The 163,110-nt window shown below is 71.5% G+C and carries 129 protein-coding genes, 1 tRNA gene and 2 pseudogenes; 50 read left to right on the top strand and 82 right to left on the bottom strand.

The annotated features are described in order from the left end of the window. Positions 1 to 162: 162 nt before the first annotated feature. On the bottom strand, positions 163 to 654 hold the full coding sequence (locus ACIBAF_RS04525; protein WP_399461621.1) for an ATP-binding protein: 492 nt from the start codon (positions 652 to 654) through the stop codon (positions 163 to 165). A 163-nt stretch (positions 655 to 817) separates the two neighbouring features. Between ACIBAF_RS04525 and ACIBAF_RS04530 the strand changes: the two genes are divergently transcribed. After that, a complete protein-coding gene (locus tag ACIBAF_RS04530) occupies positions 818 to 1,693 on the top strand; it encodes a Scr1 family TA system antitoxin-like transcriptional regulator (RefSeq protein WP_399461622.1) in 876 nt (291 codons plus the stop codon). After that, positions 1,690 to 1,893, top strand: a complete 204-nt coding sequence (locus ACIBAF_RS04535; RefSeq protein ID WP_399461623.1) for a DUF397 domain-containing protein — start codon at positions 1,690 to 1,692, stop codon at positions 1,891 to 1,893. Before ACIBAF_RS04530 ends, ACIBAF_RS04535 begins: the two co-directional genes overlap by 4 nt. A gap of 24 nt (positions 1,894 to 1,917) precedes the next feature. On the opposite strand, the gene ACIBAF_RS04540 is transcribed toward ACIBAF_RS04535, so the two are convergent. From ACIBAF_RS04540 to ACIBAF_RS04550, 3 genes are all read right to left on the bottom strand, one after another. Then, entirely contained in the window at positions 1,918 to 6,069 is a 4,152-nt protein-coding gene (locus tag ACIBAF_RS04540) for an Eco57I restriction-modification methylase domain-containing protein (protein WP_399461624.1), read from the bottom strand. Further along, positions 6,066 to 9,047, bottom strand: coding sequence for a helicase-related protein (locus tag ACIBAF_RS04545; RefSeq protein ID WP_399461625.1), 2,982 nt, complete (start codon positions 9,045 to 9,047; stop codon positions 6,066 to 6,068). Before ACIBAF_RS04545 ends, ACIBAF_RS04540 begins: the two co-directional genes overlap by 4 nt. A 144-nt stretch (positions 9,048 to 9,191) precedes the next feature. Then, the gene (locus ACIBAF_RS04550; RefSeq protein WP_399461626.1) at positions 9,192 to 14,462 is read right to left on the bottom strand and encodes a DEAD/DEAH box helicase; all 5,271 of its coding nucleotides are present in this window, start codon (positions 14,460 to 14,462) and stop codon (positions 9,192 to 9,194) included. A gap of 296 nt (positions 14,463 to 14,758) precedes the next feature. Between ACIBAF_RS04550 and ACIBAF_RS04555 the strand changes: the two genes are divergently transcribed. Both ACIBAF_RS04555 and ACIBAF_RS04560 read left to right on the top strand, forming a co-directional pair. Further along, complete coding sequence (locus ACIBAF_RS04555) at positions 14,759 to 15,700, top strand: serine/threonine-protein kinase (protein WP_399461849.1); 942 nt, start codon at positions 14,759 to 14,761, stop codon at positions 15,698 to 15,700. Between the two features lie 179 nt (positions 15,701 to 15,879). After that, positions 15,880 to 17,931 carry an N-6 DNA methylase gene (locus ACIBAF_RS04560; RefSeq protein ID WP_399461627.1) on the top strand — a complete coding sequence of 684 codons (2,052 nt, stop codon included), beginning with the start codon at positions 15,880 to 15,882 and terminating at the stop codon, positions 17,929 to 17,931. A gap of 30 nt (positions 17,932 to 17,961) precedes the next feature. Here the strand turns inward: ACIBAF_RS04560 and ACIBAF_RS04565 are convergent, their stop codons facing one another. Continuing rightward, the gene (locus tag ACIBAF_RS04565; protein WP_399461628.1) at positions 17,962 to 19,443 is read right to left on the bottom strand and encodes a protein kinase; all 1,482 of its coding nucleotides are present in this window, start codon (positions 19,441 to 19,443) and stop codon (positions 17,962 to 17,964) included. 182 nt (positions 19,444 to 19,625) lie between these two features. On the opposite strand from ACIBAF_RS04565, the gene ACIBAF_RS04570 reads away from it, so the two are divergent. From ACIBAF_RS04570 to ACIBAF_RS04585, 4 genes are all read left to right on the top strand, one after another. Next, positions 19,626 to 21,371, top strand: a complete 1,746-nt coding sequence (locus tag ACIBAF_RS04570; protein WP_399461629.1) for a PD-(D/E)XK nuclease family protein — start codon at positions 19,626 to 19,628, stop codon at positions 21,369 to 21,371. Further along, positions 21,364 to 22,632 carry a hypothetical protein gene (locus ACIBAF_RS04575; protein ID WP_399461630.1) on the top strand — a complete coding sequence of 423 codons (1,269 nt, stop codon included), beginning with the start codon at positions 21,364 to 21,366 and terminating at the stop codon, positions 22,630 to 22,632. Before ACIBAF_RS04570 ends, ACIBAF_RS04575 begins: the two co-directional genes overlap by 8 nt. Then, positions 22,625 to 26,389 (top strand): hypothetical protein, encoded by a 3,765-nt coding sequence (locus tag ACIBAF_RS04580; RefSeq protein ID WP_399461631.1) that lies wholly within the window; start codon positions 22,625 to 22,627, stop codon positions 26,387 to 26,389. The genes ACIBAF_RS04575 and ACIBAF_RS04580 overlap by 8 nt, the downstream gene beginning before the upstream one ends. An 82-nt stretch (positions 26,390 to 26,471) precedes the next feature. Then, on the top strand, positions 26,472 to 29,519 hold the full coding sequence (locus tag ACIBAF_RS04585; protein ID WP_399461632.1) for a pPIWI_RE module domain-containing protein: 3,048 nt from the start codon (positions 26,472 to 26,474) through the stop codon (positions 29,517 to 29,519). Between the two features lie 347 nt (positions 29,520 to 29,866). Here the strand turns inward: ACIBAF_RS04585 and ACIBAF_RS04590 are convergent, their stop codons facing one another. After that, on the bottom strand, positions 29,867 to 30,427 hold the full coding sequence (locus ACIBAF_RS04590; RefSeq protein WP_399461633.1) for a hypothetical protein: 561 nt from the start codon (positions 30,425 to 30,427) through the stop codon (positions 29,867 to 29,869). 618 nt (positions 30,428 to 31,045) lie between these two features. On the opposite strand from ACIBAF_RS04590, the gene ACIBAF_RS04595 reads away from it, so the two are divergent. From ACIBAF_RS04595 to ACIBAF_RS04615, 5 genes are all read left to right on the top strand, one after another. After that, entirely contained in the window at positions 31,046 to 31,318 is a 273-nt protein-coding gene (locus ACIBAF_RS04595) for a helix-turn-helix transcriptional regulator (RefSeq protein WP_392134679.1), read from the top strand. Positions 31,319 to 31,480: 162 nt separating this feature from the next. Further along, complete coding sequence (locus ACIBAF_RS04600; RefSeq protein WP_399461634.1) at positions 31,481 to 32,362, top strand: DUF6083 domain-containing protein; 882 nt, start codon at positions 31,481 to 31,483, stop codon at positions 32,360 to 32,362. Further along, complete coding sequence (locus ACIBAF_RS04605) at positions 32,359 to 32,832, top strand: hypothetical protein (protein WP_382167974.1); 474 nt, start codon at positions 32,359 to 32,361, stop codon at positions 32,830 to 32,832. Before ACIBAF_RS04600 ends, ACIBAF_RS04605 begins: the two co-directional genes overlap by 4 nt. A gap of 78 nt (positions 32,833 to 32,910) precedes the next feature. After that, positions 32,911 to 34,374 carry a UvrD-helicase domain-containing protein gene (locus tag ACIBAF_RS04610; RefSeq protein ID WP_399461635.1) on the top strand — a complete coding sequence of 488 codons (1,464 nt, stop codon included), beginning with the start codon at positions 32,911 to 32,913 and terminating at the stop codon, positions 34,372 to 34,374. 286 nt (positions 34,375 to 34,660) lie between these two features. After that, a complete protein-coding gene (locus ACIBAF_RS04615) occupies positions 34,661 to 35,401 on the top strand; it encodes a VOC family protein (protein ID WP_399461636.1) in 741 nt (246 codons plus the stop codon). Between the two features lie 10 nt (positions 35,402 to 35,411). On the opposite strand, the gene ACIBAF_RS04620 is transcribed toward ACIBAF_RS04615, so the two are convergent. Together ACIBAF_RS04620 and ACIBAF_RS04625 are read right to left on the bottom strand one after the other, a co-directional pair. Further along, positions 35,412 to 38,153, bottom strand: a complete 2,742-nt coding sequence (locus ACIBAF_RS04620; RefSeq protein ID WP_399461637.1) for a YfhO family protein — start codon at positions 38,151 to 38,153, stop codon at positions 35,412 to 35,414. A 151-nt stretch (positions 38,154 to 38,304) separates the two neighbouring features. Continuing rightward, the gene (locus ACIBAF_RS04625; protein WP_399461638.1) at positions 38,305 to 40,794 is read right to left on the bottom strand and encodes an alpha-L-arabinofuranosidase C-terminal domain-containing protein; all 2,490 of its coding nucleotides are present in this window, start codon (positions 40,792 to 40,794) and stop codon (positions 38,305 to 38,307) included. Positions 40,795 to 40,942: 148 nt separating this feature from the next. Here ACIBAF_RS04625 and ACIBAF_RS04630 point away from each other — a divergent pair, with 148 nt between their 5' ends. After that, positions 40,943 to 41,401, top strand: coding sequence for a DUF6314 family protein (locus tag ACIBAF_RS04630; RefSeq protein ID WP_399461639.1), 459 nt, complete (start codon positions 40,943 to 40,945; stop codon positions 41,399 to 41,401). Here the strand turns inward: ACIBAF_RS04630 and ACIBAF_RS04635 are convergent. From ACIBAF_RS04635 to ACIBAF_RS04645, 3 genes are all read right to left on the bottom strand, one after another. Beyond that, on the bottom strand, positions 41,383 to 41,976 hold the full coding sequence (locus ACIBAF_RS04635; RefSeq protein WP_399461640.1) for a histidine phosphatase family protein: 594 nt from the start codon (positions 41,974 to 41,976) through the stop codon (positions 41,383 to 41,385). The two genes, ACIBAF_RS04630 and ACIBAF_RS04635, sit on opposite strands and share 19 nt — an antisense overlap. A gap of 97 nt (positions 41,977 to 42,073) precedes the next feature. Beyond that, entirely contained in the window at positions 42,074 to 42,508 is a 435-nt protein-coding gene (locus ACIBAF_RS04640) for a GNAT family N-acetyltransferase (RefSeq protein WP_399461641.1), read from the bottom strand. Between the two features lie 18 nt (positions 42,509 to 42,526). Continuing rightward, complete coding sequence (locus ACIBAF_RS04645) at positions 42,527 to 43,990, bottom strand: PLP-dependent aminotransferase family protein (RefSeq protein WP_399461642.1); 1,464 nt, start codon at positions 43,988 to 43,990, stop codon at positions 42,527 to 42,529. Here ACIBAF_RS04645 and ACIBAF_RS04650 point away from each other — a divergent pair. Next, positions 43,989 to 44,936, top strand: a complete 948-nt coding sequence (locus ACIBAF_RS04650) for a DMT family transporter (protein WP_399461643.1) — start codon at positions 43,989 to 43,991, stop codon at positions 44,934 to 44,936. The two genes, ACIBAF_RS04645 and ACIBAF_RS04650, sit on opposite strands and share 2 nt — an antisense overlap. Before the next feature lie 99 nt (positions 44,937 to 45,035). Then, positions 45,036 to 45,239 (top strand): DUF1918 domain-containing protein, encoded by a 204-nt coding sequence (locus tag ACIBAF_RS04655; protein ID WP_319335025.1) that lies wholly within the window; start codon positions 45,036 to 45,038, stop codon positions 45,237 to 45,239. A gap of 12 nt (positions 45,240 to 45,251) precedes the next feature. Here ACIBAF_RS04655 and ACIBAF_RS04660 read toward each other — a convergent pair whose 3' ends face one another. Beyond that, positions 45,252 to 46,490 carry a glycoside hydrolase family 10 protein gene (locus ACIBAF_RS04660; RefSeq protein ID WP_399461644.1) on the bottom strand — a complete coding sequence of 413 codons (1,239 nt, stop codon included), beginning with the start codon at positions 46,488 to 46,490 and terminating at the stop codon, positions 45,252 to 45,254. Positions 46,491 to 46,671: 181 nt separating this feature from the next. Here ACIBAF_RS04660 and ACIBAF_RS04665 point away from each other — a divergent pair, with 181 nt between their 5' ends. Beyond that, complete coding sequence (locus ACIBAF_RS04665; RefSeq protein ID WP_399461645.1) at positions 46,672 to 47,544, top strand: 3-hydroxybutyryl-CoA dehydrogenase; 873 nt, start codon at positions 46,672 to 46,674, stop codon at positions 47,542 to 47,544. Between the two features lie 183 nt (positions 47,545 to 47,727). Beyond that, positions 47,728 to 47,985, top strand: coding sequence for a hypothetical protein (locus ACIBAF_RS04670; protein WP_399461646.1), 258 nt, complete (start codon positions 47,728 to 47,730; stop codon positions 47,983 to 47,985). On the opposite strand, the gene ACIBAF_RS04675 is transcribed toward ACIBAF_RS04670, so the two are convergent. The 9 genes from ACIBAF_RS04675 to infC form a co-directional block, all read right to left on the bottom strand. Continuing rightward, positions 47,982 to 48,521, bottom strand: coding sequence for an NUDIX hydrolase (locus ACIBAF_RS04675; protein ID WP_399461647.1), 540 nt, complete (start codon positions 48,519 to 48,521; stop codon positions 47,982 to 47,984). The two genes, ACIBAF_RS04670 and ACIBAF_RS04675, sit on opposite strands and share 4 nt — an antisense overlap. A 98-nt stretch (positions 48,522 to 48,619) precedes the next feature. Next, a complete protein-coding gene (locus ACIBAF_RS04680) occupies positions 48,620 to 49,960 on the bottom strand; it encodes a transcriptional regulator (protein WP_399461648.1) in 1,341 nt (446 codons plus the stop codon). Between the two features lie 312 nt (positions 49,961 to 50,272). Further along, positions 50,273 to 52,831 (bottom strand): phenylalanine--tRNA ligase subunit beta, encoded by a 2,559-nt coding sequence (locus ACIBAF_RS04685; RefSeq protein ID WP_399461649.1) that lies wholly within the window; start codon positions 52,829 to 52,831, stop codon positions 50,273 to 50,275. After that, positions 52,831 to 53,952, bottom strand: a complete 1,122-nt coding sequence (gene pheS, locus ACIBAF_RS04690) for a phenylalanine--tRNA ligase subunit alpha (RefSeq protein ID WP_399461650.1) — start codon at positions 53,950 to 53,952, stop codon at positions 52,831 to 52,833. The genes ACIBAF_RS04685 and pheS overlap by 1 nt, the downstream gene beginning before the upstream one ends. 151 nt (positions 53,953 to 54,103) lie before the next feature. Then, positions 54,104 to 55,237, bottom strand: coding sequence for an ATP-binding protein (locus tag ACIBAF_RS04695; RefSeq protein WP_399461651.1), 1,134 nt, complete (start codon positions 55,235 to 55,237; stop codon positions 54,104 to 54,106). Positions 55,238 to 55,290: 53 nt separating this feature from the next. Then, the gene (locus ACIBAF_RS04700) at positions 55,291 to 56,151 is read right to left on the bottom strand and encodes a TrmH family RNA methyltransferase (RefSeq protein ID WP_399461652.1); all 861 of its coding nucleotides are present in this window, start codon (positions 56,149 to 56,151) and stop codon (positions 55,291 to 55,293) included. Between the two features lie 186 nt (positions 56,152 to 56,337). Continuing rightward, entirely contained in the window at positions 56,338 to 56,721 is a 384-nt protein-coding gene (gene rplT / locus ACIBAF_RS04705; protein WP_057580434.1) for a 50S ribosomal protein L20, read from the bottom strand. A 112-nt stretch (positions 56,722 to 56,833) separates the two neighbouring features. Continuing rightward, the gene (gene rpmI / locus ACIBAF_RS04710) at positions 56,834 to 57,028 is read right to left on the bottom strand and encodes a 50S ribosomal protein L35 (RefSeq protein ID WP_004933563.1); all 195 of its coding nucleotides are present in this window, start codon (positions 57,026 to 57,028) and stop codon (positions 56,834 to 56,836) included. A 107-nt stretch (positions 57,029 to 57,135) separates the two neighbouring features. Then, complete coding sequence (gene infC, locus ACIBAF_RS04715; protein ID WP_399461850.1) at positions 57,136 to 57,801, bottom strand: translation initiation factor IF-3; 666 nt, start codon at positions 57,799 to 57,801, stop codon at positions 57,136 to 57,138. Positions 57,802 to 58,197: 396 nt separating this feature from the next. Between infC and ACIBAF_RS04720 the strand changes: the two genes are divergently transcribed. Continuing rightward, positions 58,198 to 58,584 (top strand): DUF1844 domain-containing protein, encoded by a 387-nt coding sequence (locus ACIBAF_RS04720; RefSeq protein WP_399461653.1) that lies wholly within the window; start codon positions 58,198 to 58,200, stop codon positions 58,582 to 58,584. A 65-nt stretch (positions 58,585 to 58,649) separates the two neighbouring features. Here the strand turns inward: ACIBAF_RS04720 and ACIBAF_RS04725 are convergent, their stop codons facing one another. Beyond that, the gene (locus ACIBAF_RS04725) at positions 58,650 to 59,381 is read right to left on the bottom strand and encodes an SseB family protein (RefSeq protein ID WP_399461654.1); all 732 of its coding nucleotides are present in this window, start codon (positions 59,379 to 59,381) and stop codon (positions 58,650 to 58,652) included. 150 nt (positions 59,382 to 59,531) lie between these two features. On the opposite strand from ACIBAF_RS04725, the gene ACIBAF_RS04730 reads away from it, so the two are divergent. Beyond that, entirely contained in the window at positions 59,532 to 60,521 is a 990-nt protein-coding gene (locus tag ACIBAF_RS04730; protein ID WP_399461655.1) for a serine hydrolase, read from the top strand. Positions 60,522 to 60,534: 13 nt separating this feature from the next. Here the strand turns inward: ACIBAF_RS04730 and mycP are convergent, their stop codons facing one another. Together mycP and ACIBAF_RS04740 are read right to left on the bottom strand one after the other, a co-directional pair. Beyond that, a complete protein-coding gene (gene mycP / locus ACIBAF_RS04735; protein ID WP_399461656.1) occupies positions 60,535 to 61,749 on the bottom strand; it encodes a type VII secretion-associated serine protease mycosin in 1,215 nt (404 codons plus the stop codon). Then, entirely contained in the window at positions 61,746 to 64,493 is a 2,748-nt protein-coding gene (locus tag ACIBAF_RS04740) for a hypothetical protein (RefSeq protein WP_399461657.1), read from the bottom strand. The genes mycP and ACIBAF_RS04740 overlap by 4 nt, the downstream gene beginning before the upstream one ends. A gap of 282 nt (positions 64,494 to 64,775) precedes the next feature. Here ACIBAF_RS04740 and ACIBAF_RS04745 point away from each other — a divergent pair, with 282 nt between their 5' ends. After that, the gene (locus ACIBAF_RS04745) at positions 64,776 to 65,978 is read left to right on the top strand and encodes an amino acid deaminase/aldolase (RefSeq protein WP_399461658.1); all 1,203 of its coding nucleotides are present in this window, start codon (positions 64,776 to 64,778) and stop codon (positions 65,976 to 65,978) included. 12 nt (positions 65,979 to 65,990) lie between these two features. Here ACIBAF_RS04745 and ACIBAF_RS04750 read toward each other — a convergent pair whose 3' ends face one another. Genes ACIBAF_RS04750 through ACIBAF_RS04760 form a run of 3 tightly spaced genes read right to left on the bottom strand, consistent with a single transcriptional unit; the run spans position 65,991 to position 69,548 of the window. After that, positions 65,991 to 66,782: a 3-oxoacyl-ACP reductase gene (locus ACIBAF_RS04750; protein WP_399461659.1), complete on the bottom strand. Its 792-nt coding sequence runs from the start codon at positions 66,780 to 66,782 to the stop codon at positions 65,991 to 65,993. Continuing rightward, complete coding sequence (locus tag ACIBAF_RS04755; protein ID WP_399461660.1) at positions 66,779 to 68,158, bottom strand: aldehyde dehydrogenase family protein; 1,380 nt, start codon at positions 68,156 to 68,158, stop codon at positions 66,779 to 66,781. Before ACIBAF_RS04755 ends, ACIBAF_RS04750 begins: the two co-directional genes overlap by 4 nt. A gap of 19 nt (positions 68,159 to 68,177) precedes the next feature. After that, positions 68,178 to 69,548, bottom strand: a complete 1,371-nt coding sequence (locus tag ACIBAF_RS04760; protein WP_399461661.1) for a glutamine synthetase family protein — start codon at positions 69,546 to 69,548, stop codon at positions 68,178 to 68,180. A gap of 75 nt (positions 69,549 to 69,623) precedes the next feature. Here ACIBAF_RS04760 and ACIBAF_RS04765 point away from each other — a divergent pair, with 75 nt between their 5' ends. After that, on the top strand, positions 69,624 to 70,358 hold the full coding sequence (locus ACIBAF_RS04765) for a FadR/GntR family transcriptional regulator (RefSeq protein ID WP_399461662.1): 735 nt from the start codon (positions 69,624 to 69,626) through the stop codon (positions 70,356 to 70,358). Between the two features lie 59 nt (positions 70,359 to 70,417). Then, the gene (locus ACIBAF_RS04770; RefSeq protein WP_399461663.1) at positions 70,418 to 71,125 is read left to right on the top strand and encodes a gamma-glutamyl-gamma-aminobutyrate hydrolase family protein; all 708 of its coding nucleotides are present in this window, start codon (positions 70,418 to 70,420) and stop codon (positions 71,123 to 71,125) included. Between the two features lie 94 nt (positions 71,126 to 71,219). On the opposite strand, the gene ACIBAF_RS04775 is transcribed toward ACIBAF_RS04770, so the two are convergent. The 5 genes from ACIBAF_RS04775 to ACIBAF_RS04795 all read right to left on the bottom strand — a co-directional run bounded on the left by ACIBAF_RS04775 (position 71,220) and on the right by ACIBAF_RS04795 (position 76,986). Then, complete coding sequence (locus tag ACIBAF_RS04775) at positions 71,220 to 72,149, bottom strand: LysR family transcriptional regulator (protein WP_399461664.1); 930 nt, start codon at positions 72,147 to 72,149, stop codon at positions 71,220 to 71,222. Positions 72,150 to 72,352: 203 nt separating this feature from the next. After that, entirely contained in the window at positions 72,353 to 73,075 is a 723-nt protein-coding gene (locus ACIBAF_RS04780) for a helical backbone metal receptor (protein WP_399461665.1), read from the bottom strand. After that, positions 73,075 to 73,680 carry a helix-turn-helix domain-containing protein gene (locus ACIBAF_RS04785; protein ID WP_399461666.1) on the bottom strand — a complete coding sequence of 202 codons (606 nt, stop codon included), beginning with the start codon at positions 73,678 to 73,680 and terminating at the stop codon, positions 73,075 to 73,077. Before ACIBAF_RS04785 ends, ACIBAF_RS04780 begins: the two co-directional genes overlap by 1 nt. 413 nt (positions 73,681 to 74,093) lie before the next feature. Further along, complete coding sequence (locus ACIBAF_RS04790; protein ID WP_399461667.1) at positions 74,094 to 75,908, bottom strand: ABC transporter permease/substrate binding protein; 1,815 nt, start codon at positions 75,906 to 75,908, stop codon at positions 74,094 to 74,096. Further along, the gene (locus ACIBAF_RS04795) at positions 75,901 to 76,986 is read right to left on the bottom strand and encodes a glycine betaine/L-proline ABC transporter ATP-binding protein (RefSeq protein ID WP_399461668.1); all 1,086 of its coding nucleotides are present in this window, start codon (positions 76,984 to 76,986) and stop codon (positions 75,901 to 75,903) included. Before ACIBAF_RS04795 ends, ACIBAF_RS04790 begins: the two co-directional genes overlap by 8 nt. Before the next feature lie 218 nt (positions 76,987 to 77,204). On the opposite strand from ACIBAF_RS04795, the gene ACIBAF_RS04800 reads away from it, so the two are divergent. Both ACIBAF_RS04800 and ACIBAF_RS04805 read left to right on the top strand, forming a co-directional pair. Further along, positions 77,205 to 78,143 (top strand): 5'-3' exonuclease H3TH domain-containing protein, encoded by a 939-nt coding sequence (locus ACIBAF_RS04800; protein WP_399461851.1) that lies wholly within the window; start codon positions 77,205 to 77,207, stop codon positions 78,141 to 78,143. Positions 78,144 to 78,228: 85 nt separating this feature from the next. Then, on the top strand, positions 78,229 to 79,074 hold the full coding sequence (locus ACIBAF_RS04805) for a siderophore-interacting protein (RefSeq protein WP_399461669.1): 846 nt from the start codon (positions 78,229 to 78,231) through the stop codon (positions 79,072 to 79,074). 135 nt (positions 79,075 to 79,209) lie between these two features. Here the strand turns inward: ACIBAF_RS04805 and ACIBAF_RS04810 are convergent, their stop codons facing one another. The 3 genes from ACIBAF_RS04810 to ACIBAF_RS04820 all read right to left on the bottom strand — a co-directional run bounded on the left by ACIBAF_RS04810 (position 79,210) and on the right by ACIBAF_RS04820 (position 81,792). Further along, positions 79,210 to 79,986 carry an ABC transporter permease gene (locus ACIBAF_RS04810; protein WP_399461670.1) on the bottom strand — a complete coding sequence of 259 codons (777 nt, stop codon included), beginning with the start codon at positions 79,984 to 79,986 and terminating at the stop codon, positions 79,210 to 79,212. Then, positions 79,983 to 81,002 carry an ATP-binding cassette domain-containing protein gene (locus ACIBAF_RS04815; RefSeq protein ID WP_399461671.1) on the bottom strand — a complete coding sequence of 340 codons (1,020 nt, stop codon included), beginning with the start codon at positions 81,000 to 81,002 and terminating at the stop codon, positions 79,983 to 79,985. The genes ACIBAF_RS04810 and ACIBAF_RS04815 overlap by 4 nt, the downstream gene beginning before the upstream one ends. Positions 81,003 to 81,168: 166 nt before the next feature. After that, positions 81,169 to 81,792, bottom strand: coding sequence for a PadR family transcriptional regulator (locus tag ACIBAF_RS04820; RefSeq protein WP_399461672.1), 624 nt, complete (start codon positions 81,790 to 81,792; stop codon positions 81,169 to 81,171). A 216-nt stretch (positions 81,793 to 82,008) separates the two neighbouring features. Between ACIBAF_RS04820 and ACIBAF_RS04825 the strand changes: the two genes are divergently transcribed. Continuing rightward, on the top strand, positions 82,009 to 83,532 hold the full coding sequence (locus ACIBAF_RS04825) for an amino acid permease (protein ID WP_399461673.1): 1,524 nt from the start codon (positions 82,009 to 82,011) through the stop codon (positions 83,530 to 83,532). Between the two features lie 39 nt (positions 83,533 to 83,571). On the opposite strand, the gene ACIBAF_RS04830 is transcribed toward ACIBAF_RS04825, so the two are convergent. Next, the gene (locus ACIBAF_RS04830; protein WP_399461674.1) at positions 83,572 to 84,153 is read right to left on the bottom strand and encodes a GNAT family N-acetyltransferase; all 582 of its coding nucleotides are present in this window, start codon (positions 84,151 to 84,153) and stop codon (positions 83,572 to 83,574) included. A gap of 67 nt (positions 84,154 to 84,220) precedes the next feature. Here ACIBAF_RS04830 and ACIBAF_RS04835 point away from each other — a divergent pair, with 67 nt between their 5' ends. Beyond that, positions 84,221 to 85,207, top strand: a complete 987-nt coding sequence (locus tag ACIBAF_RS04835) for an RluA family pseudouridine synthase (protein ID WP_399461675.1) — start codon at positions 84,221 to 84,223, stop codon at positions 85,205 to 85,207. Here the strand turns inward: ACIBAF_RS04835 and ACIBAF_RS04840 are convergent. The 6 genes from ACIBAF_RS04840 to ACIBAF_RS04865 form a co-directional block, all read right to left on the bottom strand. Beyond that, complete coding sequence (locus tag ACIBAF_RS04840; protein WP_399461676.1) at positions 85,201 to 86,685, bottom strand: cytochrome P450; 1,485 nt, start codon at positions 86,683 to 86,685, stop codon at positions 85,201 to 85,203. The two genes, ACIBAF_RS04835 and ACIBAF_RS04840, sit on opposite strands and share 7 nt — an antisense overlap. A gap of 58 nt (positions 86,686 to 86,743) precedes the next feature. Next, the gene (locus ACIBAF_RS04845; RefSeq protein WP_319673936.1) at positions 86,744 to 87,364 is read right to left on the bottom strand and encodes an ATP/GTP-binding protein; all 621 of its coding nucleotides are present in this window, start codon (positions 87,362 to 87,364) and stop codon (positions 86,744 to 86,746) included. After that, entirely contained in the window at positions 87,345 to 87,773 is a 429-nt protein-coding gene (locus ACIBAF_RS04850; RefSeq protein WP_399461677.1) for a DUF742 domain-containing protein, read from the bottom strand. The genes ACIBAF_RS04845 and ACIBAF_RS04850 overlap by 20 nt, the downstream gene beginning before the upstream one ends. After that, positions 87,770 to 88,177 (bottom strand): roadblock/LC7 domain-containing protein, encoded by a 408-nt coding sequence (locus ACIBAF_RS04855; RefSeq protein WP_399461678.1) that lies wholly within the window; start codon positions 88,175 to 88,177, stop codon positions 87,770 to 87,772. Before ACIBAF_RS04855 ends, ACIBAF_RS04850 begins: the two co-directional genes overlap by 4 nt. Beyond that, positions 88,174 to 89,748, bottom strand: coding sequence for a sensor histidine kinase (locus tag ACIBAF_RS04860; protein WP_399461679.1), 1,575 nt, complete (start codon positions 89,746 to 89,748; stop codon positions 88,174 to 88,176). Before ACIBAF_RS04860 ends, ACIBAF_RS04855 begins: the two co-directional genes overlap by 4 nt. Positions 89,749 to 90,100: 352 nt before the next feature. Then, entirely contained in the window at positions 90,101 to 90,727 is a 627-nt protein-coding gene (locus ACIBAF_RS04865; RefSeq protein WP_399461680.1) for a TetR/AcrR family transcriptional regulator, read from the bottom strand. A 154-nt stretch (positions 90,728 to 90,881) separates the two neighbouring features. Between ACIBAF_RS04865 and ACIBAF_RS04870 the strand changes: the two genes are divergently transcribed. From ACIBAF_RS04870 to atzF, 4 genes are read left to right on the top strand one after another with little or no spacing between them, the layout of a single operon-like run. After that, positions 90,882 to 91,706: an urea amidolyase associated protein UAAP1 gene (locus tag ACIBAF_RS04870; RefSeq protein WP_399461681.1), complete on the top strand. Its 825-nt coding sequence runs from the start codon at positions 90,882 to 90,884 to the stop codon at positions 91,704 to 91,706. Then, positions 91,703 to 92,305, top strand: coding sequence for an urea amidolyase associated protein UAAP2 (locus ACIBAF_RS04875; protein WP_399461682.1), 603 nt, complete (start codon positions 91,703 to 91,705; stop codon positions 92,303 to 92,305). Before ACIBAF_RS04870 ends, ACIBAF_RS04875 begins: the two co-directional genes overlap by 4 nt. Then, positions 92,302 to 95,808 carry a 5-oxoprolinase/urea amidolyase family protein gene (locus ACIBAF_RS04880; RefSeq protein WP_399461683.1) on the top strand — a complete coding sequence of 1,169 codons (3,507 nt, stop codon included), beginning with the start codon at positions 92,302 to 92,304 and terminating at the stop codon, positions 95,806 to 95,808. The genes ACIBAF_RS04875 and ACIBAF_RS04880 overlap by 4 nt, the downstream gene beginning before the upstream one ends. Positions 95,809 to 95,826: 18 nt before the next feature. Next, entirely contained in the window at positions 95,827 to 97,482 is a 1,656-nt protein-coding gene (gene atzF / locus ACIBAF_RS04885; RefSeq protein WP_399461684.1) for an allophanate hydrolase, read from the top strand. Positions 97,483 to 97,488: 6 nt separating this feature from the next. Here atzF and ACIBAF_RS04890 read toward each other — a convergent pair whose 3' ends face one another. Continuing rightward, positions 97,489 to 100,341, bottom strand: a complete 2,853-nt coding sequence (locus ACIBAF_RS04890) for a DEAD/DEAH box helicase (protein ID WP_399461685.1) — start codon at positions 100,339 to 100,341, stop codon at positions 97,489 to 97,491. Between the two features lie 165 nt (positions 100,342 to 100,506). On the opposite strand from ACIBAF_RS04890, the gene ACIBAF_RS04895 reads away from it, so the two are divergent. Then, positions 100,507 to 100,791, top strand: a complete 285-nt coding sequence (locus ACIBAF_RS04895; protein ID WP_399461686.1) for a hypothetical protein — start codon at positions 100,507 to 100,509, stop codon at positions 100,789 to 100,791. Between the two features lie 96 nt (positions 100,792 to 100,887). On the opposite strand, the gene tatC is transcribed toward ACIBAF_RS04895, so the two are convergent. The 10 genes from tatC to ACIBAF_RS04945 all read right to left on the bottom strand — a co-directional run bounded on the left by tatC (position 100,888) and on the right by ACIBAF_RS04945 (position 109,332). Beyond that, positions 100,888 to 101,772, bottom strand: a complete 885-nt coding sequence (gene tatC, locus ACIBAF_RS04900) for a twin-arginine translocase subunit TatC (RefSeq protein WP_399461852.1) — start codon at positions 101,770 to 101,772, stop codon at positions 100,888 to 100,890. Positions 101,773 to 101,865: 93 nt separating this feature from the next. Further along, complete coding sequence (gene tatA / locus ACIBAF_RS04905; protein ID WP_399461687.1) at positions 101,866 to 102,153, bottom strand: Sec-independent protein translocase subunit TatA; 288 nt, start codon at positions 102,151 to 102,153, stop codon at positions 101,866 to 101,868. Positions 102,154 to 102,436: 283 nt separating this feature from the next. After that, complete coding sequence (locus tag ACIBAF_RS04910; protein ID WP_079663381.1) at positions 102,437 to 102,631, bottom strand: hypothetical protein; 195 nt, start codon at positions 102,629 to 102,631, stop codon at positions 102,437 to 102,439. Between the two features lie 20 nt (positions 102,632 to 102,651). Next, positions 102,652 to 102,942 carry a hypothetical protein gene (locus tag ACIBAF_RS04915; protein WP_334583354.1) on the bottom strand — a complete coding sequence of 97 codons (291 nt, stop codon included), beginning with the start codon at positions 102,940 to 102,942 and terminating at the stop codon, positions 102,652 to 102,654. Then, positions 102,939 to 104,012, bottom strand: coding sequence for a helix-turn-helix transcriptional regulator (locus ACIBAF_RS04920; protein ID WP_399461688.1), 1,074 nt, complete (start codon positions 104,010 to 104,012; stop codon positions 102,939 to 102,941). Before ACIBAF_RS04920 ends, ACIBAF_RS04915 begins: the two co-directional genes overlap by 4 nt. Before the next feature lie 18 nt (positions 104,013 to 104,030). Further along, on the bottom strand, positions 104,031 to 105,008 hold the full coding sequence (locus ACIBAF_RS04925; protein ID WP_399461689.1) for a helix-turn-helix transcriptional regulator: 978 nt from the start codon (positions 105,006 to 105,008) through the stop codon (positions 104,031 to 104,033). A 130-nt stretch (positions 105,009 to 105,138) separates the two neighbouring features. Continuing rightward, positions 105,139 to 105,510: an FKBP-type peptidyl-prolyl cis-trans isomerase gene (locus ACIBAF_RS04930; RefSeq protein WP_334583356.1), complete on the bottom strand. Its 372-nt coding sequence runs from the start codon at positions 105,508 to 105,510 to the stop codon at positions 105,139 to 105,141. Positions 105,511 to 105,571: 61 nt separating this feature from the next. Next, positions 105,572 to 106,576: an FKBP-type peptidyl-prolyl cis-trans isomerase gene (locus ACIBAF_RS04935; RefSeq protein ID WP_399461853.1), complete on the bottom strand. Its 1,005-nt coding sequence runs from the start codon at positions 106,574 to 106,576 to the stop codon at positions 105,572 to 105,574. A gap of 125 nt (positions 106,577 to 106,701) precedes the next feature. After that, positions 106,702 to 108,063, bottom strand: a complete 1,362-nt coding sequence (gene pafA / locus ACIBAF_RS04940; RefSeq protein ID WP_319335180.1) for a Pup--protein ligase — start codon at positions 108,061 to 108,063, stop codon at positions 106,702 to 106,704. A 9-nt stretch (positions 108,064 to 108,072) separates the two neighbouring features. Next, complete coding sequence (locus ACIBAF_RS04945; protein WP_399461690.1) at positions 108,073 to 109,332, bottom strand: MFS transporter; 1,260 nt, start codon at positions 109,330 to 109,332, stop codon at positions 108,073 to 108,075. A 120-nt stretch (positions 109,333 to 109,452) separates the two neighbouring features. Here ACIBAF_RS04945 and ACIBAF_RS04950 point away from each other — a divergent pair, with 120 nt between their 5' ends. Then, positions 109,453 to 110,469 carry a LacI family DNA-binding transcriptional regulator gene (locus ACIBAF_RS04950; protein ID WP_399461691.1) on the top strand — a complete coding sequence of 339 codons (1,017 nt, stop codon included), beginning with the start codon at positions 109,453 to 109,455 and terminating at the stop codon, positions 110,467 to 110,469. An 80-nt stretch (positions 110,470 to 110,549) separates the two neighbouring features. On the opposite strand, the gene prcA is transcribed toward ACIBAF_RS04950, so the two are convergent. The 6 genes from prcA to arc all read right to left on the bottom strand — a co-directional run bounded on the left by prcA (position 110,550) and on the right by arc (position 116,727). Further along, on the bottom strand, positions 110,550 to 111,293 hold the full coding sequence (gene prcA / locus ACIBAF_RS04955; protein ID WP_079663372.1) for a proteasome subunit alpha: 744 nt from the start codon (positions 111,291 to 111,293) through the stop codon (positions 110,550 to 110,552). A gap of 62 nt (positions 111,294 to 111,355) precedes the next feature. Further along, on the bottom strand, positions 111,356 to 112,201 hold the full coding sequence (prcB, locus tag ACIBAF_RS04960) for a proteasome subunit beta (RefSeq protein WP_399461692.1): 846 nt from the start codon (positions 112,199 to 112,201) through the stop codon (positions 111,356 to 111,358). Then, positions 112,153 to 112,764: an endonuclease VII domain-containing protein gene (locus tag ACIBAF_RS04965; RefSeq protein WP_399461693.1), complete on the bottom strand. Its 612-nt coding sequence runs from the start codon at positions 112,762 to 112,764 to the stop codon at positions 112,153 to 112,155. The genes prcB and ACIBAF_RS04965 overlap by 49 nt, the downstream gene beginning before the upstream one ends. Before the next feature lie 44 nt (positions 112,765 to 112,808). Further along, the gene (locus tag ACIBAF_RS04970) at positions 112,809 to 113,027 is read right to left on the bottom strand and encodes a ubiquitin-like protein Pup (protein WP_236239206.1); all 219 of its coding nucleotides are present in this window, start codon (positions 113,025 to 113,027) and stop codon (positions 112,809 to 112,811) included. Between the two features lie 188 nt (positions 113,028 to 113,215). Beyond that, positions 113,216 to 114,727 (bottom strand): depupylase/deamidase Dop, encoded by a 1,512-nt coding sequence (gene dop, locus ACIBAF_RS04975; RefSeq protein ID WP_399461695.1) that lies wholly within the window; start codon positions 114,725 to 114,727, stop codon positions 113,216 to 113,218. A gap of 233 nt (positions 114,728 to 114,960) precedes the next feature. After that, positions 114,961 to 116,727 carry a proteasome ATPase gene (gene arc, locus ACIBAF_RS04980; RefSeq protein ID WP_079663368.1) on the bottom strand — a complete coding sequence of 589 codons (1,767 nt, stop codon included), beginning with the start codon at positions 116,725 to 116,727 and terminating at the stop codon, positions 114,961 to 114,963. 243 nt (positions 116,728 to 116,970) lie between these two features. On the opposite strand from arc, the gene ACIBAF_RS04985 reads away from it, so the two are divergent. Then, a complete protein-coding gene (locus ACIBAF_RS04985) occupies positions 116,971 to 117,276 on the top strand; it encodes a ferredoxin (RefSeq protein ID WP_079663366.1) in 306 nt (101 codons plus the stop codon). A 56-nt stretch (positions 117,277 to 117,332) separates the two neighbouring features. Here the strand turns inward: ACIBAF_RS04985 and ACIBAF_RS04990 are convergent, their stop codons facing one another. From ACIBAF_RS04990 to ACIBAF_RS05000, 3 genes are all read right to left on the bottom strand, one after another. Then, positions 117,333 to 117,905 carry a hypothetical protein gene (locus ACIBAF_RS04990; RefSeq protein WP_399461696.1) on the bottom strand — a complete coding sequence of 191 codons (573 nt, stop codon included), beginning with the start codon at positions 117,903 to 117,905 and terminating at the stop codon, positions 117,333 to 117,335. A 218-nt stretch (positions 117,906 to 118,123) separates the two neighbouring features. Next, positions 118,124 to 119,026, bottom strand: coding sequence for a tRNA (adenine-N1)-methyltransferase (locus ACIBAF_RS04995; RefSeq protein ID WP_031162116.1), 903 nt, complete (start codon positions 119,024 to 119,026; stop codon positions 118,124 to 118,126). Between the two features lie 52 nt (positions 119,027 to 119,078). Next, positions 119,079 to 120,665, bottom strand: coding sequence for a site-2 protease family protein (locus tag ACIBAF_RS05000; protein WP_399461697.1), 1,587 nt, complete (start codon positions 120,663 to 120,665; stop codon positions 119,079 to 119,081). Between the two features lie 186 nt (positions 120,666 to 120,851). On the opposite strand from ACIBAF_RS05000, the gene ACIBAF_RS05005 reads away from it, so the two are divergent. Both ACIBAF_RS05005 and ACIBAF_RS05010 read left to right on the top strand, forming a co-directional pair. Then, the gene (locus tag ACIBAF_RS05005; protein WP_399461698.1) at positions 120,852 to 121,805 is read left to right on the top strand and encodes a RecB family exonuclease; all 954 of its coding nucleotides are present in this window, start codon (positions 120,852 to 120,854) and stop codon (positions 121,803 to 121,805) included. A 44-nt stretch (positions 121,806 to 121,849) separates the two neighbouring features. Further along, positions 121,850 to 122,521, top strand: coding sequence for a response regulator transcription factor (locus ACIBAF_RS05010; RefSeq protein WP_020141342.1), 672 nt, complete (start codon positions 121,850 to 121,852; stop codon positions 122,519 to 122,521). A gap of 65 nt (positions 122,522 to 122,586) precedes the next feature. Here the strand turns inward: ACIBAF_RS05010 and ACIBAF_RS05015 are convergent, their stop codons facing one another. The 4 genes from ACIBAF_RS05015 to metH form a co-directional block, all read right to left on the bottom strand. After that, complete coding sequence (locus ACIBAF_RS05015; RefSeq protein ID WP_399461699.1) at positions 122,587 to 124,170, bottom strand: ABC transporter substrate-binding protein; 1,584 nt, start codon at positions 124,168 to 124,170, stop codon at positions 122,587 to 122,589. A 71-nt stretch (positions 124,171 to 124,241) separates the two neighbouring features. Next, positions 124,242 to 125,849 carry an ABC transporter substrate-binding protein gene (locus ACIBAF_RS05020; RefSeq protein WP_399461700.1) on the bottom strand — a complete coding sequence of 536 codons (1,608 nt, stop codon included), beginning with the start codon at positions 125,847 to 125,849 and terminating at the stop codon, positions 124,242 to 124,244. A 477-nt stretch (positions 125,850 to 126,326) separates the two neighbouring features. Further along, positions 126,327 to 127,025: an HAD family hydrolase gene (locus ACIBAF_RS05025; protein ID WP_399461701.1), complete on the bottom strand. Its 699-nt coding sequence runs from the start codon at positions 127,023 to 127,025 to the stop codon at positions 126,327 to 126,329. Between the two features lie 112 nt (positions 127,026 to 127,137). Continuing rightward, positions 127,138 to 130,656: a methionine synthase gene (gene metH, locus ACIBAF_RS05030; RefSeq protein WP_399461702.1), complete on the bottom strand. Its 3,519-nt coding sequence runs from the start codon at positions 130,654 to 130,656 to the stop codon at positions 127,138 to 127,140. Positions 130,657 to 131,042: 386 nt separating this feature from the next. On the opposite strand from metH, the gene ACIBAF_RS05035 reads away from it, so the two are divergent. From ACIBAF_RS05035 to mtnB, 7 genes are all read left to right on the top strand, one after another. Further along, positions 131,043 to 131,807: an IclR family transcriptional regulator gene (locus ACIBAF_RS05035; protein ID WP_399461703.1), complete on the top strand. Its 765-nt coding sequence runs from the start codon at positions 131,043 to 131,045 to the stop codon at positions 131,805 to 131,807. A 400-nt stretch (positions 131,808 to 132,207) separates the two neighbouring features. Next, entirely contained in the window at positions 132,208 to 133,002 is a 795-nt protein-coding gene (locus ACIBAF_RS05040; RefSeq protein WP_079663356.1) for an MIP/aquaporin family protein, read from the top strand. Between the two features lie 73 nt (positions 133,003 to 133,075). Then, a complete protein-coding gene (gene glpK / locus ACIBAF_RS05045; RefSeq protein WP_399461704.1) occupies positions 133,076 to 134,614 on the top strand; it encodes a glycerol kinase GlpK in 1,539 nt (512 codons plus the stop codon). A gap of 19 nt (positions 134,615 to 134,633) precedes the next feature. Next, entirely contained in the window at positions 134,634 to 136,250 is a 1,617-nt protein-coding gene (locus ACIBAF_RS05050) for an FAD-dependent oxidoreductase (protein ID WP_399461705.1), read from the top strand. 311 nt (positions 136,251 to 136,561) lie between these two features. After that, positions 136,562 to 137,161 carry a 1,2-dihydroxy-3-keto-5-methylthiopentene dioxygenase gene (locus tag ACIBAF_RS05055; RefSeq protein ID WP_399461706.1) on the top strand — a complete coding sequence of 200 codons (600 nt, stop codon included), beginning with the start codon at positions 136,562 to 136,564 and terminating at the stop codon, positions 137,159 to 137,161. Then, the gene (gene mtnC / locus ACIBAF_RS05060; protein WP_399461707.1) at positions 137,158 to 137,892 is read left to right on the top strand and encodes an acireductone synthase; all 735 of its coding nucleotides are present in this window, start codon (positions 137,158 to 137,160) and stop codon (positions 137,890 to 137,892) included. The genes ACIBAF_RS05055 and mtnC overlap by 4 nt, the downstream gene beginning before the upstream one ends. Continuing rightward, entirely contained in the window at positions 137,889 to 138,497 is a 609-nt protein-coding gene (gene mtnB / locus ACIBAF_RS05065; protein ID WP_399461708.1) for a methylthioribulose 1-phosphate dehydratase, read from the top strand. The genes mtnC and mtnB overlap by 4 nt, the downstream gene beginning before the upstream one ends. Before the next feature lie 47 nt (positions 138,498 to 138,544). Here mtnB and ACIBAF_RS05070 read toward each other — a convergent pair. After that, positions 138,545 to 138,811 (bottom strand): annotated as a pseudogene (locus tag ACIBAF_RS05070) (hypothetical protein); the annotation flags it as partial. A 188-nt stretch (positions 138,812 to 138,999) separates the two neighbouring features. Here ACIBAF_RS05070 and ACIBAF_RS05075 point away from each other — a divergent pair. After that, positions 139,000 to 139,671: a FadR/GntR family transcriptional regulator gene (locus ACIBAF_RS05075; protein ID WP_399461709.1), complete on the top strand. Its 672-nt coding sequence runs from the start codon at positions 139,000 to 139,002 to the stop codon at positions 139,669 to 139,671. A gap of 142 nt (positions 139,672 to 139,813) precedes the next feature. Further along, positions 139,814 to 140,776, top strand: coding sequence for a PAC2 family protein (locus ACIBAF_RS05080; RefSeq protein ID WP_399461710.1), 963 nt, complete (start codon positions 139,814 to 139,816; stop codon positions 140,774 to 140,776). Positions 140,777 to 140,843: 67 nt separating this feature from the next. Here the strand turns inward: ACIBAF_RS05080 and mshC are convergent, their stop codons facing one another. The 4 genes from mshC to ACIBAF_RS05100 all read right to left on the bottom strand — a co-directional run bounded on the left by mshC (position 140,844) and on the right by ACIBAF_RS05100 (position 144,369). Continuing rightward, positions 140,844 to 142,073, bottom strand: a complete 1,230-nt coding sequence (gene mshC / locus ACIBAF_RS05085; RefSeq protein WP_399461711.1) for a cysteine--1-D-myo-inosityl 2-amino-2-deoxy-alpha-D-glucopyranoside ligase — start codon at positions 142,071 to 142,073, stop codon at positions 140,844 to 140,846. Positions 142,074 to 142,174: 101 nt separating this feature from the next. Beyond that, the gene (locus ACIBAF_RS05090; protein WP_399461712.1) at positions 142,175 to 143,017 is read right to left on the bottom strand and encodes an SCO1664 family protein; all 843 of its coding nucleotides are present in this window, start codon (positions 143,015 to 143,017) and stop codon (positions 142,175 to 142,177) included. Then, on the bottom strand, positions 142,981 to 143,571 hold the full coding sequence (locus ACIBAF_RS05095; RefSeq protein WP_079663335.1) for a DUF3090 domain-containing protein: 591 nt from the start codon (positions 143,569 to 143,571) through the stop codon (positions 142,981 to 142,983). Before ACIBAF_RS05095 ends, ACIBAF_RS05090 begins: the two co-directional genes overlap by 37 nt. Positions 143,572 to 143,682: 111 nt before the next feature. After that, positions 143,683 to 144,369, bottom strand: coding sequence for a histidine phosphatase family protein (locus ACIBAF_RS05100; RefSeq protein ID WP_079663334.1), 687 nt, complete (start codon positions 144,367 to 144,369; stop codon positions 143,683 to 143,685). A 62-nt stretch (positions 144,370 to 144,431) separates the two neighbouring features. Here ACIBAF_RS05100 and corA point away from each other — a divergent pair, with 62 nt between their 5' ends. Then, positions 144,432 to 145,430 carry a magnesium/cobalt transporter CorA gene (gene corA, locus ACIBAF_RS05105; RefSeq protein WP_399461854.1) on the top strand — a complete coding sequence of 333 codons (999 nt, stop codon included), beginning with the start codon at positions 144,432 to 144,434 and terminating at the stop codon, positions 145,428 to 145,430. A 29-nt stretch (positions 145,431 to 145,459) separates the two neighbouring features. Here corA and ACIBAF_RS05110 read toward each other — a convergent pair whose 3' ends face one another. Both ACIBAF_RS05110 and ACIBAF_RS05115 read right to left on the bottom strand, forming a co-directional pair. Further along, positions 145,460 to 146,248, bottom strand: coding sequence for a ferritin-like domain-containing protein (locus ACIBAF_RS05110; protein WP_399461713.1), 789 nt, complete (start codon positions 146,246 to 146,248; stop codon positions 145,460 to 145,462). A gap of 183 nt (positions 146,249 to 146,431) precedes the next feature. Further along, positions 146,432 to 147,487, bottom strand: a complete 1,056-nt coding sequence (locus ACIBAF_RS05115; RefSeq protein ID WP_399461714.1) for an LLM class F420-dependent oxidoreductase — start codon at positions 147,485 to 147,487, stop codon at positions 146,432 to 146,434. 163 nt (positions 147,488 to 147,650) lie between these two features. On the opposite strand from ACIBAF_RS05115, the gene ACIBAF_RS05120 reads away from it, so the two are divergent. Both ACIBAF_RS05120 and ACIBAF_RS05125 read left to right on the top strand, forming a co-directional pair. Then, positions 147,651 to 148,637: an aldo/keto reductase gene (locus tag ACIBAF_RS05120; protein WP_399461716.1), complete on the top strand. Its 987-nt coding sequence runs from the start codon at positions 147,651 to 147,653 to the stop codon at positions 148,635 to 148,637. Then, complete coding sequence (locus ACIBAF_RS05125; RefSeq protein ID WP_399461717.1) at positions 148,634 to 151,054, top strand: helix-hairpin-helix domain-containing protein; 2,421 nt, start codon at positions 148,634 to 148,636, stop codon at positions 151,052 to 151,054. Before ACIBAF_RS05120 ends, ACIBAF_RS05125 begins: the two co-directional genes overlap by 4 nt. Positions 151,055 to 151,173: 119 nt before the next feature. Here ACIBAF_RS05125 and ACIBAF_RS05130 read toward each other — a convergent pair whose 3' ends face one another. Continuing rightward, on the bottom strand, positions 151,174 to 151,860 hold the full coding sequence (locus ACIBAF_RS05130) for a hypothetical protein (protein WP_399461718.1): 687 nt from the start codon (positions 151,858 to 151,860) through the stop codon (positions 151,174 to 151,176). Between the two features lie 47 nt (positions 151,861 to 151,907). On the opposite strand from ACIBAF_RS05130, the gene ACIBAF_RS05135 reads away from it, so the two are divergent. Next, complete coding sequence (locus ACIBAF_RS05135) at positions 151,908 to 152,096, top strand: DUF5703 family protein (RefSeq protein WP_014671721.1); 189 nt, start codon at positions 151,908 to 151,910, stop codon at positions 152,094 to 152,096. A 72-nt stretch (positions 152,097 to 152,168) separates the two neighbouring features. Here the strand turns inward: ACIBAF_RS05135 and ACIBAF_RS05140 are convergent, their stop codons facing one another. The 3 genes from ACIBAF_RS05140 to ACIBAF_RS05150 form a co-directional block, all read right to left on the bottom strand. Further along, a complete protein-coding gene (locus ACIBAF_RS05140) occupies positions 152,169 to 153,017 on the bottom strand; it encodes a chaplin (protein ID WP_399461719.1) in 849 nt (282 codons plus the stop codon). 183 nt (positions 153,018 to 153,200) lie between these two features. Beyond that, positions 153,201 to 153,434: a chaplin ChpH gene (gene chpH / locus ACIBAF_RS05145; RefSeq protein WP_399461720.1), complete on the bottom strand. Its 234-nt coding sequence runs from the start codon at positions 153,432 to 153,434 to the stop codon at positions 153,201 to 153,203. Positions 153,435 to 153,601: 167 nt separating this feature from the next. Beyond that, entirely contained in the window at positions 153,602 to 154,930 is a 1,329-nt protein-coding gene (locus ACIBAF_RS05150; RefSeq protein ID WP_399461721.1) for a M20/M25/M40 family metallo-hydrolase, read from the bottom strand. A gap of 207 nt (positions 154,931 to 155,137) precedes the next feature. Here ACIBAF_RS05150 and ACIBAF_RS05155 point away from each other — a divergent pair. Further along, a tRNA-Leu gene (locus ACIBAF_RS05155) sits at positions 155,138 to 155,222 on the top strand. A gap of 73 nt (positions 155,223 to 155,295) precedes the next feature. Here the strand turns inward: ACIBAF_RS05155 and ACIBAF_RS05160 are convergent. From ACIBAF_RS05160 to ACIBAF_RS05180, 5 genes and pseudogenes are all read right to left on the bottom strand, one after another. After that, on the bottom strand, positions 155,296 to 157,383 hold the full coding sequence (locus ACIBAF_RS05160) for a hypothetical protein (protein ID WP_399461722.1): 2,088 nt from the start codon (positions 157,381 to 157,383) through the stop codon (positions 155,296 to 155,298). Beyond that, entirely contained in the window at positions 157,380 to 158,474 is a 1,095-nt protein-coding gene (locus ACIBAF_RS05165; RefSeq protein ID WP_399461723.1) for a hypothetical protein, read from the bottom strand. Before ACIBAF_RS05165 ends, ACIBAF_RS05160 begins: the two co-directional genes overlap by 4 nt. Beyond that, positions 158,471 to 159,583 (bottom strand): hypothetical protein, encoded by a 1,113-nt coding sequence (locus tag ACIBAF_RS05170; RefSeq protein WP_399461724.1) that lies wholly within the window; start codon positions 159,581 to 159,583, stop codon positions 158,471 to 158,473. The genes ACIBAF_RS05165 and ACIBAF_RS05170 overlap by 4 nt, the downstream gene beginning before the upstream one ends. Positions 159,584 to 159,654: 71 nt before the next feature. Further along, positions 159,655 to 162,387, bottom strand: a complete 2,733-nt coding sequence (locus ACIBAF_RS05175; protein WP_399461725.1) for a hypothetical protein — start codon at positions 162,385 to 162,387, stop codon at positions 159,655 to 159,657. Beyond that, a pseudogene (locus ACIBAF_RS05180) lies at positions 162,384 to 163,110 on the bottom strand (hypothetical protein); the annotation flags it as partial. The gene ACIBAF_RS05175 and the pseudogene ACIBAF_RS05180, both read right to left, overlap by 4 nt.

Here is a 163,110-nt window from a genome sequence, read left to right on the forward strand (position 1 = left end):
AACAAGGACCTAGACAATCCTCATTCTCGCTGGTCAGAGGCACTTTCTGCTTTCCTGACCGCCTGCCGGACAGCCCACCTCATGAAAGCGCGAGGTTAAGCGTGAAGGCCGTTCACGATCACCGTCAATCCCCAACTCCTGTGAGTAGGTGCATAGTTGAGCTCACGCGCCCCCCTTGAGCGCGGGTTCACGCCGGCCGCACTCGGCCCAGACTGTCTTGCCGCCGGGGTGGTGGGGTTCGCATCCCCAGGCATCGGCAAGCGAGGCGACGAGCAGCAGGCCGCGCCCCGACTCGCCGTCCCCATCTCCGTCGCCGTCTCTGTCTGGTGCCGGTTCGGGCAGGCGGTCGCCTCGGGCGTCCGTGACCTCGATGCGCAGGGTGCCGGCCGTGAGGGTCAGGGCGAGGCGGGCGTGGCGGCCCCGTACGCGGCCGTGCAGGGCGGCGTTCGCGGTGAGTTCCGCGATGAGGAGGGAGGCCGTGGCCGCGTCCTCTTCGCCGACCGCGACCTCCGGGCAGTCCCGCTGGTCGGCGAGCCAGCGTTCGGCTGCGTGGCGGGCGGTGTGGGCGCCGTGTCTGCTGGTGGGGAACGTGAGGCGGAAGCGGTGGGTGGTGGCGGTCGGTTCACCGGTGACGGTGACGGTTTGCTGGATCACCTCACCGAGAGTGACGGAGTGCTTCTACTGTGTGGAGGGTGCGGGGCGGTACGGAGGGTGACTGTCCCGGGGCGGAGGGCGGGATGCCCGGGCGTACGGCCGTGACCTGGCCGGACGTTCGGCGGTTCGCCCCTGGTGCGACGGAAGTGGGCGGTGGTACGGGATGGCGGCACAGGCGGGCGGTTCGGGGGCTCCCACCGGCGGTGAGGCGGATGGTACGGACGAGGTGGCCGACCTGTTCCGGGCGCTCGGGCGGCAGATCAAGGTCGCGCGGGCACGGGCCGGGATGAGCCAGAAGGAGCTGGGCGACCGGCTCGGGTACGGGGAGGAGACCATCTCGTCCGTGGAGCGGGGGCGGCGGACGCCTCAGCCTGAACTGCTGGTCTCGGTGGATGAGTTGCTGGAGTGCGGGGGGCTGCTGGCGTCTGCGGCGGAGGATGTGGAGCGGGCGCGGGCGCGGAGGAGGGTGCGGCATCCGGAGTGGTTTCGGGATTATGCGCGGTTGGAGGCGGAGGCGGTCCAACTCTGCTACTTCGCCAACCAGGCGGTGCCGGGGCTGTTGCAGACCAAGGAGTACGCACGGGCTGTGTTCGCCAGCCGACAGCCGCTCTTCGACGAGGAGACGATCGAGCAGCGCGTCACCGCGAGGATGGCACGTCAGGAGCTGATGACTCGCTGGCCACCGCCGACAGTGAGTGCCATCATCCAGGAGAGTGTGCTGCGCCAACCGTTCGGCGGACTGGACGTTCAGCGTGGGCAGTTGGAGCACTTGCTCAGGACCGGCGATTTGCGCCACGTGGAAGTCCAGGTGATGCCGACGACCAGTCAGGATCACGCAGGAATGGGCGGCCCGTTCACTCTGCTTACCCCGAAGGGCAAGCCACAGGTTGCCTACCTGGAGGTCCAGCACATCAGCCGCCTGATCACCGATCCGGACGAGGTACGTGTTCTCGCCGCGAAGCATGGAAGCATCCGGGGACAGGCGCTCACTCCGCGCGAGTCCCTGCGCCTGATCGAGAAGATGCTGGGAGACCTATGAACACCGAACAGCCCATACGGCTCAGCTGGTTCAAGAGCAGCTACAGCGGTGACGAAGGCGGCGAATGCGTTGAGGTCGCGGCCGACGGGACCACCGTCCGCGTACGGGACTCCAAGGCACGGAGCGGCGGTCCGCAACTCGCGTTCACGCGGGGCGCGTGGGCCGGGTTCGTCGCGGACCTCGGGCGGGACGCGTTCTGACCGACACGCCCGAGGCTGCGGCACTCAGACCGCGTGACGCGGACCCTTCCCCGGCGGCGGGTCGAGTACGGTTCGGTACTCGTCGCCGGTTGCGCGGGACTCCTCCATGCGGTCGTAGATGTCGAGGATGAGGTCCTTGGTGCGGTAGGCGCCGCCGTGGGCGGCCTCGTCCTCGCGCTTCACCACGGGGAAGGTGTCCATGACGTACTCCGCGTCCGCCCGGCTGACCCCGTAGAGGTGGAAGAGCGCCGCGTCCAGCTCCACGCGCAGCAGCTCACGACGCCCCTCGTCCCACCTGAACGGGGCTCCCTCGTAGCCAAGGTCTTCGGCGAAGTCGGCCATGTCCCGGCTGGTGTAGGCGAGTTCCACCACACGAGCGGTGAACCACTCCGCCCCGCCTGGCACCGCGCGGAAGTCGGCGAGCAGCGGAACCGGGAGTTGATAGAGGTAGCCGTACGTCAGGTGCGTTCCGGCGATCTTCTGCCGGATCACATAGTCGAAGACGAACGACGACATGCACGCCTGGAGCAGCGCAGCCGACTCGGCGTCCTCCGGGAACATGAGCGGATTGGTGTGCCCGACGCCGTAAGGCGGGAGCACGGTCGCCATGGTCGTCCGGGTGTCAGTGGAGCGGGCGATGTCCCGCCATCCCATCAGCCACCCGTTCCACCACTTCCGTTCCGCCAGCCGCGTCTCCACCCCCGCCCACATGATCCGGTTCCCCTTCTTGTCCCGCTTCCCCGAGTCCACGTCGAACTCCGGCACCCAGTACCGGGGCATCGGCGCGAAGTCGGGGTCGTCGTGCTGTTCCGGCGTCACACGCGGGAGGGTGCCGACGTTGGCCTGGGCCTGGGTCTGGCCCTCGTACGTGCCGAGGCGGTGGTCGAAGTGATGGAGCATCTTCGCCTCGTACAGCGGGAGATAACGGCGCGTCTTCCCCTCTTCATCGACGCGCGTGAAGACGTTGCCGGTCAACTGCCAGCCCTCGTCCGCCAGTTCCTGCTTGCCCCGGAACAGGTGGGAGTCGGAGGCCATGTTGAACAGGCCCTGCCGGAAGGTCAGCCCCCATGGGTTGCTGCCGCCCCTGCCGTATTCGTCCGGCTCCTTGAGCAGAACCGGGACTCGGCTGTAGACACCGAAGGTGATCTCCGCGTCACGCCGGGACTCGAAGACCGGGAGGTTCCCGGTGTTCGGGTTGACCAGCAGGATCTCCTCCAGCGGCATGGTGAACCGGCGCGCAGGCAGGTCCTCCATGTACCAGGTCCCGAACGCGAAGGAAGCCTCCCGGACCTGCTCCTCCCGGCCAGTGACCGTGAGTAGACAGAAGCGCGTCGAATGGTGCACATCCCGGCTCAGCACCCACGCCTCGTTCTTGAAGTCCAGGAACGACACCAGCCGCTTCGAGCGCACCAAGTCGGAGAAGAACGGTGCCGTCGTCGCATCCGTGGCGATGCCCGTCTGCAGGACCAGCCCGAACCGCCCTTGCGGCGCGATCCCGTGCGACGCCGCCTCCGCGAACAGCGGATACGTGTTCAGCTTGCCCCGCGCGGCCAGCTGGAACCGACCCGACCAACGCGCGAGATGAGAGAAGCCGTCGGACCGCCGCTTGTCGGCAATGTACTCGGCGTGCAGCTCCCGGTCGGCCTCGTCCTCGCTCTCCGCGAGTTCGTCGATCAGGGCCTGCCGTGCCGCCTGGTTCTCGGCTTTGGCAATCTTCGGGGCGACAGTGGCGAAGTGCTCCTCGGTCTTGAACTCAAGGGTCTCCCACGGCGGATTCCCCAGCACACAGCTGAACCCGCCCTTCCACCCGGTCCGCTCGTCCACCCCGGGCGCCCCCGAATCTGCCGGAACCCGGAAAACCTCCGGGAACTCCAGGTGCCAGTGGAAGAACCGGTACTCCTCCCGCAGATCCTCGATGTGCTTCAACGTACCGTCGGGCAAGCTCGCGCCGCCGTCCTCGGAGTGCAGGGTCAGCAGCGACTGCGTGGTCAGCGCGGGCGGCGTCGCCGTCTTCGTCTTCTTCCAGACGAACGCGGCGCACCAGGCGTCGGCCAGCTCCAGCGCCCGGATGTAGTCCGGGGAGGTGGTCAGCTCGCGGTACGCCTTGGCCTGGTTCTGGACGTCCTCCAGTTCCTGCGAGTCCGTCCCCGTGATCGCCGAGACCGTCTCGCCGAACTCCGCGTTGGACTCGGCCAGCACCTCCTCCTCCGCGAACAGGGCGTCCTGGTTCGCCCCGTGGCGCAGCGCGATCTTCCACGCGGTCCGCTCCGCCGCGTTGCGCTTCTTCAGGTCGGTGACGTGCTTCGACTCGTCGCCTTCCAGCGGCTTGAACGCGTCGTCGGGCAGGCCCTCGGCCAGCAGCTTCGGGGTCGTGCCCAACAACCCGTTGCCGTGCTTGATGTGGGCGTCGAGGAAGGTGAGCGGACGGCCCGGCCTCATCGCCTCGATCCACAACGACACCTTGGCCAGCTCCACGGCCATCTCGTTGAGGTCGACGCCGTACACGCACCGTGCGATGACGTCCCGCAGTGCGTGCCGTACGTCCTCGGCGCTCGGCTCGGGGTCGTCGGTGCGGATCTCGGCGAGGCGGCGGGCGATGCGGCGGGCGGCGGCGACCAGGAAGTGGCCGGAGCCGCAGGCGGGGTCGCACACCGTCAGGGCGAGCAGTGCGTCCTCGCGCTCCTTCTTCGTCGTACCGGACTTGACGGCCTGGTCGATGACCGGGTCGAGGGTGGAGTCGAGGAGGCAGTCGATGAGGGGGGACGGGGTGTAGTAGGAGCCGGAGGTCTTGCGGTCGTTGCCATCCAGCTTGGCCAGGACGTACTCGTTGCCCTCGCCGAGGCGCGGCTCCAGTTCGAGCAGGGACTCGTAGACCGAGCCGAGTTCGTCGGCGCCGAGGTGACGGTAGTCGACCTTGCGGGGGCGGCCCAGCTTGGCGTCGTACACCTCGGACAGGGCGTGTACGGCCTCGTACAGGGACTGGTTGGACAGGCTGAGGCCGTCCAGGATCGCGTCCGTGGCGGTGGGCTCGAACAGGCCGCCCAGCGCTGGGAGTCCGAGTTCGGGGCGGCCGCCGGGGGTGCCGAGGCCCTCGATGACCAGCCGCAGCGCCTGCCACTGGTCGCCGTGGAGGGTGCCGGTGCGGCGGGCGACGCGGCACAGGCGGGCCGTGGAGAAGTACTTCTCGTACGTGTCGCGGGCCTGCTCGGTGGCGTCGGGGTGCAGGAGCAGGTCGCGGTCCTCGGTGACGAAGAGGAACAGCAGGCGGTAGGCGAGGCGCAGCAGGGCCGGGTGGAGGTCGTCGCGGACGTTCTTGTCGCGGGTGGTGCGCAGGGCGTCGCGCAGGTCGACGTTGTCGGGGTGGGTGATCAGACCCGTGCCGATCACGGTCAGGGCCTTCTCGACGCCCTTGCGGAGTTCCTTCAGCGCGCGGGTGCCGCTGTCGATGGCCTCGGTGCGCCACTTCTCCAGCGGGCAGGTCGCGGCCGGCTCGCCCTCGGCGCGGGGCTCGAAGCGGGTGCGGTGCAGCAGGCGCCACAGGAGGACGAAGTCGTCGGAGCGGTCGCCGTCGAAGATCGCCCGGAGGTCGAACTCGATGAACGCGGCGCCGGTGAGGGAGGCGGACTCGCGCAGCAGGCGCAGCTGGCGGCCGTTGGAGAGGACACCCCAGAGGGTGGAGTCCGCCGAGCGGTTGAGGTACTCCTGCACCATCGACTGGGGGGCCTGCTTGGCCAGTTCGGTGGTGCGCGTGTCGAGGGGGACGTTCCAGCCGGTGAGGTGGACGGGGACGTGCGCCCAGTGGTGGCTGACCTCGAAGTCCTTCTCGCCGTCGTGGGAGGGCAGGCCGGGCGCGGGGACGGGGGTGAGGGCGCCGAAGCCGAACTGCTCGAAGAGGGGCAGCAGCCAGCGTTCGGTGGTGACGCCGACCGCGTGCACGCCGGGGTCGGCGCCGTCGCGGGCCAGGGCGTCCTGGTAGGAGGCCCACACACCGCGCAGATAGCCCCAGGAGCGTTCGGCGGCGTCCCGTACCGAGTCGCCCTTGGCGTACAGGCGGTAGTCGGCGGGCTTGGAGCCGGTCTGCTCCTTGCCCTCCTTGATCCGGACCAGGAGGTCGTACGGCAGGAGGCCGCCGACGGTGGCGACGGAGTCGGTGACGAGGGTCCTGGCGGTACTCATGCGCCCACTCCCTGGGGGAACGTCGGGGCCGGGCGGTAGTGGTACACGCCCAGGATGTCCGGGTCGCCCTGGGGGACGACCTTCAGGCCCGCGAGGCGGGCGCGGGAGGCGGTACGGACCCTGCGATGCGACGCCTCCAGGGTGCGGCCCAACTCGGCCGACTGGTCCCGCAGTTCAGGCAGGATCGCGGGCAGGGCGGCCAGGATCTCGGCGATGTGCTCGGTGGCGAACTTCGGGTCGGTGTTCTGGGTGGCGCGGGCATCGAGGAGGGCCACAGCCTCGTCCTCCGGCAGCCATTCGGGGGCGTCGGGCCTGCCTCGGTAGGCGATCACGCGGGCGTCCTCGGCAAGCTGCTCGCGCACCGAGCCGTCACGGGCGGGCAGGTTCAGCTGGAAGCGGTGGCGCACCAGCAGGAGCGTGGTGTTCCGCTCCACTGCCGTCGTACGGACGACTCCGCAGCGGCGGGCCGGGCGCTGCCACTCGGGGACCTTGCCGGCGTCGTCGAGGGCCGCGTCCAGCACGAAGCGGGCGACGGCGGCGACCACCGGGTCGGTGCGGGTGAGGGCGGCCTCGCCGCGCGGGGCGCTGGGGGCGTCGTGGAAGACGACCGGGCGGGGGTGGCGGGGGCCGAGCGCGTGGGAGACGGTGTCCCGCAGGCCCTGCGGGAGGGCGTCGGTGTGCGCGGTGAAGCCGCCCTGCTTCGTCGCGGCGGGCATACCGCGCAGGGCGCCCAGGGCGCGGCGGGTGAAGTCCCGTACCTCCTCGCCGGTGCCGAGCGCGGCAAGAATCTCGTCGACCTCGGCGGCCACCTCGTCCTTCTTGATGGTGAGCTGGGCGTAGCGGGAGCGGTGGCGTTTCTCCCGGTCGGCGGAGGACTGCCAGGCGATCTCCAGCTGCTCGGCCACCTCCTCCTGCGCGAACAGCCCCTCCTGCTCGTACGGCGACCGCTCACCGCGCAGGATCAGTCCCTCGAAGACGGCCTGCATGGCGCTCTCTGACTCCTGCGGCACGGGCACGGAGATGCCGGTGACCCGGCGGATGCGCTCGTGCTTGCGGAGCAGGACGTTGAGGACGATGCCGTCGACGGGGTTGTCGGCGCCGTACAGGGTGAGCGCCTTGACGACGTCGGTGCGCTGGCCGAAGCGGTCCACGCGGCCCTCGCGCTGCTCGTGGCGGGTCGGGTTCCACGCGAGGTCGTAGTGGACGACGGCGTCGAAGGACTCCTGGAGGTTGACGCCCTCGGAGAGGCAGTCGGTGGCGACCAGGACGAGGCGCTCGGGCGCGGGGTTGCCCTCCTCGTCGGTGCCGCACAGCTCGGCGATGCGAGTGACCCGCTGGTCGGGCGAGAGTTCGCCGGTGACGGAGGCGACCGCGACCGGGTGTTCGGTGCCCTTCTTGTTGAGGATCTTCTTGAGGTGGTCGGCCACGTAGTCGGCGGTCGCGATGTAGCGGCAGAAGACAATGGGCCGGTAGCCCTGGTCGAGGAGGTCGGAGACGGTGGTGATCAGCTTCTTCAGCTTGGCGTCGCGGGTCGGGCCGTAGAGCTTCCTGGCCGCTTCGGCCATGGCGACCAGGCGGGCCTTCTCCTCGGCGTCGGCGTCGGCGTCAGGCTCGGTGCCGGTGGCGTCGGTGCCGGTGGCCGTGGGACCGGTGGCCTTGGGGAGGCGGGTGCCCGGTACGGCGTCCGCGGACTCGGGGGTCTCGCTGTCGGCCGGGTCGGAGACGGTGCGCTCCCCGGTGCGGTCCGCCTCGGCGGGGGTGTCCGCCTCCTCGACGCCGGCGCGCGTGTTCAGGGACTGCACGGCGGCGGCCGGGGAGGAGGACAGGGTGCGCAGCAGGGCGAGGGTGGACCACCAGCGCTGGCGCTGCTGGAGGGCGCCGTCCGCCGCGCGTACGGTCTCGCGGGCGTACGACAGGACCTCGTCGAGGAGCTTCTTGTAGTCGCGGTGCAGGGTGTAGGCGGTCTCGGCGGTGTCCCGGGAGGAAGGGAAGTGCGCGCCGTCCTGGAAGTCCTCGCGGATGTCGGCGCGGCGGCGCTGCACGAAGAACTCGGCGAGCAGCCTGCGGCCCGCGTCGGTGTCGAGGGGGACGGCTGCCAGGCGGTCGTCGAGCAGGCCGATCAGGCGGCGGAACGGCTCCTCCTTGCCGCTGTGCGGAGTGGCCGTCACGAGGAGGAGGTGGCGGTCGGTCCGGTCGGCGAGGGCGCGCAGCAGCGCGTACCGCTGCTGGGAGGAGCGGGCGGACGCGCCGACCGTGGTGTCGGAGACGCAGGAGTGCGCCTCGTCGACGATCACCAGGTCGGGGCAGTGGCGCAGGAAGTCCTCGCGGTGGCGGGGGGACTTGATGAAGTCGGTGGAGACGACGTACGCGCCGTCCGGGCGGAACACCGACTGGCCGTACGGTGTCTCGCGCTCCAGACGGCCGATCGTGGACGGCAGCACGAGACGGGCGTCGACGCCGAACTTGCCGTACAGCTCGGCCCGCCACTGCTCGGCCAGGGCGGGCGAGCACAGCACGACCAGGCCTCGGGCGTCGCCCTGCGCCAGCAGCTCGGCGGCGATCAGCCCGGCCTCCACGGTCTTGCCGATACCGACGTCGTCGGCGATCAGCAGCCGGACGGTGTCCTGACGCAGCGCCATCAGCAACGGGACCAGCTGGTACGGGCGGGGGTCGACGGCGATCGAGGCAAGCGACCGGAAGGGGCCCGCGCCGGAGCGGAAGCCGATGCGCAGGGCGGTGCGCAGCAGCCCGGCGGCCTGCTGGTCGCCGAGGTCGGAGGGGGTGGGCGGGGCGAAGGTGGCGGGGACGACGGTCTCCAGGCCGGGCAGGACGCCCGCGATGTCGTCGTCGGCGCCGCCGAGCGGGCGCAGGACCAGCAGGTCGGATGTGGAGTCGGGCAGCACGACCCACTCACGGCCCCGGGCGTGGACGAGGGAGCCGACGGCGTACTGCCGGGTCGGCTGGGCGGCGGTGGTCATGCGGGCCTTCCGGGGTCGGGGCGGTAGGGGTCGGTGCGGGAGGTCGTTCGGGCGGGTGGCCGGGGCGGTGCCGGGCGGATCGCGTGCGGGCCGTGGGACCGGGGCGGGCCGAAGAGGTCCGTCCCGATCCCTGGGATCAGCAGATCAGCGGCGCGCCTCGCCGAACACCGAAGGGTAGTCGGCGACGGCCTTGGACCAGTCGTCGTCGTAGCGGATGCGGACGACCTCCCAGCCGATCTCCTTCAGCCGCTCCGCGGCCTCCTCGTCGCGCAGCGTCGTCTCCGCGTGGTCGTGGTGCGGGCCGTCGACGAAGACCGCGACGGGGCCGAAGGAGGTGTCGTAGACGAAGTCCGGCTTGGACAGGGCCGCGCTCAGCTTCACCTGCTGGTGGTCGGGCAGGCGGTGGCCGTGGGTCCTGAGGTAGGCGACGAACCGCTCCTCCAGGGAGGAGTCGGCGCCCTTGATGAGCGCGTCGGCCTGCTCGTCGCGGGTGCGGCCCGCGTGGCTGGAGCCGACCTCGCCGCCCGCGAAGTCCATCAGCAACTGCTTCACCAGGGTGCGGTCGATCATCCGGTGGTGGCGCTGGTTGCCGAAGGAGAGCAGGCAGTCGTAGCAGCCCTTCTCGCACGGGTCGCCCTTGCGTTTCTCGGCTCCCCGGTCGCGCCCGACCTGGTCGAAGTGCGCGATCTCCAGGGCCCGGCGGGCGGCGCGGGCCAGCGCGTCGGGCTCGGCCTGGAGGCGGCGCAGGACGCCCGCGCCGCCCTCGGCGCTCTCGATGAACAGCAGCCGCTCGCGGGGACCGTCGTGCGGCGGCAGCTCCTCGGTGTCCAGCTCGGAGTCCTCCAGCTGGAACTCCGCCTCGATGCCCCGCTCCAGCGCGTACTGGAGGGTGATCGCGGTGTCCTTGTCGACGGGGGCCGCGAGCTTGAGCACGAGGATGTTGCGGGTGTCCTGGACGTACGGGATGACGGGGACCTTGCGCACGACCTTCTCCGCGTCGGCGAGGCCCTCGTCCTCCACCGGGGTCTCCCGGCCGGGCCCGCTCGTGCTCGGCCTGCCGGTGGAGCCGGCCAGCCACTGGCCGGTGGCCGGGTCGAGCCAGAAGCCGATGTCGCCCTTGGCGACCGAGCGGCGGTAACCCAGGTTGGTGAGCCGGACGGTGGCACTGTCGCCGTAGGCCAGTTCGGCGAGGAGACGGCCGGCCGCGGCCTTCGCCTCGGCGCGCAGCGAACCGTCCCGGCCGTCCTCCCGCTGCTTGAAACGGTAGGAGATCTCCACCGCGTAGCCCGTGCGCTGGCGCTCCTCCTCGTCGGAGGAGATCCGGTCGCGGCGGTGGGTGAAGACGGTGTGCAGGTGCAGCAGCCCGGTGCGGGGGTCGCCGTACGCGCTGCCGCAGCCCAGGCAGGTGTCCTCGCGCCGCTCCTCGGGGGACAGATAGCCGCAGCCCTGGCACACCTTGGCGCTCTCGGTGGTCAGTTCACCGCTGGTGTCCGGGGGCAGCTGCACCCGGTCCACCTTGAACCGGCTGCCCTCGTGGTAGATCAGCGCGCCCGGCCCGAACTCGCGGATCGCGATGAAGCGGGACCGCTGGAGGTAGTCGCCGTCGTAGCCGCGGCTGGTGCGGCCGGTGCCGGGGATGTACGCGGCGAGCGGCAGCCGGGGGAAGGAGTAGCCGGGCAGGAAGCCCTCGGAGGCGAAGTAGCGGTACGGGTAGAAGTCGGACAGCACCGTGCGCTCGCCGCCCTGCCTGTTCTCCAGGAGGGCGATCTGGTTCTCCGCCTGGGCGCGGCGGCGGACGGCCTGGGCCTGGGAGCGGCCGGTCGCCGTGCGGTTGCGGATGTTGTCGTGCTGGATCTCCCGCTCCTCCAGGGCCTTGCGGTAGAGGTCCCGCCACCGTCCGCACTTCTCGTAGAAAAGCCCAGGGGCCTTGGCGACGGTGTCCTCCAGCCACTGCTCGTGCCACCAGGACGTCTCGCGCAGGGCGTCGACGCAGCCCGCGAGGACGGTGCGGGCCCGCACGAGGGCGCGCTGCTGGGCGGCCGGCATGCCGATCTGCTCCCGCACCTCGGGCAGCAGCTCCAGCGAGGGGGTCTTGCCGTGGGTGTCGAGGATCTTGGTCATGGTGCGGCCGAGTTCGAGGCGGGTCTCGGCGAGCCAGATGGCGTGCACGTGGGAGGCGAGCAGGTCCTCGTTGGCCAGGTCGAGGCGGGGCGCGGCGACGGTTCCCGCGACCATCTGGTCGGAGCGGGTGAAGTAGTACTGGTCGTGGCTGTTGCCGGTCGCGCAGTACGTGGTGACCAGCGCGGGCTGGCCGGAGCGGCCCGCGCGGCCGGAGCGCTGGGCGTAGTTCGCGGGGGTCGGCGGGACGTTGCGGAGGTTGACGGCGTTGAGGCTGGCGATGTCGACGCCGAGTTCCATGGTGGGCGAGCAGTACAGCAGGGGCAGCGGCAGGCCTTTGCTGAACAGCTTCTCCCGCTCCTCGCGGACGTCGGGGTGGACCTGGGCAGTGTGCTCGGCGGCGTGCAGTCCGGCGAAGGTGGACGCGACCTCCTTGTAGAGCCCCTTGAAGAAAGCGTTGACGCGGGGGCCCTGGCCGGTGCGGTAGGTGCGGCGCAGTCGGTCCACCGTGCCGTGCTCGTCGTCACGGGCATGCCAGCGGATCACCGGGTGGTGAATCTGGTAGCCGGGGTCCTCGCCCCGGCCGTGGGTGATCCGGCTCAGGACACCGCCGTCGGCGAGAATCTCCAGCAGGTCGCGGATCACGTCCTGGGCGTCGTCGAGGGAGAGGTCGTGGCTCCAGTCCGGGAAGGTGTCCGGCTTGCGGACGTGGCGGCCGAAGGCGCCGCGGCCGGTGAGGTTCTTCTCGCTGCGGCTGCGGCCGGGCCGCCCCGCGCGCGGCAGGGCGACGGTCGGTGTGGGGGGCGCCGCCTCGGTGTCGGCGATCCCCCAGGCGTCGTTGAGCTTCGCCGACTCCTTGCGCAGCTCGTTGAACTTCGCCTCGGTGAAGTACGGGGTGTCCACGGCCCGCTGGCGGCGCAGCTCGTCCATGAGGACCCGGGCGAGATCGAGCCGGGTGGCGGGAGTGGCGGTGCGCAGCGGCCCCGCCGCCCGCTGCCAGCGCTCCTCGTCCTCGGCGATCTGGTCGAGCCCCGCGTACTCCAGGCCGAGCAGACCGGTCTGCTCCAGGTTGGGCATGGTGATCCGCCAGCCGCGCTCCAGGTCCAGGAAGAGCCGGTACTCGGCCACCTGGGCCAGCGCGTCCCGCGTCTCCTCGGCGAGCGCCTCCACTTCGGTGGGGTTGTTGGCGTACTCGTGCGGGGCCAGCCCCAGGGCCTCGACGACCTCCTCGCCCAGCCGCTTCCAGCGCAGCCCCTTCTCCCCCGCCTTCAGCATCGCGCGGTACAGCGCACCCCGCAGCTGGGTGACCATCACGAAGTCGTTGAAGTGCCCGGACTGCAGGCTGGCGTCCTGCCGGTTGTCGACGAAGGTGAGCAACTTGCGTGCGTCCTCGCCGAGTTCCTTCTCCGGCAGACTCTTCAGGTGGCGCACGATGGAAGCGCTGACGACAGACGTGGCCGTGGACCGGCCCTCCTGGTCGAGCGTCATCAGTTTGGCGAAATCCCGCTCCCGCACTTCCTCGTAGCTGACCCCGCACTCCAGGCAGAACAGGAACGGGGCGGGCACGTAGGCGGCGTAGAGTCCGCCCGCGTCCTTGTTCACCGCCGTGCCGTCGGGCCTCACCCACACGGGCTGCGGGGCGCGCTTCTTGCGGCTCGTGGTGAGGACGGGCGTGCCCTTCTTCGGGTCGAGGGTGAGCCAGCTGTCGGGGAAGCGGCGCTGGTCGATCGCGTCCGTGACACGCTCGGGCCAGGGGTTGACGGCCGAGAGGTAGAGGTAGCCCTGTTCGTCGTCCGCGTCCTCCCGGGTGCGGAAGGAGACCTTGCCGTCGTCGCCCTGCTCGCGGGCCACGGTGAGGTACTCCTGGCCGCACTCGCGGCAGAAGGACAGCGGCAGCAGGAGCTTCTCCGGCTCTCCGGGCACCCGCTGCTGGTAGGTGCGGGTGATGTGGCGGCTGTCCGCCGGCTCCAGGGAGACGTACGCCGAGCCGCCCTTGGAGAGGAACTGGTGGAGGCGGAACGCGAACAGCGCGCGGTCGTCGGCGTCGCGGACCTGCGTGCCGGCCCGGAGCGTGGACCGGATGGCCTTGGCGCAGGCGGTGTACGACTCGTCCTCGGGGGCGTCACGCGGGATGTCGAAGGCGTCCTCGCGGAGGACACGCGCGGCGAGCTCCACGGTGGTGGGCTTTGCGCGCACCAGCAGGCGGGTGCCGTCCTCGTCGGTGGTCTCGGTGAGGCCGAAGGCCGTCTCCACCCAACGGGCCAGCGGGTCGGCCTTGAGTGCGTCGTACTCCAGCGGAGGGTTGTTCTCCCTTACGCGGGCAGCGAGTTCAGCACGTATGGGAGGCGTTTCCCCGGTCGCGCGGACCAGGGTCTCGCCCACCACCCGGTCCGGGGAGATCTCCGTGTCGAACAGGGTGGAGGCGACCTCGGCGATCTCACGGCGGCGGGCGGCGGGGGTGCCCTTGGTGGACATGGTGGCGGAGGTGCCGACGCACTGCAGGGCGGGCGACTCGCACGCCTCGCGCACGCGCCGGACCAGCAGGGCGACGTCGGCGCCCTGACGGCCGCGGTAGGTGTGCAGTTCGTCCAGGACAAGGAAGCGCAGGCCCTTGGCCCGGCCGATGAGCCGCTTGCGCTCCTCGGGGCGGGTGAGCATCAGCTCCAGCATCACGTAGTTGGTGAGCAGGATGTCCGGGGGGGTGTCGAGGACCGCGTCCTTCTCGGACTGCTTCTCCTGGCCCGTGTAACGGGCGTACGTGACGGGCTCGTCGCCCTCGCCGTATCCGGCGGTGAGGAACTTCCTCAGCTCGCCCCGCTGGCTGTTGGCCAGCGCGTTCATCGGGTAGACGATGATCGCCTTGATGCTCGGGGGGTCTCCGGGCCGCTTCTCGCCCAGGATCCGGCTGACGATGGGCACGATGTAGCCGAGGCTCTTTCCGGAGCCGGTGCCGGTCGTCAGGACGTACGAGTCCTTCGAGTCGGCGGCCTCGATGGCGTCACGCTGATGCCGGTGGAAGCGGATGGGACGGATCGTCGCACCCCGCTTGTCCTTGCCGGTGCGGAAGATCCTCTTGCACTCGGGGTGGAGCAGGCCGAGGTCGTCGGCGAGGTGGTCGACGGTGCCGCCGCTCGCGAAGCTCGGGTTGAGCGAGAGCCAGGGGTCGGGCCACTGGTCTCCGTCGGCAAGGGACTTGGACACCTTCTCGCCGATCCGCGGGTCGTCGATCACCACCGATCCGGACGTGTACTCCTTGTAATCCCGGATGAGCCGACGGTGCACCTCGAAGACGTCCACGTGATCCTCACTAGCTCCCGACGTAATCCACGCCTCACCGTAGTGGGTGAGGCGCACGGGACGAACCGCCCCGTCTTCACCCCATGAGAGCAGAGCATGTGAACTCAGTCAACGAATAAAGCGTCGCGCGGGCGGCATTCGAGGCACCGCCGTGTCACACTCTCCCTGACACCAGCCCGGGCAGGGCGCGGCAGGGCACGGAGGGGACGGGCCGCAGCGCGAATGGACACCGGAACACTGATCGCCGGTCGCTACCGGATCAAGCGCCTCATCGGCCGGGGCGGCATGGGAGTCGTCTGGCTCGCCCACGACGAGAACCTGGGCCGCGACGTGGCGTTGAAGACCATGAACGTCGATCCGGGACTCACGAAGGAGCAGCGCGCCCGCGAGACGCCGAAAGGTTCCGCCGGGAGGCGCAGGCCGTCGCGCGACTCGACCACGCGGGCCTCGCCACCGTCTACGACCTCGGCGAGGAGAACGGCACCCGCTTTCTCGTCATGCAGTACGTGATCGGGCCCCCGCTCGACGACCGGATCGCCGAGGAGGGCCCGCTCTCCATCGAGGAGACCGCGTCGATCGGCGTCCAGATCGCCTCCGTCCTGGGCTCGGTGCACGCCCGCGACGTCGTGCACCGCGACCTCAAGGGCAGCAACGTCGTGATCCGCACGGACGGCGTGGTCAAGGTCCTGGACTTCGGCGTCGCCGCCTTCCTCGACCCGGACACCACCGGCCTCACCACGACCGGCGAGCGCCCCGGCAGTCTGGAGTGCATGGCGCCGGAACAGGTGCGGGGCAAGCCGGTCGACCCCCGCACCGATCTGTACGCGCTGGGCTGTCTGCTGTACGCGATGCTGACGGGCGAGCCGGTCTTCACCCACGAGTCCGAACTGATGCTGCCCGGCATGATCCTGGAGCGGCCGCCCGTACCACCCGGCAGGCTCCGCGCGGGCATCCCCTCCGAACTGGAGGACCTGGTGCTCCAGCTGCTGGCCAAGGACCCCGGCGAGCGGCCCGCCCACGCCGGCGAGGTGTGGCGGCGCCTCGCGGTGTGGCTGCCCGAGCGCCGCACCCCCGAACAGGCACTCGTCCCGTGGGCCGAGGTCGACCCGCTGCGGCCCTTCACCCACCCGATGGGACCCGAGGCCCGGCCGGTGCGGGCATGGGCGGCATCGGGGCGGAACGGCCGATCGGGGCGGACAGGGGCGACGCCCGGGCGGCACGGCCGGCCGTCGCACTGACCCTCGCGCCCCGCCGACCGGAACGCGACATACGCCCCAAAGTCTGCCATCACACATCTGTGAACAAAGTCAATGGTCATGTACGCTGACGGATGCAGTTCGGAGGAAGGGTGGCTTGATCACACACCCGCTGCCGAGGGAAAAGTCCTCCCTCCACCAGAAATGCCCTGGGAGTGTAGATGTCCACGTCTCGCGCCGTACCGGTGACCTTGGCCGAAATCGCCCGTCTTGCGGGTGTCGGACGAGCCGCGGTGAGCAACTGGCGGCGGCGGCATCCGTCCTTCCCCGAGCGGATCGCCGGCACCGACGCCAACCCTCAGTTCTCCTTGACCGACATCGAGGGCTGGCTGCGCGACAACAAGAAGTTGAACAAGTCCGCCGAGAGGGAATGGCTCTGGCCCGGTTTCGAGGCGCTCGGCGGGCGTGACGAGACAGGGGCCGCGATCGCCGAGGTAGGACGGCTCCTCTCCGGGCGGGTGAGCGACGAAGGCGAAGAGATTCGTCCCGACACACGGGAGCTGATCGAACGGGCCGTGGATCTCGGACAGCGTGAAGGGGGCACGGAGACGTTCGCGTTTCTGCTGCGCCGCTGGCTCGACGTCCATGTGCGCCAGATCGCCACGACCCCGGAACCGCTGGCATCCCTCATGGCGCAGCTCGCCCTCAGGGCGGCGGGCGGCGTGGCGGGCGACAGCCCGGGCAGCTCCGGCGGCACCACGGTCATGGACCCTGCGTGCGGCCCCGGGCATCTCCTCCTGGCGGCGGCCGACGCCGTGAGGGCATCCGGCGCCGAGGCACTCACGCTGCTCGGCAGTGACCGGGACGCCGTCCTCGCCTCGCTGGCGGACTCCCGCATCGCCCTCGCCGAGAGCGAGGGCCACCGAGAGAAGGAGTGGGCGCAAGTCGCCGTACGGGCTGCGGACTCCCTGCGCGACGACCCGTTCTCCGGCACCCCCACCGACATCGTCCTGTGCAACCCGCCCTTCAACGAACGGGACTGGGGATACGAGGAGTTGGCCACCGACGCCCGCTGGAGCCACGGCCTTCCCCCGCGCACCGAGCCCGAACTCGCCTGGGTGCAGCACTGCCTGGCCCAGCTGCGGCCAGGCGGCGCCGCGGTACTGGTGCTGCCGCCCGCGGTCGCGGCCAGGAAGGCCGGCCGCCGCATCCGCGGCTCGCTGCTGCGCACCGGGCAACTGCGGGCCGTCGTCGCGTTGCCGCCGGGCTGTGCCGCACCGCACAGCGTCTCCCTGCACCTGTGGGTGCTGCGGATGCCCGCCCACGGGGAAGGCACACCGGTGAGCGATCGGCTGCTGGTCGCCGACGCGGCCTCGCGCTTCCCCCGGGACCCGGAGGAGAAGTGGACCCCCGACTGGGCGGCGATCAGCGCTTTCGTGCGCGAGGCCGTCGAAGAGACGGACTCCCCACAGGCAGCTACCTACGCACGACAGGTGCCCGTCATCGAACTCCTCAACGACGAGGTCGACCTGACCCCTGGACGCCACATTGCCCCGTCCCCGGCGGACACGGCACCCCGACTGACCGAATCCTGGCGGGAGTTCACTGGGCTCACCGCGAACGTGAACAAGTCGGCCAGGCTGCTCGCGGCGCTCGACCTCGCCACGGCCGCGGCGGACACACCGACGGCAACAACAGTCGGCGAGCTCGCCCGGGCCGGGGCGCTCACCCTGCGCGGCGGTCAGCAGCCGCCAGAGGAATCAATCCACGCCGGCCCGCCGTCCGACGACGGCATCCCCCTCCTCACCGTCCCCGATCTTCTGGTGGACGGCGAACCCCGCAGCTGGCTCGCTCCCGGCACCGCGGCGGTCGGCGAGGCCGTGATCGCCGAACCCGGGGACATCGTGGTGGTGGGCGTCGCCCGTGCCTTCTCGGCCTGGGTCCACGAGGGGCCGCCGACCGCCCTCGGCCCACAACTGCATGTCGTGCGGGTACAGCCCGAACAGCTCGACGCCTGGTTCCTCGCCGGTTCACTGCGGGCTCCCGCCAATGCCCGGCAGGCCGGCACCCACACCACGAACTCCTCCCGCATCGACGTCCGCCGGCTTCAGATCCGCCAAGTTCCCCTCGGAGAACAGCGGCGCTACGGAGAGGCGTTTCGCGAACTCACCGCCTTCGAACGGCTGTTGCGCCGCGCAGCCGACCTCGGCACCAGCCTTGTCCGCGACCTGGGCGACGAACTGGCTGCCGGACGCCTGGCCAACCAGGCGTAGCACACCGGCTCACCCACACCAGTCGGCGCATCACGCCTCCCTGCGCCTGGGCTCGGCCAGGCGGGCCGTGAGCTGGGCGTCGACCGCGTGGCGTACGGCCTCGACACGAGCCGCGAGTTCCGGTGGCAGTCCGGCGGCGGTGCGGCCCGCCGCGTCAACCGTCGCGATGGCCGCTTCCAGTTCCCCGAAGGTGAGCCGGCACTCAGCCAGGCGCAGCCGGATCAGCGCGCGATCGGCCCGCTCGGCCGGGCCGTCCCCGTGAATGAGATCGTTGTCGACGGCCTGGTAGAGGCGGGCCGCAGCGCCGAAGTTGCCGGAGAGACGGAATCCGTCCGCGGCCCCCTGCCACACGCGACGCACCAGAGGGCGCCGCTCACCCCACTCCTTGCGGACCCGTTCTGTCAGACCGTGCAGCCGGTCGGTCGCGTCGCCCGGCTCACCGGACGCGATCTCCGACTCGGCCTGCGCGCAGAACTGTTCCACCACGCGGGCGTCCAGCCACTCATCGGCCGGTGCGGACGCGACAGGCAGCGTGAGAGCAACCGGGCGCGGACGAACAGCCCGATCCGGCGGCCGACGCATGGGGCCGGTGGGGTCGGGGTGGGTGCGGGGCCGGGGCTCGGGATCGCCGACCCCCGGGGCGAACGGGTCGAGGACCTCCAGGACCTCGTCAACGGCCGGGCGCTGCTCGGGCTTCTTGGCGAGCATCCGCAGTACGAGATCGTCGATCGGCTCCGGGATGCCCGCGGCGTACGTGCTCGGTGGCAGCGGCACCTCGTTGAGGTGCTTGTCGGTCAGGCCGGACTCCGGGCCGAGCGGGAACGGGGGCCGCCCGGTGAGGAGTTCGTAGAAGATGCAGCCGAAGCAGTAGACATCCGTGCGCGTGGTGGGCTCGCGCTCCAGGAGCTGCTCCGGCGCCAGATAACCGCGGGTGCCAAGCGTCGAACCGTGCGCCGTGTAACGGGTGGCGTCGGCGTGCAGCGGCTCGGCGATGCCGAAGTCGATGAGGACGACCCACCCCTCTTCATCGATCATGATGTTCGCGGGCTTGAGGTCCCGGTGTACGACCGGGAGCGTGTGTGCGCAGGCCAACGCCCCTGCCACCTGGATGGCGACGGTAACCGCCGTGGCCAGAGGCAGGGGGCTGTGCTCGTCGAGGAACGTCCGCAGACTCACTCCGGTCACCAGGCGCATGGCGATGTAGGGGACGCCCCGGTGCGATCCGCTCCCATACAGTTCGGTGATTCCCGGATGATCGAGCGTGCCCAGGAGGTTGGCCTCGCGCCGGAACCGGGCGTTCCTGACGGCGAGTTCGGCCTCACGCTCGTACGGGTCGAGGCAGTACAGGGCCTCGGAGTCGTGGCGCAGGAACTTCACCGCCACCTCCCGCCCCCCGGACACCTCTCGGGCCCGCCAGACCTGGGCCATCCCGCCCTTGCCCAGAGAGTCCTTCAACTCGTAGCGCCCGTCGACCAGATCACCCACGCCGGGCTTGTACGTATCCGCGTCCACCACTGTGCCCCTTCGCACCACTGCGCATCAGACCCACCAGCGTAGCGTGAAAGATTCTGGACACGAGCCATCCATGGACTCAGTTCACAGATTTATGCCATGCTCTAGTGGTGCCCGGACGTCCTCGGACTCCCGTTGCTCTGGGCACCCTCCTGCCCATACCGCCTGCCACGGGGGTCACCGTGCAGAACCCACCCGGCGTCGTCGGCCACGACTGGTTGATCAGGGCGAGCCCCCGGATGGCCCGGCCCGACGACGCGGCCTGTCCCACCCACCGACGCACCGCGATGCGGCCCCTGCTCGTCGCCGACCCGGCCGTGCCGTTCCGGCGGCCACCCCGCGAGGAGTTCGCATTCGGCCCGCTGTTCACCGCCCTCGACCTGCTGGAACACGATGGATGGTCGGTGGAGCGGGTACGCGAGGAACTCCGGGGCACCCGCGGTCCCTTCCGGGGATGGGGCGGCCCAGTCCACCCCTCCCACCTGGCCTGGACCGCCCACGCCCTGAAACGCTACGTGGCCGCCCGTACCCGCGAACAGGCAGCCGCCGTCGAGGCCGGGCTGCCTGAGACCAAGCCGGTGAAGCAGCCATGGACGTGGCGCACTCCCCGCACGGACGCTCCCGACGCCCGTGGCGCCCGGCAGTACGAGCACACCCTCTGGGGCCGCATGTACGCCTCCTCCGACGGAAAGGTGCGCGACCTGTGGCTGCCTTCCATGGGCCGGGCCAAGACCGGCCGCCCCGACGCGGAGCTCGGGGCCGTGGTCCAGGTGATGGCCTTCGGCGCGCCCACGCCTCGCCGCAGGCAACGCGCCCAGCCTCCGCCCACCGCGACCGAGAGCACCAGCCTGCCCCGATTGGTCCGCGTCTTCGACGTCGGGTGCGCCGACGGGTCCGTGGAGGAGCTGCTCTCCGAAGACCCCGCCGAGGCGAGGCAGCGGTTCAGGGACGACGCTGTGCCTGCCTTCGTCACGGCTGCCACCCAACTCGGCGTGCGGCCCGGGGAGAGCTGCGTCGACTGCAAGGCCATCGCCGGCTGCACGGATCTGAAACGCACCCCGCGGCTGTGGGGCGGGCACCCTCCGGGTCTCGCACGCCCACGCCGCTCCCTCTCCGTCTGGGACCTGCGGCTGCACGCCGAGTGCCCCGCCCAGTACCACCTGGTGCGGCGACTGCACCTCAACGACCTCTCGGCCGAGGACCGGGGAGCACAGCGCGGCCGAGCCGTCGACGCCTGGCTCGACGCGCAGCACGCCGAACGCCCGGTGCGCGGCTGCCGGGACCGCGATATCCCCGAGCCGACGGCGGTACGGGCCAGGGCCGGACTCGACGACACCTCCGCACGCGAGGCTGCCGGGATGCTCGCGGAACACCGGCTCCTGTGTCCCCTCAACGGACTTGACGCCGACGAGCAGGTGCTCGTACAGCATCGGGTCACGGCCTACGTGCCCGAACTCGACATCGTCGTCCTCGCCGTACCCGACCTGGTGTACACCCACCGCGGCCGGTGGATCTGGCGCGAGACCAAGACGTCGGCCCGCCCGCTGTGGGAACGCGATTCCCTGCTCCGCACCTATCCCCAACTCGCCCTGGGTGTGCTGCTGTTCCATGCGGGAGCGCTCGGCGACGACCCGCGCCGCTCCTGGGTCGAACTGGAGCACCTACGTGAAGGCCACGGGGAGAGTCGGCTCGAACCCATCGACCCCGGCCGCGCCGAGAACGTCGACGAAGCCCGGGCCGTCATCGCCGAACTCGCCCAGCCACTCCTGGACGACACCACCTACGAACCGAGGACCGGACGCCACTGCCACGGCTGTCAGGCCCGGACCTGGTGTCGGCCCGGCACCGCCTACGTCACCGACCATCCGCGCACGCCGAGCCCCGACACGCAGACCTCGCCGCGAGGAGACGCCACGCCCCATGCCTGACCAACAGCTCGTACCGGACTGGCTGTCCAACCCCGATGTCGTCCTCCTGCGGGACGTGGCCACCGCCGTACTGCACCTGGCGGCCGTCGACCGCCTCGACTCCTTCACTCTGCCCTACCCGGCGGGCGCGCAGCGGGCCCTGGACGCCCTGGTACTCCAGTGCCTGCGCAACGGCGCCAAGCCCCCTTCCGGGGTGCCCGAGATGATGCGCTGGGCCCGCGCCCGCCCCTTGGGCAGCTGGCCCCTGGACCGACTGCCCACCGACCTGTTCGACACCGCGGACCGGCTGATCGACGAGGATTCCGGAGAGCCCGCGCAGCTCTGCCACGAGCTCGCCGTGCAGGGGTATGGCGACAGCACCGGACGGCAGTATGACCGCCTGGTGATCCACGAGGCCCTGCGCGCCTGCCGGGCCGTGTCGTCACCCGAGTCGTACACAGCCTTCCGTCGCCTCCTGGTGAATCAGCCCGTCCTCACTGAGGCGGACTGGGCCGAGGTGAGCACCGACCTCTTCCTCGACCCCGTGCACTTCCTCGTCGAGGAGATCTATGCCCCCGTCCCGCTCGGGTTCCGCCGGGACGGCGCGTACCTGTGCTGTCATCGCTGCCTGACCCTGCTCCATCCGGTGTCCGACACCGAGTGGTGGTGCGAGCGCGACCAATGCCGGCACCAAGGTCCCCCACCGCACGGCCGGGAGCTCGTCGCGTCCGAGGTGGGCGAGCTGCGTCAACTGCGGAAACCGCTGCGGCAGTTCGTCACCGGGCCCGGACGCGCCGAGGTCTTTCTGGAGGGCGGCTTACGCGCCCTGGGCCTCACCGTCGAGATGTGGCCCGGCTTCGACGCGTACGACCTTCGCATCACCTTCCCCGACGGTCACGTGTGGGCCGTCGACGTCAAGGACTGGGCGCACCCCGCCTTCCTCGGACGCGCCGCCACCGCCGTCCGCCCCGAGCCCCCGTACGACGAAGCCTGTTGGGTGGTGCCCGCGTTCCGGGTGCGTGCCCGCCGTGACTACCTGGCCATGTACGCCAAGGAGCGGGGCGCGGGGGCGGGCGGTCTGCGGCTGCTGACGGACGACCAGCTGAAACGGACCGCGCGGCTGCGGCTGTCCGGCGAACGCGGGCCGGACGCGTCCATCGCGCCCCTGCACACCGTGCCTCCGGCCAGGGAGCACGGCGGGGCAGGGGCAGCGTCGTCCCGGTCCGCAATTCAGACGGCGGCGACCGACGGCGCCGGGAAGAAGGGAGCAGACCATGCGTGACCGCAGCAGCTGGTACCAGCCGGTCGTCGCCGCACTGATGCCTTGGCCCGAAGAACACGCCGGGACCCGGCCCGCTCTGCTCTGCCAGGTCGAGCTCGCTCTGCGGCTGATGGAGACCGTGGCGCCCGGTCACGCTGCCGACGGGGCGTGGACGCTCCTCGGCGGCTACGGCCCCGCCTTCGCACGGGCCTCGAAGCTCCCCACTGGCACCGCCGAACAGGTCGCGCTGGCGGCGGCCCGGCACCTGCTCTGGCCGATGCGCCGCGGCCGGATGTGGCAGCAGAGCCTGGACGCCTACCTGGAACTGCCCGAACGGCTGCGCGCGTACCGCGTCCCGGCGGCCGGGGAGCCCGCCCATCGGGTCCCCCTCAAGGTGGCGGCCGACCGCTTCACCACCTACGACGACGCGCTCGCGAACCTCCCCGGCTTCGCCACGAAGGTGCTTCCCCCGGCGGAGGCGGGCGAACACCGCTTCATGGACCGCCGCCACCGGCGCACTTCCGTCACGGTCCCCGCCGATCTCGTGCGGGACCCCTTTCCCGGCCACCCCCTCACCGCCGAACGCCCGGCCACCGCAGGCCCCCTCGACGTGCCACTCGACGAACTCGCCGACGTCGCACGGTGGATGGACTCGGAGGAGCAGCGGCGCGGGCTCAAGGCGGGGAACTGGGAGCAGCGTCTCGCCCAACTCGACCTCGACACCCGTAACCCGGACGGGACGGTCTTCGAAGCGGCTTCCGCGCTGCCGCTCGACCGGCTCACCCACCTCGTCGGCATGGTCGGCGCCGGCAAGTCGACCTTGATGACCCTGCTCGCCGTCTGGGCGTACCACAACGGCCTGCGCATCACTCTCGTCGTCGGCGACGTGGCCGAACAGCTGACGCTGACCGAGCTGTTCCGCACACTCGGCCTGAGCGCCGCCCTGGTGCAGGGGGGAACGACGCGGCCCCAGCACACCCAGCGGCTGCACCGCAGACTCGCCGCACGGGGAGAACACTCCCTACTGGCTCACACCGGGCCCGTCTTCGCCCACCTCAGCACCGCCTGCCCGCTGGACGCCCTGCGCGCACTCGACACCTCCGAGCCCCTGCGCTACACCGACGCGCCGTGCGGTGCCCTTCACCCCGCTCGGCGCCAGGAGACCGCCGAGGAGCCCACGGCCGAGCGCGCGGTACGCGAGCTCGAACGAGCCCGAGGCGCCGCCGACAGGGAGGCTGCCACAGATGAAACCGACACCGACGATGAGGACCTCGGCACCCCGCACGCCTGCCCGCTGTGGAGCGTCTGCCCCCGGCACTCCGCCGCCCGTGACCTCGTGGACGCGCTGATCTGGGTGGCCAACCCGGCCAGTCTCGTCCAGACCGCGGTTCCGCGTCAGCTCAACGCCGAGCGCCTGCGCTATCTGGAGCTGGCCTGCCTGCGCAGCGACATCGTCGTCGTCGACGAGGCCGACCGCGTACAGATGCAGCTCGACCAGATGTTCGCCCCGTCGGCCACGCTCGTCACCACCGGTGTCTCCGACTCCTGGCTCGACCAGTTGCAGACCCACGAGATCGCCGAACTCGCCCGGCAGGGACGGCTGCAGCTCTCCGACCAGGACGTGGAACGGTGGTCCGCCGCCCTGGACGTCGTTGGTTCCGCCGCGGACCGGCTGTACGCCATGCTCATCGACGACGGAGGCCTGCGGGACTGGGCGCAGATCGACTACTTCAGTGCCTGGACCCTCCAGGAGAAGCTACTGCACGCCTGGTACCCGCTGACGCGTGGCCAGGCCGCCGGACGGCCGGACAGCGCGAACGAAGGGGGTGTCGAGGACGAGAGCGCACTCTACGAGGACGACGAAGGGCTCGGAGCCGATGGCGACTCCCCCGTCCCCGACGCTCCCTGGGCGCAGCGGCGCACCGAGATCACCGGGTTCTTCGACACGTTCCGCGACGATCCGCTCGGAGGACGCGGCCCCTACGGAACCCCCGCCGACGAGCTCACGGCCCTCACCCACGACGTCCTGCACACCCTCGATGAGAAGCGGACACGACGCCGAGTCCGCGCGCTCCTCGACTCCTTCCTCGTCGGAGCGCCGGGCCCGGAACAGCGCCCCATGCCCGATGCCAAGCGAGGCAAGAAACCTGCCCCCGAGGACGTACCACTCACCGAGGAGTGGCGTGAACTCAACGCACGGCGGCTGGAGTTCACCCTCGTTCTCGCCGCCCTGCACCAACGCCTGGACCGGGTGACGTTCCTGTGGCCTCAGGTGGAGGCAGCGCTACGGCTGGACTCCGCGGCCCACGAGCTGACCCGCCGCCCGCCCCTCGACTACGCGCCGCTGCTGCCCGAAGCGCCCATGGGCAACGTCCTGGGCTTCCAGTACCTGGTGGACGAACGGGCCGCCGCCCGCAACAAGGACGGCCACCGCACCGGCACCCTGCGCTTCTTCCGTTGCGCGGGCGTGGGCCGGGAACTACTTTTGGGTCTTTCCCAGCTCGGCGCCGACCCAGGCCTCGGCAAGGCAGGTCCACACGTGCTGCTGATGTCAGGCACCAGTTGGGCCGGCACCTCTACCCGGGCCCACGTCCTCGCCCCCGTCCGCGCCGTACTGAAGCCGCAGCCCAAGGCTCTCGACGCCATCCGGAAGACCGTGTTCCGAGCCGAGTTCCTGTACGACGCCGCAGGACAGCCGATCCGGCTCTCCGGCCAGGACCCCGACCAGCGCGAGGACGTCCTGCGCCTGATGATCGACCGGCTCGCCCGATCCCGGAGCGACGGCAGTTCCTCCCCTCTCCAGAGCGAACTCGCCCAAATCCCCGACCAGCGCCGCAAACGTGCCCTGCTCCTGGTGGGCAGCTACGCGGAAGCCAAAGTGGCCGCCACCGCCCTGAACGAGATCCCGCGCTGGCGTGGCCGGGTACGGGTCCTGGCCGCCGACGACGCCGAACTGGAGGCCGCCGTCGACGGGACCGCACCGGCGCGAGGCCAGGCGCCGGGCACGGGATCGGGAGCGGGAGCGGTCCGGCGTGGGGACCTCGCGTCCTTCGCCGACGACCCGGACGCCGAACTGCTCGTGGCGCCCCTCCTCGCCGTGGAGCGAGGACACAACATCCTCACCGCCCCCCAACGGCCCGGCGAGGAGAAGGTGGCGGCGTTCGGGACGGTGTTCTTCCTGGTCCGCCCGCACCCCCGCCCCGACGACCTCTCCCTGGCGGTCTTCGCCATCAACGACTGGGCGACGCGGTTCGTACGCGGTCAACTGAAGCTGCCGGACGAAGGGACGTTCAGCGACATGGTCACCCAGGCCGGGGACCTGAACGCGGCAGGCAGCGCTTTCAGGACCACCGCACGCGGCGTGTGGCGACACGTACTGTCACGGCCCTACATCTACTCCTCGCTCTCCGATGACGAGAAGAAGTCCTTCGTCTGGGACCAGCTCGTCACCATCTGGCAGGTCATCGGGCGCCTCGTCCGCGGTGGTGTACCCGCCCGCGTCGTGTTCGTCGACGCGGCCTTCGCACCGCGACTCGCCGCAGCACAGGCCCCTTTCACCGGCCAGAGCCGGCGTCCACGCGGCACAGGCGACCCGGGGCTACTCGTCCGACTGCGGGATGTCCTGGCGCCGTACTTCGCCCAGAGCGACACCGACGCCGTCGCGTACGGCAGGCGCACCGACCCCGCCGACGCCGCACTCGTCAAGCTGCTCTACCGCCCGCTGTACGAAGCGCTGTGTGCAATGGGGACATCACCCGGCCCGCGATCGGTCGACTGAAGCACGCCAACCACCGCCCTGGGCAGCACTGTCGGCGGACAACCGCGCCCGCCCACGTACGGACATCGCAGGGAGAACCGACATGTACAAGAACATCCGCCGCTCCGCGTACCACCTGGCCGAGGAGGGCACCTCCTGGACCGAGGACTTCCATGCGCTCCCCTTCCCCGAACACTGGCACGCCGGACTCCTCGAACTGCACAACCACGGGCGGGACGAGGAGAAGCGGCAGCCGTCGCTGCCCACCCGCCGACTCGACGGCGTGCTCCAGACCCTCGCCCCCGACGTGATCGTCCGTCCCCGGCCGCGGATCCCCGTCGAGTCGGGGCCGCCGGCCGCCGAAGACTTCTGGATGTACGTACCGGCCTCGGCGCCCGACCCCCTCCCCGGCCGTTCCATGCAGCAACTCCTCGACGCCTGGCTGCGTACCCTCGGTCCCAAGGACTCCGCACATGATCCCCGGTTTCGCTCGCTGTTGCTCGCGAGCAGCACCGAGCTGAAGCAAAAGCTGCCCGAGTGGCAGCCGGTCACCGGCGTCGAACTCCTCACCACCACGACCACCCGGGGCGGCACCGCTGCTCCGGAACCGCGCCAGTTCCAACTCGCCACCGACACCCTGGCACGTCGCATCCTGACCCTCGATCCCTTCCCGTTCGAGGGCGGAGAACTGCGGTTCCGGGCGCTGCCCCGCGGACCTCGCGACCAGGGCGCGGAACTCATGTCGCAGCCTCTGTGCCGCACCGTCAAACGCAAGGAGTGGTGGTTCTCCGTCCTTCTGAACATCTCCCTGCACACCACGCCGTTCGACCCCCGGCCGCGGCTCCACCTGCACTGGGGTGTACGCCGCTGGGCGACCCACCCTCGGACCACCACCAAACGCCTCAACCTGCCCTACCGGGAGGCCACTACGGTCTACCTGCGGCCCACCATCCCCTGGCTGCCAGGCGCACCGGCCACCGAACGCTACGCACTGGCACGCCTGCGCCGCGACCGGGCCGCTGACACCTTCGTCTGGTCGGAGAACGACACCGCCGGCATCCTGCGCGGACTCAGCCTCGCCGGCAACTTCCCCGACCCCGAACAGCTCCTCACCGAACCGGTCTCCTGGATCGGCGAGGGCCGCGGCGTCCGGGCCTCCGTGGTCCACAGCACCAGGATGGGCAAGCACGAGATCGGCACCGGCTTCATGCCCAACCAGCGGGCCCAGCTCACCGAATGGGCCGAGCAGGCCCTCCCTGAAACACTGGCCCGGGTACCCGACCTCACGCGCGGACGCGGCAAGGGCATCGGCGCGCCGCAGAACCGGCGGCCCAAGCCCAGGACCGACGAGGCCAAGAAGGCCGAGCTACTGCGCGAGACCCAGGCACGGCGCGTGGCACTCGCGGCACAGGCCCGGATCGCCGCCCACGGCCCGGACCGGGCCGGCCCGCCCATGGTGGAGGCCCGGCTGCTGTGGCAGTCGCCCGAGGTGCGCAGCGAGGCAGTGCAACAGTTCGCCAAGGCCTTGGGCCTGGACGGCGACGGCGGCGCCAGTGCCGCCCACGTCACGGACCGGGACTTCGACGAGGCCACGCCCGGAGCACCGGTCATCCTCGAATGGCGGACGGCGGAGGTCACACTCCGGCTGCGCTGCATGCCCCTCGCGGAAGGACTGGGCGACCGGCTCGTGCCCGACGCGGCGGTCAAGGGCAAAGGCGCGGCGCTCGCGGCGGCCGTCGCCGAACGGCGCCGCGCCCTGCGCGCCTGGCTCCGCGCGGACGGCGCGGACCCCTCCCGCCCCGAAGTCGCCCTCGTGGAAGTCGCCCACCGCAGCACGTTCCGCCCCGTGTCGGCCGACCCCAAGTTCGCCATTCGCCTCGGATGCGCCGACGCGGGCCTGCTGACTCAGTTCGTCGTGACCCCGTCCACCGACCGGCAGATCGACAATGCCGACAGCCTCGACCACCGCACGTACAGCTCGTGGCTCGATGGCCTGCGCCAGCTCGGCGTCCGCGTCCTGCCACAGCACACCCTCGGTGAGGATCTTCCGGACTCGCTGCAATACGCGGCGGTGTGGATGGTGAAACGTCGCAAGGACGGCCCGACACGGTTGCCCAAGCACCTGCCTGTGGCCGTCCTCGTCACCCAGCTCCCGGCCGGGGAAGGCCTCGCAGCCGTGCGCGGCTGGGATGACACGGCGGGGGTATGGGTGTCCTACCCGCAGTTCCTCCTAGGCCTGGTGAAACAGGCGGAGGTCGCCCCCGAAGCATTCACGGAGCCCGAGACTCCGGACGATGACGCATGTCCCGATGCGCCTCGGGTCACCGGCAAGCAGTGGCGCAGCAACCTCGCCCAGCAGCGCAGGGAGACCTCGGCATTTCTCCAACGCGTGCTGCACTCCCTCCGAGGGCAGCCCACCGTACTGATCACCCACGCTCAGAACAGCCGACTGCACTGGCCCTGGCTCCAGGACGGCCAGACCGAACGCGACCTGATCAAGACCGGCCACGCCCCGGCGGGACGACTGGACGACGAACTGCGTCTCGTACGCGTGCGCGGATGCGGCGGTCGCGAGAGCGCCCAGTGGTGGGGTCTGGCCGACCCGGGCAAGCCCCACGGACAACCCGCCGGCTTCTGGGCACAGGATGCCCAGCAGCGATACGTGGACGGGGCTTCGTCGCGCGAGCGGGTCTTCTACAGCACCACCGAACGCCCCGGAACCCATGCGATCTCCCCCGCACTCGACCGCCTCGCCACCCGGGTCAACGCGGCAGGCAACCTCACCTCGCAGGCGGGCACCAGCGCCTGGAACCCGACCCTGGTGGAGATCGTGGTACTTGGCTGCCACGAGGATGACGACTGGGCCGCACCCGTACCCGGAAAGCCCGACGACCCCGAGGCTCTGGCCCTCGCCATGCACCAGCTCCGCCAGGCCCCGGACTACGCCGCCGCACTGTCTCTCCCCCTCCCCCTCCACCTTGCGGGGCTGGCCCAGGCGTACGTCCTCCCGACACTCGGCGACGGCGACCGGACTTCGAACGAGGAGTTGGACACAGCTGCTGAAAACCCGAGCACGGAGGACCCCGATCTCGCCGACGCGGCCGGACTCTCCACGACGCCGGACGACGAGGCCGAGACTGCCCACGACTGACGACGGGATCGACACCTACGCGATGCCCTGACGACGGAGGACACCGGTATCCACAGGACCTGTGTTCTGAGAGACCAACGGCAGCCCCTGCGTGCACCCTTCTCTACTCGTGTGCGCGGTCCAGAGGAGGAAGGCGGAACACTGGGGTGACCGTGACCAGTTCGAGTCTGGCCGCGACGTCGGTCACGTCGCCATCGGTCCCCTCGCCGCCAGCGCTGTCAGGCGTTTCCCTCGCTCATCCCGTTCCAGGGTTCGAACCTGCAACCGCTTACCCGACAGCACGTCTGACGAGCCAAGTCACCCCCGCCGGCCGTTCCCACATCTCACGGTCGGCAAGGGGTTGCCGGTCATCGCCTCGGCGCTAGCGTCCAGTGCACGTCGCCTGAATCCGGGCAGATCCACCACCCTTCCAAAACACCGTTCGCCGTCAGATGGCTGAGCACACCGTGGAACCCTTGATCGCGCAGGCCACAGTCACGGATGATCCGGTCGCACTCACTCAGTCCCTCCCCCGAGGACGGATCGCTGCGCGCCGCGAGATAGACGCCCGACAGTCGCAGCTGCGGCTCTGCCCCACCGATCCGGGCAGGGCACCCGGTGCGCAACGCCCAGTCGGCCGCGCGCCGCCGGTCGGGGCGGGCCGGTGACTGGGCGAGCAGTGTGGCGTCGCGAAGCTCCGCAGCCACCCCGGCCGCTCCGGGACCGTTCACCATGCTTGCCCACCGCGCCTGTTCCAACTCGCGGCAGGCCTGCATCGGATCGATACGAAGGCTGCGCAGCAGGCCCGCACGGAGTTCGACGTGCAGGTACGCGTTCATGCGCAGGGCGCACTGCAGGGCGAGGAGCCTCGCCCCGGCGGACACATCCGCGGGCAGGGCCGCGGCCAGGTAGCTGAGGATCTCGCTCACGCGGACACGCTCACCCGGCCCCCGGCTGGGCCGGGGACCGCGCGACCGCGCGGAAGGCGGGTGGAACGGTGCGGCCAGCACGGTGTCGGGCACGACGGCGGCCTGGGCGGTTGCCGCGGCGCAGGCGCCGCAGGCGTCGGCGAGGCGCCAGACACGGCCGCCGCGTTCGCAAGCCAGGAGCAGGCGGATGGGCCCCGCGCACCCGCGGTGACGGCGGTGCCAACGGCAGCCGCGTTCATGACACTGACAGATCCGCAGGTGAGGAGCCCTCAGGTCACCGCGGGCATGCCGGGCGAGGTGAGCAAGGGCCGCCGAGCGCGCGGACTGCGCGGTGACCCGTCGGCCGTCCTGGGGACAGTGCTGGCAAACGAGAACGAGCCCGCCGGTCTGGCATCGCAGTTCCACCGTCCAGGTCCGCGCCACCTGAGGACACACGGTGTGCAGCCTCATGGGCGTGTGTCCCTCCCTTCCCGGTCCGGCGTCAGCCCCACCGCGCGGTACGGCGGGACGGCCGACACCGTAGTGCAGACCCCTGCCCTCCCGCCGGTGGAGCCATCGGGAGAAATAGGGCAGAGGTCTGCACTGACAGGGCAGGGGTCTGCACCGTCGGATGGTCGGGTGACGATCTTGCCTCCCGATCCGGACCTCGACGCCCTCCGACTGGAGCTCGGGCATCTGCGGGCTGAGCGCGGGTGGAGCTACGACGAGCTCGCCTCCCGCAGCGGCCTGGGCAGGCGCACTTTGATCGAGATCGAGCAGGGCCGCACCGTCGGCACCCTCAAGACATGGCACGCCCTCGCACACGCCCTGGACACACCGCTCGACGAGCTCTTCGCCACCCTCTGCCACGAGCACGGCCTCCCCGGCACCGACGACAGCTCCGATAGCTGATACGGGCCCGTCCAGCGTCGGCGGCGATTCACTCGATCCGGCAACGCCCTATCGAATGCGCGAGCAAGCGTTCGCACTGTTGTCGCCCCGTTCTGCTCTGCCCGGGGGATCATCAGGGTCGCGTACCGCAGGCGGGGCGTGTCGGCTGGCAGGTTCGCCCGCATGTGCTCCTCTCCTTCTCCTTCCGCGCGGCGCTGGGACGGCAGCCGTGCGAGCGCGCCCCAGCGGCGGTCCCTGCGTATCGCCCCCGATAGTGCCAGCCGGTTGCTGCGATGCGGCCAGACCACGTCCTGCCGCGAATGCGGCAATCCGGTCGAGTGCTACCTGGGGGCCGACCACCGGCTGGTGCGGCTGCATCCGCACGAACTGCCGGTGGCCGGGGTGCCGGCGTCCTGCCGCTGGCACGTCGCCCGCGGCATCGCCCATCCCGCGGGCGACGGGAGCAGCTGGTGCCGGCTGGCACACGACCTGCTGTGCCCAGCCCGCCCGGCTCCGACGGCCGCGCCGCAGCTGTCCGGCCTGCGCCGGGCTCTCGCCCTGCGCACCCGCCGTCTGCTGGACACCGGAGTCCTCGCTCCACCTGCCACACTGGCAGGCGGCCCGCCGCCGGGCGAGGCCGTCTGCCGTCCGGCCCGGCCCGTCGTGCAGCTGCTGTTCGTCCGCTACCTGGCCTCCCGCCCCGTCGATGAGATCCAGTGCGTCGCCCAGACCCGGCGCCGAACCCGCTGTACGGCCGAGGTCCTCGGCCCCGGCGGGTTGCACGGGGTGTGGACCCTGGTACCCGCGACCGTGCACCACGGTCAGCTCGCACTGCCGTCGGATGTCATGGCCGTCTACAGCCTGTCCGCACTGCCGTACCAGGAACAGCTGCGCTGGCGCACCCAACGGTGTCGGGACCATGCCACAGCGTCGACTGCCGGTGACCTCGCCGTCGCGGACTGGGAACCCTTCGACCCGCTCCGCCACCACGAGCACATCCACACCCGCCTGCCCACGCACGGGCGCCGCCCCGGCGGCCCCGCACCCCGGCGGGTCTGGTCGTGACGCATCAGTACGCCGTCGAGATCGTCCTGACGCGGCCCGCCACCGTTCGGGAACTTCACCAGGCCCGCCACCGGGTGACGTTCGCCGCGAACGCAGACCGCACCCGGCTGATGACGGTGCAGCGCGGCAAGAGCCCGGGCCGCGCCCTGCACCGCCTGCGCCGCCGCCTGGACACGGTCCTGCCGATCGACGTACTGACCACGCACTATCCCGACCGCCAGGGCCATGTCCTGCTCAATGTCGCCCTCAGCCGCCGCGCCGACGCGCAGATCCGCAAGGAGGCGGCCGCGCTTGGCCAGCGCGCCGAGGACGTCCTGACCGAACGAATCACGGCCTATCTCGCGCACGAGCAACGCCAGCGGCGCCACCGCCTCGAATCGCAGATACAGCGCCTGCTCACCCACCACCCCCTGGAAGAAGTTCTGGCCTGCGCCGCAGGCCGCCTTCTGCAGGTACGTCTGCCACGCTGAGCCCGCCGTCGACTCCCCGGCCCGACGCAGCCACCCGCTGCGCCTCGTTCCGGCCGTTCCCATCCCACGGAGCCCACGTTGCCCACGCCCACCCACGAACAGGTCCACGCGGCGGACACTTTCCGCGCCGGACAGCACCTCGCACTGCAGGCCGGAGCCGGAACCGGGAAGACCAGCACCCTGTGCATGCTCGCCGCCGGCACCAAACGCCGGGGACGCTACCTGGCCTTCAACAAGGACATCGCGCAGGACGCCGCAGCCCGTTTCCCGTCCACAGTGCAGTGCCGGACCGCCCACGCCACCGCCTTCGCCGCACTCGGGCACCGCTATGCCGACCGACTCAACAACCCCCGCCAGCCGGCCTGGAAGACCGGACAGTCCCTTGGCATCGTCCGCCCCGTACGGATCGCCGACCACGAGATCAGCCAGAGAACCCTGTCCCACAACGTGCTGCGCACCGTCACCCGCTTCTGCCACTCCGCCGACAGCGCACTGGCCCAACACCACGTGCCGCGCCTACGCGGCCTCGACGCCCCCGCCGCCCATCGACAGTTCGCCGAACTCGTGCTCCCCTTCGCCGCCAAGGCATGGGCGGACCTGCAGTGCCCCGACCACGGCGTCGTCCGCTTCGAACACGACCACTACCTCAAGATGTGGGCGCTGACCAGGCCGAAGATCGAGGCCGACTTCCTCCTCCTCGACGAGGCCCAGGACACCAATCCGGTGCTGGAGCAGGTGTTCACCGCACAGCGCGACCACGCCCAGCTCGTCATGGTCGGCGACTCCGCCCAAGCCATCTACGGCTGGCGGGGCGCAACCGACGTGATGACCGGCTTCGACGCCGAACAGCTGACCCTCACCCGCTCGTTCCGCTTCGGGCCCCAGATCGCCAACGAGGCCAACCGGTGGCTCGCGCTCGCCGACGCCCCTATCCGGCTGACGGGCACCACCAGCGTTCCCGCAGAGGTCAGCAGCGTCGACCACCCCGACGCCGTGCTGTGCCGCACCAACATCGGCGCGATGACAGAGGTCATGCGTCTGCTCGGCGAAGGACACCGCGTAGCCCTCACCCGGGGAGGCCAGCAACTGGCCCAACTCGCCTCTGCCGCACGCGACTTGAAGGAAGGGCACCGCACTCATCACCCCGAGCTGGTGCTGTTCGCGTCCTGGGGCGACTTGCAGGACTACGCCGCCTACGATCCGGGCGGCTGCGACCTGCAGCCCTTCGTCGACCTCGTCGACACCCACGGTCCCGACGCCATCCTCGCTGCCGTGTCCGACCTCACCGAGGAAGCACACGCCGACGTCACTGTCTCCACCGCCCACAAAGCCAAAGGCCGCGAATGGCCGACCGTCAGGATCGGCAACGACTTCCCCCAGCCGAAGGCCCCCAACTCCAGCACGAGCGCGGCCGACCAGGCCTCGGAAGTAGGCGGCACGGACGCCCGTCTCGCCTACGTCGCCGTCACCCGTGCCCGCCACCAACTCGACCTCGGCGGCCTGGCATGGAACGCCACCCCTCAGGAGAACGAGAGTGGTTGACGCCTCAGACATCGAGGGGCAGCCAGTTCCCCAGCCCGTCCACGACCAGGGCGGCCCAGTGGTGGCCTAGCCAGTCGACTCGGTCATCTCGCAAGCCTTGTGCAGCACACTCAGCGTCTCGCTGGTGTCGTCGCAGGTAGAGCTACCTCCAGTTACAGAGAGTCAACGACGGCAACCATGATTTGCCAACTATCCCTCTCATGATTTGCCAACAAGGATTCTCCACTCGCCCCCGACCTGCGCGTCTCAGTCCATGATTCGCCAACTAAAGTTCTCGGTCACACGCATGGCACTGAGACCCGTCATGGTGAACCTGAAGGCTCTTGATCACGCGGCGGTGGGCCGGTTCTGGGCGCAGGCGCTCGGCTGGAGTGCCTACAGCCCCGGCGTGACCACCTACGTCGGACCCGCCGGCGGCCTCGTCTGGCCGGACCCGGTGGTCCTCGGCATCGACGTCGTTCCCGTGCCGGAACCCAAGACGACGACGAAGAACCGTGTCCACCTCGATCTCGCCACCGCCTCCGCGGCCCATCAGGCGGAGCTTCTCGCGCGTCTGAGGGCTCTCGGCGCGACGCCCGTCCACGTGGGTCAGGGCGACGTGCCGTGGACGGTCCTCGCCGACCCCGAGGGCAACGAGTTCTGCGTGCTGGAGCCTCGGGAGGTCTACCGGGACACCGGGCCGATCGCGGCGGTGGTCGTCGACTGCGTGGATCCGCGGGCCATGGCCCGGTTCTGGGACGAGGCGACGGACTGGACCCTGCACGAGGTGACCGACGAGCACGCGGTGCTGCGCAACGCCAGGGGTGTCGGCCCGTATCTCGAGTTCCTCCGCACGCCCGACGTGAAGACCGTGCCGGACCGTGTCCATCTCGACCTGCTGCCGTACCCCGGTGACGACAAGGCGGCGGAGGCAGCCCGGCTGCGGGCGCTCGGCGCCACCGACCTCGACGTCGGCCAGGGCGACGTCCCCTGGACGTGCCTGGCCGACCCGGAGGGCCACGAGTTCTGCGTCCTCGCCCCGTCCTGACGCGGGGCGCTCACCCGCCGGCCGAAGCGCTGCTCACGGCGCTCCGTCGGCGGACGACGGTGAAGGCGCCGAGCCCGATCGCGGCCAGCAGCGACGTGCCCCCGATCACCCCGCCCAGGCGCAGACCCGGCGGGTGGAACGTGCAGGTGACACTGGCCGCGGAGCCGTCGAGGGACACCGCGATCAGACCGTAGTACTCACCGGCGGGCACGGCGATGTCGTCGTCCACCGCGCAGCGCCAGCCGGCGATCCGCGGGGCCGAGAGGACGGCGGTGCCGAGGGCGCCGGCCGGGAGCTCGGCGCGGACGGTGTCGTCGTCCACCGACACCTTGGTGGCGCCGGTGGTCGTGAGGCGGTCGGCGGCGGCGCGCAGCGCGGCGGTGTCCAGGCAGCCGACCGCGCCGTCCGGGACGGTGCTCGGCCGGTTGGGGGACAGCTCGATCCGCAGCCGCCCGGAGGCCGGGACCGCGCCGAGCGGCTCCATGGCGGCGAGCTTGGAGACGGGGTCGGACCGGAACCGGCCGGTCGGACCGGCGGCGCCGTCGCCGGTGAGCCGCGCGGCGCCCGCGAAGTGCGGCGCCCACAGGTACACCTCGCTGCCCGCGGCGCACTCGGCGGTGATCGTCGGCCGGGCCCCGGCCGCACCCCGGCGAAGGGGGTCAAGACGCACGCCGGGCGGGTCGCCCTTGCTGCGCTCGGGCGTCGTCCCGGCGGCGGTGCGCACGGTCAGCCGGGGCACCGTGTAGACGCGGGCGCCCAGCAGCAGCTCCTGATTGCGGTACGGGGACGGCCCGAAGGCGGAGACGGGCGTGTGCGCGGAGGTGCCGGGCGGTCGCACCGTGACCAGGGGCGGCACGTCCTGACGGGACACGGTCACCCCGGTGCCGTCCTGCGGGAACCAGTTCTGGTGCGGGTCCGGCGGGGAGTGCACCCGGGCGCCGACGGAGAAGATCACGTCGGTGACGGGGTTGTCCAGGCTCTGCAGGCTGCGGCCGCCCGAGGTCCAGCCGCCCCCGAGGGCGGTGAGCGTGCGGAAGAGCACGTCGGAGGTGTGGCTGCTGTAGTACTGGGCGCCCTGGCCGCCCACCAGCAGCGGGTCGTTGCCGACGGTCTGCTCCCGGCCCGGGTCGGTGCGGTAGCGGGGCCAGCCGTCCGCCTGCGCGATCGCCTCCGCCTGCTGCTCCTGCCGGTCCCCCCAGGGCGCGTAGTCGTCCATGTGCCCGAGCCGCAGCCGGGTGGCCACGGCGGCGGTGGCGGTGGCCTCGCCGAGCTGTGTCCCGATGAGCAGGACCGCGGCGAGCACGGCCGGCAGGGTGCGGCGCCCGGCGCCGACGAGACGCACAGCCCGTGCGGGACGCACGGGACGCCCGGCGTCCGTGCGGCCCAGCAGGGCCAGCCCGCCCAGCGCGCCCGCCGCGGCGAGCAGGAGCACCGGCCAGGCGACGGAGCGCACCAGATCGCTACGGCTCGCCACGGCGACGATCAGCGCGTACAGCGCGCCCGCCGCGCCCAGCGCGCGCCGGTCGGGCGGACCGTACGAGAGCGCGGTCCATGCCGCGATCACCAGCAGCGCGCACAGCACGAACGCCTCACGGTACGAGCTGCCCTGCGGCGGGGTGAAGGCGTGCCAGAACAGCTGGGTGGGGGCCCACTGCATCGACAGCGTCATCGCGGCTGCCAGCAGGGTCCACGCGGCGCGCACCCGCCCGGGAACGGCCCGGTGGAAGGGCAGGGCGAGGGCCAGCAGCAGCGCCGTGGCGCCGACGTAGAGGGCGGGCGAGCCGAAGCTGTACGTCGTCGGCAGCAGGCGGGCCAGCAGGTCCTCGCTCGACACCGGTGTGAAGTCCTTGAACCGGCCCGGCGAGGCGTGCTCGGTGCCGAAGTAGACGACGGCCACCAGCGGTGCGGCCAGGCCCATGCCGAGCGCGACGGTGGCGCCGGCCCGGCCCGCCGCCGCGAGGATCCGGCGGCGCGGGAGACCGGAGAGGGACAGCCGCAGCAGCAGGACGAGTCCGGCGGCGAGGGTGGCCATGTAGGCCGTGTAGAAGTTGGCGATCCAGGCCGCCGTCACGAGCGCCACGCCGAGGAACGGCCGCCGTCCGGTCAGCGCCCATTCGCCGACCAGGCACAGCAGCGGCAGGGCGATGAGCCCGTCCAGCCACATGAGGTTGTACACGGCGCTCGCCACGGTCCAGCCGCACAGCGCGTACGACGCGCCCAGCAGTCCCGCCGCCCACCAGCGCCCCGGTCGCAGGCGCAGCAGCAGCCAGGCCATGGCTGCTCCCGCGCACGCCACCTTCAGCACGGTGATCACATACACCGCGAGGTCGATCTCGTCCCGCGGGAACACCGCCACGAGCGGGGCGAACGGGCTGGTGAGATAGGTGCCGAGGTCGGGCAGGAAGCCGGCGCCGTAGCCGGACTGCCAGTTGACGAGGAGACCGCCGTCGGCCCGTCCGTGCAGGAGGTCCCACAGGTGTGCGTGGAACGGCACGTACTGGTTGCCCAGGTCGTTGACGCTCCGGGTGCGGGGGCCGAAGGGGTAGCTGCGGGCGACGACGTCGGCGGCGCAGAAGGCGGTGACGGTGATCACCGCGGCGAGCAGGGCGGCGGCCTGCCGCGGCTCGGTCGTCGGGCGGGGCAGCCGGAGCCGCTGCGGGCGGCGGGGCGCCCCTCCCGAGAGGGACTTCACCGGCGGCAGTGCCGGGGCCGGGTCCGACGGGACGTGCTTGTTCAGGGTCGAGCGATCCACGTCGGACAGGCCCCCCGGAGAAGCGGCACGGGCCGGTGTTCTCCCGGGGACGCCTCCCCGCACCGGCGTTGACTCGCCGACTTAGACGGCCGGCGTTCGCGGTGGGTTGGGTGTCCCCGGGAGAACAGCTGTGGTCAGGCAGGTGAACCGACTACCGCTGCTTGATCCGCAGGAAGGTGATCGAGTTCGCCGGGAAGGTGTAGGTGAACGTGCGGGAGACTCCGGTGAAGGTGGAGGCCACCGGTGCGACCGGGGTCGCGGTCTCGGTGTTGACCGCGTCCGGTGCGGCGGCCAGCGTGGTCACCTCGGCCTTGGAGGCGACCTTGGCGCGGCCGAGGTCGATCGCCGTACGGGCGTCCGTGGACTGGGCGTTGACGACCTTGACGATCAGGTCGCCGGTCTTCTGGTCCTTGGTGACGACCTGGCGGAACGGCTCGGCCGGCTTGTCGTCGGTGAAGCTGCCCCACTCCTGACCGTCGAGGTAGAGGGTGACGTGACGGCCGCGCACCTTCACGTCGACGTCGTAGGCACGACCCGTCTCCACTCTTCCGGCCTTGGAGATCAGCGTCGACTTGCCACCGTCCACGGCCTGTTCGACGGCGGACTGGGTGTTGTTCCAGCCGCCGAGGTTCCACCAGTAGTAGTTGCCGGTGTCCTTGACGCCGAAGGCGACGAGGAAGCCCTCCTTGCCGGACTTCTTGGTGGCCTTCACATGCAGGTCGTAGTCGTGCCAGCTCGGGTCACCGGCGGAGACCATGGTGTTCTCGGCGGCGGTGTCGGTCTGCACGTACTGCCCGTCCTGGAGCGACCAGCTGCCGCCGCCGGTGTGCGTCCACTTCGAGGCGTCGCCGGAGAAGTCGTCGCTCAGCAGCGCGTCGCCGTCCGCGCCGGTCACCTTCACGTCGTCGTAGGCCGCGCTGGTCGCCCAGGTCGACAGGCCGACGGCACCGGTGATCGGGCCCTGCAGGGAGGGGGTTCCGGTGGCCGTCGACGGCACGACGCGGTCGCCGACGTTGGTCATGAACAGCTTCTGGACCTCGTAGTTGGCCGAGTTCCAGGAGGCGTGGTTGTTGAACCACACCAGGTCCGGGCGCCACTGGACGTAGTCCTCGTTGGCGAACAGCGGGGCGTAGGAGGCGAGTTTGACGACGTCCGCGTTGCGTTCCAGGCCGGTCATGAAGGCGGCTTCGGAGAGGCCGTTCTTGAAGGCGTTGCCCTGGGAGGCGTATTCGCCGAGGAAGACCTTGGGGCCGCTGCGGTCGTAGGAGTCGTAGCGGTCGTTGTTCTGCAGGAACCACTGCGGGCTGTTGTAGTAGTGCTCGTCGACCATGTCGACCTTGGCGTCCTTGTTGAGCTGCCAGGCCGTGTCGAAGGTCGAACCGGAGTCGTCCGGGCCGGAGTTGGAGATGACGGTGACGTTCGGGTACTTGGCCGCGATGGCGGCGCGGAACTCCTTGAAGCGGGCGAAGAACTCGTTGGGGAGGTTCTCCTCGTTGCCGACCTCGAGGTGCGTGAGGTGGAAGGGCTTGGGGTGGCCCATCTGGGCGCGCTTCCTGCCCCAGGTCGAGGTGACCGGCCCGTTGGCGAACTCGATGAGGTCGAGCGTGTCCTGGATGTGCCGCTTGAGCAGCGCGTCGTCGACGACGGCCTTGTTCTGGCCGCAGCCGGTCACCAGGGCGGGGACCACGGGCAGCGGCATCGCACCGATGTCCTCTGCGAAACGGAAGTACTCGTAGTAGCCGAGGCCGTAACTCTGGTTGTAGCCCCAGAAGTTGGAGTTCGTGGCGCGCTGCTCGACCGGACCGATGGTGTCCTTCCACTGGTAGGAGCGGGCGCGCTGGTAGCCGGAGGCCTCGCTGTAGTCCTGCATGGAGCCGGTGTTGACCAGGCAGCCGCCGGGGAAGCGCACGAAGCCCGGGTGCAGGGCGGCGACCTTCTGGGCGAGGTCCTTGCGCAGGCCGTTGGGCTCGCCCCGGTACGTGTCACGGGGGAACAGGGACACCATGTCGAGGGCGGTCGCCGCCGAGGAGGCCACGCTCAGCCGGCCGTCGCTGCTGGTCCGGGTGGCGGTGAAGGCAGCCCTGTACTGCGCCCAGCCGCCCGCCTTCACGGCCACCTTGCGGGCGGTGGCCAGGGCGCCGTCGGCGTCCTGCAACGACACCGTCAGGGTGGCGCCGCTCTCAGCGCGGGCCCACACCGAGAAGTCGTACTTCTCGCCCTGCTCGACCCGGACACCGGTGTTGTAGCCGGCGTTGGTCACGGATGAACCGGCGCCCAGGGAGAGGTAGTTGCGGTTGCGCTCGTTGAGGCGGCCCGAGTCGTTCAGGACCTGTGCGGCGCCGTCGACCGTCCAGGAGGTCAGCGGGGTGTATGACCGGTTGTCGACGGTGGAGTACTCGAAGGATCGGTTCTGCACGAGCTCGGCGTAGAGGCCGCCGTCGGCCGCCCGGTTGATGTCCTCGAAGAAGACGCCGTACATCGTGTCGTCGATCTTCGCGCCCTTGGCGCCGGGGTCGACGGTGATGGCGTAGTCGGTCACGGCCTCGGCGTGCGCGGGTGCGGGAACGAGGGCGGTGGCCGTCAGAAGGGCGGTCGAGGTGAGACCGATTCTCCAGCGGGTGCGGGTGGTGCTGCGTGACATGAGTGACTCCGCGGCTCAGTGGTGCGCATCGTATGCCAGTTGTTCGAAATGTCGGACAATGATCAGCACTTCGAACGGCAAGATAGGGAGGGGGCCGAGACGCGTCAATGGGGCGTGCAGCAATGGATGTGACGGAGGGCGGCTGGAGATGGGCGAGTTCCGGCCAGTTCCGGAGGTACTGGTGTACCTCGCGGGGAGCTGGCGGGTGCAGCGGTCGGTGCGGGACCGGGCGAGCGGCGACGAGGGCCGCTTCGACGGGATCACGGTGTTCAGCGCGCTGAAGGAGGGCGGCCCGGGCCACGACGGTCTGCTGCACGAGGAGTCCGGCGCGTTCGTCTGGCTCGGCGTCGCCCGGCCGGCGGAGCGCACCCTGCGCTTCCTGCCGGGGCCGACGCCCGGCACGGCCGACGTGCGGTTCGCCGACGGCCGCCCCTTCCACGACCTGGACCTGACGAGCGGCCGGCACATCGCCGACCACCCTTGCGCGGCGGACCTCTACCGGGGCGAGTTCACCGTCCGGGACACGGACCACTGGCGGACGGTCTGGCGCGTGGCCGGACCGAGCAAGGACCTGTTGCTCACCACCGACTACGTGCGGGTGGGCTGAACCGAGGCCCCTTCGAGCCGCAGGTTCCAGCGGCCGCCCCGGCCGGTGACGGTGGTCGCCGACAGCGGGCGTACGTCGATGTTCCAGTACGTCGACGGAGGCGCCTTGAGCGCGTACACCACCGCGGCCCGGATCACGCCGGGCTCGGCGACCGCCACGATCCGGTCGCCGTCCCCGAGCGGACGGGTGTCGAGCCAGTCGCCGACCCGGGTGATGAAGTCCAGCAGGGACTCGCCGCCGTGCGGCGTGGCCAGCGGGTCGGCCAGCCAGGCGTCCACGGCGGCCGGCTCGCGGGCCATCGCCTCGCCCAGAGTGAGCCCTCGCCAGCGGCCCATGGCGCAGTCCCGCAGGGCGAGTTGCACGAGCGGGGCGTAGCCGAGGGCGTCGCCGGTGGTGCGGCTGCGCGGGGTGGGCGAGCAGTAGCGCAGCTCGGCGGCGGCGAGGGGCAGGAGGTCGGGGACCACCCGCTGCACCTCGTCCCAGCCCGCCTGGTCCAGCGGCCGGTCGTCCTCGAAGCGTTCCGCGAGCAGCGAGGAGCTGCGAGCGGCGGCGACGAACGTGACCCGAAGTGGCATGCGGTGATGGTGAGCCGCACAACTGCGCAGGTCAAGGGGTGTCGGCCGACGGATCCGGGAATTCTTACCGGCGAGTCAGGCCCGGTCGGACAAGTCGCTAGAAAACGAGCGCCATCCACTGGTCGGGCTTCTCCAGCGCCGCGAAGCCGACCTGTTCGTACACCCCGTGCGCGTCGTGCGTGGCCAGCAGCATGCGGCGCAGCCCGTGCGGCCGCAGGTGGTCGCGTACGGCGGCGACGAGGGCGGTGCCGAGGCCCTTGCCCCGGGCCGCCGGATCCACGTACACGTCGCACAGCCACGCGAAGGTCGCGAGGTCCGTGACGACCCGCGCGTAGGCGACCTGCTCCCCCGACGCGGTCTCGTAGACGCCGAAGTTCAGCGAACCGGCGATCGCCCGGTCCTGCTTCGCCCGATCGCGCCCGATCGCCCAGTACGCGTCCGTGGACAGCCAGCGGTGCACGCGCCCGGCGTCGACGCGGGCGGGGTCGGTGGACATCTCGTAGCCCTCGGCGAGGGGCAGGGTGTCGTTCATGCGGGGATCCTCACCGCATCACGGCCGCCGTGTCGAACCGTTTCCGGGGAGCGCCTCGTCGGCCGCCGCCCGCAGCCGCCGTACCCCCTCCGCGATCTCGTCCGTCCCGGCGACGGCCGCGAAGCTCAACCGCACATGAGCGGCCGGGGGTTCGGCGCTGAAGTAGGGGCGGCCGGGGGTGAGGGCGACGCCCGCGCGCAGGGCGGCGGACGTGAACGCGCTCTCGTCCGTGCCCTCGGGCAGCCGCAGCCACAGGTGGTAACCGCCGGACGGGATGTGCGGGAGGGCGAGTTCGGGCAGCCGCAGCCGCAGCGCCGAGGTCATCGCGTCCCGCCGGACCCGCAACTCGGCGGCGACCGCCCGCAGATGACGTGGCCAGGCGGGCGAGCCGACGAGTTCGAGGGCCGCCTCCTGGAGCGGGCGGGGCACGAAGAAGGTGTCGACGACCTGGATGGCGCGCAGCCGCTGAAGAACCGGACCGCGGGCGGCCAGGGCGCTGACCCGGAAGCTCGGCGAGGTCGCCTTGGTGAGCGAGCCGACGTGGACGACGACGCCGTCGGGATCGTCGGCGGCGAGCGGACGCGGCAGCGGTCCGGCGTCCTCGTGCGCGAGCCGCCGCACGAAGTCGTCCTCGACGACGAAGGCGCCCGCCTCCCGCGCGATGCGCAGCACCTGCGCGCGCCGGCCGGCCGCGAGGACGGCGCCGGTCGGGTTCTGGAACAGCGGCTGGCAGACGAAGACCCGGGCGCCGGTCGCCCGGAACGCGTCGGCGAGCAGCTCCGGTCTCACCCCGTCCGGGTCGACCGGGACCGGTACCGGGCGCAGTCCCGCCGAGCGGGCGATCGCGAGCATGCCGGGGTAGGTGGGCGACTCGACGAGCACCGGCGCGCCGGGCGGGGCGAGGGCGCGCAGGGCGGTGGTGAGGGCCGCCTGACCGCCCGCGCTGACCAGCACCTCGGCCGCGGTGACGGAGCCGCCGATGGTCCGCGCGAACCACTCGCGCAGCTCGGGCAGCCCCTCCATGGGCGGCCGCCCCCACGCTCCGGGCCGCCGCCCGGCCCGCGCCAGGGCCGCGGCCATCGCCCGCTCCGGCTGCAGCGAGGGATGCAGATAGCCGCCGTTGAACTCGACCACGCCGGGCGGCGGGGCGGCCAGCGACACCGTGACCCCGGAGGCGTCCACGGAGCGCGGGACGAGGTCGGCGGCGCCGTCCGCGCTGAGCGCGACCTCCTGCCAGGACGTGTCGCCGGCCGGCGTGCCGGTCGTCCCCGTCGGCCGCGCCCGGAACGCGCCCGCGCCGGGCCGGGTCACCACCAGCCCCTCGGCGGCGAGCTGCGCCAGCGCCCGCGAGACCGTCACGGGGCTCACCCGAAACCGTTCGACCAGGGCCCGGCTCGACGGGAGCTTTCCACCGGGAGAGTAGCGGTCGAACTCCCGGCGCAGCCGATCCGCCAGCTCACCCACACTGCTACGCTCTTGCATGAAGACACAGAATAGCGCTACTGACCGGCCCGCGATAGCGGTCAGCACCCCGGACGCCGGGCCACGCACGGCGGACGCCCCGCCGCAGTCGAGCCGGCTCGGCACCCTGCTCGCCGCCCTCGGCGTCGTCGCGTTCTCCCTCACCTTCCCCGCGACCGTCTGGGGTCTTGAGGGCTTCGGCCCCTGGTCGCTGGTGGCCACGCGCAGCGTCCTGGCCGCGCTGATCGCGGGCACGTGTCTGCTCGCGCTGAAGGTTCCGCTGCCCGCCCGGCGGCACTGGGCGGGGCTCGCCGTCGTGGCCGCCGGGGTCGTCGTCGGCTTCCCGCTGCTCACCACGCTCGCGCTGCGGACCTCCACCACCTCGCACGCCGCCGTCGTGGTCGGTCTGCTGCCGCTGACGACCGCGCTGCTGTCCGCCCTGCGCATGGGCACCCGCCCCTCCCGCACCTTCTGGGCGGCGGCCCTGGCCGGCGCGGGCGCGGTGGCGGCGTTCACCGTGCAGCAGAGCGGCGGCGCGCTGACCACCGCCGACCTGTATCTGTTCGGGGCGCTGCTGGTGTGCGCGGCCGGCTACACCGAGGGCGGTCGGCTGGCCCGGGTCATGCCGGGCTGGCAGGTCATCGGCTGGGCCCTGGTGTGCTGCCTGCCGCTGAGCGTGCCCGCCGCCGCGCTCGCCCTGGCCCACGAGCCCGTCCGGCTGACCGCGCACAGCGTGGCCGGGCTGCTGTGGGTCGCGGCCGGCTCGCAGTTCCTCGGCCTGGTCGTCTGGTACCGGGGCATGGCCGCCATCGGCATTCCCAAGGCCAGCCAGTTGCAGTTGTCCCAACCCCTGCTCACACTGGTGTGGTCGGTGCTGCTGCTGGGCGAGCACCTCACGCCCGCCGCTCCGCTGACGGCCGCGGCCGTGCTCATCTGCATCGCGGTCACGCAGCGGGCGCGCGGCTAGCGCCGTGCCGGGCGTCGCGGGGCGGTGAGCCTTCCGGTTCACGGCACCGGCTCGGCAGAACGTGCCGCCGCTTCCGCATCCGGTGAGGAGGCCCCACAGATGCGCGCAACCAAGGGCGACCAGCTTGTCCAGCACGGCAGGGTGGTCGGCCAACACGACAAGGTCGGCGAGATCGTCGAGGTACTGGGCCAGGGAGGCAACCCCCCGTACCGCGTCCGCTTCGAGGACGGGCACGTGGGCCTGTGCTCGCCCGGCCCCGACACGGAGATCCGCCACAGGACGGCCGAGGAACGACGGCGGTAGGCCGACGGCAGATCAGCGCGGGGGCTCCGCCGACTGCTGGTAGTGGTCGGCGACCACCCGCGCCATCGCCCCGATCCGGTCCGTCTTCACGTCCTTGGCGGCGAAGAAGACATGCCCGCGCACCTGCGGGTGCGCGGCGGCCAGGTCGAGGTGGTCGGACAGTTCCGCCGGGTCCTGCCAGGCGGCTGGCTGGGTCGGGTCGCCCGCCCGGTACAGGGCCTCGCCGATGTAGAGCCGTGTGCGGCTGCCCTTCGCCACCTCCGCCCACCAGGGCACGAGGGTGGCGTAGTCGGCGGCCGACTGGCCGATGTTCCAGTAGAGCTGCGGGACGACGTAGTCGATCCAGCCCTCCCGCACCCACTTGCGGGTGTCGGCGTGGATGTCGTCGTACGACTGCAGCGCCCGGGTGTCGGAGCCGCGCGAGTCGGTGGAGGCGTTGCGCCACACGCCGAACGGGCTGATCCCGAACTGGGTGCCGGGCCGTACGGCCTTGATCCGGGCGGCCGTCTCCAGCACCAGCTTGTCGATGTTGTCGCGCCGCCAGGCGGACCGGCTCGTGAAGGCGCCGCCGTAGGCGTCGTACGCGGCGTCGTCGTCGAAGCTCTGGCCGGCCACCGGGTAGGGGTAGAAGTAGTCGTCGAAGTGCACGGCGTCCAGGGGGTATTTCTTCACGGCGTCGAGGATCGCGTCCTCGACGAAGGCGCGGACCTCGGGCAGCCCCGGGTTGTAGTAGAGCTTCCCGCCGAACGGCACCACCCAGTCCGGATTTCTGCGGGCCGGGTGGGAGGCGATGAGCTTCGTGGGGTCGTCGTGGACCGCGACCCGGTACGGGTTGAACCAGGCGTGCAGCTGCAGACCCCGCGCATGGGCCTCCGTGACGGCCGTGCCCAGCGGGTCCCAGCCCGGCGCCTTGCCCTGGACGCCGGTGAGGACCTGCGACCACGGCTCGTACGGCGAGGGCCACAGGGCGTCGGCCGTCGGCCGCACCTGCAGGACGACGGTGTTGAGCCGTCTGCGCACCGCCAGGTCGAGCCAGGCGATCAGCTCGCTGCGCTGCGCGGCGGCGGTCAGTCCGGTGCGGGACGGCCAGTCGCGGTTGGTGACCGTCGCCAGCCACATCCCCCGCATCTCGGTCGTCGCCCCCCGCTCGTCCGTCGTCCGCCGCTCCCCCACGGGAGCGGCCGCCGCCCCCGTCGTAGTGAACGCCGACAGCGCTGCCAGCGCGAACGCCCGCCGGGTCAGTCGCCCCATCGCACACATCCCCACATACTCCGCGGATCCGCTCGGTCACGGATCGTATCGGGGCCCAGCATGCCCCCACCCCGGCGATCGATCATCGATACCTGCTAGTAACGTGCACGATCGGAGCAGGCCGACCGGAATCCGGCGGACCTGTCACAGCCATCAGAGTCAGCACGGCGAAAGGGACGATGTGACGGGCACCCCAGCGGGAGACATCTCACGGGTCGGCGTGGTCGGCTGCGGCCAGATGGGGGCGGGCATCGCCGAAGTCTGTGCCCGCGCCGGACTCGACGTCAAGGTCGCCGAGACCACCGGCGAAGCCCTGGAGATCGGCCGTACCCGGCTGTTCAACTCCCTGTCCAAGGCCGCCGAACGCGGCAAGATCTCCGAGGAGGAGCGGGACGCGACGCTGGCGCGCCTCAGCTTCACCACGGACCTCGGCGAGTTCTCCGACCGCGACCTGGTCATCGAGGCCGTGGTCGAGAACGAGCAGGTCAAGACCGAGATCTTCCAGGTCCTCGACCAGGTCGTGACCCGCCCGGACGCGATCCTCGCCTCCAACACCTCCTCCATCCCGCTGGTGAAGCTGGCGGTCGCCACCTCGCGGCCCGACCAGGTCGTCGGCATCCACTTCTTCAACCCGGCCCCGGTGCAGAAGCTCGTCGAGCTGATCCCGGCGCTGACCACCTCCGAGGGCACGCTCGGCCGGGCGCAGCTGTTCGCCGAGAAGCTGCTCGGCAAGCACGCGATCCGCGCCCAGGACCGCTCCGGCTTCGTCGTCAACGCGCTGCTGATCCCCTACCTGCTCTCCGCGATCCGGATGTTCGAGACGGGCATCGCCAGCCGCGAGGACATCGACAACGGCATGGAGCTGGGCTGCGCCCACCCGATGGGCCCGCTGAAGCTGTCCGACCTGATCGGCCTGGACACCGTCGCCTCGGTCGCGCAGTCGATGTACGACGAGTACAAGGAGCCGCTGTACGCCGCTCCCCCGCTGCTTCAGCGCATGGTGGACGCGGGCCGGCTGGGCCGCAAGACCGGCTCGGGCTTCTACACGTACTGATGACCCACCGTGTTCGCCGCGGGCCCGGCGCTCTTCGGAGTGCCGGGCCCGTTCGCTTCACCCACCGTGTGCGCACCGGGCCCGCATATGCCCGGCGCACACGCTCCCCGTCGGCCCACCAGGCGAGTTGACTCATCATGCCCATGCAAGGGGTGTGAGACGACTACGGAAAGGAGCGGACACGTGACCGCCGATCCCGAGCATCCCGTCGTCCATGGAGAACTCGCAGAGTTACGGCGCCGGCTCGATGTGGCGTACGCCCGCGTCGAGGGCGGGCTGGCTCTGCTGACGCACCGCACCGAGGAATCCGCCAAGGAGATCGACGAACTGAGCACCCGCATAGTGACGCTGGAACACGCACGCTGGCCGCTGCCGGCCATCGCCGCCCTCACCGCCGTCGGCGCACTGGTCGTGACGGTCTGGCAGGCCCTGGCCCACTAGGGTGCGACAGCGGGCCTCAGGTGGTGCAGCAACATCAGCGCGGCCGCCATGTTGGCGGCCGGGACCTCCCCTCGGGCGACCAGGTCGGGAACGAGCTCGAGGGGGACCCACTCCCGGCGGTCCGACTCGAAGTCGTCCACCGGGTGTCCCACGTACTCGCCCCTGTCCGACCAGTAGATGTGGTGGACGGCGTCGGTGAGCCCGTTGGACGGCTCCACGCTCATCAGGTGGTGCAGCGGCCCCGGTCGCCAGCCGGTCTCCTCCTCGAGTTCCCTGGCGGCCGCGCGGGCGATGTCCTCACCGTCCTCGACCACGCCCGCCGCGAGTTCCCACCCCCAGCTGTCGGTGATGAAGCGGTGGCGCCACAACAGCAGGACCTCGTTGGCCTCGTTCACGACCGTCGCCACCGCGACGGGCCTCAGCCGGATGAGGAAATGATCGAGATGCCGGCCGTCCGGCAACTCCACATCTGCCAGGTTGACGCTGAACCAGCGGTTTTCATACACAGTTTGTTCGTTCTGTTTCGTCCACTGCACGGTTCTGCCACCTTCCGTCGAGTAAGTGGCAATATCGCAGCAGGAACTATGCAGCGTCGGCGTAGCTACCTGTGTCCGGCTACCCCGTCATACTCCGCCTACAGCGGTACGCGCAGCGCCCCGTCGATGAGTTCGGCGGCCTCGGCCGTGCCGGCGCAGCCGCTGCGGACCAGGTGTTCGCGCACCGCCCGAAGTCTGTCGCGCACGCGCTGGGACTCCATTCCCCGCGCCTGCTCGGCCATCCGCACGGCGGTGACCACCGCCTTGTCGGTGTCGCCCTGCCGCAGTTCGATCGTGCTGAGCATGGCGAGCCGGTGCACCCGCCCCCGGTCGTGCGACGGGTTGTCGACGGCCGCCGCGGCATGCTCGGCGGCCGCCGCGAGGTCGCCGAGACTGAGCAGCGCCTCCGCCACCTGGACGTTGACCAGGCCCGGCTGGACATAGCCGGTCTCGTCGGGCTCGCGTCCTGGCCGGATGCGTTCGGCGGCCGTCTGCGCCCGCCGGATGCACGACAGGGCGCTCGTGCCGTCGCCTAGGTGGGCGTACGCCTTGGCCTGCATCGCGTACAGGTCGGAGGCGAGCGCGGGCGTGATGTGCGGGCCCGCCGCCCGCAGCGCGGCCTCCGCGAAGGCGACGGCCTGCCGGTACTCCCGCATGAACAGCGACTGGTTGACGAGGAGCGCGATGACGTACGCCCCGAGTCCCCGGTCGCCGCTGGCCTTTGCCAGCCGCAGCGCCTGGTGGAAGTAGCGCTGGGCGAGGCCGTGCGCGTCGGAGTCGTAGGCGCAGATTCCGGCGACGGCGACCAACCCGCCAGTGGCCCGGTGCAGTTGACGGCCCGTCTCGTCGGCGTAGCTGCCCCGCAGTAACGGTGCGGCCTCCGCGTTCAGGAAGCCGACGATCCGGCTGCGGGTCGCGATGCCGCCGGCCTTGCGGTACATCTGCTCGTAGTGGGCGCGGGCGGCGCGCAGCATCTCGATGTCGGCGGAGGTGACGCGATGCCGGCCGCCGCGGGAGACGTCCACGTCCTCCGGCGGGTTCTCCCACTCCCACACCGGCATCACGGCCGGCGTGCCGGTGACGGCGGGCGCGCCCAGGATGTGCGGGCGCTGCTGCTCGTCGGAGCGCCACAGGGCGGTGGCCCGCTCGACGAAGCCGGACAGCGAGGTGCCGTGCGGGCTGGACGGCTCCCCCGGCACGCCGAGACCGATGTCGTCGAGGGTGACCGGCCGGTGCAGGCGGGTGGCGAGCACCTCGCAGATCAGGTCGGGCACCTGGCCCCGCGGCCGCTGGCCCTTCAGCCACCGCGCCACCGCCGTGTGCTCGTACCGCAGCGCGAGTCCGCGGGCCCGGCCGGCCTGGTTGACGTGGGCGGCGAGCCCCGCGTGCGAGATGCCCGCCTCGTCCAGGATCGCGTCGAGCAGAGTGTTGGGCTGCATGGGTGGCCCCCCGGTACCTCGGTGCCGTCAGCGTAGTGGGTCCGTCCTCACACGGGGTGTGAACGGAGTGCGCGCATCCGCAGGGTGTGCGCGCTGTCGCAGAGCGTTTCCGGCCGGTTGACTGGAATGCCTCGCAAGAGGTTCGCCGGGCCGTCGGCTCCCCCTCGAAAAGCGGCGGCCCGGCGATTGGCTCCGCGGGTTCGGCCGGAGGCTACCGGTGCGGTGTCGACTGGTCGCGCAGTTCTCCGCGCCCGTAGAAGCAGAATCGGACCGGCCCCGAAAGGCCGGTCCGATTGCCGCTCAGGGGTTGTGTCAGCCCCGCAGCACTGCCCCGGTCCGATCGCCCGCAAGAGCAACGGCGGCATCCCGGGCGGCCGACGCCTCGTCGACGGTCAGAGTCCGATCGCCCGCACGGAAGCGCAGCGCGTACGCCAGCGACTTCCGCCCTTCACCGAGCTGATCCGCGTTCTCGTAGACGTCGAACAGCCGGATCCCCTCCAGCAGTTCGCCCGCGCCCTCGCGCAGCGCGGCCTCGACCTCGGCGTGCGGCACGAACGTGTCCACGACGAGGGCGACGTCCTGCGTGGCCACCGGGAACGTGGAGATGCTGGGCGCCTGCGGCGTGTCGTCGCCGACCTGCTCCAGGACGTCGAGGTTCAGCTCCATCGCGCAGGTCCGCGCGGGCAGCCCCAGCGCCTTCAGCACCCGCGGGTGCAGCTCACCGGCATGGCCGACGACCCGCTCCGCGCCCTCGACGATCACGACGAGCTCGGCGCAGCGACCGGGGTGCCACGGCCCGTACTGACCGCTGCGGACGATCAGCTCGGCCCCGGCCTCACGGGCGACGGCCCGCGCCGACTCGATCGCGTCGGCCCAGTCCGACGGACGGCCCTTGCCCCACCAGCCGGCCTGCTCGCGGGCGCCCGCGAGGACGGCGGCGACATGGCGCGGCTGCTCGGGCAGCACGGCGTCGAGCGAGGCCAGCTCCTCGTCGGTGGGCCGGCGGTCGACCGGGAGGTGACCGGCGACGCCGGCCTCCTCGCGCGGGAGGAAGACCAGGCCGGTCTCGAACAGCGCCAGGTCGTGGCTGCCCCGCCCGTCGTTGCGCCGCAGGGCGCCGAGCAGGCCCGGCAGCAGCGACGTGCGCAGCGCGGGCTCCTCGTCGCTCAGCGGGTTGGTGAGCTTGACGACGCGGCGGGCCGGGTCGTCGGCGTCCAGACCGAGCTGGTCGAAGACCTGCTCGCTGATGAACGGGTAGTTCGGCGCCTCGACGTAGCCGGCCCCGGCGAGGGCACGGCCGACGCGGCGGTGCAGGCGCTGGCGGTGGGTGAGGCCGCGGCCCGAGGGGAGCTTGGGCAGCGTGGAGGGCAGGTTCTCGTAGCCCTCCAGCCGGATGACCTCCTCGGCGAGGTCGTTGGCCTCGACGAGGTCGGGTCGCCAGGACGGGGCGGTGACGATGAGCTCGTCCTGCCCGTAGACGTCGCAGCCGATCTCCTGGAGGCGACGGACGACGGTCTCCCGGCCGTAGACGACGCCCGCGACCTTGTCCGGGTGGTCCGCCGGGACGCTGATCGTGTGCGGCGCGGACGGGGCGATGATCTCCGTGACGCCCGCGTCGGCCGTACCGCCGGCGAGCAGCACCAGCAGGTCGACCGTGCGCTGGGCGGCGGCCGCGGCGGCAGCCGGGTCGACGCCGCGCTCGAAGCGGCGCGACGCCTCGGAGGACAGCTTGTGGCGACGGGCCGTGCGCGCGATCGACACCGCGTCGAAGTGGGCGGCCTCGATGACGACGTCGGTCGTGGTGTTCCCGCCGTTCTCGGCGGCGGTGGGGGTCCCCCCGGTCGAGCGAAGTCGAGACTGGGGGAGGTCGGCGATCTCGGTGTCGGCGCCGCCCATGACCCCGGCGAGGCCGATGGGACCGCGGTCGTCGGTGATGACGAGGTCCTCGGCGTGCAGTTTGCGGGTCACTCCGTCGAGGGTGACGATCTGCTCGCCCTCACCGGCCCGGCGGACGCCGATGGCGCCCTGGACCAGCGAACGGTCGTAGGCGTGCAGCGGCTGGCCGAGCTCCATCATCACGTAGTTGGTGATGTCGACGGCGAGCGAGATGGGGCGCATGCCGACCTTCTGGAGCCGGCGCTGCAGCCAGATCGGGGAGCGCGCCTCGGGGCTCAGACCGGTGACGGTGCGGGCGGTGAAGCGGTCGCAGCCCATCGGCTCGGAGACCTGCACCGGGTAGCCGAAGGCGTTCGGCGCCGGTACGTCGAGCAGGGCGGGGTCGCGCAGCGGCAGCCCGTAGGCGATGGCGGTCTCGCGGGCGACGCCGCGGATGGACAGGCAGTCGCCGCGGTTGGCGGTGACGGCGATGTCCAGGACCTCGTCGACCAGCTCCAGGAGCTCGATGGCGTCCTTGCCGACCTCGGTCTCCGGCGGCAGCACGACGATGCCGTGGCTGCCGTCGTCGCCCATGCCCAGCTCGTCGCCGGAGCAGATCATGCCGTGGGACGTCTTGCCGTACGTCTTGCGCGCGGCGATGGCGAAGTTGCCGGGGAGGACGGCGCCCGGGAGGACGACGACGACCTTGTCGCCGACGGCGAAGTTGCGGGCGCCGCAGACGATCTCCTGCGGCTCACCGGTGCCGTTGGCCGTGCCCACGTTCACCGTGCAGAAGCGGATGGGCTTCTTGAAGCCCTCCAGCTCCTCGATGGTCAGCACCTGACCCACGACGAGCGGGCCCTTGAGGTCGGCGCCGAGCTGCTCGACGGTCTCGACCTCAAGGCCGGCGGAAACGAGCTTGGCCTGCACGTCACGGCCGGTCTCGGTGGCCGGCAGGTCGACGTACTCCCGCAGCCAGGAAAGCGGGACCCGCATCAGATCTCCATCCCGAACGGCCGAGTGAACCGGATGTCACCCTCGACCATGTCTCGCATGTCTTCGACGTTGTGGCGGAACATCAGCATCCGCTCGATGCCGAACCCGAAGGCGAACCCGCTGTACTTCTCCGGGTCGACGCCGCAGGCGGCCAGCACCTTGGGGTTGACCATGCCGCAGCCGCCCAGCTCGATCCAGCCCTCGCTGGAGCAGGTGCGGCAGGGGCGGTCGGGGTTGCCGACGGACTCGCCGCGGCAGACGTAGCACACCATGTCCATCTCGGCGGACGGCTCGGTGAAGGGGAAGAAGTTCGGCCGCAGCCGCGTCTTCATGCCCTCGCCGAACAGCGACTGGACCATGTGGTCCAGGGTGCCCTTGAGGTCGGCCATCGTCAGGCCCTCGTCGACGGCGAGCAGCTCGACCTGGTGGAAGACCGGGGTGTGCGTGGCGTCCAGCTCGTCCGTGCGGTAGACGCGGCCGGGGCAGATCACGTACACCGGCAGCTCGCGCTCCATCAGCGAGCGGATCTGCACCGGCGAGGTGTGGGTGCGCAGCACGACACCGGACTCGGTGCCGCCCTCAGGGCCCTGTACGAAGAAGGTGTCGGCCTCGCCGCGGGCCGGGTGGTCCGGGCCGATGTTCAGGGCGTCGAAGTTGAACCACTCGGCCTCGACCTGCGGGCCCTCGGCGACCTCGTAGCCCATGGCCACGAAGACGTCCTCGATGCGCTCCGACAGCGTGGTGAGCGGGTGCCGGGCGCCGGCGGGCACCCGGTCGTGGGGCAGCGTGACGTCCACCGCCTCCTCGACCAGCACGCGCTGGTCCCGCTCCGCCTCCAGCTCCTCCTGGCGCGCGGCGAGACCCTTGTTCACGGCGCCGCGGGCCTGGCCGACGAGCTTGCCGGCGGCGGCCTTGGCGTGCGGGGGCAGGGCGCCGATCTCGCGATTGGCGAGGGCCAGCGGGGAGGAGCCGCCGGTGTGGGCGACCTTCGCCTCCTGGAGCGCTTCGAGGGAGTCCGCGGCGGCGAAGGCGGCGAGCGCCTCGTCCCGCATGCGCTCGATCTCTTCCGGTTTCAAGGCCTCGACCTCTACAGGGTCGTACGACTTATTCGGTGCCGACATCTCTTCCCGTGCTTCCGATTGGGTGGCTGAAGGTCCCCGTCACCGACTCACGCAGAGGTCAGAGGGCCGTCCATGGGACACAAAGGTGCCAAAGGCCGAGTCTAACGGGGTGGAGGTACACGCATGCGCCCGCGGGCGGCTGGGCCGGTTCTCAGGTGAGATACGCGGGGGCGCCCACGGGCAACGTAAATCGGAACTCGGCGCCGCCGCCGGGGGCGCGGCCGACCGTGATGGTGCCGCCGTGGGCTTCGACGATGCCCTTGACGATGTACAGCCCGAGGCCCGTGCCGCCGCGCTTGCTGCCCCGCCAGAAGCGGGTGAAGACGCGGTTCATGGACTCCTCCGGGATGCCTGCGCCCTCGTCGCTCACGGTGACCGACGTACCGGTGTCCTCCCCTTCCCGGGGGGACGCGGTGGGCGTGATGTCGATCGTGACGGTTCCCTCGCCGTGGCGCACCGCATTTTCGATGAGGTTGCTGAGGACCTGGTCGACCTTGTCGGGGTCGGCCCACAGGTCGGGCAGCGGCTGCACGAGACGCAGCAGGAACCGGTCGGCGGGCTGCCCTGCGGCGACGTAGGCCTGGATGTGCCGTCCTACGGCCGCGCCTATGTCGACGGGCTGGCGGCGCACCTCCAGCCGTCCGGAGTCGATGCGCGAGATGTCGAGCAGTTCGGCGATGAGCCGGGTGACCCGGTCGGCGTCGGCGTCGACGGTCTCCAGCATCAGCCGCTTCTGGTCGTCGGTGAACCGCGACCACTTGGCGAGCAGGGTGGCGGTGAAGCCCTTGACGGAGGTGAGGGGCGAGCGCAGCTCGTGGGCGACGGTGGCGATCAGCTCGGCGTGGCTGCGCTCGGTGCGGCGGCGGGCCTCGGTGTCGCGGATCGAGACGACGACCCGGCGCACGGGGCCGGTGGGTTCGGTCCGGACGTACCGGACGGTGACGAGCACCTCGCGGCCGCCCGGCAGCAGCAGGTTGCGCTCGGGCTGGCCGACGCGGATGGCGAGGCCGCCGTAGGGGTCGGTCAGCTGCCACCAGCGGCGGCCTTCGAGGTCCTCTAATGGCAGGGCCTTGTCGAGGCGCTGTCCGAGGGCGTCCGCGGCGGGGATCGCGGTGATGCGCTGGGCGGCGGCGTTGAAGCAGATCACGTGCCCGTGCTCGTCGGCGACGACGAGTCCGTCGGGCAGGTCGTCGGGGTCGATGCCGAGTCCGGCGAGGTCACCGGCCGGCCGTGGCGTGGGCGGCACGGCCTGTGCATCCCGTGTACTGCTCATGCCGACGCTCATTCCCCGTACCCCACCTCTCAGCCGACTGAGGGGCCCCCGAGCTGGTCACCCTACTAGCTCTCGGTGACGGAGCGGCACCCTCCGGAGGCGCGCTGTGCACGGGCCGATGCATAGAGACATACGGCGGCGGCGGTCGCGAGGTTCAGGCTTTCGGCCTTCCCGTGGATCGGAACCCGTACGACGGCGTCCGCGAGGTCGCGGGTCTCCTCGGGGAGTCCCCAGGCCTCGTTGCCGAACACCCAGGCGGTGGGCCCGCCCATGGTGCCCTTGTCGAGCTCGTCGTCGAGGTCGTCGTCCCCGGCGCCGTCGGCGGCGAGGATCCGCACCCCGGCCTCCTTCAGCCCGGCCACGGCCCGCTCCACGGGCACCCCGACGGCGACGGGCAGATGGAACAGCGACCCGACGGAGGCGCGGACGGCCTTGGGGTTGTAGAGATCGACGGAGGCGTCGGTGAGGACCACGGCGTCCGCCCCGGCGGCGTCGGCGCAGCGCAGGACGGTGCCGGCGTTCCCGGGGTCGCGCACATGGGCCAGCACGGCGACCAGCTTCGGCCGGGCGGTGAGGATCTCCTCGAAGGGCGTGTCCAGGAACCGGCAGATCCCGACGAGCCCCTGCGGGGTGACGGTGGTGGAGATGTCCTCGATGATCTGCTCGTCGGCGAGGTGCACCCGGGCGCCGGCGCCTCGCGCCTCCCCGATGATGTCCGCGTACCGCTCCGCGGCCTCGACCGTGGCGAACAGCTCCACGAGCGTCGCGTCGCCGTCGGCCCGGTGCGCGGCCGCCTCCCGCACGGCCTGCGGCCCCTCCGCGAGAAACAGCCGCTCCTTCCCCCGGAAGTTCCGCCGGGCGAGCCGCCGCGCGGCGGACACCCGGGGAGAGCGGGGGGAGATCAGCTCGGGGCTGGCGGAGGACATGTACTGGCTCACCTTCGGCGACGGGGTCGACCGGGGGCCGACCTGAGTGGACTTCCCAGGGGCGCGGGGAACTGCGCGACCGGCCACAGCGGGCCCGCGGCCGACCGGCGGCCATGGCGTCCGCAGCAAAGGACCCGCAGGCGAAACCTGCGGGTCCTTTCACGTCGGCCTAGAGCCAGCGCAGCGTCACGCGGCCTTGGGCGCGTTCACGTCCGCCGGCAGGGCCTTCTGCGCGACCTCGACCAGCGCGGCGAACGCGGTGGCGTCGTTCACGGCCAGCTCGGCCAGGATCTTGCGGTCGACCTCGATGTTCGCGGCCTTCAGACCCTGGATGAGGCGGTTGTACGTCATGCCGTTCTGACGGGCCGCAGCGTTGATGCGCTGGATCCACAGCTGACGGAAGTCGCCCTTGCGCTTCTTGCGGTCGTTGTAGTTGTAGACCAGCGAGTGGGTGACCTGCTCCTTGGCCTTGCGGTACAGGCGCGAACGCTGACCGCGGTAGCCGGAGGCCGCCTCGAGGATCGCCCGGCGCTTCTTGTGGGCGTTGACTGCCCGCTTGACGCGTGCCACTTGTTTAACTCCTTGTAGCGGGGCCGTGGTTCGTGGTCACACGGCCCGGAATCGATGGGGTCCCGGTCCAGACGTACGGCGCGCGGTGATCAAGGGATCAGGCGCCGCTGCGTCACTTGCCGAGAAGCTTCTTGATCTTCGCGGCGTCGCCCGGGGCCATCTCGGCGTTGCCGGTGAGGCGACGCGTCACGCGGGACGACTTGTGCTCGAGCAGGTGGCGCTTGCCGGCGCGCTCACGGAGCACCTTGCCGGAGCCGGTGACCTTGAAGCGCTTGCTGGCACCGCTGTGCGACTTGTTCTTCGGCATAGCGCCGTTCTCTCCTCGTCGGTGGCGTTCCGGTGCCCGGTCGTGAAACCGGGCACGGTGGAACGTCGCTTGTATCGGTTGGGTCCGTGGGACTGACGTCCCTCGGATCACGCGTCGGCGGAAGCCTCGGCAGGGGCCTCGGCGTCGGCCTCGGCGTTCACGGCGTCGGTGTCCGCGGCGTTCTGCGAACGGCCCGGGTTGGCCTTCGCCTCGGCCTTGCGGGCCTCCTGCGCCTGACGGGCCTCGGCCATGGCCTCGGTCTTCTTCTTGTGCGGACCGAGGACCATGATCATGTTTCGGCCGTCCTGCTTCGGGTTCGACTCGATGAACCCGAGGTCCTGGACGTCCTCCGCGAGACGCTGCAGCAGTCGGTAGCCCAGCTCGGGGCGGGACTGCTCACGACCGCGGAACATGATCGTGATCTTGACCTTGTCGCCCTGCTTGAGGAACCGGACGACGTGACCCTTCTTGGTGTCATAGTCGTGCGGGTCGATCTTCGGCCGGAGCTTCATCTCCTTGATGACCGTGTGCGCCTGGTTCTTGCGCGCCTCACGGGCCTTCATGGCCGACTCGTACTTGAACTTCCCGTAGTCCATGAGCTTGCAGACCGGCGGGCGGGCGTTCGCCGCGACCTCGACCAGGTCCAGGTCGTACTCCTGCGCAAGCTCCAGTGCCTTGGCCAGGGGGACGATGCCCACCTGCTCGCCACTGGGACCGACAAGTCGCACCTCGGGAACGCGAATCCGGTCGTTGATGCGGGGCTCGGCGCTGATGGATCCTCCTCGGTAGCACCACGCGGCGGTCTGGCGGACGGCCGCGTAACGTCTGTGTTCGTTAGACCTATAACCACGCCGAAGCACAAAAAATGCCCCGAACGATCACACGCGGGGCTCCAAGCACTACCGGAGCACCGCCGCGAGGATCGCGGGGCGCACTACCGGGCGACTCCATCGTCCGTACGGAACGATGGTGGCCGCCTGACCGGGGTGACCCGCCGTCCCGGAGGACAGTCGGGTGGGAGCTCGGAGTCTCCACTTGTGGGCCGGGCCCGCCTGCTGGGACGCACGCGTGTCCGACCGGTCGTTACACGAGATTAGCAGCCCGCGCCAGGAACGGCGAATCGAGCCTCGGTACGGGACCCGTCCTGCCCTGCGCCTATCGTGTCCTGCATGAGTGAGACCTCCCCCGCCGGCTCCGCCGAGACCCCCGGCGCCGCCGGTTCCCCCGACTTCGACGAGATGACCCGCGACATCGCCGAGGTCCCCGCCGTCGAGGTGATCGTGACGGTCGCCGTGAACCTGATGAGCGCCGCCGCGGTGAAGCTCGGCCTGACCGAGGAGGGCGACAAGTACAAGGATCTGGACGAGGCCCGCAAGCTGGTGACCGCCCTCGCCGGGTTGCTGGACGCGAGCGCGACCGAGATCAGCTCCTTCCATGCCGCGCCGCTGCGCGACGGCCTGAAGTCGCTCCAGCTCGCGTTCCGCGAGGCGTCGCTCGTCCCGGACGAGCCGGGCCAGGGGCCGGGCGAGAAGTACACGGGCCCGATCTACGGCTGACCCGGCTCTCGCGCTCCCCGGCTTTCGCGCTCCCCGGCTCTCGCGCTCCCCGGCTTTCGCGCGATTCAGCTCTTCACGTACAGGGGCTCGCCCGGAGGCGTCGTCCCGGCCGGCAGCAGTGCCAGGTCGAGACCGCGCACCAGGCGGGCCCTCAGTGTTTCGTCGGCGGCGAGACGCCGGGCCACCGCACGGGCGGCCTCGGCGGGGGCGGCGGCCGGGTCGAGGACGAGAGCGAGGGTGCCGTCGGCCTGCCCGGGCCCGAGGTGGGCGCGGAGGACCTCCGGCTCGGCGGCCACGGCGGCCCGTACCGCCGCGACCACCGCCGGGTCGGCGAGCGGGTCGGTCGTCGTACGGCCCTCGGCGAGCGCCAGCAGCGTCGGCCCCGTCAGTTCGAAGGCGACCGGTCCGGCCAGGTCGAGGACGACCGTGTCCGCCTTCTCGTGCGCGGCGGCCTGCAGCGCCTGGTGCAGGGGGACGGCGACCGGGCGGGCCTCGGGGTCCCAGCGGGCGAGGGAGCCGGTGGACGTGAAGGCGGGCAGCGCGGTGCGGCCGCCGGCCTTCAGGGTGGGGACGGCCATGTCGCTGGTCTTCTCGCGACGCAGCCCGTTCTCGCCCTCCTCCACCTCGCCCAGCACCGCCACCACGGGGACGAGGAGCCGGGCGCCCTTGAGGGCTGCCAGGACCGGGCCCACGGCGGTGCGGTCCTCGGCCCACGCGGCGAGCGCCGCGCTCAGCCGGGGGTCGGCCGAGCCGTCGTCGTCGGAGAAGCCGGAGTCGGGAATGTTCTTGTTCGCCACGGTCGTCGACCTTATCGGGGGGATGCTGCTGGGCTTGTGCGGGGCCTGAAACGCGCTGGTGACGGCTTTCACGGGATTCTCAGGCTCTGCTGACACACCTTTAACGGCCGTCTAACGCCGTGCACAGTCGCCGCCCCGAGCATCTCGGGCATGGAGTCTTCCAGAGCACGTCGCAGTCGCCGCGCTCGCCCCTCCCGGCGCCGTCCGCTCCTCCACCTCGCACTCGCCACGGTCGCCGTCCTGGGGGCGACGGCGGGCGGCACCGTTTATGTGAAGTCACAGGCGGGCTCGGACCCGCGGCCCGTATCGTCGTCCTCTCCTGCGCCGTCGGCCTCGGCCTCGGCGTCCGGGTCACAGGACGGGGAGGTGTCCGTGGAGTCCGTGGCAGCGCCCGAGACGGACTACGACGCGCGGCTGGCGTCGGCGATGAAGTCGGTGTCCGTGCCGGGTGCGGCGGCCGTGTCGGTGGCCGTGCTGGACATGGACTCCGGTAACGGCGCCACGTACGGCGAGGGCGTCTTCGACACGGCGAGCATCGTCAAGGCAGACATCCTGGCGACGCTGCTGCTCCAGGCCCAGGACGCGGACCGCGGTCTCACGGCGGCCGAGAAGTCGTACGCCACCGCGATGATCGAGAACAGCGACAACGACGCGGCGTCGGCGCTGTGGCGGACCATCGGGAAGGCGGCGGGTCTGGATGCCGCCAACGAGCGGTTCGGGCTGACGGACACCGAGGGCGGCGACGACATGCTGTGGGGGCTGACCCAGACCACGGCCGCCGACCAACTCGCCCTGCTCCAGCAGGTGTTCGGGGACGACTCGTTGCTGAGCGAGGCCTCGCGGACGTACCTGAAGGGGCTGATGGGGCAGATAGCCGTCGGCCAGCGCTGGGGTGTCTCGGCGGCGGCCGACGGAGCCTCGTGGGCGCTGAAGAACGGCTGGCTGCCACGCAGCACGACCGGGCTGTGGGACATCAACAGCATCGGACGGGTCACCGTCGACGGCCACGACTGCCTGCTGGCCGTGCTGTCGAACGGCAACGCGACACAGGCGGCGGGGATCTCGCTGGTCGAGGCGGCGGCCGAGGCGGCGGTGTCGGCGTTCACGGACGGCGACGGCTCGGCGTCCGCGACCGGATAGCGGCGCGCCGGCGCTAGAAGGCCCCGTACGCCTCGTGAGCGTCGTGGGCCTCGTGCGGGTCGCGTTCGCGGCGGCCGCGCCACAGGACGACCGCCGCCACCAGCAGCACTCCCCCGGCGCCGCCCGCGAGCAGTCCCGCCCAGCTCGACGTGTCGTCGTCCGTCTTCTCCTTGTCCGGGCCGGGGCCGAAGTACCGGTTGCCGGAGGCCTCGGACTGCAGGCCCTCCGGCTTCAGGGCGGCGGCGGCCTTGATCGCGGCGGCCGGGTCGACGAAGCCGTAGCCGCGTGAGTCGTCGCGGCCGCCGGAGGGGGCGTTGCGGGCGGTGTCCTCCAGGAGCTTCTTGATCTGCGCGGGCGTCAGGCCGGGGTGGGCGGCCTTGACGAGCGCCACGGCGCCCGAGACGAACGCGGAGGCGGCGGACGTCCCCCAGCCCTGGTAGTACCTGTGGTCCGGCTCGGCGATGACGACGTCGACGCCGGGCGCGCTGACGGTGGCGTACCAGCGGCGGGTGGAGAACGAGGCGCGGACGCCGTAGCGGTCGACGGCGGTCGCGGCGATGACGCCCGGGTAGGCGGCCGGGTAGGAGATGTGGTCGCCCTTGTCGCCGCCGTTGCCGGCCGAGGCGACGACGACCGAGCCCTTCTTCAGCGCGTACTGGACGGCCTCGTCCTCGGCGGGCTCGGGGTGGGCGGAGGCGGAGTCGTCGCCGAGGGAGAGGTTGATGACGTCGGCGCCCTGGTCGGCGGCCCAGCGGATGCCGTCGGCGAGGGCGTTGCCGCGGGTGTTGCGGGCCTTGGTGCGCTGCGGGTCGTCGTCCTCCAGGATCACGCGGACGGGAAGGATCTTCGCCTCCGGGGCGATCCCGAGGACGCCGTCGGCGTTTCCGGCGCCGTGTCCGTGACCGGCGATGATGCCGGCCATCGCGGTGCCGTGGACGGCCCAGGCGCTCTGGCCCTCGACCGCCCCGAAACCGACCATGTCCTTGCCGGCGAGGACGTTCCCGGCGAGGTCGGGGTGGTCGGCCTCGACGCCGGTGTCCAGGACGGCGACGGTGATGCCCTTGCCCTTGGTGGTCTGCCAGACCTGCTGCGTGTGCAGGGCGTCCAGGGCCCACTGCTGGCCGCGGATGCTGTCGGCGTAGGCGGTGGCGGGCGGCACGAGGGCAACCGTGGCGGCGAGGAGACAGCACAGGATCCCGGCCCTGCGGGTGGTCGTGCGACGGTTCATGAGGGCTGCTCCGAGGGCGTGACGGCGGTCTTGCGCAGGCCGCGCTCGATGCGGTCGGCGAGGCCTTGGGCCTCGTTGCCGAGGCCGGCCTGGGCGGGGGCCGTGGTGGCGCCGGTCGCGGTGGCCTCCGGGGCGGGCTGCGGGGTGTCGACGGTACGGCCGTCGGCCCAGCCGGAGACGGCGTAGACGACGACGGGTGCGTCGGCCAGGACGGAGACCGTCCACGCGGCGCGCTGTTTGTCGCCGAACGCGGCGGCGACGGTGCCCTTCGCGGCGTACGGGCGGGGCATCAGGTCCGTCCGCCGTGTCAGGCCTTCCTTCGCGAAGCGGCTGCCGAGCGAGCGCATGGCGGCGGCGTCGGCCTTGGTGAACAGCAGACCGACGGTGGTCACATAGCTCTGGGTGGCGTCGGTGTAGGTGGCGCGCAGGAGGCGGGCGCAGCCGACGGGGGCGAGGACCTGCTGCAGCAGCGGGTCGAAGGCGTCGGCGCAGGTGCTGTCCGGGGCGACGGCGATGCGCGTCCAGGTGCGGTCGGCGCCGCCCGGGCCGGCCCCCTGTCCGTCGACCGTGGGCGGGAACAGCTGGTCGACGGGCACGTTGTGCCACAGGCCGCCGGCGGTGACGTAGGAGGTGCGCTCGGCGCCGTCGCCCGAGTCCCCGACGAGCCAACTGCCGGTGACGGCACCGCCGATGAGTCCCAGTCCGAGGACGACACAGGCGGCGGCCGCGGCGGTGCGTCCTCGTCGGCCGAAGATCCGGGGTGTGTCGCCGTACCCTTCGGGCCGCGCGAACGTCACCACGGGTCGCGTGGGGCCGAGGGTGGCGCCCGGGGTCATGGGGGCGCTCCAGGAGAGGGCCGGATCGGGGCCGCTCGGCACGTCCGGGGCGACGTCGGGCCGCCGCGGAGCCTGCGGAGCGGGTGACTCCGTCGGCGTGGTCGGCACGGTCGGCACGGTCGGCATGAGGAAGTCGGGCTGCCGCACGGAAGCACCAGGACTCCAGGCCGGCGGGTCGTCCACCCTCGGCGCCCCCTGGAAGTCACCACGGTCGCCCGCCGCCTCCGTCTCCTGCCGAGTCCGCCCGGGCGTGGGCACCCAACTGCGCGGCAGAGGCGACCAGCCACGGTCGGAAGCGGAGGCAGGGGCGCTCGCCTCGGCGCCGCCGGAGCGGATGCCGTCCGACTCGGCGGGGCGTGAGCGCTCCCACCCCTCGGAACCGGCACCACGCGAAGCCCCACCACCGTCCCGCCCCAAGCCCACGGAACCGCCCCCGCCACCCCCGACAGAACGCGAGCCGCCCAGATCGGCGGGGCGCGAGGCGTCCGGACCGGCGGGGCGCGAGGCGTCGCGGCCGCCCACGCCGGGCGCAGACGAGCCCGCGCGGAACGCGCCGTCGCCCAAGCCCGCGGAGCGCGAGCCATCTTGGTCGGGGCGCGAGCCCTCGCGGCCGACGGGCCGGGGCGCACCCGAGCCAGCGCGGAACGCGCTGTCAGTCAAGCCCGCGGGGCGCGAGGCGTCCGGACCGGCGGGGCGTGAGCCGTCGCGGTCGGTGGGGGCGGGAGTGGACGAGCCCGGGCGGGACACGCCGTCGCCCGAGCCCGCGGGGCGCGGGGTGTCCCGGCCCGGGGGGCGCGAGGCGTCGCGGTTGGCGCGGGCGGGCGTGGACGAGCCCGCGCGGAACGCGCTGTCGCCCAAGCCCGCGGGGCGTGAGCCGTCGCGGTCGGTGGGGGCGGGAGTGGACGAGCCCGCGCGGGACACGCCGTCGCCCGAGCCCGCGGGACGCGGGGTGTCCCGGCCCGGGGAGCGCGAGGCGTCGCGGTTGGCGCGGGCGGGCGTGGACGAGCCCGCGCGGAACGCGCCGTCGCCCAAGCCCGCGGGGCGTGAGGCTTCCGGACCGGCGGGACGCGAGGCGTCCGGACCGGCGGGGCGTGAGGCGTTGCGGTTGATGGGGGCGGGCGTGGGCGAGGCCGGGTAGGACGCGCTGTCGCCCAAGCCCGCGGGGCGCGAGGCGTCCGAGCCCGCGGGGCGCGAGGCGTCCGGGCTCGGGGGGCGCGAGGCGTCGCGGGCGGGTGTGGGCGAGTCGGCGCGGGGGGTGTCGCCGGTGGGGTCCTCGGGGCGTGGGGGAGTCCAAGGGGTGTTTGTGAAAGGGCCGTTCGGGGCGGTGGCTCGGGAGGGCGGGGCGTCGAAGAAGCCGGAGCCCGCCGGGCTGCCCGGGGTGTCCGCGGCGGTGGCGCGGGGCACCGGTCTGGTGGGGCGCGGGGGGCGGCGGAAGTCGTGGGGTGGGGCGGGGCGGGTGACGTTGGGCGCGGGCGGGCGCTCTTCTGCTCGCGCGGGCGTCCCCGTGTCGTCGCTTCGGGCCGGCTGCGGCGGGGTGTCGGGGAAGCGGGCCGACGCGGGCGGCGGGGGCGGGATCATGGCGTCCGTGTGCTGGGCCCGCAGGTCGGTGAAGCGGGGGGCGGTGCGGGGAACGGGGGGCATGTCCGAGGAGAAGGGCGAGGTGTCCCCGACGGGGTCCGCGGCCCCGGCGACCGGTGCTTTCGCCGGAGGCGCGACTGCGGCGACGTCCTGCTGCTCGGCCGGGGCGGTGCCTGCCCGGCGCGCGGGCTCCCGGTCCGCTTGGTCGTCCTGGCCTGTCGTGGGCGGATGGGCGGGGCGGGGCGGGGCCGTCGGGCGCGGGGGGACGGCGGGGTGGGGCGGTATGTCCGGGCGCGGGGGGACCGAGGCGCGGCGTGCTTCCGTGCTCATGCACCCCCCGTTTCCTCGTGCCCGGGCCGTCGTTCTCGTACGCGGGCCGACGTGCGCTTGCCCGGCGGCCCGGCGCGGACACGGTGGTCCCTCCAGGGCTCGCATACCCGCACGGACGGACCGGCATCCCGAAGCGGGGTGCCCGGCCGGAGCCGTTCCGCCGTGCGTGCGCGTCACTCTACGGCTTGTCGCTGGGCAAACGGGAACCAGTCCACGCCCCCCGGGGCATCTGCCCGGAACGTCCCCCTACCCTGCGGTAATCCAGTCTGGCAGGCTTCGTTCATGACTGCGCGCGCCGCCGACCGGGCCCGATACGACCGGGCCACCGAGCATCTCGACGCCCCTCTCGCGATCGTCGACCTGGAGGCCTTCGACGCCAACGCGGAGGATCTCGTCCGCCGGGCCGGCGGGAAGCCGATCCGGGTGGCCAGCAAGTCCGTGCGCTGCCGGACGCTGCTGGAGCGCGTCCTGGCAAAGGACGGCTTCGCCGGCATCATGTCGTTCACCCTCGCCGAGTCGCTGTGGCTGGCCCGGTCGGGATTCGAGGACATCCTCCTCGCGTACCCGTCGGCCGACCGCACCGCTTTCGCGGAGCTCGCCGCCGACCCCAAGCTCGCCGCCGCCGTCACCGTCATGGTCGACGACGTCGCCCAGCTCGACCTCATCGACTCCGCGCGCGCCGGCGGCAGCGAAGTCGTCCGGGTCTGCCTGGAGTTGGACACCTCGCTCAAGCTGCTCGGGGGCCGCGTGCGGGTCGGCGCCCTGCGGTCCCCGCTCCACTCCCCCGCCCAGGTCGCCGAGGCGGCGCGGGCGGTGGCCCGGCGGCCCGGTTTCAAGCTGGTGGGGATCATGGCCTACGAGGGTCACATCGCCGGCGTCGGCGACGCGGTCGCCGGGCGGCCCTTCCGGTCCCGGGCCATCCGGCTGATGCAGGCCGCCGCCCGCCGTGAACTGGCCGAGCGGCGCGCCGCCGTGGTGCGCGCGGTGCGGGCCGTCGTACCGGATCTGGAGTACGTCAACGGCGGCGGCACCGGCAGTGTGCAGCACACCGCCGCCGAGGGCGCCGTCACGGAGATCGCAGCCGGGTCGGGGCTGTACGTGCCGCGGCTCTTCGACAACTACACGTCCTTCAGCGGGCGTCCGGCCGCCCTGTTCGCGCAGCCCGTCGTGCGCAGGCCGGGCGTCGGGATCGTGACCGTCCTCGGCGGCGGCTATCCCGCCTCCGGCGCCGCCGGGCCCGACCGGCTGCCCGTGCCGTACCTCCCCGAGGGGCTGCGATACGACCCCCAGGAGGGCCCCGGCGAGGTGCAGACGCCGCTCCTCGGCTCCCCCGCCGACGATCTGCTGATCGGCGACAAGGTGTGGTTCCGGCACGCGAAGGCCGGTGAGCTGTGCGAGCGGTTCGACGTGCTGCACCTGGTGGAGGGGGACACGGTCACGGCGACCGTGCCCACCTACCGGGGCGAGGGGCACACGTTCCTCTGAGTCCTGGAACGTCTACAGCGGGGTGACGTAGGCGCCGGAGATCCCGCCGTCCACCAGGAAGTCGGTGGCGTTGACGAAGGAGGAGTCGTCGCTGGCCAGGAAGGCGACGGCGGCGGCGATCTCCTCGGCGTCGGCGAACCGGCCCACCGGGATGTGCACCAGGCGGCGGGCGGCCCGCTCCGGGTCCGTGGCGAACAGCTCCTGAAGGAGCGGCGTGTTCACCGGGCCGGGGCAGAGCGCGTTCACGCGGATGCCCTCCCGCGCGAACTGCACGCCCAGCTCACGGGACATGGCGAGCACACCGCCCTTGGAGGCCGTGTACGAGATCTGGGACGTCGCCGCGCCCATCCGTGCCACGAAGGACGCCGTGTTGATGATGGAGCCCTTGCCCTGGCGCCGCATGTAGGGGATGGCGGCCTTGCAGCACAGGTAGACGGAGGTCAGGTTGACCTCCTGGACGCGCTTCCAGGCCTCGAGGCCGGTCTCCAGGATGGAGTCGTCGTCGGGCGGCGAGATGCCCGCGTTGTTGAAGGCGACGTCGACGCTGCCGTAGGTGTCGTAGGCCGTCTTGAACAGGGCCTCGACCTGCTCGGGGTCGGTGACGTCGACCTTCACGAAAATCCCGCCGATCTCCTCGGCGGCCGCCTTGCCGCGGGCCTCGTCGACGTCGCCGCAGACGACGTGTGCGCCCTCGGAGGCGAGCCGGCGCGCGGTGGCGAGGCCGATGCCGCTGCCGGCGCCGGTGATGACGGCCGTCCGGCCGACGAGACGGCGGCAGACGATGTCAGGGTTCTGAGCGGTCACTGTGCGGGGCCCTCCGTGCTGATGAAGACGTTCTTGGTTTCGGTGAAGGCGGTCAGGGCGTCCGGGCCCAGCTCTCGGCCGACGCCGGACTGCTTGAAGCCGCCGAAGGGCGTCCAGTAGCGGACGCTGGAGTGGGAGTTGACGGACAGGTTGCCGGCGCGCACGGCCTGCGAGACGCGCAGGGCGCGGCCGACGTCGCGGGTCCAGATGGAGCCGGAGAGGCCGTAGGGGGTGTCGTTGGCGAGCCGGATCGCGTCCGCCTCGTCGGTGAAGGGGAGCAGGACGGCCACGGGTCCGAAGATCTCCTCGCGGGCCGCGTCGGAGTCGGGCGCGGCGCCGGTGAGGACCGTCGGCGGGAACCAGAAGCCGGGGCCTTCGGGGGCGGTGCCGCGCAGCGCCTGGGCGTCGTCCGGCACGAACGACCGTACGCGGTCCACCTGTTGACGGGAGATCAGCGGGCCCATCTGGGTCGCCTCGTCGGCGGGGTCGCCGACGACCACGGCCGACAGTTCCCGCGCGAGATGGTCGGCGACCTCGTCGTAGACCGACTCCTGGACGAGGATGCGGGTGCGGGCGCAGCAGTCCTGGCCGGAGTTGTCGAGGAAGGAGAACGGGTCGACGGCCGACTTCAGGTCGGCGTCCGCGAAGACGACGTTCGGGCTCTTGCCGCCGAGTTCCAGGGTGACCGGCTTGACCTGCCGGGCGCAGCGCTCCATGATCTCGCGGCCGGTGCGGGTGGAGCCGGTGAACACGATCTTCGCGACGCCCGGGTGGTCGACGAGGGCACGGCCCGTGACGGCGCCGTAGCCGGGCAGGACTTGGAACAACCCCTCGGGCAGGCCTGCCTCCAGGGCGAGTTCGGCCAGCCGCAGGGCGGTGAGGGGGGTGGTCTCGGCGGGCTTGAGGACGACCGCGTTGCCGGCGGCGAGGGCCGGGAAGGAGCCCCAGGCCGCGATGGGCATGGGGAAGTTCCAGGGGGCGATCACGCCGACCACGCCGAGCGGTTCGTGGAAGGTGACGTCCCAGCCGCCGGGGGCGGGGATCTGCCTGCCGAGGAGCCGTTCGACCCCGCCGGCCGCGTAGAGCAGCAGGTCGCGGGCGTTGCCGGCCTCCCAGCGGGCGTTGCCGAGGAGGTGACCGGCCCCGCGGACCTCCAGTTGGGCCAGTTCTTCCAGATGGGCGTCGACGACGTCGGCGAAGCGGCGCAGCAGACGGGCGCGGTCGGCCGGGGCGGCGGCCGCCCATCCGGTCTGGGCGGCGTTCGCGCGGGCGACCGCGCGGTCCACGTCGGCCGCGTCGGCGGCGGGGACGGTGGCGACCACCTCCTCGGTGGCGGGGTTGAGGACGATCAGCTGGTGCGGGTGCTGGTCGGACACGACAGGGACCTGTGACCTTTCAGAGGCGTTCGAAGGAGCGGCGCAGCTCCCAGTCGGTGACCGCGGCGTCGAAGGCTTCCAGCTCGACGCGGGCCATGTTGCTGTAGTGCGCGACGACCTCCTCGCCGAAGGCGGCCAGCGCTATGGGGCTGTTCGCCCAGAGGTCGGCGGCCTCGCGGAGCGTGGTGGGGACGTGCGCGTAGTCCGCGGCGTAGGCGTTGCCGGGGCAGGCCTCGGGGAGTTCGAGTTTCTGCTCGACGCCGTAGAGTCCCGCCGCCACCAGGCCGGCGACCGCGAGGTGCGGGTTGACGTCGCCGCCGGGCAGCCGGTTCTCGAAGCGCATCGAGCGGCCGTGGCCGACGATCCGCAGCGCGCAGGTGCGGTTGTCGTGTCCCCAGGCGACGGCCGTCGGGGCGAAGGAGCCGGGCTGGAACCGCTTGTAGGAGTTGATGTTGGGGGCGTAGAGGAGGGAGAAGTCGCGCAGGGCGGCGAGTTGTCCGGCGAGGAAGTGCCGCATGACGTCGGACATGCCGCCCGGGTCCTCGGCCGTGCCGGCCATGACGTTACGGCCGTCCGCGTCCGTCAGCGACAGGTGGATGTGGCAGGAGTTGCCCTCGCGCTCGTTGTACTTCGCCATGAAGGTCAGCGAGACGCCCTCCTGGGCGGCGATCTCCTTGGCGCCGGTCTTGTAGATCGCGTGCTGGTCACAGGTGACCAGGGCCTCGTCGTAGCGGAAGGCGATCTCGTGCTGGCCGGGGTTGCACTCCCCCTTGGCGGACTCGACGGTGAGGCCGGCGCCGGCCATCTCGTTGCGGATGCGGCGCAGCAGCGGCTCGACCCGTCCGGTCCCGAGGACCGAGTAGTCGACGTTGTACTGGTTGACGGGGGTGAGTCCGCGGTAGTTCGCGTCCCAGGCGGCTTCGTAGCTGTCCTTGAAGACGATGAACTCCAGCTCGGTGCCGACCTGGGCGGTGAACCCGTGCTCGGCGAGGCGCTCCAGCTGGCGGCGCAGGATCTGGCGCGGGGCGGCGACCACGGGCGAGCCGTCGTTCCAGGCGAGGTCGGCGACGAGCATGGCCGTGCCGGCGTTCCAGGGCACGCGGCGCAGGGTGGACAGGTCGGGGTGCATGGCGAAGTCGCCGTAGCCGCGCTCCCAGGAGGACATGGCGTATCCGTCGACGGTGTTCATCTCCGTGTCGACGGCGAGGAGGTAGTTGCACCCCTCGGTGCCGTGCTGGAGGACCTCGTCGAGGAAGAATCCGGCGGCGAACCGTTTGCCCTGGAGCCGCCCTTGCATGTCGGGGAAGGCCAGGACGACAGTGTCGATCTCACCGCTCGCGACGAGGGCCTGCAGCTCCTCGACACTGAGCGGGGGTGTGCGGTCTGCCACTGGAGGGCCTCCTCAGGCTTCCGGGGACCATAAGGTATTGCGGAGAACCATTGCTTGGGAAGGGGGCACGGCCAGATGTCGGTGGACGCTGACGGCGGACCGGACGACCGGCTGACGCCGATCCTGCGGCCGGTGCGGGCCGGGAACGGTTTCGAGGAGGCGCTGGAGCAGATCCTGCAGGTCGTGCGGCTGGGCCTGGTGCCGGGGGGCGAACGGCTGCCGGCCGAGCGGGATCTCGCGGAGCGGCTGGGGATCAGCCGCGTGACGCTGCGCGAGGTGCTGAAGGTCCTCCAGGACCAGGGGCTCGTCGAATCCCGCCGGGGGCGGTACGGCGGAACGTTCGTGCTGCCGCGCGCGGACGCCGGCGGCGAGGACGAGCTGCGGCGGCGGGTCGCCGAGGTGGACATCGAGGACGTCCTGCGTTTCCGCGAGGTGCTGGAGGTGGGCGCGGCGGGCCTGTGCGCGACGCACGGGCTGACGGACGAGCAGGCGGAGCGGCTGCGCGACGCCCTGGCCCGCACGGCGGACGCGCCGCTGGCCGACTACCGCCGGCTGGACACGATGCTCCACCTCACCCTGGCCGAGCTGTGCGGCTCGCCGTCGCTGACCGCGCGGTACGCGGCGGTGCGGGCCACGGTGAACGACCTGCTCGACTGCATCCCGCTGCTCGTCCGCAACCTGGAGCACTCGCAGCGGCAGCACACCGCGCTGGTTGAGGCGGTGCTGGACGGCGACGCGGACGGGGCGCGCGAGATGATGCGGGAACACTGCGCGGGGACGGCGGCCCTGCTCAGGGGCTTCCTGGCATGAAGCGGACAGGAAACAGGTAAAGGTATGCACGCAGTCCATTGCAGCGCCGGGGAGGGACCATGACGGGCAGTCCGCTGATCGGGATCAGCACGTATCTGGAGGCCGGGACGCGCTGGCACGTGTGGGAGCTGGAGGCTGCGCTGTTGCCCGTCGGGTACCCGCGGCTCGTGCAGCGGGCCGGCGGGCTGGCCGCGATGCTCCCGCCGGACGCGCCCGAGCGGGCGGCGGCGACCGTGGCCCGCCTCGACGGGCTGGTGATCTCGGGCGGCCCCGACGTCGAGCCGGTCCGCTACGGCGCCGAGGCCGACCCCCGCACCGGGCCTCCGGCGCGGGAGCGGGACGCGTGGGAGCTGGCGCTGATCGAGGCGGCGCTGGCGGCCGGCGTTCCGCTGCTGGGCGTCTGCCGGGGCATGCAGCTGCTGAACGTCGCGCTCGGCGGCACCATGACGCAGCACATCGACGGGCACGCCGAGGTCGTCGGCGTCTTCGGACACCACCCGGTGAAGCCGGTCCCGGGCACGCTGTACGCCGGGATCGTCGAGGAGGAGACGTCGGTGCCGACCTATCACCACCAGGCGGTGGACCGCCTGGGGGCGGGCCTGATCCCGTCGGCGTACGCGTCGGACGGCACCGTCGAGGCCGTCGAGCTCCCGTCGGCCGGCGGCTGGGTCCTGGGCGTGCAGTGGCACCCGGAGATGGCCGAGGACGTACGGGTCATGCGGGCCCTGGTGAACGCGGCGCGGTCTTGCAGCCCGTCCGGCGCGTGAGGACGAGGCCCTTCAGGGGCCGACAGCGGGGGCCTGGCCTGGCGGCGGCAGCCCCCCAGGGTCGGGACGGGAAGGGGCGGCGGGGGCGAAGAACCTACCCCCGCGTCAGCGACAGCAGTTCCCGCGCCGGCCCGGCAGGACGATGCCCCGTCGGCCACACCGCTCGCAGGTCGCGGGCCAGCGCGACCTCCGCCACGGGGATCGAGACCAACCGCCGCAGCGCCAGCTCCTCGCCCACCGCCAGCTCGCTCAGCACCGCCGGCCCCGCCCCGCTGACCGCCGCCGCCTTCACCGCCGTCGTCGAGGACAGCTCGATCAGGGGGCGGGCCAGTCCGCCCAGGGCCGTGTCGAGCACCTGACGGGTCCCCGACCCCTTCTCCCGCAGGATCAACGGCGTCGACGCCAGCTCGGCCGCGGGCAACGGGCGTCGGCGACGGGCCCACGGATGACCGGGCGCGACGACGACAATGAGATGGTCATGGGCTATCACGGCGGAGTCGAGGCCCACCGGCACCGTGAGCCCCTCCACGAAGCCGAGGTCCGCCTCCCCCGCCAGGACCCGCTCGGCGACCGCCGCCGAGTTGCCCGCGAGCAGCGACACCGCCGTGTCCGGCCGCCCGGCGCGCAGCGCGAGCAGCCAGCCGGGCAGCAGGTACTCGGCGATCGTCATGCTGGCCGCCACCCGCAGCCGCGAGTCCCGCCGGTCCCGCAGCGCCTGCGCCCCCGCGTCGAACGCCTGCGCCGCCTCGACGATCCGCCGCGCCCAGTCCGTCACCAGCGCACCGGCGTCCGTCAGCCGCGAGCCGCGCGGGGAACGGTCCACCAGGGCCACGCCCAGCTGGCGTTCCATGGACCGGATCCGGCTGCTCGCGGCCGGCTGCGTGATGCCGAGCTCGCGCGCGGCCGCGCCCAGGCTGCCCAGCCGGGCGACGCCCAGCAGCAGCTCCAGCGCGCCCAGGTCCGGGACGCGGTGCGCGATCGAGCCCGTCGCGGTGTCCGCGGGCTGTTCCTCCACACTCCCCATAAGCCCAGTTTATGTCCCCATAGAGCCATACTCCCTGGTCGCGGGCGGACACCGGGGCGACCGTGGAACCATGGTCACCGCCGCCCCGCTCCGCTACGCCCTTCCCCGCCCGCGCGCCGGCGGCGCCGTCCGTCACCTCGGACCGAACTGGTACGCGACGGCCGCCTGGGCGGTGGTCGCCGGGCACACCGTTCGCGGGCTGCTCAGCGGTGAGCTGCTCGCAGCGCCTCGCCCAGCGCCTTCGGCGCCTCGGCGAGCGACGGCCCGTACCACGTCAGGTGCCGTCCGCTGACGAGCGCGCAGGGCAGGCCGGGGAAGGCCTCCGGGCCGTCGTCGGCGGTGAAGCGGTAGGGCTCGTCCGGGAGGACGACCAGGTCCGGGCCGGCCGCCCGCAGTGCGTCGAGCGGGATGCGCGGATAGCGCTCGGGGTGCTCGGCGTACAGGTGGTCGACGCCCAGCCGGGCCAGCACGTCCCCGGCGAAGGTGTCGCGGCCCAGCACCATCCAGGGGCGGCGCCAGATCGGCACGACGGCGGTCCGGCGGGCCCCGACGGGCGACGGCAGCGCCGCCCACGCCTCCTGCGCCGCCACCAGCCAGGCCGGCCGCGACGGCGCTCCGCACGCCGCCAGCACCCGCGCCAGCTCCCGGAAGGCCTGCGGGACGTCACGGACCTCCGTGACCAGCACCTCGACGCCGGCCGCGCGCAGGGCGGTCAGGTCCGGCTCCCGGTTCTCCTCCTCGTTGGCGATCACCAGGTCGGGGGCGAGGGCGACGATCCGGTCGACGTCGGGGTTCTTGGTTCCGCCGATCCTGGTGACGTCGAGGTCCGCCGGGTGGGCGCACCAGTCGGTGGCGCCGACGAGGGCGCCGGGCGCGGACGAGGCGACCGCCTCCGTGAGCGAGGGGACGAGGGAGACGACCCGCACTACCGCTTCCGGCCCCGGTGGTCCCGGTCGCGTACCGCCTCGATGTGCTCGGCCACGGCGACGACGATCACCCGGGTGTCCGGCACGGTCGCCCGCCAGCGGTGGCGGACACCGCCGGTGAGATACAGGGTGTCGCCGCGGCCCAGGCGGTAGGCGCGGCCCTCCGCCTCGATCTCCACGGCGCCGTCGGCGACGTACATCAACTGGTCGTTGCGGTACTGGAATTCACGGCCGGCGTCGTGATCGCCGGTGAACTCGGAGGCGTGCATCTGGTGGTGCCCGCGCACCAGGGAACGGGAACGCGGCTCCGGGTCCGGCGCCGAGCCCTGCCCCTGGCCCGGCTCGGTGTCCTCGGCGCGGACGACGTCCACGCTGCACGCCGGGTCGGCGGCGGCGAGGAGCTCGACGGCCGTGGTGCGCAGGGCGTCGGCGACCTTCTCCAGGGAGCCGGTGCTGGGCCGCGCGCGGTCGTTCTCGATCTGGCTCAGGAACGGGACCGACAGGCCGCTGCGCTCGGCCACGACGGCGAGGGTGAGCTCCAGGGAGCGGCGCCGGCGCCGCACGGCCGCGCCCACCCGCAGGGGCTGTTCTTTGTGGTCGCCCATCGCTCCGGCTCCCTCCTTCGCTCGTCGCTGCCGTGGTGTCCGCCGACACGTCCTCTGATGAGTTGTCTGCACCCTACGCATGTTCGGCAAACCGTTTCATGCGCCCGTCACATCGAGGACACATGGGGTGACGCCAGACCTCACAGATCGCGCCAGATGATCACACGCCGGATCCTCGGGGCGGCGGGCCGTCCTCCGGCTTTCCGGTTCAATGCGCGAACGGCCTCGGGTGTTCCCGCTCGTCCCCGGCCCCCCTGCACCCTCGGCCCCAGGATGGGCTTAGCTCTCTGTGGTTGGCCGGATCCTTGCCGTGGGCGGGCGGGGGGAACGGGACGAGGGGCGGGCCCCGTCGCAGGCCGTGGAGGCCGTACGTCGGTGCCCGCCCGTGGTCGGACGGCCGCGGTGCTGTCAGGTCACCGGGCCGCCCGGCTCTTCTGCCCCGAATCGGCGACCGGTACCCACTTCTCGACCAGAGTGGGGTTCTCCTTCAGCCAGGTCCGGACCGCTTCCTGCTCCTTGCCCTTGCCGGCCTTCTGGATCTGCGCCTCCAGACCGGTGAGCTGGGCCTCGGTCATCTTGAAGTTCTTCAGCCAGGCGCCGACCTCGGGGTTGTCGTCGGCGAAGCCCTGGCGGGCGAGGGTGTGCACGCCGTCCCCCTTGCCCCAGGCGCCCTTGGGGTCGTCGAGCTTCTTGAGGTCGTAGTCGCTGTACGCCCAGTGCGGCGACCAGAGCGTGACCGCGATCGGCTTCTTGGCGGCGTAGGCGCGCTTGAGTTCGGCGAGCATCGCCGGGGTGGAGCCGTCGACGACCGTGTAGGCGTCGTCGAGGCCGTACTCCCCGAGGACCTTGTCCTTGAGCAGGCCCATCATTCCGGCGCTGGGCTCGATGCCGGTGATCTTGCCGCCGAACTCGGAGGCGTGGGCCTTCAGGTCCGCGAGGGAGTTCACGTCCGTCATGTACGAGGGGACGGAGAGCTCCAGGGAGGTGGGGCCGTACCAGGAGCCGAGGTCGTCGAGGCGGTCGCCGTACTTCTTCCAGTACTCGGCGTGGGTGGTGGGCAGCCAGGCGTCGGTCTGGAAGTCGATCTGGCCGGTGGCGACGCCGGTGTAGAGGGGGCCGGCCGCGTACTGGGTGGTGTCCACCTTGAAGCCGCGTTCCTCCAGGAGTTCCTTCCAGAGGTAGGTGGAGGCGATGCCCTCGTCCCACGGGATGTAGCCGATCTTGATCTCCTTCCCCTTGCCGACGTCCGACGCGGAGGCCTCGGCGGTGCCGGAGGAGGAGCCGAAGACGCCCATGCCGCCGGCGACCAGGGCGAGGACGACCACGCCGACCACGGCCACGGCCGGGCGCGGACGGTACGTCCACACCGTGCTGCGGGCCTTGGCGGCGGCGCGGCGGCCGAGCGGGGAGATCCGGGTGCCGAGGGCGCCGGTCATCCGGTCCAGGAAGATGGCGAGGACGACGATGCCGAGGCCCGCCTCGAAGCCGAGCCCGATGTCGAGCTGGCCGATGGCCTCGTTGACGGCGCCGCCGAGGCCGCCGGTGCCGACCATGCCGGCGATGACGACCATCGACAGGCCCAGCATGATGACCTGGTTGACGCCCGCCATGATCGTCGGCAGGGCGAGCGGCAGCTGGACGCGCAGCAGCGTGTCGCGCGGGGTCGTGCCGAACGCCTCGGCGGCTTCGACGAGTTCGGCGTCGACCTGGCGGATGCCGAGCTCGGTCATGCGCACGCCCGGGGCGAGCGCGAAGATCAGGGTGGCGATGACGCCCGCGGGGACGCCCATGCCGAAGAACAGGATCGCGGGGATGAGCAGAACCATCGACGGCATCGTCTGGAGCAGGTCCAGGACGGGCCGCAGGGTCGCGCTGACGGCCTTGGAGCGGGCGGCCCAGATACCCAGCGGGACGGAGATCACCAGGGCGATCACCGTGGCCACGAGCACCAGGGACAGCGTCGACATCGCCTCTTCCCACAGGGCGAGGGAGTCGATGAGCGCGAACCCGGCGAAGGCGAGGACGCCCGCGACGAGGCCCCGCAGCCACCAGGCGAGCACGGCGAGGATGCCCGCGAGGAGCAGCGGCGCGGGGGCGGTGAGGACGGCGTCGAGGCCGTCGTACATGCCTTCGACGATCGTCTTGATCGCGTCGAAGAGCCAGGACATGTGGGTGACCAGCCAGTCGACGCCGGAGTCGACCCAGTCGCCGAGGTGCAGCCTAGGCATGGGCGGTCACCTTCTTCCCGCTGTCGCGCGGACCGTCGCAGACGATCGGCGCGCCCTGCTCGTCGCCGAGGAAGCGCACGAGGCGCTGTCTCGGTACGACGCCCACGAGTGTGCGTTTTCCGTCGAGGACGGCGACCGGGTGGGTCAGACGGGCGCTGAGCGCGCAGAGCGCGGTGAACGGGGTGTCGGGGGTGGCGGTCTCGCAGCCGCAGTCGGCCTCGTCGCCGCGCACGGCGGTGTCCATGACGGCGGAGGCGGTCAGCACGCGGGAGCGGTCGACGTCCTGGATGAAGGAGGCGACGTAGTCGCCGGCCGGGCGGATCAGGATGTCCTCCGCCGTGCCGGTCTGCACGATGCGGCCGTCGCGCATGACGGCGATGCGGTCGCCCAGGCGCATGGCCTCGTTGAGGTCGTGGGTGATGAAGACGATCGTCTTCTTCAGGGTCTGCTGGAGCGTGAGGAGCTGGTCCTGCATGTCGCGGCGGATCAGCGGGTCCAGCGCGCTGAAGGACTCGTCCATCAGGAGCAGGTCGGCGTCGGTGGCGAGGGCGCGGGCCAGGCCCACGCGCTGCTGCATGCCGCCGGACAGCTCGTCCGGCCAGGACTTCTCCCAGCCTTCCAGACCGCACAGCCGCAGCGCCTCCGCGGCCCGCTGCTCGCGCTCGCGGCGGGGGACGCCCTGGACGGCGAGCCCGTAGGCGGCGTTGTCGAGGACGCTGCGGTGCGGGAAGAGCGCGAAGTGCTGGAAGACCATGCTGATCTTCTTCGCCCGCACCGCGCGCAGGTCGCGGTCGGTGAGCGCGGTGAGGTCCTGGCCGTCGAAGAGGACGCGTCCGGCGGTCGGTTCCAGCAGTCCGTTCAGCATGCGCAGCAGGGTGGACTTCCCAGAGCCGGACAGGCCCATGACGACGAAGATCTGGCCGGGTTCCACGGTGAAGGAGGCGTCGACGACGGCGGCCGTGGCGCCGTCGGCGCGCAGCTCCTCCCGGTCTGCTCCGGCGCGCAGCCGTTCGACTGCCTGTTCCGGTCGTCTGCCGAACACCTTGTACAGCTGCTCGGCTTCAAGCCTGGATGACACGCGTACCTCTCGATGGGGGACAGAAACGGGAGTACTCGGCAACAGCAAACCGTTGAAGGCGCAACCGACACCGCTCCGAGGCCGCGCCTGCCCGGGCCCGACATGCGCAAACGTGCGAGTGGTTCAGTTCACAGGCGGCGCGGAAGGGGTTCGGCGGGAGGTTCGCTCCTGCCACGGGAGTGAATACCCGCCGGTCACCGGGGCACCCGTGCGGCATGATGCGAGGCGTGACCGGACGACTGATGCTCCTCGACACCGCCTCGCTCTACTTCCGCGCCTACTTCGGCGTCCCCGACTCCGTGAGGGCGCCGGACGGCACTCCGGTGAACGCCGTGCGCGGACTGCTGGACTTCATCGACCGGCTGGTCAAGGACCACCGGCCGGACGAGCTGGTGGCCTGTATGGACGCCGACTGGCGCCCTCAGTGGCGGGTCGAGCTGATCCCCACCTACAAGGCGCACCGTGTCGCCGAGGAGCACGCGGTCGGACCGGACGAGGAGGAGGTGCCGGACACGCTGTCGCCGCAGGTGCCGATCATCGAGGCGGTGCTGGACGCGCTGGGCATCGCACGCGTGGGCGTCGCCGGCTACGAGGCGGACGACGTGATCGGCACGTTCACCGGCCGCGCGAAGGGCCCGGTCGACATCGTCACCGGCGACCGCGACCTGTACCAGCTGGTGGACGACGCGCGCGGGGTGCGCGTGCTGTACCCGCTGAAGGGCGTCGGCACGCTGCAGCTGACGGACGAGGCGTGGCTGCGCGAGAAGTACGGCGTCGACGGGCGCGGGTACGCGGATCTGGCGCTGCTGCGCGGCGACCCGAGCGACGGTCTGCCGGGGGTGGCGGGCATCGGCGAGAAGACGGCGGCCAAGCTGCTGGCCGAGTTCGGCGACCTGGCGGGGATCATGGCGGCGGTGGACGACCCGAGGGCGAAGCTCACGCCCTCGCAGCGCAAACGGCTGGACGAGGCGCGGCCGTACGTCGCCGTCGCGCCGAAGGTCGTCAAGGTGGCCGACGACGTGCCGCTTCCGGACGTGGACACGGCGCTTCCGCATACGCCTCGGGACGGGGCGACACTTGAGGCACTGGCAGGGCGCTGGGGGCTTGGGGGGTCACTCCAGCGACTGCTGACGACACTGAACACTCAGCGCGCATAGGCACGGTGGGGGCATCGCCCGGGAAGAGATGCTAACTTAGGTAAACCTAACCATGGTGTCATGGGCAGAGACATGGGAGGCCGTCATGGCAGAACGTCCGGCACGCAGGCCACGGAAGCCCCACTCCGCGCAGGTCGTCCGCACCGAACGGCTCACCCCGCACATGCAGCGCGTCGTGCTCGGCGGGGTCGGTCTGGCCGAGTTCGCAGCGGGCGACTGCACCGATCACTACGTCAAACTGCTCTTCGGCCCCGACGGCGTGACCTATCCGGAGCCGTTCGACCTGGAGCGCATCCGGGCCGAATTCCCTCGTGAGCAGTGGCCCGTGACCCGGACGTACACGGTGCGCGACTGGGACGCCGAACACCGCGAGCTGACGCTGGACTTCGTGCTGCACGGCGACGAGGGCCTGGCCGGGCCGTGGGCGGCCCGCGTCCAGCCGGGCGAGACCGTCCGCTTCATGGGCCCCGGCGGCGCCTACGCGCCGGACCACGCCGCCGACTGGCATCTGCTGGCCGGCGACGAGAGCGCCCTGCCCGCCATCGCGGCCGCCCTGGAGTCGCTGCCCGCCGGCGCCCTCGCCCACGCCTTCATCGAGGTGGCGGGGCCCGAGGAGGAGCAGAAGATCGACTCCGACGTGGACGTCGTCTGGCTGCACCGCGGCGACCGGCCGGTGGGCGAGCGGCTCGTCGAGGCCGTACGGGCGCTGGAGTTCCCCGAGGGCCGGCTGCACGCGTTCGTGCACGGCGAGGCCGCCTGCGTGAAGGACCTGCGCAAACTGCTGCGCGTGGAGCTGCAGATCCCGCGCGAGGACCTGTCGATCTCCGGCTACTGGCGGCTCGGCCACGACGAGGACGGCTGGCAGGCCGCGAAGCGGGACTGGAACGCGCGGGTGGAGGCGGAGCAGGAGGGCGCGGCCCCGGCCGCGTGACCTGACGCCCGACCAGACGGCCGACCTGACGCCCGACCAGACAGCCGACCTGACGACCGGCCTCCGAGGCCCGGCGGAAGCGGCCCGCACTCGTGGCGCGGGCCGCCCCGGCCTTCCGCACCGCCCCCGCGACCGCTACACCGACCGCTGGTAGGACCGGAACGTCCGGATCGACAGCCACACCGCCGCCATCGCCAGCGCGAGCAGCGCCCCGCCGCGGCTGAGCACGTCTGCCCGGTCGGGGTCGGCGGACAGCGCCGAACGGCCCGCGATCATCGCCCAGTCGACCGGGTTGAAGTCGGCTATGTGCCGCATCCAGGACGGCATCTGGGCCGGCGCCATGAAAGCGGAGGACAGAAACGTCAGCGGCAGCAGCAGGAAGGTATTGATGCCGATGATCGACTCCCGCTCACGCACCAGCATGCCCAGGGAGTTGGACAGCGCCCCGAACACGGTGCCCAGCAGCACGGCCGCCACGATCAGGACCGCGACCCCGGTGACCCCGCCCGGGTAGTGCGCGCCGCCCGCCAGACCCAGCAGCACGATGACGCCCGACTGCAGGGCGGTGACGATGCCGTTGTGCACGACGTTGCCGTTCATCAGCGCGGCCCTGCTGGCCGGGGTGGTCAGGAAGCGGTTCAGGGTGCCGCGCTGGATCTCCTCCAACGTGCCCATGCCGGCCCACAGGTTGGCGCTCAGCGCGCTCATCACGACCACGCCCGGCACCAGGTAGTCGAGGTAGGAGGCGGTGCCGAAGCCGCCCAGCTCGACGACGTTCTTGAACAGGCCGCCGAAGAGGAACAGCCAGATCACCGGCTGGATCAGGGTGATCACCGCGTAGGCGGGCTGCCGGGCGAACACCATGAGCTGACGCTGCGTCATGTACCAGGTCTGGGCGACGGCGGTGCTCATCGCGCACCTCCGGCGAGGACGGGAGCGGCGCCGGCGTCCGCGTCCGCGTACCGGCGGCCCGCGTACCTGAGGTAGACGTCGTCGAGGGACGGCCGGGCCACGGTCGCGGTGGCCACTCCGATCCCGGCCCGCTCCAACGCGCCCAGCAGCGCGGGCACGGCGGCCGCTCCGTCGTCGGCGCGGACGCTGATCCGGCGTCCTTCGCACAGCACTTCGTGCACGCCCGGCAGCCCGCCGAGGGCGCCGTCCAGCAACGTGCGCCCCGCCTCGCCGGGGGGTGTGCGCACCTCCACGTGCACGGCGTCGCCGCGGAGTTCGCCCTTGAGGGAGTCGGGGGCGCCCGTGACGACGATCCGGCCGCGGTCGACGATGGCGACGCGCTCGGCGAGCCGGTCGGCCTCCTCCAGGTAGTGCGTGGTGAGCAGGATGGTGAGGCCCTCCTCGCCGGCCAGACGGCCGATCTCGTCCCACATCGCGGTGCGGGCCTCGGGGTCCAGGCCGGTGGTGGGCTCGTCGAGGAAGAGCACCTCGGGCCGGTGCACCAGCCCCAGCGCGACGTCGAGGCGGCGCCGCATGCCGCCGGAGTAGCCCTTGACCGGGCGCCGGGCCGCCTCGGTGAGCGTGAAGCGTTCGAGCAGCTCGTCGACCCGGCGGTCGAGGGCGGCGCCCTTCACACCGTAGAGCCGGCCCTGGAGGCGGAGGTTGTCCCGGCCGGTGGCGACCGGGTCGGCCCCGGAGTTCTGTGCGACCACGCCGATCGCGCGGCGCACCCGGTCCGGGTGGCGCAGCACGTCGTGCCCGGCGACGGCGGCCGTCCCGGAGTCGGGGCGGGCGAGGGTGGTGAGGATCTTGACGGTGGTGGACTTGCCGGCGCCGTTGGGGCCGAGGAGCCCGAAGACGGTGCCCGGCTCGACGGTGACGTCGAGTCCGTTCAGGGCGGTGACACCGCCGGGGTAGGTCTTGACGAGGTGGCGCGCCTCGACCGCGGGCGCGCGGGTGCTGCTGGTACTGCTCATGACGACAGCTCTCCTGAGTGAGCGGACTGGTGATCGATCCGCGTGAAGAGCTCCGGGCTATCCTGGGTGTGCCGCACCTCGATGGCCCGGTTCTGCCGCACGGCGGATCCGTTTCGGGGTTCGAGACCCCGGCGGGACTGCTGCAACAGACCTGCCGGGGTCTTTCTCATGATCTGAGCTCTTGCGGCAACTCCCCCGTCTCGTGGAAGTGCCGCCACTGCTCGACGCCGGGCAGCGATCCCTTCCTGATCTCGTCGAGGAAGCCGCCGACCCACTCCGCCTGCGCCTCGACCATGTGCAGCTGGTACTCGACCTCGACGAGGAACAGCCTCGGCAGCGTCTCGTAGAGCTTCTCGAGCGCTCCCCGGCCGCTGGCCACCTGCACCTCCAGCGAGCTCAGCCGCGTCTCCAGCAGGCGCACCACGTCGTCCGGGGGCAGCGCCGCCATCAGCGAGAGCGCCGTCTCGAAGATCGGGTACTCCTTCGCGGGGATGGCGATCAGGTCCGAGAGCCACTCGGCCATCTCCTCACGCCCGGCCTCGGTGAGCCCGTAGACCGTGCGCTCGGGGCGGTTGCCCTGGCGTTCCACACCGGTCACCTCGACGAAGCCGTACTTCTCGAGGTTCTGCACGACCGTGTAGAGCGAGCCGTAGTTCGTCTTCGTGCTCGTGTCCTTGCCCTGACTGCGCAGGGTCTGGGCGATCTCGTACGGGTGCATCGGCTTCTGCCAGAGCGTCGTCATCACGGCGAGCGCCAACGGATTGCTGAGCTTGCGGCGCTTCCTCGCCACGACGACCACCTCGCTTCCGAATATCCGTAGCCGAACATATCGCGAGTCTGCGATTGAGGCAATAGACGCGATGTAACGCGTTCGAGTGATGTTCCGGACCGTGAGGACTTGGGCCCGCCCCCGACACGCCTGCGTGACGCGCACGAAACAGCCCCTCCCTAATTTCTGTCGCCCGACAGGAATTCCGTCCCCACTGGGCCCAAGGCAGGTTCCGCCGTGACGACAACGACCCCCTCCGACGTACGCCCCGACCCGCCGCACTCCCCCGACACCGGCGACGGCTCCCTCGCCGAGTTCGGCTACCGCCAGGAGCTGCACCGCAGCCTGGGCCGGTACGCCTCGTTCGCCGCCGGGTTCTCCTTCATCTCCGTCCTGACGACCGTCTTCCAGTTCTTCGCCTTCGGGTACGCCTTCGGCGGCCCGGTCTTCTTCTGGGCCTGGCCGGCGGTGCTGGTCGGGCAGTTGCTGGTGGCCGCGTGCTTCGCGGAGCTGGCGGCGCGCTACCCGATCTCCGGCGCGATCTACCAGTGGTCGACGCGGCTGTCGACGCCCTCCTTCGGCTGGTTCGCCGGCTGGATCATGGTGATCGGGCAGGTCGTCGTGGTCGCCGCGGCCGCACTGGCCCTGCAGATGGTGCTGCCCGCGATCTGGTCGGGCTTCCAGCTGATCGGCTCCGACCCGGCGCCCACCTCACCGGACGGCGCGGCCAATGCGGCGCTGCTCGGAGTGATCCTGCTGGTGCTGACGACGCTCGTGAACGTCGTCGACAACCGCGTGCTGTCCGTGATCAACCGGGTCGGCGTCACCGCCGAGATCATCGGCGCGGTGCTCATCATCGCGCTGCTGCTCACCCACTCCGAGCGCGACCCCGGCATCACCTTCCACACCGAAGGGGCCGCGCAGGACGGCCTGTTCGGGGCGCTGCTCGTCGGCTCGTTCACGGCCGCCTACGTGATGATCGGCTTCGACAGCGCGGGCGAGATGAGCGAGGAGACGCGCGACCCGCGCCGTACCGCGCCCCGCACCATCCTGACGGCGCTCGGCGCGGCCGGCCTGCTCGGCGGACTGATCGTGCTGGCCGGACTGCTGGCCGCGCCCAGCCTCACCGACGGGCGGCTCGGGGTCGACGGGCTCAGCTACGTCCTCACCAGCAGCCTCGGCGACGGGGTGGGCAAGGCGCTGCTGGCGGACGTGGTCGTCGCGATCGCGGTGGCGACGCTCGCCATCCAGACGGCGGCCTGCCGGATGCTGTTCTCCATGGCCCGCGACGGACAGCTCCCGTTCTCCGCCCGCCTCGCGCGCGTGAACCCCCGCACCGGCATGCCGAGCGCCCCGGCGCTGGTCGTCGGCGTTCTCGCGGCGGCCCTGCTGCTGCTGAACTTCGCCTCGCCGGACGCCTTCCTCGCCATCGGCACCACCTGCATCGTGATGCTGTACCTGGCCTACGCGATGGTCACCGGACCGCTGCTGGTGCGCCGGCTGCGCGGACAGTTCTCCTCGACGGGCACGGACGAGACGGGCGCCCGCCTGTTCTCCCTGGGCCGCTGGGGCGTCCCGGTGAACGCCCTCGCCCTCCTCTACGGCTTGCTGATGACGGTCAACCTGGCCTGGCCGCGCGCCGCGGTGTACGACCCGGCGGGCGGCCACTGGTACTTCCAGTGGTTCACGGTGCTGTTCCTCGGCGCGACGCTCGCCGTCGGCGTGGCCTTCCGGGCCTACCGGAGGCGGGCGACGGCGTGACGCGGGCCCGCGCGGTCGGCGGGCGCGTGCCGCGCGGGCTCAGTCGCCCTGCACGCGCGCGTGCAGGTGCATGTCGTGCCAGCCGTCCTGGTGGAGGGCGGCACTGCGCTTGGTGCCCTCCAGGGTGAAACCGGCCTTGGCGGCGACGCGGCAGGAGGCCTCGTTGGCGATGGCGTGCGCCAGCTCCAGCCGGTGGAAGCCGACCTCGTCGAGAGCCCAGGCCGCCAGGGCGGTCGTGGCCCGGGGGGCGACCCCCCGGCCACGGGCCGCCCGGGTCGTCCAGTACGCGACCTGGGCCACGCCGTCGCCGAGCCGGATGTCGCGCAGCGCCACCCGCCCCAGCACCTCGTCCGAGTCGGCGTCGGCGACGGCCCACTGGACGTTCTGCTCCGCCGCCCAGCTGCTCTGCCACTCCTCGATCCAGCCGGCGACCTCCTCCTCGGAGTCGGCGGCCCTGATGTGCCACTGGTGCATCACCGGGTCCTGGAAGGTCGCGTACACGGCGGGTGCGTCCGCGGCCCGCCATGGGCGCAGGAGGAGCCCGTCGCCGGCGCCGAGGACGGGCTGAGGGGCGCTGGAGAGGGTTCCGTCGGGCAGGACGAAGTCGGCGGTGTAAGGCATGATCCGCATCCTGCCAACGGGCCGCGAGGAGTCAACCGGGTTTCCCGTCGCCGTAGGCTTGACCCCGATGAGACGCCGCCGCACCCCTCCCCCGCCCTCCCCCCTGCCGCAGCGCGACGGGATCGACGCGGTGCGGGTGCGGCTGCCGGGCGAGGGCGCCTGGGCCACCGTCCGGGAGCACCTGGTGGAGCGGCTCGGCGGGGCGGGCCCCGGGGTCGTGGACGGGATGCTGGCGGCCGGGCTCGTCGTCGGCGCCGACGGTGCGGCGGTGGCGCCGGACACGGCGTACGTGCCGGGGATGTTCGTGTGGTTCCACCGGGAGCTGCCCGCCGAGACGCCGGTGCCGTTCCCGCTGGAGATCGTGTACCGCGACGAGCACATCGTGGTCGTCGACAAGCCGCACTTCCTGGCCACCACACCGCGCGGCAGCCATGTCACCGAAACCGCGCTGGCCCGGCTGCGGCGGGAGCTGGGCATCCCCGCGCTGGGCGCCGCGCACCGGCTCGACCGGCTCACCGCCGGGCTCGTGCTGTTCACCGTGCGCCCCGAGGAGCGCGGCGCCTACCAGACGCTGTTCCGCGACCGCCGGGTGCGCAAGGTGTACGAGGCCGTCGCGCCCCACGACGCCTCGCGCGAGTGGCCGGTGACCGTGCGCAGCCGGATCGTGAAGGAGCGCGGCGTCCTGGCCGCCCGGGAGGTGCCGGGCGAGCCGAACGCGGTCAGCCATGTCGAGCCGGTCGAGCACCGCGCGGACGGCCGCGCCCGCTACCGGCTGGTCCCCGACACCGGGCAGACCCACCAACTCCGGGTGCACATGGCCGCGTTGGGCGTGCCGATCCTCGGCGATCCGCTCTATCCGGAGGTGGCCGCCCCGGTGCCGGCCGGCGACTTCCGGCGCCCGCTGCAACTGCTGGCGCGGGAGCTGGAGTTCACCGATCCGGTCACCGGGACGGAGCACCGGCTGCGCAGTGGCCGGGTGCTCGAGGCCTGGGCGTCGTACGGCAGTTGGTTCGACGGCCCGGCCGCCACGACGTCGGCGGGCGTCGCTCAGTAGCCGCGCCACCAGGACAGGAAGCGCCGCCAGGCGTTCGGCCTGCGGGCCGGGCGCGTCGGCTGCGGGGCGGACGGCTCGGGCTGCGGCGCGGCCGCCGGCGCCGGGTCGGGCGTCGGGGCGGGCTGCGGTTCCGTGCTCACCGGTCGCGTCATGCGCTGCGGCGGGATCGGGGCGTGGCTCGGCTTGTGCTTGACGTCCTGCTGGTCCTTCGGGCCGAACCGGACCGGCAGTTCCACCAGGTGCCGCGAGGCGATGGACATCGTCCACCGCAACTCGTCCTCCTCGCAGTCGAGTTGGATGTCCGGCAGCCGCATCAGCAGCGCGTCGACTCCGACGTCGGCGATGGCGCGGCCGATGTCCTGGCCGGGGCATTCGTGCGGGCCGCTGCCGAAGGCGAGGTGAGAGCGGTTGCCCTGCATGTTGGCGGACAGGTCGGGGCGCACCCGGGGGTCCACGTTGCCGGGGGCGGGCGCGAAGAACAGGCCGTCGCCCCGCCGGATGCGCTGACCGCCCAACTCCGTGTCCTGCTTGGCGAAGTAGGCGAAGACGGTGCTGAACGGGGGCTCGTCCCACAGGGACTGCTCGACCGCCTCCGCCACCGTCATCTGGCCGCCGTTGAGCCGGGCGAGGAACCGCGGGTCGGTGAGGACCATGCGCAGCACGTTGGAGAGCAGGTTGACGGTGGCCTCGTAGGCGGCGAAGAGAACCAGGCGCAGGTGCTCGCGGATTTCGTCGTCGGTGAGGTTCGCCGGGTGGCTGACGAGGTGACTGGTGAAGTCCTCCTCGGGCCGGGCGCGGCGGCGCGCGGTGAGCCGGGTCAGCGCTCCCATGACGTACTCGTGGCTGGCGATGGCGGTCTCGGAGCCCTTGAGCGCGTCGCGGGCGCACTGGACCATCCGGTCGTTGTACTCGTCGGGCATGCCGAGGACGTGGCACATGACGGCCATCGGCAGGTGTTCGACGAACTGGCCGACCAGTTCGGCCCGGCCCTCCTCGCAGAAGCGGTTGACCAGGCGCTGGCTGGAGCGGTTGATGTAGCGGCGCACGCTGCGGTCGTCGATGGTCGCCATGGCCGCGGTGACCGCGCCCCGCAGCCGCTTGTGCTCGTCGCCCTCGGCGTGGGCGGCCATGGGCTGCCAGGCGATGTGCGGCATGAGCGGGTGGTCGGGCCTGACCTTGCCCGCCACCAGCGGCGACCAGATGCGGCTGTCCTTGGAGAACTGCGAGGGCGCCCGCACCATGTGCAGGTTCTCGGCGTGACCGAGGACCATCCACATCGGCAGGTCGTCGTGGATCAGGACCGGCGCCACGGGGCCGTGCTCCTCGCGCAGGCGCTCGTACAGTTCGTTGAGGTCCTCCGCGCCGGCGCCGTAGAGGCGGGTCAGTCCGCCGGGGCCCCGGTTGTGCGCGGGGCAGCCGGGCGGCGGGTCCAGGGCGAGATCGCGCGGACCGGCGGGGGCGGGGTGTTCGGGAGTCACAGGGTCGCTCCGAAACTGTGGTGGATCCGGTGTTGGGGGGATGTGGTGCGGTGGCGTGTCAGGTGAGGCTGCGGCTCAGGGCCAGGTTGTGCAGGAAGCGCATGAGCGTCATCAGGACGTCGCGGCTGGAGGCGCGGCGACGGACGTCGCACTCCACGATCGGGATCTCGGGCGGCAGGTCGAGGGCCCCGCGCAGCTCCTCGATGGGGTAACGGGGCCCGTCGGGGAAGGTGTTGACGGCGACGACGAAGGGCACGCCGCCCTCCTCCAGCCGTCCCATGACCTCGAAGCTGACCTCGAGGCGGCGGGTGTCGACCAGGACGACCGCGCCGAGCGCGCCCTCGAACAGCCCGTTCCACAGGAACCAGAAGCGCTCCTGGCCGGGCGTGCCGAAGAGGTAGAGCACGACCTGTTCCGTGATGCGGATCCGGCCGAAGTCCATGGCCACGGTGGTGGCGGTCTTGGTCTCGGAGCCGTAGTTGTCGTCGACGCCGATGCCCGCCTGCGTCATGGTCTCCTCGGTGGTCAGCGGCCTGATCTCGCTGACGGAGCCGACCATGGTGGTCTTGCCGACGCCGAAGCCGCCCACGATGACGATCTTCGCCGCGGCCGTGGTGGTGTGCGGCAGATAGTCCTCGGCCCGTGGGCCGGGAATCGTGTCAGAGCCGTTGAAGTCCATTCATCACCGCTTCGAGAAGGGAACGGTCAGGGAGCTGCTGCCGGACGATCGGGGCGCGCGCCTGCACGAGTTCGGCCGCCAGCATCTCGGTCAGCAGCACCGTCACCACGCTGAACGGGAGACCGAGATACGCCGACACCTCGGCCACCGACAGCGGGGCGCCGCACATCCGCAGCACCGCCGTCTGCTCCGGCGTGGCCGAGGAGGGCGGTTCGGCACACGCCACGATTAACGTGACCAGGTCGACGGGAGCGCGCTCGCCGTCGGGGCCGGTGATGATGTACAGCCGTTCGGGGTTCTTGCCCTCGCCCTCCCCCTCCTGTGGAGGGGGCGCAGCCGGTGGGGGCGGCGGGGGCGGCGGGAGCAGTTCGGGCAGGGGTTGTCGCCGTTGGCGTTGCGGAGGCGTCATACGCTCTGCCCGCTGCGCCGGGGCGGGCTGGTGAGGTGGGCGCCGATGCGGACGACGAGGTCGCGCATGCTGGCGCTCATCCGGCCGGCCTCGCAGCGCACGTCGGCGAGGACCGCGAGGTAGGCGTTGTCGCCGGCCGACATGAGGTAGAAGTAGCCGCCGCTCAGGTCGATGACGACCATGTTCATCTCGCCGTCGCTGGCCTGGATCTCCTGGGCGACGGCGGCTGCCAGGCTCTGCACGCCCGCGCAGGCGGCGGCGACCCGGTCGGCGGCGTCGGGGTCACCGGCGTAACGGGCGATGCGCAGACCGTCGGCCGAGAGCACCACGATCATCTCGATGCCCGGAACGCCGTCGTAGAGCTCCTTGAGCAGCCAGTCGAAGTTTTGGCGCTGCTGGATCACGTGAGGTCCCCTTCGTCGTCGGCCTCGGGCTTGGCCTTGTCTTCGATCAGGTGCAGGTATGCGGTGGGATTACGGGTGAAGTCGGTCGGGTGGTGGCCGGGCGGAGCTACCTTCTTCAGGCCGTCCCAGAACGCCTCGAACGCCACTCCGGGCTCCTGCTTCTTCTTCGCGGGCTGGGCCTCAGGGCGGGGCTGCGCGAACAGGTCCGGCTTGCCCTGGCGTGCGGCTTCCTGGGCGGCGTACGCCTCCTGGTAGCGCTGCACGATGGAGATCGTGGTCTTGCTGCGCCGCTGCGGCAGGCCCTGCTCGGTCCACTCGGTGACCTCGGGCACCTCGTCGTCGGTCAGGGAGACCCCGGCCGGGATGCGCGGGTTGGTGGGACGGCGCTTCTTGGGCGGACGCTTGGGGCCCTCGCCGACCTGGCTCAGGTCGATCTGCGGTACGGCGGTGGCGCCGATGCCGTGCGCGAAGCCGGGGGCGGGGTCGAGGGTCTGCATCTCGCTCGGCACGATGAGGACGACCCGGACGCCGCCGTACGCCGACTTGCGCAGCGAGACCTCCAGGTTGAAGGAGGTGCACAGTCGGCCGACGACCGCGAGGCCCAGGCGCGGGGTGCCGCCGACGTCCTGGATGTCGACGCCCCTCTTGGCCATTTCCAGCATGCGTTCGGCCTTGGCGCGCGACTCCTCGCTGAGGCTGACGCCGGCGTCCTCGATCTCGATGGCGATGCCGGTCTGCACCTCGGTGGCGTTGACGTGCACCTTCGCCTGCGGGGGCGAGTAACGGGTGGCGTTGTCGAGGAGTTCCGCGAGCGCGTGGATGAGCGGTTCGACGGACAGGCCGCGGATGTTGACCTTGGCGATGGAGTCCAGCTGGATGCGCCGGTACTCCAGGATCCGGGACATGGCGCCGCGCAGCACGCTGTACAGCGGGACCGGCTGGGGCCAGTTGCGGCTGGGCCGGCCGCCGCCGAGCACACCGATGGAGTCGGCGAGCCGGCCGATCAGCGAGGTGCCGTGGTCGATGCGCAGCAGGTCGTCGAAGACCTCGGGGTTGCGGCCGTGGTCCTCCTCCATCTCCCGTAGTTCCGCGGCCTGTTGGTGGACGATGGCCTGCATGCGGCGGGCGACGCTGACGAAGGAGCGCTGGGCGGAGTCGCGCAGGGACTCCTCGTGGTCGACGATGTCGAGGATCTTCCGGATCACCGCGCGCTGTGCGTCGTCGAGCGCACGGAACGAAGGGTCGTCCTCGCTGAGGTCGCGCATCACCTCCCTGGGGGAATTTCCGGCGCGCAGCCACTCCACGGCGTTGGGCACGAACACCTCGGCGAGGAGGCGGTTCTCCTCCGCGTGACCGGCGACGCAGTCGTCCAGGTACGCGATGCGCCGGTCCTTCTCCGCGCGCAACTCGCGCAGCAGCCGGCCGCGGCGCACCGACTCGGCTCCCGCCGCGATCACCAGGAGGGTGGCGACGGTTCCGCAGACGCCGACGGCGAGCCGGGCCGGCGTCGCCACCAGGGCGACGGCGGCTCCGGTCGCCGCGGCCATCAGTATCGCCGGCAGCAACAGCACGCGCGCGTAGGGAAGTTCTCGGCGACCGGGTGGGGACTGAACACTCACCATGTGGGCACCCTCTGTAGGGATCTGTCGGCATCTTCGGAACATTTGGGAACAGGCGCACGAATACACCTCAACTCGGTGCGCCGCGGGCGAGCTTAGTCTCACCGGATCATCGCCGCGTCATATTCAGCAACCCTCTGAAACCGGCTCCGCACATGGAGTAGCCTCAAACCCATTTATACGCTGGGGATTTGTTCGAACACGGTGCGTGACGGTGCACGGGTGTGCGAAACAGTTCACCGGGACGGGTGAGGCGACCATCCTTGAGCACCCTCAGGCGCCCTCAAGTTCCGTCGGACGGCGCTCAGTTGCCCGCGATGCGCAGGGCCGCGTCGGCGGTGGCCCGGGCGAACTCCGAGACGGGGCGGTCGGGATCCGACCGGTGGACGAGGATGACGCCCTCGATGAGTCCGAAGACGAGGTCGGTGCGCAGATCGAGCTCACTCTTGACGAGCGCGCCGCCGGCGGTCGTCGCGGCGATCAACTGGCGGTAGGCGTCCTTGAGTTCGCCGCGCACGGCATGGAAGCCGGCGAACCGCTCGGTGCGCACCTCGGGCAGCAGATAGAGGCCGCCGAGGTTGTGCGAGCCGCCGCACAGCACCTCCACGTCGGCGCGGCACAGCTCCCACAGCCGGTCCTCGGCGGCCCGCACATCGTCCGCGAGCAGCTCACGGGCGTATGTCAGCGAGGGCGTGACGGTCGACTCCAGCAGCTCGGCGAGCAGCTCCTCCTTGCCGGCGACGTAGTGGTACATGGACGCCTGGCGCATGCCCGCGCGCTCGGCCACGGCCCGCGTCGTGGTGGCGGCGTAGCCGCGCGTGGTGAACAGCTCCGCGGCGGCCGCGAGCAGCTCGGCGCGCGGCGAGAGCCCGCTGTCCGGGCGCTGCGCGGCCCGGGGCCGGCCCACTCGACGTCCGCCGCTCGTCCCCATGCGTTCGATCCTCGCACACGACGCCGGACGGCGATCTTCGTGAGCGTCCGGTAACCACCCGGCAACGCGGCGGCAACCACGGCGACCCGACCCGCCCCTAATTTCTGTCGGGCGACAGAAATCATCCCGTCAGTCCCTCAGTCGGAGGTCCCCGATGGCGACAGAGACGACCTACGGAGCCCGCGCCCATGCCCGGGCCCAGGAGGGCGCCCGCGCCGACGCCATGCCCGTCGTCCCGGCGGCCGACTGGCCGGACCCGCCCTGTGCGGCGGACCGCCTGGTGTGGGCCGAGACCGTCGCGGGCGGCAACTACACCCACCGGGTCCTCGCCCGCGGCACCGAGCTGCGCCTGACCGACCTGCGCGGCGACGCCTGCGCCCACCTGCTCCTGTACGTGGACGGCCGCCCCTGGGAGCGGCTGAACGTCGCCGACACGGTCAAGGTCCAGTGGAACGCCTACCTCGGCGAGGGCGTGCTGCTCCTGTCCGACCAGGGACGGGTCCTCGCATCGGTCGTCGCCGACACCTCCGGCCGGCACGACGCGCTGTGCGGCGCCTCCACCCTCGTACGCAACACCCAGCGCTACGGCGACGGCGCCCCGCACTCGCCCTCCCCGGCCGGCCGGGAGCTGTTCAAGCTCGCCGCCGCGAAGAACGGCCTCGAACCGCGCGACCTGCCGCCCTCCCTCTCCTTCTTCCAGGGCGTGGCGGTCCGCGGCGACGGAACCCTCGACTTCACCGGCTCGGCGGGCCCCGGCGGCAGCGTCACCCTGCGCGCCGAACAGGACGTGACGGTCCTGATCGCCAACGTGCCGCACCCGGCCGACCCCCGCCCGCAGTACGTCAGCACCCCGCTGGAGGTCCTCGCCTGGCGCGCGGAGCCCACCCGACCGGGCGACCCGCTGTGGGACGCCACCCCCGAGGGCCGCCGCGCCTTCCTCAACACCGCCGAATTCCTCACCGCGAGGGGGCTCGCATGAAGACCGTCGTCCCGGCCCGAGCCGCCTGGTCCTGCGTCATCCGGTCAGGCGAGACGCTGACCATCACCGACCTGCACGGCAACCAGGCCGTCGACTTCCTCGTGTACGACGCCCAGGACACCTCCGTGCGCTACAGCGCGCCGGACACGATCCACGCGCAGGGCGGCATCTTCCTCACCACGGGCAGTGTGCTGATGTCCAACGAGCACACCCCGCTGATGACGGTGACCGCCGACGCCGTGGGCCGCCACGACACGGTCGGCGGCGCCTGCTCCAAGGAGTCCAACACCCTGCGCTACGGCCACCACACGTTCGCGCAGCACGCGTGCGTGGACAACTTCCTGGCCGAGGGCGCGAAGCACGGCCTCGGCAAGCGGGACCTGGTCTCCAACGTCAACTGGTACATGAACGTGCCCGTCGAGCAGGACGGCGCCCTCGGCATCGTCGACGGTCTGTCCGCACCGGGCCTCGCCCTCACGCTCCGCGCCGAACGCGACGTCCTCGTGCTGGTCTCCAACTGTCCCCAGATCAACAACCCGTGCAACGGCTTCGAGCCGACGGCGGTGGAGATGACGATCACCGAGGCGGCCGGCGCATGACCTTCGACACGCTGCTGATCGCCAACCGGGGCGAGATAGCCGTCCGGATCATCCGCACCGCCCGCGAGCTCGGCCTGCGCACGGTCGCCGTGTACTCCGACCCCGACCGCTCGGCGCCCCACGTCCGGCTCGCCGACGAGGCGGTACGGCTCGGCCCGGCGCCCGCGAAGGAGTCCTACCTCGACGCCGACCTGGTCCTGAAGGCGGCCAAGGACACCGGCGCGGGCGCGATCCACCCGGGCTACGGCTTCCTCTCCGAGGACGCGGCCTTCGCGCGCCGCTGCGCCGACGCCGGGATCGTGTTCGTCGGACCGACCCCCGCACAGCTGGAGCTGTTCGGCGCCAAGCACACCGCCCGGGCGGCGGCCGAAGCGGCCGGGGTGCCGCTGGCGCCGGGCACCGGCCTGCTGTCGGGACTCGCCGAGGCACTGGAGAAGGCGCAGCTCATCGGCTATCCGGTGATGCTCAAGGCAACGGGCGGGGGCGGCGGCATCGGCATGTCCGCCTGCCGCTCCCCCGGCGAACTCGCCGACGCCTGGGAACGCGTCCAGCGCGTCGCCGCCGCCTCCTTCTCCTCCGCCGGCGTCTTCCTGGAACGGCTCGTCGAGCGCGCCCGCCACGTCGAGGTACAGGTCTTCGGCGACGGCGAGGGCAGGGTCGTCACCTTCGGCGACCGCGACTGCTCGCTCCAGCGCCGCCACCAGAAGGTCCTGGAGGAGGCGCCGGCCCCCGGGCTCCCGGACCGCGTCCGGAAACAACTCGCCTCCGCGGCCCGCGACTTGTGCGCCTCGGTCGGCTACCGCTCCGCCGGGACCGTCGAGTTCGTCTACGACGCGGCCCGCGAGGAGGCCTACTTCCTGGAGGTCAACACCCGGCTCCAGGTGGAGCATCCGGTCACCGAGGAGGTCTACGGCGTCGACCTGGTCGCCTGGATGCTGCGGCTGGCGCGCGGCGAGCGGGACGTCGTGGCCGACCCCGGCCCGCCCCGCGGCCACGCCGTCGAGGCACGCCTCTACGCGGAGGACTCCGGCCGCGAACACCGGCCCGGCGCAGGCCTGTTGACCCGGGTCGAGTTCCCGGCCGGGGTGCGCGTCGACGGCTGGGTGGAGACGGGCACCGAGGTGAGCGCCTCGTACGACCCGATGCTCGCGAAGGTGATCGCCCACGGCCCCGACCGGGAGCACGCCCTGCGCCGCCTCGACGAGGCGCTGGCCCGCACCCGGGTCGACGGCGTCGAGACGAACCTGGGGCTGGTGCGCGCGGCGCTCGCGGACCCCCGTTTCGTGACGGCGACCCACTCGACGGCGACCCTCGCGGAGGTGCACGACCCGACCCCGCGCATCGAGGTCGTCTCCGGCGGCACCCTCACCACCGTGCAGGACTGGCCCGGCCGCACCGGCCACTGGCAGGTCGGCGTGCCGCCGTCCGGCCCGATGGACGACCGTTCCTTCCGCCTCGGCAACCGCGTGCTGGGCAACCCCGAGGGCGCCCCGGGCCTGGAGTGCACCCTCCAGGGCCCGGCCCTGCGCTTCACCCACGCCACCACGGTGTGCGTGACGGGCGCGCCGGCCCCGGTGACCGTCGACGGCACGGCGGTGGCGCAGTGGGAGTCGGTGACCGTGCCGGCCGGCGCCCTGCTGGAGATCGGCGCACCCGGCGAGCACGGCCTGCGCACCTACGTCCTGTTCGCGGGCGGCCTGGACGTCCCCGCCTTCCTGGGCAGCGCGAGCACGTTCACGCTGGGCCGGTTCGGCGGGCACGGCGGCCGGGCGCTGCGGACGGGGGACGTGCTGCACGGCGGGACGACCGCCGCGGGCGCCTGCGCGGGCGACCGCCCGTCCTTCACCTCCGTCTGGCACATCGGCGCGGTCGAAGGCCCGCACGCGGCCCCGGAGTTCTTCACCGAGGACGACATCCGCGACTTCTACGCCGCCGACTGGAAGGTCCACTTCAACTCGGCCCGCACGGGAGTGCGCCTGGTGGGGCCCAAGCCGCGCTGGGCGCGCACCGACGGCGGCGAGGCGGGCCTGCACCCGTCCAACATCCACGACACCCCCTACTCCGTCGGCGCCGTCGACTACACGGGCGACATGCCGGTGCTGCTCGGCCCGGACGGCCCCTCGCTCGGCGGGTTCGTGTGCCCGGCGACCGTGCTCAGCTCCGAGCGCTGGAAGCTCGGCCAGCTGCGCCCGGGCGACACGGTCCGCTTCCGGCCGGTGGACGTGACCGGCGCGCCCCGCCCCGAGATCGTCGACGGAGGCGTGCTGGCCCGCGACGGCGACGTGACCTACCGGCGCAGCGGCGACGACAACCTGCTGGTCGAGTTCGGGCCCATGCAGCTGGACCTGGCCCTGCGGATGCGGGTCCACGCCCTGATGGAGGCGGTGTCGCAGGCCGACCTGACGGGGGTGACCGACCTGACCCCCGGCATCCGCTCCCTCCAGATCCAGACGGACCCCCGCCGCCTTACTCAGCGCGAACTCCTCGCGCTGGTCCGGGAGATGACGGCCGCCCTCCCGCCCTCGGACGAGCTGGTCGTCCCCTCCCGCACCGTGCACCTACCGCTCTCCTGGGACGACCCGGCGACCCGCGAGGCCATCGCCCGCTACATGGCGGGCGTCCGCGACGACGCCCCCTGGTGCCCGTGGAACATCGAGTTCATCCGCCGGGTCAACGGCCTGGAGTCGGTGGCCGACGTCTACGACACGGTCTTCGACGCGGAGTACCTGGTCCTGGGTCTCGGGGACGTCTACCTGGGCGCCCCGGTCGCCACCCCCCTCGACCCACGCCACCGCCTGGTGACGACGAAGTACAACCCCGCGCGCACCTGGACGGCCGAGAACTCGGTGGGCATCGGCGGGGCGTACCTGTGCGTCTACGGCATGGAGGGCCCCGGCGGCTACCAGTTCGTGGGCCGGACCACCCAGGTGTGGTCGCCCTGGCAGCAGCGCGGCGCGTTCGAGCCGGGCTCGCCCTGGCTGCTGCGCTTCTTCGACCGGATCCGCTGGTATCCGGTCGACGCGGACGAACTCCTCGCGCTGCGCTCCGACATCATCTCCGGCCGCTTTGTGCCGCGCATCGAGGAGGGCTCCTTCTCGCTCGCCGAGTACCGGACCTTCCTCGCCGAACACGCGGACTCCGTCGCGGAGTTCAGGTCCCGTCAGCGGACCGCGTTCGCGGCGGAGCGGGATGCGTGGGAGGCGGCCGGCGAGTTCGCCCGGGCGGACGCGGCGACAGTGCCGCCCGCTGACTCGGCCGAGGTGGCGATCCCGCCGGGCGGCCGCCTGATCGAGGCCGAATTCGCCGCGTCCGTCTGGCAGTTGAACGTGTCTCCCGGGGACGAGGTGACGGCGGGACAGCCGCTGCTCGCCCTGGAGGCGATGAAGATGGAGTCCAGGGTGCACGCGCCGGTCGACGGCGTGGTGACGCAGGTCCTGGCCCGCCCCGGCGACCAGGTCGAGGCGGGGACGGCACTGCTCGTCCTGGCCCCGGCCACGAGCTGAACCCCGAGGAGCACGCGCATGTCCCGCACCCTGTCCCGCGTCCACGCCGCCTACGCCCGCATCGAGGCGGTCGGCCGCCCGGAGATCTGGATCGACCTGCGGCCGCGGCAGGAGGTCGAGGCGGAGGCCCGCACGCTCGACGAGCGGCTGACGCGGGGCGAGCGCCTCCCGCTCGCCGGCCGGCTGCTCGCGGTCAAGGGCAACATCGACGTGGCCGGCCTGCCCACCACGGCGGGCTGCCCGGCCTACGCCTACGAGCCCGCCGCCGACGCCCCCGCCGTGGCCCGTCTGCGTGCGGCCGGCGCGCTGGTGCTGGGCACGACCAACCTGGACCAGTTCGCGACCGGCCTGGTGGGCACCCGTTCCCCGCACGGCGCGGTCCGCAACGCCCACGACCCGGCGAGGGTGAGCGGCGGTTCGAGTTCCGGCTCGGCCGTGGCGGTGGCCCTCGGCATCGTCGACCTCGCCCTCGGCACCGACACCGCCGGTTCGGGCCGGGTGCCCGCCGCCTTCAACGGCATCGTCGGTCTCAAGCCCACCCGAGGCCTGGTCCCCACGGAGGGAGTCGTCCCGGCCTGCGCCTCGATCGACTGCGTCACGGTGTTCGCCCGCACACTCTCCGAGGCCGAGCGGGCCCTGGCCCATATGGCGTCGCCGTCCGGCCGTCCCCTCCCCGCACTCCCCGCCCGACCCCCTGGCCCGTGGCGCATCGCGGTCCCGCCCCGCGCGCAGCTGGGCGAGCTGGACGAGGGCTGGGCCGAGGCCTACGAGGCTGCGGTGTCCCAGGTCAGGGCAGCCGGCGCGGAGATCCGCACCCTCGACCTCACCCCGTTCACCGAGGCCGCCGCGATGCTCTACGAGGGCGCGTTCGTCGCCGAGCGCTACACCGCCGTGGGCACCTTTGTCGACAAGTTGCTCGCCGAGGGCGGCGAGGGCCTCGACCCGACCGTCGCCGGCATCATCACCCGTGCCCGCGACATCCCGGCCCACCGGCTCTACACGGACACCGAGCGCCTCACGGCCCTGCGCAGCCGCGCCCTGACCGAACTCGCCGACGCCGACGCCCTGCTCCTGCCCACCGCCCCGGGCCATCCCACCCTCGCCGAGGTCGCCGCCGACCCGCTGGGCGCCAACGCCCGGCTGGGCCGCTTCACCAACTCCACGAACCTCTTCGACCTGGCGGCGGCCGCCGTCCCGGCCGGCGAGGTGAACGGCCTCCCGTTCGGCGTCATGCTGATCGGCCCGGCCTTCACAGACGAACGCCTGGCGGGCATCGCGTCCCTGCTGCAACCGCAGGCCGGCGTCGCCGTGGTCGGCGCCCACCTGACGGGCCAGCCCCTGAACCCCCAACTCCTGTCCCTGGGCGCGGTATTCGACCGCACGACGACGACGGCCCCGCTCTACCGCCTGTACGCCCTGCGCACGAGGCCGGCGAAGCCGGGCCTGGTGCACGTGGGCGAGGGAGGCGCGCAGATCGAGGCCGAGGTCTGGCGGCTCCCGGCGGAGGGCCTGGGCCGCCTGCTGACGACGCTTCCCCGCCCGATGACGCTGGGCAGCGTGGAGTTGTCGGACGGCAGCAGGGTCCCAGGCTTCCTGTGCGAGCCGGGCGCGCTGAAGGAGGCGCAGGACATCACGGAGTACGGCAGCTGGCGCTCCTATCTGAACGAGCGCTGAGGCGCCTCACCCCACCGACGAGTAGGCGACGACCCCGCGCAGCAACTGATCGACCGCCTTGCGAGCAGCCTTCGCCACGGTCGAGCCCTCCGCAGCCGAAGCCGCCGAGATCTGCCCCAGCACATCGATCACCTGCTTGCACCACCGCACGAAGTCACCGGCCGGCATCTCCGCCTCCCGAAGCACCTCGTCGAGGCCCTTCCCCGAGGCCCACATATAGGCCGACCACGCGAACCCGAGATCGGGCTCCCGCTGCCCCACGCCCTCCGTCTGGCTGATCCGGAAGTCCTCCTCCAGCGCGTCCAACCGGCCCCAGATCCGCACCATCTCGCCCAGCGCGGCCTTCGCCTTGCCCGAGGGCAGCTTCGGCGCCATCGCGTCGTCGCCGACCCGCGCCTCGTACACGAGCGCCGAGACACAGGCGGCGAGTTCGGCGGGGGCCAGCCCCTCCCAGACGCCCGCGCGCAGGCATTCGCTCGCGAGCAGGTCGAGCTCGCCGTACAGCCGGGCGAGCCGCTTGCCGTGCTCGGTGACCTCGTTGCCGCGCAGATAGTCGAGCTCGGTCAGCAGTGCCACGATCCGGTCGAAGGTACGGGCGATCGTGTTGGTGCGTCCCTCGATGCGGCGCTCCAGCTGGGAGGTGTCGCGCAGCAGCCGGTGGTAGCGCTCGGCCCAGCGGGCGTGGTCCTCCCGGTCGGAGCAGCCGTGGCAGGGGTGCGCGCGAAGGGCGGTCCGCAGCCGCGCGATCTCCCGGTCGTCGGCGGCCTGGGAACGCTGCTTGCGGGCCCGCTCCGGCGGGATGTGCCCGGCCTTGGTGCGCAGCGCGGAGGCGAGGTCGCGGCGGGACTGCGGCGAGCGCGGGTTGAACGTCTTCGGGATCCGCATCCGCTCCAGTGCCTCGACCGGCACCGGGAAGTCCATCGAGGCCAGCCGCTTGACCTGCCGCTCGGCGGTGAGGACCAGCGGCCGCGGCCCGTCGTGATGGTCGAAGCCGCGGTGGCCGTTGGCGCGCCCGGCGGGCAGGCCCGGGTCGAGCACCAGCGCCAGCCCGGCGTACTTGCCGGTGGGCACGTGGATGACGTCCCCCGGCTTCAGCTTCTCCAGTGCCACGGCGGCCTCGGCGCGCCGCTGGGCCGCGCCCTGCTTGGCCAGCTCGGTCTCGCGGTCCTTGAGGTCGCGGCGCAGCCGCGCGTACTCCTCGAAGTCGCCGAGGTGGCAGGTCATGGAGGCCTTGTAGCCCTCCAGCCCCTCCTCGTTGCGCTGCACCTGCCGGGAGATCCCGACCACCGACCGGTCGGCCTGGAACTGCGCGAACGACGTCTCCAGCAGCTCGCGCGAGCGGTGCCGCCCGAACTGCTCGACCAGGTTGACCGCCATGTTGTACGACGGCTTGAAGCTGGAGCGCAGCGGGTAGGTGCGCGTGCCGGCGAGCCCGGCGAGGTGATCGGGGTTCATCGCGCGCTGCCACAGCACGACGGCATGCCCCTCGACGTCGATGCCGCGCCGGCCGGCGCGCCCGGTGAGCTGGGTGTACTCGCCGGGGGTGATGTCGGCGTGCTGCTCGCCGTTCCACTTGACGAGCTTCTCCAGGACCACGGACCGCGCGGGCATGTTGATGCCCAGCGCCAGCGTCTCGGTGGCGAACACGGCCTTGACCAGGCCGCGCACGAACAGCTCCTCGACGACCTCCTTGAACGTCGGCAGCATGCCCGCGTGATGGGCGGCGATGCCGCGCTCCAGACCTTCCAGCCACTCGTAGTAGCCGAGGACGTGCAGGTCCTCGTGCGGGATCGCGGCCGTGCGCTCCTCGACGAGCGCGCGGACCTCGGCGCGCGCGTCCTCGTCGTTGAGCCTGAGCCCGGCGTACAGGCACTGTTGGACGGCGGCCTCGCAGGCGGCGCGGCTGAAGATGAAGGTGATGGCGGGCAACAGCCCCTCGGCGTCGAGCCGCTCGATGACCTCCGGCCGGCCCGGCGTCCACACCCGCGAGCGCTGCCGGCGCTCCCGCTCACGGTCGGCCTCGCGCAGGTTGCGGCCGCGTCGGCGGTCCTGGTACGACGGCTTGCTCGCCTCCATGCGGGCCAGGCGCGCGAGGTCGGGGTTGACGGCCCTGCGGTGGCCCTCGCCCTCCTCGAACAGGTCGTACATCCGCCGTCCGGCGAGCACGTGCTGGAACAGCGGCACGGGGCGGTGCTCGGAGACGATCACCTCGGTGTCGCCGCGGACGGTGTCGAGCCAGTCGCCGAACTCCTCGGCGTTGGACACGGTCGCGGAGAGCGAGACCAGGGTGACCGACTCGGGAAGGTGGATGATCACCTCTTCCCAGACGGCGCCCCGGAAGCGGTCGGAGAGGTAGTGCACCTCGTCCATCACCACGTACCCGAGGCCGAGGAGGGTCTGCGAGCCGGCGTACAGCATGTTCCGCAGCACCTCGGTGGTCATCACGACCACCGGGGCGTCGGAGTTGACGCTGTTGTCGCCGGTGAGCAGGCCGACCTTGTCGCTGCCGTAGCGGCGGCACAGGTCGGAGTACTTCTGGTTCGACAGCGCCTTGATGGGCGTCGTGTAGAAGCACTTCTTGCCCTGCTGGAGCGCGAGGTGGACGGCGAACTCGCCCACGATCGTCTTGCCCGAGCCGGTGGGAGCGGCCACCAGGACGCCCTTGCCGGATTCGAGTGCCTGGCATGCCTCGATCTGGAAGGGGTCGAGACCGAAGTCGTACATCTCGCGGAAGGATGCGAGCGCGGTGGCCTGCTCGACAGCACGGTTACGTGCTGCCGCATACCGCTCGGCCGGTGAGAGGTCCTCTGTCATCGTGCTTTCGAGCGTACCGGGCACCGCTGACAACAGGACGATCAATATCCGGATCCAGGGCTTCGGACACCTCGGAGATCGATTCTGTGCACTCCTTGTGAGATGGGCCACTACCGTACGCACCCGGCTACTCACGCGATCTTGGGGTTGTAACGTTTCACCGGCATTGACCGCAGTCCCACGGGGACCTCCCTGACCAGGAGAACACTGATGAAATTCCGCTCTGTCGCGGCAGCTTGTTCCATAGCCATCAGCGTGACGGCGCTCCCGCTCGTCGTCGCGACCTCGGCGTCCGCCGCCGCGGCCGCCAACTGCGTGACGGCGACCTACTACCTCAACGACAACGCGGTCGACATCCACAACGGGTGCTCGACGACCAAGCACTACAAGGTCGCCGAGCGCTTCTGGCCGGACAGCGACTGCTTCGCCATCAAGCCGGGGAAGACCAAGCACTACGAGGCCACGGGCACGATCCAGGGCATCAAGGAGTGCTGAGGCACTGACACAGACAAGGGGCCGGACGGAAAACCGTCCGGCCCCTTGTCGTGTCCTTGCGACGTTCCCACCGTCTGCGCCTCAGTGCAGACGGCCTCAGGTCACGTCGTCATAACCGTTGACGCGGTCTGTGGTCGACTGCTCCGGCAGCGACCTGCTCGCGGACACCGTCTCGATCTCACCGATGTCCTCGGGGGTGAGATCCAGGTCCGAAGCCTCGTCGTCGTCGAGGTCGGCGTCCGGGTTGGCGCGGCGGCGACGCTTGTCGTTCAGGAGGGAGATGCCGACCGCGATGAAGTACAGGACCACGATGGGTCCGGCGAGGGCGATCATGCCGAAGGGGTCGGTGGTGGGAGTGGCCACGGCCCCGAAGATGAAGACGCCCATGACGACACCGCGCCACCAGCCGGCCATCCTGCGCCCGGTGACCATGCCGCTGAAGTTGAGCATGACGAGCAGGAGCGGCAGCTCGAAGGCGGCGCCGAAGACCAGGATCATCCGGACGATGAAGTCCAGGATCTTGTCCATCGGCAGGATGTTCGCCGAGCCGTCGGGCGTGATGCCGAGGAGCACGCGCATGCTGATGGGCAGCACCGTGTAGGCGAGCGCGGCACCACCCAGGAAGAGCGGCACGGCTCCCGACACGAACCAGTACGTGTACTTCCGCTCGTGCTTGTGCAAGCCGGGCGCGATGAACGCCCACAACTGGTACAGCCAGACCGGGCTCGAGAGGATCACGCCCGCCATGAAGCAGACCTTCACCGTGGTCGTGAAGGGCGACAGGAGGTCGGTGTAGGCGATGACAGCGCACTTGCCTCCTGTGGACTCGCCCAGCCCCGTGGTGCACTTCGGAACGGGGTCCATCAGGAAGTTCATCAGCTCTTGGCTGTAGAACGCGACCACGAGTGACACGACCGTGATCGCCAGCATGCCCTTCGCGAGCCGGTTGCGCAGCTCACGAAGGTGATCCGCGAGGGGCATCCGCCCCTCGGGGTCCTTCTCCTGTTTGCGGGCAGACTTCAGCAACCCACGTTCCCATCTCGTACGGCAGGGCCGGAGGTCACCGGCCCTGCGTCAGCGCTTGGTCGTGTCCGTCGGCTCAGTGACCGGGCGGGAGCTGGTCACGTCGCCGGGGGCGGCCTGAATGGTGCGCTGCGCGGGGGTCTGCTCGTCGTTGTGGGGCGGGCCGGCCGGGGTGGCCGTGCTGCTGCCGTCTTCCTTCATCGCCTTGGCCTCGCTCTTGAGGATGCGAGCGGACTTGCCGAGCGAACGCGCCATGTCGGGAAGCTTCTTGGCGCCGAACAGCAGGATGACGACGATGAGGATGAGAATGATCTCGGGGGCGCCGAGCCTTCCGAACATAAGTCTTTACCTTCTCACCGAGGCTGCGGGGGCGGGATGCCGTCCGACCGGTCGGACGCATGTCCGAACGATCGTGTTGAAAGCGATCGTAACGCTCAGGGGTAAACGTGAGGCAATCCCCGTGCGTACTCCCGGTCAGCGGTCCGGGCCTCGTTCTCCGAGCCGCGACGAGCAGCGTACCTGCCCCCACCACCGGGACGGGAGGGCGAAGTGGCCCAAAACGCATTCGCCGCAGGACTCACAGGACGACGACAGCGCTCCGCGGGACGCACCACAGCGGCCGTCACAGGGTGTCCACAGCGCGAGCCGCGCTCACAGCCGCCCGTTCCAGGTCCTGCGCCGCCCGGTCGATACGCCGCGCGGACTCCGCGACCTGCCGGCCCAGCCGCTGCGCCTCCAGGAAGACCCGCACGGCGAACACCGCGAGGACGGCGAGACCCACAAAACCCACGGCAACCGCGAACATCGGCCAGAACATGGGGCCGAGCCTAGACCCCGCTACGGAGTGTGCAGCCGCAGGGTCCGCACGCCGCCGCCCGTGAGCAGTTCGACGATCCGCTCCCCGGCCGGCTTGCGCACGGCCGCCCCGCAGTCCGGGCAGGTGAAGGAGTAGAAGGTGGTGCGACTGGAGCCGCCGATCGCCAACAGCAGGGCGCTCGCGGCGAGCTCGAAATGGCTTCGGCAGTCGGGACAGCCCGCCCTGAACCGCACCGGGGTCACACTGCGCATCCCCGCGAACGCGGAAGCCACCGAGATGCCCCGCACACCAGACGCCACCGACTCGCTCACAGCCCCTGCTCCCGCCCGTCGAACTGACTGTCGCCCCGCTGCCGCTCGCCGTGCACCGCGCGCGGCCCGCCCGCCGCACCCTGTGCCTCGATCCCGTCGTAGGCCTCCAGTGCCTCGCGGGCGGCCCGGCGGGCGCTGTCGGCGAGGTCCGGCGGCGAGACGATCCGGCCGTCCCGGCCCAGCCGCAGGGCCAGCCTCCTGAGTGAGGCCGGTTCGGGCGTGCGCAGAGTAATACGCAGTCCGCCGTCCGGAAGCTCATCGGCGCTGTCGTGCGGGTAGTACTCGGCGACCCAGCGGCCGCCCGGCCCGACCTCGACGACGACCTCCGGATCCTCCGCGGCCGGCTGCACCAGCCCCTCCGACAGGTCCCGCAGCTCGATCTCGGGCGGCGCCGACGGCTCGTCGAGGATCCTGATCTCCGCGACCCGGTCCAGCCGGAAGGTGCGCCGGGCCTCCGAGCGGCGGCACCAGGCCTCCACGTACGTGTGCCCGACGCTGACCAGCCGGATCGGGTCGATCTCGCGCTCGGTGACCTCGTCGCGCGCGGGCGAGTAGTAGCGGATCCACAGCCGGCGCCGCTCCGAGATCGCCCGGTCGACGTCCGCGAAGACCCCGCCCTCCGACTCGAACGTCACCGACAGGCGCGCGCTCGCGCCCGCCGCCTCACCGGCCGCGGCCTCCACCTTCGCCGTCGCCCGCAGCAGCGCCTGCCGGTCGCCCTCCCGCAGACCCGGCAGCGTGGACACCGCCCGGGCCGCCACCAGCAGCGCCGTCGCCTCGTCCGCGGCCAGCCGCAGCGGCTCCGCGGCCTCCGCGCCGAGCGCGGCCGGATTGTGCCACCAGATGCGCTCGCCGTCGGTGTCGATGTCCAGGAGATCGCCGCCCCGGAAACTGGTGCCGCACATGGGCAGCACATCGAGGTCCGAGACCAGCTCGTCCTCCGTGATCCCGAAGGCGCGCGCCACGTCCTCGATCCGCGCGCCGGGGCGCTCCCTGAGATACGTCACCAGGGAGAGCATCCGCCGGGTCTGGTCGATCGCGTTCGCCGGCCTGACCGGTTTGCCTGCCACTGTGTTGCTCGCTCCCCCTCAGCCCTTGGCCACGGCCCGCAGCCGGTCCACGACGTCCGCCCGCAGCTCGGCCGGGTCCACGACCACCACGTCCGGCCCGAACTCCACCAGCCAGGCGTCCAGACCGTGCCCGTACGGAATCTCCAACTCGTCCCAGCCGTCGCCGAGTTCCCGCACCGCACTGGCCTTCGCCCGCAAGGGGTACCCGGCGCCCGTGCGCAGCCGGATCAGCGCGCTGCGGTCGGCGGTCTCCCCCGCCCAGCTCGCGACCGTCTCCCGCACGGTGACCACATCCGGGACCGGCGCGGTGAAACTCGCCCCGCGCGAACGCACACGACCAGTGATCCGCGACAGCCGGAACACCCGCTCCGCACCCCGGTCACGGTCGAAGCCCGCCAGATACCAGTGACCGCGCCAGCACTCCAGCGCCCACGGCTCGACATGCCGCGGCTCGGGATGCGCGGCAGTGGCCTTGCGGTAGTCGAACACGACCGGCCGACGGTCCCGGCAGGCCAGCATCAACGGCTCGAACGCGGCCTCGTGCACAGGAATCCGGGGCTCCAGCGCACCATGCGCCTCGTACGGGTCGACGTCCTCGGGCAGCCCCGCCGCGCGCAGCTTCTGCAGGGCGCCGCTCGCGGCGCCCGCCAGTCGGGCCTGCTGCCACACCTTGGCCGCCAGGCCCAGCGCCGCGGCCTCCTCGGCGTCGAGCGTGATGGGCGGCAGCCGGTTGCTGTCACGGCGCGCGAGGTAGCCGATCTCGCCGTCCAGGCTCTCCACGGTCTCGATGACCAGGCCGAGCTCGCGCAGATCGTCCTTGTCCCGCTCGAACATCCGGTTGAAGGAGTCGTCCGACCCCGCCGCACCCCGGCCCGGCCCGAACGCCTCGACGTAAGCCTCGATGGAGTCGCGCAGCTCGCGCTTGCTGAGCGGTCGCCGCGTCCCGAGCAGACACAGCGCCAGGTTCATCAGCCGCTCGGCCTTGGCAATGGCCATCGACGCCCTTCGCCTCCCCTATGGTGCTTACGATCGACGACCGTACCGCTCAGCGGCGTCGGGACAAAAGCCGAGGGCCCACACCCGGGCAGGCATGGGCCCCAGCCGATCAACACCGGTCCTACGACGATCAGACCCCGAGCAGGTCCACCACGAAGATCAGCGTCTCACCGGGCTTGATCGCCGGCGTCGGGCTCTGGTCGCCGTAGGCGAGGTGCGCGGGGATGGTCAGCTGGCGACGGCCGCCGACCTTCATGCCCTGCACGCCCTGGTCCCAGCCCTTGATGACCCGGCCGCCACCGAGCGGGAAGCGGAACGGCGCCCCGCGGTTCCAGCTGGCGTCGAACTCCTCACCGGTGCTGAAGGAGACACCCACATAGTGGACGGTGACGGTCTGACCGGCCTGCGCGACCTCGCCGTCGCCCTCCCAGATGTCCTTGATCTCGAGGTCCGCCGGGGGCGCGCCTTCGGGGAAGTCGATCTCGGGCTTGTCAATGCTCACGTCACTGCTCCTGCATGTCTCACGGAAAGGCAACACGCACAGTCTTACACCTTCGCCGGCCTCACACCTTGGCGAGGACGTCCACCGCGAACACCATCGTGTCGTCCTTCCCGATGCCGCTGCCGCTCGGCGGGTTGTCGCCGTAACCCAGCGCCGGCGGGACCACGATGACGACCCGGCTGCCCACCTTCCGCCCGATCAGTCCCTGCGCCCAGCCCTTGACCACCTGCTGCAACGAGAACGACGTCAGCGCCTTGCGGCCGTACGTCGAGTCGAACTCCTTGCCCGTGTTCCAGATGACGCCCTTGTACTGCACCAACACGGTGTCGTCCGCCGCGAGCACGGCGCCGTCGCCCTCGATCACGTACTCCGCCACCAGCTTGGTCGGCGCCTTCGACTTGGGGACCTCCACCGAAGGCGACTTGCCGTCGGTGTTCGTGCCGACCTTCGGCACACCGGCGTCGTCCTGCGCCACCACCTTGCCCTTGGCCGAGCTCTTCGGGCCGAACGCGTCCTGGATGTCGAACACGAACACCAGCGTGTCGGTGCCCTTGATGCCCGCCTGCGCATCGCCGTCCTTACCGAAACCCCAGGTCGGCGGCACGGAGAACTGCACCCGGCTGCCCGTCTTCTTACCCGTCAGGGCATAGCGCCAGCCGTCGATGGTGGCACCCGGCGCAAGCTGCGTGAGCAGCGGCTTCTTGGTCTGGTAGGTGTCGACGAGAACCTTCGCCGTGTCCCAGATCTGGCCGACGCAGTTGGCCTGGATGTAGTCGCCCTCCGCGACCGTCTTCCCGCTGCCCGCGATGACCGTCTTCACCGCCAGCTGGTCCGATGGCTCACCGCTGCCCTTGGCGATCGTCGGCTTCTCACCGAACTTCACCCCCGCCGTGATGGCCGGCAACGGACCGTCGACGATCTTCGGCGGCGGCGCGGCCGACGTGCCCGAGGCCGAGGGCGACTTGCCGTCGCTCGCCTTGCTCGAGTCGGACTTGTCGTCCCCGCACGCGGAGAGGGTGACCAGTCCCGCGGGTACGGCGGCAAGGATGAGTGAGCGTCGGCGCACGATGAAGCCTCGTAATCGGTCGATCTTCTGATGGCGTGCGCGCAACTCTACGGCGTGCGAAGGGCGCCGTACGGGAAACGTACGGCGCCCGTGTTGCGTTCCGCACCGCATGCGGAACACATCGCTCACATGCCGGCGATCAGCTTCTCCACCCGGTCGTCCACCGAACGGAACGGGTCCTTGCACAACACGGTGCGCTGTGCCTGGTCGTTGAGCTTCAGGTGCACCCAGTCCACCGTGAAGTCCCGGCGCTGTTCCTGCGCACGACGGATGAAATCGCCGCGCAACCGCGCCCGAGTGGTCTGCGGCGGCACCGACTTGCCCTCGAAGATCTTCAAGTCGTTGCAGATCCGAGCCGCTTGCCCCTTGCGCTCCAGCAGGTAGTACAGACCACGACGACGGTGGATGTCGTGGTAGGCGAGGTCTATCTGCGCCACTCGCGGATGCGACATCGTCATGTTGTGCTTGGCCCGGTACCGCTCGATGAGCTTGTACTTCATCACCCAGTCGATCTCGGTGCCGATCCGGTCGAGGTCCTCCGCCTCGATCGAGTCCAGCGTGCGGCCCCACAGCTCCAGGACCTGGTCGACGGTGCCGGTACGGATGCCGCGACGCTCGACGAAGTCCACGGCCTTCTCGTAGTACTCCCGCTGCACCTCCAGCGCGGAGGCCTCACGACCACTGGCCAGACGCACCTTGCGCCGGCCCGTGATGTCATGACTGACCTCACGGATCGCCCGGATCGGGTTCTCCAGCGTCAGATCCCGCATCACCGTGCCCGCCTCGATCATGCGCAGCACCAGATCGGTCGCCCCGACCTTCAGCAGCATGGTCGTCTCGGACATGTTCGAGTCGCCCACGATCACATGCAGCCGGCGATACCGCTCGGCGTCCGCGTGCGGCTCGTCACGCGTGTTGATGATGGGCCGCGAGCGCGTCGTCGCCGACGAGACACCCTCCCAGATGTGCTCGGCCCGCTGGCTGACGCAGTAGACCGCCCCACGGGGCGTCTGCAGCACCTTGCCCGCGCCGCACAGCAGCTGCCGGGTCACCAGGAACGGGATCAGGATGTCCGCGAGCCGGGAGAACTCCCCGTGCCGGGCCACCAGGTAGTTCTCGTGGCAACCATAAGAGTTGCCCGCCGAGTCCGTGTTGTTCTTGAAGAGGTAGACGTCGCCCGCGATTCCTTCCTCGTGCAGGCGTCGCTCCGCGTCCACCAGGAGTCCTTCGAGAATGCGCTCGCCCGCTTTGTCGTGGGTGACCAACTCGGTCACGTTGTCACATTCCGGTGTCGCGTATTCCGGATGCGAACCCACGTCGAGATAGAGGCGGGCGCCGTTCCGCAGAAAGACATTGCTGCTTCGGCCCCATGACACGACACGGCGGAAGAGGTACCGCGCCACCTCGTCGGGAGACAGCCGACGCTGTCCCCTGAACGTACATGTGACGCCGTACTCGTTCTCCAGCCCGAAAATGCGGCGGTCCATGACTGAACATTACGCCCGATCCCCTGAACTGAAACGGGGTTCGGCAGCACGGTTTGGATCATTTTCCGACGAAGCCGCAACAACCCCACTTCCGGCGGGAGCTGCGAGTACCCGCCCCGTCGCCAGCAAAACCGACAACGACACGCCGCCCGCGACACCCGGCACCGCGAACCCCCACAGCGTGCCGCCCGCCTCCACCACCGGACCCGCCACACCCGTACCCACCGACGCCCCCACCGTGAACGTCGTCACCAGCCACGAGAACGCCTCCGTCACCGTCCCCCGCGGCGCATGCCGGTCCACGATCACGAACGCACACGCGATCGCGGGCGCCAGGAACACCCCCGCCAACGCCGTCAACGCCACCATGGCCACCGCACCCGGCAGCAGCGTCAACGGCAGATAACACACCGCCAGAAAGGCCACCAGCCAGCGCAGTCGCCGCTCCGGCGCACCCGCCCACTGCCGCGCCCCGTACACCACACCGCCCACCAGCGCACCCAGCCCCAGCGCCGCCATCAGCCAGCCGTACACCGCGTCACCACCGTGATCGTCCGCATACGGCACCGACGCCACCGTGATGGAGCCGAGCGCCATACCGACGAACAGAAACGCCCCCAGCAGCGCCAGCAGACCGGGCGAGCGCAGCGCACCCAGCCAGTGCGCCTCACGCGGCGCCGACCGCCACGCGCGCGAGGGCGGCGACACCACCACCCACAGCGCCCCCAGCACCCCCACCGCGTTCAGCGCCAGCAGCGCCGCCTGCTCCGACCACAGCGACACGCAGAGCGTCACCAGCAGCGGCCCGACCGTGAACATCACCTCCTGTGCCACCGCGTCCATCGCATACGCCGTGTGCACCTGGTCCTCGCGCCGCAGCACCGCCGGCCACAGCGCCCGCAGACCGCCCTCCAGAGGCGGCGTGAACAGCCCGGCGGCCGCCACCGCCCCGTACGCGAGCGGCAACGGGTCCGTACCGGCGAACGCGAAGACCGTCATGGCCATCGCCGAGGCCAGCGCCGCCGGCAACTGCACCCGCGGCTGACCGTGCAGATCCACCAGCCGCCCCAGCAACGGCTGCCCCACGGCGTTCGCGACGCCGTACACCGCCGCCAGCGCCCCCGCCAGGCTGTACGTACCGCCGTGCGCGCGCACGAACAGCACGATCGCGATCGCGGCAGTGGCGTTGGGCAACCGGCCGACGAGCGTGCCCGCCAGCAGCTGGGCGGCGTGCTTCGCCCTGAGGATCTCCAGGTATCCCGCGGCCAATGTCCCGCCTCCGTCGGCTCGCCCGAGGCGGTGAGCCACCTCGAAGTTTTACGTATAACGCCTCTTGTCATACGTACCATGTGCGCTGTTCACCAGTCCAGACGAAGGAGCAGGCCCACAGTGGCACGAGGTAGCACGCGCCCCACGAGCCGCGACGTCGCCCAAGCCGCAGGAGTCTCCCAAGCCGCCGTCTCCCTCGTACTCGGCGACAAATGGCGCGGCCGCGTCTCCGAAACCACCGCCGAACGCGTACGCCACGCCGCCCGCGAACTCGGCTACCGCCCCAACCTCGCCGCCCGCAACCTCCGCCTCGGCCACACCCGCACCGTCCTCCTCGTGGTCCCGGCCCTCACCACCGAATTCTTCGCAGGCGTCTACACCGGCGCAGCACGCGTCGCCGCCGAACACGGCTTCGGCGTCGTCCTCTACCCCTCCCCCGAAGGCGTCGGCCCCGCCCGCGACCCCTTCGCCTCCGCCCAGGCCGCCCTCGACGGCGTCCTCGCCTCCTCCATGGCCGCCGACGCCCTCACCGCCATCCGCGGCGACCAACTCCCCCTCGTCATGCTCGACAGCGACCCCACCGGCAGCCTCGGCGCCGCCACCGTCAACCTCGACATCGCCGACGGCGTCCGCCAGGTCGCCGACCACCTCCTCACCCTCGGCCACCGCCACTTCCTCCACCTCGCCGCCGACGTACCCTCCTGGACCTTCGACGTACGCGCCCGCGAACTCACCGCCCGCATCGGCGCCGTCACCGGAACGACACTGCGCACCGCACCCGCCCCCATCACCATCGACGCAGCCCGCACCGCCGCGGAAACAGCACTCCGCACCCCCGGACCCCGCCCCACCGCCGTCATCTGCGACGACGACAAACTCGCCGCCGGCGTCTACAAAGCCCTCCGCCGCCTCGGCCTGCGCGTACCCGACGACATGTCCGTCACCGGCCTCGACGACCTCGCCCTCGCCACCGCCCTCGACCCCGAACTGACCACCGTCCGCCTCGACGCCGAACTCTTCGGCGAACGCGGCATGGAAGCCCTCCTCGCCGTCCTGGACGGCCGCACACCCGACGCCGGAGACATTCCCGTCCACCTCGTCGTACGAGCCTCCACAGCCCCACCCAGCGCCTCCTGAAACGCCCTGCGCCCCGGCCGAGACAACCGACCGGGGCGCACAAGGGGTGGGGCGAGGGGCAGGCTCACACCGAGACCGACCTACTTCTCCTCCTCATCGGAGCTCTCCGCCTCCGTCGACGCACCGTCCGTCTCCAGCAACCGACCCAGCTGCCGACCGACGATCCGCTTGAACTTACGCTTCTGCGGCCGCGTACGATCCAGCACCGCCACCTCCAGCCGCTCCGCCGGAATCTCCCGCTGCGTGCCATTGGTGTCACGCGACAGCGCCTGAACAGCCAACTTCAACGCCTCAGCCAGGCTCATCCCGTCCTGATGACGCTGATCCAGATAACTGCTGATCTGCTCCGCATTACCGCCGACCGCCACCGAACCGTGCTCGTCCACGATCGACCCGTCATGCGGCAACCGATAGATCTGGTCACCGTCCGGCGTCTCACCGACCTCCGCCACGACCAACTCCACCTCGTACGGCTTCTCGCCGGCCGAAGAGAAGATCGTGCCCAACGTCTGCGCGTACACATTCGCCAGACCACGCGCGGTCACGTCATCACGGTCATAGGTGTAACCACGAAGATCGGCATACCGCACACCGCCGATCCGCAGATTCTCGTACTCGTTGTACTTACCGGCGGCCGCGAAACCGATCCGGTCATAGATCTCGCTGAACTTGTGCAGCGCACGGGACGGATTCTCACCGACGAACACGATGCCGTCGGCATACTGGATCACAACGAGGCTGCGCCCGCGCGCGATGCCCTTGCGGGCGTACTCCGCGCGGTCTGCCATCGCCTGCTGGGGTGAGACATAGAACGGCGTCGACACCGGTTATCCATCCCTTTCTGTCAAAGTCACTGGATCACCTGGGACAAGCACGGATGCGCCGACTACAGCAGAGCGGCGCGCGGGCCGTCCGGCTGCTCCAGACGACGCTCCAGAATCGAGGCGGCGATCCCCGACGACTCCTCGTCGGTCAGCCGACGGAAACCGTCCTCGGTGATCACGGTGACGATCGGGTAGATCCGGCGCGCGACATCGGGACCACCGGTCGCCGAGTCGTCGTCGGCCGCGTCATAGAGAGCCTGCACCACGAGCGTCGTGGCCTGCTCCTCGGTCAGATCACTGCGGAAGAGCTTCTTCATCGCCCCGCGCGCGAAGATCGAGCCCGAGCCGGTCGCGGCGAAGTTGTGCTCCTCCGAACGACCGCCCGTGACGTCGTAGGAGAAGATCCGGCCCCGGTCCCGGTCCACGTCGAACCCCGCGAACAACGGCACGACCGCCAGACCCTGCATGGCCATGCCCAGATTGGACCGGATCATGGTCGACAGCCGGTTCGCCTTGCCCTCCAACGACAGCTGCGCCCCCTCGACCTTCTCGAAGTGCTCCAGCTCCAACTGGAACAGCTTCACCATCTCCACGGCCAGACCAGCGGTGCCGGCGATACCGACGGCCGAGTACTCGTCCGCCGGGAACACCTTCTCGATGTCCCGCTGCGCGATGACGTTGCCCATGGTCGCGCGACGGTCACCGGCGAGCACGACCCCGCCGGGGAACGTGACGGCCACGATCGTCGTCCCGTGCGGCGCTTCGATGACACCCTGCGTCGGGGGCAGCTGCCGCTTGCCGGGCAGCAGCTCCGGCTGGTGGTCGGAGAGAAAGTCCATGAAGGACGAGGACCCAGGCGTCAGGAAGGCAGCTGGTAGACGCCCGGTGCTACGAGTGTTGGCTTCCACGCGTTTCCTTCCACGTAAGCAGCAGCCCGCCTTATGGCATCGGGCCGATCCTTGAACTGCCCCAGTGCAGCGTTGCAGCTGAAGCACAGTACGCCTCGGACCCTACCCGTCTTGTGGCAGTGATCCACATGTGCGGCCGGGGCGGACAAACATATGCAGCAGACGCCCCCTTGAGAGGCGATCAACTCGTCGCGGTCGGCTTCGGTGAGGCCGTAGTGGCGCTTCAGACGGTCCTGACGCCCACGCTCGGCCCGGCAGGTCTTGCATCGCGTCGACAGACCGTCCGAAGCCGTCGCATTGCGATGCCACTCACTGTGAGGCTTGACCTCGCCGCACGTTCGGCAGGGCTTGTGTCCGGCCAGGACATCCACCTTCTCCCTGACCGCCTTGCCCACAGCCTCCCGGCGCCGCCGGTAGTGCGCGGCACTGTACTCCGCCACGCACTCCCGACAATGCACCTGGAGACCGTCACGCCGGTTCTTGTCCCGCGCAAATGCAGCGATCGGCAGATCCCGCTTGCACTTCCTGCATTGCTTCACGTTCGGCTCGCCAGCCACCTTCATCCCCCGCCACCTTCAATTCGAAGGCTAATCGACCCCGAAGGCCCTCACTCTCCGCCTTTTTGCACGAAGGACCTCACGAAATCCTCGGCGTTCTCCTCGAGTACATCGTCAATTTCGTCAAGAACCGAGTCCACGTCGTCGCTCAGCTTCTCGTGGCGCTCCTTGAGGTCTTCCGAGGCCTGCGCCTCGGGCGCCTGCTCCTCGACCTCTTCCGTGGAGCGTGTCGCCTTCTGCTGGCCGCCGCCGGTGTCCTTGGTCGCCATAACCCTCACCCCGCTCTTTCGCCCGACATGGTCGACAGGTCGGCATTCCTGCCGATCGGTGATGATCAGACCCTACAAGCCGGGTCCGACATCGGCCCCGCAGTTGCTACAACGTACGGGGGCCACCTCGATGATTCCCGGACGAGGGGGTTTCCACCCCGTCCGGCAGGTTCCGTCCGGATAACCGTTCAGCCACCCGAGAGGACCCTGACCAGGTCTTCTGCCGTGCGGCAGCGGTCCAGGAGCTCCTTGACGTGATTTCGCGTTCCGCGAAGCGGTTCGAGGGTTGGGACGCGCTGGAGCGAGTCCCTGCCCGGCAGGTCGAAGATCACCGAGTCCCAGGAGGCGGCGGCGACGTCGTCGGCGTACTGCTCCAGGCAGCGGCCGCGGAAGTACGCGCGGGTGTCCTCCGGGGGCTTGGTGACGGCCCTCTCGACCTCGCTCTCGTCCAGCAGGCGCTTCATGCGGCCGCGGGCCGCGAGACGGTTGTAGAGGCCCTTCTCGGCCCGTACGTCGGCGTACTGGAGGTCGAGGAGGTGCAGCTTGGCCGCGTCCCAGTCGAGGCCGTCTCGGCGGCGGTAGCCCTCCATGAGTTCCCGTTTGGCGACCCAGTCGAGTTCGCCGGCGAGGCTCATGGGGTTGTTCTCCAGGCGGTTCAGGGTGTCCTCCCAGCGAGTGAGGACGTCCTTGGTCTGGTCGTCGGCGTCCGCGCCGTACCGCTCCTCCACGTATTTGCGTGAGAGCTCGTAGTACTCCATCTGCAGTTGGACGGCGGTGAGTGTGCGGCCGCTGCGGAGGGTGACGAGGCGCTGGAGGGTGGGGTCGTGGGAGACCTGGTGGAGGGTGCGGACGGGCTGGTCGACCGCCAGGTCCACCGCGATGAAGCCGTCTTCGATCATGGACAGGACGAGCGCCGTCGTGCCCAGTTTCAGGTACGTCGAGATCTCCGAGAGGTTCGCGTCGCCGATGATCACGTGGAGGCGGCGGTATTTCTCGGCGTCGGCGTGCGGCTCGTCGCGGGTGTTGATGATGGGGCGTTTGAGGGTGGTCTCGAGGCCGACCTCGACTTCGAAGTAGTCGGCGCGCTGGCTGAGCTGGAAGCCGTGTTCGTGGCCGTCCTGGCCGATGCCGACGCGGCCTGCGCCGGTGACCACCTGGCGGGAGACGAAGAAGGGCGTGAGGTGGCGCACGATGTCGGAGAAGGCGGTTTCCCGCTTCATCAGGTAGTTCTCGTGCGTGCCGTAGGAGGCGCCCTTGTTGTCGGTGTTGTTCTTGTAGAGGTGGATGGGCTGGGCGCCGGGGAGTGCTGCGGCTCGTTCGGCGGCTTCGGCCATGATGCGTTCGCCGGCCTTGTCCCAGAGGACGGCGTCGCGGGGGTTGGTGACCTCGGGGGCGCTGTATTCGGGGTGTGCGTGGTCGACGTAGAGGCGGGCGCCGTTGGTGAGGATGACGTTGGCGAGGCCGATGTCCTCGTCGGTGAGCTGGCTGGCGTCGGCGGCCTCGCGGGCGAGGTCGAAGCCTCGCGCGTCGCGCAGCGGGTTCTCCTCCTCGAAGTCCCAGCGGGCCCGGCGGGCCCGGTGCATCGCCGCCGCGTAGGCGTTGACGATCTGGGATGAGGTGAGCATGGCATTGGCGTTGGGGTGGCCGGGGACGGAGATGCCGTACTCCGTCTCGATGCCCATTACTCGCCGTACGGTCATGCGGCCCTCCTTGCCCGGCGGCACCCTCGGTCGTGGGCGCCGCTCAGATACCGGTGGTGCTCCGGTGCGTGTGCGGTGCCCGTCCCCGCACTGCGCGACTCGTCGGTAGGGAAGAGCCTAGAACGCCTCTGCGCTGGTGGGGAGATCATTTGCGTCATTGCCTTGCTCCGGCCGTGGCCTGAAAAACAGTCGGCTGCGGGTACCCGTGGTGGGCACCCGCAGCCGCCCTGTTTTTACAGGTACTGTCCGGTGTTCGCCACTGTGTCGATGGAGCGTCCGGTGTCTGCGCCTTGCTTTCCGGTGATGAGGGTGCGGATGTAGACGATCCGTTCGCCCTTCTTTCCGGAGATGCGGGCCCAGTCGTCGGGGTTGGTGGTGTTGGGGAGGTCCTCGTTCTCCTTGAACTCGTCCACGCATGCCTGGAGGAGGTGGGAGACGCGCAGGCCCTTCTGGTTGTGGTCGAGGAAGTCCTTGATGGCCATTTTCTTGGCGCGGCCGACGATGTTTTCGATCATTGCGCCGGAGTTGAAGTCCTTGAAGTAGAGGACTTCCTTGTCTCCGTTGGCGTAGGTGACTTCCAGGAAGCGGTTTTCCTCGGATTCGGCGTACATGTGTTCCACTGCCGTCTGGATCATGCTCTGGACGGTGGTGGTCTTGTCGCCGCCGTGTTCGCCGACGTCCTCGGAGTGCAGGGGGAGGCGTTCGGTGAGGTACTTCTGGAAGATGTCCTTGGCGGCTTCGGCGTCCGGGCGCTCGATCTTGATCTTCACGTCGAGGCGGCCGGGGCGCAGGATGGCGGGGTCGATCATGTCCTCGCGGTTGGAGGCGCCGATGACGACCACGTTCTGCAGGCCTTCGACGCCGTCGATCTCGGCGAGGAGCTGCGGGACGATGGTGTTCTCCACGTCCGAGCTGACGCCGGAGCCGCGGGTGCGGAAGAGGGATTCCATCTCGTCGAAGAAGACGATGACGGGGGTGCCCTCGGAGGCCTTTTCCCTGGCGCGCTGGAAGACGAGGCGGATCTGGCGTTCGGTCTCGCCGACGTACTTGTTGAGGAGCTCGGGGCCCTTGATGTTGAGGAAGAAGCTCTTGCCGGTGGCCTGGCCGGTGACCTCGGCGACCTTTTTGGCCAGCGAGTTCGCGACGGCCTTGGCGATGAGCGTCTTGCCGCATCCGGGGGGTCCGTAGAGCAGGACGCCCTTGGGCGGGCGCAGCTCGTGCTCTTTGAAGAGGTCGGGATAGAGGTAGGGGAGCTCGACGGCGTCCCTGATCATCTCGATCTGTCCGCCGAGGCCGCCGATCTGCTCGTAGCCGATGTCGGGGACCTCTTCGAGGACGAGTTCTTCGACCTCGCTCTTGGGGACGATCTCGTAGACGTAGCCGGAGCGGGGTTCGAGCAGGAGGGCGTCGCCGGGGCGGATGGTGACGTCCAGCAGCGGCTCGGCGAGCCTGACCACCCGTTCCTCGTCGGTGTGCCCGAGCACCAGGGCTCGCTCGCCGTCCTCGAGGATCTCCTTGAGGGTGACGATGTCCCCGACGCGCTCGTACTCCATGGCTTCGACCACGTTGAGCGCTTCGTTGAGCATGACTTCCTGGCCGCGTCGGAGCTCGTCGAGCTCGACGCTGGGGCTGACGTTCACGCGGAGTTTGCGGCCTCCGGTGAAGATGTCGGCCGTGCCGTCCTCGTTCGCTGTGAGGAAGACGCCGAAGCCGGCCGGCGGCTGGGCGAGCCGGTCGACTTCCTCTTTGAGGGCCACGATCTGGTCGCGGGCCTCACGGAGTGTGCTCGCGAGTCGCTCGTTCTGGGCGGACACGCCGGCCAGGTTGGTCTGTAGCTCGACGATCCGCTCTTCGAGAATCCTCGTGTGTCGCGGAGAGTCGGCGAGCTTGCGTCGCAGGACGGCGATCTCCTGCTCAAGGTAGGCAATCTGCCCGGACGGGTCGTCGGACCCTCGTCCCGGGCGGATGCCGCGGTTCATGTCGTCGTCGTGGGCTGCCACGGTCCTCACCTCCTCCAAGGGGAGCTGGACGCTTCCAGACCCTACCTGGGTGGGTGTCGATTGAAACCCCTAGATCACAAAGACTGTCGGGGTGTGTCCGATCTTCACCCTTGCGCTCTCCCTCACGCCAGGGGAATACCCACCGAACATGATTGGAAAGCGGCCGAGGGTAGGGTCGAAGTGTTCAACACCCGTCAGAGCCTGCATCGTTCCCTTGCGGCTCGACAGTAAACGGCAGGAGTCATGGGCGTGCAGCAGGAGGCCGGTGTCGGCGGCGAGGTATTGGAGGTCTGGATCGATCAGGATCTCTGTACCGGTGACGGGATCTGCGCTCAGTACGCGCCGGAGGTGTTCGAGCTGGACATCGATGGTCTGGCGTATGTCAAGGGCGCGGACGAGGAGCTTCTGCAGGCCAAGGGGGCCGCGGCGCCGGTGCCGTTGCCGCTGTTGACGGACGTGGTGGACTCGGCGCGGGAGTGTCCGGGTGACTGTATTCATGTGCGGCGGGTTTCGGACAGGGTCGAGGTCTACGGCCCGGACGCGGAGTGAGCGTCCAGGCGCGCTCTGTGACGAATGTCTGATTTCTCACAGGCCAGTGGCCGGTTTCAGACGCTGTGGGCGCCGGCGGGTGTCGAGCGGATGAACGTGTTGTCCTTCCACTGCCACTTGGCGCTGTCCTTCACGTCGGGGCAGCAACTGGGTACGTCCGGTGTGGAGTAGCCGAGGAGGGTGGCGAGGACGGCTCCGTCGGTGATGGCGATGCTGGTGACGGTGGTGCGGTCCTTGGGGTCGACGAGGGTGGCGACCACGCGCGCGTGGGTGCGGTCGGTGCTGTGGGTAAGGACGTAGACGCCGTCGGGCGGGGTGCCCATGGCGGCGTCGCAGTGGACGACGGCGACGGTTTCGGGGGTGCCGTCTCCGTCGAGGTCGCCGGTGGCTTTCTTGACCACGAGGGCTTGTACGGGGCCGCATTCGAGGGGGAAGTCGACGCCGGTGGTGGCGGGGGCCGCGGTGGTGGCGGGTCTGGCGTCGGGGGCGGTGGCCTGGGCGGCGGTCGCGGGTTTGGGTTGCAGGAGCGAGGAGAGTGCGATGACGCCGGCGAGGGCGGTGGCGGTCGCGACCCAGTGGATGGGCCGGGTGTGGGTGTGTGCCAGTTCCGGGACGGCGGAGTGCTGCACTAGGAGTGTCTCCTGCGATGGCTGTGCCGGTGGGGGTGGGGGATTGGCCAGCATCGTGCCACACGTCACAGGGCGGGGGAACGGCGGGGTGCGGGATTTCGGACGTGAGGGCGGGGTGCGGGGCGGGTGTCAACGGGAAGGCGCCGTGGTCGAGTTCCGGGTGTGGTGCGGGAACTCGGTCACGGCGCCTTGTCGTTGGGCGTGCTGCGGGGGCCGGGTCAGCGGCCGGTGCCTCCGTCGGCGTTGGGGCCGGCGTAGTCCTCGCCGTAGGCGCCCTTGGCGGGGCGGCGGCGGCGCATGGGGGGCTCGACGCCGTCGGCGAGGCGGCGGGCGGTGAGGAGGAAGCCGGTGTGGCCGATCATGCGGTGGTCGGGGCGGACGGCGAGGCCTTCGATGTGCCAGTTGCGGATCATCGTCTCCCAGGCGGTCGGCTCGTTGAAGCAGCCGATCTCGCGGATGGACTCGACAGTCCGGGCGAGCTGGGTGGTGGTGGCGACGTAGCAGCAGAGGATGCCGCCGGGGACAAGTGCCTTGGAGACGGCTTCGAGGCATTCCCAGGGGGCGAGCATGTCGAGGATGACGCGGTCGACGTCGGTGTCGCTCAGGTTGTCCTGGAGGTCGCCGACGGTGAGCTGCCAGGCGGGGTGGGGGCCGCCGAAGTAGCGCTCGACGTTCTGCTGGGCGATCTCCGCGAAGTCCTCGCGGCGCTCGTAGCTGTGCAGCATGCCCTGGTCGCCGATGGCGCGCAGCAGGAAGCTGCTGAGCGAGCCGGAGCCGACACCGGCTTCGACGACGCGTGCGCCGGGGAAGATGTCGGCGAAGGCGAGGATCTGCCCCGCGTCCTTGGGGTAGACCACGGCGGCGCCGCGGGGCATGGACAGGACGTAGTCGGGGAGCAGGGGGCGCAGCGCGAGGTAGGCGACGTTCCCGGTGGTGCGGACAACGCTGCCCTCGGGTGCGCCGATCAGTTCGTCGTGCGGGAAGGAACCCTTGTGGGTGTGGAAGTTCTTCCCGGCTTCGAGCGTGAACGTGTAGTGGCGGCCCTTGGGGTCGGTCAGCTGAACCTGGTCCCCGACCTTGAAGGGCCCGCGCCTGCGGGCGGCACCGGTCGGTTCGGACATGTGAACAGCCTACCGGGGTTTACCGGGGCCGCCGACCACTGCGGGGGCCGGGTCAGGACGGCCTGGCCATGGCTTTGACGAAGGCGCGCTCGACGTCGGCGGCGGACAGGACGCCGAAGATCTCGCCGGTCTCCTCGACGACGAGGTATTCGGTGGCGGGGGTGGCGCGCAGGACGTCGAGGAGGTCTTCGCCGGCGAGTTCGGCGGAGACGCGCATGCCGTCGGTGAGGTCCTGGGCGAGGCCGCTGACGGCGACCCAGGGTCGTCGGTGTTCGGGTACGCCGACGATGGCGGCCTCGCGGACGAGGGAGAGGGGTTCGCCGTGGGCGTCGACGACGACGAGGGCGCGGGCGCCGGCGTCGTTGGCGCGGCGGAGGGCTTCGGAGAGGGGGGTGTTGGTTTCGACGGGGACGGCGCGGCGGGTGAGGGTGCGGGCGCGCAGTTCGGGGAGGTGTTCGCGCAGGCGGGCCATGCGCAGGCTGTTGCCTGCGCCGGTCCAGATGATCGCGGCGAGGATGGCGGCGAGGAGGGCGTCGGTGACGGTGTCCATGCCGACGCTGTCCTCGGCGCTGGAGCCGAGCGCGCCGGACTGGGTGAGCAGGGGCAGGCCGATGAGGACGGAGACGGCGAGGGCGCGGCCGACCCAGGCGGCGGCGATGGTGCCGCTCATGGGCTTGCCGGTGATCTTCCAGACGACGGCGCGGAGCATGCGGCCGCCGTCGAGGGGGAGGCCGGGCAGGAGGTTGAAGATCGCCACGATGAGGTTGGAGATCATCAGGCCGGCCAGCAGGACGCCGGGGACGGTGCCGGGCTCGACGGGCTGCATGGCGAGGTAGAAGAGGCCGGCGAGGGCGAGGGAGAGGAGGGGGCCGACGAAGGCCAGCCAGAACTCGCGGCCGGGGGTCTCGGCTTCCTTCTCGATCTCGGAGACGCCGCCGAAGAACTGGAGCTGGATGCGGCGGACGGGGAGTTTGAAGCGGAGCGCGGCGATGGTGTGGGCGAGTTCGTGGATGAGCACGGAGGCGTAGAAGGCGACGGCGAAGAAGAGGGCGACGAGGTAGCGGGCGGCGCCGAGGTCGGGCAGGACGCGGTCGAGCTGGCCGCCGAAGACCCAGGTGATGAGGGCGGCTACCAGGAACCAGCTGGGGGCGACGTAGACGGGGACGCCGAAGGGGCGGCCCATGAGGAGTCCGCCGCGGGGCTGCTCCGGGGGGCGTTGGGGTGGGGGGCCTTTGGGGAGGGCCGGGGGCGTCGGCTGTCCGGTCTCGGCTTCGGCGTCGTCGGCTTTGCCTTCGGCCGGGGTCCTGTCCCCACCGGTGCCGCTTGAGCCGCCCGTGCCACTGGTATCGCCTGTGCCACCGGTATCACTCGCGACTCCAGCATCACCCGTGCCCGCGGTATCACCCGTTCCCGCGGTCTCACCGGTACCACCCGTGGTGCTTTCGGCGTCGGGGGTGGGGGGCCCTTGCGGGGTGTCCTCGCCGTCGGCGGCGGGCTCGCTCGGCTTCGCCGTGGCCGCGGGCTGCGGTGCGGCCGGGGTCTGGGCGAGGTCGGTGGCCGGAGACGCAGGTGTGGCGGGGTGCTCGGCCGACTGTTCGTTGTCCGGCCGCGGCCGCCCGCTCCCGCCGCTTTCCACCACGGTTTCCCCTCGATCGAAGCGTCTCCCGCTCGTGCCGGGCGGGAGGGTCTGGGACCGATGGTATGCGGCGGTCGGGACGCGTTCCGCCTCGGCACCCCCTGTGTTTCCCCGCTCGTCGCAGCTGTTCGGGGTGTGGCGGGTGCGCGGGCTGGGTGACTGTCAGTGGTGGGCCGTATGGTCTGGGGCATGGAGAGCAGCAGCGAGGGCGTCGTCCCGGCGGGTGACGGCGGTGTGGTGGCGGAGTCGGCGGGGGCGGCCGTCCCGGAGGCGGCAGTGGCCGTGCCCGAGGCGGGGGCGGCGGTTGTCGCGACGGCGCCTGCCTCGCTGTCGCCCTCGCGGGCCGGTGATTTCATGCAGTGTCCGCTGCTGTACCGATTCCGGGTGATCGACCGGCTTCCGGAGAAGCCGAGCCCGGCGGCGACGAAGGGGACGTTGGTGCACGCGGTCCTTGAGCGGTTGTTCGACGCTCCGGCGGCGGAGCGGACCGCGCCGCGGGCCAAGTCGCTGGTTCCGGGCCAGTGGGACCGGCTGCGGGAGACGCGGCCGGAGGTCGGGGAGCTGTTCGCCGACGATCCTGAGGGTGAGCGGCTGGCGGGCTGGCTGGCGGAGGCGGAGGGGCTGGTCGAGCGCTGGTTCACGCTGGAGGATCCGACGCGGCTGGAGCCCGCCGAGCGGGAGCTGTTCGTCGAGGCGGAGCTGGAGTCGGGGCTGCGGTTGCGCGGGATCATCGACCGGGTGGATGTGGCGTCGACGGGTGAGGTGCGGATCGTCGACTACAAGACGGGCAAGGCGCCGCGCGCGGAGTACGCGGACGGTGCGCTGTTCCAGATGAAGTTCTACGCCCTGGTGGTGTGGCGGCTGAAGAACGTGATTCCGCGGCGGCTGCAGCTCGTGTATCTCGGCAGTGGGGATGTGCTGACCTACGATCCCGTCCTCGCCGATCTGGAGCGGGTCGAGCGCAAGTTGCTCGCGCTGTGGGAGGCGATCCGGCTGGCGACGCAGACGGGTGAGTGGCGGCCGCGGCCGACCAAGTTGTGCGGCTGGTGCGATCACCAGGCGCACTGTCCGGAGTTCGGCGGCACTCCCCCGCCGTATCCGCTTCCGGTGACGCTGCCGGTGAGGGCGGCCGAGTCGGAGTAAGGGGCGCAGGGCAGAATGGGGCCGGGCTAGAGAAGGAGACTTACGTGGCCATCCGCGTCCTACTGGTCGATGACCAGCCGCTGCTGCGCACGGGCTTCCGGATGATTCTGGAGGCCGAGCAGGACATCGCGGTCGTCGGCGAGGCCGGAGACGGCCTGCAGGCTCTTGACCAGGTGCGGGCGTTGCAGCCCGATGTGGTGCTGATGGACATCCGGATGCCGCGGATGGACGGGGTGGAGGCGACCCGGCAGATCACCGGGCCGGGGCGGGACGGTCCGGCGAAGGTGCTGGTGCTGACCACGTTCGATCTCGACGAGTACGTGGTGGAGGCGCTGCGGGCGGGGGCGAGCGGGTTTCTGTTGAAGGACGCGCCCGCCAACGAACTGGTGCAGGCGATCCGGGTGGTGGCGGCGGGTGAGGCGATGCTGGCGCCGAGCATCACGCGTCGGCTGCTGGACAAGTACGCCACGCATCTGCCGTCGGGCGACGAGCCGGTGCCGGACACGCTGCACACGCTCACCGACCGTGAGGTGGAGGTGTTGAAGCTGGTGGCGCGGGGCCTGTCGAACGCCGAGATCGCGGCCGATCTGTTCGTCAGCGAGACGACGGTGAAGACGCATGTAGGTCATGTGCTGACGAAGCTGGGGCTGCGCGACCGGGTGCAGGCCGCGGTGTACGCGTACGAGAGCGGTCTGGTGCGTCCCGGCGCGCAGTAGGCGGCCATGGGTTCGAACGCAGGGCGCCCCTCCGGGCAGGAGGGGCGCCTTGTCGCGTTCGGCTGTCAGCCCTTGCTGAGTTCCCAGAAGCGGAACACCGTCGAGGCGTCGAGGCAGTTCTCGAGGCCGTAGACGTGGTCGCCGACGACGGCGTACTGCTTGGCCTGCCAGATGGGCAGGACGGGCAGTTGTTCGGCGACGAGGTTCTGGACGTCGCCGAAGTCGGTGCCGGTGGCGGTGCGGTCGCTCTGGGCGGCGGTGCGCGGGATGAGCGTGCCGGTGATGGCTTCGTTGGTGTAGTTGTTGCCGAGGACGTTGCCCTTGCCGAAGAAGGGCGAGGTGAAGTTGTCGGCGTCGGGGTAGTCGGGCACCCAGCCCTTGACGTAGACGCCGTACTTGCCGGCGGCGATGTCCTTCTCGTACTGGTCGTAGGCGACGGACTTGACGTCGGCGTCGAACAGGCCGCTGGCGTTGAGCTGGGCGGCGATGGCGGCGAGTTCCTGGTCGGTGGCGGGGCCGTAGCGGGACGGGGTGGACCAGAGGGTGAGCTTCACCTTGCCGGTGATGCCCTCGTCGGCGAGTGCGGCGGCGGCCTTGGCCTTCGAGGGGCGGGCGCCGTAGCGGTCGAAGAAGGCGGTGTTGTGGCCCGTGATGCCGGCCGGGACGATCGAGTAGAGGGGGTCGGCGGTGCCCTGGTAGACGTCCTTGATGAGGGCTTCGCGGTCGATCAGGTGGGCGATGGCGCGGCGGACGCCGAGCTTTCCGGCGACGGGGTCGGTCATGTTGAAGACGAGGTGCTGGACCTCGGCGCTGCTGCCCTCGACGACCTCGGCGGCCGCGTCGTCGGTGCTCTGCTGGATGTCGGAGATGTCGGCGGCGGTGAGGCCGCGGTAGGCGATGTCGACGTCGCCGGCGAGCAAAGCCTTTTTGAGGGCCTTCTGGTCGCCGCTGAAGAACTTCAGGGTGACGCCGGTGTTCTGGGCGTCGTCGGCGGTGCCCCGGTAGTTCTCGTTGACGGAGAAGACGGCTTCGTCGTCGCCGAAGGAGTCCAGTTTGTAGGGGCCGGAGCCGACGGCGCCGCCGTCCTCGCGCAGGCTGCCGGCGTCGTATTCCCTGTGGTCGACGATGGAGCCGGCGCCCGAGGCGATCTTGCTGGGGAAGGTGGCGTCGGGGACCTTCAGTTTGAAGACGACGGTCTTGGCGTCGGGCGTCTCGACCGTGTCGAGCATGGGGAACATGATCGCCGGGCCGGCGTCGTCATTGATCTTCAGCATGCGGTCGAAGGAGAACTTGACGTCCTCGGAGGTGAGCGCGTCGCCGTTGCTGAACTTCAGGCCGTCCTTCAGGGTGCACGTGTAGACCTGGGTCCTGGTGTCGCTGAAGGAGCACTCCTTGGCCGCGTCCGGCTCGGGTTCGGTGCCGCCCTTGGGGAAGCTCAGCAGCGACTGGAAGACGTTGTTGAACAACAGCCAGGAGCCGGGGTCGTAGCCAGAGGCGGGGTCGGTGGCGAGGACGTCGTCCGACATCCCCAGGACCACGGCGGAGGCGTCGCCTCCGGAGCCCCCGCTCTGGGTGCCGCAGCCGGTGAGCAGGCCGGAGGCCAGCCCCGCCACGATCGGCAGGACCGGCCACTGGTTACGCATGTTCACTTGGTGCCTTCGTCGTCGGTTCTCGTCACACCGGGGTCCCCGTCCCGGGCCCCGGACCGTCAGGGCTTGCGTCAGTTGCTGGTGCCGCGGCCGAGCTCCCACAGCTGAAGGGTGGCGGAGGAGTTCAGCGCGTAGGCCGTGCCCGTGACGTCGTTGTTGGCGGCGACGTACTGCTTGCCCTGCCACAGCGGGAGGATCGGAACGTCCTTGGCGACGGTGTCCTGGATCTCCTTCAGGCTCGTCGCGGCGCTGAGGCGGTCGGCCTCGCGACGGGAGGCCGGGATCAGGTTGTTGATGATGTCGCTGTTGGCGTACGGGGACTTGAGGAAGTTGTCCTTGTCGAGGAACGGCGCGACGAAGTTGTCGGCGTCGGGGAAGTCGGGGAACCAGCCCATGCCCCAGACGGCGTACTCGCCCTTGCGCTCGGCCGGGACGAACGAGTCCCAGGCTGTGCCCTGGATGGTGACGTCGAACAGGCCGCTGTCGTTGAGCTGCTTCTGCAGCGTCTCGAACTCCTGCTTGGTGGCCGGGCCGTAGTGGTCCGTCGTGTAGTTCAGCGTCAGCTTCACCGGGGTGGTGATGTCCGCGTCGCTCAGCAGGGACTTGGCCTTGGAGACGCTCGGGTCGCCGTAGGCGTTGAAGAACGAGTTGGAGTGGCCGGTGAGGGTGGCCGGGACGAGCGAGTAGAGCGGCTCGGCCTGGGAGCCGTACACCTTGGAGACGAGCTCGGCGCGGTTGACGACCTGGGCCATCGCCTGGCGCACGGCCTTGGACTTGACCGTGGGGGCTGTGGTGTTGAAGGCCAGGTAGCGGATCTCGAGGCCGTTGAGTTCGACCATGTCGATGTCGCCGCTGGGGGAGCCCTCGGAGAGCTTCTTGATCTGCTCGGGCGACATGGTGCGGGTCATGAGGTCGATGTCGCCCTTTTGCAGGGCGGTGCCCATGGCGTCGGCGTCCTTGTAGGAGACCATGTCGACCTCGTCGTTGTTCACGTCGAGCGTCCCCTTGTAGTTGGGGTTCTTCGTGAACACGGCCTTGGTCATCTCGTCGCCGTCGGTCTCGGCCTTGAGGGTGTAGGGGCCGGAGCCGTCGACCGCGAAGCCGTCGCGCAGCTTGCCCTTGTCGTAGTCGTCGGGGTTGACGATGCCGGCGACCGGCGTCGACAGCTTGAAGGGGAAAGTGGCGTCGGCGGTCTTGAGGTGGAAGATGACTTCGTTGTCGCCCTGCGTTTCGATGGTGTCGATGGTGGACAGCAGGGCGAAGACGCCGGAGTCGGCCTTGATGGTGCGGGCGCGCTCGATGGAGAACTTGACGTCCTTGGCGGTGATGGCGTCGCCGTTCGCGAACTTCAGGCCGCTGCGCAGCTTGCAGGCGTAACGCTCGTTGCCGCTGTCGGTGAAGCTGCAGCTCTCGGCCGCCTCCGGGACGGGTTCGCCCTCGCCCTTGGGCTGGATCATCAGGGTCTGCACGGTCTGGCGCAGGATGTTCCAGGTGCCGACGTCGTAGGAGTACGCCGGGTCGAGCGGCGCCGGGGCGTCCTTGGTGGCGGTGAACCGGTCGGTGGTGCCGACGACGATGGCGTCGCCGCTGCCGCTGCCGCTGTCGGACCCGCCGCAGGCGGCGAGAACGGGCGCGAGCAGACCGACCACGGCCGGCAGCACCAAAGTCTTGCGGTTCATGCTCGAGTTTCTCCAGAGCTGTCGGTCCGTGTATCCGGCATGCAGGGGTGTCGCAGCGGATCACGGGGTACGGCGATGTTCTCGCGACGAGATTAGTCCGCACCAGCACGACGGTTCGCAGCCACCGGAGTTGAAAGCCCATCACGCTGCGAAACCGGCTGTGGACGCACTGAACAACCGTCAGCGGAAGGATTCGTACAGCGAATCACCAATCGGGACACAAAGACGCGCCCGAGCCCCTCCGACAGGGGCTTGAAGCACACGGAGAGTCATCTGTCGACCCCCGGCCAGGTGGGGAACGTCACACGCTCAAAAGGGTTCGAGTGGGGCGGAATTCGGCCGTCCAGAAGGCGCCGATGAAGATCCGAATTCCCCCGCGCGCACGCCCGCCGAATTCCTTGTTATCGGCGGTGCACGCTGGGTGAACGCTCTCTCGCATTTCCGTTGCCGGTCGCTCTCCAATGATCGTCGTGGCGATCATCGGAGCGGCATCAGGCCACGCAGAAAAGGCAGGTCGACCTGTTCCAGGGAGGGCACGACGGTGCGGCGCGCGGACGGTGCGATGGGGGCCACGGAGGGCACCACGACGACGTGACAGCCCGCCGCCTCCGCCGAGGCGACGCCGGTCGCGGTGTCCTCGACGACGGCGCATCTGGTCGGGTCCACGCCGAGGCCGGCGGCGGCGAACAGGTAGGGGTCGGGGTACGGCTTGGTGCGCGGGACCTCGTCGCCGGCGACGCTCAGCCGGAAGTGCTCGGCGCCGAGCGAGATCAGGACGCGGTCGATGATGCGCCGGTGGGAGGCGGAGACGAGGGCCGTGGGGACCTCGTGCTCGGCCAGCTCGGCGAGCAGCCGGGCGGCTCCCGGCATCAGGGGCAGGGCGCGGGTGATGCGGTCCTCGAACCCCTCGTTGAGCAGGACGGTCAGGTCGGCGAGGGTGATGTCGGCCCCGGTCGCCTCGATCAGGAACCCGGCACTGCGGCTCATCGGGCCGCCGACCACCACATGGCGCCAGGAGTCGTCGAGGGGGTGGCCGAGTCCGGCGAAGATCTCGGCCTCGACGTCCCACCAGAAGCCCTCGGTGTCCACCAGAGTGCCGTCCATGTCGAGGAGCACGGCCTGCAGGGCTGAGCCCTCGGCCGTGCGGGTTACTGACGCGGGAACCGTGCTGGTCATCCACGTACCTCCTTGAGGGACGAGCAGGCCGGTTCCCGCTGGGGAACCGGCCTGCAGTGGACCGACCAGTGTACGACTTATCCGATCAGTGTGCTCAGTGGCGCGCCTGGGGTCACCGTGCGTTGAAGTACTTCGCCTCGGGGTGGTGGATCACGATGGCGTCCGTGGACTGCTCGGGGTGGAGCTGGAACTCCTCGGACAGGTGAACGCCGATCCGCTCGGGCCGCAGCAGCTCGGCGATCTTGGCGCGGTCCTCCAGGTCGGGGCAGGCGCCGTAGCCGAGGGAGAAGCGGGCGCCGCGGTACTTCAGGGCGAACATGTCCTCGATGTCGGCCGGGTCCTCGCCGGCGAAGCCGAGTTCCGAACGCACGCGCGCGTGCCAGTACTCGGCGAGGGCCTCCGCCAACTGGACGGACAGGCCGTGCAGTTCGAGGTAGTCGCGGTAGGAGTTCGACTCGAAGAGCTTGGCGGTCTCCTCGCCGATGCGGGAGCCGACGGTGACGACCTGGAAGCCGACGACGTCCGTCTCCCCCGACTCCTCCGGGCGGAAGAAGTCGGCCAGGCACAGGCGGCGGCCGCGGCGCTGGCGGGGGAAGGTGAAGCGGGTGCGTTCGTTGCCCTGTTCGTCCAGGATGATCAGGTCGTCGTCCTTGGACACGCAGGGGAAGTAGCCGTAGACGACGGCGGCTTCGAGGAGGTTGTCGGTCTGGAGCCGGTCCAGCAGGCCGCGCAGCCGGGGTCGGCCCTCGGTCTCGACGAGTTCCTCGTAGGTGGGTCCGTCGCCGGTGCGGGCCTGCTTCAGACCCCACTGGCCCTTGAACAGGGCGCCCTCGTCGAGCCAGGAGGCGTACTCCTTGAGCTGGATGCCCTTGATGACGCGGGCGCCGTCGAACGGCGCCTTGGGGACGGGGTTGTCGGTGGCCACGTCGGAGCGGACATGGCCCTCCTCCGGGCGTTCCTCGACCTCGACGGCGGCCGTGCTCGCGCGCACCCGGCGCTGCTTGAGGTCGGGCAGCTTCGCGCCGGGCACGCCCCGCTTGACGCCGATGAGGGCGTCCATGAGGCGCAGGCCCTCGAAGGCGTCGCGGGCGTAGCGGACCTCGCCCTCGTAGATCTCGTGCAGGTCCTGCTCGACGTAGGCCCTGGTCAGGGCGGCGCCGCCGAGGATGACGGGGTAGTTCGCCGCGAGGCCGCGCTGGTTGAGCTCCTCCAGGTTCTCCTTCATGATCACGGTGGACTTGACCAGGAGGCCGGACATGCCGATGACGTCGGCGCGGTGCTCGGCGGCGGCGTCCAGGATCGCGGAGACGGGCTGCTTGATGCCGAGGTTGACGACGTTGTAGCCGTTGTTGGACAGGATGATGTCGACGAGGTTCTTGCCGATGTCGTGGACGTCGCCGCGGACGGTGGCCAGCACGATCGTGCCCTTGCCGTCGTCGTCGGTCTTCTCCATGTGCGGTTCGAGGTGGGCGACGGCGGCCTTCATGACCTCGGCGGACTGGAGCACGAAGGGCAGCTGCATCTGGCCGGAGCCGAACAGTTCGCCGACGACCTTCATGCCGTCCAGGAGGGTCTCGTTGACGATGTCCAGCGCCGGGCGGCTCTGCAGGGCCTCGTCGAGGTCGGTCTCCAGGCCGTTGCGCTCGCCGTCGATGATGCGGCGCTTGAGGCGCTCCTCCAGGGGCAGCGCGGCCAGTTCCTCGGCCTTGCCGGCCTTCAGGGACTTCGCCGTGGCGCCCTCGAAGAGCTGCATGAGCTTCTGGAGCGGGTCGTAGCCCTCGGACCGGCGGTCGTGGATGAGGTCGAGGGCCGTCTGCACCTCTTCCTCGGTGAAGCGGGCGATGGGCAGGATCTTCGAGGCGTGCACGATCGCCGAGTCCAGGCCCGCCTTGACGCACTCGTCGAGGAAGACGGAGTTGAGCAGGATGCGGGCGGCCGGGTTGAGGCCGAAGGAGATGTTCGACAGGCCCAGGGTGGTCTGGACGTCGGGGTGGCGGCGCTTGAGCTCGCGGATCGCCTCGATGGTGGCGACGCCGTCGCCGCGGGACTCCTCCTGACCGGTGCAGATGGTGAAGGTCAGGGTGTCGATGAGGATGTCCTCCTCGCGGATGCCCCAGTTCCCGGTGAGGTCGTCGATGAGCCGTTCGGCGATCTCGACCTTCTTCTCGGGGGTGCGGGCCTGGCCCTCCTCGTCGATGGTGAGGGCGATCAGCGCCGCGCCGTGCTCCTGGGCCAGCCGGGTGACCTTCGCGAAGCGGGACTCGGGGCCGTCGCCGTCCTCGTAGTTGACGGAGTTGATGACCGCGCGGCCGCCGAGCTTCTCCAGGCCCGCCCGGATGACCTCCACCTCGGTGGAGTCCAGGACGATCGGCAGGGTGGAGGCGGTGGCGAAGCGGCCGGCGAGTTCCTCCATGTCGGCGACGCCGTCGCGGCCGACGTAGTCCACGCACAGGTCCAGCAGGTGCGCGCCCTCGCGGATCTGCTCGCGGGCCATCTCGACGCAGTCGTCCCAGCGGCCGGCGAGCATGGCCTCGCGGAACTTCTTGGAGCCGTTGGCGTTGGTGCGCTCGCCGATCGCGAGGTAGGAGGTGTCCTGGCGGAAGGGGACGCTCTGGTAGAGGGAGGCGGCGCCGGCCTCGGGGCGCGGGGTCCGCTCCACGGGGGTCAGGTCGCGGACGCGTTCGACTACCTGGCGCAGGTGCTCGGGGGTGGTGCCGCAGCAGCCGCCGACCAGGGACAGGCCGTAGTCCCGGACGAAGTTCTCCTGGGCGTCGGCGAGCTCCGGCGCGCTCAGCGGGTAGGACGCTCCGTCCTTGCCCAGCACGGGCAGGCCCGCGTTCGGCATGCAGGCCAGCGGGATGCGCGCGTTGCGGGCGAGGTAGCGCAGATGCTCGCTCATCTCGGCCGGGCCGGTGGCGCAGTTCATGCCGATCATGTCGATGCCGAGCGGCTCCAGCGCCGTCAGGGCGGCGCCGATCTCCGAGCCGAGGAGCATCGTGCCGGTCGTCTCGACGGTCACGGAGACGATCAGCGGCAGGTCCAGGCCGGCCAGCTCCCGGGCGCGGTGGGCGCCCAGGACGGCGGCCTTGGTCTGCAGCAGGTCCTGGGTGGTCTCGACGATGAGCGCGTCGGCTCCGCCGGTGATGAGGCCCTCGGCGTTTCGCTGGTAGGCGTCGCGCAGCGTGGTGAAGCCGATGTGGCCGAGGGTGGGCAGCTTGGTGCCCGGGCCGATCGAGCCCAGGACCCAGCGCCGGCGTCCGTCGCGGGCGGCGAAGGCGTCTGCGGTCTCCCGGGCGATGCGGGCGCCCGCCTCGGACAGTTCATACACCCGTTCGGGGATGTCGTACTCGGCCATGGCGGAGTGGTTTGCGCCGAACGTGTTGGTCTCGACGCAGTCCACGCCCGCGGCGAAGTACTCCTCGTGCACGGAGCGGACGATGTCCGGCCGGGTGATGTTGAGGATCTCGTTGCAGCCCTCGAGGTTCTCGAAGTCCTCCAGGGTGGGCTCCTGGGCCTGGAGCATGGTGCCCATGGCTCCGTCGGCCACCACGACTCGGGTGGCCAGGGCCTCTCGGAGCGCGGACACACGGGTCCGGCTGTCGGCGGAAGGGGTCGGCGGCACAGAGGCCATGAAAGGGCTCCCTCAGATGCGACGGCTGTCGGCTTTGCGTCACCTCAGGATGCGTGCCGAACGGCTTCCCGAGGAGAGCGCACGCCGTCAGGGTAGCCGGGACGGAGGCCTTATGGTCAGGGGCGTCCACGGGGCGGACGAGCGGGACGGCCGGACCGCGACCCGATCACGAGCGAGGCACGAGCGTCGCACGACCGGGGCGCGGCCGGGGGCGCGACCGGTGCACGGACGTGCGACGGGCGCGCCACTCCGGGGAGACGAATGACGTAACACGTATCGACCGACCATTAGCGGGAGGTCGACATGGACCGGTAGTGTTCGACATTGCCGAACGGCGGTAGCAGCTACCGCGCGTGGTCGGTCGAGGGGACGGAGGCAGGACGGCGATGGCACGGAACATCCAGTCGGTCGAACGTGCGGCCGCGATGCTGCGGCTGCTCGCGGGCGGCGAGCGGCGCCTGGGCCTGTCGGACATCGCCTCGTCCACGGGCCTGGCCAAGGGCACCGCCCACGGCATCCTGCGCACCCTCCAGCAGGAGGGCTTCGTCGAGCAGGACGACGCCTCCGGCCGCTATCAGCTGGGCGCGGAGCTGCTGCGCCTGGGCACCACGTACCTGGACGTGCACGAGCTACGCGCGCGCGCCCTGGTGTGGACGGACGACCTGGCCCGTTCCAGCGGCGAGAGCGTGCACCTGGGCGTGCTGCACCAGCAGGGCGTGCTGATCGTGCACCACGTCTTCCGGCCCGACGACAGCCGGCAGGTGCTGGAGATCGGGGCCATGCAGCCGTTGCACTCCACGGCCCTGGGCAAGGTGCTGTCGGCCTACGATCCCGTCGCGCACAGCGAGGCGCTGGAGGCCGAGCGCAAGCCGTTCACGGACCGCACGGTGTGTGAGTCGGACGCCTTCGAGCGCATCCTCGACCTCACCCGCGCGCGCGGGTACGCGGCCGACGTGGAGGAGACCTGGGAGGGCGTGGCCTCCATCGCGGCGCCGATCCACGACCGGCGGCGCATGCCCGTCGGCGCGGTCGGCGTCACAGGCGCCGTGGAACGCCTGGGCCGGGACGGCGAGCTGCGCCCCGAGCTGATCGCGGCGGTGCGCGACTGCGCCCGCGCGGTGTCGCGGGACCTGGGCGCCGGTCGCTTCTGAGCGACCCGCCGCACCTGAGGAAAAGCCTGGGCAGGCACCGGCGGGCAGCTGAGAAGTCCGTGAGAGCAGGCCGGGACGGCGGGATGCCGTTCCGGCCTCGGGCATACGCTGAAACAGCCTCTTACATGAGCAAATAGGGCGAGAGTATGCGCACCGACCCGAAGATCGATAACTCGCATCGATCAATAACGATCGAGTTTTCGATAACAGCACCCTTGACGCACACGTGACACCGGAGCAAGACTCCCGTCCATCGGTCGGCATTGTCGAACACCTAACGGCAATACACGCTAGAGTGTGACAACGCCAGAGGCCGGCATCGCTCTCACCCCGAGGGCGCTCGAACCCCCGGCGGGACCCGGGGTTCGGCTTCCCTGGACGAAGGACAAAGGAGTCGCGGGTGTCCAGCTCCGACATCTTCATCGGCGAGACCATCGGTACCGCCATACTCATCCTGCTCGGCGGCGGCGTCTGCGCCGCCGTCACGCTGAAGGCCTCCAAGGCCCGCAACGCCGGCTGGCTCGCCATCACCTTCGGGTGGGGTTTCGCCGTTCTGACGGCCGTCTACACCTCGGCGCCCCTCTCCGGCGCCCACCTCAACCCGGCGGTCACCCTCGCACTCGCGATCAAGGACGACGACTGGAGCAACGTTCCGGTCTACTGGGGCGGACAGCTGCTCGGCGCCGCGATCGGCGCCACCCTGGTCTGGGTCGCCTACTACGGCCAGTTCCACGCGCACCTCACCGACAAGGAGATCGTCGGCGGTCCGGGGGCGCAGTCCACGAAGGTCAAGGCCGTCGAGGCACAGGAGCAGGGGGCCGGCCCGGTCCTGGGCATCTTCTCCACCGGCCCGGAGATCCGCGTCGTCTGGCAGAACCTGGCCACGGAGATCATCGGCACCATCGTGCTGGTGCTGGCCGTCCTCACCCAGGGCCTCAACGACAAGGGCAACGGCCTCGGCAACCTGGGCGCCCTGATCACCGCGCTCGTGGTCGTCTCGATCGGTCTGTCCCTCGGCGGCCCGACCGGCTACGCGATCAACCCGGCCCGTGACCTCGGTCCGCGCATCGTCCACGCCCTCCTGCCCCTGCCCAACAAGGGCGGCTCCGACTGGAGCTACGCCTGGATCCCGGTGGTCGGTCCGCTGATCGGCGGCGCGATCGCTGCAGGCATCTACAACGTCGCTTTTGCTTAAGAGCACCAGCCGCACCCTGTAGTCAGCAGCGCCGTACAGACAGCCCCCCAACCACGGAACCCAGGAGCACACAGTGACCGACGCGCACACCGCCGGCCCGTTCATCGCCGCCATCGACCAGGGCACCACCTCCTCCCGCTGCATCGTCTTCGACCGGGACGGCCGGATCGTCTCCGTCGACCAGAAGGAACACGAGCAGATCTTCCCGAAGCCGGGCTGGGTCGAGCACAACGCCAACGAGATCTGGACCAACGTCCAGGAGGTCGTCGCCGGAGCCATCGAGAAGGCCGGCATCACCCGTGACGACATCAAGGCCATCGGCATCACCAACCAGCGTGAGACCACGCTGCTGTGGGACAAGAACACCGGTGAGCCCGTCCACAACGCCATCGTCTGGCAGGACACCCGCACCGACGCGCTCTGCAAGGAGCTCGGCCGCAACGTCGGCCAGGACCGCTTCCGCCGCGAGACGGGCCTGCCGCTGGCCTCCTACTTCGCCGGGCCCAAGGCCCGCTGGCTGCTGGACAACGTCGAGGGCCTGCGCGAGCGCGCCGAGGCCGGCGACATCCTCTTCGGCACCATGGACAGCTGGGTCATCTGGAACCTGACCGGCGGCGTCGACGGCGGCCACCACGTCACCGACGTCACCAACGCCTCCCGCACCCTGCTCATGAACCTCCACACGCTGGAGTGGGACGAGAAGATCGCCGAGTCCATCGGCGTCCCGCTGTCGATGCTCCCCGAGATCCGCTCCTCCGCCGAGGTCTACGGCGAGGTCACCGGCGGCAAGCTCGGCGACCTGCTCGGCGGCATCCCGGTCGCGTCCGCGCTCGGCGACCAGCAGGCGGCCCTGTTCGGCCAGACCTGTTTCGCCGAGGGCGAGGCCAAGTCGACGTACGGCACCGGCACGTTCATGCTCATGAACACCGGCGAGAAGATCATCAACTCCTACTCCGGCCTGCTCACCACCGTCGGCTACCGCATCGGCGACGACGCCCCGGTCTACGCCCTCGAGGGCTCGATCGCCGTCACCGGCTCGCTGGTGCAGTGGATGCGCGACCAGATGGGCCTGATCTCCACCGCCGCCGAGATCGAGACGCTCGCGCTCTCCGTCGAGGACAACGGCGGCGCCTACTTCGTGCCGGCCTTCTCCGGTCTGTTCGCCCCCTACTGGCGCTCCGACGCCCGCGGTGTGATCGCCGGCCTCACCCGGTACGTCACCAAGGCGCACCTCGCGCGCGCCGTCCTGGAGGCCACCGCCTGGCAGACCCGCGAGATCACCGACGCCATGACGAAGGACTCCGGCGTCGAGCTCGCGGCCCTCAAGGTCGACGGCGGCATGACCTCCAACAACCTGCTGATGCAGACCCTCTCGGACTTCCTGGACGCCCCCGTGGTGCGCCCGATGGTCGCCGAGACCACCTGCCTCGGCGCCGCCTACGCCGCCGGTCTCGCCGTCGGCTTCTGGACCAGCACCGACGACCTGCGCGCCAACTGGCGTCGGGCCGCCGAGTGGACCCCCCGCATGGACGCGGACGCCCGCGACCGTGAGTACAAGAGCTGGCTCAAGGCCGTGGAGCGGACCATGGGCTGGATCGAAGACGAAAACTGACGAGGAGTAAGAACCCCACATGACCAGTCAGTCCACCCTGCAGTCCGTGCCTGCCCTGGGGACGCGCCCGGCGTCCGGCTCGAACCCGAGCCGTGCCGAGACCCGGGAGCAGCTCTCCAAGGCGTCGTACGACCTCCTCGTCATCGGCGGCGGCATCCTGGGCATCTCCACCGCCTGGCACGCCGCGCAGTCCGGCCTCAGGGTGGCCCTGGTCGACGCCGGCGACTTCGCCGGCGCCACCTCCTCCGCCTCCTCCAAGCTGCTCCACGGCGGTCTGCGCTACCTGCAGACCGGCGCGGTGAAGCTGGTGGCGGAGAACCACTTCGAGCGCCGTGCGGTCTCCCGCCAGGTGGCCCCCCACCTGGCGAACCCGCTCACGTTCTACCTCCCCGTGTACAAGGGCGGGCCGCACGGCGCGGCGAAGCTCGGCGCGGGTGTCTTCGCCTACTCCGCGCTGTCGGCGTTCGGCGACGGCGTCGGCCACCTGCTGTCCCCGGCCAAGGCCGCGCAGGACGTGCCCGAGCTGCGCACCGACAACCTCAAGGCCGTGGCCGTGTACGGCGACGACCAGATGAACGACGCGCGCATGGCGCTGATGACGGTCCGCGCGGCCGTCGAGGCGGGCGCGGTGGTCCTGAACCACGCCGAGGTGAGCGGGCTGCGGTTCACCAAGGGCCGGGTGACGGGCGCCGAGCTGCGCGACCGCACGTCCGGCGACGAGTTCGGCGTCGACGCCCGTCTCGTCCTGAACGCGACCGGCCCCTGGGTCGACCACCTGCGCAGGATGGAGGACCCGAACGCGGCCCCGTCCATCCGCCTGTCCAAGGGCGCGCACCTGGTCCTGAAGCGCACCGCCCCCTGGAAGGCCGCGCTCGCGACCCCCATCGACAAGTACCGCATCACCTTCGCCCTCCCCTGGGAGGACATGCTGCTGCTCGGCACCACCGACGAGGAGTTCGAGGGCGACCCGGCCAACGTGTCGGTCACCGAGAAGGACACCGCCCAGATACTCGACGAGGCCGCGTTCTCCATCCGCGACCAGCAGCTGTCCCGGGACCTCATCACCTACTCGTTCGCGGGTCTGCGCGTACTGCCGGGCGGCCCCGGCGACACGGCGAAGGCCAAGCGCGAGACCGTGGTCACGGAAGGCCGTGGCGGCATGCTGTCCGTCGCGGGCGGCAAGTGGACGACGTTCCGGCACATCGGCCGTACGGTGATGAAGAAGCTGGAGGCGCTGCCGGGCGCTCCGCTGGGGGACGACTTCGAGCCGATCTCCTCGCTGCCCAAGAAGCTGCCGCTGCCGGGTGTCGCGAACCCGCGTGCGGTCGCGCACCGGCTGCTGGTCGACAACCCGGCGCCCGGGCCGCGGATGGCCGCCGACACGGCGAAGCACCTGGCCACGCACTATGGCTCGCTGGCGTTCGACATCGCGCGGCTGGCGAACGAGAACCCGGAGCTGGGCGAGCGGGTTCACCCCGACGCTCCGGAGATCTGGGCTCAGGTCGTGTACGCGCGGGACAACGAGTGGGCCGAGACGCAGGATGACGTGTTGCGGCGGCGCACGACGCTGACGATCCGGGGGCTTGCCACGGATGACGTCCGGAGCAAGGTCCAGGATCTGCTCGACAAGAAGTAACGGGCTGCATTTCGTCCGAAGGGGCGTGGGGGCCGGTCGCGCAAGCGTGCCGAGCGTCCGCGCCCTTTTGCAGCGTTCGGGGCTGACGGAGGCCGCGATCAGGCCTGCTTGACGGCGAGGCTGTGGGCGCCGTCGGCGGAGGAGGCCAGGAACACGCGGTGTCCTGCTTCAACACCGCGTCGCTTCAGTCCAGTTCGCGACCGGCCTGGGCCATCGGGGTTTACCATCGCGGGACCGGCACCTGCCCTGGCGTGAGATCACCGCCCTCCCCCACTCCTCCTTTCGCCTTCCAGACTCCTGGAGTTGCATCCATGACGCTGCTGACGACCTGGTCCGAGTCCGGCCCGGAGACCCTGGTCCGCCGCCACTGTGACCCCGCCGAGATCGCCGAGGCCCTCAGGCCGCTGGGCGTGCGCTACGAGCAGTGGCCCATCCGTGCGGACGTGCCGTTCGACGCGGACAGCGAGACGGTGTTCGCCGCGTACGGCCCGGAGATCGAGAAGCTCACCGCGCAGGAGGGCTTCACCACCGTCGACGTCCTCGGTCTGCACCCGAGCGACGACCCGGAGTTCCCGGCGAGGGCGAAGGCCGCCCGCGAGAAGTTCCTGCAGGAGCACACCCACGACGACGATGACGAGGTCCGCTTCTTCGTCTCCGGCTCCGGCGTCTTCTACCTCCATGTGAACGGGGAGGTGCACGCGGTGCTCTGCGAGAAGGGCGACCTGCTGGGCGTGCCGCGCGGCACCACCCACTGGTTCGACATGGGCGCCGAGCCCTCCTTCACGGCGATCCGCTTCTTCCACGAGGAGGACGGCTGGGTCGGCAACTTCACCGGCTCGACGATCGCCTCCCGCTTCCCCGACCACGACACGCTCGCGGCGGGCTACGAGGCCGACCGGGCCGCCACGTGAGCGTGCGGGACCTGACGTACGACGTGGACGCCGTGGTGCTCGACATCGAGGGCACCACGAGCGCCACGGGGTTCGTCGTCGACGTGCTGTACCCGTACTCGCGCGCCCGCTTCGCCGAACTGCTCACCGAGCGCGCCGAGGAGCCGGCCGTGGCGCGGGCGATCGCGCAGGTCCGGGAGCTGACGGGCGAGCCGGACGCCGACGCGTCGGCCGTCGAGAAGACACTGAACGCCTGGCTCGACGACGACCGCAAGGCGACCCCGCTGAAGACCCTCCAGGGCGTTGTCTGGTCCGAGGGCTTCGCCCGCGGCGACCTCGTCTCGCACTTCTACGACGACGTCGTACCGCGGCTGCGCGGCTGGCATGCGGCGGGCGTGCGGCTGTACGTCTACTCGTCCGGTTCGGCGGCCGCGCAGCGGGCGTGGTTCGCCCACAGCCCCGAGGGCGACCTGACGTCGCTCGTGTCGGGGCTGTACGACACCGAGAACGCGGGCCCCAAGCAGGAGCCGGCGTCGTACCGCCGTATCGCGGAGGCGACGGGGATCGCCGGGCGCCGTCTCCTCTTCCTCTCCGACCGGCCGGGCGAGCTGGACGCGGCCCGCGAGGCCGGCTGGCACGCCGTCGGGATCCGGCGGCCCGGGGAGCCGTTCTACGAGGAGGGCGTCGGCGACCACGCACAGGCGGGGACGTTCGACGAGATCACCGTCCGCGATTCCAGGAGCACTTCATGACCGCCGACATCACCGCCCTCGACCTGGAGGAGGCGGGGGCGGTCCTCGCCGCCGAGTCCGCGCGCTTCGCCTCCTTCGGCTGGATGCGCGGCACGTCCGGCAACCTGTCGGCGGTGCTCACCCGCGACCCGCTGCGCCTCGCGGTGACCGCGAGCGGTCACGACAAGGGCGAACTGACGCCCGCGGACGTGGTGTTGGTGGACGGCAGCGGCGGCGCCGTACAGGGCGGCAAGCCGTCTGCCGAGGCGGAGCTGCATGCGCGGGTGGCCGCGCTGACCGGTGCGGGTGCGGTCGTGCACGTCCACACGGTGGCGTCCGTGGCGCTGGGCCACCGGCACCCGGGCGGGATCGTGTTCCGGGACCTGGAGATGCTCAAGGGAATCGGCCAGCCCGCGCACGACGTCGAGGTGACGCTGCCGGTCATCGCCAACAGCCAGGACATGAAGGTCCTCGGCGACCGGCTGGAGGCGGCCCGCGAGCCCCGGATGCCGGCGGTGGTCGTGGCCGGACACGGCCTGTACGTGTGGGGCGACAGCCCGCGCCAGGCCCGTCACCACACCGAAGTGGTCGAGTGGCTGCTGGAGTTGGAGCTCGCCCGGCGCTGATCGCTTCCTTCTGGTTCAGGTGGCCGGCGGGGAGTTGGCCGGACGCCACGGATGACGCCGAGGGCGGTGCCCCAGCCGGCGGTGGCCGGCGCGCCGGTGTTGCGGTGCGTCAGGATCCACAGCGGGCGGTCGTTCCCGACCTTCGCCAGCAGCCAGTCCGCGCCGTACGCGCCCATCGCGTGGTTCGCCTCGACGTCCTCGCGCTGGACGGCGGCGGCCTCCGCCAGGACCGCGTCGCCGACCAGCCGCTGGATCGCGTCGACCAGGGCGAGGCCGGTTCCGGTCCACTGGACGGCGCGCGGATCCTGGGGCATTTCGGGACACTCCTGATGTTCCGGTGGCGTCCGCGACCGTGCATGAGCTGGGAGAACCACAGTTCGAGACAATCGAGCAGGCGTCCGGGAACGAGTGATCGCGGATCTGGAGGCACCGCCCCGATCTGCCGCCATAATGGCGACTGAGACATCCGATGTCTGGGCGATGAGCGAGAGGGAGGCCGGTCATGGCAGTCACCGACGAGGCGATCGAGAAGATCAAGGGCATGATCGTCTCGGGTGCGCTGCGCCCCGGGGAGCGGCTGCCCAAGGAGAGTGAGCTGGCCGCCGAGCTGGGCCTGTCCCGCAACTCCCTGCGGGAGGCGGTGCGCGCGCTGTCGCTGATCCGGATCCTGGACGTGCGCCAGGGCGACGGCACATACGTCACCAGCCTCGACCCGCAACTGCTCCTGGAGGCACTGAGTTTCGTCGTGGACTTCCACCGCGACGACACCGTCCTGGAGTTCCTGGCGGTGCGCCGCATCCTGGAGCCGGCCGCGACCGCGATGGCCGCGCTGCGCATCAGCGAGCAGCAACTGGACGCGCTGGACGCCCAGTTGGACAAGCTCGGCGACACGCCCTCGGTGGAGGAACTGGTCGCCTGCGACCTGGACTTCCACCGGGGCATCGTGCAGAGCGCGGGCAACTCGGTGCTGTGCTCGCTGCTCGACGGGCTGTCCGGGCCCACCACCCGGGCCCGGATCTGGCGCGGTCTGACGCAGGAGGACGCCGTCTCCGGCACGCTGCGCGAGCACCGGGCGATCCTGGCGGCCCTGCGCGACCGGGACGCGGAGGCGGCACGCTCGTGGGCGACGGTGCACATCGCGAGCGTGGAGCAGTGGTTGCGGTCCTCGCTCTGACCGGCGCCCGGTGGGGGGTGTTCGGGGGTGGCGAACGGGGCAGTGATCCGTTCACTCCCCCGTACAAGGGGGCTGCGGGCGCCCCCGCAGAACGCCGTAAGGTTGGGTGGTCAAGCGAGGGCACGTCGGAAGGAGGCACTGGGTGATCGAGCTCGAGGGGGTTCCCGAGCTGATCGACCCGGTCATGGTGGCCGCGTTCGAGGGCTGGAACGATGCCGGCGACGCCGCCTCCACCGCGGTCGGGCATCTGGAGCGGGAGTGGAAGGGCGAGGTGTTCGCGGCGCTGGACGCCGAGGACTACTACGACTTCCAGGTGAACCGCCCCACGGTGTGGATGGACGCCGGCGTGCGCAAGATCACGTGGCCGACGACGAGGCTGTCGGTCGTCCGGGTGGGCGGCGAGAAGCCGCGCGACCTGGTGCTGGTGCGCGGTATCGAGCCGTCCATGCGCTGGCGCTCGTTCTGCAACGAGCTGCTGGGCTTTGCGCACGAGCTGGGCGTGGAGCTGGTCGTCATCCTGGGCGCCCTGCTCGGTGACACCCCGCACACGCGTCCGGTGCCGATCAGCGGGACGACCTCGGACGCGGACCTGGCGCAGCGGATGGACCTGGAGGAGACCAAGTACGAGGGCCCCACGGGCATCGTCGGCGTCCTTCAGGAGGCGTGCACGCACGCGGGGGTGCCCGCGGTCAGCCTCTGGGCGGCCGTGCCGCACTACGTCTCGCAGCCGCCGAACCCGAAGGCGACGCTGGCCCTCCTCAACCGTCTGGAGGACCTGATCGACGTGCGCATCCCCCTGGGCGAGCTGCCCGAGGACGCGCGCGCCTGGCAGGTGGGCGTGGACCAGCTGGCCGCCGAGGACACCGAGGTCGCCGAGTACGTGCAGACGCTGGAGGAGGCCCGGGACACCGCGGAGCTGCCGGAGGCGTCGGGCGAGGCGATCGCCCGCGAGTTCGAGCGGTATCTGCGGCGCCGGGACGGCGGCGGCCCGCCCGACCCGGGTGAGCGCACCCGGCCCCCGAAGCCGCCGAAGCCGATCGGGGAGGTCGGTGAGATCGGCGAGATCGGGGACTCCTCCGACGACGACGATTCGTCGGAGGACTGAACGGGCTGAAGTGCCTGAAAGACCTGGCAGGGGCGGTGCGCCGATGCGCGCACCGCCCCTGCTGCGTCTACAGCGCCACGCCCAGCAGTGCGTCCACGGCCCGGGACACGACGCCGGGCGCGCCGATGTCCGTGCCGCCCTGCTCCTGCTGGAGCGCGGCCCAGCGGTCGACGGCGGCCAGTGCGGCCGGGGCGTCGAGGTCGTGGGCGAGGGCCTCGCGGATCTCGTCGACGAGCGCCTCGGCGGGCGGCCCGTCGGGGCGGGAGACGGCGGCCCGCCAGCGCTCGAGGCGGGCCTCGGCGTCGACGAGGACCTGGTCGGTCCACTCCCAGTCGGCCCGGTAGTGGTGGGCGAGGAGGGTGAGACGGATGGCGGCGGGGTCGACGCCGTCCCGGCGCAGCTGCGAGACGAAGACGAGGTTGCCCTTGGACTTGGACATCTTCTCGCCGTCGAGGGCGACCATGCCGGCGTGGACGTACGCCTTGGCCATGGGGAACTCGCCGGTGAGCACCTGGGCGTGGGAGGCGCCCATCTCGTGGTGCGGGAAGGCGAGGTCGGAGCCGCCGCCCTGGACGTCGAAGCCCATCCCCAGGTGGTCGAGGGCGATGGCCACGCACTCGATGTGCCAGCCGGGCCGGCCACGGCCGAGCGAGCCGCCGTCCCAGCTGGGCTCGCCCTCGCGGGCGGCCATCCACAGCATCGGGTCCAGCGGGTTCTTCTTGCCCGGGCGGTCCGGGTCGCCGCCGCGCTCGGCGGACAGCAGCCGCATGGCAGCGGCGTCGAGGTTCGAGACCTTGCCGAAGTTCGGGTCGGCCTCGACGGAGAAGTAGACGTCGCCCTCGAGGTCGTAGGCGGCGCCCGCGTCCCGCAGCCGCTCGACGAGCGGGACGATGCCGGGTATCGCCTCGACGGCGCCTATGTAGTGCTGCGGCGGGAGCATCCGCAGGGCCGTCATGTCCTCGCGGAAGAGGGTGGTCTCCTTCTCGGCGAGGGCGACCCAGTCGACGCCGTCGCGTTCGGCCCGCTCCAGCAGCGGGTCGTCGACGTCGGTGACGTTCTGGACGTAGTGAACCTGCCGCTTGGTGTCGAGCCACACGCGCTGAACGAGGTCGAACGCGTTGTAGGTCGCCGCGTGACCCATGTGGGTCGCGTCGTACGGCGTGATGCCGCAGACGTAGATACGGGCGACGGGACCGGGGTCGAGGGAGACCAGACCGCCGGTCGCGGTGTCGTGGATCCTCAGGTCGCGGCCCTGACCAGGCAGGGCGGGGACCTCGGAAGCGGGCCAGGCATGCATGTCATGAGCGTAACCGGACGGAAGTTGCTGATACGAACCGGAGCAGGCCGGACGGCCGGGAAGGCGCTCTTGTGTGATTCCGGCCGATGTGACCGATGTCTCTAGACCGGGGGCCAGGGGATCGCCGGCCACTCTCCGCTCGGCTCCGGATGCTTCCCCGAGTCGAGTAGCGCCCCGGCACGCGCGCGCGTGGCGTCCAGTTCGGCGGGGGTGATGAGCGCGGCCAGGGTGACGGCCAGCGGCCCGCCGGGCTCCAGGGCGCCGGTGAGGGCCTTCAGGGCCTCGACGGCCTCACCGGTCAGGGGCTCCCCCGCCCAGCCCCACAGGAGCGTGCGCAGCTTGTTCTCGGCGTTGAAGGTGACGCCGTGGTCGATGCCGTAGAGCCGGCCGTCGGCGGTGGGCAGCAGGTGGCCGCCCTTGCGGTCGGCGTTGTTGATCACCGCGTCGAGGACGGCGAGCCGGCGCAGCCGTTCGTCGTCGGCATGCACCAGCAGCGCGGTGCGGCCCTCGCCGACCTCGGCGAAGCCGATCGCCTTCCAGCCGGGCTCGGGCTCCTCCCCGTCCACGAGGGCGAGCAGTTCGGCCTCGGGAGCCGTCTCGATCCACAGCTGGCACATGCCCTCGCCGTACGGCCCCTCGCGCAGCACGGTGGGCGGGACGAGGCCCCAGCCGGTCGCCTCGGAGACCTCGTACGCGGCGACCTCGCGCTGGGCGAGGTTGCCGTCGGGGAAGTCCCACAGGGGTCTCTCCCCGGCGACCGGCTTGTACACGCAGGCGGCCTCGCGGCCCTCGTGCGCGACGGTGCAGTACAGGGCCGCGTTCGAGGCGTCGCGGATGCGTCCGCGGACGGTGAGCTCGCCGTGCGCGAGGAGTTCCCGTGCTTCGGCGGAGGCGGGGTCGGTGGCCGTCACGCCCCCCGGCGGTATCCGTTCTGGCGCGGACATACGTGTCCTTCCGGGTCGAGCGGGAGGCTGCACAGCGGGCACGGCGGCCGGCCGGCGTTGACGACGTCGAGGGCGCGCTTGGCGAAGGCTCTCGCCTGCGCGCCGGTGAGCCGGACCCGCAGCATCGGGGGCCCGTTCTCCTCGTCCTGGAGGAGCCTTTCCTCGGCCTCGGCGAGATCCTCCTCGGAGTCCGCGTCGAGCTCCACGAGGGCCTGCGCCTCGACGATCATGCGCTGCTCCTCGCCGTCCCAGGCGAGGGCCATGGTGCCGACCCGGAACTCCTCCTCGATCGGGGTGTCGAGGGGCGCCGTGTCGGTGTTCTCGGCAGGCGACACGGCGGGCACCGGGGCGCTGCCGCCGCTACGGCGTACGACCTCGTCCAGCAGTTCGTCCATGCGCTCGGCGAGCGCGGCGACCTGGGTCTTCTCCAGGGCCACGCTGGTCACGCGGGCGCCGGCGGTGGCCTGGAGGAAGAAGGTACGGCGCCCGGGCAGTCCGACCGTACCGGCCACGAAGCGGTCCGGGGGGTCGTAGAGGAACACCTGACGGGACACGTCCTGTCTCCATGGGAATCGGGGGTCATCGTGGGTCGGGAAAGGTGTGGGGGAACGTCCGTGCGTGTACGCGCGCGTACGTGGACCGCTTCACCCTACTGCGGCCGACGATCACGGTGCGCCCGCACCGCCCCCGACCTCGGCCTCCCCGGCGGGGGGTTCCTCGCGCGGCGCGAGCGAGGCGAAGTCGCCGGTGTCGCCGAGGCGCACGAGAAAGGGGCGCAGCCGGGTGTAACGGATCGCGGTGATGGAACACGGTTCGACAGAGATCCGCTGGAAGAGGTCGAGATGAAGTCCGAGCGCGTCCGCGACGAGCGACTTGATGATGTCGCCGTGCGAGCACATCACATAGACGGCGTCGGCGCCGTGGTCGCGCTCCACGCGCGCGTTCCACTCGCGCACCGCCTCGGCGGCCCGGGTCTGCATGGCCCTCATGGACTCGCCGCCGGGGAAGGCCGCCGCGGAGGGGTGCGCCTGCACGACCTCCATCAGCGGCTCGTCCATCAGCTCGGCGAGCTTGCGGCCGGACCAGTCGCCGTAGTGGCACTCCCCGATCCGCTCGTCGCTGTGCGCGCGCAGGCCGGGGCGGGCGTCGAGGAGGGGCTGAATCGTCTCCTGGCAGCGTTGCAGGGGGCTGGCGACGACCTCGGCGATCGGCAGTCCCTCCAGCCTGCCGGGCAGCGCGGCGGCCTGCGCGGCCCCGCGCTCGTCGAGGGCGACGCCGGGCGTCCAGCCGGCGAGCACTCCGGAGGTGTTGGCGGTGGACCGGCCGTGCCGGACGAGGATCAACGTGGGCATGCGGCCCAGCGTAGGCGCACGACGGGGTGCGGTCGCCGGCGTACGGCGGGAGAATGCGCTCCGTGATCGTCGACTGCGCCATCTACCGCGACGGGCGCCGCACGGAGGGGCCCGCGGACTTCTCCGACGCCCTGGCGCAGTGCCGGGGCGGGGGCGACGCCTTCGTCTGGATCGGGCTGTACGAGCCCACGGAGCCCGAGTTCGACCAGGTCGCGGAGGAGTTCGGGCTGCACCCGCTGGCCGTCGAGGACGCCCTCAACGCGCATCAGCGCCCCAAGCTGGAGGTGTACGACGACTCGCTGTTCGTGGTCCTCAAGCCCGTGGGGTACGAGCCGAAGAGCGACATCGTCTCCTCCGGCGAGGTGATGGTCTTCGTGGGCGACTCGTTCGTGGTGACCGTGCGGCACGGCGAGGAGGCGCCCCTGGGAGCCGTGCGGCACCGTCTGGAGGAGGAGCCGGAGATGCTCCGGCACGGCCCCACGGCGGTGCTCTACTCGATCGCCGACGCCGTGGTCGACCACTACGTCGACGTGGCGGGCGAGTTGGGCACGGACCTGGAGGAGCTGGAGGCGGAGGTGTTCTCGCCGACCGGCGGGGGCTCGCGGCACACGGCGTCGCGGATCTACTCCTTCAAGCGGCAGGTCCTGGAGTTCCGCCGGGCCACGGGCCCGCTGGCGCAGCCGCTGGACCGGCTCGCGGGCGGGGGCCTGTTCGGCGTGCGCGTGCCGTTCGTCCACGAGAAGGCGCAGCCTTTCTTCCGCGACGTCAGCGACCACCTCACGCGCGTGAACGAGGCGGTCGAGGGACTGGACCGGCTGGTGTCGGACGTCCTCTCGGCGCATCTGGCGCAGATGAGCGTCCGGCAGAACGACGACATGCGGAAGATCTCCGCGTGGGCGGCCATGGCCGCGGTCCCCACGATGATCGCGGGGATCTACGGCATGAACTTCAGGCACATGCCCGAGCTGCGGTGGGGTTGGTCGTATCCGGCGGTGATCCTGCTGATGGCCGGCCTGGAGGTCGTGCTGTACCGGTTGTTCAAGCGGCGCGGCTGGCTCTAGCGCGTGGACGGCCGGGGTGTCCCGTCGGTTCAGGCGAACTCTGGCGCCGTGGCGGCCGGTCCGCCGAGCGCGTCGCGGCGCTCGGGCATCGTCAGGGAGACCATCCGCCGCCAGCCCGCGAACCGCTCCCACGCGTACACGGCGTGGATGCCGGCCGCGAGGACGGCCGACTTGGCCCTGGGCCAGCCGAGGATGCGGCCCATGTGGGCCATGACGGCCAGGCTGACGTCCCGGTAGATCCGGATCTCGGCGAGCGCGCACCGGCGCAGCGTCCGCTGGATGGCGCGGCCGTGTCCCGCGCGGGCGAAGCGCAGCAGTTCCTCGTGGCAGTAGGCGAGGTGGTTGTCCTCGTCGTTGGAGATCATCTTCACGGCGCGCCCGAGGTCGGGGTGGTCGGCGAAGTGCCTGCGCAGCAGCTCCATCTGTTCGGAGGCGCGCTGTTCGGTGACCCGGCTGTGGGCGAGGTAGACGACGATGTCCTGCACGCTCAGCGGCCGGTCGGCCCTGAGCCGGTCGTGGGCCAGACCGATGCCGTCGCGCTCCAGGAGCATCGTGTAGTCGGTCTCCGGCGGGACGGGCACGGGTGCGAGGCCGCGCTTCTTCATCAGCGCGGTGAAGATGCGCCCGTGTTTGTCCTCGTCGGCGCCGTGGCGGGTGATCTTGGGGGCCAGGCCGCGTTCGCTCTGCGGGACGAGCGCGGCGATCCGGGCGTTCTCCCAGCCGCCCTGCGACTCACCGCCGGCGGCGATGGAGCAGAAGAGCGCGAAGGACTCGTCGTTGTCGATGATCTCCTGGAACAGACTCTTCGCCGAAAGCATGCAATCGAGTCAAATGCGGCACGGCAGATGCCGCAACACCTATGTCCGACAACTGCGCCGAAAGGCGGACGTCCTGAAGCACGACGAGGGCGTAACCGCGCGCGTCCCGGCGCGTTGTTCCCCGTGACGGCCGTGGCGGGGAAGACCCCCGAGCCCCCACCACGGCCGCTGAAACTCCCCCTCCTACGCCAGTCCGGCGAGCTCCAGGGCCTGCGCGCCCGCCCGCAGTGAGGCGAGGCGCTCGTCGAGGGTGAAGCCCGCGGGGGCGAGGGTGAGGGTGGTGACGCCGGCCGCCGCGTAGGCCTTCATCCGGTCGGCGATCCGCTCCACCGAACCCAGCAGCGTCGTCCGGTCGATCAGCTCGTGCGGAACCGCGGCCGCGGCGCCCTGCTTGTCGCCGGACAGGTACTTGTCCTGGATCTCGGCGGCCGCCGCCTCGTACCCCATGCGCTGCGCGAGCTGGTTGTAGAAGTTCTGCTTGCGGCTGCCCATGCCGCCGACGTACAGCGCGGTGTAGGGGCGGAAGGTGTCGGCGAGCCGCTCGACGTCCTTGTCGTCGCCGACGGCCAGCGGCAGCGTCGGGCAGATGTCGAAGCCCTCCAGGGTCTTGCCGGCCTTCTCGCGCCCGGCCCGCAGGTATGTGACCGCGGTGTCCTCCAGGTGGTCGGCGGACGGGAAGATGAGCAGTGCGCCGTCGGCGATCTCGCCGGTCTGCTCCAGGTTCTTCGGCCCGATCGCGGCGATGTACAGCGGGATGTGCTCGCGCTCAGGGTGCACGGTCAGCTTGATCGGCTTGCCCGGGCCGCCCGGCAGCGGCAGCGTCCAGTGCTCGCCTTCGTAGGACAGCCGCTCCCGCGTCATCGCCTTGCGGACGATCTCGACGTACTCGCGCGTGCGGGCCAGCGGCTTGTCGAACTTGACGCCGTACCAGCCCTCGGAGACCTGCGGCCCGGAGACGCCGAGGCCGAGGCGGAAGCGGCCGCCGGAGAGGGAGTCGAGGGTGGCGGCGGTCATCGCGGTCATCGCGGGCTGGCGCGCGGGGATCTGGAAGATGGCCGAGCCGACGTCGATCCGCTCGGTCTGCGCGGCGACCCAGGTGAGGACGGTGGCCGCGTCCGATCCGTAGGCCTCGGCGGCCCAGCAGACGGCGTATCCGAGGCGGTCGGCCTCCTGGGCCACGGCGAGGTTGTCGCCGTCCATTCCGGCACCCCAGTAGCCGAGGTTGATCCCGAGCTGCATGGCCGATTCCCCTTACTGATCAGTAACGACGCTGTTGCGGAGACAGTAGCGCGGGGGCGGCCGTCGGGTCAGGCCGCGGTCCCGCCGCGCGGGGCCCGCACGCGAAGATTCGGTTATCCACAGGCAACCCACTGCCCAGTTCTGGCCAGTAATCTCGGCGTTCATGGAGCAGAGGCATCTCGGCCGCACCGGCCTGCGTGTGTCCCGCATCGGGCTCGGCACCCTGACCTGGGGCCGTGACACCGACGAGCACGACGCCGCGGACGTCATGAAGACGTTCTGGGAGGCGGGCGGGACCCTCGTCGACACGGCCGACGTGTACGGCGACGGGGACGCCGAGTACCTGCTCGGGCGGCTCATAGACGGCCTGGTGCCGCGCCGGGACCTGATCATCTCGACGAAGGCGGGCAGCGTCCCCGACCCGGACCGCCGCTTCGACGGCTCGCGGGGCCACCTCCTGGCCGCCCTCGACGCCTCGCTGGCCCGGCTCGGCACGGACTACGTCGACGTGTGGCAGGTGCACGCCTTCGACCCGGACACCCCGCTGGAGGAGACCCTGCAGGCCCTCGACATCGCTGTCGCCAGCGGCCGCGCCCGCTATGCCGGGGTCTCCAACTTCTGCGGCTGGCAGCTCGCCAAGGCGGCCACCTGGCAGCTCGCCGCCCCGGGCGCCCGGACGCGGCTGGCGGCGACGCAGATGGAGTACTCGCTGCTGCAACGCGGCATCGAGCGCGAGGTGCTGCCGGCCGCGCTCGATCTGGGCATCGGCCTGCTGCCCTCCTCGCCGCTGGGCCGCGGCGTCCTCACCGGCAAGTACCGGGGCGACGCCCTGCCGCCCGACTCACGCGGCGCCTCGGACCACTTCGGGCTCTTCGTCGAGCCCTACCTCGACGACACCGCGAGCCGCATCGTGGACGCCGTGGCGACCGCCGCGGACGGGCTCGCGGTGACCCCGCTCCAGGTCGCCCTCGCCTGGGTCCGCGACCGCCCCGGCGTGGCCGCCCCGATCGTCGGCGCGCGCAACGCGCAGCAGCTCACGGCGGCATTGTCAGTGGAGGCCCTTAGTCTTCCTGACGAGATCTGCCGGGCGCTCGACGATGTGTCGGCGCCCCTGCACCGCTATCCCGATCACGACTGGAGCACGCTGTGAGCACGGAGCCGGTTCCCCCGGAGAACACGGAGAACGCCGGGCCGGCGACGCCGGGGGCGAGGGCCGAGAGCGGCGCAGCCGGCGAGCCGCCTGCCCCGGAGGCAGAACCGGAGGGCACGGACCGGACCGACGCCGATGACGCCGACGGCGGTGGCGCTGGGGGTGGCGGTGGCGGTGACGACGACACAGCTTCGGGGACCGGCGAGGGCGGCGACGACAGCGGCGACGGCGGTGGCGGTGACGACGACACGGCTTCGGGGACCGGCGAGGGCCGCGACAGCGGTGGTGGCGGTGGCGGTGGCGACGACACGGCTTCGGTGACCGGCGAGGGCGGCGGTGGCGACGGCACGGCTTCGGGGACCGGCGAGGGGGGCGATGGGGAGGCCGCCGCGCAGCTTTCCGAGGCCCAGGCCGAGCTCGCCGCGCAGAAGCTGGAGCGGGAGCGGATCGAGCGGCGCAAGGCCGAGAAGGCGGCGCCCATCGCCGCCGGGGCGGGGCTCACCGGGAAGGCCGCCGACCTGCTGGCCGCCGTCCGTGCCGTGGAGGGGGGCGCGAAGCCTCCGGCCACCGTCTTCGACGCGCCGGAACCCGCCCCGCGCCGCCCGGCCCCGGAGCCGGTACGGCGTCCGCAGCCGGTGGCCGCCGAGCCCGCCGCCGCAGCGGCGCCCACGACGGACACCGTCGAGGGCGTACGGCGCGTGCTCGCCGACGGCGGCGCACCCGAGGCGCTCGCGCCGCAGGCCGCCGCCGCGCTCGGAGAGGGCGCCGAGGACCTGCTGCGCGAGGACCCCTGGCAGCTGCTGCGCGTCCCCGGTGTGCGGCCGGAGCAGGCCGACGGTTTCGCGCGGGCGCTGCTCGGCCCGCAGTGCGCCCCCGACGACGAACGACGCGGCCGCGCGGTGACGGTCTGGCTGCTGGAGCAGGCCGCCCTGGCCGGGCACACCGCCCTGGAGCTGCCGACGCTCACCGCGGCCCTCGGCCGCCAGGCGGTGCCCGACGCGGACGCGGCCGTGCAGAGCACGCTGGCCGAAGGCGAGGCCCTCGTCTTCCAGGACGCCCTGGACGCGCCCGGAGCCGGGCAGCCGGCGGCGGACACCGAGGAGGGCGGCGGCGAGGGCGAGGCGGCCCGGCCGGTTCGGGTCCTGGTCGGTCTGGAGCGGTACGCGCTCGCGGAGGAGAGCCTCGCCGACGCACTGGCCCGCGTGGTCAACTCCCTGGCCAAGGAGGCCCCGGCAGCGTGGGAGTCGGCGACGGCCGACGCCTCCGGCAGCGCGGCCGAGCTGATCCGCGCCGTCGCCGGGCACGGCCTGGTACTGCACACCGGCGGCGAGGCCGCCCGCGCCGAACCGGCGGCCCTGCTCGCCGCGGCCCGGGCCCTGGGCCTGCGCACCGTCGCGGCCTGCCACACACCGGACGGACGGCGCCGGTTCGCGGCCCTCCTGGGCGAGGCGGACGACGCCGTCGTGACCGTCCCCGGTCTCCTGGCCGGCGCCGAGGGTCCCGGGCGGGACGCCGACGGGGCCTTCGCCCTCGATCTGCTGGTCGTGCTGGACGCGCCGCAGCTGGACGTGGAGAGCGCCGCGATGCTGGCGGAGTCGCTGTCGGACGGCGCGCGGCTGGTGCTCAGCGGGGATCCGGCGGTGCTGTGGTCGGCCGGTCCCGGCCGGGTCTTCGCCGACCTGCTCGCGGCCCGCGTGTGCCCACAGGTCGCCTCGCGCACACCCGACCCGGGGCCGCTCGGCGAGCTGGTGTCGGGTGTCGGCATCGGCGAGCTGAACCAGGTCGACGCGCCCGGCAAGGAGCTCGTGATCGTGCCGGTGCGGGACGCGGGCGAGGCCGTGCACCGGACCGTCCAGCTCGTCGCCGACTCGGTGCCGCGCGCCTTCGGGATCACGCCCCAGGAGACGGTGGTGATCACCCCCGGGCACGGCGGCGCGGCCGGCACGCGCGCGTTGAACGCCGCCCTCAAAGAACGGCTCAATCCGGGACCCGGCCGCTTCGGCGGCTTCGACCCCGGCGACCGGATCGCCTACTCCCCCGCGCCGGGCCGTACGGTGCCGGGCCGGGTGGTGACGGCCGACGCGGAGGGGCTGCACCTGACGTGTGCGGGCGCCTCCGTCGTCGTACCGAGGGAGCGGGTGGAGCAGGCCGTGCGGCACGGGTGGGCGCTGACCGCGCACCAGGCGGTGGGCAGCCGGTGGCCGGCGGCGGTCGCGGTGCTGCCCGGCGACGCGGCGCAGGCCCTCTCCCGCCCCTGGGTGTACACGGCCTTCGGCCGGGCTGAGCGCCATCTGTCCGTGGTGCACGGCGTGGAACAGGCCCTCCCGAGAGCCGTCGCCGAGGTTGTGGCGAAGCCCCGCACGACCCGGCTGCCGGCGCTGCTGCGCACCCAGGTCCCGGCGGCGGGCACGGCCTAGGAAGGGCCCAGGACAGGTCCAGGACAGGTTCTGGCACGAACGGCGGCGGCCGCGAAGGGTCTCCCCCTCGCGGCCGCCGCCGTCACGACCTCTCGGAACCTGTCGGCTACCGCCGCCTGCTAGCGGTCCGCGTCCAATGGCTCCAGGTCCTCGTCCTCGATGTCCACGAGATCCTCGCCGTCGTCGCCCTCGTCGCCGTCTTCGAGGTCGTCGAACACCGCGCTCACGTCGAAGCGGCAGACCACCCGGCCGGGATCGGCCTGGTCGAACGGTGTCTCCAGCCACTCGCCCGGCTCCGCCGGTTCCTCGGCGGCCAGCACCCACAGGGTGGAGTCGCCCTCCTCCAGGCCGAACTCCTTGTGGCGGGAGGCGATCTCGTCCGGTTCGAACTCGCCGAACAGGATGCCCAGCGCCCCATGCACGGTGGCCGCGACCTCCGCGCCGACTCCCTCGTCGTCCGCGGCCTCGATCCGCTGGGCCTGCGCCAGCAGCCGCTGTGGCTCCGCGACGGCGTAGTCGCGTCGGATCAGCACGCTCAGCGCGTTCGGCTCCTCGGGGCCCTCGTACGGCGGCAGGGAGTCCTCCGTGCCGGGGATCTCGAAGGGCGTGACCTCGTCGTAGCGGTCGTAGAGCAGTTCGTCGTAGACCTCGGCGGCCGCGGCCAGCTCGTTGAACGCCTCGTAGACGGCCGGGTCGTCCTCACCCGACCTGCGCTCGACCGCCGCCAGGTGGCGGTCGAGCGCGGTCTTGACCGCCTCGGCGGCGGCACGTACCTCGGCAGCGGTGGGCTGCGCAGCATCAGACATAGTGCAGACGCTATCCGTACCGGGCCCCAGCCCGCACAATAGATGCGATGCCGGAATACGAATTTGTCGACGTGTACGTACCGCGCGGGGTCTCCCGCAAGGAGGCGACACGACTGCTGACCGACCATGCCGAGTACGGACACTGGGAGTTGGACCGCCTGAGCCTGCTGCGTGACGGCAGCCGCAGGGTGCGGTTGCGCAGGCGCATCATCCGCCAGGTGCGGGCCACGTGGTGAGGTGAGACGACGGAAACGGAGCGGGCCCCGCCGAGGCGGGGCCCGCTCCGTTGTGTGCGGCGCCGGGGAGGATCACGCGGTGGGGCGCGCCTTGCGGTAGAGCACCGCGCCCGCGAGCAGTGCGCCCGCGCCGGCCGGCAGGACGAGGCCCATCGGCAGTTCGCTGCCGGTGTGCGCGAGTTGCGCGGCGGCGGGCTGGGCGGCGGGCCGGTGGGCGGAGGCGGCGCCGGCCGGCGTCAGGTGGTCCGAGGCGGACGGCAGGCCCCCGGGTCCGGACGGGTTGGACTGGCCGTGCTCGCCCGGCTTGCCGGGGCCGGGGTGACCGGGCTTGCCCGGCGTCTCGTGGCCGCGGGACGGAGGCGTGTGAACGCCGGAACCGCCGTCGCTCGCGCAGTCGTTGCCCATCGACGGGTTGAGGAGCCCGACGACGTCGACGCTGTTGCCGCACACGTTCACCGGCACGTCGATCGGCACCTGAACGTGGTTGCCGGAGCCGACACCGGGCGATCCGCCGGTGTACCCGCCCGCGTGCGCGCCCCCGGAGCCTCCTTGCGCGCCGGAGCCGTCATGGCCTGCGCCGTTGTGGCCTGCGCCGTTGTGGTTTCCACCGTGGTTCCCGGCCTGGCTGCCGCCGCCTCCCCGGTGTTCGCCGTACCCGCCGCCCGACGACGCACCGCCGCCCTTGTTGGCGCAGGAGTTGCCGAAGGACGGGTTGAGTGCCCCGATGACGTCGACGGTGTTGCCGCAGACGTTCACCGGGACGTTGATCGGCGCCTGCACCGAGTTGCCCGACAGGACGCCGGGTGAGTCCGTGGCGATGCCGTTCGCGGCGGAGTCGGCGTGGGCGTAGCCGCCGGCGGCGGCGATCACCCCCGTCGCCGCCGCCACGGTCATGAAGCTTTTGCGGGTGACCTGTCGCATTGCTGAACCCCTGCTTTCGATCTCATACTCGTCCCGAATTCCTCGCATCATTCCACCTGTTCGAATTCTTCGGGCACTTCGAAGTTCTTCGGCTTTTTCTTCGGAAAACGACCGGTCGGCCCCGGAGCGCATGGCGCGCGCTCCGGGGCCGACGGCGAGAGACGACCCCTCAGCGGGTCGACGTCACTTGTTGATGCAGACGTTGCCGAAGGCGGGGTTCAGCAGCCCGATCGCCGAGATCGTGTTGCCGCAGACGTTCACCGGGATGTGCACGGGCACCTGGACCACATTGCCGGACACGACACCCGGGGAGTGCACCGCGGCACCCTGCGCGCCGGCGTCGGCGACGGCCAGGCCCGCACCCGCGAGAACCAGACCACCAGTGGCAGCCGCAGCAGCGACGACCTTCTTGATCATTATTCCTCCTTGTTGGCAAAGCGATCCCAAGCAATCGGATCGCATCACCTGTAACGAGGCGGAATTAATGAGGCTACGAGCTTATCGTCGCATTCACTCTCCCCAGCTATGTCCGCACAAGCGGCCGATTTATCTCGGCCGGTGAAATCTCGTTTCACCGGGACAATTCAGGACGCGTCGATGAAGCGGTCGAGCACGCGCACCCCGAACTGCAGCCCGTCCACCGGGACCCGCTCGTCGACGCCGTGGAACATCCCGGCGAAGTCCAGCTCCGGGGGCAGCTTGAGCGGGGCGAAGCCGAAGCCGCGGATGCCGAGGTCGTCGAAGGACTTGGCGTCGGTCCCGCCGGAGAGCATGTAGGGGATGGCCTTCGCGGTCGGGTCCTCGGCGAGCAGCGCGGACTGCATGGCCTCGACGAGCGGCCCGTCGAAGGAGGTCTCCAGGGCCTTGTCGGAGTGCACGTCCTCGCGGCGCACCTTCGGGCCGAGGATCCGGTCGAGGTCGGCGAGGAACTCCTCCTCGTGCCCCGGCAGGAACCGCCCGTCGACGTGCGCGGTGGCCTCGCCCGGGATGACGTTGACCTTGTAGCCGGCGCCGAGCTGGGTCGGGTTGGCCGTGTTGCTCAGCGTCGCGCCGATCAGCTTGGCGATGCCGCCGAGCCGGGCGAGCGTCGACTGCATGTCCTCGGGGTCCAGCTCGGTTCCGAGGGCGTCGCCGAGCTCGTCGAGGAAGGCCCGGGTCGTCTTGGTGACCCGCACCGGGAAGGTGTGCCGGCCGAGCCGGGCGACCGCCTCGGACAGCTCGGTGATCGCGTTGTCCCGGTGGATCATCGACCCGTGTCCGGCGGTCCCGGCGACGGTGAGCTTCATCCAGTGCATGCCCTTCTCGGCCGTCTGGATCAGGTAGAGCCGACGCTCCTCGCTCACCGTGAAGGAGACCCCGCCGACCTCGCTGATCGCCTCGGTGACGCCCTCGAAGAGGTCGGGGTGATGGTCGACGAGGTGACGGGCGCCGTACAGCCCGCCGGCCTCCTCGTCGGCGAGGAAGGCGAGGACGATGTCCCGGGGCGGCCTGCGCCCGGAGCGCAGCCGGTCGCGGACGACCGCCAGCGTCATCGCGTCCATGTCCTTCATGTCGACCGCGCCCCGGCCCCACACGCACCCGTCGGCGACCTCGCCGGAGAACGGGTGGTGGGTCCAGTCGACCGCGTTGGCCGGGACGACGTCGAGGTGGCCGTGGATGAGCAGCGCGGGCCGGGACGGGTCCTCGCCCTCGATGCGGGCCACGGTGGAGGCCCGGCCCGGGTGCGACTCGAAGATCTTCGGTTCGAGGCCCACCTCGGCGAGCTTCTCGGCGACCCACTCGGCCGCCTTGCGCTCGCCGGGACCCGAGTGGTCGCCGTAGTTGCTGGTGTCGATCCGGATCAGCTCGCGGCAGAGGTCCACGACCTCGTCCTCGCCGGTGACGCTCCTGGCCGTGTCGTCCGTCGCGTTCACGCTGCTTCCTCCCGCTGTCACTGCTGCTGGTCCCCCTCATCCTCCCTCTCCCCAGCGCCCCCGCCCAAGACCGGTCCCGGCCCGTCACACGCCGTTCACGCCGGACGCGGCCGGGGGCGGGCCGACCGCCCGTGATCGGGGCACCCCGGAAAGCCTGGTAATGTTTACGTCGTCGCCGCGAGGGAAACCCCGCACGACAGACACCTTGTCCGGGTGGCGGAATGGCAGACGCGCTAGCTTGAGGTGCTAGTGCCCTTTATCGGGCGTGGGGGTTCAAGTCCCCCCTCGGACACAGAACCAGAGAGGGCGGTTCCGGCCAGTCGGCCGGGGCCGCCCTCTCTGGCGTGTCACGCCTCCCAGGCAGGTCAGACGAGCCGCTCGGGGCCGAGGACCCACAGCTCGTGCCGCTCGTACAGGTGCCGTGCGGCGACGCGCAGGGCGGAGGCGGGCAGGTCGGGCACGCCGCGAGGCCACTCACGGGTGAGGATCTCCTCCACGAGCTGGCGGTGCACGAACTCGTCCGACGCCGCGAGGTGGGCGAGGAAGTTCTCCACCGAGGTCAGATGGCGCGGGGCCCGGGGCGCGACCAGCCAATGGAGCAGCCAGGCGGCCACGTGCAGGGCCCGGGCCTCCAGATGGACCTCGACGTCGGGGTCGGCGTCCGTCGGCCGGGCCCGCAGCAGCAGCCGCTCGTACAGCAGCGCCCGGCACAGCTCGCCCAGTTCCGCGTCCGTGTACTCGCGCTCCCCCAGCGTGCCGAGGACGAGGTTCTGCGCCTGGCAGTTCAACGGCCGGCCCAGGATGTCGACGAGGTCGGCCACCGACGCCTCGGTCAGGAGCCTGTGGCGCAGGGTCATGCGCAGGTCGTGGGCGTGCGGGCCGTGCGGATGGCACAGCTGCCGGACCAGTTCGTCACGGACCCGCTGCTCCATCGGCTGTCTCGCCTTGGGGCGCTTCCTGATCCTCGGGGCGGGGAGCTCGTGCAGGAAGGGGGTGTCGTGCGCCTCCCTCAGGACGGCCTCGCGCTCCCGTTCCGACCGCAGCGGGGCTTCCTGCCCGTACGGGTCGCCGGCAGGCGTCGTGCCGACGGCGGGCGGGCGGTCGGGCCTGGGCGGGACCGGCGAGGGGTGCAGCCCGTTCGTCGGCGGGGCGGGCAGGGGCGGGAGCGGCTCCGCGGGGGCCGTTCGGTGTTCCAGCGTGAGCCAGGCCTCCGGGTCGATCCAGGGGTGCTGGTCGGCCCAGGGGTCCGGCTCGTCCTCCCAGGGGTTCGGGGCCGGGCGGGGGGACGGGCCGGAGTCCTCCGGCCGGCGCGTCCGTTGCGGCGCGGGGGTGGGCTGTGGGGCGGGTGTGGGTTGTGGGGCGGGTGCGGGTTGTGGGGCGGGTGCGGGCTGTGGGGCCGGGGCTGGTTGTGGGGCGGGGCTGTGGTTGCGGGGCCGCTGGTGGTGGTCGGGCGGGATCGGGGTGGTCGGCGTGCGGGGGCGGGGCGGGGCGGGGGGGTGGAGGCGGGGGCGGCGAAGCCGTCCGGTCAGTGCGCCTTCGATGACGTCGTAGCGGTCCTCCTCCGGCAGGGACGCGGCGTCGGGGACGCGTTTGAGGGGGCGCGGGTACTCGTCCTGGGAGGCCGTGGCGAGCCAGTTGCGGTAGTGGGTGACCAGCATCTCCGCGAGGTCGGCAGCGCGGTCGCGGCCGGGGTCGGTGAGCTTGATGCGGCGCAGGTCGTTGTCCTGGACATGGGAGCGGCGCCAGTCGGGGACGAAGACCACGCGGTGCGGATGGGCGTCCGAGGTGTCGTAGGTGGCGTAGGTCCAGCCGTCGTTGCCGAGCCACTCGCCGAAGATGTCGCACAGGGCCCACAGGGCCGACAGCGCCGGGTCCGGGAACGGCCCCGCGGCGTCCCCGCGGGCGGCGAGCGCCTCCGACTCCAGTTCGCCGATGCGGGCCGACACCCTGCCGCCCGGGGCGCGCAGAAGCTCGGCGACCAGCCGGACCAGCGGCTCCCGGACCAGGGGGACGCCCTCCTTCAGGGGGCCCTGCCGTTCGTCCGCCCAGTCCTGGATGGTCTTGAGCCCGAAGGCCGGGATCTCTCCTTTGGCGCGGTCCAGCCAGCCCTCCTCGGCCCAGGGACCGGAGCCCAGGGCCAGACAGCGGCGGGCGGTGAGGGTGCCGGCCGGGGCCATGAGGGCGTGGCACACGTTGCTCTCCCGGCTGCTGCCGTCCGTGTCCGGCATCCTGCGCAGCAGGACCGCCCGGTCGCCGTGGATCAGACGCACCACGCTGGTCCGCCCTCCGCCGCCCGTGACCCGCAGCACGGAGCCGCGTTGCTCGGCGAGGTCCCGTGCGGTGCGCTCGTCGCAGGAGTAGGCCACCGCGGTGATGCCGGCCCCCCGGGCGGCGCCCCGGCTGCCCGCCCACCGGAACACCATCTGGTCGACCACGCCGCTTGCGTCGCTCACATCCCCACCTCGGCGGGGCCGTCGGCGCCCGTGTCGCCGATCATTCCGCACATGGACAGCACGGAGACCAGCGGTTCGAGGACGCGGCGCGGCCGTACGCCGTGCACGAAACGGTCGTCGCGGTACTGGCTGCCGGTCGCGGAGGCGAAGTGCAGGGTGCAGCGCAGCACGCTGTCGAACGGGCGTACCCAGGCCGGTCCCGCGTAGTGGCGCAGGAAGGCGTAGGCGTCGCAGCTCTCGGCGCGGAACCGGGCGGCGGAGACCTGGGGCATCGGCGGCTGCGACAGCCAGCGGTCGACCGGCGGTTCGAAGCGCAGGAGGTCGCACTTGTTGATGACGACGGCCGCGGCGACCCCGAGATACGTCCCGCTGCGCGGCAGCCGGTCCAGGACGGTCTGGAAGGCCGGGTCGCCGCCGCGGGTGTAGTGGAACGCGCCGCGCAGGGGGTCGAGCTGGGCGTGCGGCAGGGCGCGCAAGGGGTCCACGACGAAGATCAGCGCGTCCACGCCGAGCATGAAGCGCAGCAGGGCGTCGGTGCGCCGCAGGTCCTCACCGGCGAGGTCGAAGAAGGCGAGCGGGCGGGTTCTGCCGTCGGCGCCGGTGAGCAGCAGGGCCTCCTCGAAGGTGGCGGAGGTCTCCAGCGAACGGGTGTGCTCCAGCATGTGGCCGGAGCGCAGCACGTCGACCTGCTCCTCCATGAACTCGCGGTGGTCCTGCGGGTTCACTGACTGCCAGGTGATGCCGTACGGCTCCAGACCGCCGTCGGTGATCTCGCCGATCATCTGGGTGAGCAGGTGGGTCTTGCCGGTCGCGGAGTCGCCGACCATGGCCACGGTGAGCGGGCTGCCGTGGGTGAGGTAGGGGACGGGGATGTAGTGCGGGGTCACGCCGTCGGTGTTGCGACAGCGCTGGTAGGCCGAGCGCAGGGTGTCGGCGCGGCGCAGCGGGCTGGTCTGGCCGCTGAGGTCCAGGGTCTGGTACTGCTGCCGCTCGTCGCGGACGTAGAGGTGGCGTTCGTCGTAGGAGACGACCTCCAGGCAGTAGGGGCAGAGCATGTCGGGGCCGGTGCCGGCCGCGGTGAAGAGGCTCATCGGTAGCGGCCCCTCTCGGTGCCGGCGGTCTCCGGGTCCTGGGCGGTGGTGCCGCCGTAGAGCCAGGCGCCCTCCTCGGCGGTGTCGGCGGGCGGGCGGCCCGGCGGGGTGTCGGCGAGGTGGGGGCCGGCGCGCCAGGGGGGTGTCGTGGGTGGCGGCGGGGGTGTGGAGGGGGGTGGGATGCGGCGCAGGGAGGCGCGTTTGCGGCGCATCGCGGCGTCGAAGTCGCGCCGGTAGGGGTCGAGGGGGTCGGGCTGGGCCGCGGCGGGGAAGTCGGTTCCGGCGCCGGGCATGAGGAGTTGCAGCAGTGCTCCCGGCTGGGGCCGGTCGGCGGCGCGGGGGGCGAAGACCGGGGCGAGGGTCTGGGCGAGGGAGGGGTGCGCCGGGAGGTCGGAGGACGGGCCGTCGGGGTGTCCGGGGCGTCCGGTGACCAGCTGGTGCATGACCTGGCCCACGCTCCACAGGGCGTCGCGGGCGTCCGTGAGGCCCTCGCCGTGCCGTTGTTCGGGGGAGGCGTAGGGCGGGATGCCGAAGGGCCTGCGCGGGCGGCCCAGGTGGGTGACGGAGCCGAAGTCCCAGAGCTGGATGCCGTGGTCGTCCCAGCGGACGGCGGCCGGGACGAGGCCCTGGTGGACCAGTCCGACGGCCTCCATGAGCCGTACGGCGAGGACGAGATCGCGTTCGATGACGCGCTGCTGGCTGGTGGACACGCCCTGGGCGAGGGCGGCGACCGAGCGTCCGCGGGGCGCCGCGTAGACGATGAAGGGTTCGGTGGCGTTGATGTCGTAGCCGATCGGTACCGGGAAGAGGCCGCTGTAGCGGGTTCCGGAGTAGGCGCGGTGCACGGTCAGGACGGCGGCGGTCTCGGCCTCGATGGTGCTCTGTGCCGCCTCGTTGGCGAGTTCGGCCTCGGGCAGCCGGACCTGGAGGCCGGACCAGTCGTCGCCGAACTGCACGCGTCGGCCGACGGCGGGCGGGCGGACCATGCGCGGCAGGTCGGGGCCGAAGCGGGCCTCGACCCGGCGGAGGGCGCCCTGCGGGGAGATCATGCTCAGTTCGTCGAACTCGCGGTCGGCGCGCGACCGGTCGTCGGGTTCCACGGGTTCCACGGGTTCTGCGGATTCTCGGCGTTCTCGGCGTTCTGAGGGGTTGCCGCCGTGCGGTCCCGGGCGTCGGTCGTTCACCATGAGGCTCCCCCACTGTCACCGTGCGACAGGCCGCTGTCGGCCTTGTCGTCGTCCGCGGCCCGGACGCGGATCCGTACCGTCTCGACCGCCCCCGGGCGCAGGGCGGTGAGTTTGATCGCGCCGACGAAACGACCGGACGACATCCATACGGCGTCGTCGGGCGCGGGCGCCGGGGCCGTCCCCAGCGCGGTGCGTACCGCCCGCGGTGCGAAGCGGATGACGTGCATGGCCGTCGGGTCCCGGCTGAGCAGCGGCAGCTGGGCCGCCGAGCACAGCGACCGCAGCCGGTCGGCGGCCTCCGGCGTCAGCGCGTCCTGCAGGGGCCGCAGGCCGCTGCCGAGCAGGGCCATGGCGTCGCCGCGGCGGCGGTCGTGCCGGGCGAAGGGGGGCACCGCTATCACTCCGCAGCGTTCGAGGTGGCGGCGGGCGGTGCCGAATCCGTCGCGGACGGCCTCCGCGAGGGTGTCGGCGGCCCGGTGCGCGGTCGAGGCCGGGGCGGTGGCGCCCCAGAAGCGGCGCAGCGCGTCGACGGTGGCGTCCGCGAGGTCGGCGACCAGCGTGGGCAGCAGCTCGGGGCCGCCGTCGGCGGCGGTGTGCACCAGCCAGTGCGGGGCGTCGGAGGCCGCGGGCCGGTCGTCGGCGGGGTCCGCGGCCGGCGGCTCGGGCGGGAAGGCGGGCGGCGAGGGGGCCGACGAGGGGGGCGGCTGTTCGCCGTTGCGGGGCCTGCGCCAAGGCTCCTCGTCCCAGGGACCGTCGCCGGTGGGGGCCTCGCTCCAGGGGTCCTCGGGCCAGTCCTCGTCCGACCAGGTGTCGGCGGGCCAGCCGTCGCCGGTGCGGTGCGCGCGGCCGGACTCGTCCCGGGGCAGGAAGGCGTCCGGGTCGGGCCGGCCGGGGACGGTGGGGCTGTGCGCGGTCCGGCTGCCGTGCGCCTCGGTGGCGCTGCGGCGCAGCACCACCGCCAGAGCGCGGGCGGAGTCGGCGCACCGGGTGCGTTCGTCGGCGGCCCACCACTGCTGGCGCATCGCCTCGGCGAGGACGGAGTCGACGCCGTCCAGCCCCTGGCGCAGCACGGCGAGGCCGGTGCCCTCGCACCATTCGTCCACGGCCCGCACCCAGTCGGAGCAGACCATCAGCAGACAGGCGGAGGCGGCCACGGCCGCGCCGATCACGCCGATCCACGGGGGCGGGTTCAGCAGGTGCCCGAGCAGGAACGCGCCGGTGGCGCCGAGGACGACGGCGACCGTGCGGGGGCCTGCGGCCTGACGGATCGGCCCGCGCACGGCCGGGTTGGGCCGGCGGCCGGCGGCGAGGGCGCCGCCGATCAGCAGCACCAGGACCGGCACCACGGCCAGGACGGTGCCCGGCCATCGGCCGAGGCCGGCCAGGGCGATGAGCGCGCCGAGGCCGGCGAGCCGGCCGAGCCCGGCGGAGGCGAAGCCGAAGGGGTGGGAGACGCCGACCCGGCCGGGCAGGTCCGTCGGGCAGCGCTGGCCGAGGCGGGCGGCCAGGCCGGCGGCCGGGACCGTGGCGACCTGTTCGGACAGCGAGGTGAGCCGGCCGGCCACCGTGTGCAGGGCCAGGCCCCGGGAGAGCAGGCCGAGGGTGAAGGCGCCGAGTTCCTCCTCGGTGGCCCGGTCGGGCCGCCCGGTGGAGCGGGGGCCGGTGGGCGGGGTGACCCCCAGCCGGTCCAGTAAGGCGGCGGACTCGGCGGGCGGGACGCCGGGCGCGCCGCTCTCGCGCAGGACGCGGGCGACGACCTCGCGGTAGCGCCGCAGGCCGCGGGAGGCGTCCTCGACGGCCAGGGGCAGGGCCTGCGCGGCGTCCTTGCCGGTCAGCAGAGCCAGCGGCCGGGCGAGGTCGGACCAGGCCGTGTCGGCGGCGTCCAGGGCCCGGACGCAGGCGTCCCGTTCCGCGGCGACCGGCCCGTCGGGGCGCAGGAGGCGCTCCGGGGAGCGGGCGGAGCCGCCCGGCAGCAGTTCGGCGAGGGCCCTGGGCAGTTCCTCGGGCGCGGGGGCGGCGGCGTCGGCGGTGAGCTGTGCGGCGGGGTCGCCGGCGAACCGGGCGAGTGCCGCGCGCCAGGCCCGGTCGCGGGCCTCGGCGGGCAGGTCGTAGGCGAGGACGTGGGCGGAGAGCGCGACGGTCGCGGAAGGGCAGCGCAGGGCCTTCTCCAACACCTCGTCGAACAGCTCGGGCGGACGCAGCAGTTCGACCAGCAGGGCGACGGCGGCCTCGCTGCCGGCGGAGCGGTGCCCGGCGGGGACCCGGTCCGTCGGCCGGTCCGGGCGCCGGTCCGGGTGCAGGTCCGGGTGCAGGTCCGGGTCCTGTGCTCCGCACTGCGGGTCGGAGACCCAGAGCACCGCGGCCCCGGCCGTGCGCAGCACGGTGGGCAGGCGCAGCCGGCGGCCGGCCCGGGGCGCGCCGGTCAGCTCGCCGGTCAGCTCGCCGGGCGGCGGTTCGGCGGGGGGCACGTCGCCGACCGCGACGCACAGCACCTGCGGTGCGGACTGGGCCGGGTAGCCCATGACGCGTTCGTAGGCCGCCGTGTGGGCGGTGAGGCCGACGGCGGTGTCCAGGATCAGCAGCCGCAGCGGTCCGTAGCCGCCGAGGCGGGCGCGGCCTAGCTGTTCCTGCACGGTCCGCTGGGTCGCGGCGGGGTCGGCGGGGCGGCCCGGCGGCGGCCTCAGGTCGAGGACGAGCACGCCGTCGTCCGGCGTCGCGTCGTTCACCGCGGGTCTCCCTTCCAGGGATCGTGCTCGCCCGCGTCGTTCCATTCGTCCTGGCCGTCGCTGTCGGCGATCCCCCAGGGCACCGAGGTGTCGGCGCCGGGCCAGGGGGCCTCGGCGGGCGGCCGGTCCGGGTAGGGCGGGTAGCCCACGGGCTGCTCGGCGGCGGGGACCGTACGGCCCGCGGTGGGCACCTGCGTCGGCCCGAGGGGGGCGCCGGGCGGTTCGGCGCCGGGCCAGGGAGGCGGCGAGCCGTCGGACGCGGCGCCGGGGCGCGGGTACGGCAGACCGTCGGCGGTCGTGCCGGGGCGGTGGGAGGGGCCGGCCGACGGGCCGCCGGATCCGTCGGCCCGGGGGGCGGGCCGGCCGGGGTCGTCCGCCGAGGCGGCGGGCCACCAGGCCGGGCCGCCTGCCGAGCCGGCCGACGGGTTCCCGTTCGCCGGCCCGGGCCACTGGGGTGCGCCGGTCGCCGCTTCGCCGGGGGCGGGGCGGTGCCACGGGTCCGGGGGTGCGGACGCCCGCCCCGGGCCGGACTGGGGGGCGTGGTCGGACGGGCCGCTCGACGGGTTCCCGTTCGCCGGCCCGGGCCACTGGGGTGTGCCGGACGCCGCTTCGCCGGGGGCGGGGCGGCGCCACGGGTCCGGGGGTGCGGACGCCCGCCCCGGGCCGGACTGGGGGGCGTGGTCGGACGGGCCGCTCGACGGGTTCCCGTTCGCCGGCCCGGGC

It is taken from the genome of Streptomyces sp. NPDC051677, from assembly GCF_044453465.1.
Taxonomy (GTDB): domain Bacteria; phylum Actinomycetota; class Actinomycetes; order Streptomycetales; family Streptomycetaceae; genus Streptomyces.

Coding starts and splice junctions, on each gene's coding strand:
- ACIBAF_RS04530 (WP_399461622.1), top strand. CDS start 818: ATGGCGGCACAGGCGGGCGGTTCGGGGGCTCCCACCGGCGGTGAGGCG.
- ACIBAF_RS04535 (WP_399461623.1), top strand. CDS start 1,690: ATGAACACCGAACAGCCCATACGGCTCAGCTGGTTCAAGAGCAGCTAC.
- ACIBAF_RS04540 (WP_399461624.1), bottom strand. CDS start 6,069: ATGAGTACCGCCAGGACCCTCGTCACCGACTCCGTCGCCACCGTCGGC.
- ACIBAF_RS04545 (WP_399461625.1), bottom strand. CDS start 9,047: ATGACCACCGCCGCCCAGCCGACCCGGCAGTACGCCGTCGGCTCCCTC.
- ACIBAF_RS04560 (WP_399461627.1), top strand. CDS start 15,880: ATGTCCACGTCTCGCGCCGTACCGGTGACCTTGGCCGAAATCGCCCGT.
- ACIBAF_RS04575 (WP_399461630.1), top strand. CDS start 21,364: ATGCCTGACCAACAGCTCGTACCGGACTGGCTGTCCAACCCCGATGTC.
- ACIBAF_RS04580 (WP_399461631.1), top strand. CDS start 22,625: ATGCGTGACCGCAGCAGCTGGTACCAGCCGGTCGTCGCCGCACTGATG.
- ACIBAF_RS04585 (WP_399461632.1), top strand. CDS start 26,472: ATGTACAAGAACATCCGCCGCTCCGCGTACCACCTGGCCGAGGAGGGC.
- ACIBAF_RS04600 (WP_399461634.1), top strand. CDS start 31,481: ATGTGCTCCTCTCCTTCTCCTTCCGCGCGGCGCTGGGACGGCAGCCGT.
- ACIBAF_RS04615 (WP_399461636.1), top strand. CDS start 34,661: ATGGCACTGAGACCCGTCATGGTGAACCTGAAGGCTCTTGATCACGCG.
- ACIBAF_RS04625 (WP_399461638.1), bottom strand. CDS start 40,794: ATGTCACGCAGCACCACCCGCACCCGCTGGAGAATCGGTCTCACCTCG.
- ACIBAF_RS04630 (WP_399461639.1), top strand. CDS start 40,943: ATGGGCGAGTTCCGGCCAGTTCCGGAGGTACTGGTGTACCTCGCGGGG.
- ACIBAF_RS04635 (WP_399461640.1), bottom strand. CDS start 41,976: ATGCCACTTCGGGTCACGTTCGTCGCCGCCGCTCGCAGCTCCTCGCTG.
- ACIBAF_RS04640 (WP_399461641.1), bottom strand. CDS start 42,508: ATGAACGACACCCTGCCCCTCGCCGAGGGCTACGAGATGTCCACCGAC.
- ACIBAF_RS04650 (WP_399461643.1), top strand. CDS start 43,989: ATGAAGACACAGAATAGCGCTACTGACCGGCCCGCGATAGCGGTCAGC.
- ACIBAF_RS04645 (WP_399461642.1), bottom strand. CDS start 43,990: ATGCAAGAGCGTAGCAGTGTGGGTGAGCTGGCGGATCGGCTGCGCCGG.
- ACIBAF_RS04655 (WP_319335025.1), top strand. CDS start 45,036: ATGCGCGCAACCAAGGGCGACCAGCTTGTCCAGCACGGCAGGGTGGTC.
- ACIBAF_RS04660 (WP_399461644.1), bottom strand. CDS start 46,490: ATGGGGCGACTGACCCGGCGGGCGTTCGCGCTGGCAGCGCTGTCGGCG.
- ACIBAF_RS04680 (WP_399461648.1), bottom strand. CDS start 49,960: ATGCAGCCCAACACTCTGCTCGACGCGATCCTGGACGAGGCGGGCATC.
- ACIBAF_RS04685 (WP_399461649.1), bottom strand. CDS start 52,831: ATGCGGGTCCCGCTTTCCTGGCTGCGGGAGTACGTCGACCTGCCGGCC.
- pheS (WP_399461650.1), bottom strand. CDS start 53,952: ATGTCGGCACCGAATAAGTCGTACGACCCTGTAGAGGTCGAGGCCTTG.
- ACIBAF_RS04695 (WP_399461651.1), bottom strand. CDS start 55,237: ATGAGCGTCGGCATGAGCAGTACACGGGATGCACAGGCCGTGCCGCCC.
- ACIBAF_RS04700 (WP_399461652.1), bottom strand. CDS start 56,151: ATGTCCTCCGCCAGCCCCGAGCTGATCTCCCCCCGCTCTCCCCGGGTG.
- rpmI (WP_004933563.1), bottom strand. CDS start 57,028: ATGCCGAAGAACAAGTCGCACAGCGGTGCCAGCAAGCGCTTCAAGGTC.
- ACIBAF_RS04720 (WP_399461653.1), top strand. CDS start 58,198: ATGAGTGAGACCTCCCCCGCCGGCTCCGCCGAGACCCCCGGCGCCGCC.
- ACIBAF_RS04730 (WP_399461655.1), top strand. CDS start 59,532: ATGGAGTCTTCCAGAGCACGTCGCAGTCGCCGCGCTCGCCCCTCCCGG.
- mycP (WP_399461656.1), bottom strand. CDS start 61,749: ATGAACCGTCGCACGACCACCCGCAGGGCCGGGATCCTGTGCTGTCTC.
- ACIBAF_RS04740 (WP_399461657.1), bottom strand. CDS start 64,493: ATGAGCACGGAAGCACGCCGCGCCTCGGTCCCCCCGCGCCCGGACATA.
- ACIBAF_RS04745 (WP_399461658.1), top strand. CDS start 64,776: ATGACTGCGCGCGCCGCCGACCGGGCCCGATACGACCGGGCCACCGAG.
- ACIBAF_RS04765 (WP_399461662.1), top strand. CDS start 69,624: ATGTCGGTGGACGCTGACGGCGGACCGGACGACCGGCTGACGCCGATC.
- ACIBAF_RS04770 (WP_399461663.1), top strand. CDS start 70,418: ATGACGGGCAGTCCGCTGATCGGGATCAGCACGTATCTGGAGGCCGGG.
- ACIBAF_RS04775 (WP_399461664.1), bottom strand. CDS start 72,149: ATGGGGAGTGTGGAGGAACAGCCCGCGGACACCGCGACGGGCTCGATC.
- ACIBAF_RS04785 (WP_399461666.1), bottom strand. CDS start 73,680: ATGGGCGACCACAAAGAACAGCCCCTGCGGGTGGGCGCGGCCGTGCGG.
- ACIBAF_RS04790 (WP_399461667.1), bottom strand. CDS start 75,908: ATGCCTAGGCTGCACCTCGGCGACTGGGTCGACTCCGGCGTCGACTGG.
- ACIBAF_RS04800 (WP_399461851.1), top strand. CDS start 77,205: ATGCGAGGCGTGACCGGACGACTGATGCTCCTCGACACCGCCTCGCTC.
- ACIBAF_RS04805 (WP_399461669.1), top strand. CDS start 78,229: ATGGCAGAACGTCCGGCACGCAGGCCACGGAAGCCCCACTCCGCGCAG.
- ACIBAF_RS04810 (WP_399461670.1), bottom strand. CDS start 79,986: ATGAGCACCGCCGTCGCCCAGACCTGGTACATGACGCAGCGTCAGCTC.
- ACIBAF_RS04815 (WP_399461671.1), bottom strand. CDS start 81,002: ATGAGCAGTACCAGCAGCACCCGCGCGCCCGCGGTCGAGGCGCGCCAC.
- ACIBAF_RS04830 (WP_399461674.1), bottom strand. CDS start 84,153: ATGCCTTACACCGCCGACTTCGTCCTGCCCGACGGAACCCTCTCCAGC.
- ACIBAF_RS04835 (WP_399461675.1), top strand. CDS start 84,221: ATGAGACGCCGCCGCACCCCTCCCCCGCCCTCCCCCCTGCCGCAGCGC.
- ACIBAF_RS04845 (WP_319673936.1), bottom strand. CDS start 87,364: ATGGACTTCAACGGCTCTGACACGATTCCCGGCCCACGGGCCGAGGAC.
- ACIBAF_RS04850 (WP_399461677.1), bottom strand. CDS start 87,773: ATGACGCCTCCGCAACGCCAACGGCGACAACCCCTGCCCGAACTGCTC.
- ACIBAF_RS04865 (WP_399461680.1), bottom strand. CDS start 90,727: ATGGGGACGAGCGGCGGACGTCGAGTGGGCCGGCCCCGGGCCGCGCAG.
- ACIBAF_RS04870 (WP_399461681.1), top strand. CDS start 90,882: ATGGCGACAGAGACGACCTACGGAGCCCGCGCCCATGCCCGGGCCCAG.
- ACIBAF_RS04875 (WP_399461682.1), top strand. CDS start 91,703: ATGAAGACCGTCGTCCCGGCCCGAGCCGCCTGGTCCTGCGTCATCCGG.
- ACIBAF_RS04880 (WP_399461683.1), top strand. CDS start 92,302: ATGACCTTCGACACGCTGCTGATCGCCAACCGGGGCGAGATAGCCGTC.
- atzF (WP_399461684.1), top strand. CDS start 95,827: ATGTCCCGCACCCTGTCCCGCGTCCACGCCGCCTACGCCCGCATCGAG.
- ACIBAF_RS04895 (WP_399461686.1), top strand. CDS start 100,507: ATGAAATTCCGCTCTGTCGCGGCAGCTTGTTCCATAGCCATCAGCGTG.
- tatC (WP_399461852.1), bottom strand. CDS start 101,772: ATGCCCCTCGCGGATCACCTTCGTGAGCTGCGCAACCGGCTCGCGAAG.
- tatA (WP_399461687.1), bottom strand. CDS start 102,153: ATGTTCGGAAGGCTCGGCGCCCCCGAGATCATTCTCATCCTCATCGTC.
- ACIBAF_RS04910 (WP_079663381.1), bottom strand. CDS start 102,631: ATGTTCTGGCCGATGTTCGCGGTTGCCGTGGGTTTTGTGGGTCTCGCC.
- ACIBAF_RS04925 (WP_399461689.1), bottom strand. CDS start 105,008: ATGGCCATTGCCAAGGCCGAGCGGCTGATGAACCTGGCGCTGTGTCTG.
- pafA (WP_319335180.1), bottom strand. CDS start 108,063: ATGGACCGCCGCATTTTCGGGCTGGAGAACGAGTACGGCGTCACATGT.
- ACIBAF_RS04965 (WP_399461693.1), bottom strand. CDS start 112,764: ATGAAGGTGGCTGGCGAGCCGAACGTGAAGCAATGCAGGAAGTGCAAG.
- ACIBAF_RS04970 (WP_236239206.1), bottom strand. CDS start 113,027: ATGGCGACCAAGGACACCGGCGGCGGCCAGCAGAAGGCGACACGCTCC.
- dop (WP_399461695.1), bottom strand. CDS start 114,727: ATGACCGTACGGCGAGTAATGGGCATCGAGACGGAGTACGGCATCTCC.
- ACIBAF_RS04985 (WP_079663366.1), top strand. CDS start 116,971: ATGGGCGTGCAGCAGGAGGCCGGTGTCGGCGGCGAGGTATTGGAGGTC.
- ACIBAF_RS04995 (WP_031162116.1), bottom strand. CDS start 119,026: ATGTCCGAACCGACCGGTGCCGCCCGCAGGCGCGGGCCCTTCAAGGTC.
- ACIBAF_RS05005 (WP_399461698.1), top strand. CDS start 120,852: ATGGAGAGCAGCAGCGAGGGCGTCGTCCCGGCGGGTGACGGCGGTGTG.
- ACIBAF_RS05020 (WP_399461700.1), bottom strand. CDS start 125,849: ATGAACCGCAAGACTTTGGTGCTGCCGGCCGTGGTCGGTCTGCTCGCG.
- ACIBAF_RS05025 (WP_399461701.1), bottom strand. CDS start 127,025: ATGACCAGCACGGTTCCCGCGTCAGTAACCCGCACGGCCGAGGGCTCA.
- metH (WP_399461702.1), bottom strand. CDS start 130,656: ATGGCCTCTGTGCCGCCGACCCCTTCCGCCGACAGCCGGACCCGTGTG.
- ACIBAF_RS05035 (WP_399461703.1), top strand. CDS start 131,043: ATGGCACGGAACATCCAGTCGGTCGAACGTGCGGCCGCGATGCTGCGG.
- ACIBAF_RS05050 (WP_399461705.1), top strand. CDS start 134,634: ATGACCAGTCAGTCCACCCTGCAGTCCGTGCCTGCCCTGGGGACGCGC.
- ACIBAF_RS05055 (WP_399461706.1), top strand. CDS start 136,562: ATGACGCTGCTGACGACCTGGTCCGAGTCCGGCCCGGAGACCCTGGTC.
- mtnB (WP_399461708.1), top strand. CDS start 137,889: ATGACCGCCGACATCACCGCCCTCGACCTGGAGGAGGCGGGGGCGGTC.
- ACIBAF_RS05075 (WP_399461709.1), top strand. CDS start 139,000: ATGGCAGTCACCGACGAGGCGATCGAGAAGATCAAGGGCATGATCGTC.
- mshC (WP_399461711.1), bottom strand. CDS start 142,073: ATGCATGCCTGGCCCGCTTCCGAGGTCCCCGCCCTGCCTGGTCAGGGC.
- ACIBAF_RS05090 (WP_399461712.1), bottom strand. CDS start 143,017: ATGTCCGCGCCAGAACGGATACCGCCGGGGGGCGTGACGGCCACCGAC.
- ACIBAF_RS05100 (WP_079663334.1), bottom strand. CDS start 144,369: ATGCCCACGTTGATCCTCGTCCGGCACGGCCGGTCCACCGCCAACACC.
- ACIBAF_RS05110 (WP_399461713.1), bottom strand. CDS start 146,248: ATGCTTTCGGCGAAGAGTCTGTTCCAGGAGATCATCGACAACGACGAG.
- ACIBAF_RS05115 (WP_399461714.1), bottom strand. CDS start 147,487: ATGCAGCTCGGGATCAACCTCGGCTACTGGGGTGCCGGAATGGACGGC.
- ACIBAF_RS05120 (WP_399461716.1), top strand. CDS start 147,651: ATGGAGCAGAGGCATCTCGGCCGCACCGGCCTGCGTGTGTCCCGCATC.
- ACIBAF_RS05130 (WP_399461718.1), bottom strand. CDS start 151,860: ATGTCTGATGCTGCGCAGCCCACCGCTGCCGAGGTACGTGCCGCCGCC.
- ACIBAF_RS05135 (WP_014671721.1), top strand. CDS start 151,908: ATGCCGGAATACGAATTTGTCGACGTGTACGTACCGCGCGGGGTCTCC.
- ACIBAF_RS05140 (WP_399461719.1), bottom strand. CDS start 153,017: ATGCGACAGGTCACCCGCAAAAGCTTCATGACCGTGGCGGCGGCGACG.
- chpH (WP_399461720.1), bottom strand. CDS start 153,434: ATGATCAAGAAGGTCGTCGCTGCTGCGGCTGCCACTGGTGGTCTGGTT.
- ACIBAF_RS05165 (WP_399461723.1), bottom strand. CDS start 158,474: ATGAGCCTCTTCACCGCGGCCGGCACCGGCCCCGACATGCTCTGCCCC.